This is a genomic window from Streptomyces sp. NPDC030165 (assembly GCF_055573595.1).
Genome location: NZ_JBVIBD010000002.1, coordinates 513,230 through 695,777, shown reverse-complemented (window position 1 = coordinate 695,777; position 182,548 = coordinate 513,230). Strand labels below are relative to the sequence as shown.

At 71.0% G+C, this 182,548-nt stretch carries 163 protein-coding genes, 4 tRNA genes, 1 rRNA gene and 2 pseudogenes (1 of these 170 only partly in view); 113 read left to right on the top strand and 57 right to left on the bottom strand.

Annotation, left to right across the window (positions count from 1 at the left end):
• The first annotated feature begins 149 nt into the window (after positions 1-149).
• The 8 genes from rrf (at position 150) to ACZ4Z1_RS06405 (ending at position 6,407) form a co-directional block, all read left to right on the top strand.
• Positions 150-266: ribosomal RNA gene (gene rrf, locus ACZ4Z1_RS06440) — 5S ribosomal RNA — on the top strand.
• A 138-nt stretch (positions 267-404) separates the two neighbouring features.
• Positions 405-1,058, top strand: a complete 654-nt coding sequence (locus tag ACZ4Z1_RS06435) for an HAD family hydrolase (RefSeq protein ID WP_468485388.1) — start codon at positions 405-407, stop codon at positions 1,056-1,058.
• Between the two features lie 121 nt (positions 1,059-1,179).
• Positions 1,180-2,361 carry an acetoin utilization protein AcuC gene (locus ACZ4Z1_RS06430; RefSeq protein WP_468485387.1) on the top strand — a complete coding sequence of 394 codons (1,182 nt, stop codon included), beginning with the start codon at positions 1,180-1,182 and terminating at the stop codon, positions 2,359-2,361.
• A 110-nt stretch (positions 2,362-2,471) separates the two neighbouring features.
• Entirely contained in the window at positions 2,472-3,326 is an 855-nt protein-coding gene (locus ACZ4Z1_RS06425) for a phosphatase (RefSeq protein ID WP_468485386.1), read from the top strand.
• 128 nt (positions 3,327-3,454) lie between these two features.
• Positions 3,455-3,664: a helix-turn-helix domain-containing protein gene (locus ACZ4Z1_RS06420; protein ID WP_051831566.1), complete on the top strand. Its 210-nt coding sequence runs from the start codon at positions 3,455-3,457 to the stop codon at positions 3,662-3,664.
• 119 nt (positions 3,665-3,783) lie between these two features.
• Positions 3,784-3,882 carry a 30S ribosomal protein bS22 gene (locus tag ACZ4Z1_RS06415; protein ID WP_003948845.1) on the top strand — a complete coding sequence of 33 codons (99 nt, stop codon included), beginning with the start codon at positions 3,784-3,786 and terminating at the stop codon, positions 3,880-3,882.
• A gap of 456 nt (positions 3,883-4,338) precedes the next feature.
• Positions 4,339-5,388: an NAD-dependent epimerase/dehydratase family protein gene (locus ACZ4Z1_RS06410; RefSeq protein WP_468485385.1), complete on the top strand. Its 1,050-nt coding sequence runs from the start codon at positions 4,339-4,341 to the stop codon at positions 5,386-5,388.
• Between the two features lie 14 nt (positions 5,389-5,402).
• Positions 5,403-6,407 carry a lysophospholipid acyltransferase family protein gene (locus ACZ4Z1_RS06405; protein WP_468485384.1) on the top strand — a complete coding sequence of 335 codons (1,005 nt, stop codon included), beginning with the start codon at positions 5,403-5,405 and terminating at the stop codon, positions 6,405-6,407.
• Between the two features lie 171 nt (positions 6,408-6,578).
• On the opposite strand, the gene ACZ4Z1_RS06400 is transcribed toward ACZ4Z1_RS06405, so the two are convergent.
• From ACZ4Z1_RS06400 to ACZ4Z1_RS06385, 4 genes are all read right to left on the bottom strand, one after another.
• Complete coding sequence (locus ACZ4Z1_RS06400) at positions 6,579-7,811, bottom strand: DUF5667 domain-containing protein (RefSeq protein WP_468485383.1); 1,233 nt, start codon at positions 7,809-7,811, stop codon at positions 6,579-6,581.
• Between the two features lie 470 nt (positions 7,812-8,281).
• Positions 8,282-9,064 carry an ECF subfamily RNA polymerase sigma factor, BldN family gene (locus tag ACZ4Z1_RS06395; protein WP_468485382.1) on the bottom strand — a complete coding sequence of 261 codons (783 nt, stop codon included), beginning with the start codon at positions 9,062-9,064 and terminating at the stop codon, positions 8,282-8,284.
• A gap of 932 nt (positions 9,065-9,996) precedes the next feature.
• Positions 9,997-10,884 carry an HAD family hydrolase gene (locus ACZ4Z1_RS06390; RefSeq protein WP_468485436.1) on the bottom strand — a complete coding sequence of 296 codons (888 nt, stop codon included), beginning with the start codon at positions 10,882-10,884 and terminating at the stop codon, positions 9,997-9,999.
• A 328-nt stretch (positions 10,885-11,212) separates the two neighbouring features.
• On the bottom strand, positions 11,213-11,491 hold the full coding sequence (locus ACZ4Z1_RS06385) for a glutaredoxin family protein (protein ID WP_468485381.1): 279 nt from the start codon (positions 11,489-11,491) through the stop codon (positions 11,213-11,215).
• Positions 11,492-11,846: 355 nt separating this feature from the next.
• Between ACZ4Z1_RS06385 and ACZ4Z1_RS06380 the strand changes: the two genes are divergently transcribed.
• From ACZ4Z1_RS06380 to ACZ4Z1_RS06330, 11 genes are all read left to right on the top strand, one after another.
• The gene (locus tag ACZ4Z1_RS06380) at positions 11,847-12,689 is read left to right on the top strand and encodes a redox-sensing transcriptional repressor Rex (RefSeq protein ID WP_468485380.1); all 843 of its coding nucleotides are present in this window, start codon (positions 11,847-11,849) and stop codon (positions 12,687-12,689) included.
• A complete protein-coding gene (locus ACZ4Z1_RS06375) occupies positions 12,686-14,125 on the top strand; it encodes a glutamyl-tRNA reductase (RefSeq protein WP_468485379.1) in 1,440 nt (479 codons plus the stop codon). The genes ACZ4Z1_RS06380 and ACZ4Z1_RS06375 overlap by 4 nt, the downstream gene beginning before the upstream one ends.
• Complete coding sequence (hemC, locus tag ACZ4Z1_RS06370; protein ID WP_468485378.1) at positions 14,122-15,099, top strand: hydroxymethylbilane synthase; 978 nt, start codon at positions 14,122-14,124, stop codon at positions 15,097-15,099. The genes ACZ4Z1_RS06375 and hemC overlap by 4 nt, the downstream gene beginning before the upstream one ends.
• Positions 15,096-16,745, top strand: coding sequence for a bifunctional uroporphyrinogen-III C-methyltransferase/uroporphyrinogen-III synthase (locus tag ACZ4Z1_RS06365; RefSeq protein ID WP_468485377.1), 1,650 nt, complete (start codon positions 15,096-15,098; stop codon positions 16,743-16,745). The genes hemC and ACZ4Z1_RS06365 overlap by 4 nt, the downstream gene beginning before the upstream one ends.
• Positions 16,742-17,737: a porphobilinogen synthase gene (hemB, locus tag ACZ4Z1_RS06360; RefSeq protein WP_468485376.1), complete on the top strand. Its 996-nt coding sequence runs from the start codon at positions 16,742-16,744 to the stop codon at positions 17,735-17,737. Before ACZ4Z1_RS06365 ends, hemB begins: the two co-directional genes overlap by 4 nt.
• Positions 17,738-17,837: 100 nt before the next feature.
• On the top strand, positions 17,838-18,782 hold the full coding sequence (locus ACZ4Z1_RS06355) for a hypothetical protein (RefSeq protein ID WP_468485375.1): 945 nt from the start codon (positions 17,838-17,840) through the stop codon (positions 18,780-18,782).
• A gap of 273 nt (positions 18,783-19,055) precedes the next feature.
• The gene (locus tag ACZ4Z1_RS06350) at positions 19,056-19,868 is read left to right on the top strand and encodes a serine protease (protein ID WP_468485374.1); all 813 of its coding nucleotides are present in this window, start codon (positions 19,056-19,058) and stop codon (positions 19,866-19,868) included.
• Positions 19,869-20,161: 293 nt separating this feature from the next.
• Positions 20,162-20,971: a S1 family peptidase gene (locus ACZ4Z1_RS06345; RefSeq protein ID WP_468485373.1), complete on the top strand. Its 810-nt coding sequence runs from the start codon at positions 20,162-20,164 to the stop codon at positions 20,969-20,971.
• A 204-nt stretch (positions 20,972-21,175) separates the two neighbouring features.
• Positions 21,176-21,562, top strand: a complete 387-nt coding sequence (locus tag ACZ4Z1_RS06340) for a GNAT family N-acetyltransferase (RefSeq protein WP_468485435.1) — start codon at positions 21,176-21,178, stop codon at positions 21,560-21,562.
• Between the two features lie 119 nt (positions 21,563-21,681).
• On the top strand, positions 21,682-22,905 hold the full coding sequence (locus tag ACZ4Z1_RS06335; protein WP_468485372.1) for an AAA family ATPase: 1,224 nt from the start codon (positions 21,682-21,684) through the stop codon (positions 22,903-22,905).
• 71 nt (positions 22,906-22,976) lie between these two features.
• Positions 22,977-23,570 (top strand): hypothetical protein, encoded by a 594-nt coding sequence (locus ACZ4Z1_RS06330; protein WP_468485371.1) that lies wholly within the window; start codon positions 22,977-22,979, stop codon positions 23,568-23,570.
• A 3-nt stretch (positions 23,571-23,573) separates the two neighbouring features.
• Here ACZ4Z1_RS06330 and ACZ4Z1_RS06325 read toward each other — a convergent pair whose 3' ends face one another.
• The 6 genes and pseudogenes from ACZ4Z1_RS06325 to ACZ4Z1_RS06300 all read right to left on the bottom strand — a co-directional run bounded on the left by ACZ4Z1_RS06325 (position 23,574) and on the right by ACZ4Z1_RS06300 (position 28,470).
• Positions 23,574-23,774, bottom strand: coding sequence for a DUF397 domain-containing protein (locus tag ACZ4Z1_RS06325; RefSeq protein ID WP_468485370.1), 201 nt, complete (start codon positions 23,772-23,774; stop codon positions 23,574-23,576).
• A 5-nt stretch (positions 23,775-23,779) separates the two neighbouring features.
• A pseudogene (locus ACZ4Z1_RS06320) lies at positions 23,780-24,234 on the bottom strand (Scr1 family TA system antitoxin-like transcriptional regulator).
• 148 nt (positions 24,235-24,382) lie between these two features.
• Positions 24,383-25,657: an MFS transporter gene (locus tag ACZ4Z1_RS06315; RefSeq protein ID WP_468485369.1), complete on the bottom strand. Its 1,275-nt coding sequence runs from the start codon at positions 25,655-25,657 to the stop codon at positions 24,383-24,385.
• A gap of 117 nt (positions 25,658-25,774) precedes the next feature.
• Positions 25,775-26,509: a DUF4328 domain-containing protein gene (locus ACZ4Z1_RS06310; protein WP_468485368.1), complete on the bottom strand. Its 735-nt coding sequence runs from the start codon at positions 26,507-26,509 to the stop codon at positions 25,775-25,777.
• A gap of 150 nt (positions 26,510-26,659) precedes the next feature.
• Positions 26,660-27,625, bottom strand: a complete 966-nt coding sequence (bla, locus tag ACZ4Z1_RS06305) for a class A beta-lactamase (protein WP_468485367.1) — start codon at positions 27,623-27,625, stop codon at positions 26,660-26,662.
• Between the two features lie 98 nt (positions 27,626-27,723).
• Positions 27,724-28,470: a DUF4232 domain-containing protein gene (locus ACZ4Z1_RS06300; RefSeq protein ID WP_468485366.1), complete on the bottom strand. Its 747-nt coding sequence runs from the start codon at positions 28,468-28,470 to the stop codon at positions 27,724-27,726.
• 345 nt (positions 28,471-28,815) lie between these two features.
• Here ACZ4Z1_RS06300 and ACZ4Z1_RS06295 point away from each other — a divergent pair, with 345 nt between their 5' ends.
• Positions 28,816-30,282: a helix-turn-helix domain-containing protein gene (locus tag ACZ4Z1_RS06295; protein ID WP_468485365.1), complete on the top strand. Its 1,467-nt coding sequence runs from the start codon at positions 28,816-28,818 to the stop codon at positions 30,280-30,282.
• Positions 30,283-30,382: 100 nt separating this feature from the next.
• Here the strand turns inward: ACZ4Z1_RS06295 and argS are convergent, their stop codons facing one another.
• Positions 30,383-32,164 (bottom strand): arginine--tRNA ligase, encoded by a 1,782-nt coding sequence (argS, locus tag ACZ4Z1_RS06290; RefSeq protein WP_468485364.1) that lies wholly within the window; start codon positions 32,162-32,164, stop codon positions 30,383-30,385.
• A 155-nt stretch (positions 32,165-32,319) separates the two neighbouring features.
• On the opposite strand from argS, the gene lysS reads away from it, so the two are divergent.
• The 4 genes from lysS to ACZ4Z1_RS06270 all read left to right on the top strand — a co-directional run bounded on the left by lysS (position 32,320) and on the right by ACZ4Z1_RS06270 (position 37,632).
• A complete protein-coding gene (lysS, locus tag ACZ4Z1_RS06285) occupies positions 32,320-34,044 on the top strand; it encodes a lysine--tRNA ligase (RefSeq protein WP_468485363.1) in 1,725 nt (574 codons plus the stop codon).
• Positions 34,045-34,165: 121 nt separating this feature from the next.
• Positions 34,166-34,378, top strand: a complete 213-nt coding sequence (locus ACZ4Z1_RS06280) for a hypothetical protein (protein ID WP_468485362.1) — start codon at positions 34,166-34,168, stop codon at positions 34,376-34,378.
• 147 nt (positions 34,379-34,525) lie between these two features.
• On the top strand, positions 34,526-35,287 hold the full coding sequence (locus ACZ4Z1_RS06275) for an HAD family hydrolase (RefSeq protein WP_468485361.1): 762 nt from the start codon (positions 34,526-34,528) through the stop codon (positions 35,285-35,287).
• Entirely contained in the window at positions 35,284-37,632 is a 2,349-nt protein-coding gene (locus ACZ4Z1_RS06270) for a glycoside hydrolase family 65 protein (protein ID WP_468485360.1), read from the top strand. The genes ACZ4Z1_RS06275 and ACZ4Z1_RS06270 overlap by 4 nt, the downstream gene beginning before the upstream one ends.
• A 21-nt stretch (positions 37,633-37,653) precedes the next feature.
• Here the strand turns inward: ACZ4Z1_RS06270 and ACZ4Z1_RS06265 are convergent, their stop codons facing one another.
• The 3 genes from ACZ4Z1_RS06265 to ACZ4Z1_RS06255 all read right to left on the bottom strand — a co-directional run bounded on the left by ACZ4Z1_RS06265 (position 37,654) and on the right by ACZ4Z1_RS06255 (position 40,937).
• Positions 37,654-39,009, bottom strand: coding sequence for a DUF2637 domain-containing protein (locus tag ACZ4Z1_RS06265; RefSeq protein ID WP_468485359.1), 1,356 nt, complete (start codon positions 39,007-39,009; stop codon positions 37,654-37,656).
• A gap of 84 nt (positions 39,010-39,093) precedes the next feature.
• The gene (locus tag ACZ4Z1_RS06260; RefSeq protein WP_468485358.1) at positions 39,094-39,813 is read right to left on the bottom strand and encodes a DUF3558 domain-containing protein; all 720 of its coding nucleotides are present in this window, start codon (positions 39,811-39,813) and stop codon (positions 39,094-39,096) included.
• A 200-nt stretch (positions 39,814-40,013) separates the two neighbouring features.
• Positions 40,014-40,937 (bottom strand): hypothetical protein, encoded by a 924-nt coding sequence (locus ACZ4Z1_RS06255; RefSeq protein WP_468485357.1) that lies wholly within the window; start codon positions 40,935-40,937, stop codon positions 40,014-40,016.
• A 161-nt stretch (positions 40,938-41,098) separates the two neighbouring features.
• Between ACZ4Z1_RS06255 and ACZ4Z1_RS06250 the strand changes: the two genes are divergently transcribed.
• Complete coding sequence (locus ACZ4Z1_RS06250) at positions 41,099-42,292, top strand: RtcB family protein (protein ID WP_468485356.1); 1,194 nt, start codon at positions 41,099-41,101, stop codon at positions 42,290-42,292.
• Between the two features lie 170 nt (positions 42,293-42,462).
• Here ACZ4Z1_RS06250 and ACZ4Z1_RS06245 read toward each other — a convergent pair whose 3' ends face one another.
• From ACZ4Z1_RS06245 to ACZ4Z1_RS06230, 4 genes are all read right to left on the bottom strand, one after another.
• Positions 42,463-42,879, bottom strand: a complete 417-nt coding sequence (locus ACZ4Z1_RS06245) for an RNHCP domain-containing protein (RefSeq protein WP_468485355.1) — start codon at positions 42,877-42,879, stop codon at positions 42,463-42,465.
• A gap of 18 nt (positions 42,880-42,897) precedes the next feature.
• Positions 42,898-43,239: an RNHCP domain-containing protein gene (locus ACZ4Z1_RS06240; protein WP_468485434.1), complete on the bottom strand. Its 342-nt coding sequence runs from the start codon at positions 43,237-43,239 to the stop codon at positions 42,898-42,900.
• A gap of 607 nt (positions 43,240-43,846) precedes the next feature.
• On the bottom strand, positions 43,847-44,629 hold the full coding sequence (locus ACZ4Z1_RS06235) for an SDR family oxidoreductase (protein WP_468485354.1): 783 nt from the start codon (positions 44,627-44,629) through the stop codon (positions 43,847-43,849).
• Between the two features lie 59 nt (positions 44,630-44,688).
• On the bottom strand, positions 44,689-45,024 hold the full coding sequence (locus ACZ4Z1_RS06230) for a YnfA family protein (RefSeq protein WP_468485353.1): 336 nt from the start codon (positions 45,022-45,024) through the stop codon (positions 44,689-44,691).
• A gap of 130 nt (positions 45,025-45,154) precedes the next feature.
• On the opposite strand from ACZ4Z1_RS06230, the gene ACZ4Z1_RS06225 reads away from it, so the two are divergent.
• On the top strand, positions 45,155-45,883 hold the full coding sequence (locus ACZ4Z1_RS06225) for an AAA family ATPase (RefSeq protein WP_468485352.1): 729 nt from the start codon (positions 45,155-45,157) through the stop codon (positions 45,881-45,883).
• 548 nt (positions 45,884-46,431) lie between these two features.
• Here ACZ4Z1_RS06225 and ACZ4Z1_RS06220 read toward each other — a convergent pair.
• Entirely contained in the window at positions 46,432-48,090 is a 1,659-nt protein-coding gene (locus ACZ4Z1_RS06220; RefSeq protein ID WP_468485351.1) for an FAD-dependent monooxygenase, read from the bottom strand.
• Positions 48,091-48,202: 112 nt separating this feature from the next.
• Here ACZ4Z1_RS06220 and ACZ4Z1_RS06215 point away from each other — a divergent pair, with 112 nt between their 5' ends.
• The 3 genes from ACZ4Z1_RS06215 to ACZ4Z1_RS06205 all read left to right on the top strand — a co-directional run bounded on the left by ACZ4Z1_RS06215 (position 48,203) and on the right by ACZ4Z1_RS06205 (position 50,229).
• Complete coding sequence (locus ACZ4Z1_RS06215) at positions 48,203-48,805, top strand: TetR/AcrR family transcriptional regulator (RefSeq protein WP_468485350.1); 603 nt, start codon at positions 48,203-48,205, stop codon at positions 48,803-48,805.
• Between the two features lie 138 nt (positions 48,806-48,943).
• Positions 48,944-49,447 (top strand): cupin domain-containing protein, encoded by a 504-nt coding sequence (locus ACZ4Z1_RS06210; protein ID WP_468485349.1) that lies wholly within the window; start codon positions 48,944-48,946, stop codon positions 49,445-49,447.
• Positions 49,444-50,229 (top strand): SDR family NAD(P)-dependent oxidoreductase, encoded by a 786-nt coding sequence (locus ACZ4Z1_RS06205; protein ID WP_468485348.1) that lies wholly within the window; start codon positions 49,444-49,446, stop codon positions 50,227-50,229. The genes ACZ4Z1_RS06210 and ACZ4Z1_RS06205 overlap by 4 nt, the downstream gene beginning before the upstream one ends.
• A 25-nt stretch (positions 50,230-50,254) precedes the next feature.
• On the opposite strand, the gene ACZ4Z1_RS06200 is transcribed toward ACZ4Z1_RS06205, so the two are convergent.
• From ACZ4Z1_RS06200 to ACZ4Z1_RS06190, 3 genes are all read right to left on the bottom strand, one after another.
• Complete coding sequence (locus ACZ4Z1_RS06200) at positions 50,255-50,485, bottom strand: hypothetical protein (protein ID WP_468485347.1); 231 nt, start codon at positions 50,483-50,485, stop codon at positions 50,255-50,257.
• A gap of 55 nt (positions 50,486-50,540) precedes the next feature.
• Positions 50,541-51,053, bottom strand: a complete 513-nt coding sequence (locus tag ACZ4Z1_RS06195) for an STAS domain-containing protein (RefSeq protein ID WP_468485346.1) — start codon at positions 51,051-51,053, stop codon at positions 50,541-50,543.
• 261 nt (positions 51,054-51,314) lie between these two features.
• Positions 51,315-51,866 carry a hypothetical protein gene (locus ACZ4Z1_RS06190; protein WP_073769157.1) on the bottom strand — a complete coding sequence of 184 codons (552 nt, stop codon included), beginning with the start codon at positions 51,864-51,866 and terminating at the stop codon, positions 51,315-51,317.
• Between the two features lie 270 nt (positions 51,867-52,136).
• Here ACZ4Z1_RS06190 and hemL point away from each other — a divergent pair, with 270 nt between their 5' ends.
• The 8 genes from hemL (at position 52,137) to ACZ4Z1_RS06150 (ending at position 60,626) form a co-directional block, all read left to right on the top strand.
• The gene (gene hemL / locus ACZ4Z1_RS06185) at positions 52,137-53,444 is read left to right on the top strand and encodes a glutamate-1-semialdehyde 2,1-aminomutase (protein ID WP_468485345.1); all 1,308 of its coding nucleotides are present in this window, start codon (positions 52,137-52,139) and stop codon (positions 53,442-53,444) included.
• Positions 53,445-53,482: 38 nt separating this feature from the next.
• On the top strand, positions 53,483-54,163 hold the full coding sequence (locus tag ACZ4Z1_RS06180) for a histidine phosphatase family protein (protein WP_468485344.1): 681 nt from the start codon (positions 53,483-53,485) through the stop codon (positions 54,161-54,163).
• Between the two features lie 186 nt (positions 54,164-54,349).
• On the top strand, positions 54,350-55,567 hold the full coding sequence (locus ACZ4Z1_RS06175) for a polysaccharide deacetylase family protein (protein WP_468485343.1): 1,218 nt from the start codon (positions 54,350-54,352) through the stop codon (positions 55,565-55,567).
• A gap of 203 nt (positions 55,568-55,770) precedes the next feature.
• Positions 55,771-56,385 (top strand): TlpA family protein disulfide reductase, encoded by a 615-nt coding sequence (locus tag ACZ4Z1_RS06170; protein ID WP_468485342.1) that lies wholly within the window; start codon positions 55,771-55,773, stop codon positions 56,383-56,385.
• 4 nt (positions 56,386-56,389) lie between these two features.
• The gene (locus ACZ4Z1_RS06165; protein WP_468485341.1) at positions 56,390-57,154 is read left to right on the top strand and encodes a cytochrome c biogenesis CcdA family protein; all 765 of its coding nucleotides are present in this window, start codon (positions 56,390-56,392) and stop codon (positions 57,152-57,154) included.
• A 3-nt stretch (positions 57,155-57,157) separates the two neighbouring features.
• A complete protein-coding gene (gene resB / locus ACZ4Z1_RS06160) occupies positions 57,158-58,948 on the top strand; it encodes a cytochrome c biogenesis protein ResB (RefSeq protein ID WP_468485340.1) in 1,791 nt (596 codons plus the stop codon).
• On the top strand, positions 58,945-60,036 hold the full coding sequence (ccsB, locus tag ACZ4Z1_RS06155; RefSeq protein WP_468485339.1) for a c-type cytochrome biogenesis protein CcsB: 1,092 nt from the start codon (positions 58,945-58,947) through the stop codon (positions 60,034-60,036). The genes resB and ccsB overlap by 4 nt, the downstream gene beginning before the upstream one ends.
• A 56-nt stretch (positions 60,037-60,092) precedes the next feature.
• Positions 60,093-60,626: an SRPBCC domain-containing protein gene (locus ACZ4Z1_RS06150; protein WP_468485338.1), complete on the top strand. Its 534-nt coding sequence runs from the start codon at positions 60,093-60,095 to the stop codon at positions 60,624-60,626.
• Here the strand turns inward: ACZ4Z1_RS06150 and ACZ4Z1_RS06145 are convergent.
• From ACZ4Z1_RS06145 to ACZ4Z1_RS06130, 4 genes and pseudogenes are all read right to left on the bottom strand, one after another.
• Entirely contained in the window at positions 60,605-61,216 is a 612-nt protein-coding gene (locus tag ACZ4Z1_RS06145; RefSeq protein ID WP_468485337.1) for a DUF4291 domain-containing protein, read from the bottom strand. The two genes, ACZ4Z1_RS06150 and ACZ4Z1_RS06145, sit on opposite strands and share 22 nt — an antisense overlap.
• Positions 61,217-61,266: 50 nt before the next feature.
• Positions 61,267-62,306 (bottom strand): annotated as a pseudogene (locus tag ACZ4Z1_RS06140) (isopenicillin N synthase family dioxygenase).
• Positions 62,299-62,727, bottom strand: coding sequence for a nucleoside deaminase (locus tag ACZ4Z1_RS06135; protein WP_468485433.1), 429 nt, complete (start codon positions 62,725-62,727; stop codon positions 62,299-62,301). Before ACZ4Z1_RS06135 ends, ACZ4Z1_RS06140 begins: the two are co-directional and overlap by 8 nt.
• A gap of 180 nt (positions 62,728-62,907) precedes the next feature.
• Positions 62,908-63,366, bottom strand: coding sequence for a PLD nuclease N-terminal domain-containing protein (locus ACZ4Z1_RS06130; RefSeq protein WP_468485336.1), 459 nt, complete (start codon positions 63,364-63,366; stop codon positions 62,908-62,910).
• 88 nt (positions 63,367-63,454) lie between these two features.
• On the opposite strand from ACZ4Z1_RS06130, the gene ACZ4Z1_RS06125 reads away from it, so the two are divergent.
• Positions 63,455-64,912, top strand: a complete 1,458-nt coding sequence (locus ACZ4Z1_RS06125) for a menaquinone biosynthesis decarboxylase (RefSeq protein ID WP_468485335.1) — start codon at positions 63,455-63,457, stop codon at positions 64,910-64,912.
• Between the two features lie 2 nt (positions 64,913-64,914).
• Positions 64,915-65,838, top strand: a complete 924-nt coding sequence (gene mqnP / locus ACZ4Z1_RS06120) for a menaquinone biosynthesis prenyltransferase MqnP (protein WP_468485334.1) — start codon at positions 64,915-64,917, stop codon at positions 65,836-65,838.
• 144 nt (positions 65,839-65,982) lie between these two features.
• Here the strand turns inward: mqnP and ACZ4Z1_RS06115 are convergent, their stop codons facing one another.
• Entirely contained in the window at positions 65,983-66,588 is a 606-nt protein-coding gene (locus ACZ4Z1_RS06115; protein WP_468485333.1) for a rhomboid family intramembrane serine protease, read from the bottom strand.
• A 166-nt stretch (positions 66,589-66,754) separates the two neighbouring features.
• Here ACZ4Z1_RS06115 and ACZ4Z1_RS06110 point away from each other — a divergent pair, with 166 nt between their 5' ends.
• Complete coding sequence (locus ACZ4Z1_RS06110; protein WP_468485432.1) at positions 66,755-67,426, top strand: UbiX family flavin prenyltransferase; 672 nt, start codon at positions 66,755-66,757, stop codon at positions 67,424-67,426.
• Here ACZ4Z1_RS06110 and ACZ4Z1_RS06105 read toward each other — a convergent pair.
• On the bottom strand, positions 67,423-67,560 hold the full coding sequence (locus ACZ4Z1_RS06105) for a hypothetical protein (RefSeq protein WP_468485437.1): 138 nt from the start codon (positions 67,558-67,560) through the stop codon (positions 67,423-67,425). The two genes, ACZ4Z1_RS06110 and ACZ4Z1_RS06105, sit on opposite strands and share 4 nt — an antisense overlap.
• Before the next feature lie 130 nt (positions 67,561-67,690).
• On the opposite strand from ACZ4Z1_RS06105, the gene ACZ4Z1_RS06100 reads away from it, so the two are divergent.
• From ACZ4Z1_RS06100 to ACZ4Z1_RS06080, 5 genes are all read left to right on the top strand, one after another.
• Positions 67,691-68,146 (top strand): Lrp/AsnC family transcriptional regulator, encoded by a 456-nt coding sequence (locus ACZ4Z1_RS06100; protein WP_468485332.1) that lies wholly within the window; start codon positions 67,691-67,693, stop codon positions 68,144-68,146.
• A gap of 160 nt (positions 68,147-68,306) precedes the next feature.
• The gene (gene mqnE / locus ACZ4Z1_RS06095; protein WP_468485431.1) at positions 68,307-69,473 is read left to right on the top strand and encodes an aminofutalosine synthase MqnE; all 1,167 of its coding nucleotides are present in this window, start codon (positions 68,307-68,309) and stop codon (positions 69,471-69,473) included.
• A 33-nt stretch (positions 69,474-69,506) separates the two neighbouring features.
• Positions 69,507-70,061 carry a GNAT family N-acetyltransferase gene (locus tag ACZ4Z1_RS06090; RefSeq protein ID WP_468485430.1) on the top strand — a complete coding sequence of 185 codons (555 nt, stop codon included), beginning with the start codon at positions 69,507-69,509 and terminating at the stop codon, positions 70,059-70,061.
• A gap of 147 nt (positions 70,062-70,208) precedes the next feature.
• Entirely contained in the window at positions 70,209-70,499 is a 291-nt protein-coding gene (locus tag ACZ4Z1_RS06085) for a DUF4229 domain-containing protein (RefSeq protein ID WP_468485331.1), read from the top strand.
• 395 nt (positions 70,500-70,894) lie between these two features.
• Positions 70,895-72,265: a dicarboxylate/amino acid:cation symporter gene (locus tag ACZ4Z1_RS06080; RefSeq protein ID WP_468485330.1), complete on the top strand. Its 1,371-nt coding sequence runs from the start codon at positions 70,895-70,897 to the stop codon at positions 72,263-72,265.
• A 164-nt stretch (positions 72,266-72,429) separates the two neighbouring features.
• On the opposite strand, the gene ACZ4Z1_RS06075 is transcribed toward ACZ4Z1_RS06080, so the two are convergent.
• Positions 72,430-73,317 carry an alpha/beta fold hydrolase gene (locus ACZ4Z1_RS06075; RefSeq protein WP_468485329.1) on the bottom strand — a complete coding sequence of 296 codons (888 nt, stop codon included), beginning with the start codon at positions 73,315-73,317 and terminating at the stop codon, positions 72,430-72,432.
• A gap of 163 nt (positions 73,318-73,480) precedes the next feature.
• Between ACZ4Z1_RS06075 and ACZ4Z1_RS06070 the strand changes: the two genes are divergently transcribed.
• Entirely contained in the window at positions 73,481-74,119 is a 639-nt protein-coding gene (locus ACZ4Z1_RS06070) for a TetR/AcrR family transcriptional regulator (protein WP_468485429.1), read from the top strand.
• A gap of 76 nt (positions 74,120-74,195) precedes the next feature.
• Here the strand turns inward: ACZ4Z1_RS06070 and ACZ4Z1_RS06065 are convergent, their stop codons facing one another.
• Positions 74,196-75,104 (bottom strand): MaoC family dehydratase, encoded by a 909-nt coding sequence (locus tag ACZ4Z1_RS06065; RefSeq protein WP_468485328.1) that lies wholly within the window; start codon positions 75,102-75,104, stop codon positions 74,196-74,198.
• A gap of 303 nt (positions 75,105-75,407) precedes the next feature.
• Here ACZ4Z1_RS06065 and ACZ4Z1_RS06060 point away from each other — a divergent pair, with 303 nt between their 5' ends.
• Positions 75,408-77,387 carry an AMP-dependent synthetase/ligase gene (locus ACZ4Z1_RS06060; RefSeq protein WP_468485327.1) on the top strand — a complete coding sequence of 660 codons (1,980 nt, stop codon included), beginning with the start codon at positions 75,408-75,410 and terminating at the stop codon, positions 77,385-77,387.
• Positions 77,388-77,600: 213 nt separating this feature from the next.
• Here the strand turns inward: ACZ4Z1_RS06060 and ACZ4Z1_RS06055 are convergent, their stop codons facing one another.
• From ACZ4Z1_RS06055 to ACZ4Z1_RS06045, 3 genes are all read right to left on the bottom strand, one after another.
• On the bottom strand, positions 77,601-78,818 hold the full coding sequence (locus ACZ4Z1_RS06055) for a lipase family protein (RefSeq protein ID WP_468485326.1): 1,218 nt from the start codon (positions 78,816-78,818) through the stop codon (positions 77,601-77,603).
• Positions 78,819-78,901: 83 nt separating this feature from the next.
• The gene (locus tag ACZ4Z1_RS06050) at positions 78,902-80,065 is read right to left on the bottom strand and encodes an AraC family transcriptional regulator (protein WP_468485325.1); all 1,164 of its coding nucleotides are present in this window, start codon (positions 80,063-80,065) and stop codon (positions 78,902-78,904) included.
• Positions 80,066-80,273: 208 nt separating this feature from the next.
• Positions 80,274-80,477, bottom strand: a complete 204-nt coding sequence (locus ACZ4Z1_RS06045; RefSeq protein ID WP_003984261.1) for a cold-shock protein — start codon at positions 80,475-80,477, stop codon at positions 80,274-80,276.
• 249 nt (positions 80,478-80,726) lie between these two features.
• Here ACZ4Z1_RS06045 and ACZ4Z1_RS06040 point away from each other — a divergent pair, with 249 nt between their 5' ends.
• A complete protein-coding gene (locus tag ACZ4Z1_RS06040; protein WP_468485324.1) occupies positions 80,727-81,626 on the top strand; it encodes a menaquinone biosynthetic enzyme MqnA/MqnD family protein in 900 nt (299 codons plus the stop codon).
• Between the two features lie 289 nt (positions 81,627-81,915).
• On the opposite strand, the gene ACZ4Z1_RS06035 is transcribed toward ACZ4Z1_RS06040, so the two are convergent.
• Entirely contained in the window at positions 81,916-83,109 is a 1,194-nt protein-coding gene (locus ACZ4Z1_RS06035; RefSeq protein ID WP_468485323.1) for an alpha/beta hydrolase, read from the bottom strand.
• 159 nt (positions 83,110-83,268) lie between these two features.
• On the opposite strand from ACZ4Z1_RS06035, the gene ACZ4Z1_RS06030 reads away from it, so the two are divergent.
• From ACZ4Z1_RS06030 to ACZ4Z1_RS06010, 5 genes are all read left to right on the top strand, one after another.
• Positions 83,269-85,212 (top strand): serine/threonine-protein kinase, encoded by a 1,944-nt coding sequence (locus ACZ4Z1_RS06030; protein WP_468485322.1) that lies wholly within the window; start codon positions 83,269-83,271, stop codon positions 85,210-85,212.
• An 86-nt stretch (positions 85,213-85,298) separates the two neighbouring features.
• Entirely contained in the window at positions 85,299-86,498 is a 1,200-nt protein-coding gene (gene mqnC, locus ACZ4Z1_RS06025; protein ID WP_468485321.1) for a cyclic dehypoxanthinyl futalosine synthase, read from the top strand.
• A 30-nt stretch (positions 86,499-86,528) separates the two neighbouring features.
• Positions 86,529-87,074: an imidazolonepropionase-like domain-containing protein gene (locus tag ACZ4Z1_RS06020; protein WP_468485320.1), complete on the top strand. Its 546-nt coding sequence runs from the start codon at positions 86,529-86,531 to the stop codon at positions 87,072-87,074.
• A gap of 104 nt (positions 87,075-87,178) precedes the next feature.
• Complete coding sequence (locus ACZ4Z1_RS06015; protein ID WP_468485319.1) at positions 87,179-87,784, top strand: Uma2 family endonuclease; 606 nt, start codon at positions 87,179-87,181, stop codon at positions 87,782-87,784.
• A gap of 231 nt (positions 87,785-88,015) precedes the next feature.
• Positions 88,016-88,714 (top strand): demethylmenaquinone methyltransferase, encoded by a 699-nt coding sequence (locus ACZ4Z1_RS06010; protein ID WP_468485318.1) that lies wholly within the window; start codon positions 88,016-88,018, stop codon positions 88,712-88,714.
• 82 nt (positions 88,715-88,796) lie between these two features.
• Here ACZ4Z1_RS06010 and ACZ4Z1_RS06005 read toward each other — a convergent pair whose 3' ends face one another.
• A complete protein-coding gene (locus tag ACZ4Z1_RS06005) occupies positions 88,797-89,339 on the bottom strand; it encodes a GNAT family N-acetyltransferase (protein ID WP_468485317.1) in 543 nt (180 codons plus the stop codon).
• Positions 89,340-89,440: 101 nt separating this feature from the next.
• Here ACZ4Z1_RS06005 and ACZ4Z1_RS06000 point away from each other — a divergent pair, with 101 nt between their 5' ends.
• Entirely contained in the window at positions 89,441-90,760 is a 1,320-nt protein-coding gene (locus tag ACZ4Z1_RS06000; RefSeq protein WP_468485316.1) for a geranylgeranyl reductase family protein, read from the top strand.
• A 190-nt stretch (positions 90,761-90,950) separates the two neighbouring features.
• Positions 90,951-92,207 carry a DUF418 domain-containing protein gene (locus ACZ4Z1_RS05995; RefSeq protein ID WP_468485315.1) on the top strand — a complete coding sequence of 419 codons (1,257 nt, stop codon included), beginning with the start codon at positions 90,951-90,953 and terminating at the stop codon, positions 92,205-92,207.
• A gap of 468 nt (positions 92,208-92,675) precedes the next feature.
• Here ACZ4Z1_RS05995 and ACZ4Z1_RS05990 read toward each other — a convergent pair whose 3' ends face one another.
• Positions 92,676-93,869 carry a hypothetical protein gene (locus ACZ4Z1_RS05990; protein WP_468485314.1) on the bottom strand — a complete coding sequence of 398 codons (1,194 nt, stop codon included), beginning with the start codon at positions 93,867-93,869 and terminating at the stop codon, positions 92,676-92,678.
• A gap of 339 nt (positions 93,870-94,208) precedes the next feature.
• Positions 94,209-95,030, bottom strand: a complete 822-nt coding sequence (locus ACZ4Z1_RS05985; protein WP_468485313.1) for a C40 family peptidase — start codon at positions 95,028-95,030, stop codon at positions 94,209-94,211.
• A 760-nt stretch (positions 95,031-95,790) separates the two neighbouring features.
• On the opposite strand from ACZ4Z1_RS05985, the gene ACZ4Z1_RS05980 reads away from it, so the two are divergent.
• The 14 genes from ACZ4Z1_RS05980 to nuoN all read left to right on the top strand — a co-directional run bounded on the left by ACZ4Z1_RS05980 (position 95,791) and on the right by nuoN (position 112,051).
• On the top strand, positions 95,791-96,150 hold the full coding sequence (locus ACZ4Z1_RS05980) for an NADH-quinone oxidoreductase subunit A (RefSeq protein ID WP_030022241.1): 360 nt from the start codon (positions 95,791-95,793) through the stop codon (positions 96,148-96,150).
• 9 nt (positions 96,151-96,159) lie between these two features.
• Positions 96,160-96,714 carry a NuoB/complex I 20 kDa subunit family protein gene (locus ACZ4Z1_RS05975; protein WP_468485312.1) on the top strand — a complete coding sequence of 185 codons (555 nt, stop codon included), beginning with the start codon at positions 96,160-96,162 and terminating at the stop codon, positions 96,712-96,714.
• Between the two features lie 116 nt (positions 96,715-96,830).
• Positions 96,831-97,529 (top strand): NADH-quinone oxidoreductase subunit C, encoded by a 699-nt coding sequence (locus tag ACZ4Z1_RS05970; protein WP_468485428.1) that lies wholly within the window; start codon positions 96,831-96,833, stop codon positions 97,527-97,529.
• A complete protein-coding gene (locus ACZ4Z1_RS05965; RefSeq protein ID WP_468485311.1) occupies positions 97,529-98,851 on the top strand; it encodes an NADH-quinone oxidoreductase subunit D in 1,323 nt (440 codons plus the stop codon). The genes ACZ4Z1_RS05970 and ACZ4Z1_RS05965 overlap by 1 nt, the downstream gene beginning before the upstream one ends.
• A 17-nt stretch (positions 98,852-98,868) precedes the next feature.
• A complete protein-coding gene (nuoE, locus tag ACZ4Z1_RS05960) occupies positions 98,869-99,723 on the top strand; it encodes an NADH-quinone oxidoreductase subunit NuoE (RefSeq protein WP_468485427.1) in 855 nt (284 codons plus the stop codon).
• Positions 99,720-101,078 (top strand): NADH-quinone oxidoreductase subunit NuoF, encoded by a 1,359-nt coding sequence (nuoF, locus tag ACZ4Z1_RS05955; protein WP_468485310.1) that lies wholly within the window; start codon positions 99,720-99,722, stop codon positions 101,076-101,078. The genes nuoE and nuoF overlap by 4 nt, the downstream gene beginning before the upstream one ends.
• Entirely contained in the window at positions 101,075-103,702 is a 2,628-nt protein-coding gene (locus tag ACZ4Z1_RS05950) for an NADH-quinone oxidoreductase subunit G (protein ID WP_468485309.1), read from the top strand. The genes nuoF and ACZ4Z1_RS05950 overlap by 4 nt, the downstream gene beginning before the upstream one ends.
• The gene (gene nuoH / locus ACZ4Z1_RS05945; RefSeq protein WP_468485426.1) at positions 103,702-105,078 is read left to right on the top strand and encodes an NADH-quinone oxidoreductase subunit NuoH; all 1,377 of its coding nucleotides are present in this window, start codon (positions 103,702-103,704) and stop codon (positions 105,076-105,078) included. The genes ACZ4Z1_RS05950 and nuoH overlap by 1 nt, the downstream gene beginning before the upstream one ends.
• The gene (gene nuoI / locus ACZ4Z1_RS05940) at positions 105,071-105,718 is read left to right on the top strand and encodes an NADH-quinone oxidoreductase subunit NuoI (RefSeq protein ID WP_468485308.1); all 648 of its coding nucleotides are present in this window, start codon (positions 105,071-105,073) and stop codon (positions 105,716-105,718) included. The genes nuoH and nuoI overlap by 8 nt, the downstream gene beginning before the upstream one ends.
• Entirely contained in the window at positions 105,715-106,527 is an 813-nt protein-coding gene (locus tag ACZ4Z1_RS05935) for an NADH-quinone oxidoreductase subunit J (protein ID WP_468485307.1), read from the top strand. The genes nuoI and ACZ4Z1_RS05935 overlap by 4 nt, the downstream gene beginning before the upstream one ends.
• Positions 106,524-106,823 (top strand): NADH-quinone oxidoreductase subunit NuoK, encoded by a 300-nt coding sequence (gene nuoK, locus ACZ4Z1_RS05930; RefSeq protein WP_003983361.1) that lies wholly within the window; start codon positions 106,524-106,526, stop codon positions 106,821-106,823. Before ACZ4Z1_RS05935 ends, nuoK (ACZ4Z1_RS05930) begins: the two co-directional genes overlap by 4 nt.
• Before the next feature lie 12 nt (positions 106,824-106,835).
• Complete coding sequence (nuoL, locus tag ACZ4Z1_RS05925; protein WP_468485306.1) at positions 106,836-108,782, top strand: NADH-quinone oxidoreductase subunit L; 1,947 nt, start codon at positions 106,836-106,838, stop codon at positions 108,780-108,782.
• A 3-nt stretch (positions 108,783-108,785) separates the two neighbouring features.
• The gene (locus tag ACZ4Z1_RS05920; protein ID WP_468485305.1) at positions 108,786-110,402 is read left to right on the top strand and encodes an NADH-quinone oxidoreductase subunit M; all 1,617 of its coding nucleotides are present in this window, start codon (positions 108,786-108,788) and stop codon (positions 110,400-110,402) included.
• Positions 110,399-112,051, top strand: coding sequence for an NADH-quinone oxidoreductase subunit NuoN (nuoN, locus tag ACZ4Z1_RS05915; protein ID WP_468485304.1), 1,653 nt, complete (start codon positions 110,399-110,401; stop codon positions 112,049-112,051). Before ACZ4Z1_RS05920 ends, nuoN begins: the two co-directional genes overlap by 4 nt.
• Before the next feature lie 175 nt (positions 112,052-112,226).
• Here nuoN and ACZ4Z1_RS05910 read toward each other — a convergent pair whose 3' ends face one another.
• The 4 genes from ACZ4Z1_RS05910 to fahA all read right to left on the bottom strand — a co-directional run bounded on the left by ACZ4Z1_RS05910 (position 112,227) and on the right by fahA (position 115,333).
• Positions 112,227-112,568, bottom strand: a complete 342-nt coding sequence (locus tag ACZ4Z1_RS05910; RefSeq protein WP_468485303.1) for a hypothetical protein — start codon at positions 112,566-112,568, stop codon at positions 112,227-112,229.
• 187 nt (positions 112,569-112,755) lie between these two features.
• Entirely contained in the window at positions 112,756-113,250 is a 495-nt protein-coding gene (locus ACZ4Z1_RS05905) for a hypothetical protein (protein WP_468485302.1), read from the bottom strand.
• Positions 113,251-113,432: 182 nt separating this feature from the next.
• On the bottom strand, positions 113,433-114,137 hold the full coding sequence (locus ACZ4Z1_RS05900; protein ID WP_468485301.1) for a GOLPH3/VPS74 family protein: 705 nt from the start codon (positions 114,135-114,137) through the stop codon (positions 113,433-113,435).
• On the bottom strand, positions 114,134-115,333 hold the full coding sequence (gene fahA / locus ACZ4Z1_RS05895; protein WP_468485300.1) for a fumarylacetoacetase: 1,200 nt from the start codon (positions 115,331-115,333) through the stop codon (positions 114,134-114,136). The genes ACZ4Z1_RS05900 and fahA overlap by 4 nt, the downstream gene beginning before the upstream one ends.
• A 346-nt stretch (positions 115,334-115,679) precedes the next feature.
• Between fahA and ACZ4Z1_RS05890 the strand changes: the two genes are divergently transcribed.
• The 6 genes from ACZ4Z1_RS05890 (at position 115,680) to ACZ4Z1_RS05865 (ending at position 123,173) form a co-directional block, all read left to right on the top strand.
• Positions 115,680-116,936, top strand: a complete 1,257-nt coding sequence (locus tag ACZ4Z1_RS05890) for a carboxylate--amine ligase (RefSeq protein WP_468485299.1) — start codon at positions 115,680-115,682, stop codon at positions 116,934-116,936.
• A gap of 132 nt (positions 116,937-117,068) precedes the next feature.
• The gene (locus tag ACZ4Z1_RS05885) at positions 117,069-118,289 is read left to right on the top strand and encodes an FAD-dependent oxidoreductase (RefSeq protein WP_468485298.1); all 1,221 of its coding nucleotides are present in this window, start codon (positions 117,069-117,071) and stop codon (positions 118,287-118,289) included.
• Positions 118,290-118,612: 323 nt separating this feature from the next.
• Positions 118,613-119,626 carry a polyprenyl synthetase family protein gene (locus tag ACZ4Z1_RS05880; RefSeq protein WP_468485297.1) on the top strand — a complete coding sequence of 338 codons (1,014 nt, stop codon included), beginning with the start codon at positions 118,613-118,615 and terminating at the stop codon, positions 119,624-119,626.
• A gap of 236 nt (positions 119,627-119,862) precedes the next feature.
• Entirely contained in the window at positions 119,863-121,185 is a 1,323-nt protein-coding gene (locus ACZ4Z1_RS05875; RefSeq protein WP_468485296.1) for a LolA family protein, read from the top strand.
• An 85-nt stretch (positions 121,186-121,270) separates the two neighbouring features.
• Positions 121,271-122,248, top strand: coding sequence for an ABC transporter ATP-binding protein (locus ACZ4Z1_RS05870; RefSeq protein ID WP_468485295.1), 978 nt, complete (start codon positions 121,271-121,273; stop codon positions 122,246-122,248).
• Positions 122,235-123,173 carry an ABC transporter permease gene (locus ACZ4Z1_RS05865; protein ID WP_468485294.1) on the top strand — a complete coding sequence of 313 codons (939 nt, stop codon included), beginning with the start codon at positions 122,235-122,237 and terminating at the stop codon, positions 123,171-123,173. Before ACZ4Z1_RS05870 ends, ACZ4Z1_RS05865 begins: the two co-directional genes overlap by 14 nt.
• Before the next feature lie 47 nt (positions 123,174-123,220).
• Here the strand turns inward: ACZ4Z1_RS05865 and ACZ4Z1_RS05860 are convergent, their stop codons facing one another.
• The 7 genes from ACZ4Z1_RS05860 to ACZ4Z1_RS05830 all read right to left on the bottom strand — a co-directional run bounded on the left by ACZ4Z1_RS05860 (position 123,221) and on the right by ACZ4Z1_RS05830 (position 133,481).
• Positions 123,221-124,621, bottom strand: coding sequence for a M28 family metallopeptidase (locus tag ACZ4Z1_RS05860; protein WP_468485293.1), 1,401 nt, complete (start codon positions 124,619-124,621; stop codon positions 123,221-123,223).
• Between the two features lie 197 nt (positions 124,622-124,818).
• Positions 124,819-125,832, bottom strand: coding sequence for an EamA family transporter RarD (gene rarD / locus ACZ4Z1_RS05855; RefSeq protein WP_468485292.1), 1,014 nt, complete (start codon positions 125,830-125,832; stop codon positions 124,819-124,821).
• 195 nt (positions 125,833-126,027) lie between these two features.
• Entirely contained in the window at positions 126,028-127,122 is a 1,095-nt protein-coding gene (locus ACZ4Z1_RS05850) for a 2-oxoacid:ferredoxin oxidoreductase subunit beta (RefSeq protein ID WP_468485291.1), read from the bottom strand.
• Entirely contained in the window at positions 127,115-129,112 is a 1,998-nt protein-coding gene (locus tag ACZ4Z1_RS05845) for a 2-oxoacid:acceptor oxidoreductase subunit alpha (RefSeq protein WP_468485290.1), read from the bottom strand. Before ACZ4Z1_RS05845 ends, ACZ4Z1_RS05850 begins: the two co-directional genes overlap by 8 nt.
• A 274-nt stretch (positions 129,113-129,386) precedes the next feature.
• A complete protein-coding gene (locus ACZ4Z1_RS05840) occupies positions 129,387-130,046 on the bottom strand; it encodes a LuxR C-terminal-related transcriptional regulator (protein ID WP_468485425.1) in 660 nt (219 codons plus the stop codon).
• 486 nt (positions 130,047-130,532) lie between these two features.
• Complete coding sequence (locus tag ACZ4Z1_RS05835) at positions 130,533-131,849, bottom strand: sensor histidine kinase (RefSeq protein WP_468485289.1); 1,317 nt, start codon at positions 131,847-131,849, stop codon at positions 130,533-130,535.
• A 285-nt stretch (positions 131,850-132,134) separates the two neighbouring features.
• Positions 132,135-133,481 carry a sensor histidine kinase gene (locus ACZ4Z1_RS05830; RefSeq protein WP_468485288.1) on the bottom strand — a complete coding sequence of 449 codons (1,347 nt, stop codon included), beginning with the start codon at positions 133,479-133,481 and terminating at the stop codon, positions 132,135-132,137.
• A 150-nt stretch (positions 133,482-133,631) separates the two neighbouring features.
• Between ACZ4Z1_RS05830 and ACZ4Z1_RS05825 the strand changes: the two genes are divergently transcribed.
• The 15 genes from ACZ4Z1_RS05825 to ACZ4Z1_RS05755 all read left to right on the top strand — a co-directional run bounded on the left by ACZ4Z1_RS05825 (position 133,632) and on the right by ACZ4Z1_RS05755 (position 149,881).
• Complete coding sequence (locus ACZ4Z1_RS05825; RefSeq protein WP_468485287.1) at positions 133,632-134,294, top strand: RDD family protein; 663 nt, start codon at positions 133,632-133,634, stop codon at positions 134,292-134,294.
• Between the two features lie 96 nt (positions 134,295-134,390).
• Positions 134,391-135,848 carry an EsaB/YukD family protein gene (locus ACZ4Z1_RS05820; RefSeq protein ID WP_468485286.1) on the top strand — a complete coding sequence of 486 codons (1,458 nt, stop codon included), beginning with the start codon at positions 134,391-134,393 and terminating at the stop codon, positions 135,846-135,848.
• 665 nt (positions 135,849-136,513) lie between these two features.
• Positions 136,514-137,413 (top strand): nucleotide-binding protein, encoded by a 900-nt coding sequence (locus tag ACZ4Z1_RS05815; protein ID WP_468485285.1) that lies wholly within the window; start codon positions 136,514-136,516, stop codon positions 137,411-137,413.
• A 226-nt stretch (positions 137,414-137,639) separates the two neighbouring features.
• Complete coding sequence (locus ACZ4Z1_RS05810; RefSeq protein WP_031002969.1) at positions 137,640-138,041, top strand: NADH-quinone oxidoreductase subunit A; 402 nt, start codon at positions 137,640-137,642, stop codon at positions 138,039-138,041.
• Positions 138,032-138,796, top strand: a complete 765-nt coding sequence (locus tag ACZ4Z1_RS05805) for an NADH-quinone oxidoreductase subunit B (RefSeq protein ID WP_468485284.1) — start codon at positions 138,032-138,034, stop codon at positions 138,794-138,796. Before ACZ4Z1_RS05810 ends, ACZ4Z1_RS05805 begins: the two co-directional genes overlap by 10 nt.
• Positions 138,793-140,157: an NADH-quinone oxidoreductase subunit C gene (locus ACZ4Z1_RS05800; RefSeq protein WP_468485283.1), complete on the top strand. Its 1,365-nt coding sequence runs from the start codon at positions 138,793-138,795 to the stop codon at positions 140,155-140,157. Before ACZ4Z1_RS05805 ends, ACZ4Z1_RS05800 begins: the two co-directional genes overlap by 4 nt.
• A complete protein-coding gene (locus ACZ4Z1_RS05795) occupies positions 140,154-141,119 on the top strand; it encodes a complex I subunit 1/NuoH family protein (RefSeq protein WP_031002976.1) in 966 nt (321 codons plus the stop codon). Before ACZ4Z1_RS05800 ends, ACZ4Z1_RS05795 begins: the two co-directional genes overlap by 4 nt.
• The gene (locus tag ACZ4Z1_RS05790; RefSeq protein WP_468485282.1) at positions 141,119-141,769 is read left to right on the top strand and encodes a NuoI/complex I 23 kDa subunit family protein; all 651 of its coding nucleotides are present in this window, start codon (positions 141,119-141,121) and stop codon (positions 141,767-141,769) included. The genes ACZ4Z1_RS05795 and ACZ4Z1_RS05790 overlap by 1 nt, the downstream gene beginning before the upstream one ends.
• On the top strand, positions 141,766-142,404 hold the full coding sequence (locus tag ACZ4Z1_RS05785) for an NADH-quinone oxidoreductase subunit J family protein (protein WP_468485281.1): 639 nt from the start codon (positions 141,766-141,768) through the stop codon (positions 142,402-142,404). The genes ACZ4Z1_RS05790 and ACZ4Z1_RS05785 overlap by 4 nt, the downstream gene beginning before the upstream one ends.
• Positions 142,404-142,805 (top strand): NADH-quinone oxidoreductase subunit NuoK, encoded by a 402-nt coding sequence (gene nuoK / locus ACZ4Z1_RS05780; protein ID WP_398347756.1) that lies wholly within the window; start codon positions 142,404-142,406, stop codon positions 142,803-142,805. The genes ACZ4Z1_RS05785 and nuoK (ACZ4Z1_RS05780) overlap by 1 nt, the downstream gene beginning before the upstream one ends.
• On the top strand, positions 142,802-144,835 hold the full coding sequence (locus tag ACZ4Z1_RS05775; protein WP_468485280.1) for an NADH-quinone oxidoreductase subunit 5 family protein: 2,034 nt from the start codon (positions 142,802-142,804) through the stop codon (positions 144,833-144,835). Before nuoK (ACZ4Z1_RS05780) ends, ACZ4Z1_RS05775 begins: the two co-directional genes overlap by 4 nt.
• A gap of 17 nt (positions 144,836-144,852) precedes the next feature.
• Entirely contained in the window at positions 144,853-146,499 is a 1,647-nt protein-coding gene (locus ACZ4Z1_RS05770) for a complex I subunit 4 family protein (RefSeq protein WP_468485424.1), read from the top strand.
• Positions 146,496-148,151: an NADH-quinone oxidoreductase subunit N gene (locus ACZ4Z1_RS05765; protein WP_468485279.1), complete on the top strand. Its 1,656-nt coding sequence runs from the start codon at positions 146,496-146,498 to the stop codon at positions 148,149-148,151. The genes ACZ4Z1_RS05770 and ACZ4Z1_RS05765 overlap by 4 nt, the downstream gene beginning before the upstream one ends.
• Before the next feature lie 373 nt (positions 148,152-148,524).
• A complete protein-coding gene (htpX, locus tag ACZ4Z1_RS05760) occupies positions 148,525-149,388 on the top strand; it encodes a zinc metalloprotease HtpX (RefSeq protein WP_468485278.1) in 864 nt (287 codons plus the stop codon).
• 97 nt (positions 149,389-149,485) lie between these two features.
• On the top strand, positions 149,486-149,881 hold the full coding sequence (locus ACZ4Z1_RS05755; protein WP_468485277.1) for a YccF domain-containing protein: 396 nt from the start codon (positions 149,486-149,488) through the stop codon (positions 149,879-149,881).
• 85 nt (positions 149,882-149,966) lie between these two features.
• On the opposite strand, the gene ACZ4Z1_RS05750 is transcribed toward ACZ4Z1_RS05755, so the two are convergent.
• A complete protein-coding gene (locus ACZ4Z1_RS05750; protein ID WP_468485276.1) occupies positions 149,967-150,659 on the bottom strand; it encodes a hypothetical protein in 693 nt (230 codons plus the stop codon).
• Positions 150,660-150,978: 319 nt separating this feature from the next.
• The gene (locus ACZ4Z1_RS05745; RefSeq protein ID WP_031002987.1) at positions 150,979-151,467 is read right to left on the bottom strand and encodes a YajQ family cyclic di-GMP-binding protein; all 489 of its coding nucleotides are present in this window, start codon (positions 151,465-151,467) and stop codon (positions 150,979-150,981) included.
• A gap of 192 nt (positions 151,468-151,659) precedes the next feature.
• Between ACZ4Z1_RS05745 and ACZ4Z1_RS05740 the strand changes: the two genes are divergently transcribed.
• Positions 151,660-151,741 (top strand) — tRNA-Tyr (locus ACZ4Z1_RS05740).
• A gap of 126 nt (positions 151,742-151,867) precedes the next feature.
• Here ACZ4Z1_RS05740 and ACZ4Z1_RS05735 read toward each other — a convergent pair.
• Together ACZ4Z1_RS05735 and ACZ4Z1_RS05730 are read right to left on the bottom strand one after the other, a co-directional pair.
• Positions 151,868-152,527: an SDR family oxidoreductase gene (locus ACZ4Z1_RS05735; protein ID WP_468485275.1), complete on the bottom strand. Its 660-nt coding sequence runs from the start codon at positions 152,525-152,527 to the stop codon at positions 151,868-151,870.
• A gap of 64 nt (positions 152,528-152,591) precedes the next feature.
• A complete protein-coding gene (locus tag ACZ4Z1_RS05730) occupies positions 152,592-153,884 on the bottom strand; it encodes an amidohydrolase family protein (protein ID WP_468485274.1) in 1,293 nt (430 codons plus the stop codon).
• 182 nt (positions 153,885-154,066) lie between these two features.
• Here ACZ4Z1_RS05730 and ACZ4Z1_RS05725 point away from each other — a divergent pair.
• From ACZ4Z1_RS05725 to ACZ4Z1_RS05700, 6 genes are all read left to right on the top strand, one after another.
• A tRNA-Thr gene (locus ACZ4Z1_RS05725) sits at positions 154,067-154,139 on the top strand.
• A 47-nt stretch (positions 154,140-154,186) separates the two neighbouring features.
• A tRNA-Met gene (locus ACZ4Z1_RS05720) sits at positions 154,187-154,259 on the top strand.
• Between the two features lie 88 nt (positions 154,260-154,347).
• Entirely contained in the window at positions 154,348-154,512 is a 165-nt protein-coding gene (gene rpmG / locus ACZ4Z1_RS05715; protein WP_006604855.1) for a 50S ribosomal protein L33, read from the top strand.
• Between the two features lie 165 nt (positions 154,513-154,677).
• Entirely contained in the window at positions 154,678-155,133 is a 456-nt protein-coding gene (locus ACZ4Z1_RS05710) for an FAS1-like dehydratase domain-containing protein (protein WP_468485273.1), read from the top strand.
• 4 nt (positions 155,134-155,137) lie between these two features.
• Positions 155,138-155,572 (top strand): MaoC family dehydratase, encoded by a 435-nt coding sequence (locus tag ACZ4Z1_RS05705; RefSeq protein ID WP_468485272.1) that lies wholly within the window; start codon positions 155,138-155,140, stop codon positions 155,570-155,572.
• 70 nt (positions 155,573-155,642) lie between these two features.
• Positions 155,643-156,698, top strand: coding sequence for a UDP-N-acetylmuramate dehydrogenase (locus ACZ4Z1_RS05700; RefSeq protein ID WP_468485271.1), 1,056 nt, complete (start codon positions 155,643-155,645; stop codon positions 156,696-156,698).
• A gap of 25 nt (positions 156,699-156,723) precedes the next feature.
• On the opposite strand, the gene ACZ4Z1_RS05695 is transcribed toward ACZ4Z1_RS05700, so the two are convergent.
• Both ACZ4Z1_RS05695 and ACZ4Z1_RS05690 read right to left on the bottom strand, forming a co-directional pair.
• The gene (locus tag ACZ4Z1_RS05695) at positions 156,724-157,746 is read right to left on the bottom strand and encodes an adenosine deaminase (RefSeq protein ID WP_468485270.1); all 1,023 of its coding nucleotides are present in this window, start codon (positions 157,744-157,746) and stop codon (positions 156,724-156,726) included.
• Positions 157,747-157,865: 119 nt separating this feature from the next.
• Positions 157,866-159,098, bottom strand: coding sequence for a pyridoxal phosphate-dependent aminotransferase (locus tag ACZ4Z1_RS05690; protein WP_468485269.1), 1,233 nt, complete (start codon positions 159,096-159,098; stop codon positions 157,866-157,868).
• Positions 159,099-159,282: 184 nt separating this feature from the next.
• Between ACZ4Z1_RS05690 and ACZ4Z1_RS05685 the strand changes: the two genes are divergently transcribed.
• The 16 genes from ACZ4Z1_RS05685 to panD all read left to right on the top strand — a co-directional run bounded on the left by ACZ4Z1_RS05685 (position 159,283) and on the right by panD (position 178,928).
• Positions 159,283-159,355 (top strand) — tRNA-Trp (locus ACZ4Z1_RS05685).
• 109 nt (positions 159,356-159,464) lie between these two features.
• The gene (gene secE, locus ACZ4Z1_RS05680; RefSeq protein WP_030017011.1) at positions 159,465-159,758 is read left to right on the top strand and encodes a preprotein translocase subunit SecE; all 294 of its coding nucleotides are present in this window, start codon (positions 159,465-159,467) and stop codon (positions 159,756-159,758) included.
• 72 nt (positions 159,759-159,830) lie between these two features.
• Positions 159,831-160,757: a transcription termination/antitermination protein NusG gene (gene nusG, locus ACZ4Z1_RS05675; protein WP_468485268.1), complete on the top strand. Its 927-nt coding sequence runs from the start codon at positions 159,831-159,833 to the stop codon at positions 160,755-160,757.
• Positions 160,758-160,926: 169 nt separating this feature from the next.
• A complete protein-coding gene (rplK, locus tag ACZ4Z1_RS05670; RefSeq protein ID WP_363259758.1) occupies positions 160,927-161,361 on the top strand; it encodes a 50S ribosomal protein L11 in 435 nt (144 codons plus the stop codon).
• 106 nt (positions 161,362-161,467) lie between these two features.
• Positions 161,468-162,190: a 50S ribosomal protein L1 gene (rplA, locus tag ACZ4Z1_RS05665; protein ID WP_468485267.1), complete on the top strand. Its 723-nt coding sequence runs from the start codon at positions 161,468-161,470 to the stop codon at positions 162,188-162,190.
• 265 nt (positions 162,191-162,455) lie between these two features.
• Positions 162,456-163,298, top strand: a complete 843-nt coding sequence (locus ACZ4Z1_RS05660) for an SCO4651 family lipoprotein (RefSeq protein ID WP_468485266.1) — start codon at positions 162,456-162,458, stop codon at positions 163,296-163,298.
• 309 nt (positions 163,299-163,607) lie between these two features.
• Complete coding sequence (rplJ, locus tag ACZ4Z1_RS05655; RefSeq protein WP_468485265.1) at positions 163,608-164,159, top strand: 50S ribosomal protein L10; 552 nt, start codon at positions 163,608-163,610, stop codon at positions 164,157-164,159.
• A gap of 89 nt (positions 164,160-164,248) precedes the next feature.
• Entirely contained in the window at positions 164,249-164,635 is a 387-nt protein-coding gene (gene rplL, locus ACZ4Z1_RS05650) for a 50S ribosomal protein L7/L12 (RefSeq protein ID WP_468485264.1), read from the top strand.
• A 605-nt stretch (positions 164,636-165,240) separates the two neighbouring features.
• The gene (gene rpoB, locus ACZ4Z1_RS05645) at positions 165,241-168,723 is read left to right on the top strand and encodes a DNA-directed RNA polymerase subunit beta (protein WP_468485263.1); all 3,483 of its coding nucleotides are present in this window, start codon (positions 165,241-165,243) and stop codon (positions 168,721-168,723) included.
• Between the two features lie 125 nt (positions 168,724-168,848).
• The gene (locus ACZ4Z1_RS05640) at positions 168,849-172,748 is read left to right on the top strand and encodes a DNA-directed RNA polymerase subunit beta' (RefSeq protein WP_468485423.1); all 3,900 of its coding nucleotides are present in this window, start codon (positions 168,849-168,851) and stop codon (positions 172,746-172,748) included.
• A 316-nt stretch (positions 172,749-173,064) separates the two neighbouring features.
• Positions 173,065-173,541 carry a DUF1707 and DUF4190 domain-containing protein gene (locus ACZ4Z1_RS05635; protein ID WP_468485422.1) on the top strand — a complete coding sequence of 159 codons (477 nt, stop codon included), beginning with the start codon at positions 173,065-173,067 and terminating at the stop codon, positions 173,539-173,541.
• Positions 173,542-173,951: 410 nt separating this feature from the next.
• Positions 173,952-174,323 (top strand): 30S ribosomal protein S12, encoded by a 372-nt coding sequence (rpsL, locus tag ACZ4Z1_RS05630; protein WP_003948652.1) that lies wholly within the window; start codon positions 173,952-173,954, stop codon positions 174,321-174,323.
• A 2-nt stretch (positions 174,324-174,325) separates the two neighbouring features.
• The gene (rpsG, locus tag ACZ4Z1_RS05625) at positions 174,326-174,796 is read left to right on the top strand and encodes a 30S ribosomal protein S7 (RefSeq protein ID WP_030017001.1); all 471 of its coding nucleotides are present in this window, start codon (positions 174,326-174,328) and stop codon (positions 174,794-174,796) included.
• Positions 174,797-174,835: 39 nt separating this feature from the next.
• Positions 174,836-176,956: an elongation factor G gene (gene fusA / locus ACZ4Z1_RS05620; RefSeq protein WP_468485262.1), complete on the top strand. Its 2,121-nt coding sequence runs from the start codon at positions 174,836-174,838 to the stop codon at positions 176,954-176,956.
• A gap of 155 nt (positions 176,957-177,111) precedes the next feature.
• Positions 177,112-178,305, top strand: a complete 1,194-nt coding sequence (gene tuf / locus ACZ4Z1_RS05615) for an elongation factor Tu (protein ID WP_031003027.1) — start codon at positions 177,112-177,114, stop codon at positions 178,303-178,305.
• 197 nt (positions 178,306-178,502) lie between these two features.
• Positions 178,503-178,928: an aspartate 1-decarboxylase gene (gene panD, locus ACZ4Z1_RS05610; protein WP_468485261.1), complete on the top strand. Its 426-nt coding sequence runs from the start codon at positions 178,503-178,505 to the stop codon at positions 178,926-178,928.
• A gap of 154 nt (positions 178,929-179,082) precedes the next feature.
• Here the strand turns inward: panD and ACZ4Z1_RS05605 are convergent, their stop codons facing one another.
• The 3 genes from ACZ4Z1_RS05605 to ACZ4Z1_RS05595 all read right to left on the bottom strand — a co-directional run.
• Positions 179,083-179,916, bottom strand: a complete 834-nt coding sequence (locus ACZ4Z1_RS05605; protein WP_468485260.1) for a TauD/TfdA family dioxygenase — start codon at positions 179,914-179,916, stop codon at positions 179,083-179,085.
• On the bottom strand, positions 179,903-181,846 hold the full coding sequence (locus ACZ4Z1_RS05600; RefSeq protein ID WP_468485259.1) for a nucleotidyltransferase domain-containing protein: 1,944 nt from the start codon (positions 181,844-181,846) through the stop codon (positions 179,903-179,905). Before ACZ4Z1_RS05600 ends, ACZ4Z1_RS05605 begins: the two co-directional genes overlap by 14 nt.
• Before the next feature lie 273 nt (positions 181,847-182,119).
• A protein-coding gene (locus ACZ4Z1_RS05595) for an MFS transporter (protein WP_468485258.1) crosses the window boundary here: on the bottom strand, positions 182,120-182,548 show its end. The gene runs 885 nt beyond the window's last position; the window shows 429 of its 1,314 coding nt (coding positions 886-1,314); the start codon falls outside the window, past its right edge; it ends in the stop codon at positions 182,120-182,122.

The following is a 182,548-nucleotide window of genomic DNA, read 5'->3' as shown; positions in this document are numbered from 1 at the left end:
GGTTGATAGGCCAGATATGGAAGCCCGGTAACGGGTGGAGTTGACTGGTACTAATAGGCCGAGGGCTTGTCCTCAGTTGCTCGCGTCCACTGTGTTAGTTCTGAAGTAACGAACTCGCCTTTGCTGGCTGGAGTTCATCTTCATAGTGTTTCGGTGGTCATAGCGTTAGGGAAACGCCCGGTTACATTTCGAACCCGGAAGCTAAGCCTTTCAGCGCCGATGGTACTGCAGGGGGGACCCTGTGGGAGAGTAGGACGCCGCCGAACGATTTTTCAGCTCCGGTCTCTGAACCTTGATGGTTCAGGGACCGGAGCTTTTTTGCGTTCCCGGCGTCTTTGGAGTACGCGAATTCGGGCCACCGCGCATTATTCGGTCCATCCGGGCACGGCGTTTACGCTCGAAGGATGCGTTATGACCTCATCATCTTCGACAACGACGGTGTGCTCGTCGACAGCGAGCCCCTTTCCAACACCATCCTGGCCGCTTACCTCACCGAACTCGGCCACCCCACCACCTACGACGAATCGCTGCGCGACTACATGGGCGCCGCGGTGCACCGGGTGCACGACCTGGTCAAGGAGCGGACGGGGCAGCTCCTCCCCGAGGACTTCGAGACCACGCTGCACACGCGCGTCTTCGAAGCCTTCGAGCGGGAGCTGGAGCCGGTCGCCGGCGTGGACGAGGTGCTGGGCAAGCTGACGGCGGACGGGACGCCGTACTGCGTGGCGTCCTCCGGCAGCCACGAGCGGATCCGCGTCGGCCACCGCAAGACCGGCCTCGACGAGTGGTTCGAGGAAGAGTGGATCTTCAGCTCGCAGGATGTCGGCAAGGGCAAGCCGGCCCCCGACCTGTTCCTGCACGCGGCCCGCGAGATGGGCGTGGCGCCGGCGCGCTGCGCGGTGATCGAGGACAGCCCGCTCGGCGTCCAGGCCGCCGTCGCCGCCGGTATGGACGTGTACGGCTTCACGGCGATGACCTCCGAGGAGAAGCTCACCGCGGCCGGCGGAGTCACCGGCCTCTTCGCGCGCATGGAAGAGCTTCCGGCCCTGCTCGCGTAACCACCTGCCCGAGCCGCCCCGGCCGCATCCGCAGCCGTAGCTCCAGCCCCGGCCGTACCGCCCGCCTCCCCATCTGCCGCCCCACCTCCCGCCGCACCACTCGACCGATACGGTGACGGGCATGAGCGGCCGTGCACAGCTGATGTGGGACGAGGCAGTAACGGGCTACGACTTCGGGCCCGGCCATCCGATGGACCCGGTCCGGCTCGCGCTGACCATGCGGTTGGTGGAGGCGTACGGACTCGACCGGGGGCCTGACGCGGTGGAAGTGGTGGCCGCGAAGGCCGCCGGGAACTCCACGTTGCGGCTCGTGCACCGCGAGGACTACATCGACGCCGTACGGCAGGCGTCCGCCGACCCGAAGGCTGCCGACCCGGCCTACGGGATCGGCACCGAGGACGATCCGGCGTTCGCGGGGATGCACGAGGCGTCGGCGCTGATCGCGGGGCAATCAGTGGGCGCCGCGGAGGCCGTGTGGCGTGGCGAGGCCCTGCACGCGGTGAATTTCGCGGGCGGGCTCCACCATGCGATGCCGGGCGGCGCGGCGGGGTTCTGCATCTACAACGACGCGGCGCTGGCCGTCGCCCGTCTCCTGGAACTGGGCGCCGAGCGCGTCGCGTACGTGGATGTGGACGTGCACCACGGGGACGGCGTGCAGACCGCCTTCTGGGACGACCCGCGGGTCCTCACGATCTCCCTGCACGAGCACCCCCGGACGCTCTTCCCGCAGTCCGGCTGGCCGGAGGAGACCGGCGGGCAGGGCGCCGAGGGCAGCGCGGTGAACGTGGCGCTGCCGGCCGGCACCGGCGACGAGGGGTGGCTGCGGGCCTTCCACGCGGTGGTGCCGGACCTGCTGGCCGCGTTCCGGCCGGACGTCCTGGTGACGCAGCACGGCGCGGACACCCACTTCGAGGACCCGCTCGCGCACCTGGCGGTGAGCCTGGACGCGCAGCGGGCGGTGGCGGCGGCCTGCCACGACCTGGCGCACGAGACCGCCGACGGCCGGTGGGTCGCGCTGGGAGGCGGCGGTTACGCGGTGGTCGATGTCGTACCGCGCGCCTGGACCCACCTGGTGGCGATCGCGGCGGGCCGCCCGATCGAGCCGACGTCCCCGGTGCCGGAGGAGTGGCGGCACGAGGTGTTCCGGCGTACGCGGCAGGACGGGCCGCACCGGATGACGGACGGGCGCGGGGCGGGCTGGCGGGACTTCGCCGCCGCCGGGTACGACCCGGCCGACCGCCTGGACCAGGCGGTGCTGGCGACGCGGCGGGCGGTGTTCCCCGCGCACGGGTTGCTGCCGTAGGGGGCCGTGGGGCCGGTTTCGTCCCGAAGGGGCGGCACTTCGGGGCCAATGCGCCCGGATGTGTGACTACTGGGCGGTTCGGGCATGGGCCGGTCGCCGGAGCCGTCAGCATGGGGGCCGTGTGGGGCACCGGGGCGGGGACGGACGGGGCGGCGGAGGCCGAAGTGCTGAAGTCGTACGTGGTCAGGACGCGGCTGGCGGGGACGATCGCGACCTCGCGGGAGAAGAGCCTGACCCGGTACCGGCTGTTCGCGGCCGGCGACCCGCGCGTACTGATCGGTCTTGAGCCCGAGAACGACTGGTCTGTGAGTGAAGTGCTTCAGGTGATGGCTGAGCAGTGTGGAGTTTCAGCCGACCCTGGGCACACTTCCGGCCCAGATGTGATCGATCCGGACCGTACGCTGGTGGGGCTCGACGCCTTCGCGGACCGGCTCGGTGCGGCGGCCGCCCGGCACGCTCCGGTACTGATCGGCACCGGCCACCCGCACCGGCTGCTGGGCTTCTACGGCGGCCTGGCAGACGCTCTGTCGGCGGCGGGATGTCCCCTTCTCACCCCGGCGTATGGCGACTGTGTCGACATAGCGACCCGATTCGGGGTACGCACGTACAACCTTGACTACGTACGGGGAGTCGCGCTGATGCGCGAACCGGGCGTGCGGCGCACCGCCGGTGAGCCGGGCGTGCACACCCACTCCCCCCTCCCGGTTCGTACCGCCCTCGACGCCGCGGCAGACGCCGGCGGACCCCTTCCCGAGCTGGTGATCGGTGACCACGGATGGGTCTGCGGAGCAGGTCAGCTGGGCTTTGAGGCCATCGGACTGGCGGATACGGATGATCCCGCGCTGTTCGTCGGAAAGGCGGAGGGGCGGGTGTCCGCCGTAGTTCCGCTTGATGACGCTGTGCGGTCTGATTACTACCGACCGCTTACTCGCTATGTACTCAATCGAGCGTGTCTGTCACAGTAGGCGGCCGATCGCTGCTCCTCTTCCCCACTCGCATCACCCGCCCCTAACCTGGGGAGTGAGCGCACAGCGACGGGGAGTCACCGGAGGGGAAGCCGGTGCCCGTCATGTGCGGAAGGTTCAGGTGTGTCATGGCTGCAGAGCAAAGGCCTCTCAACGAGGTCGTGTTCCTGACCGTGGCGGAGGTCGCCACGGTGATGCGAGTGTCGAAGATGACCGTGTACCGCTTGGTGCACAGCGGTCATCTGCCCGCGATCCGAGTGGGGAGGTCTTTCCGGGTCCCGGAGCAAGCGGTCCACGACTACCTCCGTGAGTCCTATGTGGGGGTGGAATCGGCCTGAGGGGCTCAAGGTGACCCTCGGATTACGCCGTAGGCTCGTCGCCGGGTAGGCTGGCCCGATGTAGGTAGTGTGGGCTCGGACGCCCCGCACCGAGTGATACGAAGTGAGCGAGGGTAGTCGTGGGCTCTGTTATCAAGAAGCGGCGCAAGCGGATGGCCAAGAAGAAGCACCGCAAGCTGCTCAAGCGCACCCGTGTTCAGCGTCGCAACAAGAAGTAAGCGACGCTGATCGCGATATCGCAGCCTCTCACCGCATCAGGCGGTGGGGGGCTGCGGTGCGTTTGGGGGCGGCTTCGCGGTGCACTCGGTGGGACGCGGACCGGGTGGCGGACGGTCCGGCCGTACGGAACGTGCGGCGGCACTCGTACGCGTCCCGCCGCCGGCCCCGTCCGCGACGGTGCCCGGATCACCGGACGCGGCGCGGATACCCGGATGGCGTCACCGGGCGGGGCGGGGTGTTCCGGCCCGGCGGGGTTCCTGGAATGTGCGGACCGCGGGAGCGCACCGGCTCCGGGGCCGCGGGAAAATCGGCCGACGCCGAGGGCAAACCTCGGGCCAAGGCTTGAAATGTAGCTCTGCGCATCCCGCGGTCATCACAGCGCAACAACGACCCGATAGCGTGGCCGCACAGCTCGGCTCACGTGAGGGACAAAGGGCGGGAAGGAAGGGCTGATCTTGGGAAAGGTCGTGCTCGTCACTGGAGTCGCACGGCAACTGGGGGGCCGGTTCGTACGACGCATTCAGCGCGACCCCGACGTCGGCCGGGTGATCGGAGTCGATGCGGTGGAGCCCGAGCACCAATTGGGCGGCGCCGATTTCCTCAAAGCCGACATCAGGCATCCGGCCATTGCCAGAGTGCTGGCCGAGACCAATGTGGACACCGTGGTCCACATGGACATCAACGGCACGCCACTGGGCGGCCGCGGCAGCCGGGCGACGGTCAAGGAGACCAATGTCATCGGCACCATGCAGCTGCTCGGCGCCTGCCAGAAAGCGCCCCACGTCAAACGGCTGGTGGTGAAGTCGAGCACCAGTGTGTACGGCTCCGCGCCCCGCGACCCCGCGGTCTTCACCGAGACCACGCCGCCGAAGTCACTGCCCAGCGGTGGCTTCGCGAAGGACGCGGTCGAGGTCGAAGGGTACGTACGCGGCTTCGCCCGGCGCCGGCCGGACGTCGCGGTGTGTGTGCTGCGTTTCGCCAACATCCTCGGCCCGTGTGCCGACTCGCCGCTCGCCGAGTACTTCTCGCTGCCCGTACTGCCCACGGTGCTGGGCTACGACCCGCGCCTGCAGTTCGTCCACGAGGACGACGCGATCGAGGCGCTGTGCCTGGCCGCCGGCAAGCCGCGCCGCGGCACGCTCAACAGCGGCACGTTCAACATCGCGGGGGACGGCGCGCTGCTGCTCTCCCAGTGCTCGCGACGGCTGGGCCGGCCCACACTGCCGCTGTTCCTGCCGACGGTCACCTGGGCCGGTACCGCGCTGCGCTCGGTCGGCATCACCGACTTCTCGCCGGAGCAGATCCGGATGCTCACGCACGGCCGGGTCGTCCAGACGGCCCAGATGCGCGAGACACTGGGGTTTCACCCGAAATACACGACGGCGGAGTCCTTCGCGGAGTTCGCCCGCAGCCGTGGGCCCGGGCTGCTGCCGCCCGAGGTCCTCGCCCGTACCGTCGACCGGCTCGCCGCCGTGCTGCCCGCACGCAGCGGCCCGACCCAGTGAGGAGTTCACCCACGATGGCGGACGCCAAGGTCATTCCCTTCGGCGAGGAGCCCCGGTCGCGCAGGAAGGTCAAGCGGCCGGGCCGCGGAGGCCGCCGTACGCCGCTGTCGCCCGTACCGGAGCCGCGACGGCAGGGCGGGCAGGAGCAGGCGGCGGGAGTGCCGCAGGAGGCGCCGGGGGCGTCCCTGGAACAGCGGATCGCCGGCGGCCTGCGCTTTCTGCGCCGACGGCTCACCGGTGAGTACGAGGTCGACGACTTCGGTTACGACGAGGAGCTGACCGACCAGGTCCTGATGTCGCTGCTGCGGCCCCTGTACGAGAAGTACTTCCGGGTCGAGGTCAAGGGCATCGAGAACATCCCGGCGGACGGCGGCGCGCTGATCGTCGCCAACCACTCCGGGACGCTGCCCCTGGACGGGCTGATGCTCCAGGTCGCGGTGCACGACCACCACCCCGCCGGCCGGCACCTGCGGCTGCTCGCGGCCGACCTGGTCTTCGTGCTGCCGGTGATCAACGAACTGGCGCGCAAGGCCGGGCACACGCTCGCCTGCGCCGAGGACGCCCAGCGGCTGCTGGAGCGCGGCGAGGTCGTCGGGGTGATGCCGGAGGGCTTCAAGGGCATCGGCAAGCCCTTCGCGGACCGCTACAAACTCCAGCGGTTCGGGCGCGGCGGCTTCGTCTCCACCGCGCTGCGGGCCGGGGTGCCGATCGTGCCGTGCTCGATCGTGGGCGCCGAGGAGATCTACCCGAAGATCGGGGACGCCAAGACGCTGGCGCGGGTGCTGGGCTTCCCGTACTTCCCGCTGACGCCGACCTTCCCGTGGTTCGGGCCGCTGGGTCTGGTGCCGCTGCCGACGAAGTGGACGATCCAGTTCGGGGAGCCGATCCCGACGGACGGCTATCCGGCGGAGGCGGCGGACGACCCGATGCTGATGTTCAACCTGACGGACCAGGTACGGGAGACGATCCAGCACACCCTGTACAAGCTGCTGGTGCAGCGGCGCTCGGTGTTCTTCTGACGGTGCCCCTGAGGGCGCCGGTGGTCTGCTGAGGGCTTCGGTGCCTATGGGGCGCCGGTGGTCTGCCGAGGGGCCGTACGGGTCGGTGGCGGCCCGTGGGACGCCGCGACGCCCCGGCGCCGTGTGGTGGCGCCGGGGCGTCGCGGCGTCGGCGGCACCGACGCGGGCGGGTCAGCCCAGCGGGTTCTTGCCGTCCAGGCCGATGTCCGGCAGCAGCCCGGGGAGCAGCGGCGGGATGGTGACGTCCGGCTCGTGCGGCGTCTCCTTGCCCTTGCCCTTGCCGGAGCCCTTGCCGTCCGGCTCCGGGGTGCCGGCGTCGGCGGGCGGGTCGAGCAGACCGCCCGTACTGCCGCCGAGCAGGCCCTCGGCCTCGTGGGACGGGGACGAGGCCGGCGGATGCTGCGGCGTGTGCGAGCCGTCGGCCTCGCCGGACGAGGAGGCGCTCTTCCCGGACGGTGACGGATGGTCCGTACGGCCGTGGGTGGTGCCCGGCGCGGGAGCCTCGGGGGCGCTCTCCTGGTGGCTCTCGCCGCCCGGGTTCTTGGGCAGCAGGGAGCGCAGCGGGCCGACCTCTTCGTCTATGGCGTCGAAGACCGAGCTGACCTCGTCGCGTACGTCCGTCAGCTGGGCCGGCAGGCGGTCGCGCAGCCGGCTCCAGCTGTCGCGGTGCGACTTGGTGAAGGAGTTGAGCGTCTGGATGGGGCCGAGGGAGCCGTCGCGCTCGTACTCCTCGTGGAGGAGGCGGTGGCCCTCGCCGGCGTCCTGCTTGACGCCGGACAGCGCCTTGCGGATCTCGCCGAGCGACTCGTGGTCGAGGGGGCCGGAGCGGATGCGCTCCATGAGGCGGTGCGCCTCGAACATGCGCGTGGACGCCTGGTCGAGGAAGAGGCGGCCGCGGTCGGACACGTCGTCCGTCAGGTTCAGCTTGAGGTCCTCCATGCCGCGCTTGAGGGGGTACAGCGAGTCGCCGGGGAGCGCGTCGGAGCTGGCGGCGGCGACGCCGCTGAAGGCACCGGCTGCGACGCCCACCGTCAGACCGCCCGCCGCGAGCCCCTTGGACAGTCGCGACCGGGGGCGCAGCCGGCCCAGGGACTTCGCCGCGCGGTGCGCGCCGCGTGTCCCGCGCTGCTGCGGCACCCGTGAGCCGTCGGACGCGCCGCCCTCGGCGAAGGCCGCCTCCATGGCCGCGATGAGCTGGGCCCGGTGGACGGTCCTGACCTCGGGGTCCAACTCCGGCCTGGGCAGTTCTCCGAGGGTGTCGGCGAGCGCCAACAGCCTTGTTTCTCCGCACGCTTCCGCCGGTGTGCCGACCTCGTCCTCGGCCGCCGCGCCCGGAAGGACCTGATCCTCCAGGGCCTGGGCGAAGGCGTTAGCCCGCCGGTGCACCGATACGTTCGCGATCACGGGCGGCACCTCCTCTCGTCATCCCGCTCGACTCCCCGGACTGGCTTGACTATCCAGACGGGCCGGAAGGTTGCACGCCCTGCTCGCATCCACTCGATCGAGTGAGTAGGTGCGGGCATGGCGTGACCGCAGGGAGCCTGCGTTCTGCACAACGAGCGCCGCGGCACTTGGGTTACGCACTCACGATGATCTGACCGAACGGTCACGAACGATCACCCGCGGTCGGACGTCGTGGCGCCGGCGCCGGGCGTGTCCGCGGGCGCGGGCGGTGTGCGGGCGGGATGGCCGTCAACGTCGGTCCGGGAGATTCAGGCGATCGGGGCGGTGGTCCAAGCGTTAGTCCTGGCGGTGGGCCGGAGCGGACGGTCCGGGGCGGTGAGGCAGGCGGAAGCGCAGTGGGCACGGGGACGCGGGCGGGGACGGGGGCTCGGCAGGCGGCACGGGCCGCGGTCCGTATGCCCTGGCGGCGGTCAGCGGGCGTCGTCCGGGAGCAGTCGCGCCAGGGTCCGTACGGCCCGGTACTGGAGCGTCTTGATGGCGCCCTCGTTCTTCCCCATGACGCGAGCGGTCTCCGCGACCGACAGGCCCTGGAGGAAGCGCAGCGTCACGCACTCCTGCTGCTGCGGGTTGAGCTTGCGGACGGCTTCCAGCAGCGCCGCGTTGGACAAGGACTCCAGGACCGAGTCCTCCGGGCTGCGTTCGACCTCGTTGGCGTCGAGCATCTCACCGGTGGTGACCTCCAGGCGGAAGCGCGACGACTTGAAGTGGTCGGCGACCAGGTTGCGGGCGATGGTGACCAGCCAGGCGCCGAAGTCGCGGCCCTGCCAGGTGAAGGTGCCGATGCGGCGCAGGGCGCGCAGGAACGTCTCGCTGGTCAGGTCCTCGGCCGTGGCCCGGCCGCCCACGCGGTAGTAGATGTAGCGGTAGACCGTGTCGGCGTACTGGTCGTAGAGCCGGCCGAACGCTTCTGCCTCGCCGGCCTGGGCCCGCTCGACGAGGTCCATCATGCGGCGGCTGTCGCTGTCGGCCGGGCGCCGGGCGGTGGGCGTGCCCGCGCCGCGGCGGGTTCTGCCGCCGGTCTTGCCGACTGTGGTGGTGCTCCCGTCGGCCAGGGCGTAGCAGGGTCCGGCGGGGGTGGCGGTGGCGAATGCGGGGACGGCGATCGCGGTGGGGACAAAACTGCGCAGGTGGTCGACGAGTGTCGTACGCAGCGTAGCCAGGCCCGAGGCGTCAACCCCGACGTGTGGGTACACGGGACTCCCAGAGGCAGAGCTTCCATCACGTGCAGTGCGGGACCGTTCACCCGTCGTAGGGACGCGTGGGTACCGGTTTGCGTCTGAGGAGAATAACGCTTCGTACAGGCAGCGCTACACCCAGTTGCTCAAATCATCGATTACTTCTGCTCCGTTACGAGTTCATGCCCGATCAAGTATCGATTCCTGAGCAGATATTGATCAGAAAGGAACGTGATCTGCCTGGTTGCGAGCCGGGTTGTGGCGGAGCGGGGGTGACGGGACTGGGTGGGGTGGGGTGGGGGTATGCAATGGGGATTGGCCCGGTGGGTGCGCGGGAGTTTTCGCGCTGTCGCGCGGATCGCGTTGCTTTGTACGGGGGGCGGGGGTGCGCAGGGGGCCAACTCTCCCCCAGCCTTCGGCCGGGGGGACCCCCACGGCACCGTTGAGCCCTACTAGTGCGGATTCGGTGGCCGGGTCCCCGGCTGCCTGCGGGGATGGCCCCCTACGCACCCCCTCGGGCCGATTTGGCGAGTCCGGGACAGCTGGGGGGAGTCTGTCGATGATCCTGGTGCCCGCTCTCCTGGGGGTGAGGTCCCTGGCGGTGGGGCGGGAAGGCAGCCCGTTGCCCGGCGCTCGGCATTGTCACGTGAGCCCGGTGGGCCGCAGCTACCCCAACACGTCCGCCGGATGGGGCTCGGCTTGTGCATGCCCCCAGCCCAGATGCTCGGAAAGCCGCATACGGCGCGGGCTCGGGGCCATACAGGGGTCTCCCCGCAGGCAGCCGGGTTCCCGGCTACCGAATCGCATTAGAAGGGCTCAACGGTGCCGAGGAGTGACCCCTGTATGGCCCCGAGCCCCCACCCACCGGCAGACCGCGTACCAAGCCCGTCCGGCGTTTGAGGACACAGGAACGCGCACCCCCACCACGAAGAAGAGAAAGAAGAACCGCTTCAGCGCCGCCGCCGCTGGAGCGCCACCGCCGCCGCCGCGCCGCCCGCCAGCGCGCCCACGCCGGCCGCCGCCGGGATGCCGATCTTGACCGCCTTGCGGCCGGTGCGGTAGTCGCGCAGCCGCCAGCCCTGTTCGCGGGCGTGCTTGCGCAGGCGTCCGTCGGGGTTGACCGCGTATGGGTGGCCGACCAGGGACAACATCGGGATGTCGTTGGCGGAGTCGCTGTAGGCGGCGCACCGCGACAGGTCCAGGCCCTCGGCGGCGGCCAGGGCCCGTACGGCCTCGGCCTTGGCGGGGCCGTGCAGCGGCTCGCCGACCAGTTTGCCGGTGTAGACGCCGCCGACGGACTCGGCGACGGTGCCGAGCGCGCCGGTCAGGCCGAGCCGCCGGGCGATGATCGTCGCGGTCTCGACGGGGGCGGCGGTGACCAGCCAGACCTTCTGGCCCGCGTCCAGGTGGGCCTGGGCGAGGGCGCGGGTGCCGGGCCAGATCCGCTCGGCCATGTACTCGTCGTAGATCTCCTCGCCGATGGTCATCAGCTCGGAGACGCGGTGGCCCTGCACGATGGAGAGCGCGCTGTTGCGGGCGTCCGCCATGTGCTCGGGGTTCTCCGAGCCGATGAAGCGGAAGTAGATCTGCTGCCAGACGAAGCGGGCCAGGTCGCGCTTGTGGAAGAAGCGCCGTTTGTACAGGCCGCGTCCGAAGTGGAAGAGGGAGGCGCCCTGCATGACGGTGTTGTCGAGGTCGAAGAAGGCGGCGGCGTGGGTGTCGCCGACGACCGGGAACTCCGGCTCCTCGGCGCCTTCGCCCTGGGCGGCCGCTTCCTGCGCCTCGGCTTCCAGCGAGGACTTGCGCGCGGCCTCGGCCGCGGCCTCGCCTGCGAGCACGCTGCGCGCGGTGGCGGGGCGCCTACGGCGGCTGAACCACCCCGTGGGGAGGAGCGCGCCGTAGGCGTTCCTACGGGGACGGCGGGCGGACGACGGGTGGGCCATGTGGCTAGCGTAGCCAGGTTGTTCGGTGCGGCCGGTTACGGCCGGGTGTCGGGCGGCCGCGGTCCGGTCGACCGTTGCGTTACGGCCATCCCGGCGGCGGCGCCGGGCTGCCGGGGCGTGCGCCGCCGTGCGGGCGTACGCCGGGTGGTTCCGATGCCGTACGTGGCCGGGCCTGCCGGGCGTAGAGGGGCTCGTACTGTTGCCGGGCCGGGGGCTCGTGCCGTCAGGCGCCCAGTGCTTTGCGCAGCCGCTGGGGGTCGACCCGCCAGAAATCGTGCTGTGCGCCGTCCACGAGGACGACCGGAATCTGTTCCCAGTACTTGCGGTACAGCTCCTGGTCCTGGGTGATGTCCTTCTTCTCCCAGGAGGCGCCGGTCTCGGCGCAGACTCTTTCGATGACTTCCTGTGCGACATCACACAGGTGGCAGCCGGGCTTGCCGATGAGCGTGACCGTGCTGTCGGCGGGATTCTTGCGGGTGCTGCGGCTGAAGAGGGAGGCCATACCCGCAATTGTGCCTCCGCCTGGAGCTTCGTCGGCTCTGTCGCGCGGGCGCGGATAGTCGCCTGAGTCGACTACCATCGGTGGGCGATTTGTAGGTTTCCGGGGGGATAGCGGTGAGGAGTGAGGACGCGTGCTGCCGTCGGCGCTCCTGTGTTACCGGCGCGAAACGTGTGAACGGTGCGCCGGAGGAGTTGGTTCCGCGAAGGGGCGTAAAAGGCGCGTGACCCCGGTCACTTTGGCCGGACAAAGCGGACACCATCTTTGTGCACGCGTTCACAAAGACATAGCCTGCTGTCGACGGGGCGGTCGGGAAACCTACGGCCGTCCACAGCCCCGCTCTACCCGCAGGAGCACCGTGGCAACTGGCCGAACTCACCGACCGGCGACCCGAAGCCGAGGGATTCCCGAGGCCACCGTCGCCCGGCTTCCGCTGTATCTGCGCGCGTTGACCGCGCTCTCCGAGCGCTCGGTCCCCACGGTCTCCTCCGAGGAACTCGCCGCCGCGGCGGGGGTCAACTCCGCGAAGCTGCGCAAGGACTTCTCCTACCTCGGCTCGTACGGCACCCGCGGGGTCGGCTACGACGTGGAGTACCTCGTCTACCAGATCTCCCGCGAGCTGGGCCTGACGCAGGACTGGCCGGTAGTGATCGTCGGTATCGGTAACCTCGGCGCCGCCCTGGCCAACTACGGCGGCTTCGCCTCCCGCGGGTTCCGCGTCGCCGCGCTCATAGACGCCGACCCGGCGATGGCCGGCAAGCCGGTGGCGGGCATCGCCGTCCAGCACACCGACGAGCTGGAAAAGATCATCAAGGACAACGGCGTCTCGATCGGCGTGATCGCCACGCCCGCGGGCGCCGCCCAGCAGGTCTGCGACCGGCTCGTGGCCGCCGGTGTCACCTCCATCCTGAACTTCGCGCCCACCGTGCTGACCGTCCCGGACGGCGTGGACGTACGCAAGGTCGACCTGTCGATAGAGCTGCAGATCCTGGCCTTCCACGAGCAGCGCAAGGCGGGCGAGGACACGGGGCAGGACGACGAGTCCGACGACGCCCGCGCCGTCGCCGCGCGTGAGGCCCGGCGGGCCCTGCGCGAGGTACGCGAGGCCGCGGCCCAGGAAGCCCCGGCCGCAGACGCCCCCGCCGGGCCGTCCGACCGTAAGGGACCCGACGGGGACGTGCCCGCCGTGATGCCGGCATGAGCCTCCTTGTCGTAGGGCTCAGTCACCGCAGTGCCCCCGTGAGCGTGCTGGAGCACGCCGCCATCGCCCCCGAGGCGCGCGGCAAGCTGCTCCAGGACACGGTGTCGGCCGAGCCGGCAGTCGAGGCCGCGGTGCTCTCCACCTGCAACCGCATCGAGCTGTACGCGGACGTGGACAAGTTCCACGCCGGTGTCGCCGAGCTGTCCACGCTGCTGGCCCGGCACAGCGGCGCGGGCCTGGACGAGCTGACCCCTTACCTGTACGTGCACTACGAGGACCGGGCCGTCCACCACCTCTTCTCGGTGGCCTGCGGTCTGGACTCGATGGTCGTGGGCGAGGGCCAGATCCTCGGCCAGATCAAGGACGCGCTCGCGGTCGCGCAGGAGCACCACACCGCGGGCCGCCTGCTGAACGACCTGTTCCAGCAGGCCCTGCGGGTCGGCAAGCGCGCCCACAGCGAGACCGGTATCGACAAGGCGGGCCAGTCGCTGGTCACCTTCGGTCTGGAGCAGCTGGCCGACGGCGCCGACGTCGCCGAGTGGGCCCGGGGCAAGCGCGCCCTGGTCATCGGCGCCGGCTCGATGTCCTCGCTGGCCGCGACCACGCTCGTACGAGCCGGGATCAGCGAACTGGCGGTCGCCAACCGGACGGTGGAGCGGGCCGAGCGGCTGACGCGGATCCTGACCGAGCCGGGCTCGGCGGGCGCGCTGAACGGGCTGACCGCCCGCGCCGTCGCCATGCCCGCCGTCCAGTCCGAGCTGGCCCTCGCCGACGTCGTCGTCTCCTGCACCGGCGCCACCGGCCTGGTGCTGACCGGCGAGGCGATCGTGGCCGCCGCGGAGACCCGCGCCGCCCGGACCGCGGCCGGTGACGGGTACGCCGGAACCGCGGGCGGCGCCGGCAGCGCCGTCGCGCCGGCCGCCGAGCTGGCGCTGCTCGACCTCGCCATGCCGCGGGACATCGACGCCGCCGCCCACCGGGCCGAAGGCGTGCGCCTCGTCGACATCGAGTCCCTGGCGGACGCGTCCGCGGACGCTCCGATGGCGGCCGACGTGGACCGGGTGCGCGGCATCGTCTCGGACGAGGTGGCCGCGTTCGGCGCCGCGCAGCGGGCCGCGCACATCACGCCGACGGTGGTGGCGCTGCGCACCATGGCGGCGGACGTCGTGGCGAGCGAGATCGCCCGGCTGGACGGCCGCCTCCCCGACCTTGACGACAAGCAGCGCGCGGAGATCACCCAGACCGTGCGCCGGGTCGTCGACAAACTCCTGCACGCGCCCACCGTGCGGGTCAAGCAGCTGGCCAGCGAACCCGGCGGCGCCGGTTACGCGGACGCGCTGCGTGAACTCTTCGACCTCGACCCGCAGACGGTTGCCGCCGTCAGCCGGGCCAACACGCGGGCCGACGGCCCGCACACAGCACGGGAGCGGGCATGACTGACAGCAATCCACGGGCCCTGCGGCTGGGGACGCGGCGCAGCAAGCTCGCCATGGCCCAGTCCGGCATGGTCGCCGAGGCGGTGCGCGAGCTGACCGGCCGCCCCGTCGAACTGGTGGAGATCACCACGTACGGCGACACCTCGCGGGAGCACCTGGCGCAGATCGGCGGCACCGGTGTGTTCGTCTCCGCGCTGCGCGACGCGCTGCTCGACGGGACGATCGACTTCGCCGTGCACTCTCTGAAGGATCTGCCGACCGCGCAGCCCGAGGACCTGGCGCTGGCCGCCGTACCGCTGCGCGAGGACCCGCGTGACGTGCTGGTGGCCCGCGACGGTCTGACCTTCGAGGAGCTGCCGGACGGTGCCCGCGTGGGTACGGGGTCGCCGCGCCGCATGGCGCAGCTGAACGCCTGGGCGCGTTCGCTGGGCCGGCGGGTGGAGGCCGTACCGATCCGCGGGAACATCGACACCCGTATCGGTTACGTCGAGAAGGGCGAGCTGGACGCGGTCGTGCTGGCCGCGGCCGGACTCTCCCGGATCGGCCGGATCGAGGAGGCGACGGAACACCTGTCGCCCGACCTGGTTTTGCCCGCCCCCGGCCAGGGGGCCCTGGCGGTGGAGTGCGCCGCGCACAACGCGCAGCTCGCCGCCCAGCTCGCCGAGCTCGACGACCCGTTCACCCGGGCCGCCGTGACCGCCGAGCGTTCCCTGCTCGCCGCCCTGGAGGCCGGCTGCTCCGCACCTGTGGGTGCGCTGGCCGACCTGCAGGCCGACGGGCAGGCTGTCACCGAAATGCGCCTGCGTGGCGTCGTCGGCACGACCGACGGCTCGACGCTGGTGCAGCTGTCCACCACCGGACACGTACCCGCCTCTCTCGGCGACGCGGCGACCCCCGTGAACATGGGGCGCGAACTCGCCGCCGAGATGCTCGCGAAGGGTGCGGCCGGTCTTATGGGGGAGCGAGCACTTTGAGCCCCACCGCCCCGAATCACCCTGCCGCCGGCCAGGTCACCTTCATCGGCGCCGGTCCCGGAGACCCGGGCCTGCTGACGCTGCGTGCCGTCGAGGCACTGGCGCGCGCCGACGTGCTGATCGCCGATCCGCAGGTGCTCGACGTCGTCCGTGCGCATGCGCGGCCGCATGTGGACACGCCGCAGCAGCCGACGGCTGACGAGGCGTCAACCACCGCCGGTGTCCCCGCGCTTAGGGACACCACCAATCTTGTCATGTCGGCTGTGCGCACCGGCAAGCGGGTGGTGCGTGCGGTGTCCGGCGACCCCGGACTGGACGCGCACGTCGCCGAGGAGATGCTGGCGTGCGCCTCCGAGGGCGTCGTCTTCGAGGTCGTGCCGGGCATCGCCGCCGCGGTCGGCGTGCCCGCGTACGCCGGTGTGCCGCTGCGCGACGCGGACGGCACGGACGTGCGTTTCATCGACGCGCGGACCGCCGACGAGCGCTGCTGGACGGAGGTGGGCACCAGCGACGCGACCGCCGTCGTGTCCACCTCGCTGGACGCGGTGGCCGCGGCCGCCGGCGAGCTGGTCTCCGCGGGCCGCAAGCCCGACACGCCGATGACGGTCACCGTCGCCGGTACGACGACGCGCCAGCGCACCTGGAACGCGACGCTCGGCTCGGTCGCCCAGGTGCTGAAGGCCGCCAAGGTGCTGCCGTCGGCGGACGGCGGGCAGCCGGTCATAGCCGTGGTCGGTGAGCGCGGTGCCGCGGCCCGGCGCGACCAGCTCTCGTGGTTCGAGAACAAGCCGCTGTTCGGCTGGCGGGTCCTCGTGCCGCGTACCAAGGAGCAGGCCGCCTCGCTCTCCGACCAGCTCGTCGAGTACGGCGCGGTGCCGCACGAGGTGCCGACCATCGCCGTGGAGCCGCCGCGTACCCCGCAGCAGATGGAGCGCGCGGTCAAGGGCCTGGTCACCGGGCGCTACGAGTGGATCGCCTTCACCTCGGTCAACGCCGTCAAGGCGGTCCGGGAGAAGTTCGAGGAGTACGGGCTCGACGCCCGCGCGTTCGCCGGGATCAAGGTCGCCGCGGTGGGCGAGCAGACCGCCAAGGCGCTGGTCGCCTTCGGCGTGAAGCCCGACCTCGTGCCGTCCGGCGAGCAGTCCGCGGCCGGCCTGCTGGAGGACTGGCCGCCGTACGACCCGGTCTTCGACCCGATCGACCGCGTCTTCCTGCCGCGCGCCGACATCGCCACCGAGACGCTGGTGGCGGGCCTGATCGAGCTGGGCTGGGAGGTCGACGACGTCACGGCCTACCGGACCGTACGGGCCTCGCCGCCGCCGCAGGAGACCCGCGAGGCGATCAAGGGCGGCGGGTTCGACGCCGTGCTGTTCACCTCGTCCTCCACGGTGCGCAACCTGGTCGGCATCGCCGGCAAGCCGCACAACGTGACCGTGATCGCCTGTATCGGCCCGGCCACCGCCAAGACCGCCGAGGAGCACGGGCTGCGCGTGGACGTCATGTCGCCCGAGCCCTCGGTGCACAAGTTGGCCGAAGCGCTCGCGGACTTCGGCGCGGCGCGGCGCGATGCCGCGCTGGAGGCCGGAGACCCGGTCACGCGCCCCAGCGAGCGCCGGCCCGGATCGCGTAGGAGGGCTCGCAGTTGAGCAGCAGTACGTACGGCAACTTCCCCGGTGCGCGGCCGCGCCGGCTGCGCACCACGCCGGCCATGCGCCGGATGGTCGCCGAACACCGCCTGCACCCGGCGGACCTGATCCTGCCCGCGTTCGTGCGGGAGGGGATCTCGGAGCCGGTGAGCATCCAGGCGATGCCGGGCGTCGTGCAGCACACCCGTGACACGCTGCGGAAGGCCGCCGTCGAGGCGGTCGAGGCGGGCGTCGCCGGGATCATGCTGTTCGGTGTGCCGGAGGACGCGAAGAAGGACGCGGCCGGCTCGGCCGGCACGGACCCGGACGGCATCCTCCAGCAGGGCATCCGCGATGTGCGCGCCGAGGTCGGCGACGACCTGGTGATCATGTCGGACCTGTGCCTGGACGAGTACACCGACCACGGCCACTGCGGTGTCCTGGACGCCGAGGGCCGGGTGGACAACGACGCGACGCTGGAGCGCTACGCCGAGATGGCGCAGGTCCAGGCGGACGCGGGCGTCCACGTGGTGGGCCCGAGCGGCATGATGGACGGCCAGGTCGGCGTCGTCCGTGACGCGCTGGACCAGACCGGCCACGAAGACGTGTCGATCCTGGCCTACACCGCCAAGTACGCCTCGGCCTTCTTCGGCCCCTTCCGCGAGGCCGTCGGCTCGTCGCTCAAGGGCGACCGCAAGACCTACCAGCAGGACTACGGCAACTCCCGCGAGTCGCTGCGCGAGCTGGCGCTCGACCTCCAGGAGGGCGCCGACATGGTGATGGTCAAGCCGGGCATGCCGTACCTGGACGTGCTGGCGAAGATCGCGGAATCGGTGGACGTGCCGGTCGCCGCGTACCAGATCTCCGGTGAGTACGCGATGATCGAGGCCGCCGCCGAGAAGGGCTGGATCGACCGGGACGCGGCGATCCTGGAGGCTCTGACCGGCTTCAAGCGCGCGGGGGCCGACATGATCCTGACGTACTGGGCGACGGAGGTCGCGCGCAAGCTCTAGTCCCCCGCCCGCGGCTCCTCTGCCGCCACGTCGCACAGGTGTACCCAACTCCCGCACGGGAAAAGGGAAGGCGACGTGACGACAGGGAGGGGTGCAGGGAATGAGACATCGCCTGAAGAGATGGCGGCGCTCCGTGGGGAGCGCCGCCGTCGCGTTGTGTACGGCGGCCGGGATCGGTGGGGTGCTGGGCGCGCCGGCGGTGGCGGCGGAGGGGCCGGTGCCGGTGACGTCGTATGCGTACACGAGCGCGGCGGGGGATTACATCGGTGAGGGCCGCTCGGGTGCGTACCGGGAGCCGGCCGCCGAGATCACGATGGCGGGCGACGCCGGATACGCCCGGATCAGTGTGAAGGCCGCCCATGACTGGTGGGAGATCGAACTCGCCGCTCCCAAGGGCGAGCGACTGCGCCCCGGCGTCTACCGGGACGCCGAGATCGCGCCCGCCCGCACGGGCCGCTCGCCGGGACTCGACGTCTGGGGCAACGGCCGTGGTTGTGGTCAGGTGTACGGCCGGTTCACGGTGGAGCAGATCGCCACGGACGAAGCCGGTTCGATCACGCTCCTGGATGCCTCCTACACGCAGCGGTGCGAGTCGGCGACCGCCCCGCCGCTCAAGGGGACGGTCGAGTACCGCGCGCTGCCGCTTTCGTATGCCTACGAGAGTCAGCCGGGGGACTGGACCGGCCAGGGGAAGTCGATGACGCACACCGGCTCCACCAGCACTTTCACGCTCTCCGACGGGCCGGACGGCGGCGTGCTGTTCACGGCCGAGGGCAAGCGGGAGGACTGGACGGCCGATCTGCGGCCGCCGCTGGGAGAGCGGCTGGCGGCGGGGCGTACGTACCAGGTCACCGGCGCCGAGCATGGCGCTCGGATGGAGGTGTCCGGCAACGCCCACGGCTGCAACACGACCACCGGCGAATTCACCGTCGACCGGCTGTACTTCGCCGACGACGGCAAGGCGTCGGGTCTCGCCGCCCGCTTCAAGCAGTTCTGTGACGACAGCGCGTCGGCGCTGACGGGCACCATCCACTACGGCGCCTGACCGCGCGGTGCGGGCCGCGCTCTCTCCGGAGAGCGCGCCCGGTAACTCCCATCCCTTGACGGGCAGTTGGCCGGTTCCGTGGCTTGTGCCCCCTTCGTGGTGTCCACATAATCGCAACGCTCTGCCGCGTCGTGGTGCCCCTTCCCCCACGTGCCCCTTCCCCCACGTACTTCCTGTTCCGGTGGCACCTCTGACGCGTGATTGGCATGTGCAGGACACGAGAGACCCGGCGCGGTGACCGGGTCCGTACCACCCCCTCGGAGAGGAAGCCCGTTGAACCGTTCCGCGAAATTCCTGAAGAGATCCGTCGCCCTCGGCGCCGTCGCCCTGGCGGCCCTGTCGCTGCAGCCCGGCGCCGCGAGCGCCGCCACCGAGCCGACACCGTCGAGCGGCACCCCCGGCACGAGAGTCGTCGGCGGTGTGCCCGCCGCACAGGGCGAGTTCCCGTTCATGGTGCGGCTGTCCATGGGCTGCGGCGGCGCGCTCTACCGCCAGGACATCGTGCTCACCGCCGCGCACTGCGTGGACGGCAGCGGCAACAACACCTCCATCACCGCCACGGCCGGCGTCGTGGACCTCCAGAGCTCCAGCGCGATCAAGGTCAGGTCCACCAAGGTGCTCCAGGCGCCCGGCTACAACGGCCAGGGCAAGGACTGGGCACTGATCAAGCTGGCCCGTCCCGTGAACCTGCCCACCCTGCGCACCACCACGGACGGCCGCTACGACCAGGGCGACTTCGTCGTCGCCGGGTGGGGCGCCACCAGGGAGGGCGGCGGGCAGCAGCGCTACCTGCGCAAGGCGACGGTGCCCTTCGTCGACACCGCGACCTGCCGCCAGGCGTACGGCAGCTCGTACATCCCCGGCGAGGAGATCTGCGCCGGGATCATGCGGACCGGCGGCGTGGACACCTGCCAGGGCGACTCCGGCGGCCCGATGTTCCGCAAGGACGACGCGGGCGCGTGGGTCCAGGTCGGCATCACCAGCTGGGGCGAGGGCTGCGCACGGCCCGGCAAGCCCGGCGTCTACACGCGGGTGAGCGCCTTCTCGCAGGCCATCGCGAAGGCCGCGGACCAGCTGCGACGCTGAGTCCGGGCGGGCGGGTGCGCGCCGCGCGGCGGCCGCCGGTTCGGCCGCTTCGCCGCCCACCCGCCCGTACCCGAGCGGCAATTGGTCCGAACCACCCAGATGCGGATACGTCGCCGTACTCGGGACGTGGCCGGTTTCAGAACCTTGTGCATCTTTGGGGCGCGTCCACATAATCACAACGCTCCAGCTTCACCACGGCACATCCGGCGCAGCTCTTCGCGCCCGGTCGTGCCGCGGTGTGCCGCGTGGCAACAGCTGGGGACCGATGTGCCTCCGACGCGAGAGGGAAGTCCTTGAAGCGCTCCGCGAGATGTATCAAGAGATCCATAGCCGTTGGCGCCGCCGTGGCGGCGGTGGTCGCACTCCAGTCGGCAGGCGGCGCCAGCGCCGCTCCCGCCCCGACGCCGACCCCCGGCCAGCAGATCATCGGCGGACCGCCCGCCAAGCAGGGCGAGTTCCCGTTCATGGTCCGGCTCTCGATGGGCTGTGGTGGCTCCCTCATCCGGCAGGACGTCGTCCTGACCGCCGCGCACTGCGTGGACGGCAGCGGCCCCAACACGTCCATCACCGTCACCGCGGGCGTCGTGGATCTCCAGAACCCCAAGGCGATCAAGGTGAAGTCCACCGAGGTCGCGCAGGCACCCGGGTACAACGGCAAGGGCAAGGACTGGGCGCTGATCAAGCTCGCCACGCCCATCAAGAACCAGGAGACGCTGCACCTCGCCGAGGACGACACGTTCGACCGCGGCAAGTTCACCATCACCGGCTGGGGCGCCAGCCGCGAAGGCGGCGCGCAGCAGCGCTACCTGCGCAAGGCCCAGGTCCCGTTCGTGAACATGACCGCCTGCAAGCAGGCGTACGGCGACCTGCTGACCCCCGGCGAGGAGCTCTGCGCCGGCTTCGTGGCGGAGGGCGGCGTCGACACCTGCCAGGGTGACTCCGGCGGCCCGATGTTCCGCCGCGACGAGGACGGCGACTGGGTCCAGGTCGGCATCACCAGCTGGGGCGAGGGCTGCGCACGGCCCGGCAAGCCCGGCGTCTACACGAAGGTGAGCGCCTTCTCCGCGCAGATCGAGAAGGCCGCCAACAAGCTGGCGGGCTGACCGGACGCGTCCCGGGCCGCGCGGTCGGCCCGGGATGTCGCGCTGAAGTGACGCGGACCCGTCCCGGAAACCTCTTGCCCTCGCCTCCCGCACCCGGGACAACTTCCCGAGTACGAGAATCGCGAAGCCGGTCGGTCCGGCACCCGGCGACCTCCTCACCGACACCGTCGCCGGCGGCTCCCGTGGCGGACACAGCGCTCCGCCCTGGCCGACGGCACGCTCGACATCTTCGCGGCCGAAGGCCCCGAAGGCATCACCGGCACGATCAGCCCCGCCCACCCGCAGAAACCGAACGGCCGCCACCGGGCCGAGATCGTCAAAGCCGTCGTCCACCGGTCCGCCCGCGGCCAGGGCCTCGGCTGCTCCCTCCTCACCACGGCCGAACAGTGGGCCGCTCGCGCCGGTTTCCGCCTCCTTTTCCTCGACACGGAAACCGCCGGCCCGGCGGACCACCCGTACCGCCGCAGCGGCTGGGCCCCGTACGGCACGGTCCCGTACGGCACGGTCCCGTACGGCACGGTCCCGTCGTATGCGGCGGACCCGGGAGGGGCGCTTCGGGACTGCACGTTCTTTTACAAGGTGACGGGTTAGGCGTAAGCGTGACGCGCGGCGCCAACCGTCTTTGTCTCTCCGAGCCCGTGCTGCCCACAGCGATGAGTCATCGGGCTGTTCTCCGAGCCGACCCAGCGGGCACCCGATAGGTTCATCTCATGCCTGGCCGCCTCTTGGAGCTTCACGTAGAGAACTTCCGCAGTCTGCGTGACGTCACCATCCCCCTTGGCCCACTGACCGTGCTCGTGGGCCCGAACGGGGTGGGAAAGTCGAATGTTCTCAAGGTCTTCGACTTCCTCGCCTCGATCATCCGAACGGATCTGCAACCCGCGCTCGACGATCGCGGTGGGTTCGACGAGGTGGGATTCTGGGGCGGCGAGAAGCCTCCGACCTCGATGAAGATCGAGCTGAAAGCCACCTGGACGACGCATGCGAGCCCTAAGGCACCGGACGAGTACGCACTGACCATTCGAAGGCGCGCCACACCGACCAGCCGCCACTCCTACACGCTGTCGCGTCACGAGAGCTTCCGGTTCAAGCGGACTCGCGGCAGGGGACGACGAATCACCATTTCAGGTGATGAGGCGCGCGTGGTCGACGAGAGAGCCGGGCGCGAGGACGACAACACCAGGTTCGGCATGCAGCGGCTCAGCAGCGGTTTGTCGACACTCCCGCGCCTGGGGCGATCGGACGGTGGAGAGGAAGTGACGCGCGTCGCCGAACGCCTCTCCTCATTCCGGGTCTTCGACGTGGATGTCACCGCTGCCCGGCAGCCGACCCGCGCCCGATCCACCCTTGCCGACCGCTTGCAGTCGCACGCCGAAAACCTGGCTGCATTCCTCGTCCAGCTCAGCGCGGACGAGGATCGCTGGGAACACCTCACGAAGGACGCGCGCCGCATACTGCCGCAACTTGAGGCGATCGAGTTCGAACAGGTCGGTGGTTACGCTGACCGACTCGCCGTCGTCCTCCACGAGCGAGGACTGCGCCGCACCACCCCCTTGGCCGACGCCTCCTTCGGAACGGTGCGGCTCCTGGGCCTGCTGGCCATGCTCTACGACCCGCACCCTCCCGCGCTCACCTGCGTCGAAGAGATTGACCACGGCCTGCACCCGCAAGCACTGGAACTGATCGTGGAGCGATTGCGAGAGGCCTCTGCACGGACCCAGTTCATTGTGGCGACCCATTCGCCGGCGCTGGTCGACCGCCTGCAGCCGCACGAGTTCATCGTGTGTGACCGTGAAGAAAGCGGTGCGTCGATCATCCCGGCACTGGCGGAGAGCGAGGTCAAGGAGATCGCCGCCGAGGCCGGGGACCGGCCGCTCGGTGAACTGTGGTTCTCCGGCGTACTCGGCGGTGACCTTACGGAGGACGAACTGTGAGGCGCGGAGCGAGTAGGCCGGCGGGCAGAGGCATCGTCGTCCTGGCAGGCGAGAGTTCCAACGACCGGCGCATGCTGGCCGCCTTCATCAAAGCCGCTCACCCGGACTTAGCAGCTTCTGTCAGTCTTACCGAAATCACCGACCCGGTCCGGCTGCGGAAGAAGACGGGTGTCGAACTGGCGACAGCGGCGAACGTACTGGTGGGCAAGGCGCGGGGAAAGGCCAAGCTGAAGGCCGGAGATTTCGTCGGTATCGCGGTCCACGAGGACATGGATTCCTGCCCCGGACCCGCCTACGACACGGCGCGTCGAGCGGTCTCCGCGGCCCTTGCCAGGGCTGCCGGGGCCTCATCGTCCGTTTACGCACTGGCCGCGGCGGAGGCCGAAGCCTGGCTTCTGCTGTTCCCCGACGCGTTCTCTCTCTTCCGGCCTTCGTGGAAGCTTCCCGCACAGTGGAAGGGGAAGGACACCGGCCGTCGAAGAACCCCCAAGGAAGACATCGAGGCCGTACTGACCCGTCCCCGCTTCAGGGAGAGCGACGGACCCGAGATCGCGAACACTGCGCTGAGTCAGGGGCTACTGGACAGGCCCGACGGTTCAAATCGCTCCTACAGTGAGTTCGTGCGGGACCTGACCGAGTGGCCGGTTCAGCGACGGACGCGGTAGGACTCAGGCGCCCGAGGCGAGCATGTCGCCGTTGACGGCGCCTATGAGATAGCCGAACTTGTTCTGGGTGGTGGTGACCACCACGTGGGGCGCTTCGCTTTCCCGGATGCGTATGGTGTTGTCGGGGGATGCGGCGAGATTGAGGCAGTTACTGGAGTCTGCGCAGTAGGACGACTTCTGCCAGTGGGTGGACGGCACGGTCACGCCTTTCAGAGTTCGCGGGCGGTGCTGTGGATGAAATTCCGGGAAGCGGCTGCGGTGAGGGCCTTTTGGGACAGTAGGTCCATGACGGCGTGGTACAGCGCCAGTTGGGCGGTGGCGTGCTGGAACGCGGGGCAGCCCAATTGATCGAGTTGCACGGTGCCGAGTTCCGGCGTCGGCCCGGACGCATACGTGATCGTCTGGCCGGAGCCAGGGAAATCGCCCCGTGAGAACGGGATTACGAGAACGGTGACGTTGTCGCGTTCACTTGTCGCGGTGATGTGCTCAAGCTGCTTGCGGGCGCTTGCCGCTTGATGCGGAATGAGGTGCGGTGCTCGACCTCGTGCGGCGGCAAAGGCGGTACGCCCTGGTTGAAGACGACGCGCGCGTGGTCGATGGTCTGGAGAAGGCCGGGCAGCGTGGCGGTCTGTGCCGTTCGGAGTTCGCGGGCGTGGAGCTCCATCTCCGCGATGCCGATTTGCCAGGCAGGCAGGGAGCCGTGGCACTCCTCCCAGCAGTGGCGGGCACGGTCGTCGGCCATTGCCGCGAGCGCGTCGACGAAGGGCTGGTTCCCGCAGGCGTAGTTCAACTGCACGGGGAGACGGGGCTGGTCAGGCTGTGTGCCGAGAGTTTCGGCGGGTTCGCTTACGGGGCGGGGGTGTTGGGGTCGGGCGGGGGCGAGGTGATGTGGTTCGAGCTGGGGGAGGAGTGTCCGTTGCGGGGCGGCGGGGGCGGGCTCGGGTGAGGAGGGTGGGGGCCGTACCGGCGAGGAGCAGGGTCAGGGCGGCCCAGGGGAGGGCCGCGGGCGGGGCGGCGGTCAGGAGGAGGGCGCCGGTCAGGGCGCCGGCGCCGATGCCGGTGTTGAAGGCGGCGACGTAGAGGGACGAGGCCGCGTCGGGGGCGGTGGGGGCCGTACGCAGGACGGCGGTCTGGAAGCAGACGGGGAGCGCGGTGCAGGCCGTGCCCCAGGTGGCGATGGCGAGGAGGACGAGGGGGCGGTGGGCCGGGGCCGCGCCCAGGACGGTGAGGGAGACGGCCATCAGGGCGAGCGTGCCGAGGAGCGTGGCGCGGGGGCGGGTGTCGACGAGGGCGCCGCTGAGCCAGGTGCCCGCGATCCCGGTCAGGCCGAAGAGGAGGAGTACGGCGCTGACGGAGGCGGGGGCGAAACCGGCGGCGTCGCGGAGGTATTCGGTCACGTACGTGTAGAGCGTGAAGTGGCCGAGGATGACGAGACCGGTGGTCAGGACGATCTGCCTCAGGCCCGGGGTGCGGGCCACCCGGGGGAGGTGGGACACGCGCAGCGGCGGCCCGGGCGGGACCTGCGGCAGCAGGCGCGCGGCGGTGAGCAGTGTGACCAGGCCCAGCGCGGCGGTGGCGAGGAACGCGGCGCGCCAGCCGAAGGCCGTACCGGCCGTCGTCCCGAGCGGTACTCCCACGACGAAGGCGAGGGAGACGCCCGCGAAGACGATCGCCGTGGCGCGGCCCGAGCGCCCCGGTCCGGCGATGGCGGCCGCGTACCCGGCGACGATGGCGTAGAAGACGCCGTGTGCCAGGCCGCACAGGAGGCGGGTCGCCGCGAGGGTGGCGTAGTCGGGGGAGAGGCCCGAGAGCGCGGTGGCGGCCATGAAGACGGCGCAGGTGGTCAGGAAGAGGCGCTTGCGGGACCAGGCGGAGGTACGGGCGGTGAGCGGGGCCGCGGCCAGGCCGACGGTGAAGGCGTAGACGGTGACGAGGAGCCCCGTACGGGACGGGGCGACGTGCAGGTCGCGGCTGATGTCCGGGAGCAGGCCGACCGGCAGGAACTCGATGGTGCCGATGATGAAGACGAGGAGAGAGAGGAGCAGGAGGCGGGAGAGGCGCGCAGCCGAGTGGGGACTGGGGGACATGCGCGGGACCGTAGGCGCTGACACCGGTGTGAAGGTCAAGGCGCCCGGGCGCCTTGCGTCGGGTGTGCGGGGCTGGGGGCGCCTTGCCTCAGGTGTACGGGCTGGGAGTGCCTGGTCTCAGGGCTGCGGGGCGGGACGGGGCGCTGCGTACGGCGCCGCGGGGATCTGCTGCATCCGGGTCAGCTTGCGGACGAAGAGGATGGCGAGGACGGCGGCGGCGATGTCCAGGAGGTCGGCGAGCGCGATCACCGACACGGCCTGGCGGAGGGCGTCCGGGAGTTCGGCCCTCTTGTAGAGGGCGTTGCCGATCCGGCCGGTGATCATCGTGAGGACCCACAGCGTCCACCAGGCCCGCACCGGCGCGGTCGAGACCGTACGCCAGGAACCGTCGGGCGCCGACTGGGCGCTGGCCTGCCAGGTCTCCTTGGCGACGCGGAACGGCAGCCACAGGTTGCCGATCGGCACGAACCAGGAGCCGATCGCCCAGCCGCGGCCCAGGGTGCACACGTCCCGGGTGTAGTGCTCGGCGTTCACCCGGGAGCGGTGGAACCAGATGATGAAGACGACGGCGGTGGCGATCAGGAGGGCGTCTTGCAGGGTGACGGCCGCTCCGTACAGCGCGTCGGCCCGTTCGGCTTCCTGCGTGGTGGCGGTCGTCAGATTGCCCAGCAACATACGCATGTTGAAGTCGACACCGAGCGCGAAGAGGTCGGTCGCGACGACCACGTACAGGAGTGTGGTGACGGCGGTGGCGAGGCCCTTGGTCGACCGGAGCGCCGGGCCGCCGGTGGGCGGGAAGCCGTCGGACGGCGGGAATCCGTGGAGCGGCGGACCGGCGGGTATGTGGGACATGGCTGAGTAACTCCCCTGAACATGAAAATGCCCGCCCTTGGGCGGGAGGAGGAATTTACGGGATGTCAGGTGCCTCGGCAAATGGTCCGGGACGGCGGCTGCCCCGGCCGGGGGCGGCCGGGGCGGCGAGAGGTGGACGAAGAGGCCGGCCTAGGCCCGGCCGACGGCCTCGGCCATGACGGCGGCGGTCTTGATGATCAGGGGGGTGTCGCCCGGGTCGGTGGGCCGGGACGGCTTGTGGGTGAAGGCCGCGAGGACGAGCGGGGTGCCGTCGGGGGTCCAGGCGACGGCCGCGTCGTTGCTCGTCCCGTACGTGCTCCCGCCACCCGACTTGTCCGCCACCTTCCAGTCCTTCGGCAGGCCCGCGCGGAAACGTTCCACGCTGGTGGTGTTGCGCAGCAGCCAGTCGGTCAGCAGCACCCGGTCCGGGCGGTTCAGGGCGTCGCCGAGGACGAGCCGGCGGTAGGTGCGGGCGATGGCGTACGGGGAGGTGGTGTCCGTACGGCGGCCTGGTTCGCCGGAGTTCAGCTCCGGCTCCCAGCGGTCGAGGCGGGTCACCGGGTCGCCTAGGGAGCGGCAGAAGCGGGTGACGGCGGTCGGGCCGCCCAGCTCGCGCAGGAGGAGGTTGGCCGCGCAGTTGTCGCTGTACCGGATCGTCGCGTCGCACAGGTCCCGTACGGACATGCCGTCGGCGACGTGCTGGGAGGTGACGGGCACGTGGCCGGCCTTCTGCACGTCGGCCTCGGTGTAGTGGATGACGCGGGACAGTTCGGTGCCGTCGTGGTCGAGGTCGCGCAGTACGGCCGCGACGGCGAGCGTCTTGAAGACCGAGCAGATCGGGAACCGTTCGTGGGCGCGGTGGAGCAGGGTCGCGCCGGTGGCGAGGTTGAGGGCGAAGACGCCGATCCGGGCCTGGTGTTCGCGCTCCAGGTCGCGCAGCCGGCGGGTGGCCGTGGATTGCGCGGCGGAGGCCGCGGCCGGGCCGGTGGCACCGGCCTGCGTGGTGCCGGCCGGGGCCGCGCTCGCCGTCGTGGAGCCGAGGGCGAGCGCGCCGCCGAGGCCGAGACCGGCGCCGAGCATGGACCGCCGGGTGAGTGACGGCGTGGGTTTGCGCATGGTGTGTCCTTTCCCCAGTCCCCCGGTTGGGCTGTTGCTGGTGGGGACGTCGGGACGGAGGGGCTGGTTGCGTAAGCCCGACAGCGCCGTGGCCGTTGCTAGAGGGCGTTGTCCAGCTCGCTCTGCCAGTACGTGACCTGGGCGGAGTCGTCGATGTACGTGCCCTTCGGCAGCGCGGGCCGGGCCGGGCGCTCGGCGTAGCTGCCGTCCCGGTTCGCGAAGAACACGTCCAGGCTGCGCACTGTCTTCCCCCCGCCGGCCTCCCCGGTGGCGTCCGACGTGCGCACGGCCGCGTACGCGGACTGGCCCGGCTCGACGGACACCACGGCCTGCGGCTTGCTGTCCGGCATCACCGCGGTGGACGCCTGGGCGTCGTCGAAGCGGAGGGCCGGGTAGTGGTACGCGTCGCAGCGGGTCGAACCGGTGTTGGTGAGGGTGAGCAGCAGGTGGTTGATGGGGCGGCTGAGCTTGGAGACGGTCACCTTGGTGTCGGCCGCGGTGCAGGTGGTGGACTTCCCGCCCGACGCGGTGCCCTGCTTGCCTCCGGAACCGGCCTTGGTGGGAGTTACGTGCGAGCCGTGGCCGCTCTGCGAGCCGGCGCCCGAGGGGGACTTGACCGACGGCCCCGCACCGCCCGAGCCGTCCGCGGAAACAGAACTGGAACCGGAACCGGAAGCAGACCCGGCCGAGGAGTCCGGGCCGGCGGAGGCCGCCGGCCGGTCGGCTCCGGCGGCCTTCTTGCCGTCCTCGCCGCCGCCGCACGCGGTCAGCGAGAAGGCGGCGGCGACGGCCGCGGCGGAGGCGGCGATGCGGGCGGTACGAGTGGTGAAGAGACGCGAACGCATGGGTGATGCTCCCCGTGAGGTGCTGGGAAAGGGACGGTGGGACGGCGGATCGGCCGCGGTCAGATGCCGTGGAGTACGGCCGCCACGACGACGACACAGACGGTCAGTACGCCCAGTGCCGCGAGATCGGCCGGTTCGAGAGGACAGCGGAAACGGGTCCGCACGGCTGCTCCCCGGTAAGGCCCCTGGTCAGGGCGTCGTCAGTGGTCACAGCCTGGGCGACGGTCCGTCCCGGCCACAACGGCTGCCCGGACATCCGGGACGCTGGAACGATTGCGCGTACCCTGACCTGGGGGAATGGGGGTTCCCTGGAACGGAGTTCCGGGACGGGCAGGAGGGGAAACGGTGGGCACGGCTTCCGGTACAGACGATTTCGCGGCACTGCTGCGCACGTTGAAGGCGCGGTCAGGGCTGAGCTACGGCGTCCTGGCCAAACGCCTGCACATGAGTACGTCCACGCTGCACCGCTACTGCAACGGCGACGCGGTGCCGACGGACTACGCGCCCGTGGAGCGGCTGGCGCGGGTGTGCGGCGCGAAGCCCGGCGAACTGGTCGAGCTGCACCGCCGGTGGATCCTGGCGGACGCGGCACGGGGGCGTCGGACGGTGGAGGAGGTCCCTCCGGTTACGGTCGCCGAACCGGAACCGGAACCGGAACCGGAATCGGAACCGGAACCGGAACCGGAATCAGGAAAGGGACTGGACTCGGGGCCGAAACCGGAGCCGGATCCGCAAGCGGAACCGGGACCCGCGCCCGTCCCCACATCGGGACCCGCCCCCGAACCGACCCCCGAACCGGAACCCTCCGCACCGCACCCCCCGGCATCGGCCCAGCCCCCCACCCCCCGCCGCCCCTTCCCCCCGAAGCTCCGCTGGGCTCTGGCGGGCGCTGTCGCGCTCGCGCTGACCGTCCCGGTCGTCGTCCACGGCATGACGTCCTCCGAACCGGACCACTCCAAGAGCGTGGGCGCACGGGTGGACGGAACCGGCGCCGGGCGCGGCCCGGTTCCGGACGGCGGCTTCTCCGGCAAGCCGTCCGCCTCGGCCTCCGCCTCCGCCTCTGCCGGGCCGACCGGGAAGCCGAAGCAGAGCGGCGCACCGCGCACCGCGGAGCCGAGCGGCGGCGCCGCCGGTGCCGGTTCGGGCGGTGGCGACGAGGGTGACGCCGGCGGCAACAGCGACCGCAGCAGCGGCTTCCCGCTGACCGTCGACGTCCGTACGAACAACTGGGACGACCCCTGCGACCGCTGGTACATGCTGGACAAACCGCCCACCGAGGTCCCGCCGCCGCCCACCGGAGTGGACGCGCGCGGCTGGGCGAACGCGCTGGGCGGGGTGCCCGGCGGGCACCTCAGGGTGTCGCTGGCGGTGCAGGGCACGGGTGACGAGGCCGTCGTACTGCACTCGCTGACCGTACGGACCACCGCGCGCACGGCGTCCGTGGCGGGCTCGGCGTACTCCATGGGCGACGGCTGCGGCGGCGGGCTGACCCCGGCCTCGTTCGATGTCGGGCTGGACGCGGCGCAACCGCTGACGCGGCCGATCGCGGGCGAGCAGGGCGACCGGAAGATCCCGGCGACCGACTTCCCGTTCAAGGTCTCGGCGTCCGACCCGCAGATGCTGTACGTCGACGCGCACGCGGAGGCGAACGACGTCAGCTGGTACCTGGAGCTGGAGTGGAGCAGCGGCGGCCGGCGCGGCACGCTGCGCCTGGACGATCACGGCAGGCCGTTCCGTACGAGTGCGATGCAGGGCCGGCCGGCCTACCACTACCGGTACGACCAGAACGTCTGGGAGCCCGCCGGGAACTGAGAGCGGAGTCCGCCCGGAACAGGGCGCGCGAACAGGGGGAGGGCCCCGCCGGAACCGACCGTTCCGGCGGGGCCCTCCCCCCTGTCGCATCAGGCGGGCGTCAGAGCCGCTCGGGCGTCCGGATGCCCAGCAGCGCCATGCCGCGGTGCAGCGTGCGGGCCGTCAGGTCGCACAGGAACAGGCGGTTCTCGACCTGCTCGCTGCCGCCCTCGGCCTTCAGGACCGGGCACTGGTCGTAGAAGGTGGTGTAGAGAGAGGCGAGCTGGTAGAGGTACGCGGCCAGCTTGTGGGGCTCGTAACCGGCCGCCGCCTCCTCCAGGGTCTCCGCGAACTGGTCCAGGTGCAGGCCCAGCGCGCGCTCCGCCGGGGCCAGCGCCAGTTCCGGGTGGGCCTTGGGCGCGGCGGAGTCGCCGGCCTTGCGCAGGATGGACTGGATGCGGGCGTACGCGTACTGGAGGTAGACGCTGGTGTCGCCGTTGAGCGAGACCATCTGGTCCAGGTCGAACTTGTAGTCACGGGCGGCCGAGGTGGACAGGTCCGCGTACTTCACGGCGCCGATGCCGACCTGGGTGCCGTTCTCGGTGATCTCCTGCTCGGTCAGGCCGATCTTCTCGCTCTTCTCGCGGACCACGGCGGTCGCCCGGTCCACCGCCTCGTCGAGCAGGTCCACCAGCCGCACCGTCTCGCCCTCACGGGTCTTGAACGGCTTGCCGTCCTTGCCGAGGACGGTACCGAAGGCGAGCTGCACGGCCTTGACGTCGTCGCCCAGCCAGCCGGCCCGGCGCGCGGTCTCGAAGACCATCTTGAAGTGCAGGGACTGGCGGGCGTCGACCACGTACAGGAGGGTGTTCGCGCCCAGACCCTGCACGCGGTCGCGGATGGCGGACAGGTCGGTGGCCGCGTAGCCGTAGCCGCCGTTGGACTTCTTGACGATCAGCGGGGTCGGGTTGCCGTCCGGGCCCTTGACGTCGTCGAAGAAGACGCAGAGCGCGCCGTCGGAGCGGACCGCGACACCGGACTCCTCCAGGAGGCGGCAGGTCTCCTCCAGCATGGCGTTGTAGCCGGACTCGCCGACCACGTCCGCGTCCCGGATCTCCATGTCCAGCTTGTCGAAGACCGAGTAGAAGTAGACCTTCGACTCGTCGACGAAGCGCTGCCACAGGGCGAGCGTCTCCTCGTCGCCGGCCTGGAGGTCCACGACACGGCGGCGGGCGCGCTCCTTGAACTCCTCGTCGGAGTCGAACAGGGCGCGGGACGCCTTGTAGAGGCGGTTGAGGTTGGACATGGCCTCTTCACCGGAGATCTCGGCGGAGGCGTCGTCGCGCTTGTGGTCCAGCTCGTGCGGGTGCTCGATCAGGTACTGGATGAGCATGCCGAACTGGGTGCCCCAGTCGCCGATGTGGTGGCGGCGGATCACCTTCTCGCCGGTGAACTCCAGGATCTCCACCATCGCGGCGCCGATCACGGCGGAGCGCAGGTGGCCGACGTGCATCTCCTTGGCGACGTTCGGCTGCGCGTAGTCGATGACCGTGGTGCCCGGGTTCGCGGCGTACGGCACACCGAGGCGGTCGTCGGCGGCGCGCGCGGCCAGCGTACGGACGATCGCCTCGTCGGAGACGGTGATGTTCAGGAAGCCGGGGCCCGAGACCTCGATCTCCTTGATCACGTCACCGGCGGTGAGCTGCCCGACGACCTGGGAGGCCAGCTCCCGCGGGTTGCCCTTGAGCTTCTTGGCCAGCGCCAGCATGCCGTTGGCCTGGAAGTCGGCCCGGTCGCTTCGTCGCAGCAGCGGGTCCGCGGCGCCGGCCTCCGGCAGGGCTGCCGAGAGGGCGTCCGCGACGCGCTGGTGGACCGTGGCTGCGAGGGAAGGGACCGAAGTCATGGAATGAAGGCCGTTCCGTTGGTGTGGAAAGGGTTTGCCACCGAGTATCCCACGGCGGTTCCATCGGTTTTCCACAGGGAAAAATCGGCTGCCGCTCCGTCTGGGAGAATGGGGCTGTCAGGCACGTCGAGTGGTGAGAAGAGGAAGGGCCGATCGTGGCTCAGCAGAGCACCGAGACCGACTGGGTCTCCAGGTTCGCGGACGAGGTCATTGCCGAGGCGGAGCGCCGCGCCCCCGGCAAACCGATCGTCTGCGCCTCCGGTCTCAGCCCTTCCGGCCCGATCCACCTCGGCAATCTGCGCGAGGTCATGACCCCGCACCTGGTCGCGGACGAGATCCGCCGCCGGGGCTTCGAGGTCCGCCACCTCATCTCCTGGGACGACTACGACCGGTACCGCAAGGTCCCGGCCGGTGTCGCGGGCATCGACGAGTCGTGGGCCGAGCACATCGGCAAGCCGCTGACCTCGGTCCCGGCCCCGGCCGGCTCCGCCTACCCGAACTGGGCCGAGCACTTCAAGGCCGCCATGGTCGAGGCGCTCGCCGAGCTGGGCGTGGAGTACGACGGCATCAGCCAGACCGAGCAGTACACCTCCGGTGCCTACCGCGAGCAGATCCTGCACGCGATGAAGCACCGCGCCGAGATCGACGCGATCCTCGCCCAGTACCGCACCAAGAAGGCCCCGGCGAAGAAGTCGCAGAAGCCCGTCGACGAGGCCGAGCTGGAGGCCGCGGAGGGCTCCGGCGCGGCCGCCGAGGACGACGGCAGCAGCGGCTCGGCCGGCTACTTCCCGTACAAGCCGTACTGCGGCCAGTGCGACAAGGACCTGACCACCGTCACCTCCTACGTGGCGGAGACGACCGAGCTGACGTACTCCTGCACGGCGTGCGGCTTCGGCGAGACGGTCCGGCTCAGCGAGTTCAACCGCGGCAAGCTGGTCTGGAAGGTCGACTGGCCGATGCGCTGGGCGTACGAGGGCGTGATCTTCGAGCCGTCCGGTGTGGACCACTCCTCGCCGGGCTCGTCGTTCGTCGTCGGCGGCCAGATCGTGCGCGAGGTCTTCGACGGCGCGCAGCCCATCGGCCCGATGTACGCCTTCGTCGGCATCAGCGGCATGGCCAAGATGTCGTCCTCCAAGGGCGGCGTGCCGACCCCGGGCGACGCGCTGAAGATCATGGAGGCGCCGCTGCTGCGCTGGCTGTACGCGCGCCGCAAGCCCAACCAGTCGTTCAAGATCGCCTTCGACCAGGAGATCCAGCGGCTCTACGACGAGTGGGACAAGCTGGAGGCCAAGGTCGCCGACGGCTCGGCGCTGCCCGCCGACGCGGCCGCGCACTCCCGCGCGGTGCGCACCGCCGCCGGTGAGCTGCCCCGCACCCCGCGCCCGCTGCCGTACCGCACGCTGGCCTCGGTCGCGGACATCACCGGCGGGCACGACGAGCAGACGCTGCGCATCCTCGGCGAGCTGGACCCGGCCGACCCGGTCACGTCCCTGGACGAGACCCGCCCCCGGCTGGACAAGGCCGAGTACTGGATCAACACCCAGGTCCCGGCCGAGCAGCGCACGATCGTGCGCGAGACGCCGGACACCGAGCTGCTCGGCTCGCTCGACGAGCAGGGCCGCGAGTCGCTGCGGCTGCTGCTGGACGGGCTGGACTCGCACTGGTCGCTGGACGGGCTGACCACGCTCGTCTACGGCGTGCCGAAGATCCAGGCCGGGCTGACGCCGGACGCCAAGCCGACGCCGGAGCTGAAGGTCGCGCAGCGCTCGTTCTTCGCGCTGCTCTACAACCTGCTCGTCGGCCGTGACACCGGGCCGCGGCTGCCCACGCTGCTGCTCGCGGTCGGCGCGGACCGGGTGCGCAAGCTGCTCGGTGCGTGAGTGACCGGCGCGGCGCGCGTGCGGGTATGAGGCCCTGAGCGCGCCGCTGCGACTTTCGAACGAGTGCCGGTTCGGCCCCGGGGACGACGATCCCCGGGGCCGCTCGCACGAAGCTGGTTCCATGCGAGGAATCATCGGAATCATCGTCCTGATCCAGGGAGCCCTGGGCGCCCTCGGCCGGACCTTCACGGACAGCACGGGCTGGGGCATCCTGCCGCACTGGTTCGACCTGCCGACGCTCGCGTACGTCGGTATGGCCGCGGCCGGCCTGGCCCTCATCGCGTGGGAGGAGGCGGACAAGAAGCGCGAGAAGCGCGTGCACTCGGGCGCGTAGCCGCCCACCGCCCGCCGTATCGCACCCCGCCACACGGCGCCTCGAAGCCACCACCGCGCCCCGCCGCATCAGCCCGCCCGGCAGCGTTCCGGGCGGGAAATGGCCGGAACAGACATACGTCGAACATCGGGCGGGGACTCGTCTCCCATGACGGATTCGCTGACCTCACTCGGCCTGCCGGACCACGTCCGGGCCGCTCTGTTCGACCTCGACGGCGTCCTGACCAAGACGGCCGTCGTGCACACGGCCGCCTGGAAGGAGACCTTCGACGACTTCCTGCGCCACCGGGACGGCCCCGGTTTCACCCCCTTCGACCCGGTCTCCGATTACGACGAGTACGTGGACGGCCGCCCGCGCGCCGACGGCGTCCGTACCTTCCTCGTCTCCCGCGGCATCGAACTGCCGGAGGGCGGCCCCGACGACCCGCCCGACCGCGAGACCGTGCACGGCCTGGGCAACCGCAAGAACAACCTGCTGCTGAAGAAGCTCCGCGAAAAGGGCGCCGAGGCGTACGAGGGATCCCGCCGCTATGTGAACGCCGTACGCGGCCAGGGCCTGGCCACCGCCGTCGTCTCCTCCAGCGCCAACTGCCGCGAGGTGCTGGCGTCCGTGGACATGGCGGGCCTCTTCGACGTACGGATCGACGGGAAGGTGGCCGCCGAGCGGAACCTGCCGGGCAAACCGCACCCCGACACCTTCCTGGAGGCCGCCAGGCAGCTGGGCGTCCCCGCCGCGCAGGCGGCCGTCTACGAGGACGCGCTCGCCGGGATGGACGCCGGGCGGGCCGGCCACTTCGGGTACGTCGTCGGCGTCGACCGGGTCGGCCAGGGCGACGCGCTGCGGCGGCACGGCGCCGATGTCGTCGTCAAGGACCTCGCCGAGCTGTTGAAGGAGGACGGCCAGGCATGATCACCCACTCCTCTTACGCCTGCGCCCCCTGGGTGCTGCGCGAGACCGACCTCAACCTGGACGTGCTGCCGCAGAGCGAGTCGGTCTTCGCGCTGTCCAACGGGCACATCGGCTGGCGCGGCAACCTGGACGAGGGCGAGCCGCACGGCCTGCCCGGCACGTATCTCAACGGCGTCCACGAGCTGCGCCCACTGCCGTACGCCGAGGCCGGGTACGGCTATCCGGAATCCGGCCAGACCGTCATCAACGTCACCAACGGCAAGCTGATCCGGCTGCTGGTCAACGACGAACCGTTCGACCTGCGCTACGGGCGGCTGCGCTCCCACGAACGCGTCCTGGACCTGCGCGCCGGCGTGCTGCGCCGTACCTGCGAATGGACCTCGCCGGCCGGCTGCACCGTACGCGTGACCTCCACCCGCCTGGTCTCCTTCACACAGCGGGCCGTCGCCGCCGTCGCCTACGAGGTCGAGCCCCTGGACTCCGAGGTGCGGGTCGTGGTCCAGTCCGAACTCGTCACCAACGAGCAGCTGCCCGAGTCCGGCGGCGACCCGCGGGTCTCGTCGGCGCTGCACAACCCGCTGGAGCCGGAGGAGCACTTCGCCTCCGACGCGCGCCTGCGCCTGATCCACTGCACACGCCGCAGCGGACTGCGGGTCGCGGCCGCCGCCGACCACCTCGTCGACGGACCCGAAGGCGCCACCCGTACCGACAGCGAGAGCGGCGACGACGTCGCCCGCTTCACCGTCACCTCGCTCCTGAAGCAGGGACAGCGGCTGCGGCTGGAGAAGACGGTGTCGTACGGCTGGTCCGGCGCGCGGTCGCTGCCCGCCCTGCGCGACCAGGTGGACGCGGCGCTCGCCGGGGCCCGCAGCATCGGCTGGCAGGGCCTGACCGACCAGCAGCGGACCTACCTGGACGACTTCTGGGACCGCGCGGACGTCGAGGTCGACGGCGACGCGGAGATCCAGCAGGCCGTCCGCTTCGCCCTCTTCCACGTCCTGCAGGCGGGCGCGCGGGCCGAGCAGCGCGCCATCCCCGCCAAGGGCCTGACCGGCTCCGGGTACGACGGCCACACGTTCTGGGACAGCGAGACGTTCGTCCTGCCCATGCTCACGTACACCTCGCCCGGCGCCGTCGCCGAAGCGCTGCGCTGGCGGCAGAACACGATGGGCGCCGCCTGCGAGCGGGCCACCCAACTCGGCCTGCGGGGCACGGCGTTCCCCTGGCGCACCATCGAGGGGGCGGAGTGCTCGGCCTACTGGCCGGCCGGTACCGCCGCCTTCCACGTCAACGCCGACATCGCCGACGCGGTCGTACGCTACGTGCGCGCCACCGGCGACGAGGAGTTCGAGCGCGAGACGGCCGTACCGATCCTGGTGGAGACCGCCCGGCTGTGGCACTCGCTGGGCCACCACGACCACCACGGCACGTTCCACATCGACGGCGTCACCGGCCCCGACGAGTACAGCGCCGTCGCGGACGACAACGTCTACACCAACCTCATGGCCCAGGCGAACCTGCGGGCCGCCGCCGACGTGGTCGAACGCCACCCCCGCGAGGCCGAGGCGCTCGGTGTCGACGACGAGGAGAGCGCGTCCTGGCGGGACGCCGCGGAGGCGGTGGCCGTCCCGTACAACCGCACCCTGCGGGTGCACGAGCAGTCGGCGGGCTTCACCGCCCACCAGACCTGGGACTTCGCCGGAACACGCCCCGACCAGTACCCGCTCATGCTCCACTTCCCGTACTTCGACCTGTACCGCAAACAGGTCGTCAAGCAGGCCGACCTCGTCCTCGCCCTGTACCAGCGCGGCGACTGCTTCGACGACGAACACAAGGCGCGCGACTTCGCGTACTACGAGCCGCTGACCGTACGCGACTCCTCCCTCTCCGCCTGCGTCCAGGCCGTCGTGGCCGCCGAGGTCGGCCATCTGCGCCTGGCCTACGACTACTTGGGCGAAGCGGCCCTGATGGACCTCCAGGACCTGGAGAACAACACCCGCGACGGCCTGCACACCGCCTCGCTCGCCGGCACCTGGATCGCCCTGGTCGCCGGCTTCGGCGGCATGCGCCACACGGCCCGGAGCCTGTCCTTCGCCCCCCGGCTCCCCGAAAAACTCAGCCGCCTGGCGTTCTCGGTCCAGGTCCTGGGCCGGCGCCTCCGCGTCGAGATCACCGCCAAGGCGGCGACGTACAGCATGGTCGAGGGAGCCCCCCTGGAAATACAGCACTACGGCGAAGCCCTCACCGTCTCCGACAAGGGCCCCCAGGAACGCGGAATCCCCGAACCGGCCGCCCGTCCGGAACCGACGCAGCCGCCGGGGAGGCGTCCGTTTCGGAGGCATTGAGTACGGCGGGTACGGGGGCCGTTACGGGATGTGCTCCGCGGTCTCCATCTCCTCCCGGAGCCGCTGCCGGAACTCGCGTACGAACGCCCGCAGATAGTTCTCGGAAAGGGGGCCGCCCTCACGGCCGGTGACGCCGTACACGTCCAGGAGGTAGCGGCCGAACTGCCGCGAGTCGGGGAAGTCGTTCTTCTCGACGACGTACCTGCGGAAGGCTTCGTAGTAGGCCTCGTCACGGGGGACGTCGTCGGGGAGGCCCGGGGGTTCGGGGGCGGTCTCGTGTGCCGGTGCCGGTTCCGGTGCCGGTTTTGGCTCGGAGGCGGGCGGCGGTCCGGGTGTGGCGCGCTGCTCCGGGATGGGCAGCGGCCCGACCGTGCCTCCGAGCGGCCGCGCACGGCCGGGGGCCACGGGGACGGACAAGCGGGTGTCGTGCGGCGGGTGTCCGGCGGCGGCGTCGTGGTCGGGTGTTGGGGCTGGGGCTGGGGCTGGGGCTGGGGCCGGGGCCTGGGCTTGGTGCGGGGCCTGGCGGGGACTTGGTTCCGGCGCCGGAACCGGAACCGGCGGACGGTCGAGTACGGGCGGCTCGGCGGCGGGCGCTTCCGGGACGGGAACGGGCTCAACGGCGGACACGGGCCCCTCGGCCCTCGCCCCCGCGACGCCCGCTCCCTCGTACCCCGCCCCCTCGATCCCCGCCGCAGCCAGCCCCGCGGCCCCCGTCTCCGCGAGCGGCACCCCGTACCGCGCCAGCCGCAGCGGCATCAGCGCCTCGACCGGTGCCCGCCGCCGCCAGGCCCGCCCGTACCGGGCCCGCAGCCGCGTGCGGTAGACCAGCCGGTCCCGCTCCAGCTTGATCACCTCGTCGTACGACCGCAGCTCCCACAGCTTCATCCGGCGCCAGAGCCGGAACGTGGACGGGAACGCCAGCAGCCAGCGGGCGAGGCGGACGCCCTCCATGTGCTTGTCGGCGGTGAGGTCGGCGATCCGGCCGACGGCGTGCCGGGCGGCCTCGACGGCGACCACGAACAGGACCGGGATCACCGCGTGCATGCCGACGCCGAGCGGGTCCGGCCAGGCCGCCGCGCCGTTGAAGGCGATGGTGGCGGCGGTCAGCAGCCAGGCGGTCTGGCGCAGGAGGGGGAACGGGATGCGGGTCCAGGTCAGCAGCAGGTCCAGGGCGAGCAGGACCACGATCCCGGCGTCGATGCCGCTGGGGAAGACGGCGGAGAAGGCGCCGAAGCCCTTGCGTTCGGCGAGGTCGCGTACGGCCGTGTAGGAGCCGGCGAAGCCGATCGCCGCGATCAGGGCGGCGCCGGCGACGACCACGCCGATCAGGATGCGGTGGGTACGGCTCGAACGCGTCGCGTGTGTCGTCGCGGGCACCCGCGATCCCTCCCCGGCTTCGGCTGGCTGTGGCGGCTCAGCCTGGCACACCCGTCGAAGCGGGGCCGGGGAGGGCCCGTACGGCTACTGGTTGGCCTTGCCGACCGCGGCGACGGCTTCCTTGGCGGCGGTCTCGGCGGCCTTGAGGAGGTCGCTGGGGTCGGGGGCGTCGGCGCCGGCCATGCCCGCGCCGTTGTAGTTGACGGTGACGACGACGTTGGCGGTGCGGGCGACCACCGTCTGGTTCTTGAAGTCGGAGCCGTCCTTCTTCAGGTCGTAGGTGATCCAGGACGACTCGTCGCCGTTGCCGTCGACCGTGCCGGTCTTTGGGTTCTTGGCGCCCTGGGTGGCCTTGGCCGTGTCCACCTGCTTCTTGTAGAAGTCGGTGGCGCGCTTCTCGCCGGTGCCGAGCGTCGGGTCGGAGTCGTAGCGCTGCAGGCCGACGTCCAGCCAGCGGTACTGGGTGCCGTCCACGCCCTGGGAGTCGGAGCTGGTCCAGGAGCAGAAGCCGCGGGTCATGGCGTCGGAGGACTTGCCCTGCTCGCCGTCGGCGTTCTTGGTCTTGGGCACCAGCTTCTTGACGGTGTCCTGGGACACGGCCTGGCAGGGGCTGGGCAGCTTCTTCATCTTGGCGGGCGTGACGCTGGGGGAGGAGCTGCCGCTCTTGCTGGGGGAGGCGGACTTCGACGCGCCGCCCGAGTCCTTCTTGCCGGAGTCGTCGTCGGAGGAGCAGCCGGCGACGAGCATCACCGGTACGGCTGCGCAGGCGAGGAGGCTGGCGAGTCGCTTGGCTGAACGGTGCATGGTTCCTTCGCTGTTCGTCGTCGTTCGGCGCGTCGCGCTGGACGCCGTCGGGTACCTCGTGCGGTCCGGGTGCGGTCCGTGCGCGGTACGTCCTTCGGGGCGCGCGGCGACGCTGCCGCGCGCGGGGCTCGGGGGCACACGGTACGCGGCGGAGGGCGGCCGGCGGGCGATTCGTGACGTTACTCGCCGGACAAACCGGACTATTCGGTGAAGTGGTCGGCCAGCTCCTGGGCCAGCGCCTGCGCCTTGTCCTGGAGGTCCTTGCTGTCCGGCAGCGCCGTCTTGTCGGCCGACCACTGGTCGTAGGCGATGGTCACGATGACGTTCGAGGAGCGGAAGACGATCGTGACGTCGCGGTGCACGCCGCTGTCCGCGGTGATCAGCTTGTCGTTGAGGAACGCGGCGTCACCGAGGCCGTCCAGGACGCGCGGGGCGAGGGCGGAGCCGGGCGCGTCGCTCGCGCTGCTGCCGGGCGGGGCGGACGACGGCGAGGAGGGGGCGGGGGAGGCCTTGCCGCCGGCGGTGACCTTGCCGCGGGTCTCCTGGTCGCCGCCGGGCTTGCCGTCCTTGTCGCCGTCGCCGCCCTTGGCGCCCTTGTCGCCCTCGCTGCCCTTGCCGTCCTTGTCGGCGGAGGGGGTGGGCGTGGGGGTCGCGCTGCTGCCGCCGGACGGCAGCTCGGCGGCCAGCTCCTTCTTCCCGTAGACGTTCTGCGCCTTGTCGTCGTCGCTGACCGCGGGGTCGTAGGAGACGACCCGCTCGAAGTCGAGGGTGAGGTGGCGGGTGCCGTCGGCCGCCTCGCGCTTCCAGCGGCAGCCGACCCGGCGGTCCGTGTCGTACGTGATGTCGGCGGTGCCCGCGTAGACCTTGTCGGCGTCCTGCGGGCTCTCCGTGCCGCCGGGCGGCAGCAGCTTGCGCAGGGTGCTCTTGGAGGGCAGGCCGCAGGGCTCGGGGAGCGTCTTGTACTTGCCGGGCTCGGCGGACTGCGTCGTTGCGGCCGTGTCGCCGCTCTTGGTGTCGGCGGAGCCACCGCCGGTGCCGGAGCCGCCGGTGCAGGCGCTGAGCGTGGCGGCCAGCGCTGCCGCGGCCGCCAGCGCGGTACCCGGTACGAACGACCTTCGCTGCACCGTACCCGGCTCCTTCCGTAGGAAATCTGGTTGCCGCAGCCAGACGGCGGATGGACACAATGTCTACCGCACGTTCTGCTGCATACGCCGGTTCCCTGTCCTTGATCAGGCTTCTTGTCCGGCTTTTGCTATTTGATACTTATCGGGGGATAGGGGAAGTCATGTCGTACACCGAAGTGCCCGGAGCGAAGGTTCCGATCCGGATGTGGACGGACCCGTCCACGGTCGAGGGCGCGGCCATGCAGCAACTGCACAACGTGGCCACCCTGCCATGGATCAAGGGCCTGGCCGTGATGCCGGACGTGCATTACGGCAAGGGTGCGACGGTCGGGTCGGTGATCGCCATGCACGGCGCGGTCTGCCCGGCGGCCGTCGGTGTCGACATCGGCTGCGGAATGAGCGCCGTGAAGACCTCGCTCACCGCCAACGACCTCCCCGGCGACCTCTCCCGGCTCCGCTCCAAGATCGAGGAGGCCATCCCGGTCGGCCGGGCCATGCACGACGACCCGGTGGACCCCGCCCGCCTCCACGGCCTGGCGACCAGCGGCTGGGACGACTTCTGGAGCCGCTTCGGCGGCGTCGCGGAAGCGGTCAGGTTCCGTGAGGAACGTGCCGTGAGGCAGATGGGCTCGCTCGGCGGCGGCAACCACTTCATCGAGTTCTGCCTCGACGAATCCGGCTCGGTGTGGCTGATGCTGCACTCCGGCTCCCGCAACATCGGCAAGGAACTGGCCGACTTCCACATCGGCCAGGCCCGGAAACTGCCGCACAACCAGGGCCTGGTCGACCGCGACCTCGCCGTCTTCATCGCGGACACCCCGCAGATGGCGGCCTACCGCAACGACCTCTTCTGGGCGCAGGAGTACGCCAGGCACAACCGCGCGATCATGATGGCCCTCTTCCAGGACGTCGTCCGCAAGGAGTTCAAGAAGGCCAAGCCGGTGTTCGAGCCGGTGATCTCCTGCCACCACAACTATGTCGCGGAGGAGCGGTACGACGGCATGGACCTGCTCGTGACGCGCAAGGGCGCGATCCGGGCCGGGAGCGGTGACTACGGCATCATCCCCGGTTCGATGGGCACCGGCTCGTACATCGTCAAGGGCCTCGGGAACCCGGCGTCCTTCAACTCCGCCTCGCACGGCGCGGGCCGGAAGATGAGCCGCAACGCCGCGAAGAAGCGTTTCTCGACGCGGGACCTGGAGGAGCAGACGCGGGGCGTGGAGTGCCGCAAGGACTCCGGTGTCGTGGACGAGATCCCGGGCGCGTACAAGCCGATCGAGAAGGTCATCGACCAGCAGCGGGACCTGGTGGAGGTCGTGGCCAAGCTCAAGCAGGTGGTGTGCGTGAAGGGGTGAGGGCGGGTGGCCGGGGCCGCCAGGCCCCGAGCGGCACGCGGCCGGAGCCGCCGGGGGTCCGGCCGGCACGCATCCGGGCCGGGGCCCCGGCCCGGCGGGAAGCCGGTCCGGGGCCCCGGCCTTTCAGGAACCCTGGCTCCCCTGGTCCCCCTTCCAGGAGCCCCGGCCGCTCACAGTGAGATCAGCGCCCGTACGGGCATTCCGGTGTCGGTCAGGGGGCGGACGGCCAGGCGGATCAGGGCCAGGGCGTTGTCGTCTCCCGCGGTGCGGTTGGTGCTCAGTTCGTCGCAGGCCAGGCACTGGTGGACCAGCAGCCACTCGCCGTTCTGCCGGGTGGTCAGGCACAGGGCGCGCATCCGGCCGCCGCAGTCCGCGGCCCGGTCGCCCGGGATTCTGCGGTCCACGTGGCGGCTGGCCAGGCAGTGCGGGCAGTGGTTGCGGTGGGCGGTGCCCGGTGCGGTCAGCGGGACTTCCAGGCGGCATCCGACACAGCGGAAGGTGTCGCCCGACGCGCCGCCCGGCCCGTGGAGGACGTCCTTGGGGCGTTGGGCGCGGCGCTGCTGCCGGGGTGTACGGCGTCGTGGCATGGTCGCGTCACTCCCCGCTCACAGGTCGCCGAACGCTTCGAGCGGGAACGGCGGCTGGGCCAGCGGCCGGACCGCCATCCGCATCAGGATGAGCTGGTTGTCGTCCGGGGAGACCGGGTTGGACGTCAGCTCGTCGCAGCGGGTGCACCGGTGGATCACCATCCAGTCGTCGGTGCGCAGTACCGCGATCGCGATGGGCGACATGCGGCCCCGGCACGTGGACGGGCCGCCCTCGACCGCGTCCCGTACGTGCTGGGAGTGCAGGCAGCTGGGGCAGTGGTTACGGCGGCTGCCGCCGGGGTCGAGGGTGGTGACGGTCAGCCCGCACCGGACGCAGGTGAAGGTGTCGGTGCGCGGCAGCGGGTGGGAACGGTGTGCGTTGCCAGGGCTGTTGGGGCTGTTGGACAGCACTCGGGGACTCCTTGCCGGAAAGCGTGGGACATGGCAGCGGGAGCAGGCCGAGCGGCCTCGGTCGTACGGGCAGCGGGCGGCACCGCGCGCAGGCGGGTGCGGCCAGGCCGGCGTGGCGGACGGCGGCCGGAGACGGTGAAGGTCAGCGGCGGGGTGGGTCCGCGCGGTGGTGAGGCGCGCTCAGCGCCGGCCGGGGCATAGACACTGCTTTCCAGGGCGGGGCCCGAGAGAGGGGACACGTGCGGGAAGGCGCACGTGCGACGACGCGCGTGTGCGTCGACTCGGGAAACGGTACGGGCGGTGGCGGTGGCGGCGCCAACGGTTTTCCGGGGCGGCACTGGAGCCGGATATCGGCGCCGACCAGGTTGGGCAGAAGCGGGGGCCAAGAGCCTGCGGTGGCGATGTCGTGGCGGCGGCGAGCCGGTCACCGCCGCCACGACCGTGGTGAAGACGTGGCCGACGCGCACGGCCTCGTCGGCCGGCGCACGGACCGGTTCGGGGGCACTTCTGGAATGCGACGGTCACTTCCGGAAGCAGTGCCCCGGCCGCCCGTCCCTCAGGTGGCCCGGTGCACCTTGGAGTTGGACGCCTGGGCGCGGGGGCGGACGACGAGGAGGTCGATGTTGACGTGGGCGGGGCGGGTGACGGCCCAGCCGATGGTGTCGGCGACGTCGGCGGCGGTCAGGGGCTCGGCCACGCCCTCGTAGACCTTGGCGGCCTTGGCGGTGTCGCCGCGGAAACGGGTGGTGGCGAACTCGTCCGTCTTGACCATGCCGGGGGCGATCTCGATGACGCGGACGGGTTCGCCGCACAGCTCCAGGCGGAGCGTCTCGGCGATGACGTGCGCGCCGTGCTTGGCGGCGACGTAGCCACCGCCGCCCTCGTAGGTGCCGTGGCCCGCGGTCGAGGAGACGACCACGACGGTGCCGTCCCCGGAGGCCGTCAGGGCGGGCAGCAGGGCCTGGGTGACGTTGAGTACGCCGAGGACGTTGACCTCGTACATCGCGCGCCAGTCGGCCGGGTCGCCGGTGGCGACGGGGTCGGCGCCCAGGGCCCCGCCGGCGTTGTTGACCAGCACGTCCACCGAGTCGTGGTGCTCTTGGAGATGGGCGGCGAAGGCGTCGACCGCGGTGCGGTCGGTGACGTCGAGCCGGTAGGCCTCGGAGCCGGGCAGTTCGGCGGCCAGCGCCTCGATGCGGTCCTTGCGGCGGGCGGCGAGGACGACGCGGTAGCCCTCGGCGGTCAGCCGGCGGGCGGTCGCGGCGCCGATGCCGCTGCCGGCTCCGGTGACGACGGCGGTACGGGTACGGGCGGCGGGCGCGTCGGGTACGGCGGTCATGCGGCGGCTCCTGGGGCGCTGCGGGCGTGGTCGTGGTGCCTACGCAGGATATGCGCGGGTCAGCGGCCTCTGGGCGCGTACATGATCACAGCCATGCCGGCCAGGCAGATCAGCGCGCCGGCCACGTCCCAGCGGTCCGGGCGGTAGCCGTCCGCGATCATGCCCCAGGCCAGTGAGCCCGCGACGAAGACACCGCCGTACGCGGCGAGGATGCGGCCGAAGTCGGCGTCCGGCTGGAGTGTGGCGACGAAGCCGTACGCGCCCAGGGCGAGCACGCCCGCGCCGATCCAGACCCAGCCGCGGTGTTCGCGTACGCCCTGCCAGACGAGCCAGGCGCCGCCGATCTCGAAGAGGGCGGCGAGGAGGAAGAGGGCGATGGAGCGTCCGATGAGCATGGGGTCAGGGTAGGGAGGGGAGGGGAGGTAGGCGCTGAAGTGGATTTCTGGGACTGGTGGGGCCGGCTCCGGGGCGTCCGGGCGGTCGGGGTGCGGGGCGGTTGTCAGTGGCGTGTGAGAGCTTCGAGACATGCTCATCGAACGTGCGTACGTGGATCTCTCCGAGGAAGCGAGGACGGAGAGCGGGGAGAGCTGGCCCTGGACGGTTCCGTGCGTGCGGCGGTTGGCCGCGGACGGGCTGAAATTCGGCGCGCCGGTCACCTTCCTCGTGGGGGAGAACGGATCGGGCAAGTCCACGCTGGCCGAGGCCCTGGCGGAGGGCTTCGGGCTCGACTCGTACGGCGGCTCGGCCGGTTACAAGTACGCCAGTTCGCGCGAGCCGTCCGTGCTGGGCAGGGCCATCCGCTTCGACGCGACGACGGTGGGCCGCCGGATGGTCCGCGGGCCGCGGACGCGCCGGCGCGGCTTCTTCCTGCGCGCCGAGACGGCGTGGGACGCGCTCGGCCGTGAGCGGCTGTCGGGGGTACCGGAGGCGATGAGCCACGGCGAGGGGTTCCTGATGGCGTTCCGGGAGAAGTTCCGGCAGCCGGGGCTGTACGTGCTGGACGAGCCCGAGGCCGCGCTGTCGTTCTCCTCCTGTCTGGAACTGCTGGGCGTGCTGCACGAGTTGAGCGGCAGCGGCGCCCAGGTCGTCTGTGCCACGCACTCTCCGCTGCTCACGGCCCTGCCCGGCGCGGAGATAGTCGAGGTCGGTGAGCACGGCATGCGCTCGGTGGAGTGGGACGAGCTGGCCCTCGTCGACCACTGGCGGCGCTATCTCACCGACCCGAGGGCGTATCTGCGGCACATCATCGGCTGAGCCGGGAAGGGGGCGTGCGCGCCCGGGAGCGTTGTCCGGAAGGGGGATTGACGGGAGAAGGAGAGGCGCCGGCGGCCGCTGCTGCGTGAAGGGCGAACCACTGGCCAAAAACCGTACGGTGCGTCACATGCCCTGGCCGGGTCCCTTGTCAGGCGCCAGGGGCGTCCCTAGATTCCCCTTTTACCGGGGGGTACGACGCTGATCGGCGGATGGTGGACGGAGCGGGAAAACGTCTCTTTCCGTTGATCGGTGAACAACTGGTGACCACCTCGAATTCCCTGCGGTGTCTCCGGGTGTGCCGACGCGCCCGGTCCGCCTCGTGTTTTCGGGGCCGGTTTCACCTTCCATCGCACGCGACCGCACGGACTTCGGTGGCGGGCGGCGGGAACCGGTCAGCTGCGGGATCCGGTCCGGCCGCCAGGCCCGGCGAGCGTCCGTCCGCCCGGCCCGGGGACGGCCGGGCGTACTGGGCGGCGCGGACCCGTTCCCCGTTCATGGCCGGGGGACGGGTCCGCGCGGGCCGCACCGGATGCGGTACGGCGTGGTGGTCAGGGCCGGGCCGCGGTGCGGGCCGCGGCCCGGCCCGAGCCGGTCCAGCGGTCGAGGGCACCGCGCAGCGACCGGGCGCGTTCGGCCGGGTCGGTGGCGTCGGTGGCCCAGGCGATGTAGCCGTCGGGGCGTACGAGGAGCGCGGTACGCCGGTCGCCGGCCCAGGATGCCCGTACGAGACGAGGACCGGCGGCGGGCGTGGTCTCCGGAGCGGATCCGGACCCCGGCAGGTCTCCGAGCCCTGCCGACTCCCCGAGTCCTGCCGTCTCCCCGTCCCCCAGTACCTCCCCGTCCCCCAGCACTTTGCCGACCCCCGGCACCTCCTCGCCCCGCGGCGTGACGAGTACGAACCCGCCGCCCCGCAGCGCCTCGTGCAGCCGGGTGCCGCCCGCCAGCCGCAGGTCGGGGGCGCGTTTGCCGGCGAGCGGGTGGGCGCCGCGTTCGGCCCGGTACGAGATGCCCACCCCGCTGATACTCGCCATCACCCGGTCCGCCAGCGGCGGCACCGTATTGAGCAGCCGGGCGAGCAGCGCGCGCAGTGCCCGCGTCGGCGCGCTGCGCACCTGCGCCAGCCGGACGAGCGCGCCGCTGCTGCGCAGCACCCTCTTGCCGACCGGGTGGCGTTCGGCGTCATAGCTGTCCAGCAGGCTGTCGGGTGCGTCACCGCGCAGTACGGCGGCCAGCTTCCAGCTGAGGTTGGCGGCGTCCTGGAGGCCGGTGTTCATCCCCTGCCCGCCGGCCGGGGAGTGGACGTGCGCGGCGTCCCCGGCGAGGAAGGCGCGGCCGACGCGGTAGCGGGGCACCTGGCGCTCGTCGCTGTGGAAGCGGGAGGACCAGCGCACTTCGCTCATCCCGTAGTCGCTGCCGAGGGCGAGGCGCATGTGGGTGCGGATCTCGTCGGGTTGGACGGGAGTGTCCTCGGGGACCTGCCGGTGGCGGTCCCAGCCGATGACGCGGTACCAGCCGTCGCCGTAGTTGCTGATGAGCGCGAACGAGTCGGCGTTGGCGTTGGCGATCAGCGGAACGTCGGGGCGCTCGTCGAGCCGTACGTCCGCCAGCACGATGGACCGGACCACGGCCCGGCCGGGGAAGGGCAGGCCGATGGCCTCGCGGACGGTGCTGCGCACCCCGTCCGTGCCGACCACGTAGGACGCGCGGTACGTGCCGGTGCCCCCCTCCTCCTCGCGCACGTGGACCCGGACACCGTGGGCGTCCTGGTCCAGTCCGGTCACGCGGGTCCCGTGGCGGAAGGTGACGCCGGCTTTCTGCGCGCGCCGCTCCAGCAGCCGCTCGACCTCGTACTGCGGGGTGATCAGCAGGAACGGGAAGCGGGAGGGCAGCCGGGACGGCCGCAGGACGGCGCCGGCGAGGAGCCGGAGGCTTTCCAGCGGGTAGCCGGTCGCCACGAGTTCGTCGGCGAGGCCGCGCGCGTCGAGCTGTTCGAGGCTGCGGGCGTGTACGCCCAGTGAGCGGGTCAGGTTGCTGATGCCGGGGGCGCGGCGCTCCAGGAGCGTGACGCGGAGGCCGGCGACGGCGAGGTCGCCGGCGAGCAGCAGGCCGGTGGGGCCGGCGCCGACCACGAGGACGTCGGCGTCTTCGCCGGTGCGTCCGGCTTGCGCGGGATGGTGTTCGTCGGTGGTGCCGGGCTTGCGGTGCATGGCCGCCTCCAATGCCAACATGTGTTGGTCAACAGCTGTTGGTCAACGCTTGTTGGCAACGGTACGGCCGTCGCGCTGGCCCGTCAACAGGTGTTGGCCTACAGTCGTTGGCATGGCTGACACCGTCCCCTCCCCCTCCGCACCGGACGCCGCGCCGGACCGCCCCCGCCGCTCCGACGCCACCCGCGCCGCGATCCTCGACGCCGCCCGCGACCGCTTCGCCGCCGACGGCTACGAACGCGCCACCATCCGCGCCATCGCCCGGGACGCGGGCATCGACCCGTCGATGGTCATGCGCTACTACGGCAACAAGGCGGGCCTGTTCGCGGCGGCCTCCGAAATCAACCTGCACCTGCCCGACCTGTCGTCCGTACCGCGAGACCGGCTCGGCGCCTCGCTCGTCCGGCACTTCCTCGACCGGTGGGAGCACGACGAGACGCTGACCGGGATGGTGCGCGTCGCCGTCACCAACGAAGCGGGCGCCGAGCGCCTGCGCGAGGTCTTCGCCGAGCAGATCAGACCGGCGCTCGCGGCGGTCTGCCCGGTCCCGGAGGAACTGTCGGCCCGCGCGGCGCTGGTCGGCTCCCAGCTCGTGGGCATGGGCATGCTGCGGTATGTCCTGCTGCTGCCGCCCGCCGTCGCCCTCAGCCGCGAGGAGATCGTGGCCTGGCTGGCGCCGACCCTCCAGCACTACCTGACCGCCGAGCACCCGTAGCAGCGCGCGCCCGCCCCGCACGCGACGCGTCCGATTCCGGCCTCCCGATCCGCGGACGCGGCGCCGCCGCCGTTCTACGGTGGTGGCCGTACCCGCCGTACGTGCCGCCGTACCCGCAGTGGACCGGGAAGGAGACGCATGACCCGGCAACCGTCCGTGTCACCGTCACCCCAGGAACTCGTCGAGCTCTACGGACTGGAGCCGCTGCCCAGAGAGGGCGGCCGCTACCGGCGGACCTGGGCGGGCCCCGAACGCCCCGACGGGCGGCCGGAGGGCTCCGCGATCGTCGTGCTGCTCACCTCGGAACCCGGCGACCACAGCGCGCTGCACCGCCTGACCGACGACGAGGTCTGGCACTTCTACCTCGGCGACCCGCTCACGCTGCTCCTGCTGGACCCGTCCGGCAGCACCCGGACGGTGGTTCTCGGCCCGGACGTGCTGGGCGGCCAGCACATCCAGTTCACGGTGCCCGCCGGTACGTGGATGGCCGCCGAGGTCACCGGCGGCGGCGCCTGGTCGCTGTTCGGCTGCACCATGGCGCCGGGCTTCACCTTCGACGCGTACGAGCACGGGGACGCCGCCGAACTGGCCGCGCGCTACCCCCAGGAGGCGGCGCGGATCACCGCGCTGTCCCGCCCGTGAGCGCCGCGGCGGGCAGCCCGGAGCTGCCGTCCCTCGCGGGCCAGGTGGCCCTGGTGACCGGCGCGGGCGGCTGCCTCGGCACCGGCATCGCCCTGCGCTTCGCCGCGGCGGGCGCCGCGGTCGTCGCCCACTACCGTACGAACGCCACCGCCGCCGGCGCGCTCGTCGCCCGTATCGAGGAGCAGGGCGGCAGCGCGCTCGCCGTACCGGCCGACCTGTCCGCCGAGGAGGAGTGCCACCGGCTGGTGCGTACGGCGGCGGAGTGGCGCGGCCGGCTCACCGCCCTGGTGAACAACGCGGGCGTGCAGCCCGGCCAGGACCTGGCCGCCATGACCGTCGCCGACTGGCGCGCGGTCAACGACACCAACGTCCTGAGCGCCTTCGCCTGCACCCAGGCCGCGGCCGCGGTGATGCGGGACGGCGGAGGCGGCTCGGTCACCCACATCGCGTCCGTCCAGGCGCACCAGACCGCGGCGGGCCACGCCCACTACTGCGCCTCCAAGGCGGCCGTCGTGATGCACGCCCGCTCGGCCGCGCTGGAGTACGGGCCCGACGGCATCCGCGTCAACAGCGTCTCGCCGGGCCTGGTCGACCGCGAGGGCCTGGCGGCGGCCTGGCCGGACGGCGTGTCCCGCTACCGGCGGGCCGCACCGGCCGGCCGGCTCGGCCGCCCGGAGGACATCGGCGACGCGTGCGTCTTCCTCGCCTCGCCGATGGCCGCGTGGGTGACCGGGCACGACCTGGTGGTGGACGGCGGGGTGTCGGCCGCGCCCACCTGGTGACCGCCCGCCTGCCGGGCCCGGCGGGCTACTTGCCCTTCGCCGCGCCGCCACCCCGCTCCGCGCGGTACCGCCGGTCGTAGCGGTCCTGGCGGATGCGGCGCTCCCGGTAGGCGCGGTACTCCGCGTCGTAGCCCAGGTAGCCCTGGCGGTAGCGCACGGTGAGGTAGAGCAGGACGGCGGCGGCCAGCCACCACGCCGGATTCGCGAACCCGGCGGCGGCCGTGAACAGGAACGAGACGAGCAGGAGCGGGAACACTGCGCACCTCCCACTGAGTGTGCGGTGATCGGGAGCGCTCCGCCCGGAACGCTCCCTAGGCCACGGCCCCGGCCGAGGGGCCGGGTGGTTCGAAGGCGGTGGTCCCGGTCGCGGTGTCCAGGCCGGGGAAGACCGGCAGCAGCCGGTTCAGGCCACTGGCCTGCAACGCCGCGAGGACGGCGGGACTTGGCCGCACGAGTCGCAGGTCACCGCCCTGGGAGCGGGCCCGCCTGGCCGCCGCGACGAGCGGCCCGAGGGCGAGCGCGCAGCAGTCGGTGACCTCGGACAGGTCGACGATCAGCAGGCTGCCGGGCGTGCGGGGCAGCCTGCGCAGGCGTTCGCGCAGCGTGGGCAGGTTCGCCAGGTCCACTCTGCCGCGCACGATCAGGACCGCGAAGTCGGTGTCCGTCACGGGGACCGACGGCGCGTCGTCCGCGGCGGGGCCCGGTGGTCCGGCCGGCGCGGGGCGCCGCGCCGGTGGGTGCAGGGCGTGGTGGCGGGCCGGGGGCGTCCGCGTGCCCACCGCGCCGGCGCGCGGGAAGTCGAGGGAGGTTCCGGGGTCTGCCATCAGCACGCGCCTCCTCGGGGCGGACGGGCTTCCGCGCTGCCGGGGACTCGGGCTGCACCGTCCAGGGTAGTGCGGCGCGGGTGGCGCGAACAGCGTGCGTGACCGACCGGTCGGATTCGGGGGCGCCATGACGGCGCGTCACCCGCGCGGCGCGCGCCGTACGGATCCGCCGTCGGCCGCCCCGTAGCCGTCCGTGCCCCCGGGGCGTCCGTCCCCCGCCGCCGGGGCCGTCAGCGGCGGGCGCGGGGAACTACCCGCAGGTCACGGCCACACCAGGCAGTACGCCTGATGCCCCGCCTCGTGCAGCCGGTGCGAGAAGTCCTGCCACTCGTGGAGCAGCTGGTAGACGGTGAAGGCGTCGCGCGGGCCGCCGCGGTCGGGGACCGTGGACCAGATGAAGGCCGCGGCGCCCACGGATTCCTCGCCGACGCCGCGCAGCGGGTCGACGACGGTCATGGGGAGTTTGACGACGGCGTAGTCGGGGTGGAGGACGACCAGTTCGAGCGGGGGGACCTTGTGCAGCGGTATGCCTTCTATGCCGGTGAGGACCATCGCGGCCATCGTCTCCGGTTTGATCTTCGTGAACATGCCGCCCATGCCGAGCTCGTCGCCGCCGAGCTCCTCGGGCCGCATCGAGATCGGCACTCGCGCCGCCGTGGCACCGTTCGGCGCGCCGAAGTACTTGTACGTCACCCCCATGCGGCCGCCTCTGTTTCCCCCGCCCTTGGTCTCCTCGCGCCGGTGGCGGCCCCGCTGGTCGCGCTCAGGACCCCGGTCATCGGTGCCCTCGCCCAGTCCGCCACCGCGATGCATATCTCCACCCGACCACTCGCAGCCCCAGCCGCGCAACCCGATCATCGTCTCAGAGACCTCCCCCGCCACCGGCGCGTGAAACGCCCGGCCGCGCGCCCCCGTGCGCCTCTGAGACCATTGCTTGCGTGACTTACTCGTACGTTGCCCCAGTTTTGCAGACCCGCGGGGTCTGACACCTGGACGAGCGCGGGGGGTTTTCCGTTCCGCGCTCAGCCCGGGTGCCGCCGCCGGCCGCCGCCCCTTCCTACGTTTGTGCAGGTCAGGATCACAGTGCCTTTTCCCTATGAAGCCCCAGTTTCGCAGACGCTCTTCGACCGTGCGGCCGTTGTGACGCCGGGCGGGGTGAACTCTCCCGTACGCGCGTTCCGCGCCGTGGGTGGTTCGCCCCGGTTCATGGTGTCCGGTACCGGTCCGTACCTCACCGACGCCGACGGACGCGAGTACGTCGACCTCGTGTGCTCGTGGGGTCCGATGATCCTCGGACACGCCCACCCCGAGGTGATCGCCGCCGTCCAGGAGGCGGTCGCCCGCGGCACCTCCTTCGGCACGCCCGGCGAGGGCGAGGTGGAGCTGGCCGAGCAGATCGTGGACCGGATCGACCCGGTCGAGCAGGTACGGCTGGTCTCCTCCGGCACCGAGGCGACCATGTCCGCCATCCGGCTGGCCCGCGGCTTCACCGGCCGCGCCAAGGTCGTGAAGTTCGCCGGCTGCTACCACGGGCATGTGGACGCGCTGCTGGCCGCGGCCGGCTCCGGCGTGGCGACCTTCGGGCTGCCGGACACGCCCGGCGTCACGGGCGCCCAGGCCGGTGACACGATCGTGCTGCCGTACAACGACATCGAGGCCGTACGGGCCGCCTTCGCCGCACACCCCGGCGAGATCGCCTGTGTGATCACCGAGGCGTCGCCCGGCAACATGGGCGTCGTCCCGCCGCTGCCCGGCTTCAACCAGGGCCTGAAGGACCTGTGTGCCGAGAACGGCGCGCTGTACATCTCCGACGAGGTCATGACCGGCTTCCGGGTCAGCCGCACCGGCTGGTACGGCATCGACGGCGTCCGGCCCGACCTGATGACCTTCGGCAAGGTCATGGGTGGCGGCTTCCCGGCCGCGGCCTTCGGCGGGCGCGCCGACGTGATGGCGCACCTCGCGCCGGCCGGCCCGGTCTACCAGGCGGGCACCCTGTCCGGTAACCCGGTCGCCACGGCCGCCGGTGTCGCGCAGCTCAAGCTGCTGGACCAGGCGGCGTACGACAAGGTGGACGCGGTCTCGGCCGAGGTGCGCTCGCTGGTCACCGACGCCCTCACCAAGGCGGGCGTCGCGCACCGCCTCCAGGTCGCGGGGAACATGTTCTCGTTCGCCTTCACCGACCGGGACGTGACGGACTACGCCTCGGCCAAGGCGCAGGAGGCGTTCCGCTTCACCGCCTTCTTCCACTCGATGCTGGCCCAGGGCGTGTACCTGCCGCCGTCCGCGTTCGAGTCCTGGTTCGTCTCGACCGCCCACGACGAGCGGGCCGTCGAGCGGATCGCCGCCGCCCTGCCGTCGGCCGCGCGGGCCGCAGCCGAAGCGAGCGCGTGAGCGCGGCGGGCGGCGGAGCGGACCGGAAGATGGGTGACATGAGCAGCGAAGACATCACCGTCGTGCACCTGATGCGGCACGGCGAGGTGCACAACCCCGAGGGTGTGCTGTACGGGCGGCGGCCCGGCTACCACCTCTCCGAGCTGGGCCGGCGCATGGCCGACCGGGTGGCCGAGCATCTGGCGGGCCGGGACGTCACGCACGTCGTGGCGTCCCCGCTGGAGCGGGCGCAGGAGACCGCGACGCCGGTCGCCAAGGCGCACGGCCTGGACCTGGCCACCGACGAGCGGCTGATAGAGGCGGCCAACGTCTTCGAGGGCAAGACCTTCGGGGTCGGTGACGGCGCGCTGAAGAAGCCCGGCAACTGGAAGTACCTGACCAACCCGTTCCGCCCGTCGTGGGGCGAGCCGTACCTGGAGCAGGTCGTACGGATGATGGGGGCGCTCGGCGCGGCGCGCGACGCGGCGCGCGGGCACGAGGCGGTGGCGGTCAGCCACCAGCTGCCGATCTGGATCGTGCGCAGCTTCGCCGAGCGGCGGCGGCTGTGGCACGACCCGCGCAAGCGGCAGTGCACGCTCGCCTCGCTGACCTCCTTCACCTTCCGCGGCGACAAGATCATTTCGGTGGGTTACAGCGAACCGGCGCTCGATCTGGTGCCGGCGCACCTGCGGGCGGGCGCCAGGCCGCAGGCCGGAAAATCCAAGGCCTTCGGGGCGTGACGCCGGACCGGCTTTTCGCATCTTGTGGGGCGAGGGACGCGAGAGGCCGGTGTGACGTGAGGTCATCTACAAGCAAAATAATAAATTCGCGCCAATAGCCCGGAACCTCCGTGTTCGACAAAGCCTCTTACTTGATGTCCGTTTATACGGATATTGAGTGTGACGAGTACGGATGGGGACGACGGTATGCGCGCGATCAGTCGGCGGAACGTACTGGGCATGGGAGTGGGTGCGGCCGCGGCGCTCGGCGTCGCGAGCTGCTCCACCGGCTCCGGATCCGGTTCCGGCCAGGACAAGAACGCGGTGCAGGCCAAGGCCAAACCGATCGGCGACGGCTCCACGGCCGACGCGGGCCCGCAGCCCCACCAGCCGGAGAAGCCGCGCCGGCTGGAGCCCGGCGAGACCCCGCCGCAGTTCGTGATCTTCTCGTGGGACGGCGCGGGCGAGGTCGGCAACGGCCTCTTCCCGCGCTTCCGCAAGCTGGCCAAGGACCACAACGCGGCCATGACCTTCTTCCTCTCCGGCCTCTACTGCCTCCCGGAGTCGAAGAAGCACCTCTACCGTCCGCCGAACAACAAGGTTGGCGCCTCCGACATCGGCTATCTCTCCGACGAGCACATCAAGGCGACGCTGAAGAACGTGCGGGAGGCGTGGCTGGAGGGCCACGAGATCGGCACCCACTTCAACGGGCACTTCTGCGGCGAGGCCCGTACGTCGGTCAAGCACTGGACCCCGGCCCAGTGGCAGTCCGAGATCGACCAGGCCATGGACTTCGTCACGAAGTGGCGGACCAACACCGGCTTCACCGACCTTGAGCCGCTGCCCTTCGACTACAAGAAGGAACTGGTCGGCGGCCGTACGCCGTGCCTGCTCGGCCAGGACAACCTGCTGCCCACCGCCAAGAAGCTGGGCTGGCGCTACGACGCCAGCTCGCCGGGCGGCCTGCAGATGTGGCCCAGGAAGAAGATGGGGCTGTGGGACTTCCCGCTCCAGCAGATACCTTTCCCCGGACACCGGTTCGAGGTCCTCTCCATGGACTACAACATCCTCGCGAACCAGTCCAAGAACTCCACCAAGGGCCCGCCCGCCAACTACCCGGGCTGGCGCAAGGAGGCCACCGGCGCCTACATCAAGGGCTTCGAGCGGGCCTACGAGACCAACCGCGCCCCCCTGTTCGTCGGCAACCACTTCGAGCAGTGGAACGGCGGCATCTACATGGACGCCGTCGAGGAAGCGCTCAAGCACATCGCCGACGAGAAGCGCAAGGACGTGCGCCTGGTCTCCTTCCGCCAGTTCACCGACTGGCTCGACGCGCAGGACCCGAAGGTCGTGGCCAAGCTCCAGGGCCTGCGGGTCGGCCAGAAGCCGGCGGGCGGCTGGAAGACGTTCCTCTCGGGCGCCTGAGGCATACGAGGTCAAGGGGCATACCGGTACGGAACGGTGCTTACGGGCCGGGGCGGCGCGCCCCGGCCCGTACCCGTTCCCGCCCCGCCGACACGGCCGGACAGGCGCGCCCGAAGGCCGCCTGACGTGCCCCGGCATGACCGGTACGGCCCCGGCGAGGGGGGCGCGGAAGATCCGGAACGGCCCCATGCGAAACTTTTCACATGAGTGCCTGCCGCGTTCCCCGACGACTCGCCGGTCGTCGCCGCACCGCCCTGTTCGCCGCGGGCGCCGCGCTCGCGGCGCTGACGCTCAGCGCCTGCGGCGAGGGCCGCTCCGGCGGTTCCGAACAGACCCAGTTCGTCGAGGGCAAGGACGGCGTCGAGCGGGTCGCGAAGGCGGACCGCAAGCCCGTACCCGACATCTCCGGCGAGACCACCCAGGGTGAAAAGCTGGACATCGCGGACTACAAGGGCAAGGTCGTCGTCCTCAACGTCTGGGGATCGTGGTGCGCCCCCTGCATCGCCGAGGCGCCCAACTTCGCCAAGGTCGCGAATGAGACCAAGGCCAAGGGCGTCCAGTTCGTCGGCATCAACACCCGCGACTCGCAGAAGTCCCAGGCGGTCAGCTTCGAGGAACAGCACAAGGTGCCCTACCCGAGCCTGTTCGACCCGACCGGCAAGCTGATGCTGCGCTTCCCCAAGGGCAGCCTCAACCCGCAGGCCATCCCCTCCACCATCGCCGTGGACCGCGAAGGGAAGATCGCGGCGCGGTCCATCGGCCCGCTCGGCGAGGACGAGCTGCGCAAGATGCTGCGGCCGCTGATCGACGAGAAGTGATCACGTGATCACGCTCGCCGCCACCACCGGACCCGCCTCCACCATCACCTCGGGCGCGCTGCTGCTCGCCGTGCCCGTCGCCCTCCTCGGCGGGCTGGTCTCCTTCTTCTCGCCCTGCGTGCTGCCGCTCGTACCCGGCTACATGTCCTACGTCACCGGCGTGACCGGTACGGACCTCGCCGATGCCAAACGCGGCCGGATGCTCGCCGGCGCCTCCCTCTTCGTCCTCGGCTTCACCGCCGTCTTCGTCTCCACCGGCGCGCTCTTCGGCTACTTCGGCGGCCGGCTCCAGGAGCACCAGGACCTGATCAACAAGATCCTCGGCGTCCTGATGATCCTGCTCGGCCTGGCCTTCGCCGGCGTGCTGAAGAACTTCGGCCAGCGCGAGCTGCGCTTCCACAGGAAGCCCGCCATGGGCCTGGCCGGCGCCCCGGTGCTCGGCGTGCTCTTCGGTGTCGGCTGGACGCCGTGCCTGGGCCCGACGCTCACCGCGGTCAGCTCGCTCGCCATCAACCAGGCCAGTGCCGGGCGCGGCGCCCTGCTGACCGTGGCCTACTGTCTGGGACTGGGCCTGCCCTTCATCGCCGTCGCGCTCGCCTTCCGCAAGGTGCTCGGCGCCTTCGGCTGGGTCAAGCGCCACTACGTGTGGGTGATGCGGCTCGGCGGCGGCATGATGGTCGTGCTCGGCGTCCTGCTCCTCACCGGCGCGTGGGCCGACCTGATGTCCACCATGCGGAGCTGGTCCAGCAGCTTCACTCCAGGGATCTGATTGATGTCCACCAAGACCGACGCCTCCCGCGACGCCGACGACGCCGATGTCGGCGCCGCGGGCTCGCAGCTGTCCACCGCGCCCGAGGAGGAGGTCACCTTCCCGTCCCTCGGGCCGATCGGATGGGCCCGGTGGTTCTGGCGGCAGCTGACCTCGATGCGGGTCGCGCTGATCCTGCTGTTCCTGCTCTCGCTGGGAGCCATCCCCGGCTCGCTGGTCCCGCAGACCGGCATCGACCCGACCAAGGTCGAGCAGTTCCGCGCCGACCACCCGACGCTGGCACCGGTCTACGACAAGCTGGGTCTCTTCCACGTCTACAGCTCGGTGTGGTTCTCCGCGATCTACCTGCTGCTGTTCATCTCGCTGATCGGCTGCATCGTGCCGCGTACCTGGCAGTTCGTCGGCCAGCTGCGCAGCCGCCCGCCGGGCGCGCCGCGCCGGCTGACCCGGCTGCCCGCGTACACGACGTGGCGTACGGACCGGGCGCCCGAGGAGGTGCTGGGCGCCGCGCAGCGGATGCTGAAGAAGCGCCGCTTCCGCGCGCACACGGTCGGTGACGCGGTCGCCGCCGAGAAGGGCTACCTGCGCGAGGCCGGCAACCTCGTCTTCCACATCTCGCTGATCGTGATCCTGGTGGCGGTCGCCGTCGGCAGCCTGTGGAAGTCCGAGGGCGGCAAGCTCGTCGTCGAGGGCGACGGCTTCGCCAACAGCCTCACCCAGTACGACAACTTCAAGTCCGGTGCCTTCTACGACACCGACGACCTGGAACCGTTCGGCTTCTCCCTCAAGAGCTTCGACGCGTCCTACGAGCGCACCGGCCCCCAGAAGGGCACCCCGCGCGAGTTCCGCGCCAACATCTCGTACTTCCAGGGCGCGGACGGCACGGAGCACCAGGGCAAGATCGAGGTCAACCACCCGCTGGAGATCGCGGACTCCAAGATCTTCCTGCTCTCGCACGGGTACGCGCCGGTCGTCGAGGTCACCGACGGCCGCGGCAAGAAGGTCTACAGCGGTGCGGTGCCGTTCCTGCCGCAGGACATGCAGAACTACACCTCCACCGGTGTGGTCAAGGTGCCCAACGCGCAGACCGCGGCCGGCAAGCGCAACCAGCTCGGCTTCTCGGGTTTCTTCGTGCCGACGTACGGGGGCAAGGGCTCGGGCTCGATGTTCTCCACCTTCCCCGCGCTGGACAATCCGCGGCTGACGCTCACCGCGTACCACGGTGACCTCGGCGTGGACTCCGGGCTGCCGCAGAGCGTGTACCAGCTGGAGAAGAAGAACCTCAAGCAGTACAAGCAGGACGGCCGTGCCGTCGCCCAGATGATGCAGCCCGGCGAGACGATGAAGCTGCCCGGCGGCGACGGCAGCATCAGGTTCGTCGGCGTCAAGCAGTGGGCCACCTTCCAGGTCTCCCACCAGCCCGGCAACGGCCTCGCCCTGATCGGCGCGATCGCCGTGCTGCTGGGCCTGGCCGGCTCGCTGTTCATCCAGCGCCGCCGGGTGTGGGTACGGGCCGTACGCGGCGCCGACGGGGTGACCGTCGTCGAACTGGCCGGCCTGGGCCGCAGCGAATCCGCCCGCCTGCCGGAGGAACTGGCGGATCTGGCGGAGGCCCTGGGCCCGGACGCGCCGCAGGCCGCCGAGGCGGCGACGGAGGCGGGTACGGAACCCGGCCCCGCCCCGGACCCAGCCGCCGCCGACGCAAAGAAAACCGCCCCCACCGGCCCCGAAGCCGCGGCGAAGCCCTCCGACTCCGCCGATCCTGCTGATCCCTCCGAAGGAGCGCGCGCGTGAACCTCGCTGCCGCAGCCACCAACGAGAACCTGGCCAGTATCAGCAACGTGCTGATCTACTCGGCCATGGCCGTGTACACCCTCGCCTTCCTCGCGCACCTCGCCGAGTGGGCCTTCGGCAGCCGCAGCAAGGTCGGCCGTACTGCCGCGGCCCTGACCGCCACGGTGCCCGCCCCCGCCAAGGCGCCGGCCCGGGCCGCGGAGCAGGGCGGCGGCACGGCCGTACTGGAGCGCCCCAAGGTCGTCACCCGCGCGGCGAACGGCAGCCGGGACGTCCCGGACGGCCCGGGCGCCGCGGGCGGCACCGAGAAGGGCGACCTGTACGGCCGGATCGCCATCTCGCTGACCACCCTCGCCTTCCTGATCCACTTCGGCGGGGTGCTCACCCGCGGCCTGTCCGTACAGCGCGCCCCCTGGGGCAACATGTACGAGTTCTCCACGACCTTCGGCATGGTCGCGGTAGCCGCGTACCTCGTCCTTCTCGCCCTGAAGAAGAACGTCCGCTGGATCGGCCTGCTGCTGACCGCCACCGTCCTGCTGGACCTGGGCGTGGCCGTCACCTGGCTCTACACCGACAGCTCCCAGCTGGTCCCGGCGCTGCACTCGTACTGGCTGTGGATCCACGTCAGCTGCGCGATCATCTCCGGCGCCTTCCTCTACCTCGGCGCCGTCTCGACGCTGCTCTACCTCTTCCGCGACCGCTACGAGAGCAAGCTGGCCGACCCGTCCGGCAAGCAGCCCGGCGCCTTCGCCACCTCCGTCATGGAGCGGCTGCCCGCCGCGGCCAGTCTGGACAAGTTCTCCTACCGGGTGAACGCCTCGATCTTCCCGCTGTGGACCTTCACGATCATCGCGGGCGCCGTCTGGGCCGGTGAGGCATGGGGCCGCTACTGGGGCTGGGACTCCAAGGAGATCTGGTCCTTCGTCACCTGGGTCGCCTACGCCGCCTACCTCCACGCCCGCGCCACCGCAGGCTGGAAGGGCCGCAAGGCCGCCTACCTGGGCCTGTTCGCCTTCCTGACGTACATCTTCAATTACTACGTCGTGAACTACTTCTTCTCCGGTCTGCACTCCTACTCGGGAGTCTGACCCGGTCGGAGCAGTACGCCCCTGCGAGAACCGGTGCCGTACGCGACGGTGGCCTCATGGAACGCCTTGAGAGCCCCGTCCCGTACGGCACCGCCGTCTCCGCCGACGACACCCACACCCTCCGCTACGAGCTGAGCCTTCCCCAGCCCGTTGCGGAGGTCTGGGACGCGGTGGCCACCCAGGAGGGCCTGCCGGGCTGGCTCGCGGTCGCCGACCCGTTCGTACGGCGCGAGGGCGGCGCGATCACCCTGCGCTGGCAGAACACCGACGAACACGGCACCGCGACGGTGGCCCCCGGCCAGGTCACCGGCTGGGGCCCGACCCGGCTGGCCGAGTACACCGTCGACATCCACGGCCGGATCCGCTTCGAACTCCAGCCGTCCGCCGGCCCCGGCGCGTCCGGCACCCGCCTGCGCTTCACCAACGAGTTCACCGGCTCGCCCTCCTGCCGCCTGGACTGCCTGGCCGGCTGGCACCACCACTTCGAATTCCTCGCCGACGCCCTCGCCGGCCGCCCCAAGGACTGGTCCACCTGGAACCTGGACCGGTGGCGGGAACTGCGCGCGGACTACGCGGCGGCGGGGCAGTAGGGGCGCTCCTCGGGGAGCAGGCCGGCGGCGGTGGCCAGGTCGCCGCGGCTGACCAGGGCGTGGATCTCGTGGGCGAGCGGGGTGACGTCGCGGATGGCGACCGTCCACGCGTCGGCGTAGCGGCGGGAGGCCTCGCCGGCCAGGCCGAGCTGGAGCGAGCGGTACGGCAGCGGCATCAGGCGCAGGTCGCGTTCGGGGTCCCACTGGACGCGGGCGGGCGTCTCGCGCAGCCGCCGCTTCCAGGCGTCGCGGTCGGCATGGACGGCGGGGTCGTAGTGGGACAGGCAGGCGTTGCGCAGCGCCCAGTCGAAGCCCGTGCGCTCGATCTCGATGGCGAGGACACGCTCCTGGCCGGGCTTGGTGGCCCAGCCGCAGCGGTACATCATCCACAGGAACGACGGCTTGATCCACGTCATCCGCTCCCGCTTCCAGGCGGGCGGGAAGCGGCCGTCGCGGGCGGCGGGCAGGCCGATCGACGGACCGTACGCCTGGTAGACGGTGATGGTCGTGCCGGTGTGGGCGGCCCGGATGCGGCGGAGCGGCTCGGCGTGCTCGGCGGTGCGGTCCAGCTGGGTGTTGTCGCTGTTCATGGGCCGTCAGTCTCACGGCGCGGCGCCCCGGCGGCCACCGGATTTACAGGTCAGGTGGGGGTGCTGGAGTTGATGGCGGTCAGCTGGCCGCGCAGGTACGTGTGCGAGTCGGCCAGCGGGCCGACGCGGGTGCCCGGGTCGCACTCGTAGAAGTAGACCAGCGACATCAGCTCTTCGGTGGGGACGTCCGGCGGGGGCGGTAGGACGCGGTGGCGGCCGGAGCGCCAGCGGCCGTCGGTCCAGTAGGCCATCAGGTCGCCGATGTTGACGGTGAGGGAGCCCGGCACGTACGGGGCGTCCTGCCAGCCGGTGCCGCCGTGCGCCGGGTCGGTCCAGACCTGGAGGCCGCCCTTGCCGTACTGCCGGTCCAGGACCGTCACCGTCCCGAAGTCGGTGTGCGGGCCGATGCGGAACTGGCCGGGCAGCGCCTCGCCCACCGTCTCCGTGCCCGGATACCAGTTGATGTTGAAGCCCCAGGTGGGGTGGGCGGTGTGCCGGGTGAAGCGGTCCGGCGCGGCGCCGAGCGCGCCGGCCAGGAGCTCCAGGAGCTGGTCGGACAGGGCGCGCAGCGAGACCAGCAGGTCCTGTACGTCGGTGCGCAGGGCGGGGACCTGGTGGGGCGCCAGATGTTGGGCAGGAACCACTCCGCATCGACGGCCGGGACGCCGGTCGGCTCCTCGGAGGCGAAGGACAGCGACTCCTTGAGGTCCGGCGGGGTCGCGGTGCCCTCGGCGGCGCCGTTGGCCTCCGCGCCGGGGCCGAGCCAGCCGCGGCCGCCGACCTCGGTGGCGTACGGCTGCTTCTCCGCTGCGGGCAGCGCGAAGAACGTACGGGCGGTGGCGCGGACGCGGTCACGCAGCTGCTGGTCGATGCCGTGGCCGGTGACGAGGAGGAAGCCGGCGGCGCGCAGCCCGGCGTCGACGGCCCCGGCGATGCTCCGGCGGGTGTCCGCGTCACCGGTCCGCCAGCGGGCGAGGTCGACGGTGGGGACGGGGGAAGCGGGGGAGATGGGGGAAGCGGAGGGAGCTGGGGAGGCGGAGGAGGCGGGGGAAGCCGGGGATGCGGGCGTGGTGCCCGGGTGCTCACTCATGGCCGATGTCCTCGTTCCACACCTCGGGCCGGGCCGCGATGAACTCCCGCATCAGGGCGCGGCACTCCGCGTCGTCCAGCAGCACGATCCGTATGCCGCTCTGCGCCAGCCAGTCGTGCCCGCCGTGGAAGGTACGGGTCTCGCCGATCAGGACGCGCGGGATGCCGAACTGGCGGATCAGGCCGCTGCAGAACCAGCACGGGGAGAGGGTGGTGACCATCGTCGTGCCGCGGTAACCGCGCTGCCGGCCGGCGGCCCGGAAGGCGGTGGTCTCGGCGTGCGCGGACGGGTCGCCGTCCTGGACGCGCCGGTTGCGGCCCCGCCCGAGGACGGTGCCGTCGGGCCCGTACAGCGCGGCGCCGATGGGGATGCCGCCCTCCGCCAGCCCGGCCCGTGCCTCGGCGACCGCCGTCGCCAGCATCTCCCGCTCCCGGTCCTTCACGACGGCCACTCTCCTCGCTCCGGGGCGGCCGGGCAACGCGCGGGACGGGATCAGGCCGGTGAGTCCGGCGCGGGGAGGGCGCGCGGGTACGGGCGGCACGCGCCGGGACCGGGACGGGGGGCACGGTCAGTCCGGAGGCACCGGTGTACGGCGGGAGCGTCAGCCCTTCGGCGGCGGGCTGCCGCCCTCGCCGCCGTCCGCCGAACCGTTTTCCTTGCGCCGCAGCTCCTCCTCGCGGCGCCGCAGGTCGGCCTCCCAGTCCTTCAGGAGTGCCTCGTCCTTCCCGCTCTCCGCCTTCTTGCCGTCGTCCTTCCTGCCCTCGTCCTTGAGCGAGCGCAGGAAGTCGGGGTTGTCGTCCGGCGCGACCCACTTCCGGGCCGGGCCGCGCCCGCCGCGGGGCCACGGTGACGCGGCGCCGCCACCGGCGTGCTCGCGCCGGGGCCGGCCGGCCACCAGCCAGGCGACCGGCCCGATGAGCACCTCGCCGAAGAGCAGGATGATGAAGACCCAGGCGATCTTCGGCAGGCCGCGTACCTGGTTCTCCGGCGTGTTCAGGCAGTCGATGAACGCGTAGATCCACAGCGCCAGGATCAGAAGGAACGGCAGATACCTGAGCATTGCGGAAGCAGCCCCCCTGAGCTGACGGGCGGGCCTCGGCGGGGCCCGGTGACCTGTCCAGGGTAGTGCGTACCGGATACTGGAACGCATGGCTTATGACGACCTTCGCTCGTTCCTGCGCGCGCTCGACCGGGAGGGCGACCTCAAGCGGATCAAGGCCGAGGTCGACCCGCACCTGGAAGTCGGCGAGATCGTGGACCGGGTGCAGAAGTCCGGCGGGCCCGCGCTGCTCTTCGAGAACGTCAAGGGCTCGTCGATGCCGCTGGCGATGAACGTCTACGGCACCGACCGCCGGCTGCTCAAGGCGCTCGGCCTGACGTCGTACGACGACATCAGCGACAAGATCGGCGGGCTGCTCAAGCCCGAGCTGCCGCAGGGCTTCGTCGGCGTGCGGGAGGCGTTCGGCAAGCTCGCGAACATGACGCACGTACCGCCAAAGAAGATCAAGGGCGACGGCGCCCCGGTCCAGGAAGTGGTGCTGCACGGCGACGACGTCGACCTGGACGCGCTGCCCGCGCTGTTCACCTGGCCGCAGGACGGCGGGTCGTTCTTCAACCTGGGCCTGACCCACACCAAGCACCCGGAGACCGGCGTACGCAACCTGGGTCTCTACCGCCTCCAGCGCCACGACAAGCGCACCATCGGCATGCACTGGCAGATCCACAAGGACAGCCGCAACCACTACCAGGTGGCCGCCAAGCGCGGCGAGAAGCTGCCGGTCGCCATCGCCTTCGGCTGCCCGCCGGCCGTGACGTACGCCTCCACCGCGCCGCTGCCCGGCGACATCGACGAGTACCTGTTCGCCGGGTTCGTCCAGGGCAAGCGGATCGAGATGGTGGACTGCAAGACCGTCCCGCTCCAGGTCCCGGCCAACGCCGAGGTCGTACTGGAGGGCTGGCTGGAGCCGGGCGAGATGCTGCCGGAGGGCCCCTTCGGCGACCACACCGGCTTCTACACGCCGCAGGAGCCGTTCCCCGCGCTGACCATCGACTGCGTCACGATGCGCAGGCGGCCGCTGCTCCAGTCGATCGTCGTCGGCCGGCCGCCGACGGAGGACGGGCCGCTGGGCCGGGCAACGGAACGGTTCTTCCTGCCGCTGCTGAAGATCATCGTCCCGGACATCGTGGACTACCACCTGCCCGAGTCGGGCGGCTTCCACAACTGCGCGATCGTCTCGATCGACAAGAAGTACCCCAAGCACGCCCAGAAGGTCATGCACGCCATCTGGGGCGCGCACATGATGTCGCTGACCAAGCTGATCATCGTGGTCGACGCCGACTGCGACGTGCACAACCTGCACGAGGTGTCCTGGCGGGCCCTCGGCAACACGGACTACGCGCGCGACCTGACCGTCGTCGAGGGGCCGGTCGACCACCTCGACCACGCCTCGTACCAGCAGTTCTGGGGCGGCAAGGCGGGCATCGACGCGACGAGGAAGCTGCCCGAGGAGGGCTACACGAGGGACGGCGGCTGGCCGGAGATGGTCGAGTCGGACACCGCGACGGCGGCGAAGGTCGACCGCCGCTGGAAGGAGTACGGGTTCTAGACATGAGCGCCGATTCAGCGACACCGGATCTCTTCGCCCCCGAACCCGCACCGCCCGGCCGGATCAAAGCCTTCCTGCGGCTGGTGATGATCGAGCACTCGGTCTTCGCGCTGCCCTTCGCCTACATCGCCTCGCTGACCGCGATGCACCGGTCGGACAAGAGCGTCCACTGGGTCGAGCTGCTGCTGGTCACCGTCGCGATGGTGGGCCTGCGGACGTTCGCGATGGCCGCCAACCGCATCATCGACCGGGAGATTGACGCCCGTAACCCGCGCACCGCGGGCCGCGAACTGGTCACCGGCGCGGTGAGCGTACGGTCCGCGTGGACCGGCGCGCTGATCGCCGTGGTGTTCTTCCTGGGCGCCGCGGCCCTGCTCAACCCGCTGTGCCTGGCGCTGGCACCGATCGCCGTGATCCCGATGGTGGTCTACCCGTACGGCAAGCGGTTCACGGACTTCCCGCACGCGATCCTGGGCCTGGCCCAGGCGATGGGCCCGGTCGGCGCGTGGATAGCCGTCACGGGGTCGTGGTCCTGGGACGCGGTGATCCTCGGGGTCGCCGTCGGTGTCTGGATCGGCGGCTTCGATCTGATCTTCGCCTGCCAGGACGTACAGGCGGACCGGGCGCACGGCGTGAAGTCCGTACCGGCCCGCTTCGGCATCCCGGGGGCGCTGCACGGCGCCCGCGCCTGCCACGCCGTCACCACGGCCCTGCTGGTCTGGTACGCGCTCGCCACCCACGCCGGAGTCTTCTTCTGGCTCGGCCTGGTGATCGTCGTCGGCGCCTTCCTCTACGAGCACACCATCGTGCGGCCGCACGACCTCTCCCGCCTCAACCGGGCCTTCTTCCAGGTCAATGGGTTCATCGGCATCGCGCTGTTCGTCTGCGCGCTGCTCGACCTGTTCGTCCGCGGCCTGACGCTCTGACCCACGACGCTCCGGGGGCGGCCACACCCGGAGCGCTCCGCGGCCGTACGGCTGCGGGGCCGCGACTCCTGTTCACGGCTGCGCCCGTATCCGTACTCGCCCTGCGGAGGCGGCGGCCTCTGCGCCCGCGCCGGTCCGGTGGGTCTACGGGACCAGCCGGGCCTGCTCGCCGGGTGTCCGCGCGGCCGGGCGCCGCCGGAAGACGCATGCCGCCAGTACGCCGCCGACCAGTCCGAAGAGGTGGCCCTGCCAGCTGATGCCGCTGTCGGTGGGCAGCGCGCCCCACAGGATCGAGCCGTACACCACGGCGACCAGCACGCCGAGGCCGATGTCCAGCGGCTTGCGGTCGATGAAGCCGCGTATCAGGAGGTAGCCGAAGAGGCCGAAGACCACGCCGGAGGCGCCGGCCGTGTTGCTGCCGGCGGGGGCGGTCAGCCAGATGCCCAGACCGCTGGTCAGGGCTATCAGCGGGGCCACCCCGGCGAACCGGCGCAGGCCGCCGCGGAGCGCGGCGAGGAAGCCGAGGAGCAGCAGCGGCAGCGTGTTGGCGGCCAGGTGGTCGAAGCCGAAGTGGATGAAGGCGGCGGGCAGCACGTCGGCCAGCTCGCTCATCTCGCGTGGCCGCACGCCGAAGGTGTCCAGCGCGTTGCCCGACGCGGTGTCGGCGATCTCCAGGCCCCATAGCAGCGCGACCCAGCCCAGCATCAGCGCGGCGGCGGGCTTCGCGTGCTCCAGCGCTCGCGTCATCATCTGCGGCACCTTCCCTTCCCCGTTCACTGGAACAAACGGCCGTGAGGGGTCCGGTGGTTCCGCCGGATAGGCTCGAACCGTGGAACCGCAGGACAACAACCCCAGTCAGCCCGGTGTCACAAGGCCCGGCGGGCGCTCCGCCCGGCCGGCCGCCGGGTCCGCCGACGTGCCCCGTCGCCCCTGGGTGGTGGGTGTCTCCGGCGCGTCCGGCACTCCGTACGCGGCGTCGGTGGTGCGCGGCCTGCTCGCGGCGGGCGAGGCGGTGGACCTGATCGTGAGCCGGGCGTCGCGGCTGACGCTGCTGGACGAGACGGGCATCTCTTTCCGGGACGCGCACTGGCGCGCGGACCTGCGCGCGTGGCTGGCGCGCGGCGCGGACGGCAAGCCGGGGACGTTCGAGGTCACGGACGCGGACCTGGACCTGGTGCGGTACTGGCCGGCCGGCGATCTCGCCGCGGGGCCGTCGTCGGGCTCGTACCCGGTCAAGGGGATGCTGATCGTGCCGGCGAGCACGGCGTGTGTGGCGGGGGTGGCGCTGGGCCTGTCGAAGGACCTGCTCCAGCGGGTGGCGAGCGTGACGCTCAAGGAGCGCAGGAGGCTGGTGGTCGCGGTGCGGGAGACCCCGCTGAACGGGCAGACCCTCAGGCATCTGGTGACGCTGGACGAGGCGGGCGCGGTCGTGCTGCCCGCCTCACCGGCGTTCTACGCGGGGGCGACGCACATCCAGGATCTGGTGGACTTCGTCGCGGGCCGGGTGCTGGATGCGGCGGGCGTGCCGCACCGGCTCTACCGGCGGTGGGTCGGGGAGCTCGGATCGGGCTCCAGGGAGGCGGACTAGCGCTTCTTGGCGGAGCCGTTACGGCCGAAGCGGCGCTTGCCTTCGGTGGTGGTGGCAGGACGGTGAGCACGAGAACGATTGGCCAGGTCCTGCAGCTCGCGCATGCGGGCGTAGGCCATCTCGATCGAGTACACGGTGACTTCTCCTGTGAAAGATCGTCTTTGATCAACTGAGATTGACGGTTTACAGGGTCGCAGCCCCTGTATGCCTTAGATTCTACATGGAAAAGCCGGGATTGCAGAGCGAATGGAAGGTCAGGGGCGTATGGATGCCGTAGATAGGCAGCTCATCCAGGCACTGCGGGAGAACGGCAGGGCCTCGTACGCGGAGCTGGGCCGGCTCGTGGGCCTGTCCGGGCCCAGCGTCACCGACCGGATCAACCGCCTGGAGGCGGCCGGCGTGATCACCGGCTACCGCGCGACCGTCGACGCGGCCTCCCTCGGCCTGGGCGTCACCGCCCTGGTCGGCATCTCCCTCTCGGACGCCGCCGACCACGAGGACGTGGCCGTGCGGCTGCGCGACCTCGCGGAGATCGAGGACGCCTGGTTCATCGCGGGCGACGACTCGTACATGCTCAAGGTCCGCGTCAGCGACGTGGACGGGCTGGAGCGCACCATCCGCAGGCTCTCGGGCACCAAGGGCGTCTCCCGTACGCGCACCACCATCGTGCTCTCCACCAAGTGGGAGAACCGCGTCGGCGAGCTGCCGGAGGACTCGTAGGGCGCCGTACGGGGCACTCCTCCGCCGCCTGTACGCCGGGCTCCCCGCCGTACAGGCGGCGGGCCCGGCGGGGGGCCCGGCCGGGCCGGAAAACGGGGGAGTACGCTCGGTGAAGCCCGATTTTGGCAGAGATATGGGAGGCGGCCGGATGACTGCATCCATGGATGTGGGTCTCAAGCGCGAGCTGGAGGACAAGGTCCGGTCCGGGGAGCGGCTGACCCGTGAGGACGGCATCGCCCTCTACGAGTGTGACGACCTGGCGTGGCTGGGCGGGCTCGCCCACGAGGTGCGCACGCGCAAGAACGGCGACGTCGTGCACTTCAACGTCAACCGCCACCTCAACATGACCAACGTGTGCACCGCCTCGTGCGCGTACTGCTCCTTCCAGCGCAAGCCCGGCGAGAAGGACGCGTACACCATGCGCATCGAGGAGGCCGTCCGCCTCGCCAAGGCGATGGAGGGCGAGAACCTCACCGAGCTGCACATCGTCAACGGCCTGCACCCGACCCTGCCGTGGCGCTACTACCCGCGCTCGCTCAGCGCCCTCAAGGAGGCGCTGCCCGACACGGTCTCCCTCAAGGCGTTCACCGCCACCGAGATCCACCACTTCGAGAAGATCTCCGGGCTGCCCGCCTCCGAGATCCTCGACGAGCTGATCGACGCCGGCCTGGAGTCGCTGACCGGCGGCGGCGCCGAGATCTTCGACTGGGAGGTGCGCCAGCACATCGTCGACCACGACACCCACTGGGAGGACTGGTCGCGCATCCACCGCCTGGCGCACGAGAAGGGCCTCAAGACGCCCGCGACGATGCTGTACGGGCACATCGAGGAGCCCCGGCACCGCGTCGACCACGTGCTGCGCCTGCGCGAGCTGCAGGACGAGACCAACGGCTTCCAGGTCTTCATCCCGCTGCGCTACCAGCACGACTTCGTGGACATGAAGGACGGCAAGGTCCGCAACAAGCTCCAGGCGCGCACCACGATGGCGACCGGCGCCGAGGCGCTGAAGACCTTCGCCGTCTCCCGGCTGCTGTTCGACAACATCCCGCACGTGAAGGTCTTCTGGGTCATGCACGGCGTGCAGACCGCTCAGCTCGCGCTGCAGCACGGCGCCGACGACATGGACGGCTCGGTCGTCGAGTACAAGATCACGCACGACGCGGACAATTACGGCACACCGAACAAGCTCACCCGCGACGACCTGCTGGAACTGATCCGCGACGCGGGCTTCCGGCCGGTCGAGCGCAACACCCGCTACGAGATCATCCGGGAGTACCCGGGCCCGGACGCGGAGCGCCGCGAGGCCCCGCAGCCGATGCGGGTGTGACGCCTGGGACGGACGGGACGGCGGCGACGGGTGCTGTCCGAGGCGATTAGGGTCCGCACCATGGATCTGCGCTTCGACCTGGACCCCGCCGTCACCCCCGAACTGACCGACGGCATCCGGACGCTGTGGGCCGAGGTGTCCAACGCGGGCGGGGCCGTCGGTTTCGTCCCGCCGGTCACCGCCGAGGACGTACGCCCCGACCTGCTCGCCCACCTGGTGGCGATGTCGGAGGGGTGCGCCCGGCTGATCGCGGGCCGCGACGAGCGCGACGGCCGGGTGCTCGCCACCGCGTTCCTCCACCTCAACCAGCACCGCCTGATGAAGCACTGGCTGTGGGCCTACACCGTGATGGTGCACCCCGCCCTCCAGGGGCAGGGCGCGGGCCGCGCCCTGATGGCCGCCGTCGACGAGGCGGCCCGCGGGACCGAAGGCATCCAGGGCATCCGGCTCACCTGCCGCGGCGGCATCGGCGTCGAGCGGTTCTACGCCTCCTGCGGCTACAAGGAGGTCGGCCGGGTGCCGTCCGCGATCAAACTCGCCGACGACGATTACCGGGACGACATCACGATGTGGCGCGAGCTGGCGTGACGCACGCCGCCCCGGCGCCACCGGCCGTGGCCAGGGCCCGGATCGGGGCGTCCCGCCCCCACGGCAGGGGCCCGAAAAGATCACGAATCGGGCTGTGCTTGACTGGACGCAGACCCTTTCGGTTGTCGTCGTGAAGAAGGTCCGCCCGTGAGTAGCCAGAAGTTCGCCACGCTCCGCTACACCGCCCTGCGTCTGGGGACCTTCGTCGGGTGCTTCGCGCTGGTCTGGGTGCTGGCGTACTTCCACGTCATCCCGCTCGGCGTGGGCAGCTCCAACGCCGTATGGCTGCTGCTGCTCGCGGTCGTGATCTCCGCGCCGCTGAGCTTCGTGCTGCTGCGCAAGCAGCGGGACGCGATGTCCGAGCAGATCGTGGCCAAGGTGGACCGCCAGAAGGCCCGCATCGCGGCCAACGCCCGCCAGGAGGACGGCCTCCTGTAGTCCGGGGACGCCCCCGCCGGCGCTGTAAGGCGCCTCACAGCCGACGGATGCCCCGCCGTGGAAGAACCCCTCCACGGCGGGGCATCACGCGTTCCACGCGACACTCCGGGCGTTTCCCGCCTCCCCCACCCAAAGAATTTCTTTGGGTTCCCCAAAGTTCAAGTGTTAACGTGTTCGCCATGAAGACAGCAGCAGCGCACCACCACCCCACGGGCGTCCCGCTCGTGGCGCGCCTGCACGTCGATCTTTGCCGCTGTATGTCCGCGGCCTGTTGCCGCCGCTGACCCCTTCACCGCAGCGGCCGGAGATCCCGTACGGATCGATACGGACCTCCTGTCTCCTGGCGCTGTGCGCCGTTTCCTTCCCGACGCCTGTCTGTCCCCGGAGTGTGTCCGTTGTCCACCACGTCTTCCGAGACCCCGCGGTCCGCAGAGACCGCCAGATCCTCCCGCCGCATACCCAAGGTCCCGTTCTGGGCCCAGATCCTGCTCGGCCTCGTCCTCGGCGTGCTGCTCGGCTGGATCGCCAAGAGCGGTGACATCTCCTGGCTGAAGACCACCCTCGACACCATCGGCAGCCTCTTCGTCCAGCTGCTGAAGCTGGCCGTGGCGCCGCTGGTCTTCTTCGCCATCCTGGTCTCGATCACCAACCTGCGGCAGGTCAACAACGCCGCCCGGCTGGCCACCCGCACGCTGCTGTGGTTCATGGTCACCTCGTTGATCGCGGTCGCCATCGGCATGGCGATCGGCCTGATCAGCAACCCCGGCGCGGGTACCGGCCTGACCCCCAAGGACGGCAAGCTCCCCGAGCACGCCGGCTCCTGGATCGACTTCCTGACCGGCATCGTCCCCAAGGACGTCATCACGCCGTTCACCGAGCTGAAGGTCATGCAGATCGTCTTCATGGCGACGGTGGCCGGTATCGCGGCCCTGAAGCTGGGCGACCGCGCCGAGCCGGTGCTGCGCCTGAGCCGCTCCGCGCTGGAGCTGCTCCAGAAGGCACTGTGGTGGGTCATCCGCCTGGCCCCGATCGGCTCCCTCGGCCTGATCGGCTACGCCATCGCGGACTACGGCTGGGACCTGATCAGCAAGTACGCGACCTTCACCGTCGACATCTACGTCGGCTGCGCGATCGTCCTCTTCGGCGTCTACCCGCTGCTGCTCTCGGTCTTCGCCAAGGCCAACCCGCTGCAGTTCTTCAAGGGCGCCTGGCCCGCCATCCAGCTGGCGTTCGTCTCCCGCTCCTCGGTCGGCACCATGCCGCTGACCCAGAAGGTCACCGAGCGCCTGGGCGTCCCGAAGGAGTACGCGTCCTTCGCCGTGCCCTTCGGCTCGACGACCAAGATGGACGGCTGCGCCTCGATCTACCCGGCCCTCGCTGCCATCTTCATCGCCCAGATCTTCGACGTCGACCTGGGCATCGGCGACTACGTCCTGATCGCCTTCGTCTCGGTCATCGGCTCCGCCGCCACCGCCGGCCTGACGGGTGCCACCGTCATGCTCACCCTGACCCTGTCGACCCTCGGCCTCCCCCTGGAGGGCGTCGGCCTGCTGATGGCCATCGACCCGATCCTGGACATGATGCGGACGGCTACGAACGTGGCCGGGCAGGTCGTCGTACCGATCCTGGTCTCGGCCAAGGAGAAGATCCTGGACCGCGACGCGTACGCCCGCGCCGCCGGCGTGGAGCTGGAGGACGGCGTGGTCGGCGACGCCGGGCAGGCCGGGCAGAAGGTGTCGGTACCGGCGCCTGCCGGGGCCCGGTAGCTGACACCGGCCGCGTGATCGCGGTGATCTGAACGCCGGACGGGCTGGGGACAACCCCCAGCCCGTCCGGCGTTTCGCGTGCGCTCGGGAGCTTCGGCCGCGCGGGGGAAGTGGGCATGCCCGGCCGTCGCCCGATTCGGCTCCGTACGCCCGTCTCTCCTTCCTCAGCCCGCCGCCCCCGTATGACCGAGGATCGCCTCTGCCAGCGGCCCTTGTACCTCCGGTGGCAGGGCGTGGCCCATGCCGGGGATCTCCACCAGGTGTGCGTGCTGGATGACCTGGGCGAGGTGGTGGGGGTGCGGGGGCGGGAAGACGGGTTCGGCGGGGGCGTTGATGACGAGGGTGGGGATCTGGTTGGTGGCGAGGGCTTCGGTGCGGAGCATTCCGCAGTGGTCGGCGCGGGCGGGGGCGGTGGAGACGTCGTAGTGGCCGGTGTGTTCGATGATCCGGCGTTCCAGGGCGCGGTAGTGGCCGGCGTCGAAGGGGAGGATTCCGCCGCTCAGGACCCGCCAGTGCTCCACGCGCCGGTCGAGTTCGGCCTCCAGGCCGTGGTCCTCGACGGGGCGGGCCCACATCTCCAGCACGTCGGGCGCGATGCCGGGCAGTTCGCAGGCGGGGACCTGGGTGCCGTCGGGGCGGGTGTACGGGGTGGTGCTCATCGCCGAGGTGCCCATCAGGGTGGTGCTCAGGACCCGGTCGGGGTGGTCGGCGAGGACGATTTGCGCCAGCATTCCGCCGAGCGACAGCCCCACCAGGTGCGCCCGGTCGACGCCGAGGGCGTCAAGGACGCGGACGATGTCGTGCGCCAGGTCCGTGATGCGGTACGGCTGTTCGTCGAAGGACCAGGTGGAGCGGCCCGTGTCGCGGTGGTCGTAACGGATGACCCGGTGGTGGACGGCGAGCGCGTCCACGAACGGTTCGGGCCAGCCCAGGCCGGAGGCCTGGGCACCCATGACGAGCAGCAGCGGGGGCGCGTCGGCCGGGCCGCGCTGCTCGGTCCACAGGTGCACGCCGGGGGCGGCTTCGACGAAGCGCTGGTGCGCCTGGTGCATGGAGGGTTCCTTCCGGCCGAAATGACGAGACGAGTCGTATCGTCTCGTGCGTGGGGCGATCGCGTCAAGAAGCGTGGAACAAGGCGGGAAAACGTAAACTTACTTGGCGGTAAAGGGGCGGGACAGAAGGGCAATTGGCGTGGGAACTGTGAAGAGCAAACGGATGCCGCGGGCCGTACGGGAACAGCAGATGCTCGACGCGGCCGTGCTGACCTTCGCGCGGCAGGGTTACCGGGCGGCCTCGATGGATGAGATCGCCGAGGTGGCGGGGGTGTCGAAGCCGCTGGTCTATCTGTACCTGAACTCCAAGGAGGAGCTGTTCAGCGCGGTGATCCGGCGGGAGTCGGCGGCGCTGGCGGAGGCCGTGCGGGCCGCGGTGGAGCCGGACGCGCCCGCCGACCGGCAGCTCTGGAGTGGACTGAAAGGATTCTTCGCGCATACGGCCGAGCACCCGGACGGCTGGGCGGTACTGCATCAGCAGGCCCGTACACAGGGCGAGCCGTTCGCGGTCGAAGTCGCCGCGATGCGGGCGGAGATCGTCGAGTTCGTCACGGTGATGATCGGCGCGGCCGCCCAGGAGGCGGGCTGCGACCGGGAGCTGGCCGCGCGCGAAGTGTCCGGCCTGGCACACGCCCTGGTGGGTGCCGCCGAATCACTGGCCGACTGGGCCAACGGGCGCGGCAGCGGTGCGGCGCCGGGCGAGCGCCCGTCGGCCAAGGACACCGCGGCGACGCTGATGAACTTCGCCTGGGCGGGGCTGGGCCGGCTGATGGACGGGGAGCGGTGGTCGCCGGGTGGGTGAGGGGGCGAACGGTTGAGGGGAACGGACGGTTGAGTCGCTGCCGGTCCTGCCGGTCCTGCCGGTCCTGCCGGGTGTGTCACACGTCCGTTTCCACCCTGCCCTCCAGGTGGATGCAGGATCGGGACCGGCCTTCAGGGCCGCCGCCACGCAGTTGGAACGTGCCGCCGGTGCGCGTGACCTCGTAGGCATACGCGACGGTGGCCGGCAGCAGCACCGGGGCGCGGAACTCCGCCGAGATGCGCAGGGTGGCCGTACCCGGCAGCACCGCCTCGGCGGCGCAGCGCGCGAAGGTCCACATGCCGTGCGCGATGGCGCGCGGGAAGCCGAGCGGGCGGGCCGTGAGGGCGTGGAGGTGGATCGGGTTGTAGTCGCCGGAGACGGCGGCGTGGCGGCGGCCGAGGTCGGCGGGCAGGTGCCATCGGGCGCGTATGGGAAGCTCGCGGGGGCCGGGGGGAGGGAGGTCGGAGCGCGGCGGCCCCTCGTCCGCCGCCGTATGGTGCCGGGCCAGGTACGTGCTCCGGTCGTGCCAGACCAGCGCGTCCGCGCGCCGCGCCTCGGTGGTCATGACGACCTCGGTGCCGCGCCGGTGCGGCCGCAACGCGCCCGCATACACCGTCAGTTCGAGTGTGTCGGTCGGGTGCAGCGGCGCGTACTGGGTGATCTCGATGCCGGTGTGCACCAGGCCGAGCATCGGCAGCGGGAAGTCCCGCGCGCTCATCAGCCGTGCGGCCAGCGGGAATCCGAGGATGTGCGGATAGGTGACGGGCAGCGGCTCGGTGGCGTCGTAGCCGCAGACGCGGGCGTACCTGGCGGCCCGGCCCAGTCCGATCCGTACGGCGGGCAGGGCGAGGCGGGTGCGCGGCAGCGCGGCGTCCGGGCGCGGGTGCTTGCCGAAGCCGGTCAGAAGGCCTTTGGCCAGTACGGGCATCAGCCGGGGCGCACGGGACAGGCCGGTGGTCGCGCCGCCCGGCGTGTCGGCCGCCATCAGGCAACCGGCCGGTGCGGGGCGGGCAGCGGGCGGTCCGGGTGCGGGGTGTGCGGGGTGCGGAGGGGGCCCGGGGCCGAATCGGTGGGAGGAAGACGGTGTTCGGGCATTGGCCAACTCCTGGTCCTCGCGTAAATTTACTTCGAAGTAAGGTTACTGTCGGGTCAGGTGCTGGTCGAGAGTGCGAGCCTGCGGGCCGCGCGCTGTCCACGGCCGCCGAACGGGCCTGCTCCTCCGACCCGTTGGGCCTCGTCGGCCACCGCGTGAAGCGCCCTGCGCCCACCGTGAGACGAGGAGCCGCTCGTGTCCAGTCAGCAACGGCAAGGCGGGCCGCCGGCGCCCGCCCCGGTGGAGCCGCGCACGCGGACGCAAGGCGGGGTCGTGCGGGAGGTGTCCGTACCGCCGCTGGTGGCGCCGGTGCGGACCGGCTCCCTGGGAGACATCCCCTTCGACAACGCCGCGCAAGCACCCGGCGAGGTGGTGCTGGCGCGCAAGAAGGCGGGCCGGGAGGCCGGGGGCGCGTGGCGCGACGTGAGCGCCGCCGAGTTCGCCGCCGAGGTGCTCGCCCTGGCCAAAGGTCTGATCGCGTACGGCCTGCGGGCGGGCGACCGGCTGGCCATCATGGCCCGTACGACGTACGAGTGGACGCTCGTCGACTTCGCCGCGTGGGCCGCCGGGCTGGTCACCGTACCCGTCTACCCGACCTCCTCCGCCCACCAGGCGCACTGGATCCTGCGGGACTCGGGGGCGGCGGCCTGCGTGGTGGAGGGGGTCGAGGAGGCCCGGCTGGTGAGCGGCGTACGGTCCGGGCTGCCCGGGCTGCGCCACCTGTGGCAGCTGGACACCGGCGCCGTACCGCAGATCGTGGCGGCCGGGCGGCCGGTGCCGGACGCGCTGGTGGCCGAGCGGCGCGCGGTCACCAGCCCCTCCAGCATCGCCACCCTCGTCTACACCTCCGGCACCACCGGCCGCCCCAAGGGCTGCGTGCTGACCCATGGCAACTTCTTCGCCGAGGTGGACAACGCGATCGAACTGCTGCACCCGGTCTTCACGTCGGTCAGCAGCGAGCCCGCCTCGACGCTGCTCTTCCTGCCCCTCTCGCACGTCTTCGGCCGGATGGTCGCGGTCGGCTGCCTGCGCGCCCGGGTACGGCTCGGCCACGCGCCCAGTATCCGTACCGAGGACCTCCTCGCCGACCTGGCCGCCTTCCGCCCGACGTTCCTGCTCGCGATCCCCTACGTCCTGGAGAAGGTCTACAACACCGGCCGCGCCACGGCCGAGAAGATGGGCCGGGCCGCCTCCTTCGACCGCGCCGCCGCGATCGCACGGCGCTACGGGGAGGCCGTCGAGGCCGAGGAGCACGGCACGGGCAGCGGTCCCGGCGTCGCGCTGAGGGCGGCCCGGCGGATGTACGACCCGCTGGTCTACCGCCGGATCCGCGCGGCCCTGGGCGGCAAGGTCCGCTACGCGATCTGCGGCGGCTCCCCGCTCGGGCACCGGCTCGCGGCCTTCTACACCGGCGCGGGCATCGAGATCTTCGAGGGGTACGGGCTGACCGAGACCACCGCGGCGGCCACCCTCACCCCGCCGCTCAAGCCCCGTATGGGCACGGTGGGATGGCCGCTGCCCGGCACCGCCGTACGGATAGCGGAGGACGGGGAGGTGCTGCTGCGCGGCGGGCAGGTCTTCAGCGGGTACTGGGACGCCGGGAGCGGCGGGCCGCTGCCGGCCGGGGGTGTGGACGGGGGCGGGGGCGGGGGCGAGGGACCGGAGCCGGCCGGGGACGGCGGCTGGCTGGCGACCGGGGACATCGGTGCGCTGGACGCGGACGGTTATCTGACCATCACCGGCCGCAAGAAGGAGCTGATCGTCACCTCGAACGGCAAGAACGTCGCCCCGGCCCCGCTGGAGGACCGGCTGCGGTCGCACCCGCTCGTCGGCCAGTGCATGGTCGTCGGAGACGACCGCCCGTACGTCACCGCGCTGGTCACGCTGGAGCCGGACGGGCTGGCGCACTGGCGGCAGATGCGGAAGAAGCAGCAGGTGCCGATGGCGGAACTGGTGCGCGACGAGGCGCTGCTGGCCGACATCCAGGACGCGGTGGACGACGCCAACCAGCTGGTCTCGCGTGCCGAATCGATCCGCCGCTTCACCGTGCTGCCGGTCGACTTCACGGAGGAGGCCGGCCACCTCACCCCGTCCCTGAAGCTGCGGCGGGCCGCCATCGCGCGCGACTTCGGCGCGGAGATCAAGGAGCTGTACGGGACCGGACCCGCGTACTGATGCTCCGTTAACTGACCGCCGGGTAACCTCGTGGATGCCCGGCGCGGCAGACCGGAACCCCGTGTCACCTCTGTGGGGGAAGTGGCACGGGGTTCCTCATGGTGCGCCTGCGGTTGTGGCTGTGCCGCTGGCCGAGTCTGTGTGCGCGTCTGGCGCGTGTGCCTGCGTCTCCGCCTGCGTCTCCGCCTGCGGCTTCGGCGTTCGGCCTCCGGTTCAGCCGCAGTTGCTGTGTGCAGGCTTCCCGGCGAAACGTCCCGCCAGCCAGTCGGCGGCCGGTACGGCGCCCGCGATCGCGCCGATGACGTGCTCACCCAGCGGGATCGGGGCCCACCGTACGTCAGTGCCCTTGGCGCACCAGTCCGCGCGCAGCTGCTTGCCGACGCCGTACGGGATCAGCTCGTCGAGCGTGCCGTGGTAGAGGAAGACCGGCGCGTCCGGCTTGCGCGTACCGAGGTCCGACGCGCGCAGCCGCTGCTGCCAGTCGGCCTCGTGGAGCGGGTTCCTGACCGTGACGTCGGAGATCTTCTTGAAGGCGCCGGCGATGGCGTCGATCGCCACGCAGTTCTTGCGCATGAAGTCGACGTAGTGCCGTCCCTTGGCGTTGAGGTACTTCGCCAGGTCCAGTTCGGGGAAGGCGGCGTCCTGGCCGACGGCCGCCATCAGGATCAGGCCCGCGCCGATGTTGCCGTTGTTGAAGTCGGCGACCTTGAGCAGGTCGGCCGGGACGCCGCCGGTCGCGGTGCCCTTGACCTTCAGCTCGGGCGCGTACGTACCGTGCAGCTCGGCCGCCCAGCCGGACGCCTGGCCGCCCTGCGAATAGCCCATGATCCCGACGGGGGAGTCCTTCGTGACGCCCGCCGCGACGGCGCCGGGCAGCCGCTGGGCGGCGCGCGCCGCGTCCAGGACGGCCTGCCCTTCGGCGCGGCCGACGGTGTAGGTGTGGTCGCCGGGCGTGCCCAGGCCCTCGTAGTCCGTCACGGCGACCGCCCAGCCGCGGGCCGTGAGCTGCTGGATCAGGTTGGCCTCGACGGTGGTGCCCTTGGGGAAGCCGGCCGAGGGCGCGCACGGGTCGGCGAGGCCGACCGTACCGACGGCGTACGTGACCAGCGGGCGCGGCCCGGTGCGGCCGTCGTCCGGGACGATGACCGTGCCGGAGACGACGTTCGGGGTGCCCTTGGCGGTGGTCGAGCGGTACTCCATGTGCCAGGCGCGGGTACGGGTCGGCTGGCCGGGCAGCGGGTGGAAGGACGTGGGGGCGGCCTTCACGATGTCGCCGGGGCGCGCGCTGTCCGCCTGGGCGGTCGCCGCCCGGGCGGTCGGGGCGGGCTGCGCGGTGGCCGTGGCGTTCGTGAGGCCGAGCGAGAGGGCGAGTGCTGTGGCGGCGGTGAGGGCGGTGTTGCGCAGCGCGCGGGTGGCGCGGGGTTGCACCATGCGGCTCTCCCAACGGTCCGGAGGACGGGTCAGTTGGGGTGACCGTAGTGACTCCCAAGTAAGTACGGTGCTGACCGGGACGCTCAGCTTTGCTGACCCGGCGGAGCGCCGGTCAGCACTCCCGGCGGCTGCGGGTGCAGCCGGTACGCGCCCGGGGTGGTCCCCGTCCACCTCCGGAACGCCCGGTGGAAGGCGGTGTCCTCGGAGAAGCCGAGCCGCGCCGCCAGCTCGGCGATGGGCTCCCGGCCCGCCGTCAGCGCGCTGATCGCCGCGTCCCGGCGTACCGCGTCCTTCAGGCGCTGGTACGAGGTCCCCTCCTCGTGGAGCCGGCGGCGCAGCGTCGCCGGGCTCACCGCCAGCCGCGCCGCGACCTCGGCCGCCTCCGGCAGGCGGGCCGGGCTCGCGGCGCGCAGGGCGAGGGCGAGCGTGCGCCGTACCCGCTCGGCGACGGTCGTGCCGTACTCCCGGCGGCTCAGCAGGTCGGCGGGTGCCCGCCGCAGCATCGCCGTCAGCGCCGCCTCGTCCCGGACGACCGGCGCCGCCAGCCAGCGGGCGTCGAACGCCGCGGCGGTGCGCGGCGCCCCGAAGCGCACCTGACAGCCGAAGAGCAGCGCGTACTCGCGGGCGTGCGCGGGGGCGGGGTGGGTGAAGCAGGCGTGGCGCAGGGGGATGTGGCGGCCGATGAGCCAGCTGGAGAGCCGGTGCCAGATGATCATCAGGGACTCGGCGAGGAAGATGCCCTCGGGGTACGGACGCAGATCGGTACGGACCGAGAACTCGGCGGCGGAGACGGGACCGGGGGCGGCGGGGCCGGGGGCCGGGGTGGGAGCACGGGCGGACACGTCGGGACCTGGGCCAGGGGTGGCGCCGGCGCCGGGAGCGGAACCCGTGTCGCCCCCCACCGTCACCGCCATCTCGGGCCCGCCGGGGAACAGCCCGTAGAACCGCACGGCCCGCTCCAGCGCCGTCCCGAGATCCGGGCAGCTCAGACAGGCGAGGCCCATCATGGCGAACGTGCCGCGGCGGCTGGGCAGCGGCCCCAGCCCCAGGAACTCGTCGTCCGTCGCCCGCTGCACCTCCTTGACCAGCCGGGCGAACCGGTCCGCGCCGATGCGCGCCCGCTCGTCCCCGAGCAGCGACGGCGCGATCCGCGCCGCCTGGAGCAACGGCACGATGTCCACGCCCGCCCGCCGCGCACCGCTCAGCACGGCCCGCACATGGTGCACCGCGATGGTCGGCCCGGTCATGACCCTTCACGGTAGCCGCGGGGGGCCGGGAGGTCAGGGGGGCCGACCGGGCCGGGAGTGAGCGGCTGGGACATCGGGTCGGCTGAATCCCGTACTCGGATTTCGCCGGCGGCGAGCGAAAAGGCAGGAGCCCCGTCCCCTTCCGAAAGGAAGGAGCGGGGCTCCTTGGGTACTGCTAAGTCGACCGCGATCGGTCGGACCGGGCAACTCAGACCGGCGTGACGTTCTCCGCCTGCGGACCCTTCGGGCCCTGCGTGACGTCGAAGTTCACCTGCTGGTTCTCCTCCAGGGAGCGGAAGCCAGAGGCGTTGATCGCAGAGTAGTGAACGAAGACATCCGGGCCGCCGCCGTCCTGGGCGATGAAGCCGAAGCCCTTTTCAGCGTTGAACCACTTCACGGTTCCGGTAGCCATAAGCCCTCCTTGGGCCAAAGGGTTGCCCTGCTCCAGAACCTGCGAGAAGTCTGAAAACTACAAAAGCCTGCGGCGTCACATGCTCCGCAGGCTCTGTACTGCAAGGGAAACCAAACTGCAACTTGCGCTGAGCGTAGCACGGGGCGCTTGTGGGGCGGAAGAGCCAAAGATCACGTTTAGCGGTGCGGTGTGTCGGCCACACGAGGCCCCGCCGCACCGTCCGGCACGCACCGGGTCTAGCCTCCGCATGTGGACAATTCAACCGTTGGAGACGCATCCGCAGGAGCCGCAGCCGACCACCGTCGCAGCCGGCCGCGGGTGGGCCACATCCAGTTCCTGAACTGCATGCCCCTGTACTGGGGCCTCGCGCGTACGGGCACGCTGCTCGACCTGGAGCTCACGAAGGACACCCCGGAGAAGCTCAGCGAACAGCTGGTGCGCGGCGATCTCGACATCGCGCCGGTCACCCTCGTGGAGTTCCTGCGGGCCGCCGACGGCCTGGTCGCCTTCCCCGACCTGGCGGTCGGCTGCGACGGCCCGGTCATGTCGTGCGTGATCGTGTCGCAGAAGCCCCTGGAGGAGCTGGACGGGGCTCGGGTCGCGCTCGGCTCGACCTCCCGTACGTCCGTACGGCTGGCCCAACTGCTGCTGGCCGAGAAGATCGGCGTCACTCCTGAGTACTACACCTGCCCGCCCGACCTCGGCGTGATGATGCAGGAGGCGGAGGCCGCCGTGCTGATCGGGGACGCGGCGCTGCGCGCGAACCTGCACGACGCGCCGCGGCTCGGGCTCCAGGTGCACGACCTGGGCGAGATGTGGAAGGAGTGGACGGGGCTGCCGTTCGTCTTCGCCGTCTGGGCGACGCGGCGGGACTACCTGGAGCGTGAGCCCGCCGTCGTCCGCAAGGTGCACGAGGCGTTCCTGGCCTCCCGCGACCTGTCGCTGGAGGAGGTCACCAAGGTGGCTGAGCAGGCCGCACGCTGGGAGTCCTTCGACGAGAAGGTGCTGGAACGCTACTTCACGACACTCGACTTCCGTTTCGGCCCGGACCAGTTGCGCGGTGTGACGGAATTCGCCCGCAGGACGGGAGAATCGACCGGCTATCCGGCGGATGTCCGGGTGGATCTCCTGGAGAACCCGCGGGGCTAGCCGGAGAACCCGCGGGCCCGGATCCCCTTTCCGGCGGTGAATTCCGCGCGTACGGAAGGTGTGCGCGAGCCGTACGCGGGCCGTGCGAAAGGTATGCGAGAGGCATGCGGATGCATGCCAGAGGCATACGGGAGGTGTGTGAAAAGCACACGAAAGACACGGCCGCCACGTCGGGAGATGTGCGGAAGTCGTACGGGGGGCGTACGGAGGCCGTATGGAAGCCGTATGAAAGCTGTACGGAAGCCGCCGGGAAAAGTAGGGAAGACGGACGAAATGCCCGGCCGGAGTGTCAGGACGCGGGCGTCGGGCCCGGCATCACCCTGCTGATCCATTCCATGGATCCGTCATTCATGCCGCGGAGGTACCCGCGGGCGTTGTGCCCGCCACCCTGGATCACTTGAAGGCGGGTCTTGATCGGACCCTTGCCATATTTCTTCATGAACGATTCCAGCTTGGCCCGGCCGCCCTCCTTGGTGCCGATCTGGAAGGCGATGTGCACGTCCGGGGCCCCGGGCCGGGCGATCAGCTCCTTGGCCAGCTGCTCCGGGTCGTTGGCCCGCTGCTCCTTCTCATGGCCGCGCCACAGCGGCGAGTCCGGCCGGGTGTCCGGGCCGCTGGCGATCACGGCCTTGAACCGGTCGGGGTGCTGGAGCACCTGCTTGAGGCCCACGTAGGCGCCCGAGGAGGAGCCCATGAAGGCCCAGCCGTCCCGCGAGGTGAAGGTACGGAAGTTCGCCTTGACCAGGTCGGGGACGTCGTCGGACATCCAGGTGCCCATCTTCGGCTGCCCCGGGATGTCGCTGCCGTCGTAGTAGTGCTTGTCGTCCGCGTTCAGGACCGGCATGACGACGATGAACGGCTTGCTCTTGCCCGACTTCGACCACTCGCTGATGCTGCTCTGCAGCTTCAGGTCGGTTCCCATCCAGTAGTTGACCGGGTAGCCGGGGCCGCCCGGCAGGGCTATGAGCACCGGGAAGGCGCTCCTGGCGTACTTCTCCTCGTAGTACTCCTTGGGCGCCCAGACCCAGACCTTGCCCGTGAAGCCGGACTTCTTCCCGTGCAGCGTGGTCACGCCGATCTTGGTGCCGTCGTCCAGCGTGTTCGCCGTCCGGAACTCCGCCTGCGGGCCGGTGGGCATCCGCACCCGGGAATCGGATGTGCCGGACGGCCCGCCCGCGCCGGAGGAACCGCCCGTGCCGCCGCCGTCCGGGCGGGGCCGGTCGAAGGACATCGGCTCGCCGTTGTCGGAGAAGACGTCGAAGGCGTTCAGTACGGGTACGGCGGCCAGGCCGAGCACGGCGACGACCGCGCCGAGCACCCAGAGCCGCTTGCGCCGGCCCGCACGGCGGCGCGGGGAGCGGTGCTGCCGGGCGGGGCCGTACGCGGGGCCGCCGTCGCGGTCGTGCCCGGGGCCGCTGTCGGACCCGTACGCGGACCGGCCCCCGGGGCCGTGCGGGGGCTGCTCGCCGGAAGGATGCTGCACGGAGGACTCCGGATGGTGCGCTGCCCCGCAGGACAAGTCGGACGGTTGCTGGCGTTCCATCTTTTTGATGGCGAAAGCCGCTGTACGGGTTCACCGGACCGGGCATGACCTGGGTCATAGGCTGGGGCGTGATCCGGGCCGGCAGGGGGAGGCGAAGCCATGGAGCCGCTGGGGGCGGACGATCCGCGCGTCATCGGTACGTACCGGCTGCTGGGCCGGCTCGGCGCGGGCGGCATGGGCCGCGTCTACCTCGGACGCAGCGCGGGCGGCCGTACCGTCGCGGTGAAGTCCGTCCACGCGCAGTTCGCCGCCGACGACCAGTTCCGGGCCCGCTTCCGGCGCGAGGTGGAGTCCGCGCGCCGGGTCGGCGGCGCCTGGACCGCGCCCGTTCTGGACGCCGACCCCGAGGCCCCCGTCCCCTGGGTGGCGACCGGCTATGTGGCGGGCCCCTCGCTCACCCGCGCCGTCGAGGACTTCGGCCCGCTGGACGGCACCACCGTACGGACGCTGGGCGCCGGCCTCGCCCGGGCGCTGGCCGCCGTGCACACCCAGGGCCTGGTCCACCGCGACGTCAAACCGTCCAATGTCATGCTCACCCTCGACGGCCCGCTGCTGATCGACTTCGGCATCGCCCGCGCCACGGACGGCAGCGCCGCGCTGACCGCCACCGGCGTCTCCGTCGGCTCACCCGGCTACATGGCGCCCGAGCAGATCCTCGGCCAGGGCGTCACCGGCGCCTGCGACGTCTTCTCGCTCGGCGCGGTACTGGCCTACGCGGCCACCGGCGCCGGCCCGTTCACCGGGGACAGCTCGGCGGCCCTGCTCTACAAGGTCGTCCACGGCGAACCGGAGCTCGGTGCCGCCCTCACGGACGACCTGCGCGAGGTCGCGGTGGCCTGCCTGGCGAAACGGCCCCAGGACCGGCCCGCACCGGAGGAGATCGCCCGGCGGCTGGGCAGCGCGACGGCAGGGAACGGCGCGCCGGGCAGTGCGGTGGGGGCGGACGGCGGCCCGTCGCGCGCCGGGTGGCTGCCGGCGCCACTGGTCGAACGCGTCAGCAGGCAGGCGGTGGAACTGCTGAACCTGGACGCGCGGGCCGGGGAGGGCGCGGGGGGCTTCGGGACGGCCGACGCTTCCTCGTACGGCGCGCCCGCCACCCCCGCACACGGCGCGCCCTCCGGCCTCGTCCCCTTCGACGCCCCGGCAGCCGCTCCGGGGGCTGCTCCGGTGGTCGCCCCGGCGGACGCCCCAGCCGGTCCCGGCACCACAGGTCCACTCGGTCCGGGCACCACAGGTCCAGCCGGTCCCGGCACCACAGCCCCGGCCTCCGCCTCCGGACAGCAACCGACTCACATCCCGCCCCAGCCCACCTCCCACCCCCACCCTTCCCCAGCCCACACCTCCCGTCCGCACGCCTCCTGGCCCACCGCCGGTGCCGCCCCCACGCAGCCACCCACCGCACCACCCTCCGCACCCCACACCCCGCCCCCTCCCGAAGAACGTCGCCTCACCGTCAAAGGTGCCCTCGGTGGCAGTACCGACGGCCGCCGCCGGATGAGCTGCACGCTCGTCCTGTCCGTGGCCGGTGCGCTGGCCGCCGCGACGACCGCCGCGTTCGTCTTCCAGCTGCTGCCCGGGCGGGACGACGACGGGGGCAGGGACGCCGCCGCGAAGCCGCCCGGCAGCGGGCAGTCCCAGTCGCCCGGGGGCACCCGGCCCGCGGAGCCGGCCGTCCCGAAGGCCTTCCTCGGCACCTGGACCGGCACGGTCATCACCCGCCAAAACATCCCCAACGGCACCATCACCAGCGTCATCACCCCCGGAACCAAGGGCGACTACGTGGTCCACACCTCGTACGACTTCCTGATCGCCCGCTGCGAGGCCAAGGCGAAGCTGGTGTCCGCCACTGCCACCACGCTGACCCTCCGGGAGCGCACGGACGGCAAGCCGGGACCCGGCTGTACGGGCGCCGAGGCGGCCGTCACGTACACGCTCGGCAAGGACGGCACGCTCTCCTTCGCCTCGGACGACGAGGCGGGCGGCCGGCCCCGCGCGTCCATGAAGAAGGCGGGCGGCCGACCGGCCGGGAGAACCGGCCGCTGACGCATCCCCGCCGCCCGCCGCCGGTGGTGCCGTACCGCTGGCGTACGCTGGTTCGGTCGTTATGCCCGCCTCCGAAGGGACGCCCGGTGACCGAGAACGCCGACCTTCAGTCCGTACTCGACCGCGCCGCGGCAGGCGGGCGGATCACGCCCGAGGAAGCGCTCGACCTGTACCGTTCTGCGCCGCTGCACGCGCTGGGCGCCGCGGCCGACGCCGTGCGCCGCCGCCGGTACGCCGGTACGGAGCACATCGCGACGTACATCATCGAGCGCAACATCAACTACACCAACGTGTGCGTGACGGCCTGCAAGTTCTGCGCGTTCTACGCGGCGCCCAAGGACACCGCCAAGGGCTGGACTCGCGACCTCGACGACATCCTGCGCCGCTGCGCCGAGACCGTCGAGCTGGGCGGCACCCAGATCATGTTCCAGGGCGGCCACCACCCGGACTACGGCGTCGAGTACTACGAAGAGCACTTCTCCGCGATCAAGAAGGCGTTCCCGCAGCTGGTCATCCACTCCCTCGGCGCCTCCGAGGTCGAGCACATGGCCCGCATCTCCAAGACCACCGTCGAGGACGCCATCCGCCGGATCCACGCCGCGGGCCTGGACTCCTTCGCCGGCGCCGGCGCCGAGCTGCTGCCGGAGCGGCCGCGCAAGGCCATCGCCCCGCTGAAGGAGTCCGGCGAGCGCTGGCTGGAGATCATGGAGACCGCCCACCGGCTGGGTGTGGAGTCCACCTCCACGATGCTGATGGGCACCGGCGAGACCAACGCCGAGCGCATCGAGCACCTGCGCATGATCCGTGACGTGCAGGACCGTACGGGCGGCTTCCGCGCCTTCATCCCGTACACGTACCAGCCCGAGAACAACCACCTCAAGGGCCGCACCCAGGCGACGATCTTCGAGTACCTGCGCATGATCGCCATCGCCCGGATCTTCCTCGACAACGTCGCCCACATCCAGGGCTCCTGGCTGACCACCGGCAAGGAGATCGGCCAGCTCTCCCTGCACTACGGTGCGGACGACCTCGGCTCGATCATGCTGGAGGAGAACGTCGTCTCCTCCGCCGGCGCCAAGCACCGCTCCAACCGCCAGGAGATCATCGACCTGATCCGCAAGGCGGGCCGCGTCCCGGCGCAGCGCGCGACGACGTACGAGCACCTGGTCGTGCACGACGACCCGGCCAACGACCCGGTCGACGACCGCGTGACCTCGCACATCTCCTCGACCGCCATCGAGGGCGGCACGGCGCACCCCGAGCTGAAGCTCGTCGACGCCAGCTGAGACCCGGCCGAGTCTCCCTGTGAGTCCCGCATGCTGACGATCCACCGCGTGCACGGTGTCCGCCGCGCCCCCGACGGCGCCGTGGACCCCGGGCACGCGGTCGTCGTCTCCGGCGACCGCATCGAGGCCGTCGGCCCGTACGAGGAGCTGTACGAGCGGTACGGCGAACGCGCCCGCGTCCGGGAGTGGGACGGCGTCCTGACCCCAGGGAGGCACGAGCCCGACGGCACGGCGCTGCTCGAATCCGCCTACCACCCGGACCCGCGCGAGGCCGACGACCTGGGCACGGCCCCGCTGACGGGCGACGTGCTGAGCGCCCTCGGCATGACCGACACCCGCTGGGGCGCGAGCGCCCGCCGGGGCGTGCAGCGGCTGCTGTCCACCGGCACGACGTCCGTCGCCGGCCCGTTCACCCGCCCCGCCGTCCGCACGGCGGTCGCCCGCTCCGGCCTCCGCGACCACCCCGGCCCGCAGCTCCTCGCCCCCGGTGCCCCCGCCGACTTCGCCGTATTCACGGAGGACGGCGGGTGTCTGGTGACGGTGCTGGGCGGGCGGCTGGTGTACCGGGGACGCTGAGGCGTCAACGTCGAGAAGCGCTCCCGTCACTTCGTGTGACGGTACTGTCGTATCCAGGACCGTGATCCGCACTCGCGTCCACACTCGCGTCCATGGGAGCAGTGATGAGCACTGACCGGCGGCTGGAGAAGGCGACTCCGGAGACCTGGATGAACCCGCCTGGTGGGCGGTGGACGTTCGATCAGGTCAAGGATTTGGAGCTGCCCTTCGACTGGGAACTCATGGACGGAGTGATCGTGGTTCGGGGGATGGCGGAATGGTGGCACGACCAAGTCCGGGACGAGCTGTTCTTCCGCATCAAGCAGGTGAAACCCGACCTGTACGGCGTCAATGCCGAGCGGTGTCTGGTGCTCGACGCTTACAACTCCGTCAAGCCCGACATCGTCATCTTCGACAAGAGCGGGATCGACGTCGCCTCGTTGGCGGCCACGCCGGCCACCATCGTGAAGCTCGCGGTGGAAGTGGTGTCGCCGGGTTCCCAGGTCCGGGACCGGAGCAGCAAGCCCTTCCTGTATGCCGAGGCGGGCATCCCGTACTTCTGGCGTGTGGAGCACGGTGCGGACGACAGGCCGGTAGTGCACGAGTTCTGGCTGCGCCGTGACGTGGGTGAGTACGTTCCCGCCCCCGAGCACCCTCGCCACACCGAGAAACTGGAGACGGACCGGCCCTTCCCCATCGGCATCGACCTGGCGAGTCTGCTGGAGCTGTGAGTCCGGGCGTCAACGATCCGTGAAGGCCGACGCGTCCTGCGTCAGGACACCGTCAACGAAACCGGAGTCGGCCCTTCCACCCGGCAGGATCTTTCCCGCGGGGACGGCCCATTCGGTCGCTCACGATGCCATGCACAAGACGCAGCACCGCTGGACCGCCCGGATGTTCTGAGGGGGGCATCGGGCCGTCCCCGTCCAAAGTCTTCCGGAGCCGTAGGGGACAATGGCCGGGTGACCCGAGCCTCTCTGGACAAGCAGCCGCAGGACGTCGCCGCGATGTTCGACGACGTGGCGGCGCGCTACGACCTGACCAACGACGTGCTCTCCCTCGGGCAGGCGCGGCTGTGGCGCAAGGAAGTGGAGCGGGCCGTCGCGGCGCGCCCCGCCGAGCGCGTGCTGGACCTCGCCGCGGGTACGGGCACCTCCTCGCTGCCCTTCACCCGCACCGGCGCGTACGTCGTCCCGTGCGACTTCTCCGTCGGCATGCTGGGCGAGGGCAAGAAGCGCCGCCCGTGGATGCCGTTCGTGGCCGGCGACGGGATGCAACTGCCCTTCGCCGACGACGTGTTCGACGCCGTCACCATCTCCTTCGGGCTGCGCAACGTGCAGGACACTGACGCCGCGCTGCGCGAGCTGTACCGGGTCACCAAGCCCGGCGGCCGGGTCGTCATCTGCGAGTTCAGCGAGCCGACGTGGGGCCCGTTCCGTACGGTCTACACCGAGTACCTGATGCGCGCCCTGCCGCCCGTCGCCCGCGCGGTGAGCAGCAACCCGGACGCGTACGTCTACCTCGCCGAGTCCATCCGCTCCTGGCCCAACCAGCCGGCCCTGGCGGCGCGCCTGCAGGGCGCGGGCTGGTCGAAGGTGGCCTGGCGCAACCTGACGGGCGGCGTGGTCGCCCTGCACCGGGGGACGAAGCCGGGCGCGTGACCGAGGGAGGGGGCCCGGTCCGGCGGCCCCCTCACCCGTACCGCCTCACCCGTACCGCCTCACCCGTACCTCTGTCCCCTCCTCACAGATCCAGCCGGAAGCAGTACCCCTCCAGCCCGGACACCGGCGTACGGAACGTCTCCGCGTGTCGCATCCCGAGCCGCCGCGTCACCGCGACGGACCGCTCGTTCCCGGCCGCCACCATCGCGACCACGCTCCGTACCCCCGCGGCCCGTACGGCGTCCAGCGCGGCGCGCGCCGCCTGCGTCGCGTACCCCCGGCCCCAATGCGCCCGCCCCAGCCGCCAGCCGATCTCGATCTCCCCGACCGGCCCCCAGTCGTGCGGCCACGGCTGCGCGCCCGTGAAGCCCATGACCGGCCCGGTCTCCCCCTCACCGGCCTCGACCATCGAGTACAGACAGAACCCGTACTCCGCGTGATGCCGCCGCTGCCGGGCGGTCAGCTCCTGGTAGACGGAGAGCTCGGCGGTGGCGCCGCCGTGGAACTCCATCACCTCGGGGTGATCGAACACCCGGTGCCAGTGCCACGCGTCCTCCTCGACCGGCACGCGCAGCGTGAAACCCGTTCCGGACGGCGTCCGCGGTGCCGCCAGTGGCTCGTGCATGAACCGACCAACCCTTCAGATTCCGATCACCTGGGCCCCCATAGACTGACGGGGCCCAGTGCCGGTCGGCACCCAGATATCGACTTCCGGGAGATCCCGCCGTGACCGAGTCCGCGACTGAGTCCGTGAGCGAGTCCGTGACCACCCCCCGCTCCGAGCACACCGCGGACGTCATCGTCGTCGGGGCCGGTCCCGCCGGCTCGGCGACCGCGTACCACCTCGCCAAGTCCGGCCTGGACGTGCTCCTCCTGGAGAAGACCGCCTTCCCGCGCGAGAAGGTCTGCGGCGACGGGCTGACGCCCCGCGCCACCAAGCAGCTGATCTCCATGGGGATCGACATCTCCGAAGAGGCCGGCTGGCTGCGCAACAAGGGCCTGCGCATCATCGGCGGCGGCACCCGCCTCCAGCTCGACTGGCCGGAACTGGCCTCGTTCCCGGACTACGGCCTGGTCCGCAAGCGCGACGACTTCGACGAGCAGCTCGCGCGCCAGGCGCAGAAGGCCGGCGCACGCCTGTACGAGCGCTGCAACGTCGGCGCGCCGGTCATCAACGACCTGACGGGCCGTATCGAGGGCGTCCAGGCCAGGCTGGGCGAGGAGAAGACGCCGGTCACCTTCCACGCCCCGCTCGTCGTCGCCGCGGACGGCAACTCCACCCGTCTCTCCCTGGCGATGGGCCTGCACCGCCGCGAGGACCGCCCGATGGGCGTCGCGGTCCGTACGTACTTCACCTCGCCCCGGCACGACGACGATTACCTCGAATCCTGGCTGGAGCTGTGGGACCGCCGCGGCGCCGAGGACCGCCTGCTGCCCGGCTACGGCTGGATCTTCGGCATGGGCGACGGTACGAGCAACGTCGGCCTCGGCGTCCTCAACACCTCCGCCGCGTTCAAGGAACTGGACTGGCGCGAGATCCTCAAGGCCTGGTGCGCCTCCATGCCCGCCGACTGGGGCTACACCCCGGAGAACATGACCGGCCCGATCCGCGGCGCCGCCCTCCCCATGGCCTTCAACCGCCAGCCGCACTACACCAAGGGCCTGCTGCTCGTCGGTGACGCGGGCGGCCTGGTCAACCCGTTCAACGGCGAGGGCATCGCGTACGCCATGGAGTCCGGCTCCATCGCCGCCGAGGTCATCGTCCAGGCCCACGCCCGCGCCACGTACGCCCAGCGCGAGCTGGCCCTCCAGCGCTACCCGAAGATCCTCAAGGACACCTACGGCGGCTACTACTCGCTCGGCCGCGCCTTCGTGAAGCTCATCGGCAACCCGAAGGTCATGCAGATCGCCACCCAGCGCGGCCTCACCCACCCGATGCTCATGCGCTTCACCCTCAAGATGCTCGCCAACCTCACCGATCCCACGGGCGGCGACGCGATGGACCGCATCATCAACGGGCTGAGCAAGGTGGCGCCGAAGGCGTAGGGGAGGCGCCGCAGGCGCTGTCTCCACGGCGGCCGGTCTCCTGGAGCAGAGCTCCGGGGCCGGCCGCTCCCGTATGCACGGCTTCCGCTGCATCGAACGATGTAGTCGCTTCTCGTCGTCGCGGACGAAGATTCGGGATCTACCCGCCCTGACCATGGTGTGAGAGCGAGCACCGGGGGAGGGAGGCGGCGTGACGGAGACGGTGGCGACTGCGCCTGGCACGGCGGGTTCGGGTGAAGTGGCGGGGCCGGCCGGTACGGCGGGGGTGCCGGGGGCCGGTACGGGTGCGGTCCGGGCGTCGGGGCGGGCCGGGCGGTTGCCGTTGCTGGACGTGCTGCGCGGGGTGGCGATTCTGGGGACGTTGATGACCAACGTCTGGATCTTCGCAGCGCCCGGCGCGGAGTGGGGCGTCCTGAACGGGAGTGCCGCCGTGTCGTCGATCGGTACGTCATGGGCCAAAACCGTGGAGGGCGTCTTCCGGTTCCTCGCGGACGGCAAGTTCCTGTCGATGCTGACGGTCCTCTTCGGTGTCGGCCTGGCCATCCAGTTCGGGTCCGCCGCGAAGCGCGGCAGCCCGTGGCCCGGCCGGTACAAGTGGCGCGCCCTGTTCCTCTTCGCCGAGGGCACCGTGCATTTCGTCCTCGTCTTCGCGTGGGACGTGCTGATGGGGTACGCGGTCGTCGCTCTCCTGGTCGCCTGGCAGCTGACGCGAACCGCGCGCACGCAGCGGGTGCTGATGTGGGTGGCGGCCGGGGTGCACGTGGTGGTGCTGGGGCTGCTGACGGCGGTGGCGGTCGGTGCAGGTTCCGCCTCCGGGGCGGATGGCGGTACCAGCGCACGAGTTGTCGAGCTGTACGCCGGCGGAAGCTACCTGGAGCAGATCGCCTTCCGTCTGCAGAACGCGATCGCGCTCCGTATGGAACCGGTCATCTCCTTCGCGCTGCTCGTCCTCCTCTTCCACCTCGGCGTACGGCTGTACCGGGCGGGCGCCTTCCGCCCGGACGCGGACGGGCGGCGCATCCGGCGCCGTATGTGCGGCTGGGGCCTGGGCGTCGGCATTCCGCTCGACATCGCTGCGGTGGCGGCCGGTCCGGACTGGGCCATGGTGGCCCGGTACGGGGCCGCACCCGTCGTCGCCGTCGGCTACCTGGGCCTCGTCGGCCTGATCGTCGACCGCGTACGCCGCCCGGGCCCGCTGACCGCCGGGCTCACCGCGATCGGCCGTACGGCACTGTCCTGCTACGTCCTGCAGAACGCGCTGTGCGTGCTGGCCTGTTACGGCATCGGCCTGGGCCTGGCCGCACGGTGGGCGGACGCGGGACCGTGGTGGGTGATGGGCCTGTGGGCGGTGGTGTGCGTGGTGCTGTTCACCGGGGCGCGGCTGTGGCTGCGGCGCTTCGAGTACGGGCCGCTGGAGAGCGTCCAGAAGCGGCTGCTCCGGTCCTGAGGTGGACGGGAGCCTGGAGGTTGCGCAGTGCGGGCATCCGGGGCGCCGCCACCGTCCACACCTCGGCCGTACGGCAGCGGGGGCAGCGGACCAGGGACGCGGACGAGGCTGGGGAGGGGGTGGGAGTGGCGGGTGCCTTGGGCACGGCGGGCGCTTCCGGTACGGGAGTTGCCTCGGGTGCGGCCTGTGGGGGCTCGGGGGTGTCCACAGGCTGTGGGCGGGGCGCGGGGGCGACCGGTGGCTCCGGCGGAGGTGGTGGTTCCGGTGCGGGCGATCTCCCGGACCAGGTAGCCCGCCACCTCCCGACCTTGTACTCGCTCTCCTCGTACTTCCGGGCGAGCACCCGGATGCCGGGGAGGCTGGTCAGTTCTTTCCCTCGTACTCAAAGGGCCTCGGGGCGCACCGCGTCGCCGCTCACCGGGTCGTGGAAACCCGCGACCCGGTGAGCGGCGTCGATGGCGCCGGGCGTTACACCGAGCGGCGGCGCGGGCCGTTGAGCAGCTGGGATCCCGCGGGGCAGGGCACCGTGGCGTAGATCCTGTTCATCTGGCCCTGGAGCTGGGCCCGGCGCTGGGAAGTCGTCCTGGGGCTGTGGGCCTCCTCGTAAAGAACCCGGCTCTTTCGCTGGGCGGCCCGGCTCTTCGGTGTGTGGAACTGGAGCTCGTACGCGTGGCCGGAATTGTTGGCCCGCCAGGAGGTGATGATTCCCTTGTAACCGCGCGGGCGCGCCCAGGTGTTGGACCAGCGGATATTCGGATTCTTCCACTGGCCCAGCAATTTCGTGGTGTCCTTGACGCTCTTGACGTACGAGGCGTCCGGCCACTGGAGGATGTAGCGGACGGAGTCGTAAATCTTGTTCAGAGCCTCGTCCACCGTCTCGGTGGGGTTGTCCTGCATTTCGCGGGCGACCGAGCGCTTGACCGACTCCGGGGACCGCAGGCGGTTGTCGAAACCGACCACGGTGGCCTTGGTCTTGCGGGCGATGCTGCGGACCTGGGGGCTGATGGTGAGTTCGGCCTTCTTGGCCCGGGCGAGGAAGACATTGACCTTGCGCAGGTCGGCGGCGTCGATGTAGAGCCCTTCCCAGCTCCAGCCGTGATCCTTCCTCAGTTGCTTCTTCTGGGCCGGGGGCTTCTTGGCGGGGAGCTTCTTTGCGGGCGGGCGCTTGGCCGGGGGCCGCTTCGCCGACGGCCGCTGGGGCGTCGGCTGCTTCTTGGGGGCGGGCTTTTTCGCGGCGGGTTTCCTGGGCGTGGCCTGGCAGGTGGCCGCGGGCTTCGGCTTGGGCCGGGGCGGGCGGCAGGCCGCCGACGGTGTCTGCGGCGACTGCTTTTGCGCGGCCTGCTTCCTGGCTGCCTCCTTGCGCGCGGCTTCCTTGCGCGCGGCTTCCTTCCGTGCGGCTTCCTTGCGCGCGGCCTGCTTGCGCGCGGCTTCCTTGCGTGCGGCTTGCTTCTTCGCCGCTTGCTCTTTCGCGGCCTGCTTCTCGGCGGCTTGTTTCCTGGCGGCTTGTTTCTCGGCCGCCTGCTTCTTGGCGGAGGGCTTCTTGGTGGAAGGCGCGGGACAGGTATTGGCGGGCTTCTGCTGGGGTTCGGCCGGCGGGCAGGCGGACTCGGCGGCATGGACCGGGCCCAGGCTGAGAGTGGAGGCAAGTGCGGCTGTCGTCACCGTCCAGGCGACAGCCCTAAAAGTATGGGCACGGTGGATTCTCATGTAAGTAAGTGCTTCCTCTCGTCAGCCGCCGTCAGATGCCGGAGTAATGAGGATGCGGGCATTGCGGGGCGGAAGGGATGAGTACGGCGAGAGGTACAACTGGGACAGAGGCGTTACGGTAGTTGTGCCGAACGGGCGTCTCTTCATCGAATGGGCGACGCGAATGGGCTATCGCCGCTCATCCGATGATCGGCGGTCGAGCGGGACGCACCGGAACTTTGCTCGCGCAACGCACGAGGGCCGCCGTTCCCGAGCGGTGGGAACGGCGGCCCTCGGCCGAACGTGCGAGGCGGCCTACAGGACGCGGACCGCGCCGGTCGGCTGGCTGTAGCTCAGCGGCTTCTCCACGATGCCGGTGCTGGAGTTCTGGGCACCGATGAAGTTGCCGTTACCGACGTAGACGCCGACGTGGTACGCGCTGCCCGCGCTGCCCCAGTACAGGATGTCGCCGACCTGGAGGTTGTCCAGGCTCACCTGGGTACCGGCGGTGGACTGCGGCTGCGAGGTGCGCGGCAGGTCGATGCCGATGGTGCGGTACGCGGCCTGGACCAGGCTGGAGCAGTCGTACGCGGACGGGCCGGAGGCGCCGAGCACGTAGGACTTGCCCAGCTGCGCGCGCAGGAAGCCGATCAGGGAGGCGGTGCTGCCGGTCGCGCCGGAGACGGGGGAGTCGGCGGACGGGGCGGAGAGTGAACGCAGCGACGTGCGCTCGGAGGAGCGGGAGGCGCGCTCCTGGGCGGCCTTCTCCTTCTCCTCGGCCTTGCGGGCCTCTTCGGCCTTCTTCTCGGCCGCGGCCTTGCGGTCGGCCTCGTCCTTGGCCTTGGCGGCGGCCTCGCTGGCCTCGGCGGCGGCGGTGTCCTGCGCGGCCTGGCGCTCGTAGTCCAGCGCCATCTGCTGGGCGGTGTCCGCGCTCTTGGCCAGGCTGGTGGCCAGTGCCGACGTGATGGTCGGCATTTCCTGGGTCTCGGAGACGGGCTTCTCCGCGGCGCCGGCGGGCATGCTCGCGCCGGTCACCGCCAGGGTGATGATGCCACCGGTGACCCCTGCGCGCAGTGCCCGCGAGGACGCGGAACGGCGGGGCTTCCGGTGGCTGGGTATGACTGCGTTCGGGGACATGGCACCACGGCTATCAGGAGCCACAGGTTGCTGCCAACAAAGGTGGCATGCGCCACACTTGACGCGTACGCGATGAATAAAAGGGACTTTTCGCTGGTCGATGGCCGGGCGGCGGGCGGTCCGCATTTCGTGATCATGTTCTTACGCATGGCATTTACGGGCCGATGTGCACCCCGAGGGCGCTTATCACCTACTGATCCGCCACGCCAAGGCTTCCCGAGGGTCAAGCATTCAAGACAACAAACCGCGTGGGATAGGTCACTCGTGAGTGCCCGTTATGTTCCCGTGATGCCGCCGTGGCGGGTGTGCTCGTGAACGCGGGCACGTACCGATGATCACGGGGCGGTCACGACGGTCTCGGGACGGTCACGGCGAGGGCGCTCCGCCTCGCCCGCCCCTGTGGCCCGCCCTGCGCTAGCAGTTGGCGCGCCCCGGCGCCAATTTGCTTGCGTCGCGTATCTCTTGATAGAGGCAGCCCCTCGCTGACCAGGGGTTACGTCGAAAAATGTCACCACCGGTGATCGCCTGCGCGCTTCCCGTACGAAGATCGACGCTCATCGGACCAGATGATCGGGCGTCAGGTGGTGGAGATCACAAAGGCGTTGTCGCACCCCGTGTCGCAGATCACAGACCGACAGGCATAAGATGCAGGCGGCTCGGGCTTGTGAACTGCCTCACATAGGCGCGATCTTCGTGGGGCCGGTGCGCGGGGCCGGGCGGACCGCCATCCAGTCATCGTCGACTGAAGGGAGCGAGGACGGTGAACGCTTACGCGCCCATCCTCGTACTGGGAGCCCTCGGGGCAGGCTTTGCGATCTTCTCTGTCGTGATGGCCACGCTCGTCGGACCCAAGCGCTACAACCGGGCGAAGCTAGAGGCGTACGAATGCGGAATCGAGCCCACGCCGCAGCCGGCCGGCGGCGGTCGATTTCCGATCAAGTACTACCTCACGGCGATGCTCTTCATCATTTTCGATATCGAGATCGTCTTCCTCTACCCCTGGGCCGTCACCTTCGACGCGCTCGGGCTTTTCGGGCTCGTGGAGATGCTCCTCTTCGCGCTCACCGTCTTCGTCGCCTACGCCTACGTATGGCGTCGTGGCGGCCTGGAATGGGACTAGGGGCCACCAATGGGACTTGAAGAGAAGCTGCCGAGCGGCTTTTTGCTTTCCACCGTCGAACAGGCCGCGGGCTGGGTGCGCAAGTCATCGGTCTTCCCCGCCACCTTCGGCCTCGCCTGCTGCGCCATCGAGATGATGACGACCGGCGCCGGGCGCTACGACCTCGCCCGCTTCGGCATGGAGGTCTTCCGCGGGTCGCCGCGCCAGGCGGACCTGATGATCGTGGCCGGCCGGGTGAGCCAGAAGATGGCGCCCGTGCTGCGGCAGGTCTACGACCAGATGCCGAACCCGAAATGGGTCATCTCGATGGGCGTGTGCGCCTCGTCGGGCGGCATGTTCAACAACTACGCGATCGTCCAGGGCGTCGACCACATCGTCCCGGTGGACATCTACCTGCCCGGCTGCCCGCCGCGCCCCGAAATGCTGATGGACGCCATTCTCAAGCTGCACCAGAAGATCCAGAGCACCAAGCTCGGGGTCAACCAGCAGCAGGCGGCTCGCGAGGCGGAGGAAGCGGCGCTCAAGGCGCGCCCGACGATCGAGATGAAGGGGCTGCTGCGGTGAGCGACGGCACCAAGGGGACCAACGGGAACGGTGGCGCCAACGGCACTGGCGGCGTCAACGGGAACGGCGGGGCCGGAGCGGCCAAGGGGCCCAACGGGGTCAACCCCGACCAGGACGTGAACGCGCAGAACCTGCCCGGCCAGCGCGGCGACCACGGCGAGGTCATCGGCACCCGCCGCGGCATGTTCGGCGCCAGTGGCGCCGGCGACACCTCCGGGTACGGCGGACTCGTACGGACCGTACGGATGCCGGGCGCCAGTGCCCGCCCGTACGGCGGCTGGTTCGACGAGGTCGCGGACGAGCTGGAAGGCGCGCTGGACGAACAGGGGCTGGTCCCCGAGAACGTCATCGAGAAGACGGTCGTCGACCGCGGCGAGCTGACCTTCCACATCGAGCGGGAGTACCTGCCGGTCGTCGCGAAGACCCTGCGCGACGACCCGGCCCTGCGCTTCGAGCTGTGCACCGGCGTCAGCGGCGTGCATTTCCCCGGCGACAAGGGGCGCGAGCTGCACGCCGTCTACCACCTGCGCTCGATCACCCACAACCGGCTGATCCGCCTGGAGGTCTCCACGCCGGACGCCGACCCGCACGTGCCGTCCATCGTGAGCGTCTACCCGACCAACGACTGGCACGAGCGCGAGACGTACGACTTCTTCGGCCTGGTCTTCGACGGCCACCCGGCGCTCACCCGGATCATGATGCCGGACGACTGGCAGGGCTTCCCGCAGCGCAAGGACTACCCGCTCGGCGGCATTCCCGTCGAGTACAAGGGCGCCCAGATCCCGGCTCCCGACCAGCGGAGGTCGTACACCTGATGTCCACCAGCCATGCGACCCCTCGGGAGACGACCGAGGGCACCGTCTACACGGTCACCGGCGGCGACTGGGACGAGATCGCGGCCGCCGCGGCCCGCACCGACGACGAGCGGATCGTCGTCAACATGGGCCCCCAGCACCCCTCCACCCACGGCGTGCTGCGGCTGATCCTGGAGATCGACGGCGAGACCGTCACCGAGGCCCGCTGCGGCATCGGCTACCTGCACACCGGCATCGAGAAGAACCTCGAATTCCGTACATGGACGCAGGGCACCACCTTCGTCACCCGGATGGACTACCTGACGCCGTTCTTCAACGAGACGGCGTACTGCCTGGCCGTGGAGAAGCTGCTCGGCATCACCGACGACGTGCCGGACCGGGCCTCCGTCATCCGCGTGATGCTGATGGAGCTCAACCGCCTCTCCTCCCACCTGGTGGCCATCGCCACCGGCGGCATGGAGCTGGGCGCCACCACGATCATGATCTACGGGTTCCGGGACCGCGAACTGATCCTGGACATCTACGAGCTGATCACCGGGCTGCGGATGAACCACGCGTACATCCGGCCCGGCGGGCTCGCCCAGGACCTGCCGCCGGGCGCGGTCGACCAGGTGCGCGAGTTCGTGAAGAAGATGCGCAAGAACCTGGGCGAATACGACAAGCTCGCCACCGGTAACCCGGTCTTCAAGGGCCGCATGCAGGACATCGGCTACCTCGACCTGGCCGGCTGCCTGGCCACCGGCGCCACCGGACCGGTGCTGCGCTCCGCCGGACTCCCGCACGACCTGCGCAAGACCCAGCCGTACTGCGGCTACGAGCACTACGACTTCGACGTGCCGACCACCGACACCTGCGACTCCTACGGGCGCTTCCTGATCCGCCTGGAGGAGATGCGCCAGTCGCTGCGCATCGTCGAACAGTGCCTGGACCGGCTGGCGCCGGGGCCGGTGATGGTCGGCGACAAGAAGATCGCCTGGCCCGCCCAGCTGGCCATGGGCCCGGACGGGCTCGGCAACTCGCTCGACCACATCAAGAAGATCATGGGGACCTCGATGGAGGCTCTGATCCACCACTTCAAGCTGGTGACGGAAGGCTTCCGGGTGCCGCCCGGCCAGGCGTACGCGGCCGTGGAGTCCCCCAAGGGCGAGCTGGGCGTGCACGCCGTCAGCGACGGCGGGACCCGCCCCTACCGGGTGCACTTCCGCGACCCGTCCTTCACCAACCTCCAGGCCATGGCGGCGATGTGCGAGGGCGGCCAGGTGGCCGACGTCATCGTCGCCGTCGCGTCCATCGACCCCGTGATGGGAGGCGTCGACCGGTGACAGACGTCAGTTTGGGGATGCCGCAGCTCCCCGCCCCCGACTATCCGGCCGAGGTGCGGGCCCGGCTCGAAGCGGACGCCAAGGAGGTGATCGCCCGCTATCCCGGCGCACGCTCCGCGCTGCTGCCGCTGCTGCACCTCGTCCAGGCGGAGGAGGGCCACGTCACCCGTACCGGCATCCGCTTCTGCGCGGAGATGCTGGACCTGACGACGGCGGAGGTCACGGCCGTCTCCACCTTCTACTCCATGTACCGGCGCGGGCCCGGCGGGGACTACCAGGTGGGGGTGTGCACCAACACCCTGTGCGCGGTGATGGGCGGCGACGCGATCTTCGAGGCGCTGCAGCAGCACCTCGGCGTGGGCAACGGCGGGACGACCGAGGACGGCAAGGTCACCCTGGAGCACATCGAGTGCAACGCGGCCTGCGACTTCGCGCCCGTCGTGATGGTCAACTGGGAATTCTTCGACAACCAGACGCCGGACAGCGCCAAGCAGCTCGTGGACGACCTGCGAGAGGGCCGGCCCGTCGCGCCGACCCGGGGCGCGCCGCTGTGCACGTACAAGGAAACGGCCCGCATCCTCGCCGGGTTCCCGGACCGGCGGCCGGGCGCGGTCGAGGCCACCGGCGGTGCCGGGCCCGCCTCGCTGGTGGGACTGCGACTGGCCAAGGGCGAGGCCGTACCGGGCGCGGGCTCGGCCGACCACGTCGTACCGCAGCGGGGCGCCGGCCCCGCCGAGGGCGAGGGCGAGCACGCCGGACGGGCACCGGGCGAGGCGCCGGCCACCCACCCCAGCTCGCACGACGCGCCGCGCGACACCTCGGCCTCCGACCCCCGGCACCCAGCCGGTCCGACCGCCGAGGAGGGGGAGTGATGACCGTGGCCGCCGAGGTCAGCAAGGCCAACCCGGAGAAGCTGCTCGCGCCCGTACTCTCCGCCTTCTGGGACCAGCCGGGCTCCTGGACGCTGGAGACCTATCTGCGGCACGAGGGCTACGAGGGCATGCGCAAGGCCCTCGCGATGCCGCCGGACGACGTGATCGCGTACGTCAAGGACGCCGGACTGCGCGGCCGCGGCGGCGCCGGCTTCCCCACCGGGATGAAGTGGCAGTTCATCCCGCAGGGCGACGGCAAGCCGCACTACCTCGTCGTCAACGCCGACGAGTCGGAGCCCGGCACCTGCAAGGACATCCCGCTGCTCTTCGCCAATCCGCACTCCCTGATCGAGGGCATCGTCATCGCGTGTCACGCGATCCGGTCGCACCACGCCTTCATCTACCTGCGCGGTGAAGTCGTGCCCGTCCTGCGGCGGTTGCACGAGGCCGTCCGGGAGGCGTACGAGGCGGGCTACCTCGGCCGCGACATCCTCGGCTCGGGCCTGGACCTGGACGTCGTGGTGCACGCGGGCGCGGGCGCGTACATCTGCGGTGAGGAGACCGCGCTGCTGGACTCCCTGGAGGGCCGTCGCGGACAGCCCCGGCTGCGTCCTCCCTTCCCGGCGGTGGCGGGCCTGTACGCCTGCCCCACTGTCGTGAACAACGTCGAGTCCATCGCGTCGGTTCCCGCCATCATGAACAAGGGCAAGGACTGGTTCAGGACGATGGGCAGCGAGAAGTCCCCGGGCTTCACGCTGTACTCACTCAGCGGACACGTCGCCAATCCCGGCCAGTACGAAGCCCCCCTCGGCATCACGCTGCGCCAGCTCCTCGACATGAGCGGCGGCATGCGGCCAGGCCACCGGCTGAAGTTCTGGACGCCCGGCGGCTCCTCCACGCCGATGTTCACCGACGAGCACCTCGACGTACCGCTGGACTACGAAGGCGTCGGCGCCGCGGGCTCGATGCTCGGCACCAAGGCGCTCCAGTGCTTCGACGAGACCACCTGCGTCGTACGGGCCGTCACCCGCTGGACCGAGTTCTACGCGCACGAGTCCTGCGGCAAGTGCACACCCTGCCGCGAGGGCACCTACTGGCTCGTCCAGCTGCTGCGCGACATCGAGGCCGGCAAGGGCCGCATGAGCGACCTCGACAAACTCAACGACATCGCCGACAACATCAACGGCAAGTCCTTCTGCGCGCTGGGCGACGGCGCCGCCTCACCGATCTTCTCCTCGCTGAAGTACTTCCGCGCCGAGTACGAGCAGCACATCACCGGCAAGGGCTGCCCCTTCGACCCCGCCAGGTCGACCGCCTGGGCCGACACCGACGCTCACCTGGGGGTGAACGCATGACCGTCACGACCACCGGGTCCGACAGCGGCTCCGCCGCGGGGCCCTCCGGGGGTGGCGGGGCGGCCGTACCGCCCGAAGACCTCGTCACGCTGACGATCGACGGCATCGAGATCTCCGTCCCCAAGGGGACCCTGGTCATCCGGGCCGCCGAACTCCTCGGCATCGAGATCCCGCGCTTCTGCGACCACCCGCTGCTCGACCCGGCCGGCGCCTGCCGCCAGTGCATCGTGGAGGTGGAGGGCCAGCGCAAGCCGATGGCCTCCTGCACCATCACCTGCACCGACGGCATGGTGGTCAAGTCGCAGCTCACCTCACCCGTCGCCGAGAAGGCGCAGCGCGGCGTGATGGAACTGCTGCTGATCAACCACCCGCTGGACTGCCCGGTCTGCGACAAGGGCGGCGAATGCCCGCTGCAGAACCAGGCCATGTCCGCCGGACAGGCCGACACCCGGTTCGAGGGCAGGAAGCGCACCTTCGCCAAGCCGGTGCCGATCTCCCGGCAGGTACTGCTGGACCGTGAGCGGTGCGTGCTGTGCGCGCGCTGCACCCGCTTCTCCAACCAGGTCGCGGGCGACCCGATGATCGAACTGATCGAGCGGGGCGCGCTCCAGCAGGTCGGCACGGGCGAGGGCGACCCGTTCCAGTCGTACTTCTCCGGAAACACCATCCAGATCTGCCCGGTCGGCGCGCTGACCTCGGCCGCGTACCGCTTCCGGTCGCGCCCCTTCGACCTGGTGTCCTCGCCGAGCGTCTGCGAACACTGCGCGGGCGGCTGCGCGACCCGTACGGACCACCGGCGCGGCAAGGTCATGCGGCGGCTGGCCGCCGAGGATCCCGAGGTCAACGAGGAGTGGATCTGCGACAAGGGGCGCTTCGCCTTCCGGTACGCGCAGCAGCGCGACCGGCTGGAGCACCCGATGGTGCGGGACGCCGCGACCGGCGAACTGGTCACGGCCAGCTGGCCGGAGGCCCTGGATGCGGCGGCGCGCGGGCTGGGCGCCGCCAGGGGCCGGACCGGCGTGCTGACCGGAGGCCGGCTGACCGTCGAGGACGCGTACGCCTACGCCAAGTTCGCGCGGGTCGCGCTGGACACCAACGACATCGACTTCCGGGCCAGGGCGCACAGCACCGAGGAAGCCGACTTCCTGGCGGCGCGGGTCGCCGGACGGGGCCGCGACCTGGAGGGCCCGGGAGTCTCGTACACCGACCTGGAGAAGGCACCGGCCGTCCTGCTCGCCGGGATCGAGGCGGAGGAGGAGGCACCCGGCGTCTTCCTGCGGCTGCGCAAGGCCCACCGCAAGCACGGACAGCGCACCTTCGGGCTCGCGCCGTACGCGACGCGCGGCCTGGTCAAGGCGGGCGGCACGCTGCTGCCCGCCGCGCCCGGCACGGAGACGGAGTGGCTGGACGCGCTGGCCGGCCATGAGGCGGCGGACGCGGAGCGCCTTCCCGTGGAAGGTGGTGGCGGGCGCCGGGCGGGCCTGGAAGGCGCGGGCCGCAGCGCGGCCGAGGCGCTGCGCGGCGCGGGCTCGGTGATCGTCGTCGGCGAGCGGCTGGCCGCGGTGCCGGGCGCGCTGACGGCCGCCGTACGGGCCGCCGCCGCGACCGGGGCCCGGCTGGTGTGGATTCCACGGCGGGCCGGCGAACGCGGCGCCGTCGAGGCCGGTGCGCTGCCGGGGCTGCTGCCGGGCGGGCGCCCGGCGACCGACCCGCGCGCCCGCGACGAGGTCGCCGCCGCCTGGGGCGTCGCCGGCCTGCCGCAGCGGCACGGCCGCGACACCGGCCAGATCGTGGCCGCGGCGGCCGCCGGGGAACTGAGCGCCCTCCTGGTGGCGGGCGTCGACCCGGCGGACCTGCCGGACCCGGCGCGGGCCCTGGAGGCGCTGGACTCGGTGGGCTTCCTGGTGAGCCTGGAGCAGCGGCCGACGGCCGTGACGGAACGGGCGGACGTCGTCCTGCCGGTCGCCGCGGCCGTCGAGAAGTCCGGCACCTTCCTCAACTGGGAAGGCCGCGCCCGGCCGTTCGAAGCCGCGCTCAAACCGGACCAGATGTCCCGGCGGCACCTGCTGCCGGACGCCCGGGTGCTGCACATGCTCGCCGACGCGATGGACGTCCACCTCGCGCTCCCCGACGTACGGGCGGTGCGGCGGGAGCTGACCGCACTGGGGCCGTGGGACGGCACGTACGCCGCCGACCCCAGGGAGCCCGGCCGCGCGCTGCCCCGGCCGGAACCCGGCGAAGCCGTACTGGCCGGCCACAAGCTGCTGCTCGACCAGGGACGGATGCAGGAGGGCGACGAGGCACTGGCCGGTACGCGGCACGCGGCCGTCGCCCGGATGTCCGCGGCCACCGCCGAGGAGACCGGCGTCAAGGACGGCGGCCTGCTGGCGGTCACCGGGCCCACCGGGTCCGTACGGCTGCCGCTCGCGGTCACCCCGATGCCCGACCGGGTGGTGTGGCTGCCGCTGAACTCGGTGGGCGGCGGGGTCGCTGCCGACACCGGGGCGCGGCCCGGGGAGTTGGTGAAGGTCGCGCCGGTGGCCGGGACCGGTGAGCCGGACGCCTCCGGCGCATACGGCACTTCCGGCACGGCGTCCGGACCGGTCAAGGAGGTGGACGCGTGATGCAGCACCTGGCGCTGTCCGGCAGCGCGCTGGCCCAGGAGGACCTCTCGATGTTCGGCCGCGACCCGTGGTGGCTGGTCGTCGTCAAGGCGGTCTTCTGCTTCGCGTTCCTCATGCTGACCGTGCTCTTCTCGATCGTCTGGGAACGCAAGGTCGTCGCGTGGATGCAGCTGCGCATCGGCCCGAACCGGCACGGCCCCTGGGGCATGCTCCAGTCCCTCGCGGACGGCATCAAGCTGATGCTCAAGGAGGACCTGGTCGTCAAGCGGGCCGACAAGGCGGTGTACATCCTCGCGCCGATCGTGGCGGCCGTACCGGCCTTCATGGCCGTCGCGGTGATCCCCTTCGGCCCGGCCGGCAACGAGATCTCCATCTTCGGCCAGCGGACCACGATGCAGCTCACCGACCTGCCGATCGGCGTGCTGTACATCCTGGCCACCGCCTCCGTCGGCATCTACGGCATCGTGCTGGCCGGCTGGTCGTCCGGCTCGACGTACCCGCTGCTCGGCGGCCTGCGCTCGTGCGCCCAGATGGTCTCTTACGAGATCGCGATGGGACTGTCCTTCGCGGCGGTCTTCCTCTACTCCGGGTCGATGTCGACCTCGACGATCGTGGAGTCCCAGCAGGACAAGTGGTACGTACTGCTGCTGCCGGTCTCCTTCATCATCTACATCGTCGCCATGGTGGGCGAGACCAACCGCGCGCCGTTCGACATGCCGGAGTCCGAGGGCGACCTGGTCGGCGGCTTCAACACCGAGTACTCGTCGATCAAGTTCGCGATGTTCATGCTCGCCGAGTACATCAACATGGTGACCGTCTCGGCGGTCGCGGTGACCCTCTTCCTGGGCGGCTGGAAGGCCCCGTACCCGGTCAGCACCTTCTGGGAAGGCGCCAACCACGGCTGGTGGCCGCTGCTCTGGTTCGTCATCAAGGTGCAGCTGCTGCTGTTCTTCTTCATCTGGCTGCGCGGCACGCTGCCCCGTGTGCGCTACGACCAGTTCATGAAGCTGGGATGGAAGGTCCTCATCCCGGTCTCGATGGTCTGGCTGATGCTCGTCGCGACCGTACGGGCCCTGAAGAACGAGGGCTACGACTTCCAGCAGATCGTGCTGTACGTGGCCGGCGCCGCCATCGCCGTACTGCTCATCTCGCTCGTCGCGGACTTCTTCCGGCGCGGCGAGAAGGAAGAGCCGGACCAGGAGCCGGCCTTCGACCCCATGGCGGGCGGCTTCCCCGTACCGCCGCTGCCCGGACAGACCCTGCCACCTGTGCCGCGGCGACGGCCGCGCCGTGACCGCGAGCTGATTGTCAGTGGCGGGGTGGACCCTGTCAGTGACCGAACCGACAAGGACGGAAAGGGGGGCGACGGTGCCTGACTTCCAGAACCCCGTGGCCGGCTTCGGCGTGACCTTCAAGGCCATGTTCAAGAAGCGGCTGACCGAGCAGTATCCGGAGGAGAAGAAACCGACGGCGCCGCGCTTCCACGGCCGCCACCAGCTCAACCGGCATCCCGACGGGCTGGAGAAGTGCGTCGGCTGCGAGCTGTGCGCCTGGGCCTGCCCGGCCGACGCGATCTACGTCGAGGGCGCCGACAACACGGACGAGGAGCGCTACAGCCCCGGCGAGCGCTACGGCCGCGTCTACCAGATCAACTACCTGCGCTGCATCCTGTGCGGCCTGTGCGTCGAGGCGTGCCCCACCCGCGCGCTGACCATGACCAACGAGTACGAACTCGCCGACCGGACCCGCGAATCGCTCATCTACACCAAGGAAGAGCTGCTCGCGGGGCTGGAGGACACCATGGTCGACTCCCCGCACGCCATCCACCCCGGGATGACTGAGAAGGACTACTACCGGGGCCTGGTGACGGAGGCCGCGCCGGGCACGGTGCGGCAGGTGGCCGTCTCCAAGGGCGAGACGGCCGAAGGGGAGGGCGGTACGGACACCGCGGCGCCCCAGGAGGCCGCGGCCACCTTCGGCCCCGACGAGCCCGCCGCCCGGGAGGTGACCCGGTGACGACGACCTCTCTGGCCGCCGCGGCGTCCACGGGCGAGGCGGTGCAGTTCTGGATCCTCGGTACGGTCGCGGTGCTCGGCGCGCTGTGCACGATCCTGATGAAGCGCGCCGTGCACAGTGCCCTGTCGCTGGCCGGCACCATGATCATCCTCGCGGTGTTCTACCTCGCCAACGGCGCGTACTTCCTCGGCGTCGTGCAGATCGTCGTCTACACCGGCGCGATCATGATGCTGTTCCTCTTCGTCGTCATGCTCGTCGGCGTCACGGCGGCCGACTCCCTCAAGGAGACACTCAAGGGCCAGCGCTGGCTGGCCGCCGCCTGCGGCCTCGGCTTCGGCATCCTGCTCATCGCCGGCCTCGGCAACGCCTCGCTCAAACACTTCAACGGGCTCGGCGAGGCCAACGCCGGGGGCAACGTGCAGGGCCTGGCGGCTCTGATCTTCACCAAGTACGTCTTCGCCTTCGAGGTCACCGGCGCACTGCTGATCACGGCGGCGGTCGGCGCGATGGTCCTGACGCACCGCGAGCGCACGGAGCGCGCCAGGACCCAGCGCGAGCAGTCCGAGGCCCGTATCCGCGAGGGCAAGCACATCCCGCCGCTACCCGCGCCCGGCGTCTACGCCCGGCACAACGCCGTGGACGTGCCCGGCCTGCTCCCCGACGGCACCCCGTCCGAGCAGACCGTCAATCCGACGCTGCGCGGGCGCGGCCAGATCCGCGACGTCTCCGCCGAGTCGCTGGACGAGCTGAAGGCGCTGGAACAGCGCTCCGAAGAGTGGCTGGGCCGCAGCGAGGAGGCGAAGCGATGAACCCGGTCAACTACCTCTACCTCGCCGCCCTGTTGTTCACCATCGGTGCGGCCGGGGTGCTGATCAGGCGGAACGCCATCGTGGTGTTCATGTGCATCGAGCTGATGCTCAACGCCTGCAACCTCGCCTTCGTGGCGTTCTCGCGGATGCACGGAAACCTGGACGGACAGATCATCGCGTTCTTCACGATGGTCGTCGCCGCGGCCGAGGTCGTGGTGGGCCTGGCGATCATCGTGTCCATCTTCCGCACCCGCCACACGGCCTCGGTCGACGACGCCAGCCTGATGAAGCTGTAAGGGGTCGTAAACGTGGAGAACTTGATCGCCCTGCTCGTCGCGGCGCCGCTGCTCGGTGCGGCCCTGCTGCTGTGCGGCGGCAGGAGACTGGACCGGGCCGGCCACTGGCTCGGCACGCTGCTCGCGCTGGCGTCCTTCGCCCTGGCCGTACCCCTGTTCACGGAGCTGCTGGGCCGCGACGCCGAGCACCGTACCCTGCACCAGCACCTGTTCAGCTGGATCCCGGTCGGCGGCTTCCAGGCGGACGTGGCCTTCCAGCTCGACCAGCTGTCCATGACGTTCGTCCTGCTGATCACCGGTGTCGGATCGCTGATCCACATCTACTCGGTCGGCTACATGGAGCACGACGAGCGGCGCCGCCGCTTCTTCGGCTACCTGAACCTCTTCCTCGCGGCCATGCTGCTGCTCGTCCTCGCCGACAACTACCTGCTGCTGTACGTCGGCTGGGAGGGCGTGGGCCTGGCCTCGTACCTGCTCATCGGCTTCTGGCAGCACAAGCCCAGCGCGGCGACGGCGGCGAAGAAGGCGTTCCTGGTCAACCGCGTCGGTGACGTCGGCCTGTCCATCGCGATCATGCTGATGTTCACCACGTTCGGGACGTTCGCGTTCGGCCCGGTGCTGGGCGCGGCGGGCGAGACGTCCGAGGGCAAGCTCACCGCCATCGGCGTGATGCTGCTGCTCGCCGCCTGCGGCAAGTCGGCGCAGGTCCCGCTCCAGTCCTGGCTCGGCGACGCGATGGAGGGCCCGACCCCGGTCTCCGCCCTGATCCACGCGGCGACGATGGTGACCGCCGGCGTCTACCTGATCACCCGCTCCGGGGCAATCTTCAACGGCGCGCCGGCCGCGCAGACCGCCGTCGTGGTGGTCGGCGCGGTGACGCTGCTGTTCGGTGCGATCGTCGGTTGCGCGAAGGACGACATCAAGAAGGCCCTGGCGGGCTCGACGATGTCGCAGATCGGCTACATGATCCTGGCCGCCGGGCTCGGTCCGATCGGCTACGCCTTCGCGATCATGCACCTGGTCACCCACGGCTTCTTCAAGGCGGGTCTCTTCCTCGGCGCCGGCTCGGTGATGCATGGCATGAACGACGAGGTGGACATGCGCCGTTACGGCGGCCTGCGCAGGTACATGCCCGTCACGTTCATCACCTTCGGCCTCGGCTATCTGGCGATCATCGGCTTCCCGGGACTGTCCGGTTTCTTCTCCAAGGACAAGATCATCGAGGCGGCGTTCGCCAAGGGCGGTACGGAGGGCTGGATTCTCGGCGGCGCGGCCCTGCTGGGCGCCGCGATCACCGCGTTCTACATGACGCGGGTGATGCTGATGACGTTCTTCGGCGAGGAGCGCTGGCGCAAGGCGCCGACGCCGTCCCCCGCCGAGCCGTCGGTGGAGCCCGCGGCCGAGACCAGGGGCGAGTACACCCCGCCGCACCCGCACGAGTCCCCCAAGTCCATGACGGTCCCGATGATCCTGCTGGCCGTCGGATCGGTGTTCGCGGGCGGACTGTTCAGCATCAACGAGGCGTTCGTGACCTGGCTGGAGCCGGTCACCTCCTTCGAGCACGGGCACCCGCCGATCGGCGCCACAGCGATCACCACCGCCACGATCGCGGTGATGGTCCTCGGCGTCGCGCTCGCCTACCTGAAGTACGGGCGCAAACCGGTACCGGCCGTCGCCCCGCGCGGTTCGCTGCTGACCCGGGCAGCCCGCCGCGACCTGCTCCAGGACGACTTCAACCACGTCGTGCTGGTGCGTGGCGGCGGCGAGCTGACCCGCGCCCTGGTCCAGCTGGACCACTCCGTCGTGGACGGCGCGGTCAACGGCACGGCGGCGTCGATGGGCGGCCTCTCCAGCCTGCTGCGCCAGGCGCAGAACGGCTTCGCCCGCTCGTACGCGGTACAGATGTTGGGCGGTGCGGCCGTGCTGATCGCCGCGACCCTGCTGATGAGGGGTGTCTGAGCCATGTCGTTTCCCCTTCTGACGGCCACCGCGGCGGTCCCGGCGATCGGTGCGATCGCCACCGCCGCGGTGCCCGCCGCCCGGCGCACCGCCGCCAAGTGGCTGGCGCTGCTCTTCTCGCTGGCCACGCTGGTGCTGGCCGCGGTGGTCGCGGTCCGCTTCGACGCGGGGGCGAAGGGCCCGTTCCAGCTCACCGAGTCACATGCCTGGATCAAGGACTTCGGTGTCCGCTACGAGCTGGGTGTGGACGGCATCGCGGTGGCGCTCATCGCGCTGACCGCGCTGCTGGTCCCGTTCGTCATCCTGGCGGGCTGGCACGACGCCGACCCCCTGGAGGAGGCGACACCCAACCAGCGCTGGCGCCCCACCCAGGGCTTCTTCGCGCTGGTGCTCGCCGTCGAGGCGATGGTGGTCATCTCCTTCGAGGCCACCGACGTGTTCCTCTTCTACATCTTCTTCGAAGCCATGCTCATCCCGATGTACTTCCTCATCGGCGGCTTCGGGGACCGGGCCGGGGCGGACGGCGAGGAGCGCAGCGCGACACTGCGCTCGCAGGCCGCCGTGAAGTTCCTGCTCTACAACCTGGCCGGCGGTCTGATCATGCTGGCCGCGGTGATCGGGCTGTACGCGGCCACCGCCGACCAGCTCGGCAGCGGCACGTTCTCGCTGGCGGAGATCGTCCAGGCCCGGGCGGACGGCGAGCTGGCGCTCGGCACCGGCACGGAACGGCTGCTGTTCCTCGGCTTCTTCTTCGCCTTCGCGGTGAAGGCGCCGCTGTGGCCGCTGCACACCTGGCTGCCGGGCGCGATGGGCGAGTCCACGGCACCGGTGGCCGTACTGATCACCGCGGTGGTCGACAAGGTCGGCACGTTCGCGATGCTCCGCTTCTGCCTCCAGCTCTTCCCGGAGGCCAGCAGCTGGGCGACGCCGGCGATCCTGGTCCTCGCGCTGATCAGCATCCTGTACGGGGCGCTGCTCGCGGTCGGCCAGCGCGACATCAAGCGCCTGATCGCGTACGCCTCGATCTCGCACTTCGGCTTCATCATCATGGGCATCTTCGCGATGACGAGCCAGGGCCAGGGCGGCGCGACGCTGTACATGGTCAACCACGGCATCTCGACGGCGGCGCTGATGCTGGTCGCCGGGTTCCTGATCTCGCGGCGCGGCTCGCGGCTGATCGCCGATTACGGCGGGGTGCAGAAGGTCGCGCCGGTGCTGGCCGGCACGTTCCTGGTGGGCGGTCTGGCGACGCTGTCGCTGCCGGGTCTGGCGCCGTTCGTCAGCGAATTCCTGGTGCTGGTGGGCACGTTCAGCCGCTATCCGGCCGTGGGGATCGTGGCCACCGTCGGCATCGTGCTCGCCGCGCTGTACGTCCTGGTCCTCTACCAGCGGACCATGACCGGCCCGGTGAAGGCCGAGGTGCGGGCGATGCCCGACCTCAAGGCGCGGGAGCTGGCGGTCGTCGCCCCGCTGATCGCGCTGCTGCTGTTCCTCGGTGTCTACCCGAAGCCGCTGACGGACCTCGTCAACCCGGCGGTGGACCACACCCTGTCCGTCGTCGACCGGCACGATCCCCGCCCCGACGTACCCGTGAAGGCAGATGCGGAGGCCGCGAAGTGAGTTCCGTGGCGAGTGTCCACAGCCTGTGGACCATTGCGGCCGAGGCGCCGGCCAGGATCCCGGCGCCGAAGATCGAGTATGCCCAGCTGGCCCCGGCGCTGATCGTGCTGGGGGCCGCGGTCGTCGGCATCGTCCTGGAGGCGTTCCTGCCGCGCCGCAGCCGCTACTACGCGCAGCTCCTGCTGTCCGTGCTCGCGCTGGCCGCCGGGTTCGCGGCCGTGGTGGGGCTGGCGGCAGGCGGCTTCGGCACCACCAAGGCGAAGATCACGGCGATGGGCGCCATCGCCGTGGACGGCCCGGCGCTCTTCCTCCAGGGCACGATCCTGCTGGTGGCGCTGGTCGCCACGTTCACCTTCGCCGAGCGCCGGCTCGACCCGGCCGCGCACGGCAGGAGGGTGGACTCCTTCGCGGCGCAGGCCGCGGCGGTGCCCGGCGGTGCGGCCGAACAGGCCGCGGTCAAGGCGGGATTCGCCACCACCGAGGTGTTCCCGCTCGCGCTGTTCGCGGTCGGCGGGATGCTGGTCTTCCCCGCCGCCAACGACCTGCTGACCCTCTTCGTCGCGCTGGAGGTCTTCTCCCTCCCGCTGTACATCCTGTGCGCGCTGGCCCGCCGCCAGCGGCTGCTGTCGCAGGAAGCCGCGGTGAAGTACTTCCTGCTCGGCGCGTTCTCGTCGGCGTTCCTGCTGTTCGGTATCGCGCTGCTGTACGGGTACGCGGGCACGGTCACGTACTCCGGTATCGCGGAGGTCGTCAGCGACGGCGCCAAGCAGATCAACCCGGCGCTGGCCGACACCATGGGCAACGACGCGCTGCTGCTGATCGGCGCGGCGCTGGTGCTGATGGGGCTGCTGTTCAAGGTCGGCGCGGTGCCGTTCCACATGTGGACACCGGACGTCTACCAGGGCGCGCCGACCCCGGTGACCGGTTTCATGGCGGCGGCCACCAAGGTCGCCGCGTTCGGCGCGCTGCTGCGGCTGCTGTACGTGGTCCTGCCGGGGCTGCGCTGGGACTGGCGGCCGGTCATGTGGGGCATCGCGATCGTCACGATGCTGGGCGGCGCGATTGTCGCGATCACCCAGACCGACATCAAGCGCCTGCTGGCGTACAGCTCCATCGCGCACGCCGGGTTCATCCTGGCCGGTGTGATCGCCGCCAACGAGGACGGCATCTCGTCCGTGCTGTTCTACCTGGCGGCGTACTCCTTCGTGACGCTCGGCGCGTTCGCGGTGGTCACGCTGGTGCGGGACGCGAGCGGCGAGGCGACGCACCTGTCGAAGTGGGCGGGGCTGGGCCGGCGCTCGCCGCTGACGGCGGCGGTCTTCGCGGTGTTCCTGCTGGCCTTCGCCGGTATCCCGCTGACCTCGGGTTTCGCCGGGAAGTTCGCGGTGTTCAAGGCGGCGGCGGAGAGCGGCGCGGGCTGGCTGGTCGTGGTCGGTGTCCTCTCGTCCGCCATCGCCGCGTTCTTCTACATCCGCGTGATCGTGCTGATGTTCTTCGACGAGCCGAAGGCGGACGGCCCGACGGTGGCGGTGCCCAGCCCGCTGACCATGACGGCCATCGCGGTCGGTGTCGCGGTCACGCTGGTGCTGGGCCTGGCGCCGCAGTACTTCCTCGACCTGGCGGGCCAGGCGGGAGTGTTCGTGCGCTGAGCGGTGACGCCGCCGTACGGCGTCTGCTCCACGGCCGCCGTCCGGTGCCCCTGCGGGGGTGCCGGACGGCGGCCGTTGCGCCACTCGGACGAGGGAGACCGGCGCGGCCTGAAGCAACGTGCGAGGAGGGCCGGCCGGAGTGCGAAAGGCGCAGATCAGTGCGGGAAGAGCTGGCTCAGCGGGAGAACAGCACCGAGCGGACCAGGACCTTCTTCGGGGCGGACTCGCCGGACGGGACGACGAAGAAGGTGTCGCTGCTGCAGTCGTCGTCGGCGAAGAGGGTCACGGTGGCGTTCGTGCGGTTGCGCGCGGCGTAGGCGAAGTCGGCGCCGTCCGGCAGCTTGAGGGTGATGCACTCCTTGCCCGGCGGGTTGAAGAGAGCTGCGCGCTGGTCCAGCTTGTCGCCGGTGTTGAAGCCGTAGGAGAAGACGCCGACGGCGGCGTAGGCGGAGGTGGGGGTGGTCAGGGCGAGTACGGCCGCTCCGAAGGCGGCGGCGACGGAGGTGCGCAGGCGCATCTCGTGACTCCTCGTGGTTGTCGGTGTCGAGCAACTACTCGGAGTGAATATGGCTCAGCGTATGGCGTCTTTCCCGGCGCCGCCCCGGAAACACCCCTGGTGGCGTAGCGGCCCTGCGCCGTTCGCGGCGGCCCTGAGCCGTTCGCGCCGGTCAGGGTCCCGGCGCCGCCCGGTGCCTGATCGGCCGTCAGGAGCGCGGTACGCCCGCGGGCAGGCTCGGCGTTCCGGGCAGCTTGAGCTTGCCCTCGGCCTTGGTGAACTCGTCGGTCGGCCCGTCCTTCCAGCGCACCTTCAGCGTCTTGCCGTCGGTGCCCGGCGTGACGGTGCCCAGGGTGCGGGTGGTGTGGCCGCCCATGCACTTCAGGGCGATCACCGTGGCGCCCGCCGTTTCCACCTTGCCCTGGCAGGCCGTCCCGGCGTCCGCGCCGAGGCCCATGGAGGCGATGCCCCGGTAGAGCACGAGGGTGAGGTGCGAGTCGCCGGTGTTGGCGATCCAGGCGCCGTCGAGGCTGCCGGCGCCGTCGGCGGGCCTGCCGCCGGCGGTCTGCGACGGGGCCGCGGTGGGCGCCTTGCCGGCCTCGTCCGCCGCGCCGCTCTTGCCGCCTCCGCCGCTGCTGCCGCAGCCGCTGAGCAGCAGTGCGGCCATGGCGGCCGTCCCGGCGATCTGTGCTGTCTTGCGCACGTACGTCTCCTCCGTTGTGGGGCAGGAGACGCGAGGCTAGCAACGCGGCGCGCGGTCCGGTTCCGTATCGGGCGGAGCCGCTGGGATTGCGGCAGCGTCGCTACGAAGTCGGCGCGCTGCCGTGACCTCCCGGGGGCCGGGCGGGGAGCTGCCGAGGCCGGCGACCGGTGTCCCGGGGCGCCTCAGCTGCTGACCGCGGCCTCGTCCTGGTAGACCGCGGACGCCACCGCGCGGGCGATCCAGTGTTCACGGGCCAGCGCTTTCAGGTCACGCCGTACGGCCCGCCGGTCCCGGCCCGGCTCCAGCTTGCGGTCCAGGTGGGTGGCCGAGACCAGCGCGGCCAGCACCCGGTCGCGCGGGTCCGCGAAGCCGGTGGCCGCGGCGCTCTTGAACCGGTCGCGGGCCGGTCCGGCGAGGTCCGCCGGACCGGCCGCCAGCCGCTCGTAACGGAACAGGCCGAGCGCGCGGTGGGACTCCCGGCGGATCGCACCGCGCTGTTCCAGTCGCTGCCGGCACACCTCGTCGATGCCGCGCGCCGCGCTCCGCACCCACCGCCGGACCTTGACGTCACCGTCCTTGCCGGCGGTCAGGGTGGCCAGCGCGGCGTCCAGCACCAGGTCTCCGAGGGGCAGCGGGTTGCCCACGACGATCCGGCCGCCGCGGCCCTCGGTGATCCGTCCGGCCCGGTCCAGCTCCGCGAGGGCGGCGCCGGCCAGGCCGTACCGCAGGTGGGACGGATCGTTCAGCGGCTTGCCCCGTGCCGGGTCCAGGGCGAGGAGCAGCAGTTCCTCGGGCAGCGTGGGACCCCGGCCCGATCCGTCCGCGCCGCTCCCGTACGGGCCTTCCGGCGCGCCGCCGGGCCGGCTCCCCGCCCCGTGTCCGGTCATGACGTACGCGCGGGCCGGATACGTCCGGTGACATCGCCCAGCCCGATCCGGGAACCCTCCGGGCCCGGCGCCCAGGCGGTCAGCGTGACCTCGTCGCCGTCCTCCAGGAACGGGCCCTTGCCCTGGGTGAGTTCGAGGAGGCAGCCGAGCTGGTCCGGCTCGGGGCCGGAGACCGTGCCGGAGGCGTAGAGGTCGCCGGTGCGCAGCGAGGCACCGTTGACGGTCATGTGGGTGAGCTGCTGGGCGGCCGTCCAGTACATGGCGGAGAAGGGCGGGCGGGCGACGGTCGCGCCGTTGATGTCCACCTGGATGCGCAGGTCGATACCGCCCGGCTCGGCGTCCGTGTCATCCAGATAGGGGAGTACGGGCACGTCCCGGGCGGGCGGTGCCGTGCGGGCGTGGTCCAGCGCGTCCAGCGGCGTGATCCACGCGGATACGGAGGTGGCGAAGGACTTGCCGAGGAAGGGGCCGAGCGGCACGTACTCCCAGGCCTGGATGTCGCGCGCCGACCAGTCGTTGACCAGGCAGACGCCGAAGACGTGGTCGCGGAAGCCGGCCAGGCCGACCGGCTCGCCGAGCACGGACGGCGTGCCGACGACGAAGCCGACCTCTGCCTCGATGTCCAGCCGCCGGGAGGGTCCGAAGGAGGGCGCCGTGTCGGCCGGTGCCTTGCGCTGGCCGCTGGGCCGGACGACCGGGGTGCCGGAGACCACGACGGTGCCGGACCTGCCGTGGTAACCGATCGGCAGGTGCTTCCAGTTGGGGGTGAGCGCGTCGGCGTCCGGGCGGAAGATCCGGCCGACGTTGGTGGCGTGATGTTCGCTGGCGTAGAAGTCGACGTAGTCCGCGACGTCGAACGGCAGGTGCAGCGTCACGGCGGTCAGCGGGATCAGCAGCGACTCGGTGGTGGCGCGGTGCGCGGGGTCGGTGACGGCCGTGCGGACGGCCTCGCGTACGGCCCGCCAGATGTCGCGGCCTGCGGCGAGCAGCGGGTTCAGGGTCGGCGCGGCGAGCAGGTCGGCGTGCGGCGACCCGGAGGTGGCGGCGAGCGCGTCGAGGTCGAGTACGTGGTCGCCGTAGCGCACGCCGATGCGGCGCCGGTCCGGCGCGTCGGCCGTACTGAAGACGCCGTAGGGCAGGGTGTGCGGCCCGAAGGGGTGGTCCTCGGGCAGGTCGAGCGGGTGGTGCTCGGACATGTACGGCTCCTCGCGTGGTCTCTCGCGTGCGTCACCTGTGGCCGCGGGCCCGGCCGGCGGGCCCGTCGATCAGGTTACGGCCCAACGGGCCCTGAGGGGATGGCCGGTCGGACAGCTGGTGCCGCCGTGGAGGGGGTGGGGGCGGAGGTGACGCGAAGGAGCGTGGCGGCAGAAGTGAAACGGAACCGAGCGGAATGTGTTGGCAAAGCGCCCTAAAAGAGTTTGCAATGTCCTGAAAAGCGGTGCCGATGCGGTCAGTTCGGCTCTAACTTCCTTGCGAGGCGCGGCCGGGGCGGGACGCGCGCCGTTGGGGGGTCAGGTGGCTCGGAGCAGCACAGCGTTCGCGGTGGACCGGACCGTTCCGGGGCTCATCGTGAAGATCGGCGACTATCCGCTGCACCATGGCGGGGTGGGGGCGATCCGCAGTCTGGGGCGCCTCGGCGTACCCATGTACGCGATCACCGAGGACCGGTTCACACCCGCCGCCACCTCGCGTTATCTGCACGGGCGCTGCGTCTGGCCGACCACCGGGCGGGAGGACCCGCAGCAGCTCGCCGAAGTGCTGGTGCGCATCGGCAAGCGCATCGGACGGCCCACGGTCCTGATACCGACCGACGAAGAGGCCGCCGTCCTGATAGGGGAATACGCCGACGTCCTCCGCGGCCATTTCCTGTTCCCGCGCGCCGAAGCGTGTTTACCGCGCCGCCTGGCCAGCAAACAGGGGCTGTACGAACTCTGCGTCGAGCACGGCGTACCGACACCGGCGGCCGCCTTTCCGGAGTCGCTCGCCGACATCGAGCACTTCGCCGCGCAGGCGCGCTTCCCGGTCGTGGCCAAGAACCGGGAGGCGTTCCAGCGGCGGCGGCACCCCTCGGTCGCCGGCACCACCCGGATCTCGGGCCCCGGCCAGCTGATCGGCCTGGCCCGGGACTGGGGACCGCGGCCGGACGTGATCCTCCAGGAGTACCTGCCGCGGGAGGAGGCCGAGGACTGGATCGTGCACGCGTACTTCGACGCGGACAGCGCCGCGCTGAGCCTGTTCACCGGTGTCAAGGTGCGTTCCTGGCCACCGCACGCGGGCATGACGGCCTGCGCGTACGTCGTCGACAACCCGGAACTGGCCGAGATGACCGCCCAGTTCGTCAAGCGCATCGGCTTCAGCGGCATCGTGGACCTGGACTGGCGCTACGACCGGCGGGACGGCGACTACAAGCTGCTGGACTTCAACCCGCGGATGGGCGCCCAGTTCCGGCTGTTCGAGAACGAGGCGGGCATCGACGTCGTACGGGCCCAGCACCTGGACCTCACCGGACGCAAGGTCCCGGAGGCGGAGCAGCGCGCCGGGCAGCGGTTCGTCGTGGAGAACATCGACCTGCCGGCGCTGGTCGCGTACCGGCGCAGCGGCTACACGACGCCGCACGCGCCGCGCCGCGCCGCAGGCACCGAGCTGGCGTGGCTGGCCGCCGACGACCTCAAGCCGTTCTTCACGATGCTGGCCCGGTTCGTCGGGCCGGGGGCCCGGCACCTGGTCGAGCTGCGGCGCGCGAGCAGGCGCGCGCGGACGGCGGCGGTCAGCGGGGCGTTCGACAGGGCGCGGCCGTAGCGGTGCGGGGTGCCGATCAGTGGGGGAGAGCGAGGGATCAGCGGGAGAGCGTGGGGGAGCCGTGCGGCAGTTCCCCGCCAGGGCAGCGGAGAGCGCTGCCGGACAAGCAACACCCTGGGGAGGGGAACGCACGTGAACACTCCGGTAGCGGTCATCGGAGCCGGTCCGTACGGCCTGTCGACGGCGGCGCACCTGCGCGCGCGGGGCGTGCCCGTGCGCGTCTTCGGGCGGCCGATGGTGAGCTGGCGCGAGCACATGCCCGCCGGAATGCTGCTCAAGTCGACACCGGTGGCGTCCACCATCGACGCCCCGCAGGCCGGGCACACACTTCAGGACTTCTGCGGCGAGACCGGGGGGCGGCACTACGAGTCCGACTGGGACATCATTCCGGTCGAGACCTTCGTGCGGTACGGCGAGTGGTTCCAGGAACGGCTGGTTCCCGGCCTGGAGCAGGTGCGGGTCGTCTCGGTCGACCGGCGGTCCGGCGGAACCGGCCGGAGTTCCGGCCACTTCGAGCTGAAACTGGACAGCGGCGAGCAGTTCCGGGCGCGGGCGGTCGTCGTGGCCACCGGGCTGACCGGCTTCGCCCGGCTGCCGCGTGAACTGGCCGCCGCGGTGCCGGACGGGCCGTCCCCCACCGGGCCCGTCTCGCACAGCTCCCAGCACCGTGACCTGTCGGCCTTCGCGGGCCGGGACGTGGTGGTGGTCGGCGCCGGGCAGTCGGCGCTGGAGAGCGCGGTGCTGCTCGCCGAGTCCGGCGCCCGGTCCGTACGGGTCGTGGCACGCGGGCGTACGGCGGTGGGCTTCGGCGCGCCGCCGGACCGGCAGCCCCGGCTGCGGCCCGAGTCACCGTTCGGCAACGCGTGGTCGCTGTACGCGTTCACGTACCACGCGGGCGGTTTCCGCCACCTGCCCGCGCCGGCCCGGCGTTACCTGGTGCGCCGGGTGCTGGGGCCGCTGGGCGCCTGGTGGCTGCGGGACCGCTTCGTGGGGCGCGTCCAGGTCACGGCGGGGCGGCGGATCGTACGGGCGCGGGTCGAGGACGGCCGCCCGGTCCTGACGCTGCGAGGCCCCGACGGCCGCACCGGCGAACTCGCCGCCGATCACGTCCTGGCCGCCACCGGCTACCGGGTCGACCTGGCGGCGATGGACTTCCTCGGCCAGGGCCTGCGCACCGGCGTCACCGTGAGCGGCGGCGGGCCCCGGCTGGACGCGGGCTTCGGCTCCTCGGTCCCCGGCCTGCACTTCACGGGCCTGCCGGCGGCGGCGTCCTTCGGGCCCGTCATGCGCTTCGTCTGCGGCACGGAGTTCGCGTCCCGGCGGGTGGCGGGGGCGGTGGCCGGAACGCGTTGACCCGAGGGGCCTGACCGGTGGCCGGGACGTGGGGGCCCGAGCGCCCCGGCCAGGACGGCCGGGAGGAGCACCCTGCCGCGGGAGGCCGGGTGCTCCTGCTCTCTTTTCTGCTGCGGCAAACCGGCATCATTAGTGGTTAACGGATATACCGGGCGGCCGTCCGTCGTGCCCGCACGGGGCGTCGAACGGTACGCACACCGTACGAGCGCGTCGGAGGGGCGGGCGCTCACGGTGATCCAACAGCGACCGGATACGCTGGCCAATGGTGGAGACAGCGACAGATCGACAATCCGTTTGATCGTCAGCAGACAGGAGTACCCCTCGTGACCGTCGTCGGGCCCTTCGGGCTGAGCGTGCGGGACCAGGCTCTTGAGGCCGATGTCCAGGCCGGGTTGGCGGCTGTCGAGGAAGGCCTGCTGGAGGCCACCAAAAGCGACGTGCCGTTCATCACCGAGGCCGCGCAGCACCTCGTCCGCGCAGGTGGCAAGCGGTTCCGGCCGCTGCTGGTGATGCTCGCCGCGCAGTTCGGCGACCCGCACACGCCGGGCGTCGTCCCCTCGGCCGTCGTCGTGGAGCTCACGCACCTGGCGACGCTGTACCACGACGACGTCATGGACGAGGCGGACGTACGCCGCGGGGTGGCCAGCGCCAACGCCCGCTGGGGCAACTCCGTGGCCGTACTGACCGGCGACTTCCTCTTCGCGCGCGCCTCGCACATACTGGCCGACCTCGGCCCGGAGGCCGTACGCATCCAGGCCGAGGCGTTCGAGCGCCTGGTGACCGGCCAGATCCTGGAGACGGCGGGACCGCGCGACGGCCGCGACCCGATCGAGCACTACCTGGACGTCATCGCGGGCAAGACCGGCTCGCTGATCGCGGTCGCCGGCCGCTTCGGCGCGATGATGTCCGGCGCCGACGAGACCACCGTCAACATCCTGACCCAGTACGGCGAACGCCTCGGCACCGCCTTCCAGCTCGCCGACGACGTCCTGGACATCGCCAGCGACTCCCACGAGTCCGGCAAGACGCCCGGCACCGACCTGCGCGAGGGCATCCCGACCCTGCCGGTCCTGCACCTGCGCGCCCTGGCAGACAGCGAGCACGGCACCGACAAGGACCGTGAGCTGCGCGATGTGCTGGCCGGTGACCTGACCGACGACGCCCGGCACGCCGAGGCGCTGGCCGGACTGCGCGCCCACCCGGCGCTGGAGCAGGCCCGCCGCGACACGGTGCGCTACGCGGAGGAGGCGCGGGCCACGCTGGCGCCGCTGCCGGAGTGCATGGCGAAGGCCGCCCTGGAAGGGCTGTGCGACTCGGTGGTGCACCGAGCGGGGTGACCTCCGGTACCCCCCCTAGGGTCCCCTCCGACTTTGGTCATACCGGTTCCGCTCTGCGGTGATGTGAGGTCATCCCACCGGAGTACGAGGAGTTGGCCCCCGGGGCTGACGCGTACGGCTGGCCGGTTTGGTGGGATTGGGAGCACCACGCCGCGGCGGAACGGGTCACAATGAGCCCGGGAGTGGCGACGAGTGCGTCGCGCAGCAGGCCGCCGCTTACGACGGAGGTAAGGCACATGCCACGGAACCAACCGACACAGGTCACCGACGAGTGGGACGGGGACGGGGGGCGCTCCGCGAGGCGCCGCAGGACGATGCGGTACGCGGTCCCGGCCGCCGTCGTGGGCGTCACGGCGGCCTCGATCGGGCTGGTCCCGGCGTTCGCCGGCTCCGGCTCCCCGGATCTGCCGAAGATCTCCGCGCAGGACCTGATAGCCAAGGTCGCCGCCTCGGACGTGCAGCAGTTGTCCGGCACCGTCCGCACCAGCACCGATCTGGGACTGCCGTCCCTGACGGGTGCCTCCGCCGGTGCCTTCGGCGGCGGGTCCGCCGGTCAGGACGGCAAGGATTCGGGTGCCGAGGACGGCGGCGCGGGCTCCTCCGCGAGCCCGCAGAACCAGCTGATGGATCTGGCGTCCGGGTCGCACACGCTGCGCGTCGCCGCCGACGGGCCGGACAAGCAGCGGGTCTCGGTCGTCGGCAAGGCCGCCGAGTACAACCTGGTGCACAACGGCCGGGACATCTGGGGCTACGACAGCAAGAGCAACACCGCGTACCACAGCACGGTCCCGGCCGAAGCGGGCAAGGACCGGCAGCACGGTTCGGACAAGTCCGGCAAGTCCGGTGACGCCGGTACGTCCGGCGACCTGAAGAACGCCACCCCGCAGGAGCTGGCCAAGAAGGCACTCGACGCGGTCGGCGACACCACCTCGGTGACCGTCGACGGCACGGCCAAGGTGGCCGGGCGGGACGCGTACCAGCTCTCGGTCAAGCCCAAGCAGGCCGGCTCCACCGTCGACTCGATCCGGATCTCGGTGGACGCCGAGACCGGCGTACCGCTGAAGTTCACGCTCACGCCCAAGGGCGGCGGCGCCGCGGCGGTCGACGTGGGCTTCACCTCCGTCGACTTCGCCAAGCCCGCGGCCGGCACCTTCGACTTCAAGCCGCCGAAGGACGCCAAGGTCGTGGACGGCGACCGGGCCCGCGCGAAGCAGCGTGCCGAGGGGCAGCGGACGGCCGAGGACCTGAAGGGCATCCTGGGCCGGTACGGCCTGGACGGCAAGAACGCCGGCAAGGGCAAGGGCGTCGACGTCATCGGCTCCGGCTGGACCTCGATCGCCCACCTCAAGGGCGCCGGCCCGGGCCTCTCCGGCAAGAACGCCTCCGGTGAGGCGGCCAAGCTGCTGGACAGCCTGGGCGAGAAGGTCAACGGGACATTCGGCTCCGGCCGCCTCTTCAGCACCCGCCTGGTCAACGCCCTGGTGACGGACGACGGCTCGGTCTACGCCGGTGCCGTGGACAAGGAGTCCCTGATCAAGGCGGCCGAGTCCGCCAAGTGACGGAAACGGCGTGGGGCGGGCCGGCCCGCCCGCCCCACGCCCCGGGGCCGCCGGCGCGACCGGCCGCGGCCACAGGCGCGACCACATGGGGGAGCCGATGACACAGCCGCCCGCCGCGGACCGGGTGATCGAGACCCACGGCCTGACGAAGACGTACCGCGGCGGGCAGCTCGCCGTCGACCGGCTCGACCTCGCCGTACCGCGCGGCAGCGTCTTCGGCTTCCTCGGCCCCAACGGCTCGGGCAAGACCACCACCATCCGGATGCTGCTCGGCCTGATCGAGCCGTCCGCCGGCGGGACCCGGCTGCTCGGCGAGCCGATGCCGCGGGCGGCCCGCCGGGTGCTGCCCAGGGTCGGCGCCCTCATCGAGGGGCCGGCCCTGTACGGCTTCCTCAGCGGGCGCGACAACCTCGTCCGGTACGACGCGGCCGACCCGGACGCCGACCCCCGCACCCGCGCACAGCGGGTGGACAGCGCGCTCGAACGGGTCGGGCTGGCCGCCGCGTCCCGCAAGAAGGCCCGCGCCTACTCGCTGGGCATGAAGCAGCGGCTGGGCCTGGCCGCGGCGCTCCTCCAGCCCCGTGAGCTGCTCGTACTGGACGAGCCGACCAACGGCCTGGACCCGCAGGGGATGCGCGAGATCCGTACGCTCGTCCGGGAGCTGGCCGGCGACGGCACCACCGTCTTCCTCTCGTCCCACCTCCTCGACGAGATCGAACAGGTCTGCACGCACGCCGCGGTGATGGCACGCGGCCGGCTCGTCACCCAGGGCACGGTCGCCGCGCTGTCCGCGGGCGCCCGCGGACGGCTGGTGGTCGAAACGCCCGACACCTCCGACGCGGTGCGGGTGCTCAAGGAGCACGGCGTGACCGACCTCGTGGTGACGCAGGAGCGGGTGACCGGGGACGTCCCGGCGTCGCCCGGCGGGCCGCCCGACCCGGCGGAGCTCAACGCCGCTCTCGTACGGGCCGGGGTACGGGTACGGGCCTTCGGTACCGAACGGGCCTCCCTGGAGGACGTGTTCGTGCAGCTGACCGGAGAGGGCTTCGATGTCGCGGGTTGAGACGGCCGGGGGCGCGGGGCCCTCCGGGGGCGCGGGTTCTGGCGGGGGCGCGGGGGCCGGGAGTGAGGACGTACGCCGTGCGCCGCGGCCGCTGTGGTCGCTCGGCCTGCTGCGCAACGAGACCGGTACGACCTTCCGGCGCTGGCGCACCCTCGCGCTGCTCGCCGTCCTCGCCGCCGTACCGGTCCTGATCGGTGTCGCCGTGAAGATCGAGACGAGCGGCGACGGCGGCGGATCGGGCGGTTCCGGCGGCGGCGCTGCGTTCGTCTCCCAGATCACCAACAACGGCCTCTTCCTGGTCTTCACCGCGCTGGCCGTCACCCTGCCGGTCTTCCTGCCGCTGGCGGTCGGCGTGGTCGCGGGCGACTCCATCGCCGGGGAGGCGCACGCCGGGACGCTGCGCTACCTGCTCGTCGCGCCCGCCGGGCGGACCCGGCTGCTGCTGGTCAAGTACGCGACGACGCTGACGTTCTGCCTGGTGGCCACGCTGGTCGTGGCCGTCTCGGCACTGGTGACCGGCGCGCTGCTGTTCCCGGTCGGCGAGGTGACGCTGCTGTCCGGGACGACCGTGCCGTTCGGCGAGGGGCTGCTGCGGGCGCTGGCCGTCGCGGTCGTCGTGGCCCTGTCCCTCGTCGGGGTCGCGGCCATCGGCCTGTTCGTCTCGACGCTCACCAACAGCGGCATCGCGGCGATGGCCACCACCGTCGGCCTGCTGATCATGGTGCAGATCCTGGACACCATCCCGCAGCTGCACGCGATCCAGCCGTACCTCTTCTCGCACCACTGGCTGTCCTTCGCCGACGTGCTGCGCGACCCGGTCTACTGGGACCAGCTCCAGAAGAACTTCGGCCTCCAGGCGGTGTACGCGGCCGTCTTCGGCTCGGCCGCCTGGGCGCGCTTCACGGCGCGGGACGTCACGGCGTGATGCCGCGACGCCCCGCACCGTCCGCGCGAAGGCCGCGCGGCCGGTGATCAGAAGGTGAGCTTCCAGCTGTCGATGTAGCCGGTGTCCTGCGGCCCGAGGTCCTGCACCCGCAGCTGCCAGGTGCCGTCGGCCGTCTCAGCGGACGCGTCGACGGTGTACGTGGTGATCACGTCCGGCGCCGAGTCCGAGCCGCTGGAGTTCTTCAGCCGGTACGCCTGCCCGCTCGGCCCGACGAGGTCGATGGCCAGGTCACCGCGGTAACTGTGCTTGATGTCCACGCCGGCCTTCAGGGCGGCCGGCGCGTTGCCGGTACGCCCGGAGACCGTCACCGGCGAGGTCACCGCGGCGCCCGCGTCCGGGATCTGCACGTCGGCGGTGTTCTCGAAGACGGTGCCGCCGGGCGGGGTCGTGGAGCCGACCCCCAGGGTCCACACCGCGTACGCGACGGCGTCGCTGTTGCGGTCCAGGGCGGTGTCGTTGATGTTCGACGACGTGTCGCAGGAGCGGTGGTAGCAGCGGTCGAAGGGCTGGCCCGCCGTGCCGCCCCACTTCTGCGCCTGGGTGGCCGTCTTGGTGTAGTCGGCGCCCGAGAACAGGCCGCCCACGCGGATGCCGACGTTCTTGAACGGCGCGTGGTCGCTGCGGCCGTCGCCCTCGGTCTCGATCTCCGTGGGGACGTTCAGCGAGGCGTAATAGTCCTTGAAGACGCCCTCGATGGTGCGGTCGTCGTCGTAGACGAAGTAGCCGGGGTTGGGCGAGCCGACCATGTCGAAGTTCAGGTAACCGGCGAACTTCGCCCGTTCCGTCGCGGCCAGCCGGCTCACGTAGTACTGCGAGCCGCGCATCCCCAGCTCCTCGGCGCCCCACCAGCCGAACCGCAGGTGCTTGGCGGGCGTGGCGCCCGACCGGGCGACGGCCAGCGCGGTCTCCAGGACCGCGGCCGAGCCGGAGCCGTTGTCGTTGATGCCGGGACCCGCGCTGACGGAGTCCAGGTGCGCGCCGGCCATCAGGATCTGGTTCGGGTCGCCGCCGGGCCAGTCGGCGATCAGGTTGTAGCCGGTGGCGCCGCCGGTGGTGAACTGCTGCACGGTGGTGGTGAAGCCCGCGGCGTCCAGCTTGCCCTTGATGTAGTCGATCGAGGCCCGGTAGCCGGGCCGGCCGTGGGCCCGGTTGCCGCCGTTGGCGGTGGCGATCGACTGGAGCTGGCTCAGGTGCGCCTTGACGTTGGCCACCGGTATGTCGGGGGCGGCGGCGGTGACGGTGGGGGTGGTGGAGCGGGCGGCGGCGGGTGCGGCAGTGGCCGCACCGGCCGCCCCGGGTATCGCAACGATCAGGCCGAGTACGGCACCGGCGGCGGTCAGCCCGAGGCCGCCGGGACCGGTGCCGCCGCTGCTGCCGGATCTTCGAAAACGCCTGGTCGTGCTGCGTATTGCGGCATTCCATGACATGAGGGGTCTCCGGATTCCGAACGTTGAATGAACGGACCGTGCATGGCGCGAAGCTGATGGTGGGCGCGCCATGGCCCGCTGACAAGACGGAATCCGGACACCCCGACCCGCATATCGCTCGGCCGGTGACAGGGCTCGGCGCGGGGCAGGATTCGGCGCGGGTCAGGGCTCGGAGACGCTGCGGGGCCCGGCGGTGGTCAGGGCTTGGCGGTGCCCAGTTCCGGGGCCGTGCTCAGCTCGGCGGCGGCTTCCGGGGCCGCCGGGGCCGCGGCCGTCTCCCCGACCGCCTCCTGGGCCGCCTTGCGGGCCGTGGCCAGCGCCGTACGCGCGGAACGGGCGGTGCGGATCGCGTCGTACGTCAGCACCACCAGCGCCAGCCAGACGAGGCCGAAGCCCGCCCAGCGCTCCACCGGCATCTCCTCGTGGAAGACCAGCAGGCCCAGCACGAACTGGAAGGTCGGCGCCAGGTACTGGAGCATGCCGAGCACGGTCAGCGGCAGCCGTACCGCCGACGCGCCGAAAGCGATCAGCGGCAGCGCGGTGGCCACGCCGCAGCCCATGAGCAGCAGCATCTGCCCCACCCCGCCGGATACGAAGCCGACCTCGCCGCGCGCGCCGAGGAAGGCCAGGATGCCCAGGGCGGGCAGGAACTGCATCGCCGTCTCGGCGCTGAAGCCCTCGATGCCGTCCAGCTTCACGCCCTTCTTGACCAGGCCGTACGTAGCGAACGTGAAGGCCAGCGCGAGGGAGATCCAGGGCACCTTGCCGTACGCCACGGCCATCACGACCACTGCCGTCGTACCGACACCCACCGCCGTCCACTGCAGCGGCCGCAGCCGCTCGCGCAGCACCAGGACGCCGAAGGCGATGCTGACCAGGGGGTTGATGAAGTAGCCCAGGCTCGCTTCGAGCACGTGTCCGGCGTTGACCGCCCAGATGTACAGGAACCAGTTGACGGAGATGACCGCGGCGCAGATCAGCACCAGACCGAGCCGCTTGGGCTGCCGTACCAGCTGCCGTACCCAGGACCAGCGGCGCATCGCGGCCAGGATGACGAGGGCGACCGGCAGCGACCACACCATCCGGTGGGCCAGGATCTCGGCGGGGGCGAGGTCGCCCAGCAGATGCCAGTACAGCGGGAGCAGGCCCCACACCACGTAGGCGGCCGTGCCGTAGACGAGCCCTGTGCGCTGGTCGGACTGGAGTTGCAAGGGGACCTCCGGAGGAATGCTGCTCCATCTGCGCCGGCGGTGGTGCGGTCGCGCTCTGAAGGTAACGCCGGACGGCCCAACTGTCATGTCCGTACCGGAATACGGTCATGACAGAGAGCCGCGCAAAAAGACGGTGCCCGTACGGTGCGTCCGAAGACGCTCCGTACGGGCACCGGAAGACCCGTGGCCGGCGGCTCAGCCGACCACCGTCCAGGTGTCGTTGCCGGCGAGCAGCGAGGCGAGGTCGCCCTTGCCCTTCTGTTCGATGGCCGTGTCCAGCTGGTCGCCCATGAGCGTGTCGTAGACCGGGCGGTCCACGTTGCGCAGCACACCGATGGGGGTGTGGTGCAGCGTGTCCGGGTCGGCCAGGCGGGACAGGGCGAAGGCGGTGGTCGGCGAGGGGGTGTGCGCGTCGTGGACGAGCACCGCGTCCGTGCCCTCCGCCGTCACGTCGATGACCTTCAGGTCGCCGGTGGCCGGATCCCGCACCACGCCCTTGGAACCGAGACCGTCCTCGGCGGGCGCGCCGAAGCGGATCGGCTGCCCGTGCTCCAGGCGGATCACGGCCTCCTCGGCCTGCTGCTTGTCCTTGAGGACCTCGAAGGCGCCGTCGTTGAAGATGTTGCAGTTCTGGTAGATCTCCACCAGCGCCGTGCCCGGGTGGGCGGCGGCCGCGCGCAGCACGCTGGTCAGGTGCTTGCGGTCGGAGTCGACGGTGCGGGCCACGAAGGACGCCTCGGCGCCGATGGCCAGCGAGACCGGGTTGAAGGGCGCGTCCAGCGAGCCCATCGGCGTCGACTTCGTGATCTTGCCGACCTCTGAGGTGGGGCTGTACTGGCCCTTGGTCAGGCCGTAGATCCGGTTGTTGAACAGCAGGATCTTGAGGTTGACGTTGCGGCGCAGCGCGTGGATGAGGTGGTTGCCGCCGATGGACAGCGCGTCGCCGTCACCGGTGACGACCCACACCGACAGGTCACGGCGCGAGGAGGCCAGGCCGGAGGCGATGGCCGGGGCACGGCCGTGGATGGAGTGCATCCCGTAGGTGTTCATGTAGTACGGGAACCGGGACGAGCAGCCGATGCCCGAGACGAAGACGATGTTCTCCTTCGCCAGACCGAGCTCGGGCATGAAGCCCTGCACGGCGGCGAGAACCGCGTAATCACCGCAGCCGGGGCACCAGCGCACTTCCTGATCGGACTTGAAGTCCTTCATGGACTGCTTGGCCTCGGCCTTGGGCACCAGGGAAAGCGCCTCGATCGTCGAGGACCCCTCCGCGATCGTCTCAGTCATTGATGGCCTCCTTAAAGACCTCCGCAAGCTGCTCGGCCTTGAACGGCATCCCGCTGACCTGGGTGTACGAGCGGGCGTCGACGAGGTACTTCGCCCGCAGCAGGGTCGCGAGCTGGCCGAGGTTCATCTCCGGTACGACCACCTTGTCGTAACGTGCCAGCACCGCGCCGAGATTCCGCGGGAAGGGGTTGAGATGGCGCAGATGGGCCTGCGCGACGCGCCCCCCGTCGCGCCGGACGCGCCGTACGGCCGCGGTGATCGGCCCGTACGTCGAGCCCCAGCCCAGCACGAGGGTGTCGGCGCCCTGCGCGGCGGCCGCGCCCTGGCCGTCGCGGACGGCCGCCTCCGCCGTCGGGTCGTCGACCTCAAGGTCCGGAACCTCGATGCCGTCGACCTTCGCCTGGCGCGTACGCACCATGAAGTCGTGGTTGGCCGGGTCGTAGGAGATGTTGCCCGTGCCGTCCTGCTTCTCGATGCCGCCGATCCGGTGCTCCAGACCGGGCGTGCCGGGCACCGCCCACGGCCGGGCGAGCGTCTGCTCGTCGCGCTTGTACGGCCAGAACACCTCGGTGCCGTCGGCCAACGTGTGGTTCGGGCCGGACGCGAACTGCACGCGCAGGTCGGGCAGTTCGTCGACCTCCGGGATGCGCCACGGCTCGGAACCGTTGGCCAGATAGCCGTCGGACAGCAGGAAGACCGGCGTACGGTACGTCAGCGCGATGCGTGCCGCGTCCAGCGCCGCGTCGAAGCAGTCGGCGGGCGTCTTCGGCGCCACGATCGGCACCGGCGCCTCGCCGTTGCGCCCGTACATCGCCTGTAGCAGGTCGGCCTGCTCGGTCTTGGTGGGCAGGCCGGTGGACGGGCCGCCGCGCTGGATGTCCACGATCAGCAGCGGCAGTTCCAGGGAGACCGCGAGCCCGATGGTCTCCGACTTCAGCGCCACGCCGGGGCCCGAGGTGGTGGTCACCGCGAGCGCGCCGCCGAAAGCGGCGCCCAGTGCCGCGCCGATGCCGGCGATCTCGTCCTCGGCCTGGAAGGTCCGCACGCCGAAGTTCTTGTGCTTGCTCAGTTCGTGCAGGATGTCCGAGGCCGGCGTGATCGGGTACGAGCCCAGGTAGAGCGGCAGGTCGGCCTGCTGCCCGGCGGCGATCAGGCCGTACGACAGCGCCAGGTTGCCGGAGATGTTGCGGTACGTCCCCGTCGGGAACGCCTGGGTGGCCGGCGCGACCTCGTAGGAGACCGCGAAGTCCTCGGTCGTCTCACCGAAGTTCCAGCCCGCCCGGAATGCGGCGACGTTCGCCTCGGCGATGTCCGGCTTCCTGGCGAACTTCTGCCGCAGGAACGCTTCGGTGCCCTCGGTCGGCCGGTGGTACATCCACGACAGCAGGCCCAGCGCGAACATGTTCTTGCTGCGCTCGGCCTCCTTGCGGGACAGCCCGAAGTCCTTGAGCGCCTCGATCGTCAGCGTCGTCAGCGGCACCGGATGGACGTTGTACGCCTGAAGCGACCCGTCCTCCAGCGGACTGACCTCATAGCCCACCTTCGCCATCGGCCGCTTGGTGAACTCGTCCGTGTTGACGATGATCTCCGCGCCGCGCGGCACGTCCGCCAGGTTCGCCTTCAGCGCCGCCGGATTCATCGCCACCAGCACGTTGGGCGCGTCACCCGGCGTGAGGATGTCGTGGTCCGCGAAGTGCAGCTGGAAGCTGGAGACACCCGGCAGGGTGCCGGCGGGGGCCCGGATCTCGGCGGGGAAGTTCGGCAGCGTCGACAGGTCGTTGCCGAACGTCGCCGTCTCGGAGGTGAACCGGTCGCCCGTGAGCTGCATACCGTCACCGGAGTCGCCCGCGAACCGGATGATCACCCGGTCCAGGCGACGTACCTCTTTACCGCCGTTCCTCCCGCCGTCGGCGCCGGTCCCGGGAGCCTGCGGCTCCCGGGCGAGCGCTCCGTCGGCCTGCTCGGCTTGGCTGCTGACCTGGCTGGTCACTGCTTCGGACCTCCCTCGGGGCGGTGGCTCGGGACTCGTCGTGCCGACCGGTCGTCCCACGAACATCGTACGTGGGTAAGGGTCGCCTTCCCTGGGCCGATCACATGATGGACGCGGACATGAGACAGCGTTCTGTCAGGAATTGTCATGAAACAACCGCCCCCCGGCCCCCTTCTCCAAGACGCTCGCGCCTCGGCCATTGGTTCTACGCCTCAAGTCCCGGGCGGCCCCGGGGGCCGCCCACAACCTGCGGAACTGACAGCGTGTCGGTTTCTCAGGAGTCGAGATACGTGAGGACGGCCAGCACCCGGCGGTGATCCCCGTCACTCGGGGACAGGCCCAGCTTGAGGAAGATGTTGCTGACGTGCTTCTCCACCGCACCGTCGCTCACCACCAGCTGCCGCGCGATCGCGGAGTTCGTCCGCCCCTCGGCCATCAGCCCCAGGACTTCCCGTTCCCGTGGCGTGAGGTTCGCCAGCACGTCCTGCTTACGGCTGCGGCCCAGGAGCTGCGCGACCACTTCGGGGTCCAGCGCGGTGCCCCCCTCGGCGACCCGGACCACCGCGTCGACGAACTCCCGCACTTCGGCTACCCGGTCCTTGAGGAGATAGCCGACGCCGTGACTGGATCCCGCCAGCAATTCCGTCGCGTACTGCTCCTCCACATACTGCGACAGCACCAGCACCCCCAGCCCCGGGTGATCACGCCGCAGCCGCACCGCGGCCCGCACCCCCTCGTCCGTGTGCGTCGGCGGCATCCGTACGTCCGCCACCACCACGTCCGGCAGCTCGCCCTCGGCGGCCAGCTCCCCGATGACCTTGATCAACGCCTCGGCGTCGCCCACCCCCGCCACGACGTCGTGCCCACGGTCGGTCAGCAACCGGGTCAGGCCCTCCCGAAGCAGCACCGAATCCTCGGCGATGACCACCCGCACCCTGTCCTCCACGACTCTTCCAGCCCCCACGTTCCGTCATTGCCCCACCCTGCGCCCCCAGCATCCCAGCATCCGGTCCCGCCCGCTCCCACCTGGTGGGAATCGACGGGGGCACTCCGGACGGGGTGGGGTGGTGGGGGGAGAGAGAAGAGGGGCACTGGCGGCGGGAGGGGTGCGTGGCGGGAGTGCGGGTGAGGACTGGGAGCGGGGGCGACTGGGATGGGCTGGGCCGAGGTGGGCGGGGGAGCCTTCGGTCACGTCAGCCTCGCCTAAGCGGTCCGGGCGGTCTGGGCGGTCTGGGCGGTCCGGTCTGGGCGGTCTGGGCGGGCCGGGCGGGCCGGGCGACCTCGGTGATGCGGGCGGGTCGGCCGTGTCTGGCGGGTCCGGGCGGTCCGGGCGGGGCGGGGCGGCCCCGGTGGTCCGGGCGCGTCGGCCGTGCCTGGGCGGCCCGGGCGGGCGCCTCGGTCCGCCCGGTGTCCGGGCGTGTCAGGCGCGCCAGGGGAGGTCTGCCGTGATGGTGGTCGGGCCGCCGGGCGGGGAGTCGATGACGAGAAGGCCGTCGACCGCGCTGAGCCGTTCGGCCAGGCCCGCCAGCCCGCTGCCCGTTTCCGTACTCGCACCTCCGTGCCCGTCGTCCCCGACCAGCACCATGATCCGGTCCGCCACCCGCCAGACGTCGACGGTGGCGCTGCTCGCCCGGGCGTGCTTGGAGACGTTCTGGAGCAGCTCCGAGACGGTGAAGTAGGTGATGCCCTCGATGGCCGCGGCCGGGCGGTGGTCCAGGTCCACGGAGACCTTGACCGGCACGGTGCAGCGGGCGGCGAGAGCCGACAGGGCCGGGCCCAGTCCGCGGTCCGTGAGGATCGCGGGATGGATGCCGCGTGCCAGGTCCCGCAGCTCCTGCAGGGCCACTTTCACCTCGCCGTGCGCCTCGTCCACCATCTTCGCGGCGGCCGCCGGGTCCTCGGCCAGCTTCTCCTTCGCCAGGCCCAGGTCCATGGCCAGTGACACCAGCCGGGCCTGCGCGCCGTCGTGCAGATCGCGCTCGATGCGCCGCAGGTCGGCGGCGGCGGTGTCCACGACCACCCCGCGGTCCGTCTCCAGCTCCGAGACGCGCGTGGCGAGCCGGGAGGGGCCGAGCAGCCCGTACACCAGGACCCGGTCCACGTGGGTCAGCCCGCGTATCACCCACGGCCCGGCCAGGACCGTCAGCAGGCCGATCGCGCTGGCTGTCGCTATGCCGGGAGGGGTGTCGAGGTAGAGGCCGTCACCCCGGCCGTCGCCCCACAGCTGGATGCCCGGCTGGTCGAGGTAGGCGGGGAACGTCCACTGCCACAGCGGGTAGAGGAGCATGGACCAGCCCACCGTCCAGAACGTCACCGAGAAGCAGAAGGCGAAGACCGCCCAGGGGAAGTGGAGTATCGAGTACAGGAGGTGGCGCCAGGAGACGCCGCTCTTGAGGACCGCGCCGACCCAGCTCATCATCCCCGGCTCGGCGGCACGCACCGGCTCGGGATGGTCCACGTCCAGGTCCAGCAGAGCGCGCGCCCGGAGACGCTCCAGGACTCCGAATCCCCGGCAGCCGATCAGCCCGCCGGCGAGCACCGGTATGCCCAGGAACGTGATCAGCAGGCCCGCGCCGACGGAGACCATGGTGACGGCGTAGCAGAACATCACGCAGGCCACCGGGAAGCTCAGCAGGAGGTAGAGGAACTCCCGCCACGTACGGCCCGAGAACGGGGCGCGCAGCGCCACCGGCACGCGAGAGGCTGGTGGGTGAGGGCGTCCGTAGGCGGTGTCCATGGTGTCGTCGTCCGTTCTGCCAGGTCCGGGTCGGCTTGCCGAAGGTGCCCTTGCGCACCTTCGGCGATGTCCAGCTGCTGCCGCCGTCAGACCCGCTGCGTCCGGCTCTGCCGACTACCTCCAGCCTCCGCGCTCGGCGCCGCCCGCACCATGAGGGAAAGCGCAGTCTTCACCCTGGGGTTTTCCCCACCCCCGCGTACGTCCCACGGTGGCCGCTCCCTCCGTTCGCGTCCCGCGGCCGGCGCCGCCCCCCCCTCCGTTCGCGTCCCGGGGACACTGTGCCGGTCAGCCGCCGGTGCCCACGCCCTTCCGCCGAGACGCCCGGTGCCCCTTGTCCCGCCTGCGGGCCTTCCCGCCGCGCGCTGCCGCACCCGGTCCCGTACCCGTCCCTGTACCCGTCGCCACGCGCTTCCCGGCGGCCTGGCGTCCGCCCTCCTCCCCCGACCGGTCCCGCCACGGCAGCTCGGCCGTGACCCGCGTCGGCCCGCCGGGCGGTGAATCGAGGACGAACACCCCGTCCACCGAGCCCAGCCGTTCCGCGAGCCCGGCCATCCCGCTGCCGCCGTCCAACCGCGCACCGCCGCGCCCGTCGTCCTGCACCTGGATCAGCAGCCGGTCCTGGGCGCGCCACAGTTCCACCCGCGCCGCACGCGCGCCGCTGTGTTTGGAGACGTTCTGGAGCAGCTCCGAGACGGTGAAGTACGCGATGCCCTCGATCGCCGGCGCGGGCCGCTGCGCCACGTCCACCTCCACCGTGACCGGGACCGTGCACCGCCCCGCCAGTGAGGTGAGGGCCGGGCCGAGCCCGCGGTCCGTGAGGATCGCCGGGTGGATGCCGCGCGCGAGGTCGCGCAATTCCTGGAGGGCGAGCTTCACCTCGCCGTGCGCCTCGTCGACCATCCGTGCCGCCGCGTCCGGGTCCTCCAGCAGCTTCTCCTTGGCCAGGCCGAGCCCCATCGCCAGGGCGACGAGCCGGGCCTGCGCCCCGTCGTGCAGGTCACGTTCGATGCGGCGCAGGTCGGCGGCGGCGGTGTCGGAGACCGTCGCGCGGTCCGTCTTCAGCTCGGCGATCCGCCGCTCCAGCTCGTCCGAGGGCGACAGCAGGCCGCGCACCATCATCCGGTCGATGCTGGTCAGCCCGCGCGCGATCCAGGGCAGGGCCGGCCAGAGCAGGAACAACGAGACGATCGTCAGCGGGAAGGTCAGGATCGACCACGGCAGCCGGATGAACGCGTACAGCGCGTGCCGCCATCCGACCGGGTCCTTCAGGCGCATCCACAGCCAGGCGAAGAAGCCGTTGCCCGCCGTGTGCAGCGGGGTGGGTTCGGCCACCCGTACGCCCAGCAGGCGCCGCGCGCGGGCGCGTTCCAGCTTGCCGTACTGACGGCACACCAGGAGCCCCACCGCGAGCAGCGGCAGCCCGACGACGGTGACGGACAGCCCGATCCCCGCCACCAGCCAGACGGTCAGCACGGCGAAGGCCGGGACGCCCAGCGGAAGGTCGGTCAGGAGGTGGACGACCTCCCGCCAGGTCGCGGGGGCGAGCGCGGCCCGCGGCGGCGGCAGGGGCCCACCGTCGCCGTGACCGGAGAGGTGATCGTGGCGTCGGTCGTGAGCGGAACGTGCGGTCATACGCCCTAGCTTGCCGGTCACCACCCGTAGTGACCATGGGGAACGTCGGTGACCGGAGGTGGGGTTTTCCTCACCCCGCCGCCTCGCTCAACGCAGGCCGCGACGGGTGCGGCTTGTGCGAAGGCGGACACGGCAGCTTGGATCTGCGACATGAGTGAGTACCAGCAGGGACCGTACGGGCAGCAGAATCCGTACGGACAACAAGGACCATACGGGCAGCCGCCGAACGGACAGCAGGCACCGTACGGGCAGCAGCCGCCCCATGGGCAACAACCGCCCTATGAGGCGTACGGGTACGGACAGGCACCCGGATACGGGGCGCCGGGACAGCAGGGGTACCCCCCGTACGGGGCACCGCAGGCGGGCGGGCCGCCCATAGGCATGCTGGCCAGCCAGGGCGCGCGGCTCGGGGCGCGGGCGCTGGACGCGCTCTTCCAATTCGGCGCGGTCCTCGTCGTGATCGCGGTGATCGGCCTCGCCCAGGCCGTGCTGCCGCGCGGTGCCGGGGTGGGCATCCCGACGGCCCTCCTGGGGATCGCCCTGGTCATAGGGGTGCTGCTCTACGAGCCGTTCATGAACTGGAAGTACGGCGGCACGTTCGGCAAGCGGATCTGCGGAATGCGGATCGCCCGGCTGAGCGACGGTGCGGGGCTGTCCTTCGGGCAGGCGCTGGGGCGTTGGGCCGTGGTGTTCCCGATGGGATTCGTGCCGTTCCTGGGGCTGCTCAATGTGCTGTGGTGCTGCTGGGACGAACCGTTCCGCCAGTGCCTGCACGACAAGGTGGCCGGCACTGTGGTGGTCAAGCGCGTGTAGGCGGGCGGTTCCTGGCGGGGAGGGCGGGTCGTATCGTGTCGCGATGCGGTGCGGTGGGGTGGGTTCCGGTTCCAGTACGGGGGCGTGGTCGGTGTGATGAATGCTGAGGCCGGGCAGCGGGTGACGCTGCGACGGGTGGTGCTGGCGGGCGAACGGCGGCGGGTCGATCTGGTGTTGCCCGCACATGAGCCGGTCGGCGCGCTGCTGCCCGAGATCCTGCGGGCGGTCGGCGACCGGGCGGAGCACGAGCCGCTGACATGCCGTCTGGTGACGGCGGGCGGAGCCGTGCTCGCATTGAGCGAAACACTTGCTTCTGCGAACGTGGCGGACGGGTCCGCCCTGCGGCTGGTGCGGGAGCGGAGCACGCCGGAGACTCCGGCCGCGTACGGCGAGCACGACGCACGCAGCGGACGCAGCGGGCCCAGTGGATGTAGCGGGCCCAGTGGACGCAGCGGATACGGCGGACGCAGCGGATCCGGCGGGGACATCGGGGGCATCGGGCAGCAGGTCGGGCACACCGGGCTGCCCTGGCGGTGGGACGAGCGGAGCCGGACGTGGGCGGCGGTCGTGGCCGCAGTGCTGCTCGCCGCCGGCACCGGACTGTTCGCCGGCGACCGGTACGGGTTCGGCTTCGACCGGGCCGGACTGTGGCTCGCCCTCGCCGCGTCGGCCGCGGCCGGAGGCGGTGCGGCAGTCGGCGCGCTGCTCTCCAGGAGGGCACTGGGTACCGCGCTGCTCCTGGTGGGCGGGACGCTCGGCGTGCTCGCCTCCTGGGGAGCGGCCTCGGGCGGTGCGCCCCGCCTGGCCGCTGTCGGGCTGACGGTGGCGGTCGTCCTCGCACTGCTCGGGCTCTGTACGGGCCTGGGGCGCGGCGGACTGGTCGGGGCGGCGGCCGTCGCGGCCGCGGTCGCCCTCTGGGAGGCGGTGCTGGCGGTCGCAGGCCCGGAGCGTACCGGTGTCGCGCTGGGCGTGGTCTCGGTCCTCGTACTGGGCCACCTGCCCCGACGCGCCCTGGCATCGGCCGGGCTGACGCGCCTGGACGATCGCCACCCCGGAGGCACACCGGTCGGCAGGCAGCGCGCCGCGGCGGCGCTGGGCGCCACCCACCGCGGGCTCACCTTGGCCGCCGTCACGACGGCCGCGTCCGCCGGGGCGGCCGGTGTGCTGGCCGCCGGCGGCGCCGGGAACGCATCCGGCACGGCGGACGGCTGGTCGGTGGCGGCCGCGGTGCTGCTGTGCGTCGTGCTGTTCTCGCGGGCGCGGGCCTACCCGCTGGTCCTGGAGGTCGTGGCGCTGCTGGTGGCCGGTACGGCGGTCTGCGTACGGCTCGTCCTGCTGTGGGCCACCGACGGCGCGAACCCGGCAGGTGCTCTGACCGTGCTGAGCCTGCTGGTCGTGCTGCCGCTCGCGGCTCTCGCGGTGCGGCCGCCGGAGCGCGTACGGACGCGGGCGCGGCACCTGATGAACCTGGTCGAGTCGGTGAGTGTGGTGGGGCTGGTTCCGGTCGCCGTCGGGGCGTTCGGGGTGTACGGCAGCCTGCTGGACATGTTCTGACCAGTCGGCCGGCCGAAAATGCCGGTTCAGTCGACGAAGATGATCGGCCGCGACGGTCGACCGGATCGATCAGTCCGACCAGAAGGGGCGGCGGAGGGTTCATGTCGGGACAGGCGGGGCAGCCCGGGCGGGTGGGGCAGCCCGGACAGGTAGGGCAGCCAGAGTGGACGGGGCAGCCCGGGCAGGCGCGAGAGATGGGGCGGCAGGTGGCTCCGGGGCCGAGGCCGGGGACGGATTCGGAGCCGGCCCCGGGGGCAGGCCCGGGTCCGGGCCCGGTGGTGCCGCCGATGCCCGGGTACGCGCCGGGGGTGGGCGCCGGGGCGGCGCCGATGGCTCCTGGGGCGATGCCCGGCGCCATGCCGGTGGTGCCTGGCGCGGTGCCCGCATCGCCGGGCGCGGTGCCCGCTCCAGCGTCCGCGCCCGTACCGACGACGGTTGCGCCTCAAGTGACCCCGTCCGCTTCGACGACGGTTGCGCCTCAAGTGACCCCACCCGCCCCGATGGCGGCTGCGCCCCCGGTGCCACCGTCCGTCCCGGCCGGTCCGGCCACACCCATAGCACCCCTGGCGAATACGCAGTCGCAAACGCCGCAGTCGTATCACCCGTCTTCCGCCCTCGCCCCCACCCCCGTCTCCGTCCCCGTTCTCCCGCCCGAGCTGGACGGTGTGCAGGCCAAGCCACGGCACGGTGAGACCGTCGCCCGTAGGGCGGGGCGGGTGCTGCGGCGGGTGTTCGCCTCGTCAGCGGCGGCCGAGACCGAGGCCGTCACGCGTGCCGCGCACACCATCCAGCAGCCCGTGACCACCGGCCGCCAGCTGGCCGTCTCCAGCATCCGCGGTGGCGCGGGCAAGTCCACGGTCGCCGCCCTGCTGGCCCTCACGTACGCGCACTACCGCTCGGACCCGGTGCTCGCGGTGGAGGCCGATCCGGCGCTGGGCACGCTGCCGCACCGGTTGGGCGCGCGCGAGGTGCGCTGGTCCAGCACCGACCTGGCGCAGATCGTCGACCCGTCCATGCTGATCACCGACCTGACCGGTTATCTCCTGCCGTTCACGGGCGGCGGCTGGCTGCTGCCCGGCAGCCAGGGCTCGATCGGTACGCGGCTGGACATCGACACGTACCGCATCGTCATGACCTCCCTGCGCCGCCACTTCGCGACCACGGTCGTGGACTGCGAGACGCTGCCCGCCGAGGTGGCGCGCACCGCGCTGGTCACCACGCAGGCGCGGGTCCTGGTGACGCCCGCCACCGTCGAGGGCGTCCTGGCGACCAAGTCCGTACTGGAGTGGATGGGCGGGGTGCACCGCGGGCTGCTGCCGACCGCCGTCGTCGTGCTCAACCACACGTCGCCCGACGGAGGCATCGACGTACGCAAGGCCGTCGAGCACCTGGGGGCGGGCGGCGCCGCGGTGCTTCCGCTGCCGTACGACCGGCACCTGGCCGGCGGCGGTGCCGTCCGTACGGAGCTGCTGGGCGAACGGACGCGGGAGGCGGCGGCACGGCTCGCCGCCGAGGTGATGGACCGCGCCGTCTCGCGCGGGCCGGGCAGGCAGCGCGAGGGCTGACGCCGCCGTACGCGGGTCCCTGAGGGCGAGGAGCCGCGGAGTCGGGGACCCGCGGGGTCGGGGACCCGTAGGGCCGCTAAGGGAAGGGGCCAGGTGGGGCGAAGTCGGGCCATAGCTGCCCGCCATGTGACGCGACTGCTCACCTGGGACGGGCCAGGGCCTAGACTCCCGTGCGTACAGATCGTCGAAGTCGTTGAACAAGAGCAGTCAGGGAGCGAGGGCGGACGTGCCGGACGCGACCGTACGCACCAGCCTTGCCGCGGACTATTTCCAGGGGTACTCGGTCGTCGGGCTCATCGCCGTGATCGGCGTGCTCTTCGTGGCCGTGGCCTTCGGTGCCGGGCGGCTGCTGCGGCCCGTGGTGCCCACCCCGGAGAAACTGCTCACCTATGAATGCGGCGTGGACCCCGTGGGCGAGGGCTGGGCACACACCCAGGTCCGCTACTACGTCTACGCCTTCCTGTACGTGATCTTCGCCGTCGACTCGATCTTCCTGTTCCCCTGGGCGACGGTCTTCGCCGCCCCCGGTTTCGGCGGCGTCACGCTGGTGGAGATGTTCATCTTCCTCGGCTTCCTCGCCGTCGGCCTGCTCTACGCATGGAAGAAGGGCGTCCTGGAATGGACGTGACGAACGCGAAGCCGGCCACGGCGACGGGCACCGAACTGCCTGTCGTCTCCGCCGGCGGCACCGTCGAACGACGCCGGCTGGGCCCGCTCGCCCGCCTGGCTCCCGAACCCATGAAGGTGGTCCTCAACTGGGGCCGCCGCTACAGCCTGTGGGTCTTCAACTTCGGGCTCGCCTGCTGCGCGATCGAGTTCATCGCCGCCTCGATGGCGCGGCACGACTTCATCCGGCTGGGCGTGATCCCCTTCGCGCCGGGCCCCCGGCAGGCGGACCTCATGATCGTCTCCGGCACGGTGACGGACAAGATGGCGCCCGCGGTCAAGCGCCTCTACGAGCAGATGCCGGAACCGAAGTACGTCATCTCCTTTGGAGCCTGCTCGAACTGCGGAGGCCCTTACTGGGACTCGTATGCGGTCACCAAGGGCGTCGACCAGATCATCCCCGTCGACGTGTACGTACCGGGCTGCCCGCCCCGGCCCGAGGCGCTGCTGCAGGGCATCCTCAAGCTCCAGGAGAAGATCGCCCGCGAGTCGCTGGGCGAGCGGTACGGGGAGGCCGGCAATGACGCCGCGCCTGCCGGGCCTTCGGCCGCTGCGCTGCGCAGCGGGCTGGTGACGCCGCCGGTGCCGGGGGCTCCGGACGCGTCCGGGGGCGATACCACCGCCGACACCGCTGCTGACGCCGGTGGTGCCGCTGACACCGGTGATGCCACTGACGCCGCTGATGCCGGGAAGCCGAAGGGAGCGGGGGACCAGTGAGCGACGAACAGCCTCCGGCTCCGCAGGCCGGTCCGCCCACCGGGGGGACACCGACCGGCCCGCCCGCAGGGGAGACGCCGTCCGATGCGCCCGCGGAAGCGCCGGCCGAGGCCCCGCCCGCGCCGCCCGTAGGCTGGCTGCCCGGTCCCGCCACCGACCTCTTCGGCCCCGGCGCGACCGCGGAAGAGGCGTACGACCTGCTCACCGTCGACGTACCCGCCGACGCCTGGATCCCGGCGCTGACCGCCGCCCGCGACGACCTCGGGTGCAGCTACTTCGACTGGCTGAGCGCCGTCGACGAGCCCGGCACCTGCTTCCGCGTCTGCGCCCACCTCGCCGACATCGCCCGGCCCGGCCGCGTACGACGCCTGGTGCTGCGCACCACCGTCCCGCACGAGGCGGCCGTCCTCCCCACCGCCACCGGCGTGTACGCGGGCGCGGGCTGGCACGAGCGCGAGACGCACGAGATGTTCGGCGTGGACTTCACCGGCCACCCGTACCTGGAGCCCCTGCTGCTCCCCGAGAACTTCGAGGGCCACCCGCTGCGCAAGGACTTCGTCCTCGCCGCGCGGGTCGCCAAGGCATGGCCGGGTGCGAAGGAGCCGGGCGAGTCCGAGCACGGCGGGCCCAAGCGCCGCCAGATGCTGCCGCCCGGTGTGCCCGACCCGAACGAGTGGGGCCCGCTGAAGGGCCAGCTGCCGCCTGCCCCGGCCCGGCCCGCCCGTGGTGCCCGTGCGGCTGGCGGTGCACGTGCGGCCGGTGGGGCGGCGGGGGAGCGGCCTGCCCGCCGTACGCGTACGGCGAGCGCGGGCTCGGCGAGCCAGCAGAGCGCCGCGGACAGCGCGCGGACACCGGTCACGGACGCCCCGGTCACGGATGCGCCGACCGCTGCCGAGGCCGCTGCTTCGGCTCCGGCCCCGGCCGCCCGGCCGGAACGTCCCGCCCGCCGGATGCGCAGCGCCAGCCAGGGCTCGGCGAGCCAGCAGTCGTCCGATCAGCCGTCCGACCAGCCGCCTCAGCAGTCGTCCGGTCAGCCGTCCGGCCGGTCCAGTGATCAGCCGGCCGACCGGCCGACCCTTGCCGGACCGGCCGCGAAGACACCCGCCACCCCCGCCACCCCCGGCTCCCCCGACGCCCCATGGCACCACGCCCGTCCTGCCTTCGAAGACGAGCCGGAGCCGAAGCCGGAGCCGAAGCCGGAGTCGGAGACCGAGTCGAAACCCGCCGACAAACGCGAAGCCACCCCCGACCCGGCCCCGACCCCGGCCCCGACCCCCACTCCCGACAATGACGAAGGCACCGGTAAGACCTCCGGCGAAGGCACCGGCAACGCAGCGGAAGAAGGCGGGACCAGACCATGAGCGACGCCCTCGACATCGCCCTGCGCCTGATCGCCGTCTTCGTCGCCTTCCTGGTCTTCCCGCTGGTCATCGGCCAGACCGAGCACAAGGTCATGGCCCATATGCAGGGCCGCCTCGGCCCCATGTACGCGGGTGGCTTCCACGGCTGGGCGCAGCTGGTCGCCGACGGTGTGAAGTTCGCGCAGAAGGAGGACGTCGTACCGGCCGGTGCCGACCGGCGGATCTTCCAGCTCGCGCCCGCCGTCGCCCTCCTGCCGTACCTGCTGGTGCTGGTCGCCATCCCGCTCGGCCCGGACAACGCGGTCGGTCAGTCGCTGGACGCGGGCATCTTCTTCGTCCTCGCCGTGATGGGCGTCGGCGTGCTGGGCTCGCTGATGGCGGGCTGGGCGTCGGCCAACAAGTTCTCGCTGCTGGGCGGGTTGCGTACGGCTGCCCAGCTCCTCGCGTACGAGCTGCCGATGCTGCTCGCCGCGGCTTCCGTCGCGATGGCCGCCGGGACGCTCTCGCTGCCCGGCATCCTGGACGCCTTCCACTGGTGGTGGGTGCCGTGGCAGATCGTCGGCGGCCTGGTCTTCTTCACGGCGGGGCTGGCCGAACTGCAGCGTCCGCCGTTCGACATGCCGGTCGCCGACTCCGAGATCATCTTCGGCGCGTACACCGAGTACACCGGGCTGCGCTTCGCGCTGTTCCTGCTCGCCGAGTACGCGGGCATCCTCGTCCTGTGCGCCCTGACCTCCGTACTCTTCCTCGGCGGCTGGCACGGACCGTTCGGCGCCGACGGGCTCGGCTGGCTGTGGACGCTGCTGAAGACCGCGGTCCTGGCCTTCGGCGTGATCTGGCTGCGCGTCAGCTACCCGCGGCTGCGTGAGGACCAGTTGCAGAAGCTGGCCTGGACGGTGCTGATCCCGCTGGCCCTCGCCCAGATCGCCCTCACCGGCGTCGTCAAGGTGGTGATCTCGTAATGGCCCCGGAGAAGAAGTCCGGCTGGCCCGGCAGCGGTCTGGCCAAGGGCCTGGCCGTGACCCTTCGTACGATGACGAAGCGTTCGGTCACCGAGCAGTACCCGGAGGTCCAGCCCGAACTGGCGCCGCGCACCCGCGGCGTGATCGGGCTGTTCGAGGAGAACTGCACGGTCTGCATGCTGTGCGCGCGCGAATGCCCGGACTGGTGCATCTACATCGACTCGCACAAGGAGACGGTGCCGCCCGCCGCCCCCGGCGGCCGGGAGCGCAGCCGTAACGTCCTGGACCGTTTCGCCATCGACTTCTCCCTCTGCATGTACTGCGGTATCTGCATCGAGGTGTGTCCTTTCGACGCGCTGTTCTGGTCGCCGGAGTTCGAGTACGCCGAGACCGACATCCACAACCTCACCCACGAGCGGGACAAACTCCGGGCATGGATGTGGACGGTCCCGGAACCGCCCGCCCTCGACCCCGCGGCCGAGGAGCCCAAGGAGATCGCCGCCGCCCGCAAGGCCGCCGACAAGCTCGCCGAGCGGGAAGCAGCCGAGCGGGAAGCGGCCCGGCAGCAGGCGGCCGAGGCAGCAGCCGCGCAGCAGGCGGCCGGGGACGCAGCCCGGAACACCACTCAGGACCAGGAGGGGGAAGCGTGACGCTCGCCGCCGCAAGCCACGGCTTCCTCTCCCCGACCGGGGTGGAGATCGCCTTCCTCCTGGTCGGCCTCGTCACCCTCGGCGCGGCCGTGGTCACCGTCACCACCAAGCAGCTGGTGCACGCCGCCCTGTGGCTGGTGGTCGCCCTCGGCGGCATCGCCGTCGAGTACCTGCTGCTGACCGCCGAGTTCATCGCCTGGGTGCAGGTCCTGATCTACGTCGGGTCCGTCGTCGTCCTCCTCCTGTTCGGGCTGATGCTCACCAAGGCGCCCATCGGCCGCTCCGAGAACGCCGACTCGGGCAACCGCTGGGCCGCGCTCACCGTGGCCGTCGCCTCCGCCGCCGCGCTCGTCTGGGTCGTCACGGACGCGTTCCGTACGACCTGGATCGACCTGGACGGCGCGGTCCAGGGCTCCACCGAAGCCTCCGGGCGCAGCCTGTTCCAGTACTGGGTGCTGCCGTTCGAAGCGCTCTCCGTCCTCCTCCTCGCCGCCCTCGTCGGCGCGATCGTGCTCTCCCGCAAGAAGGGCGACGGCGAGCGGCCCGGCGGCAGCGAGCAGGCCGGGAACGGCAAACAGGCCGGTTCCCGCAGACGGCCCGCCGACCGCGCACGCCTCAGAGAGGACCAAGGCTGATGCATCTCGCCTATCCCGCCGTCCTCGCCGTCCTCCTGTTCTGCGTCGGCCTGTACGGCGTCCTCGCCCGCCGCAACGCGATCCTCGTCCTGATGTCCGTCGAGCTGATGCTCAACGCCGTCAACCTCAACCTGGTGGCGTTCGACGTCTGGCTGCGCGACAAGCTGCACGCCGGCCAGGCGCTCACCCTCTTCACCATCGCCGTGGCCGCCGCCGAGATCGGCATCGGCCTGGCGATCGTCCTGCTCGTGTACCGCAACCGCGGCAGCTCCGACGTGGACCGCCTCCGCGACCTCGCCGAGCGCCCGGACGGCAGCGACCCGAACGATGACCTCACCGGCGGCGCGGACGGTGCCGCCGGCCGGCCGCGGCCGGACCACCGGGCGGAGGCCGCCGCGTGACGACCACGACCACCGCCGTACTGGTACCCCTCCTCCCCTTCCTCGGCGCCCTCGCGGGCCTCTTCCTCGGCCGCCGGGCGCCCGGTTTCGTGCGTCCGCTGGCCATCCTGCCGACCGTCGCCGCGGCCGCGCTGGCCGTGGTCGTGGCCGTCTCCCAGGGCGGCGGCGCCGGTGCGGGGAAGGCTCCGGTGGACGCCGCGACCCGGCTCACCCCCACCGGCTCGGTCCCCGTCGACCTCGCCCTGCACATCGACGGTTTCGCCGCCCTTGTCGCCGTGCTCGTCGCCGTCGTCGCCTGCTGCGTGCAGATCTACTCGACCGGCTACCTGCGCGACGACCCGCGCTACCCCTCCTACGCCGCCCTGGTCTCCCTCTTCACCGCCGCGATGCTGCTGGTCGTCTACTCCGGTGACCTGATGGTGCTGCTGGTGGGCTGGGAGATCATGGGCATCTGCTCGTACTTCCTGGTCGGCCACTACTGGGAGACCGAAGCCGCCCGCTCCGCCTCCCTCAAGGCGTTCCTCGTCACCAAGCTGGGCGACGTCCCCTTCCTGTTCGGCATCTTCGCGCTCGCCGCCGACGCCGGTACGTTCCGCATCACCGGCATCCTGAAGACCGTGGCCGTCGGCGGCCTGGACCATCCCACCCTCGTAGCGCTGCTCCTTTTGGCCGGTGTCGCGGGCAAGTCCGCACAGTTCCCGCTGCACACCTGGCTGCCCGACGCGATGGCCGGCCCGACCCCGGTCTCCGCCCTCATCCACGCGGCCACCATGGTCGCCGCCGGTGTCTACTTCGTCGCCCGTCTCCTCCCCGTCTTCGCGGCCTCCGCCACCGCGATGGTCGTCCTCGCCGTCATGGCCGCGGCCACCATGGTCGGCTCCGGGCTCGCCGCCCTGGCCCAGGACGACATCAAACGCGTCCTGGCCTACTCGACGGTCGGCCAGCTCGGCTACATGACCGGCGCCCTGGCCGTCGGCGACCGCGGCGCCGCCGTCTTCCACCTCCTGTCGCACGGCGCGTTCAAGGCCCTGCTCTTCCTCGCCGCCGGCGTGGTCATCCACGCCGCCGGCACCAACTCGCTCGCCGCCATGTCGCGGATGCGCGGCCTGGCCCGGCGCATCCCCGACGCGTACTGGACGATGACGGTCGCGCTGCTCGCCCTCGCCGCCATCCCCCCGTTCGCCGGCTTCTTCTCCAAGGAAGCCGTCCTGGGCGCCGCCGAACACGCCGCCACCAGCCACGCGACGGCCTCCGGCACCCTGGCCGCCGTGCCCGCCGCGGCCGGCTGGACCGTGCTGATCGCCGGCCTGCTCACCGCCCTCCTCACCGCCGGGTACGCGACCCGGCTGTGGCTGCTGGCCTTCCACGGCAAGGGCCCGGAAACCGCCCCCGACCACGGCAGACAGCCGCTCGTGATGAACACCGTGCTGTGGGTGCTGTTCGTCCCCACCCTGACCCTCGGCCTCGCCACCCCCGTTCTCCCCGACTGGTTCGACGGCCGCTCGCTGACCCCGACCCTGACCACCACCGTCCTGGGCACCGGCGTCGCCCTCGTCGGCGCCCTGGTCACGTACGGAGCCTGGCGGCACACCACCGCCCTCGCGGCCCGCGTCCCGCTCGGCGCGGTCGCCGTGGCCCCGGACGCCGCCCCCGCGGACTCCGAGGAGAGCGCCATCGCCACCCACGCCGCGGCCTACGGCGACAACGCCGGCGCCCCCGACCCGGCCGACCCCGGCCGGCTCCTCCTGGGACCGCTGCACCGCCCGGCCGCCGTCGGCTTCCACCTCGACGCCGTCTACACCGCGCTGTTCGTCCGGCCGGTACGGGCCGGCGCCCGGCTCGTGCGCTTCCTCGACCGGGAGGTCGTCGACACGTACGTCCACGGCGCGGGCACCGCCTCCCGCTGGCTGGGGGCCGCCGTCCGCCGCGCCCAGACCGGCAATGTGCAGACCTACCTGGGCGCGCTGCTCGCGGGCTCGTTCGTCCTGGCCGTCGCCGTCGTCCTCGTCGCTACGGGCACGGGAGCCTGACCGTGAATCACACCGCTATGCAGCTTCTCCTCGCGGCTGTCGTCGTCCTCCCCCTGCTGGGCGCGGTCGCCGCGCTGCTCCCGGCACCGCCCGGTCTCCGGGGCCGCGACCCCGACCAGGCCGTACTGCGCCACGGCGTGACCGTCACCGGCGTCGTGCTGGCCGCGGCCGTCGCCCTGGCCGCCGGCTTCGACCACGACCACCCGGCCCGGATGCAGGCCACCACCGACATCAGCTGGATCCAGGCGCTCGGCATCCGGATCCATCTCGGCATCGACGGCATCTCACTCCCCCTCCTCGTCCTGACCGCGCTGCTGACCTTCCTGTGCGCGCTCTACAGCTACTTCCACCTGCCCGTGGGCCCGTCCCCCAAGGCATTCGTGGCCCTGCTCCTGGTCCTGGAGGCCGGCACCCTCGCCACCTTCGCCGTCCTGGACCTCGTGCTGTTCTTCCTCGCCTTCGAGATGGTCCTCATCCCGATGTACTTCCTCATCGCCCGGTGGGGCGGTGCGCAACGGACGTACGCGGCGTGGAAGTTCATCCTCTACACCCTCCTCGGCTCGGTCGTGATGCTGCTGGGCCTCCTGCTCGTCGGCCTGAAGTCCGGCACGTTCGACATGGTGGCACTCGCCACTGACAACGGCCCGAACTCCCAGCTCAGCCATACCGTCCAGCTGCTGGCGGTGCTCGCGATCGGCATCGGACTGGCCGTCAAGGCGCCGATGTGGCCCCTGCACAGCTGGCTGCCCGACGCGCACACCGCCGCCCCCACCGTCGGCTCGGTGCTGCTGGCCGGCGTGCTGCTGAAGATGGGTACGTACGGGTTCGTGCGCATCGCGCTGCCCATCGCGCCGGACGGCATGCACACCTTCGCCCCGTACCTCGCCGCCTTCGCCGCCGTCGGCATCGTCTACGGATCGCTCGCGTGCCTGGCGCTCGCCCGGCGCGGCGCCAAGGGCGATCTCAAGCGCCTGATCGCGTACAGCTCGGTCGGCCACATGGGCTTCGTCCTGCTCGGCATCGCGACCATGACACCGACCGGCGTCAACGGCGCGCTGTTCGCCAACATCGCGCACGGCCTGATCACCGGCCTCCTCTTCTTCCTGGTCGGCGCCCTCAAGGACCGGTACGGCACCACCGACCTCGACCGGCTCGCGGGCCGTACCGGCGCCGCCCTGTACGGGCGCGCCCCGCGCTTCGGCGGCCTGCTGGCGTTCGGCGCCGTCGCCTCCCTCGGGCTGCCCGGACTCGCCGGGTTCTGGGGCGAGATGCTGGCCATGTTCGGCGCCTTCGAGCCCGCGGCCGGTCTGAGCCGCCCGGCGTTCCTGACGTTCATGGCGCTGGCCGGAGTCGGCACGCTGCTCACCGCCGCGTACCTGCTGATCGTCGTACGGCGGGTGTGCATGGGGGGCAAGGAGGCGGCCGAGGGCGACGGGGCCGAGGCGGCGCTCGCAGCCGGACCGGACGACGCCTCGGCGGACCCGGGGGCCACCGGCGCCGGTGCCACCCGTACGGCCCCCGCCATCCCCGACCTGGCCCGCTACGAATACGCGGCCTGGTCCCCCCTCGCCGTTCTCACCGTCCTCGCCGGCCTGTGGCCCGCGGCCCTCCTGGGGCTCACCGACCCGGCCGTCCAGCAGCTCCTCGGAGGCGGTAAGCGATGAGTTCCGTGACCTCCCTGGTCCAGTCCGTCGACTGGGCCGCCGTCGCCCCTCCCACCATCACCGCCGTCGTCGCCCTGGCCGTCCTGGTCGCCGACCTCTTCGTCCCCCAGGACCGCAAGCTGCTCCTCGGGTGGTGCGCGATCGGCGGCCTCGCCCTCGCCGCGCTCTCCCTGATCCCCCTGGTGGCGGGGGACCGCCGTACCTTCTGCCTGACCACGGACCCCGGCGTGTGCAGCTACGCCGCCGACCACTTCGCCGTCGTCATCCAGTTCCTGGTACTCGCCGGGGCCCTGCTCACCGCCCTGCTGTCGGTCACCGCCGTCGAGGACCAGCGCCTGCCCGCGGGCGAGTTCTGGTTCCTGCTGCTGTCCTCCGCGGCGGGCGCGGCCCTGCTGCCCGCCTCCCGGGACCTGGCCACCCTCGTCATCGCCCTCGAAGTGGCCTCGCTGCCCGCCTTCGCCCTCGTAGGGCTCCGGCGCGCGAACCGCCTCTCCTCGGAGGCGGCCCTGAAGTTCTTCCTGTCCTCGGTGGCAGCCACCGCGGTCATGCTCCTGGGCGTCAGCTTCGTCTACGCGGCGACCGGCAGCCTGCACCTGAGCCGGGTCGCCACCGCCCTGGCGGACCTGCCCGACCCCCAACTGGCCACCCTGGCGTCGGCGGGCGTCGCCCTGACCCTCGTCGGGTTCGCCTTCAAGACCGCCGCCGTGCCGTTCCACTTCTGGGTCCCGGACACCTATGTGGGCGCGCCGCTGCCGATCGCCGCGTACCTGTCCGTGATCGGCAAGGCCGTCGGCTTCTCGGGCCTCATCCTGGTCACGGTCGAGGGTTTCCCCTCGTACGCGGACGTCTGGGGCCCGGCCGTCGCCGTCCTGGCCGCCCTGACCATGACCGTCGGCAACGTCGCCGCGCTGCGCCAGGCGCCGGAGCGCGCGCACAGCGCGGTCCGCCTGCTCGCCTGGTCCTCGGTGGGGCAGGCCGGCTACCTCCTGGTGCCGATCGCCGCCGCCGGGTACGCCGAGGACGCGGCGCACGCCATCGGCTCCACCGTGGCGTACGCCCTGATGTACGCGGTCGTGAACCTCGGGGCCTTCGCGGTCGCAGCCCTGGTCGCCCGTACGAGCCCCGCCAACCGCATCAGCGACTACCGCGGCCTCTCCACGCGCCGCCCGCTGGCAGCGCTCGCCCTCGGCTTCTTCCTGCTCTGCCTCGCCGGCCTGCCGCCCGGCATCATCGGCCTGTTCGCCAAGGTCACGGTCTTCTCGGCGGCCGTCGACGCGGGCCTGGCCTGGCTCGCGGTGGTCATGGCCGTCAATGTGGTGATCGCGCTGTACTACTACCTCCAGTGGACGGCGGTGCTCTTCCGTACGGAGGGGGAGACGGCCGGGGTGGAGACCGGGGCAGGAGCCGAGGCCGAGGTCAAGGCCGGGGCGCGGGGCGGTGCCGGAGCCGTAACGGGTGACGAGGGGCCTGCCCAGGGCGGTCCCGTGGGGCTCCGTACGCAGGCTCCCGAGGCTGCGAAGACGTCCGGGCTTCCCCAGGCGAAGATCCCGGCTCCGATCGCCGCCGCCATCGCCCTCGCCGCCGTCCTCGGCATCGTCCTCTCCGGGGCGCCGCAGCTGGTCCTCCGGTTCGCGTCCGGCGCGCTCCTCTGAGCGTGCCGGGCCGGCATACCCCGCCTCCCGCCCGACCGCTCACGGGCCGTTCGTCGCCCCTGCCCGACCGGCCGCTGCCCACTGCCTGACCGCGCACCGGCCACATTCCGGCGCTCCGACCGCGGTCCTCGGCCACCCCGTCCCGGATCCGTGGCCGTCTTCTGGCCGGAAGACGTCCTGCCCGCATCCGCCGCCGGGGGAGCGCACGGCGAACACCCGCGCGCGGGCTCACTCGCACGGCCGTACGCCGTCAGCGGATGCACAAGGGAACTAGCACCCCTCATCTGGCGTTGACCAGACAGAAAGGGTCCACTGAAAAGTGGAGGAAACGTCAGCAAAGGGTTCCCCTGCCGCACCACCTGGAGGGCGTACCGTGCACCGCAGGCACAACGGGCTCAAGACCGCCGTACTCCTCGGGGGACTGTCCGCACTCATCATCGTCATCGGCGGATTCTTCGGCCGTACGGGCCTGGTCATCGCGGTCCTCGTGGCCCTGGGAACCAACGCCTACGCGTACTGGAACAGCGACAAGCTCGCGCTGCGGGCCATGCGCGCCCGCCCGGTCAGCGAGTTCCAGGCCCCCCAGCTCTACCGCATGGTCCGCGAACTCTCCACGGCCGCGCGCCAGCCCATGCCCCGGCTGTACATCTCACCGACCCAGGCCCCCAATGCCTTCGCCACCGGCCGCAACCCGCGCAACGCCGCCGTCTGCTGCACGGAAGGCATCCTGCACCTGCTGGACGAACGCGAACTGCGCGGCGTCATCGGCCACGAACTCAGCCACGTCTACAACCGCGACATCCTCATCTCGTCCGTGGCCGGAGCCCTGGCCACGGTGGTGATGTTCCTGGTCAACTTCGCCTGGCTGATTCCCATAGGCCGCTCCGACGACGACGAGGGCCCCGGCATCCTGGGCATGCTGCTGATCATGATCCTCGGCCCGGTGGCCGCCTCCCTCATCCAACTGGCCGTCAGCCGCTCCCGCGAGTACCAGGCCGACGCCTCCGGCGCCCAGCTCACCGGCGACCCGCTCGCCCTGGCCTCCGCGCTCCGCAAGCTGGAGGCGGGCACCCAGCAGCTCCCGCTGCCGGCCGAACCGCGGCTGGAGACGGCGAGCCACATGATGATCGCCAACCCGTTCCGGCCCGGTGACGGCCTGACCAAGCTCTTCTCGACCCATCCGCCGATGCGCGAGCGCATCACCCGCCTCGAACAGATGGCGGGCCGCAAGTCCTGAAGCCGGGCCCCGCCCGCAACTGTTTTCGACCGTCGCTGCGTCTACCTGGAGGAAAGACACCACCACCGCACTTCAGATGCACGGAAGGCTGCCCACCATGAAGCTCATCCTCAACGTCATCTGGCTGATCCTGAGCGGCTTGTGGATGGCCATCGGCTACGTCATCGCGGGCATCGTGTGCTGCATCCTGATCATCACGATCCCCTTCGGCATCGCCTCGTTCCGTATCGCGGGCTACGCGCTGTGGCCGTTCGGCCGTACGACGGTGGAGCGGCGCGACGCGGGCGCGGGCTCGGTCATCGGCAACGTCGTCTGGGTCGTCTTCGCGGGCTGGTGGCTGGCGCTGGGCCACGTCGTCACGGGCGCCCTGCAGTGCGTGACGATCATCGGCATCCCGTTCGGCATCGCGAACTTCAAGATGGTCCCGCTCTCCCTGCTCCCGCTCGGCCGCGAGATCGTCCCGACGGACCAGCCCTTCGCCGGACGCTACTGAGCGACACCTTCCGGGCGCTTCCGGGCGCCTCCCGGCCGCTTCCCGGCCGCCTTCCGGACGCCCCGGAGGGCAGACCCCGGCCTGCTCACCGCCGTACGAGCCCCCGGGGCGTCACGTACCGCTTGAAGCCGAGCGGCGTGACGCCCGGGATGCCCGCGATCAGGTTCATCACCGCGCCGCCCTGCTGGAGTGACGTCTCGACCACGTGCTGGTGCGCGGCCTCGTCCGTCCACTCGCTGTAGTTGAAGACGCGGGTGCCGTCCTCGCTGATGTGGAAGTTCGAGGAGATGCCGCCGGACCCGGTCCGCGAGGTCTCGTCGGACCCCGGCTGCACGCCGTCCATCATGTCCAGCAGTCCGTCGACGAGCTGCCGTGCGGCCTCGTGCCCCGTCGTCTCGAAGGAGACGGCCACGACGCACCCCGGCTCCGGCTGCTCGCCCTGCGGCGGCAGGCTGCGGTAGTAGCGGTAGCGCCGCGCCCCGCCGGCCTCGACGGCCGCCTGGGACGGTCCGGCCTGCCCGTCCTCCCGCTGCCCGAAGCCGAGTACGGTGCGGTCGTCCGTACCGGTGAGGAAGACCTGCGAGACCAGGCCCTCCGGCAGCGGTGCCGCCCGCAGGGCCCGCGCGGCGCCCTCGGCCATGGCCTGCTGCCGCTCGGGGCTGCCCGCGTCCCACTCGCTGATCAGTACGGTGCCGACGCCGGCCCGCCGGATGTCGGGGAAGGCGTCCACCAGGAACTGCTCGTGCTCCGTCTGCTGAGTTTCCGTTTCCGAAGTCATGTGCACACTCTCGGACCTCGACCAAACTTGAGGTCAAGCGTCTGATTCCGAAGGAATCCCGGAGATCGAACTGTGCGCGAAGGTGTCGCCTCGCCGGGGGGGCATCAAGCGCGGGCCGTGCGCGGCGAGGGGCCCGCGCTCGGTCTCGCGCCGGTCACCGTTCTCCTGATGCGCCGTAAGTGCACCGGGCAGCCAGGCACAGGTGCGCGCACCGACGGCCCCGCGCAGGGAACGCGACGGGGGCGCCGCACCGAGACCGTTCCCGGCGCCGCGCCCCCGTCGTGACCTGCACCGGGCTCACCGGCGGGACACCGGCGAACTACCGGTAGTTCACGAACTGCAGCGCGAAGTCCAGGTCCTTGCCCTTCAGCAGCTGCTGCACGGCCTGGAGGTCGTCCCGGCTCTTGGAGCTGACACGCAGCTCGTCGCCCTGCACCTGCGCCTTGACGCCCTTCGGGCCCTCATCGCGGATGATCTTGGCGACCTTCTTCGCGTTCTCCTGCGAGATGCCCTCCTGGAGGGAGGCGAAGATCTTGTACTCCTTGCCGGAGGCCTGCGGCTCGCCCGCGTCCAGCGCCTTCAGCGAGATCCCGCGCTTGATCAGCTTGGACTGGAAGATGTCGAGGACAGCCTTCACCCGCTCCTCGGCGTTGGCCCGCATCTCGATCTTCTCGCCCGACCACTCGATCGACGCGCCCACGCCCTTGAAGTCGTAGCGCTGCGAGATCTCCTTGGCGGCCTGGTTGAGGGCGTTGTCGACCTCCTGCCGCTCGACCTTCGAGACGATGTCGAAACTGGAGTCGGCCATCTTGAGTTGGCTCCTCGTACGTAGATCCGTCAGGGGGTGCGGCCCGTCCAGGACCGCTCCGCAAGCCTAGTCACCCCGGGCATGATCGGTCCGGGAAGAACCGGGTGGCGAACCACCCCCGGCCATCGGGTATGGTTTACGTCGTTGCCACGGAGCGACGCCACAACGGCGGACCTCCCGGCAGCAAACCCAGGCGGTGTGCCCGAGCGGCCAAAGGGAGCAGACTGTAAATCTGCCGGCTCAGCCTTCCCAGGTTCGAATCCTGGCGCCGCCACAGGTCCGAAAAGGCCCTGGTCCGTGAGAACGGATCGGGGCCTTTTCGCTTGCCGCGCGGCGGACGGGCCGAAGCCCCCCGCCGCACTCTGCCCGAACCGCCGCTCCCCGCCCGAAGGCGGCGCGGTCAGCCCGCGACCGCCCGGACGGCCTCCTCGGCCGGAGTGTCGCCGCTGATCAGCTCCAGTGTGCGGCCGGCCGTGCGCGGCTCGTCCAGGAGGGCGACGAGTACGGCCGCCACATCGTCCCGGGGGATCTCGTCGCGGCCGGTCGACTGAGCCAGGCGGACCCGGCCGGTGCCAGGCTCGTCCGTCAGGCGGCCCGGTCGCAGGATCGTCCAGTCCAGGCCGGACCGGGCCCGTACGTCGGCGTCCGCGGCGCCCTTGGCGCGCAGGTACGCGGCGAACACCTCGTCGGTGCCCGCCGGCGGCTCCTTGTCGGCGCCCATCGACGAGACGACGACGAAGCGCCGTACGCCGGCCGCCTCCGCCGCGTCCGCGAACAGGGATGCGGCGCCGCGGTCCACCGTCTCCTTGCGTTCGATGCCGCTGCCCGGTCCGGCGCCCGCCGCGAAGACCGCCGCGTCCGCGCCTTCGAGGTGCCGGGCGACGTCTGCGACGGTGGCCGTCTCCAGGTCGCAGACGACCGGCTCGGCCCCGGCGGACAGCAAGTCCCCGGCCTGTTCGGGCCGCCGGATGATGCCCGCGACCTCGTCCCCGCGCCCGTGGAGCAGCCGCTCCAGCCGCAGCGCGATCTGACCATGTCCACCTGCGATGACAATGCGCATGATCCCGACCGTACGCCTGTCGGGCGGCCCGGCGCGGCATCCCGGCCCGCCGCCCGCCCCCCGGTCACCGCTGCGACTGCCGCGGCAGCTCCAGCGCCACCGCCGCCGCCGAGTCGCAGTACTCGCGCACCGCGCTCGTCCGCGCCACCACACGCCCCCGGTGCACCACGATCCGGCTGTACGCGAGCGACAGCACCCCGGCGAGGCTGTCGCCGCGTACGGCCAGCAGTTCCGCGGGGAAGCCCGCTTCGACACGGACCTCCGGGAGGCCCAGCGTCGCGCGGGCGGCCGTGCTGACCGTCCCGTAGGCGGCCTCGGGTCCTGCCTCGCCCAGGGAGGCCAGCAGGTACGCCGCCTCCAGGGGGTCGCCGCGGCCCACCGGGTTCGCCGCGTCGCGCAGGGCGCCGCTGCCGGCCGCCACCCGTACCCCGGCGGCCCGCAGCAGCCGTACGGGCGCGGAACGGGTCACCCGGCCGCCCGCGGCCCCGCCGTGCCCCGGGAGCCCCGTACCGTGCCGTTCCAGGGCCGCACAGCCCCCCTGCGGCAGGCAGACGACCGTCACGCCGGCCGCCGCGAGCTGCTCGGCCGTGCGCGCCGCCACCTCCGGCGGCAGCGCCGCCAGGCCCGCGCACGGCCCGATGGCCACACCGGGCCGCAGTCCGCCCGCCATCGCGGCGAACCGGGCGAGGCGCGCGGGGTCGTCGCCGTCCGTGTGGAGGTCCACCGCGCAGCCGTGCTCGTTCGCCAGCTCCAGCACGGTCTCGACGTACCCCGCGGGGTCGGGGTCCAGGTCCGGGCAGCCGCCGACGACCGTGGCGCCCATCTTGACGGCGTCCCGCAGCATCGCCAGCCCGTCCGCGCCGGCCGCCCCGGTGAGCATCCGCGGCACCGCGACCGCGGCCATCTCGGCCAGCCCGCGCAGCGACCGGCCCGCCTGGAGGACGGCCTCCAGCGACCGCAGCCCCTGGACGTCGCCGATCCGTACGTGGGTGCGCAGCGCCGTCGCGCCGTGCCCGAGTTGCAGGAGGGCCGCCTCGGTGGTGCGGCGCTGCACGTCTTCGAGCGTGTCGGCGACGGGCCCGGTGGCGTCGGCGGTCAGCGCGGTGTCGCAGTGCGCGTGCGGCTCGGCGGGGGCCGGGAGCAGCAGGTAGCCGCTGAGGTCGACGCGGGAGCCGTGCGGGGCGAGGCTGCCCGCTGTGCCGACCGCCTCGATGCGTCCGCCGCTGAGCCGTACGTCCACCACGCGGCCGTCGGCGAGCCGGGCGTCGCAGAGCACCAGGGTGCCCGCCGCGGCGCCCGTGCCGTCGCTCCCCGTGGCCTTGTCGGGCCCCGGCTGCGGCTGACTGCTGTCGGACATCGCGCTCCTCGAAGGACCGGGCGTGCAAGATCACGCAGCGTGGTCCGAGCCTAGGGCGCGCCCAGGGGTGCTTCACGGAGGCGCGAAATAGTCGTACCGGTGTGGTGCGAGGGGCGGCGGGGGCGGTGCTCCGGATACGGATTTCACCTTTGGCGGCAGGCCGTGTAATGTCTTCATCGCTCGCCCCAATAGCTCAGTCGGCAGAGCGTCTCCATGGTAAGGAGAAGGTCTACGGTTCGATTCCGTATTGGGGCTCTGATGTGTGAGGTATCCCGCCTTCGGGCGGGGTCCACTCGCATCACAGCGGTGTAGCTCAGTCGGTAGAGCAAGCGGCTCATAATCGCTGTGTCACCGGTTCAAGTCCGGTCACCGCTACTGACAGTAGCCGATTGTGGGGTCGGTCTCCCGATCGGCTACTCTTCTATGCGTTCACCCGTCCATCCGTCCGTCAAGGAGCACTCACGTGGCTGCCACCGACGTCCGCCCGAAGATCACGCTGGCCTGCGTGGAGTGCAAGGAGCGGAACTACATCACCAAGAAGAACCGGCGTAACGACCCGGACCGTCTTGAGATGAAGAAGCACTGCCCGCGCTGCAACTCGCACACCGCGCACCGCGAGACGCGATAACACCAGGCTCGTCCGCGAGGCCGTCCCCAGTCCCTGGGGGCGGCCTCGCGGCGTTGTGGTGCGATGTGCGAGGGGCGCGCCGCGCGGCGGCGGCCCTGCGCCGGCGTGCCGGTATGTCAAGGTCAGGGTCCTTTGCAGGGACCAGTACAGGGAGGTTGCGAGCCCATGGCGCTCGACCAGTCCTTTGTCGGGCGGAGCTACCCGGCCACCGCTCCTTACGAGGTCGGCCGGGAGAAGATCCGCGAATTCGCCGAGGCGATCGGGGACCCGGCGCCGGCGTACACCGACGCCGAAGCCGCCAGGGAGCTCGGTCACCCCGATGTGATCGCCCCGCCGACCTTTGTGTTCTCCATCACCTTCCGGGCCGCCGGGCAGGTCGTCGAGGACCCGCAGCTGGGTCTCGATTACAGCCGGGTGGTGCACGGCGACCAGAAATTCGTCTACACCCGCCCGGTGCGCGCCGGTGACCGGCTGACGGTCACCTCGACCATCGAGGCGATCAAATCCATGGCGGGAAACGACATTCTCGATATCCGTGGTGAGGTGCACGACGAAGCGGGCGAGCACGTGGTGACCGCTTTCACCAAGCTGGTGGCGCGCGCCGCCGGGCAGGAGGGCTGACGCGATGACGGCGAAGATCTCTTACGACGACGTCGAGGCCGGCACCGAACTCCCGGCGCGGACCTTTCCTGTGACCCGCGCCACGCTCGTGCGGTACGCGGGCGCCTCCGGCGACTTCAACCCGATCCACTGGAACGAGAAGTTCGCCAAGGAGGTCGGCCTGCCCGACGTGATCGCGCACGGCATGTTCACCATGGCCGAGGCGGTCCGCGTGGTCACCGACTGGACCGGCGACCCGGGCGCCGTCGTCGAGTACGGCGTGCGCTTCACCAAGCCCGTCGTGGTGCCCAACGACGACGAGGGCGCGGTCATCGAGGTCAGCGCCAAGGTCGCGGCCAAGCTGGACGACCAGGCCCGTACGGTCCGCGTCGACCTGACCGCGACCAGCGCCGGGCAGAAGGTGCTGGGGATGTCGCGCGCGGTGGTCCGCCTCGCCTGAGGCGAGTGATCGTCACTGCACGAGGGCGGCCCGGCCCGAGCGGCGGGGCCGCCCCCGTACTCTTGAGCCCGTGCAGGAACTCACCGATGCTCCCCTCGCCCCGCTGACCACCTTCCGCCTCGGCGGACCGGCCACCCGGCTGCTCACCGCCACCACGGACGACGAGGTGATCGCGGCCGTCCGCGCGGCCGACGCGGCGGGCACCCCGCTGCTCGTCATCGGCGGCGGCAGCAACCTCGTCATCGGCGACAAGGGTTTCGAGGGCACCGCGCTGCGCATCGCCACCCGCGGCTTCACCCTGGACGGCACCGACCTGACGCTGGCCGCGGGCGAGAACTGGTCCGACGCGGTGGCCCGCACGGTCGAGGCCGGGCTCGCGGGCATCGAGTGCCTGGCCGGCATCCCCGGCTCGGCGGGCGCCACACCCATTCAGAACGTGGGCGCGTACGGACAGGAAGTGTCCGCCACGATCACCGAAGTGGTCGCGTACGACCGCATAGCGGACGAGACCGTGACCCTCTCGAACGCCGAGTGCGCGTTCTCGTACCGCCACAGCCGCTTCAAGGAGCACCCCGACCGGTTCGTCGTGCTGCGCGTGCGCTTCGCCCTGGAGGACGCGGGCGGACTGTCCGCGCCGGTCAAGTACGCCGAGACCGCCCGTGCCCTCGGCGTCGAGGCGGGCGACCGGGTGCCGGCCGCCGACGCCCGCGAGACCGTGCTCAAGCTGCGGGCCGGCAAGGGCATGGTCTTGGACCCGGAGGACCATGACACCTGGTCCGCGGGCTCCTTCTTCACCAATCCGGTCCTCACCGAGACCGAGTACACCGGCTTCCTGGCCCGCGTCCACGAGCGCCTCGGTACGGACGTCACCCCGCCCGCCTTCCCGGCGGGGGAGGGCCGCGTGAAGACCTCGGCCGCCTGGCTCATCGACCGCGCGGGCTTCACCAAGGGCTACGGCGACGGCCCGGCCCGCATCTCCACCAAGCACACCCTCGCCCTCACCAACCGCGGCGCGGCCACCACCGAGGACCTGCTCGCCCTGGCCCGCGAGGTCCGCGACGGCGTCCGCGCGGCCTTCGGCGTCACGCTGGTCAACGAGCCGGTGACGGTCGGCGTCACTCTTTAGGACGCGCCCCCGGGCGAACGGCCCGTCAGTCCGCCCGCAGCCACGCCTCGATGCCCTCCAGCAGCTCACGCCGCACGCCCTCCGGCGCCCGCGACCCCAGCACCGACTGGCGGGCCAGCTCGGCCAGCTCCGCGTCCGAGAAGCCGTGCGCCGCACGGGCGAACTCGTACTGGTCCGCCAGCCGGGAGCCGAACAGCAGCGGGTCGTCGGCGCCCAGCGCCATCGGGACGCCGGCGTCGTACAGGGTCCGCAGCGGTACGTCCTCGGGCTTCTCGTAGACGCCCAGGGCCACGTTCGACGCCGGGCAGACTTCGCAGGTCACCCCGCGCTCGGCCAGCCGCCGCAGCAGCGCCGGGTCCTCCGCCGCCCGCACCCCGTGGCCCACACGGGACGCGTGCAGGTCGTCCAGGCAGTCCCGCACGCTCGCCGGACCCGCCAGCTCGCCGCCGTGCGGGGCCGCCAGCAGCCCGCCGTCGCGCGCGATGGCGAAGGCCCGGTCGAAGTCGCGCGCGAAACCCCGCCGCTCGTCGTTGGAGAGCCCGAAACCGATCACGCCGCGGTCGGCGTAGCGGACCGCGAGACGGGCCAGCGTGCGGGCGTCCAGGGGGTGTTTCATACGGTTCGCGGCCACCAGGACCCGCATCCCGAGCCCGGTCTCGCGGGAGGCGGCGTCCACCGCGTCCAGGATGATCTCCAGCGCCGGGATCAGTCCGCCCAGCCGGGGCGCGTACGAGGTCGGGTCGACCTGGATCTCCAGCCAGCCGGAGCCGTCCCGCACGTCCTCCTCGGCGGCCTCACGGACCAGCCGCTGGATGTCCTCCGGGGAGCGCAGGCAGGAGCGTGCGATGTCGTACAGCCGCTGGAAGCGGAACCAGCCGCGCTCGTCCGTGGCCCGCAGCTTCGGCGGCTCGCCGCCCCGCAGGGCCTCCGGCAGGTGCACGCCGTACTTGTCGGCGAGCTCCAGCAGGGTGGCGGGCCGCATCGACCCGGTGAAGTGCAGGTGCAGATGGGCCTTGGGCAGGGCCCGGACATCGCGTACACGTTCCATCCCAGGATCTTGCCGTACGAGGCGGACGCGCCGGTAGGCCCTTTCCCGAACGAGCGCCCGCCCGAAAGCAGATGCGGGCCCCGGGAGGGTCCCGGGGCCCGCACGCGTGCGAACAGGCGCTACTTCGCCTCGGCCAGCAGCTTCTGGACGCGCGAGATGCCCTCGACCAGGTCCTCGTCACCCAGCGCGTACGACAGGCGCAGGTAGCCCGGCGTGCCGAACGCCTCACCCGGCACGACCGCGACCTCGGCCTGCTCCAGGATCAGCTCGGCCAGCTCCACGCTGGTCTGCGGGCGCTTGCCCCGGATCTCCTTGCCGAGCAGGCCCTTGACCGACGGGTACGCGTAGAACGCGCCCTCCGGCTCGGGGCACAGCACGCCCTCGATCTCGTTGAGCATCCGCACCATCGTCTTGCGGCGCCGGTCGAAGGCGACCTTCATCTCCTCGACCGCGTCCAGGTCGCCGGAGACCGCGGCGATGGCCGCCGCCTGCGCCACGTTGGAGACGTTGGAGGTGGCGTGCGACTGGAGGTTCGCCGCGGCCTTGATCACGTCCTGGGGGCCGATGGCCCAGCCCACCCGCCAGCCGGTCATCGCGTACGTCTTCGCCACACCGTTGACGATGATGCACTTCTCGCGCAGCTCCGGCACCACCACCGGCAGCGAGGAGAACTCCGCGTCGCCGTAGACCAGGTGCTCGTAGATCTCGTCCGTCAGGACCCACAGGCCGTGCTCGGCGGCCCAGCGGCCCACCGCCTCGACCTGCTCGCGGGTGTAGACCGCGCCGGTCGGGTTGGACGGCGAGACGAACAGCAGCACCTTCGTACGGTCCGTACGGGCCGCCTCCAGCTGCTCCACGGACACCCGGTAACCGGTGGTCTCGTCGGCCACCACCTCCACCGGCACGCCGCCCGCCAGCCGGATCGACTCCGGGTAGGTGGTCCAGTACGGGGCCGGCACGATGACCTCGTCGCCCGGGTCCAGGATCGCCGCGAACGCCTCGTAGATCGCCTGCTTGCCACCGTTGGTGACCAGCACGTTCGCCGCCTCGACCGCGTACCCGGAGTCGCGCAGCGTCTTCGCGGCGATGGCGGCCTTCAGCTCGGGCAGGCCGCCGGCCGGGGTGTAGCGGTGGTACTTCGGGTTGCGGCAGGCCTCGACGGCGGCCTCGACGATGTAGTCCGGGGTGGGGAAGTCGGGCTCGCCGGCGCCGAAGCCGATCACCGGGCGCCCGGCGGCCTTGAGGGCCTTGGCCTTGGCGTCGACGGCGAGGGTCGCGGACTCGGAGATCGCCCCGACGCGGGCCGACACCCGACGGTCGGTGGGGGACTGTGCGGGAGGAGTAGCGCTCATGTAGTGCATGTTCCCAGACCGCCGTCGGGGCGGGCACACGGGTTTGAAGGCACCGCCCCGGGGCTTTCTGTTCGACGCGCGGCTACGAACCACGTACACTCGCTGACCGTTGGCTCCCGACAGGGCGCAAGCGGCCTCGCACCTGGTGCACCGGCCGTGATGCGGTAGGTTGGGGGAACAACAAAGGGTCGTAGCTCAATTGGTAGAGCACTGGTCTCCAAAACCAGCGGTTGGGGGTTCAAGTCCCTCCGGCCCTGCTACACGCACTCTTCACCGAGTCGCGTGCACGCGTACGTACTGAAATGCACCGCCGTGCGGCTCTACCGGGCGCGGCACGGCCAACGACCCGGATTCAGGTGAGGACGAGTGACGGACGCCCTGGGCTCCATCGACATGCCTGAGCGCGGTCGTTCCGAAGACGAGGGCTCGGACGCGAAGAAGCCCCGCCGCGGCGGCAAGCGCGGCAAGAAGGGCCCGTTCGCCCGCCTCGCGCTCTTCTACCGGCAGATCATCGCCGAGCTCCGCAAGGTCGTCTGGCCCACGCGGGGCCAGCTCTCGACGTACACCACTGTGGTGATCGTCTTTGTCGTCATCGTCATCGGTCTCGTAACCGTGATTGACTTGGGATTCAACGAGGCCGTCAAGTACGTCTTCGGCTGATCCCGCGAAGGGCGCCTTTGCGGGCGCCCCTTTGCATGTTCAACCCCTTGAAGCCAGGAAGAAGCAGCCACCGTGTCTGACCCGAACCTGAACGACGCCGCCGACTCCGTCGAGACGGCAGCGGCCGACGTTGACGCGGCTGCCTCGGCCGAGGTCGAGGGCGACGCTGCGGCGCTTGCCGACGAAGAGGCCGCGCGCGAGATCGTCGAGGGCGCCGACGCGGCCGACGAGCTCGACACCGAGGACGCCGAGGCGGGCGAGCCCGCCGAGGAGGCCGCGGTGAGCGTCGAGGACGAGGGTGCCGACGACGCCGACGAGACCGCCGACGTGGCGGAGACCGCCGAGGACGCGGCGGCGCAGGACGACGAGGAGGCCGAGCCGGCCGACCCGATCGCCGCGCTCCGCGAGGAGCTGCGCACCCTGCCGGGCGAGTGGTACGTCATCCACACCTACGCGGGCTACGAGAAGCGCGTGAAGGCCAACCTGGAGCAGCGCGCCGTCTCGCTCAACGTCGAGGACTTCATCTACCAGGCCGAGGTCCCCGAGGAAGAGATCGTCCAGATCAAGAACGGCGAGCGCAAGAACGTCCGCCAGAACAAGCTCCCGGGCTACGTGCTCGTGCGCATGGACCTGACGAACGAGTCCTGGGGCGTCGTGCGCAACACGCCCGGCGTGACCGGCTTCGTGGGCAACGCCTACGACCCGTACCCGCTGACCCTGGACGAGATCGTCAAGATGCTCGCCCCGGAGGCCGAGGAGAAGGCCGCCAAGGAGGCCGCCGAGGCCGAGGGCAAGCCGGCTCCGTCCCGCAAGGTCGAGGTCCAGGTGCTGGACTTCGAGGTGGGCGACTCGGTCACCGTCACCGACGGCCCGTTCGCCACGCTGCAGGCCACGATCAACGAGATCAACGCCGACTCGAAGAAGGTCAAGGGCCTCGTCGAGATCTTCGGCCGCGAGACCCCGGTCGAGCTGAGCTTCGACCAGATCCAGAAGAACTGACACCTTCTGGAACACCTGCTTCCGAACAGGTCAGGCGAGCCCCTCGGGGAGCGTCTGACCTGCTCGGTTTTTGGCCGCACGTTCATACCCGTTATCGTTGTGCGGTATGCCTCCATCCGGATGACCGGATGGTCTGGCGAAAAACCTCTCACTAGGACCCGGAGAGAGCATGCCTCCCAAGAAGAAGAAGGTCACGGGGCTCATCAAGCTCCAGATCCAGGCCGGTGCCGCGAACCCGGCTCCGCCGGTCGGCCCCGCGCTGGGTCAGCACGGCGTCAACATCATGGAGTTCTGCAAGGCCTACAACGCCGCGACCGAGTCGCAGCGCGGTTGGGTCATCCCGGTGGAGATCACGGTCTACGAGGACCGTTCCTTCACCTTCATCACCAAGACCCCGCCGGCCTCGAAGATGATCCTGAAGGCCGCGGGCGTGGACAAGGGCTCCGGCGAGCCGCACAAGACCAAGGTCGCCAAGATCACGGCCGACCAGGTCCGCGAGATCGCCACCACCAAGATGCCCGACCTGAACGCCAACGACCTGGACGCCGCGTCGAAGATCATCGCCGGCACCGCCCGTTCCATGGGCATCACGGTCGAGGGCTGACAGCCACCCCGCACCCGCCCCGCGGCACCCGCCGCACCCAGGGGCACGTGGCAGGGCCAGGCGCTGGCCCGCACCACGACTCCACCGTCACCATTCAGGAGCAGCAGTGAAGCGCAGCAAGAATCTTCGCAACGCGGACGCGAAGATCGACCGGGAGCGTCTGTACGCCCCGCTCGAGGCCGTCCGTCTGGCCAAGGAGACCTCCCCGGCCAAGTTCGACGCGACCGTCGAGGTCGCCATGCGTCTGGGTGTCGACCCGCGCAAGGCCGACCAGATGGTCCGTGGCACCGTGAACCTTCCGCACGGCACCGGTAAGACCGCCCGGGTCCTGGTCTTCGCGACCGGCGACCGTGCTGCGGCCGCGGAAGCCGCGGGCGCCGACATCGTCGGCTCCGACGAACTGATCGACGAGGTCTCCAAGGGCCGTCTGGACTTCGACGCCGTCGTCGCCACGCCGGACCTCATGGGCAAGGTCGGCCGCCTCGGCCGCGTGCTCGGTCCCCGTGGTCTGATGCCGAACCCGAAGACCGGCACCGTCACCCCGGACGTCGCCAAGGCCGTCACCGACATCAAGGGCGGCAAGATCGAGTTCCGCGTGGACAAGCACGCGAACCTCCACTTCATCATCGGCAAGGTGTCCTTCGACGACACCAAGCTGGTGGAGAACTACGCCGCGGCGCTCGAGGAGATCAACCGCCTCAAGCCGTCCGCCGCCAAGGGCCGCTACATCAAGAAGGCCACCATCACCACCACGATGGGCCCCGGCGTCCCGGTCGACGGCAACCGCACCCGCAACCTCCTCGTCGAGGAGGACGTGCTCGCCGTCTGAGTCTGACGGCAGGCACGCGCGTACGCGTGCGTCGGGCCCCGCACCTCACCGAGGTGCGGGGCCCGACGCGTTGTGCGGCGCAGGACGGCGCAGGACGGCGCAGGCCGCACAAGGGGGCGCGGGGAGCAGTGGAGAGCGGCGCGGGGCGGCAAAGGGGGCGCCACCGGCCGTACAGGGCGTCGCGGGGCCCGGCGCGGGGCGCTGTCACCCCTCTGCACTACGCTCAACCGCAGTCGTAAAGCTGATCTACAACGGGGAGACACACGTGCGTACTGCGCGGATCACCGCGGTCGCCGCAGGCGTCGTCATGATGGCGGGCCTGACCGCGTGCGGCGGCAAGGACGGCGGCAACAAGGCGGACGGCAGCAACGGCTCGCCCCTCCAGGTCGCCGCCGCGGCCCTGCGGACGGCCTCCGAGAAGACCGGTTCGGAGAACTCGGCCAAGGTCGAGGGCGAGAACAAGATGGGCGGCGCCACGCAGTCCCTCAAGGGCGCGATGGACTGGTCGAACGGCCTGCGGATGAACGTCGAGATATCCCAGCAGGGCGGCATGGGCGGCGGCAAGCCCATGAAGGCCGTCTACACGCCCGAGGCGATGTACATCAACCTCGGCATCGGCGGCAAGCCGTGGATGAAGTACGACTACGACGCGCTGGCCAAGAAGTCCGCGGCGGGGGCGCTGATCAAGGACCAGATGCAGAACAACAACCCGACGCGCTCCATGGAGCTGGTCATCGCGTCGGGCAAGGCCAAGAAGGTCGGTACGGAGGACGTACGCGGCGTCCAGGCGACCCGCTACACCGCCACCATCGACGTGGCCGAGCTGAGCCGGATGCAGGCCTCCAAGAACTTCAGCGAGAAGGACATGAAGGCGCTGGAGGACATGCTCAAGCAGTCCGGCACGAAGAACGAGACGATCGACCTGTGGATCGGCCCGGACAACCTGCTCGTCAAGAAGCGTGAGCAGGCCCAGAACAACCAGGGCGGCCTGGACTCCACGGTCTACTACTCGGACTACGGCACCAAGGTCGCGGCCGAGGAGCCGCCGGCCTCGCAGGTCACCGACGCGACCAAGCTCGGCGCCCCGGGCGGCGGCCTGGCGGGCTGACGCCTCCGCGAACCCGCCGTCCCCGGACCCGGCGCGCCGCCGGGTCCGGGGACGGATTTGCCTGCGCGACGGCCATTCGCGTACCGTGGCGAAGAAGCCAAAGACCGCTGGTTGTCTCTGTGCGCCCCCGGGCGTACGGAACCGAAGGATCCGCTAGCTGCGGACGGCCTGCGCAGGTGGACGAGGAAGAACTCCCGGAAGAACTCCGTTTCGCCCGGTCGAGCCATGCCCCGTGCGCTTGCGCCGGGGCGTTTGTTTTGCCCAGCCCCTTCTGCGCGGTCCTCATCACCCGGAAGGAGGCCGAGGCTCATGGCGAGGCCCGACAAGGTCGCAGCCGTCGAGGAGATCACGGAGAAGCTCCGTAACTCCAACGCCGCTGTTGTGACCGCGTACACCGGACTGTCCGTCGCTCAGCTCAAGCAGCTGCGCCGTTCGCTCGGTGACAACGCTCAGTACCGTGTGGTGAAGAACACGCTGACCAAGATTGCGGCCAATGAGGCCGGGATCACGCTGGACGAGCACCTCAAGGGCTCGACGGCTGTCGCCTTCGTGACCGGTGACCCGGTCGAGGCGGCGAAGGGTCTTCGTGACTTCGCCAAGGAGAACCCCTCTCTCGTCATCAAGGGCGGTGTCCTTGAAGGCAAGGCGCTGTCCGCCGACGACATCAAGAAGCTTGCGGACCTCGAGTCCCGCGAGGTTCTGCTCGCCAAGCTGGCGGGTGGCATGAAGGCGTCCATGGCCAAGGCCGCGGCGACCTTCCAGGCCCCGCTCACGAAGATGGTCCGCACCGCGGAAGCTCTTCGCAGCAAGGTCGAGCAGGGCGGTGCCGGTGAGCCGGCTCCCGCCGAGGCCGCGGAGTAACCACTTCGCAGTCCAGCGGGCACGTCTGCTCAGCACGCCCGCCGCAATGTACATCCGGCACCAGCCGAATTAGTGGAAGGACCGCCACCATGGCGAAGCTCACCCAGGACGAACTGCTGGCCCAGTTCGAGGAGATGACCCTGATCGAGCTCTCCGAGTTCGTGAAGAAGTTCGAGGAGAAGTTCGACGTCGAGGCTGCCGCCCCGGCCGCCGTCGTTGCCGCCCCGGCGCAGGGTGACGGTGGCGCCGCCGCCGCCGAGGAGCAGGACGAGTTCGACGTCATCCTCACCGGTGCGGGCGACAAGAAGATCCAGGTCATCAAGGTCGTGCGTGAGCTGACCTCGCTGGGTCTGAAGGAGGCCAAGGACCTCGTCGACGGCACCCCGAAGCCGGTCCTCGAGAAGGTCGCCAAGGACGCCGCGGACAAGGCCGCCGAGGCCCTCAAGGGCGCCGGCGCCTCCGTCGAGGTCAAGTGACCCGACGAGTCTGCTGACTCTTCGCAAACCTGAAGGCGATCACCCATGCGGGTGGTCGCCTTCGGGCGTTCGGGCCGCGGCTGCGCTGCCCCGCCCTTCCGTGCGAGTATGGTGATCTTCGTTGCCCGGCCGTGCACCCCGTGACGATCTTCCAGTGGGTGGGGGGCCTTGACGAACCGCACGCAGCGCGCAATTCTCAGGACGCGACGTCAGAAGCGATCCGGGTTCGAGGCATGGATCGCCGGCGAAGAGGGAAGCATCGGGGTGCGCCTGTTGGTGCACGGCTCGTGGCAGGCATAAGACGTTGGGCGTTGAGTCGAACAAAGAGGGGTACCTCCGTCACGGAGGGTGCCGCCTCCTGGAGGGAGAAGATCGGTATCACGGTGCTGAACCGGTCTCCGGAATCTCGCTCTGGACATCAGTGTGCCGAGTGGCTACACTGACCCTTTGCGCTGCCTGTTAGCTGCTCCCTGCCCGTCACCAGGGGCATACCCGAGCCCGAGCAATGCCGACTGATCCGCCCTGACCTGGGCCTTTCCTCCGGCTGTGTTCGGTCCGGGACCGGTACGCGCGTAGTGAGTCCGAGCCCTCGGAAGGACCCCCTCTTGGCCGCCTCGCGCAACGCCTCGACTGCCAATACGAACAACGGCGACAGCACCGCCCCGCTGCGCATCTCTTTTGCGAAGATCAAGGAGCCCCTCGGGGTTCCGAACCTCCTTGCGCTGCAGACCGAAAGCTTCGACTGGCTGCTCGGCAATGCCGCATGGAAGGGTCGCGTCGAGGCTGCGCTGGAAAGTGGTCAGGACGTCCCCACCAAGTCCGGTCTGGAGGAGATCTTCGAAGAGATCTCCCCGATCGAGGACTTCTCCGGGTCGATGTCGCTGACGTTCCGCGACCACCGATTCGAGCCCCCGAAGAACTCCATCGACGAGTGCAAGGAGCGCGACTTCACGTACGCGGCTCCGCTCTTCGTCACGGCTGAGTTCACCAACAACGAGACCGGCGAGATCAAGTCCCAGACGGTCTTCATGGGCGACTTCCCGCTCATGACCAACAAGGGCACCTTCTGCATCAACGGCACCGAGCGTGTCGTCGTCTCGCAGCTGGTCCGCTCGCCGGGCGTCTACTTCGACAGCCAGATCGACAAGACGTCCGACAAGGACATCTTCACGGCCAAGATCATCCCGTCCCGGGGTGCCTGGCTCGAGATGGAGATCGACAAGCGCGACATGGTCGGCGTGCGCATCGACCGTAAGCGCAAGCAGTCCGTGACCGTCCTCCTCAAGGCCCTCGGCTGGACGACCGAGCAGATCCTTGAAGAGTTCGGCGAGTACGAGTCGATGCGCGCCACCCTGGAGAAGGACCACACCCAGGGCCAGGACGACGCACTGCTCGACATCTACCGCAAGCTGCGTCCGGGCGAGCCGCCGACGCGCGAGGCCGCGCAGACGCTGCTGGAGAACCTCTACTTCAACCCCAAGCGCTACGACCTGGCGAAGGTCGGCCGCTACAAGGTCAACAAGAAGCTCGGCGGCGACGAGCCGCTGGACGCCGGCGTGCTGACCACCGACGACATCATCGCCACGATCAAGTACCTGGTGAAGCTCCACGCGGGCGAGACCGAGACGATCGGCGAGAACGGCACGGAGATCGTCGTCGAGACCGACGACATCGACCACTTCGGCAACCGCCGTCTGCGCAACGTCGGCGAGCTGATCCAGAACCAGGTCCGTACGGGTCTCGCCCGTATGGAGCGCGTCGTGCGCGAGCGCATGACCACCCAGGACGTCGAGGCGATCACGCCGCAGACCCTGATCAACATCCGGCCGGTCGTCGCCTCCATCAAGGAGTTCTTCGGCACCAGCCAGCTGTCCCAGTTCATGGACCAGACCAACCCGCTGTCGGGTCTGACCCACAAGCGCCGTCTGTCGGCGCTGGGCCCCGGCGGTCTCTCCCGTGAGCGGGCCGGCCTGGACGTCCGTGACGTGCACCCCTCGCACTACGGCCGCATGTGCCCGATCGAGACGCCCGAAGGCCCGAACATCGGTCTGATCGGTTCGCTCGCCTCGTACGGCCGGGTCAACGTCTTCGGCTTCATCGAGACGCCGTACCGCAAGGTCGTCGACGGCCGGGTCACCGAGCAGGTCGACTACCTGACCGCCGACGAGGAAGACCGCTTCCTGATCGCGCAGGCCAACGCGCCGCTCACGGAGGACATGGAGTTCGCCGAGGGCCGCGTCATGTGCCGCCGCCGCGGTGGTGAGGTCGACCTCGCCGCCCGCGAGGACGTGGACTACATGGACGTCTCGCCGCGCCAGATGGTGTCGGCCGCGACCGCCATGATCCCCTTCCTGGAGCACGACGACGCCAACCGCGCGCTCATGGGATCGAACATGATGCGCCAGGCCGTGCCGCTGATCAAGGCGGAGGCCCCGCTGGTCGGCACCGGCATGGAGTACCGCTGCGCGGTCGACGCCGGTGACGTCATCAAGGCCGAGAAGGACGGTGTGGTCCAGGAGGTCTCCGCGGACTACATCACCGTCGCCAACGACGACGGCACGTACACCACGTACCGCGTCGCCAAGTTCACCCGCTCCAACCAGGGCACCTCCTTCAACCAGAAGGTCGTCGTGGACGAGGGCGCCCGCGTGGTCGTGGGCCAGGTGCTCGCCGACGGTCCCTCCACGGACCAGGGCGAGATGGCGCTCGGCAAGAACCTCCTCGTGGCGTTCATGCCGTGGGAGGGCCACAACTACGAGGACGCGATCATCCTGTCGCAGCGCCTCGTGCAGGACGACGTCCTGTCCTCGATCCACATCGAGGAGCACGAGGTCGACGCCCGGGACACCAAGCTCGGCCCCGAGGAGATCACCCGGGACATCCCGAACGTCTCCGAGGAGGTCCTCTCGGACCTCGACGAGCGCGGCATCATCCGTATCGGTGCCGAGGTCGTCGCCGGCGACATCCTCGTCGGCAAGGTCACGCCCAAGGGTGAGACCGAGCTGACCCCCGAGGAGCGCCTGCTGCGCGCGATCTTCGGTGAGAAGGCCCGTGAGGTCCGTGACACCTCGCTGAAGGTCCCGCACGGCGAGATCGGCAAGGTCATCGGCGTCCGCGTCTTCGACCGCGAGGAGGGCGACGAGCTGCCTCCGGGCGTGAACCAGCTGGTCCGCGTCTACGTGGCGCAGAAGCGCAAGATCACCGACGGTGACAAGCTCGCCGGCCGCCACGGCAACAAGGGCGTCATCTCCAAGATCCTGCCGGTCGAGGACATGCCGTTCCTGGAGGACGGCACCCCGGTCGACATCATCCTCAACCCGCTGGGTGTCCCGTCCCGAATGAACCCGGGACAGGTCCTGGAGATCCACCTCGGCTGGCTCGCCAGCCAGGGCTGGAAGGTCGAGGGCGACGCCGACTGGCAGAAGCGTCTCCAGGCGATCGGCGCCGACGAGGTCGCGCCCCGCACCAACGTCGCGACCCCGGTCTTCGACGGTGCGCGCGAGGACGAGCTCGCTGGTCTGTTCGACTCCACGCTGCCGAACCGCGACGGCGAGCGGATGGTCAAGGACACCGGCAAGGCCCGGATGTTCGACGGCCGTTCCGGTGAGCCGTTCCCGGACCCGATCTCGGTCGGGTACATGTACATCCTGAAGCTCCACCACCTGGTCGACGACAAGCTGCACGCCCGTTCGACCGGTCCGTACTCGATGATCACCCAGCAGCCGCTGGGTGGTAAGGCCCAGTTCGGTGGCCAGCGCTTCGGTGAGATGGAGGTGTGGGCGCTGGAGGCTTACGGCGCCGCGTACGCCCTCCAGGAGCTGCTGACCATCAAGTCCGACGACGTGACCGGCCGCGTGAAGGTCTACGAGGCGATCGTCAAGGGCGAGAACATCCCCGAGCCCGGCATTCCCGAGTCCTTCAAGGTGCTCATCAAGGAAATGCAGTCGCTCTGCCTGAACGTGGAGGTGCTGTCCTCGGACGGCATGTCCATCGAGATGCGCGACACGGACGAGGATGTCTTCCGCGCCGCGGAGGAGCTCGGTATCGACCTGTCCCGGCGCGAGCCGAGCAGCGTCGAAGAGGTCTGACGGGCCTGGCCGGGGCTCCTTCCCCCCAAGGAGCCCCGGTCGCCCCGGACCCGTACAGACCATGATGTAGAGCCCATTTTTTCGCTTACGCGAAGGGCACGACCCTGAAAGAGGGATTGACGACAGTGCTCGACGTCAACTTCTTCGACGAGCTGCGGATCGGCCTGGCGACCGCGGACGACATCCGACAGTGGTCCCACGGTGAGGTCAAGAAGCCGGAGACCATCAACTACCGCACCCTCAAGCCCGAGAAGGACGGCCTCTTCTGCGAGAAGATCTTCGGCCCCACCCGGGACTGGGAGTGCTACTGCGGCAAGTACAAGCGTGTCCGCTTCAAGGGCATCATCTGTGAGCGCTGTGGCGTCGAGGTCACTCGCGCCAAGGTGCGCCGTGAGCGGATGGGCCACATCGAGCTGGCCGCTCCCGTCACGCACATCTGGTACTTCAAGGGCGTTCCGTCGCGGCTGGGCTACCTGCTCGACCTCGCCCCGAAGGACCTGGAAAAGGTCATCTACTTCGCCGCCTACATGATCACGTGGGTGGACGAGGAGCGCCGTACGCGCGACCTGCCCTCGCTGGAGGCGCACGTCTCCGTCGAGCGCCAGCAGATCGAGCAGCGCCGCGACGCCGACCTGGAGGCCCGCGCCAAGAAGCTCGAGACCGACCTGGCCGAGCTGGAGGCCGAGGGCGCCAAGGCCGACGTGCGCCGCAAGGTGCGCGAGGGTGCCGAGCGCGAGATGAAGCAGCTGCGCGACCGCGCGCAGCGCGAGATCGACCGCCTCGACGAGGTGTGGAACCGCTTCAAGAACCTCAAGGTCCAGGACCTGGAGGGCGACGAGCTGCTCTACCGCGAGCTGCGTGACCGCTTCGGCACGTACTTCATGGGCGGCATGGGCGCGGCCGCGCTCCAGAAGCGCCTGGAGTCCTTCGACCTCGACGAAGAGGCCGAGAAGCTCCGCGAGATCATCCGCACCGGCAAGGGCCAGAAGAAGACCCGTGCGCTCAAGCGCCTGAAGGTCGTCTCCGCGTTCCTGCAGACCCGCAACAGCCCCAACGGCATGGTGCTGGACTGCATCCCGGTCATCCCGCCGGACCTGCGTCCGATGGTGCAGCTGGACGGTGGCCGCTTCGCGACCTCCGACCTGAACGACCTGTACCGCCGTGTGATCAACCGCAACAACCGCCTGAAGCGGCTTCTCGACCTCGGCGCGCCCGAGATCATCGTGAACAACGAGAAGCGCATGCTCCAGGAGGCGGTCGACGCCCTCTTCGACAACGGCCGTCGTGGTCGCCCGGTCACGGGCCCCGGCAACCGTCCGCTGAAGTCCCTCAGCGACATGCTGAAGGGCAAGCAGGGCCGTTTCCGTCAGAACCTGCTCGGCAAGCGTGTGGACTACTCCGCGCGTTCCGTGATCGTCGTCGGTCCGCAGCTCAAGCTGCACCAGTGCGGTCTGCCGAAGGCCATGGCGCTGGAGCTCTTCAAGCCGTTCGTGATGAAGCGCCTGGTCGACCTGAACCACGCGCAGAACATCAAGAGCGCCAAGCGGATGGTCGAGCGCGGCCGCACGGTCGTCTACGACGTCCTCGAAGAGGTCATCGCGGAGCACCCGGTCCTGCTGAACCGTGCGCCCACCCTGCACCGCCTCGGCATCCAGGCCTTCGAGCCGCAGCTGGTCGAGGGCAAGGCCATTCAGATTCACCCGCTCGTGTGCACCGCGTTCAACGCGGACTTCGACGGTGACCAGATGGCCGTGCACCTGCCGCTGTCCGCGGAGGCGCAGGCCGAGGCCCGCATCCTGATGCTGTCCTCGAACAACATCCTCAAGCCGGCCGACGGCCGTCCGGTCACCATGCCGACCCAGGACATGGTGCTGGGCCTGTTCTTCCTCACCACCGACGAGGCGGAGCGCGAGGTCATCGGTGAGGGCCGGTCCTTCGGCTCGGTCGCCGAGGCGATCATGGCCTTCGACAACCGGGAGCTGTCGCTCCAGGCGAAGGTCGACATCCGCTTCCCGATCGGCACCGTCCCGCCCCGCGGCTGGACCCCGCCGGCGCAGGAGGAGGGTGAGCCCGAGTGGCAGCAGGGTGACAGCTTCCGGCTCCGCACGACCCTGGGCCGCGCGCTCTTCAACGAGCTGCTGCCCGAGGACTACCCGTTCGTCGACTACTCGGTGGGCAAGAAGCAGCTCTCCGCGATCGTCAACGACCTGGCCGAGCGCTACCCGAAGGTCATCGTGGCGGCGACGCTCGACAACCTGAAGGCGGCCGGTTTCCACTGGGCGACCCGTTCCGGTGTCACCGTCGCGGTCTCGGACATCGTCGTGCCGGAGGCCAAGAAGGCCATCGTCCAGGGCTACGAGGCCCAGGACGAGAAGGTCCAGAAGCAGTACGAGCGCGGTCTGATCACCAAGGACGAGCGCACTCAGGAACTGATCAACATCTGGACCAAGGCGACCAACGAGGTCGCCGAGGCGATGAACGACAACTTCCCCAAGACCAACCCCATCTTCATGATGGTTGACTCGGGTGCCCGAGGAAACATGATGCAGATGCGGCAGATCGCCGGTATGCGTGGTCTGGTGTCGAACGCGAAGAACGAGACCATCCCGCGACCCATCAAGGCGTCGTTCCGTGAGGGTCTGTCCGTGCTGGAGTACTTCATCTCCACCCACGGTGCCCGTAAGGGTCTCGCGGACACCGCGCTGCGTACCGCCGACTCGGGTTACCTCACCCGTCGTCTCGTGGACGTCTCCCAGGACGTCATCATCCGCGAGGAGGACTGCGGCACCGAGCGCGGCCTCAAGCTCCGGATCGCGAGCAAGGGTGCGGACGGTGTGCTGCGCAAGGCGGACGACGTCGAGTCCTCCGTGTACGCGCGGATGCTGGCCGAGGACGTCGTGGTGGACGGCAAGGTCATCGCGTCGGCCAACGTGGACCTCGGTGACGTGCTCATCGACCAGCTGGTCGCGCACGGCGTCGAGGAGGTCAAGACCCGCTCGGTCCTGACCTGTGAGTCCGCGGTCGGCACCTGCGCCTACTGCTACGGCCGCTCGCTGGCCACCGGCAAGCTGGTCGACATCGGTGAGGCGGTCGGCATCATCGCCGCCCAGTCCATCGGTGAGCCCGGCACCCAGCTGACGATGCGTACCTTCCACACCGGTGGTGTGGCCGGTGACGACATCACCCTGGGTCTGCCGCGTGTCGTCGAGCTCTTCGAGGCCCGTACGCCCAAGGGTGTCGCCCCGATCTCGGAGGCGGCCGGCCGCGTCCGCATCGAGGAGACCGAGAAGACCAAGAAGGTCATCGTCACGCCGGACGACGGCAGCGACGAGACGGCTTACGGCGTCTCCAAGCGTGCCCGTCTGCTGGTGGGCGAGGGTGACCACGTCGAGGTCGGCCAGGCGCTGACCGTAGGTGCCGTCAACCCGCACGACGTGCTGCGCATCCTGGGCCAGCGGGCCGTCCAGGTCCACCTGGTCGGCGAGGTCCAGAAGGTCTACAACAACCAGGGCGTGGCGATCCACGACAAGCACATCGAGATCATCATCCGGCAGATGCTGCGCCGTGTGACGATCATCGAGTCCGGCGACGCGGAGCTGCTGCCGGGCGAGCTGGTGGAGCGCACGAAGTTCGAGAGCGAGAACCGTCGTGTGGTCCAGGAAGGCGGCCACCCGGCCTCCGGCCGTCCGCAGCTGATGGGTATCACCAAGGCTTCGCTGGCCACCGAGTCCTGGCTGTCGGCGGCGTCCTTCCAGGAGACGACCCGGGTCCTGACCGACGCGGCGATCAACGCCAAGTCGGACTCCCTGATCGGCCTCAAGGAGAACGTCATCATCGGTAAGCTCATCCCGGCCGGTACGGGTCTGTCCCGCTACCGCAACATCCGGGTGGAGCCCACCGAGGAGGCCAAGGCCGCGATGTACTCGGCCGTCGGTTACGACGACATCGACTACTCGCCCTTCGGCACCGGCTCCGGCCAGGCGGTCCCGCTGGAGGACTACGACTACGGTCCGTACAACCAGTAAGGGCCCGGCGGCCGTGAGCGGCCGTACCGGACACGCGCTGTGAGCGGCAGGGCGGTCACCCCTCGGGGTGGCCGCCCTGCGGCGTTCGGGCCCTGCGACGGCTTCCTGGACCCGTCCGTGGTGGCCGGGGCGGGACGGTGGCGCACCGCGGACTGGTTGCCGGGGAACCGTGCGGTCTCCTCGTGCGTACTGAATGATGGGGGTACTGCCGAATGTGGGGGAGGTGCTGAGAGTGGCGTTCCAGCCGTGGCAGGGTGGACAGCCGGCGCCGTGGCAAGACGGGCAGCCGGCCCAGGGCCCCGGCCAGGTTCCGGCGATGCGCGCTTCGCATGCCGACCGCGAGCGTGCGGTGGACGTGCTGAAGGCCGGTTTCGCCGAGGGGCGGCTTCCGCAGCAGGAGTACGAGCAGCGCATCGGCCGCGCGTACCAGGCGCAGACCCACGCCGAGCTGCAGCTGCTGGTGGCGGACCTGCCGCAGGGGCCGGTGCCGCAGTCGCAGTTCGCGCCGCGTCCGGCGGTGCCGCCGGCGTTCATGCCCATGCAGCCGGTATTGGCGCCGACCAACGGTTCGGCGACCGGCGCACTGGTCTGCGGCATCCTGACGCCGATGACGTGGGGCCTGACGTCGATACCCGCGGTCATCCTGGGCCACAAGGCGCGGGCCGAGATCCGCCGGACGGGGGAGCGCGGGGACGGTCAGGCGGTCGCCGGGCTGGTGCTGGGATGGCTGGGCATCAGCGGCTGGCTGCTGTTCTTCATCTTCATGATCCTGGTGGGTGTGGCGCGCACCTGAGGGCGCGGCTGCGGAGTGCGCGGACATCGGCGGCGCGGGGGCTGTCGGGGGCGGCTCCGCAGGCCGTACGACGGCCGTCACGGCTCGTGCGGCGTCGGTGGAGCCTTCTTCCGTACGGCCTCTGATCCCACTACGGTGGCCGCAGCGCCGGGGGAGTCCGGCGTGTCCTTCGCGTGTGCATTTGTTTTGACCGCAGCCCATGCGGTAGGTACGCTCTGACCTTGTGCCTGGGGTGTCCTCAGGCTGCCGTGCGTGCACTCGTCCGTACGGAAGCCGGGTCTCGACACCGCAATCTGCCGCCGTCCTCGTTCCAGCGAGGGGTCTGCAGTATTCGACACACCCGACCGCGTGGGTCGGGGACTGTTCCAGGTTAGCTTTACCGAGACTGGCACACAGAAACCGGAGAAACGGTGCCTACGATCCAGCAGCTGGTCCGCAAGGGCCGGCAGGACAAGGTCGAGAAGAACAAGACGCCCGCACTGGAGGGTTCGCCCCAGCGCCGCGGCGTCTGCACGCGTGTTTTCACGACCACCCCGAAGAAGCCGAACTCGGCCCTGCGTAAGGTCGCACGTGTGCGTCTGACCAGCGGCATCGAGGTCACCGCTTACATTCCGGGTGAGGGCCACAACCTGCAGGAGCACTCGATCGTGCTCGTGCGTGGCGGCCGTGTGAAGGACCTGCCGGGTGTTCGGTACAAGATCATCCGCGGCTCCCTCGACACGCAGGGCGTCAAGAACCGCAAGCAGGCTCGCAGCCGCTACGGCGCCAAGAAGGAGAAGTAAGAATGCCTCGTAAGGGCCCCGCCCCGAAGCGCCCGGTCATCATCGACCCGGTCTACAGCTCTCCTCTGGTGACCTCCCTCATCAACAAGGTCCTGCTGAACGGCAAGCGCTCCACCGCCGAGCGCATCGTCTACGGCGCCATGGAGGGTCTGCGTGAGAAGACCGGCAACGACCCGGTCATCACGCTGAAGCGCGCGCTGGAGAACATCAAGCCGACCCTCGAGGTCAAGTCCCGCCGTGTCGGTGGCGCGACCTACCAGGTCCCGGTCGAGGTCAAGCCCGGCCGTGCCGCCACGCTCTCGCTGCGCTGGCTCGTGGGCTACTCTCGCGCCCGTCGTGAGAAGACCATGACCGAGCGCCTCATGAACGAGCTGCTGGACGCCTCGAACGGCCTCGGCGCTTCGGTCAAGAAGCGCGAGGACACGCACAAGATGGCCGAGTCCAACAAGGCCTTCGCGCACTACCGCTGGTAGTCGCTACCCACATCGAGACCGAGAGAAGATTGAGCCACTATGGCCACCACTTCGCTTGACCTGGCCAAGGTCCGCAATATTGGGATCATGGCCCACATCGACGCGGGCAAGACGACCACCACCGAGCGGATCCTGTTCTACACCGGTGTCTCTTACAAGATCGGTGAGGTCCACGACGGCGCTGCCACGATGGACTGGATGGAGCAGGAGCAGGAGCGCGGCATCACGATCACGTCTGCCGCGACGACCTGCCACTGGCCGCTGAACGACGTCGATCACACCATCAACATCATCGACACCCCGGGCCACGTCGACTTCACCGTCGAGGTGGAGCGGTCGCTGCGCGTGCTCGACGGTGCCGTGACGGTGTTCGACGGCGTTGCCGGTGTTGAGCCGCAGTCCGAGACCGTCTGGCGCCAGGCGGACCGCTACGGCGTTCCGCGTATCTGCTTCGTCAACAAGCTCGACCGCACCGGTGCGGAGTTCCACCGCTGCGTCGACATGATCGTGGACCGCCTGGGCGCGACCCCGATCGTGATGCAGCTGCCGATCGGCACCGAGGCGGACTTCAAGGGCGTCATCGACCTCGTCTCCATGAAGGCGCTGGTCTGGTCCGCCGAGGCCGCCAAGGGCGAGATGTACGACACCGTCGACATCCCGGCCACGCACGCCGAGGCCGCCGACGAGTGGCGCGGCAAGCTGCTCGAGGCCGTCGCCGAGAACGACGAAGAGATGATGGAGCTGTACCTGGAGGGCCAGGAGCCCACCGTGGAGCAGCTGCACGCGGCGATCCGCCGCATCACCATCAACTCCGGCAAGGGCGGCGACACCACCGTCACCCCGGTCTTCTGCGGCACCGCGTTCAAGAACAAGGGCGTGCAGCCCCTGCTCGACGCGGTCGTGCGCTACCTGCCGTCGCCGCTGGACGTCGAGGCCATCGAGGGCCACGCCGTCAACGACGCGGAAGAGGTCATCAAGCGCCGCCCCTCCGAGGAGGAGCCGCTGGCCGCTCTGGCGTTCAAGATTGCGAGCGACCCCCACCTGGGCAAGCTCACCTTCATCCGGGTGTACTCGGGCCGCCTCGAGGCCGGCTCGCAGGTCACCAACTCGGTGAAGGGCAAGAAGGAGCGCATCGGCAAGATCTACCGGATGCACGCGAACAAGCGTGAGGAGATCGAGTCGGTGGGTGCCGGTGACATCGTCGCCGTCATGGGTCTGAAGCAGACCACCACCGGTGAGACCCTCTGCGACCCGTCGAACCAGGTCATCCTGGAGTCGATGGAGTTCCCGGCCCCGGTCATCCAGGTCGCCATCGAGCCCAAGTCCAAGGGCGACCAGGAGAAGCTGGGTGTCGCCATCCAGCGTCTCGCCGAGGAGGACCCGTCCTTCCAGGTCTCCACGCACGAGGAGACCGGCCAGACCATCATCGCGGGTATGGGCGAGCTGCACCTCGACGTGCTGGTCGACCGTATGAAGCGCGAGTTCCGGGTCGAGGCCAACGTCGGCAAGCCGCAGGTCGCGTACCGCGAGACGCTGCGCAAGCCCGTCGAGCGCCTGGACTACACGCACAAGAAGCAGACTGGTGGTTCCGGCCAGTTCGCGAAGGTGCAGATCGCGATCGCGCCCCTGGAGGGCGACGGTTACGAGTTCGAGAACAAGGTCACCGGTGGCCGCATCCCGCGGGAGTACATCCCGTCCGTGGACGCCGGCTGCCAGGAGGCGATGGAGTTCGGCGTGCTCGCCGGCTACCCGCTCACCGGTGTCAAGGTGACCCTGCTCGACGGTGCGTTCCACGAGGTCGACTCCTCCGAGATGGCCTTCAAGATCGCCGGTTCGATGGCCTTCAAGGAGGCCGCCCGCAAGGCCAGCCCGGCCCTGCTGGAGCCGATGATGAAGGTCGAGGTGACGACGCCCGAGGACTACATGGGTGACGTCATCGGCGACATCAACTCGCGCCGCGGTCAGATCCAGTCCATGGAGGACCGCAGCGGTGCCAAGCTCGTCACGGGCCTGGTTCCGCTCTCGGAGATGTTCGGCTACGTCGGAGACCTCCGCAGCAAGACCTCGGGTCGCGCAAGCTACTCGATGCAGTTCGACTCCTACGCCGAGGTTCCGCGGAACGTCGCCGAGGAGATCATCGCGAAGGCCAAGGGCGAGTAGTAGCGGCTCGCACGAGTCGTAAGACGCTTTAGGCTTGACACCGTCTGCCGGGGCCCGTCCCCGCCACCCGCGAGGGGGCCCCGGCGGCCGGCATCCCAGCAAAGATCACCTGGCGCCGATGAGTAAGGCGTACAGAACCACTTCAGGAGGACCCAGTGGCGAAGGCGAAGTTCGAGCGGACTAAGCCGCACGTCAACATCGGCACCATCGGTCACATCGACCACGGTAAGACGACCCTCACGGCCGCCATTACCAAGGTGCTGCACGACGCGTTCCCGGACCTGAACGAGGCCTCGGCCTTCGACATGATCGACAAGGCGCCCGAGGAGCGCCAGCGCGGTATCACCATCTCGATCGCGCACGTCGAGTACCAGACGGAGAACCGTCACTACGCCCACGTTGACTGCCCCGGTCACGCGGACTACATCAAGAACATGATCACCGGTGCCGCCCAGATGGACGGCGCGATCCTCGTGGTCGCGGCGACCGACGGCCCGATGCCGCAGACCAAGGAGCACGTGCTCCTGGCCCGCCAGGTCGGCGTGCCCTACATCGTGGTCGCCCTGAACAAGGCCGACATGGTGGACGACGAGGAGATCCTGGAGCTCGTCGAGCTCGAGGTCCGTGAGCTCCTCTCGGAGTACGAGTTCCCGGGCGACGACGTTCCGGTCGTCAAGGTCTCGGCGCTCAAGGCGCTCGAGGGCGACAAGGAGTGGGGCGAGTCCGTCCTCAAGCTCATGGCCGCGGTCGACGAGTCGATCCCGCAGCCCGAGCGTGACGTCGACAAGCCGTTCCTGATGCCGATCGAGGACGTCTTCACGATCACCGGCCGTGGCACCGTTGTCACCGGTCGTATCGAGCGTGGTGTCCTCAAGGTCAACGAGACCGTCGACATCATCGGCATCAAGACCGAGAAGACCACCACCACGGTCACCGGCATCGAGATGTTCCGGAAGCTGCTGGACGAGGGTCAGGCCGGTGAGAACGTCGGTCTGCTGCTCCGCGGCATCAAGCGCGAGGACGTCGAGCGCGGCCAGGTCATCATCAAGCCGGGCTCGGTCACCCCGCACACGGAGTTCGAGGCGCAGGCGTACATCCTGTCGAAGGACGAGGGTGGCCGCCACACCCCGTTCTTCAACAACTACCGCCCGCAGTTCTACTTCCGTACCACGGACGTGACCGGCGTCGTGACCCTCCCCGAGGGCACCGAGATGGTCATGCCGGGCGACAACACCGAGATGTCGGTCCAGCTGATCCAGCCGGTCGCCATGGAGGAGGGCCTGAAGTTCGCCATCCGTGAGGGTGGCCGGACCGTCGGCGCCGGCCAGGTCACCAAGATCGTCAAGTAACTCTGACGGTCGGGGTAACCCGGCAGCTCTTCCGAGCGATCGGAGAAGCCCCGCTCACCTTCGGGTGAGCGGGGCTTCTCGCTTGTCCGGGGCCGTATCGCGGGCAGGCCCTTCTCCTTCCTCCTCCGGCTGCCTAGCATGTGCGGGTCGGCGCGTACTCCGTTCGGGGACGCGACCCTTCTTCCGGAAGTGACGCCATGCTGCGCACCATGTTCAAGTCCAAGATCCACCGCGCCACCGTCACCCAGGCGGACCTGCACTACGTCGGCTCCGTGACGGTCGACGCCGACCTCCTGGACGCCGCCGACCTGCTGCCCGGCGAACTGGTCCACATCGTCGACATCACCAACGGCGCCCGCCTGGAGACGTACATCATCGAGGGCGAACGCGGCTCAGGCGTCCTCGGCATCAACGGTGCCGCCGCGCACCTCGTCCACCCCGGCGACCTGGTGATCCTCATCAGTTACGCCCAGGTGGACGATGCGGAGGCCAGGACGCTGCGGCCGCGCGTCGTCCACGTGGACGCGGAGAACCGGATCGTCGGCGTAGGGGCGGATGCTTCGGAGCCGGTGCCGGGGGGCACGGCGGAGCGGAGCCCCGGGGCGGTTGTGCGGGGGGTGTGAGGGGCGGACTGGTACGCCCGCGCGCGGGGCTGCTGCGCTGGGCCCGGCTGAAGGCCGAGTGGGCACCCGGGCGCCGTGCGCGCGTTTCGGGAGTGCGGGTCTCGGGTGGGGGCTCTGGGGGAGCGGGACCTGCGTAGTTCGTGGGGGGTGGGGGTCAGGGTGGGTTCGGGGGTGTGGGGAAGCCGAAGGTCATGTGGGCGCAGGTCGGCCCGGTGGCGTCGAAGTTGAGGCGGCGCATCAGGCGGGGGACGCCGGCGGGGATGGACGTCCTGCCGTGGACCACGGCCGTGTTGTCGGCGATCAGTACGTCGCCGGCGGCGAGCTTGAAGCTCAGCCGGTTCGCGGGGGTGGCGAAGAAACGGCACAGTTCCGCGTACTGGTCGCGCAGGTCGGGGCGCGGGACGACCCGCGACACGCCATCCGCCATCCGGAACTTCAGCGTGCAGACGCCGTCGCGGTACCGGAACAGCGGCTGGGTGCTGGTCTGGTCGGTACGGCTGATCGTCAGCGCGTCGGGCTCGGTCAGCGCGTCCCGCCGGCCGGGGAAGTGCCGCGCCAGGTGCGTGTAGGCCGCCTGGGCGCTGGCCAGGACGGACAGGCCGCCGCGTACGGCCGGCCGTACGCACTGGAGCGTGATCAGGGCCTCCGGGCTGTCGTGGAACGCGCCGTCCGTGTGCAGCGGGTGCTCCGCGCCGGTCGAGCCGAGGAAACCGGCGACCGGCTCCGCGGGGGTGATCGGCACGATTCCGTCGCCGTCCGCGCGCGGGTGCGGCACCGGGCTGCCGAAGCGCCGCCGCAGGCCGAGCAGGTCCTGGCGGCTCCCGGCGCGCTCCGCGCAGCGCAGGATCGCGAAGCCGTACCGGTTGAACGCGGCCAGCATCTCGCGCTCCTGCGTCATGGACATGTAGCTCAGGGAGGGGACGCGGACGGTCTGCGCCGCCACGGACAGGCCGGAGCCGAACGGGCGGCGCAGGTCAGGTGTCGCCATGGCCGGTGACCTCCGGGCGCGGTGCTGCGGTCGGTGCGGTGGCCCCTACCGCCCGCGCCGTCGGCTCCGCGGCGAGGGTGGCCAGCCAGTCGCGCAGTACGGCGGCGGCCATCCGCTCGGTCCCGGCGCGGTCGTGTCGTACGTCGCCGGGGGCGTCGGCGAGACCGTCCGGGTGGCGGTGGTGGAAGGCCGTGATGGCCTCGCTGTCGGCCGGGTACTCGGCCCCGCTCTCCATCCGGAGCATGATCTTCGCGAGGAGGGCGGTGGCCTTGTAGAGCACCCGCAGGTCCGGCTCGCCGAGCAGCAGCTGTTTGCGCAGGGTGACGGCGGCCTGGACGCCGTCGCGCACACTGACGTCCGCGTACGTCACGGCGTCCGGTACGGGCAGGGCGAGGCCGGGAGCGCACCACAGGGGCGCGATGGCACCCGCCCCGCTGAGGGTGAGGACGTGCAGCAGCCGCGGGGGCAGGGCGCCCGCGCGGAACTCGTCCTCGGTGAGCACCGTCATGGTCATCCGCACCCCGTCCAGCACCGGTTCCAGCTCCGCGCGCACGTGCCGGAGCCGGGGCAGGTCGTCCTGCCGTGCCAGCACGAGGACGTCCAGGTCGCTCCAGCCGTCGCGGTACGTCCCCCGGGCCGCGCTGCCGGTGACGGCGAGCAGACCCACGGCGGCCGTCGGCCGGGTGAGGCGTTCGCGCAGGTCACGCAAGTACGTGCCGAGGCAGGGCGGGAGGCCCAGGCTGTGTACGGAGACGGGCTTGAGCGGCCGGAACGTCCAGGCCGCGTCGAAGGCGAGGCGGTCCAGGCACCGCTGGAGGCTGAGGCGGGGCCAGGGGGCCGCGGCGTTCGGGGCGGTGGCGTCGGGGTTCGGGGAGGAGTCGTTCGGGGAGGTGGCCGGTCCGGGGGCCGGGTCGGGGCGTACGGCGTCGGGTCGTAGGGCGCGGAGCCGGTCGCCGAAGAGCTTGCGCAGTTCCTCGACGGTGGCGCGGTCACGTACGGGCTCGATGCTCACGCGGTCGAGGAAGGGATGCGCGGCGCAGTAGCGGTCGAGGCCGTCGGTGAGCCGTTCGGCCCGGGCCGCGGCGTCGTCGGTGCCCGTGGGGGCAGGAGTGTGCGGCGCGTCGTCGCTGAGGTGGCCGGCGGTGAGCCGGGCGTAGCCGCGGCGGGTGCGCAGGTACTCGCCGGCGGCGTCGCGCGCGTGGTCGCAGTCGCCGCCCAGCGCCACCACGCGTACCCGGGAGAGCGCGCATTCCGGGACCGCGGGGTAGAGCCGGTGCAGGGCCTGGCGCAGCTCGTGCTGGACATCGACCGCCGGGCGGTCGCCGACGACGACGGCGGTGTCGAAACGTCCCTCCTCGACAAGGCGGTTGATCTGCTCGTGCAGCCGCTGTTGGTAGTCCTCCAGGAGGCTGTCGGGTGCAGGGGACCGGGCCAGGGCGCGCGCTGCGCCGAGGGCGGGGTCCTCGTCGTGCAGCAGGACGACGCCGTACTCGGTCTTCTCGGCGGCGCGCAGGGCGGTGCGGTACGGGGCGAGTGCCATGCGCGCGTCGTGCGCCGCGCGCCCCGGACCGCGCCGCTCGCGCACGGCGACGACCGCGGCGAGCATCGCCTCCAGCATGGGCAGGCCCTGCCGTACGCAGCGCAGGTCACTGGCCCGGGGCTGCCGGGTGCGGGCCAGGAAGGAAGCGGCGAGCACGTCCGCCAGCTGCTGGCAGGAGGCGCCGTCCAGCCACCACCCGGTTCTCTCCGTACCGCTGAGGGCGGGCCACCGGGGGGCGTGTGCCTCGGCGCGGGCGGAGATCTCGATCTGCGGGGTACGGCGGGCCAGCATGCGGAGTTGGGTGTCCTTGCCCACGTGAGCCGGGCCGCTCAGGGCGATGACCCGGTGTGACGCCGACGGGCGGTCCTCGGGCTGTGGGTTCAGCGGCATGGTGATTCTTCCTCCGGTGGTGCACGGTCGGGTGGGGTGCGGATTTCGGGGGCATGAAATGGTGGGGTGTTTTTCTTTTCCGGGTGGTTTATTTCGCGGGTTCGAAATTGCGGTGTGGTGAGTGGAGGTGGGTGGTGGCGATCGCTGCTCGGTTTGCGGCAGTTTCCTTCTTTCGGCGCCGGTCTGATGCGGTCGCCGGAAATTCCGGGGTGTGCTGTCCATACGTAGGCGGATGACAGGAGGAGCGGGAAAGGCCGATGCCGCAGCCGGGGGTCACGTCTTCGCGGCGGTGCCCGCGTCCCCGTCCGTTCTCGTTTCCGTGCCGCTCTCCAGGTGCTTGCCCGCCCCCGGTGCCGCCGCCGTCGCCGTACGGGACAGCGCGAAGCCGATGGCGGCGGCCGCGGCGAAGGAGGTCAGGCCGCCGGTGAGGAAGCCGGCGCGGGGGCCGCAGGTCTCGGTGATCCAGCCGACGGCCGGTGCGGACACCGGCGTGCCGCCCATGAACGCGATCTTGAACAGGCTCATCACCCTGCCCCGCGTCGCGGCGTCGGCCGTGAGCTGGACGTGCGCGTTGGCGGTGGCGGTGACGGCCAGACCGGCCATGCCGACCGGGACCAGCAGCGCCGCGAAGAGCCACAGGGCGGGGGCGAGCGCCGCGGCCGTCTCCAGCGCGCCGAACAGCATCCCCGCCACGGTCAGCAC

Coding starts and splice junctions, on each gene's coding strand:
- ACZ4Z1_RS06435 (WP_468485388.1), top strand. CDS start 405: ATGCGTTATGACCTCATCATCTTCGACAACGACGGTGTGCTCGTCGAC.
- ACZ4Z1_RS06430 (WP_468485387.1), top strand. CDS start 1,180: ATGAGCGGCCGTGCACAGCTGATGTGGGACGAGGCAGTAACGGGCTAC.
- ACZ4Z1_RS06425 (WP_468485386.1), top strand. CDS start 2,472: ATGGGGGCCGTGTGGGGCACCGGGGCGGGGACGGACGGGGCGGCGGAG.
- ACZ4Z1_RS06420 (WP_051831566.1), top strand. CDS start 3,455: ATGGCTGCAGAGCAAAGGCCTCTCAACGAGGTCGTGTTCCTGACCGTG.
- ACZ4Z1_RS06405 (WP_468485384.1), top strand. CDS start 5,403: ATGGCGGACGCCAAGGTCATTCCCTTCGGCGAGGAGCCCCGGTCGCGC.
- ACZ4Z1_RS06385 (WP_468485381.1), bottom strand. CDS start 11,491: ATGGCCTCCCTCTTCAGCCGCAGCACCCGCAAGAATCCCGCCGACAGC.
- ACZ4Z1_RS06375 (WP_468485379.1), top strand. CDS start 12,686: ATGAGCCTCCTTGTCGTAGGGCTCAGTCACCGCAGTGCCCCCGTGAGC.
- hemC (WP_468485378.1), top strand. CDS start 14,122: ATGACTGACAGCAATCCACGGGCCCTGCGGCTGGGGACGCGGCGCAGC.
- ACZ4Z1_RS06355 (WP_468485375.1), top strand. CDS start 17,838: ATGAGACATCGCCTGAAGAGATGGCGGCGCTCCGTGGGGAGCGCCGCC.
- ACZ4Z1_RS06335 (WP_468485372.1), top strand. CDS start 21,682: ATGCCTGGCCGCCTCTTGGAGCTTCACGTAGAGAACTTCCGCAGTCTG.
- ACZ4Z1_RS06330 (WP_468485371.1), top strand. CDS start 22,977: ATGCTGGCCGCCTTCATCAAAGCCGCTCACCCGGACTTAGCAGCTTCT.
- ACZ4Z1_RS06315 (WP_468485369.1), bottom strand. CDS start 25,657: ATGTCCCCCAGTCCCCACTCGGCTGCGCGCCTCTCCCGCCTCCTGCTC.
- ACZ4Z1_RS06310 (WP_468485368.1), bottom strand. CDS start 26,509: ATGTCCCACATACCCGCCGGTCCGCCGCTCCACGGATTCCCGCCGTCC.
- bla (WP_468485367.1), bottom strand. CDS start 27,625: ATGCGCAAACCCACGCCGTCACTCACCCGGCGGTCCATGCTCGGCGCC.
- ACZ4Z1_RS06300 (WP_468485366.1), bottom strand. CDS start 28,470: ATGCGTTCGCGTCTCTTCACCACTCGTACCGCCCGCATCGCCGCCTCC.
- argS (WP_468485364.1), bottom strand. CDS start 32,164: ATGACTTCGGTCCCTTCCCTCGCAGCCACGGTCCACCAGCGCGTCGCG.
- ACZ4Z1_RS06280 (WP_468485362.1), top strand. CDS start 34,166: ATGCGAGGAATCATCGGAATCATCGTCCTGATCCAGGGAGCCCTGGGC.
- ACZ4Z1_RS06275 (WP_468485361.1), top strand. CDS start 34,526: ATGACGGATTCGCTGACCTCACTCGGCCTGCCGGACCACGTCCGGGCC.
- ACZ4Z1_RS06270 (WP_468485360.1), top strand. CDS start 35,284: ATGATCACCCACTCCTCTTACGCCTGCGCCCCCTGGGTGCTGCGCGAG.
- ACZ4Z1_RS06260 (WP_468485358.1), bottom strand. CDS start 39,813: ATGCACCGTTCAGCCAAGCGACTCGCCAGCCTCCTCGCCTGCGCAGCC.
- ACZ4Z1_RS06250 (WP_468485356.1), top strand. CDS start 41,099: ATGTCGTACACCGAAGTGCCCGGAGCGAAGGTTCCGATCCGGATGTGG.
- ACZ4Z1_RS06245 (WP_468485355.1), bottom strand. CDS start 42,879: ATGCCACGACGCCGTACACCCCGGCAGCAGCGCCGCGCCCAACGCCCC.
- ACZ4Z1_RS06235 (WP_468485354.1), bottom strand. CDS start 44,629: ATGACCGCCGTACCCGACGCGCCCGCCGCCCGTACCCGTACCGCCGTC.
- ACZ4Z1_RS06230 (WP_468485353.1), bottom strand. CDS start 45,024: ATGCTCATCGGACGCTCCATCGCCCTCTTCCTCCTCGCCGCCCTCTTC.
- ACZ4Z1_RS06225 (WP_468485352.1), top strand. CDS start 45,155: ATGCTCATCGAACGTGCGTACGTGGATCTCTCCGAGGAAGCGAGGACG.
- ACZ4Z1_RS06220 (WP_468485351.1), bottom strand. CDS start 48,090: ATGCACCGCAAGCCCGGCACCACCGACGAACACCATCCCGCGCAAGCC.
- ACZ4Z1_RS06215 (WP_468485350.1), top strand. CDS start 48,203: ATGGCTGACACCGTCCCCTCCCCCTCCGCACCGGACGCCGCGCCGGAC.
- ACZ4Z1_RS06210 (WP_468485349.1), top strand. CDS start 48,944: ATGACCCGGCAACCGTCCGTGTCACCGTCACCCCAGGAACTCGTCGAG.
- ACZ4Z1_RS06195 (WP_468485346.1), bottom strand. CDS start 51,053: ATGGCAGACCCCGGAACCTCCCTCGACTTCCCGCGCGCCGGCGCGGTG.
- ACZ4Z1_RS06190 (WP_073769157.1), bottom strand. CDS start 51,866: ATGCATCGCGGTGGCGGACTGGGCGAGGGCACCGATGACCGGGGTCCT.
- ACZ4Z1_RS06180 (WP_468485344.1), top strand. CDS start 53,483: ATGAGCAGCGAAGACATCACCGTCGTGCACCTGATGCGGCACGGCGAG.
- ACZ4Z1_RS06175 (WP_468485343.1), top strand. CDS start 54,350: ATGCGCGCGATCAGTCGGCGGAACGTACTGGGCATGGGAGTGGGTGCG.
- ACZ4Z1_RS06170 (WP_468485342.1), top strand. CDS start 55,771: ATGAGTGCCTGCCGCGTTCCCCGACGACTCGCCGGTCGTCGCCGCACC.
- resB (WP_468485340.1), top strand. CDS start 57,158: ATGTCCACCAAGACCGACGCCTCCCGCGACGCCGACGACGCCGATGTC.
- ACZ4Z1_RS06150 (WP_468485338.1), top strand. CDS start 60,093: ATGGAACGCCTTGAGAGCCCCGTCCCGTACGGCACCGCCGTCTCCGCC.
- ACZ4Z1_RS06145 (WP_468485337.1), bottom strand. CDS start 61,216: ATGAACAGCGACAACACCCAGCTGGACCGCACCGCCGAGCACGCCGAG.
- ACZ4Z1_RS06135 (WP_468485433.1), bottom strand. CDS start 62,727: ATGCTGGCGACGGCGGTCGCCGAGGCACGGGCCGGGCTGGCGGAGGGC.
- ACZ4Z1_RS06130 (WP_468485336.1), bottom strand. CDS start 63,366: ATGCTCAGGTATCTGCCGTTCCTTCTGATCCTGGCGCTGTGGATCTAC.
- ACZ4Z1_RS06125 (WP_468485335.1), top strand. CDS start 63,455: ATGGCTTATGACGACCTTCGCTCGTTCCTGCGCGCGCTCGACCGGGAG.
- mqnP (WP_468485334.1), top strand. CDS start 64,915: ATGAGCGCCGATTCAGCGACACCGGATCTCTTCGCCCCCGAACCCGCA.
- ACZ4Z1_RS06115 (WP_468485333.1), bottom strand. CDS start 66,588: ATGATGACGCGAGCGCTGGAGCACGCGAAGCCCGCCGCCGCGCTGATG.
- ACZ4Z1_RS06100 (WP_468485332.1), top strand. CDS start 67,691: ATGGATGCCGTAGATAGGCAGCTCATCCAGGCACTGCGGGAGAACGGC.
- mqnE (WP_468485431.1), top strand. CDS start 68,307: ATGGATGTGGGTCTCAAGCGCGAGCTGGAGGACAAGGTCCGGTCCGGG.
- ACZ4Z1_RS06075 (WP_468485329.1), bottom strand. CDS start 73,317: ATGCACCAGGCGCACCAGCGCTTCGTCGAAGCCGCCCCCGGCGTGCAC.
- ACZ4Z1_RS06070 (WP_468485429.1), top strand. CDS start 73,481: ATGCCGCGGGCCGTACGGGAACAGCAGATGCTCGACGCGGCCGTGCTG.
- ACZ4Z1_RS06065 (WP_468485328.1), bottom strand. CDS start 75,104: ATGGCGGCCGACACGCCGGGCGGCGCGACCACCGGCCTGTCCCGTGCG.
- ACZ4Z1_RS06055 (WP_468485326.1), bottom strand. CDS start 78,818: ATGGTGCAACCCCGCGCCACCCGCGCGCTGCGCAACACCGCCCTCACC.
- ACZ4Z1_RS06050 (WP_468485325.1), bottom strand. CDS start 80,065: ATGACCGGGCCGACCATCGCGGTGCACCATGTGCGGGCCGTGCTGAGC.
- ACZ4Z1_RS06045 (WP_003984261.1), bottom strand. CDS start 80,477: ATGGCTACCGGAACCGTGAAGTGGTTCAACGCTGAAAAGGGCTTCGGC.
- ACZ4Z1_RS06030 (WP_468485322.1), top strand. CDS start 83,269: ATGGAGCCGCTGGGGGCGGACGATCCGCGCGTCATCGGTACGTACCGG.
- ACZ4Z1_RS06020 (WP_468485320.1), top strand. CDS start 86,529: ATGCTGACGATCCACCGCGTGCACGGTGTCCGCCGCGCCCCCGACGGC.
- ACZ4Z1_RS06015 (WP_468485319.1), top strand. CDS start 87,179: ATGAGCACTGACCGGCGGCTGGAGAAGGCGACTCCGGAGACCTGGATG.
- ACZ4Z1_RS06005 (WP_468485317.1), bottom strand. CDS start 89,339: ATGCACGAGCCACTGGCGGCACCGCGGACGCCGTCCGGAACGGGTTTC.
- ACZ4Z1_RS05985 (WP_468485313.1), bottom strand. CDS start 95,030: ATGTCCCCGAACGCAGTCATACCCAGCCACCGGAAGCCCCGCCGTTCC.
- ACZ4Z1_RS05975 (WP_468485312.1), top strand. CDS start 96,160: ATGGGACTTGAAGAGAAGCTGCCGAGCGGCTTTTTGCTTTCCACCGTC.
- ACZ4Z1_RS05965 (WP_468485311.1), top strand. CDS start 97,529: ATGTCCACCAGCCATGCGACCCCTCGGGAGACGACCGAGGGCACCGTC.
- nuoE (WP_468485427.1), top strand. CDS start 98,869: ATGCCGCAGCTCCCCGCCCCCGACTATCCGGCCGAGGTGCGGGCCCGG.
- ACZ4Z1_RS05950 (WP_468485309.1), top strand. CDS start 101,075: ATGACCGTCACGACCACCGGGTCCGACAGCGGCTCCGCCGCGGGGCCC.
- nuoH (WP_468485426.1), top strand. CDS start 103,702: ATGCAGCACCTGGCGCTGTCCGGCAGCGCGCTGGCCCAGGAGGACCTC.
- nuoK (WP_003983361.1), top strand. CDS start 106,524: ATGAACCCGGTCAACTACCTCTACCTCGCCGCCCTGTTGTTCACCATC.
- ACZ4Z1_RS05920 (WP_468485305.1), top strand. CDS start 108,786: ATGTCGTTTCCCCTTCTGACGGCCACCGCGGCGGTCCCGGCGATCGGT.
- ACZ4Z1_RS05910 (WP_468485303.1), bottom strand. CDS start 112,568: ATGCGCCTGCGCACCTCCGTCGCCGCCGCCTTCGGAGCGGCCGTACTC.
- ACZ4Z1_RS05900 (WP_468485301.1), bottom strand. CDS start 114,137: ATGACCGGACACGGGGCGGGGAGCCGGCCCGGCGGCGCGCCGGAAGGC.
- fahA (WP_468485300.1), bottom strand. CDS start 115,333: ATGTCCGAGCACCACCCGCTCGACCTGCCCGAGGACCACCCCTTCGGG.
- ACZ4Z1_RS05875 (WP_468485296.1), top strand. CDS start 119,863: ATGCCACGGAACCAACCGACACAGGTCACCGACGAGTGGGACGGGGAC.
- ACZ4Z1_RS05870 (WP_468485295.1), top strand. CDS start 121,271: ATGGGGGAGCCGATGACACAGCCGCCCGCCGCGGACCGGGTGATCGAG.
- ACZ4Z1_RS05865 (WP_468485294.1), top strand. CDS start 122,235: ATGTCGCGGGTTGAGACGGCCGGGGGCGCGGGGCCCTCCGGGGGCGCG.
- ACZ4Z1_RS05860 (WP_468485293.1), bottom strand. CDS start 124,621: ATGTCATGGAATGCCGCAATACGCAGCACGACCAGGCGTTTTCGAAGA.
- ACZ4Z1_RS05850 (WP_468485291.1), bottom strand. CDS start 127,122: ATGACTGAGACGATCGCGGAGGGGTCCTCGACGATCGAGGCGCTTTCC.
- ACZ4Z1_RS05835 (WP_468485289.1), bottom strand. CDS start 131,849: ATGGACACCGCCTACGGACGCCCTCACCCACCAGCCTCTCGCGTGCCG.
- ACZ4Z1_RS05830 (WP_468485288.1), bottom strand. CDS start 133,481: ATGACCGCACGTTCCGCTCACGACCGACGCCACGATCACCTCTCCGGT.
- ACZ4Z1_RS05825 (WP_468485287.1), top strand. CDS start 133,632: ATGAGTGAGTACCAGCAGGGACCGTACGGGCAGCAGAATCCGTACGGA.
- ACZ4Z1_RS05820 (WP_468485286.1), top strand. CDS start 134,391: ATGAATGCTGAGGCCGGGCAGCGGGTGACGCTGCGACGGGTGGTGCTG.
- ACZ4Z1_RS05805 (WP_468485284.1), top strand. CDS start 138,032: ATGGACGTGACGAACGCGAAGCCGGCCACGGCGACGGGCACCGAACTG.
- ACZ4Z1_RS05795 (WP_031002976.1), top strand. CDS start 140,154: ATGAGCGACGCCCTCGACATCGCCCTGCGCCTGATCGCCGTCTTCGTC.
- ACZ4Z1_RS05790 (WP_468485282.1), top strand. CDS start 141,119: ATGGCCCCGGAGAAGAAGTCCGGCTGGCCCGGCAGCGGTCTGGCCAAG.
- nuoK (WP_398347756.1), top strand. CDS start 142,404: ATGCATCTCGCCTATCCCGCCGTCCTCGCCGTCCTCCTGTTCTGCGTC.
- ACZ4Z1_RS05770 (WP_468485424.1), top strand. CDS start 144,853: ATGCAGCTTCTCCTCGCGGCTGTCGTCGTCCTCCCCCTGCTGGGCGCG.
- ACZ4Z1_RS05765 (WP_468485279.1), top strand. CDS start 146,496: ATGAGTTCCGTGACCTCCCTGGTCCAGTCCGTCGACTGGGCCGCCGTC.
- ACZ4Z1_RS05755 (WP_468485277.1), top strand. CDS start 149,486: ATGAAGCTCATCCTCAACGTCATCTGGCTGATCCTGAGCGGCTTGTGG.
- ACZ4Z1_RS05750 (WP_468485276.1), bottom strand. CDS start 150,659: ATGACTTCGGAAACGGAAACTCAGCAGACGGAGCACGAGCAGTTCCTG.
- ACZ4Z1_RS05745 (WP_031002987.1), bottom strand. CDS start 151,467: ATGGCCGACTCCAGTTTCGACATCGTCTCGAAGGTCGAGCGGCAGGAG.
- ACZ4Z1_RS05735 (WP_468485275.1), bottom strand. CDS start 152,527: ATGCGCATTGTCATCGCAGGTGGACATGGTCAGATCGCGCTGCGGCTG.
- ACZ4Z1_RS05730 (WP_468485274.1), bottom strand. CDS start 153,884: ATGTCCGACAGCAGTCAGCCGCAGCCGGGGCCCGACAAGGCCACGGGG.
- ACZ4Z1_RS05710 (WP_468485273.1), top strand. CDS start 154,678: ATGGCGCTCGACCAGTCCTTTGTCGGGCGGAGCTACCCGGCCACCGCT.
- ACZ4Z1_RS05705 (WP_468485272.1), top strand. CDS start 155,138: ATGACGGCGAAGATCTCTTACGACGACGTCGAGGCCGGCACCGAACTC.
- ACZ4Z1_RS05695 (WP_468485270.1), bottom strand. CDS start 157,746: ATGGAACGTGTACGCGATGTCCGGGCCCTGCCCAAGGCCCATCTGCAC.
- ACZ4Z1_RS05690 (WP_468485269.1), bottom strand. CDS start 159,098: ATGAGCGCTACTCCTCCCGCACAGTCCCCCACCGACCGTCGGGTGTCG.
- rplK (WP_363259758.1), top strand. CDS start 160,927: ATGCCTCCCAAGAAGAAGAAGGTCACGGGGCTCATCAAGCTCCAGATC.
- rplJ (WP_468485265.1), top strand. CDS start 163,608: ATGGCGAGGCCCGACAAGGTCGCAGCCGTCGAGGAGATCACGGAGAAG.
- rplL (WP_468485264.1), top strand. CDS start 164,249: ATGGCGAAGCTCACCCAGGACGAACTGCTGGCCCAGTTCGAGGAGATG.
- ACZ4Z1_RS05635 (WP_468485422.1), top strand. CDS start 173,065: ATGCGCGCTTCGCATGCCGACCGCGAGCGTGCGGTGGACGTGCTGAAG.
- rpsG (WP_030017001.1), top strand. CDS start 174,326: ATGCCTCGTAAGGGCCCCGCCCCGAAGCGCCCGGTCATCATCGACCCG.
- fusA (WP_468485262.1), top strand. CDS start 174,836: ATGGCCACCACTTCGCTTGACCTGGCCAAGGTCCGCAATATTGGGATC.
- panD (WP_468485261.1), top strand. CDS start 178,503: ATGCTGCGCACCATGTTCAAGTCCAAGATCCACCGCGCCACCGTCACC.
- ACZ4Z1_RS05605 (WP_468485260.1), bottom strand. CDS start 179,916: ATGGCGACACCTGACCTGCGCCGCCCGTTCGGCTCCGGCCTGTCCGTG.
- ACZ4Z1_RS05600 (WP_468485259.1), bottom strand. CDS start 181,846: ATGCCGCTGAACCCACAGCCCGAGGACCGCCCGTCGGCGTCACACCGG.